This window comes from Embleya sp. NPDC005971 (assembly GCF_040629175.1).
Taxonomy (GTDB): Bacteria; Actinomycetota; Actinomycetes; order Streptomycetales; family Streptomycetaceae; genus Embleya.
In genome coordinates this window covers 55,136-285,821 of sequence record NZ_JBEXUX010000003.1, presented here as the reverse complement: position 1 = coordinate 285,821, position 230,686 = coordinate 55,136, and the positions used below count along the sequence as shown (strand labels likewise).

The following is a 230,686-nucleotide window of genomic DNA, read 5'->3' as shown; positions in this document are numbered from 1 at the left end:
CCGGGCCCGCCCCGGCCCCGCCCCCGACCTCGGACCCACCCTCCGGCGAGCCCCCGGCGAGTCCCCGCAACGTCTCACTCATCGATCCTGCCCCCGCTCTCCGTCCAAGGCCCGCGAGATTCGGTTCGCGGACAACACCGTCGCCGCGATCACCAGGCCGGGAAATGTGGTCAACCACCACGCCGTGGCCACGAAGTTGCGCCCATCCGCCACCAGCACACCCCACTCCGGCGTCGGCGGCGGCGCCCCGAAACCCAGGAAGCTCAGCGCCGACACCGACAGGATCGCGATGCCGAACTCCAACGCCGCCATCACCAACACCGGCCCGGACGCGTTCGGCAACACATGCCGGGCCAAGATCCCGCCCGACCGCACCCCGCTCGCCCGCGCCGCCTCCACATACACCGACGAACGCACCCGCAACACCTCCGCCCGCATCACCCGGGCAAAGCCCGCGACACTGGCCACCCCCACCGCGATCGCCACCTTGGTGGTGCCGAACCCCAACGCCCCGACCAGCGCCAACGACAACAACAGACGCGGAATCGCCTGCAACACGTCGACCACACGCATCAACACGTCGTCCAGCCACCCCCCGAAGAACCCGGATGCCAACCCGAGCCCCCCGCCCACCACGAGCGCCACCGCCACCGCGACGAACGTCGCCCGCAACGACAACGAACTCGCGTGCACCACCCGGGTGAACAGATCACGCCCGAGCTGATCCGTGCCGAACAGGTGCTCCGCGCTCGGCCCCTGCAACTTGTCCCGCGGCGTGCCCACCAGCGGATCGCCGTCGGTGAACAAGCCCGGGAACAACGCCGCGAGCAACACCAACGCGAACACCACCAGCGACAACAACAACCCGGGCCGGCGCAACACGAACCGCAGATGCCCACGCGCGGCGGGCAACACCTCCGTCGCAAAACCGGCGGCCATCGTCACACCGTCCTTCCCACCCGCGGATCCAGCACCGGATACAGCAGGTCCACCGCCAGCGCGACCACCACGAACACCAGCGCCGCCAGCAACACCACGCCCTGCACCACCGCCACGTCCTGGGTGTCCACGGCGGCGGCCGTCAACCGGCCGATCCCGGCCCGGGAGAACACCGTCTCCACCACCACCGACTCCACCAGCACATTCCCCGACACCACCGCCGCCAGCGTGAGCGCCGGCAACGACGCGTTGCGCAACGCGTGCCGCAGATGGATCCGCACCCGCCCCGCGCCCTTGGCCCGCGCGGTCTCCACATACGGCTCGGCCAACGCGGTGGTCATGCTCTTCGCCAACACCTGCGCGATCATCGCCCCCGCCGGCAACGCCAACGTCAACGCCGGCAACACCAGACTCTCCCAGCCCTCGTTGCCCATCGCCGGCAGCAGCCCCCACTGAAAGGACACCACCTGCACCAGCAACAACCCCACCCAAAAGCCGGGCATCGAGATCCCGATCGCGGGCAACGACAACAACACCTGACGCAGCGCCCGCAGCCGGGTGAACGTCGCGGCCAACGCCACCCCGGCACCCCCGAACACCGCCAGCAGCATCGCCACACCCGTCAACGCCAGCGTCTGCGGCAGCGCGTCCACGATCGTGCGCGCCACCGGCGCCCCGGTCTGCGCCGACGTGCCCAAGTCACCCGTCAGCGCGTCGCCCAGCGCACGCACGTACTGCACATGGACCGGATCGTCGAGCCCGTGCGCACCGCGCACCGCGTCGATCTGCTCCTGGGTGGCGGTGCCCTCCAAACCACCCAGCTTGATCGACAACGAATCACCCGGCAGCAGATACAACACGACGAACGACACGGTGAACGCGGCCCACAACACCACCACCGCCTGCAACGACCGACGCACCAGATAGCCGCGCATCAGCTGCTCACCCAGGTGTCGTGGAACTGCAGGCGCGAGGACGCCTCGAAGCCCAGCCCGTGCACCCGGGGACCGAGCCCGTGCACCTGGGACAACTCGAACAGGGGGATCACATAAGCCCGTTCGGCCACGATCCGCTGCGCCTGGGCGACCTTGGCGTTGCGCTGCGCCGGATCCAGGCTCTGCGCCTGGTCGTCCAGCACGGTGTCCAGCTCGCCGGAGGCGATCTTGAGCCGGTTGACCGTCTTCGTGCTGAACAGCGTGCGCAGGATGTCCGGATCCGAACGCGTGACGTTGTAGTACGCGAAGTCGTAGTCGCCCGCGGCCTGCACCTGGTTCTGTTCACCGGGGGCGAGCTTGCGCAACCGCAGATCCACGCCCACCTTGCGCAGTTCCTGCTGGACCAGCTCCAGGACCGACTGACTGGCGTTGAACAGCGGCGCGAAGATCACATCCACGCTGAGCCGGCGCCCGTCCTTGACCCGCACACCGTCCGAACCGACCTTCCAACCGGCCTCGTCCAACAGCCGCTTGGCGCCCTCCGGGTCGTGGCCCAGTTGCGCCGACAGGTCGACCCAGCCGGGCGTGACCGACGCCAGCGGCGAAGTCGCCGGCCGGTACTTGGGGGTGAGTACGGTCTGCGCCAACTCCGGCCGGTTCACCGCCTTCTGGATCGCCTGCCGGACCGCCTCCTCGGCCAGGATCGGTCGGGACACGTTGGCCTGGAGGTTGAACACGACGCCCGGATTGGGTCGGGTCAGCACCGTGTACCCGGAGGCGAACCGCCCCTCGTCCTGCGGCTGCACGTCGCTGATCGCGTCCACCTGAGCGGACTCCAGGCTGCCCGCGCGCACGCCGGACTCGGGCACGATCTTGAACAGCAACCTGTCCAGATACGCCTCGCCCGGATGGGCGAACAACGAGGATCCCCACGCGTAGCCGGACCGCTTGGCCAACTCCACGCTCTGGTTCGGCTTGTAGGAGCGCAGCGTGAACGGTCCGGAGCCGACCAGATCGCCCTGGCAGCGCTGCTCGGCGGTCTTGGCCAAGGTGGCGGGGGAGAGCAGCCCCAGCGACATGGTCGAGGTGGCCTGGAGGAACTGGGCGCTGGGCGCTGCGAATTCCACCCGCACGGTGGTCGGGTCGAGCACGGTGGTGCCCCGGTATCCGGTGAGGTAGCTGCCCGCGATGGTGGCCTTGGCACCCAGCGCGACCACCCCGTCCAGGTTGGCCTTGACCGCCGCGCCGTCCAGCGGCGCGCCGTCGGCGAAGGTGACGCCCGGGCGCAGGTGGAAGGTGAACCGGGTGGCCTGCGGGTCCACCTCCCACGAGGTGGCCAGCCACGGCTTTATCTCGCCGGTCCTGCCGTCCTGGTCGGTCAGCGAGTCGACGATCTGGCGGCCCACGTTCAGGCTCGCGTTCGCGCCGAACTGCTGCGGATCCAGGCACGTGGGGTCGGCGGCCAGCGCGAAGGTGAGCGTGCCGCCGGACCGCGGCGGGCCGACCTCGGCCGAGTTCGCCGCCGTGTCGCCGGCGCCGTTGCAGGCGCCGGCCAGCAGCGCGAGGGCCGCCATGGCGGCGCCGGTGCCGGCGGTGCGGCGCAGTCTTCGAGGAGGGGAGGAGGCGGCGAATACCGAAAAGCGCATGTGAATCTCCGGGCATGGCGAATTCACGCGGCGGCGCGCGTGATTTCGGGCAGGAATAACCGTCGATTCGCGGCGCGCACGCGAAGCGTCGCAAGCGACGCGAGTGACGCGGACGACGCGGGTGACGTGGAAGAAAAGGACGCGTCAGAAAACGCGCCGGCGCGGGACGCGGCGAATCGAGGCAGGAGTCGTGAAACGGCGGGCGGACGGCCGACCGGCGATCACGAGGATCGCCGGCGAGCGTCCGGCGGCGGAGCAGCCCGGTCCGCGGGGATCAGCGGATGCGACAGGCCGAGCTGTGCACGCGGCCGAAATCGACATGCCGGCGGGTACACAGGGGAGTTCGCGGACGGCGCACGGCCGCACCGCAGGGCGCGACGGCCTCGACCCGCCGAGAGGAGACTCCCGGCGGGGAGGCGGTGACCGGCACCACGAGCGTCATGACGTCCTTCGACAACAATGGATCGATATCTGCGACTGCGTGAGCCTATCGAGTCATCCGTCGAGGCAACAAGTGCTTATTCCGCTTTTCGGCCGGGGTCGGCCGGAAATCGCCCTACGGCACGTCCGAGGAATGCCCCGGAAAGACGTGCGCGGACGGATCGACCACGGTCATCGCGTTGTTGACCGCGGTGGCCGCCTCCCCGAATCCGGTGGCGATCAGCTTGACCTTGCCGTCGTAGTCGACGATGTCACCGGCCGCGAAGACCCGGGTCAGGTTGGTGCGCATCGCCTGATTGACCAGGATGTGCCGCTTGCGCTGCTCCAGGCCCCAGTGCGTCATCGGGCCCAGGTCGGCGATGAAGCCCAGCGCGGCCACCACCGCCTGCACCGGGAGGGTACGCACCGTGCCGTCGGCCTTGGCGACCACGTCCGCGGCCCGTACCTGTCCGTCGCCGTGCAGCACGGTGACCTCGGCGGAGGTGATCACCTCGGTGGTCGACTCCAGCACCCGGCGCACGGTGTGCTCGTGCGCGCGGAACTTGTCCCGCCGGTGCACCAGTGTGATCGACTTGGCGATCGGCTCCAGGCTGGTCGCCCAGTCGAAGGCCGAGTCGCCGCCGCCCACGATCAGCACGTCCAGCCCGGCCAGATCGGCCAGGCGCGGTACGAAGTAGCGCACCCCCTCGCCGGTGAACGCGTCGGCGGCGGGCAACGGGCGGGGGCTGAAGGTACCGATCCCGCCACTGATGAGCACCACCTTGGCCCGCACCACCAGGCCGCTCGCGCAGGTGATCGTGACGCCGTTGTCGTCCTGCGCCAACTGCTCGGCGCGATGGCCGAGCAGATAGTTCGGCTCGAACGGCGCGGCCTGCTCGACCAGCGCGTCGACCAGGTCCTGACCCTTGATCGCCGGGAAGCCCGCGACGTCGTAGATCATCTTCTCCGGATACATCGCGGAGATCTGCCCGCCGGGCTCGGGCAGCGAGTCCAGGAGCACGGTGCGCAGGCCCCGAAAGCCCGCGTAGTAGGCGGCGTACAGGCCCGTCGGGCCCGCACCGATGACGAGCAGGTCGGTGTCGACGGTGGAGGACACGCACGCTCCTTCCCGAGCGGGGTTGCCCGGACCCTAGCCCAACGGTGCGCAGGCTTCTTCGAGTTCGTGCCCCGCGTCACACGAACGGAAGCACCGACCCGGCACGAGCTCGCCCAACCACGGGCAAATGTCCGTACGGCGGCGTATGGAAGCGATGGAACTTGTTCTCATCCGGCCCGCCGATCGTTAGGGTCCGGTTCATGGAGAACACCTGCGCGCCGCCCCGCTCGGCCGACGCCCCGGCACGGATCGCGGACGCCAGGGGTTTAGACCACGCCCGGACCCGGCTCCCCGGCCCGCCGACGCGGCCCGGCGACACCCGCGGCGCCCTCGCCCCGACGCGAGAGCGCCCCGCCCGGAGCGCCATCGGGACGACCGGCCGACTCACCCTCGACGGCGCCGCCGAACACGTGTGCGGCAAACTGGCGGCGTTCGCGGAACCGGTCGGCTCCGAAGCCGTCCTGCGGCCCCTCGGTTTCGACCCGGTGCGCGAGCCCGCCGCGTTCGCCGCGGTCGTCCCACCGTCCTGATCCGCTCCGACCCCGTTCGAGTCCCGCACGACCGCGAGGATGCACCATGACCCTGTTCCCCGGCAGGGACACCGACGTCACCACCGCCGTCGCCGCTCTGCTGGCGAAGTGCCGACTGTCGATACCCCGCACCTGGATACTCACGGCGCTCGACTACGCCTGGCACGACGAACGCCCCGTCGTGGTCGTGCGCCACCAACCCGCCACCCATCCGCACCCGGGCGGCCCGCACGCCAGCGTGGTGGTGGACCGCGCGGACGGCACGCTGTTGGGCTGGACCCGGCTGGACGGCCCGCGCCCGGGCCCGCTGCCCGGAACCGAGGAAGCGCACGCCGCCGCCGAGGCGTTCTGGCACAACGTGGACCCGCTGCACGCCGAGGGATTGACCGTGCAGTGGGTCGCGCAACACGACGAGACCATCGGGACCGCGGCCGGCCGGGCCACCTCGGTGAGCGGAATGCGGGTCAACGCGCGTCACATCAACGGGCTCTACACGTGGGCGGTACTCGCCGGGGACCTGTCCGTGCTGACCTACGAGCGCGACGTGCAATGGGACGAACGGGCCGCCCGCCGGCGCACCCAGATGTGGCTGCACGACCGCTGGCGCGCGGCCGTGGACGGCACCGCGCCCGCACCCGGCGCGCCGTACGCCCCCGCCCGACGCTGAAGCCGGATCCGCCGAACGCGCGGAAAATTTCGGCAAGTTCGGCAAAGCCCCAGCTCACGCGGGCCCTTCGGGGCCCGCGTGTGGCATTTCCGGCCTCGGGCGGCATGGTTGGTCCAGACCATTTTGGTACAGACCATTGACCCCTGGTCCAGACCTTTCCTACTCTCACTGGGACCTGCGGTGGGGTGAGCGTCGAATCGTTTCCCCACCGGGAGGTGCCACGTCCCCGTATGTCTGGCCCCACTCGAGGAGCACCCTTGAGCACAGGAACCAAACGACGCACCACCCTGTCCCGGCGCACCCTGGTCGCCATGATGAGTGCACTGCTGCTCCCCCTGGCAGCGATGGTCGGCCTCGCGTCCCCCGCACAGGCCGCCGACACCACCGCCACGTTCGTCAAGACCTCCGACTGGGGCTCCGGCTTCGGCGGGAGCTGGACGATCAAGAACACCGGCACCGCGGCGATCACCTCGTGGACCCTGGAATGGGACTTCCCCGCCGGCACTGCCGCCGGCTCCTTCTGGGACGCCACCGTCACCCGCACGGGCGACCACTACTCCGCCAAGAACGTCGGCTGGAACGGCGCGGTCGGCCCCGGCGCCTCGGTGACCTTCGGCTTCAACGGCACCGGCCCCGGCAACCCGACCGGCTGCAAGATCAACGGCGGCTCGTGCGACGGGGGTCCCACGAACCCCGGTGACAACCCGCCCTCGGCCCCCGGCGCGCCCGTGGCGAGCAACGTCACCGACAACGGCGTCAAGCTGACGTGGACCGCGGCGACCGACGACCACGGCATCAAGAACTACGACGTGCTGCGCGGCGGCAGCAAGATCGCCACCGTCACCACGCCCACCTACACCGACAGCGGCCTGGCCGCCGGCACCGACTACTCCTACAGCGTGGTCGCCCGGGACACCGTCGACCAGACCGGCCCGGCCAGTGCCGCGGTCACCGTGCACACCACCGGCGGCGGAGGCAACGGCGGCAGCGCCGTCAAGCTCGGCTACTTCACCAACTGGGGCATCTACGGCCGCAACTACAACGTGAAGAACATCGTCACGTCCGGCTCGGCCGCCAAGATCACCCACATCAACTACGCCTTCGGCAACGTCCAAGGCGGCAAGTGCACCATCGGCGACTCCTACGCCGACTACGACAAGGCCTTCACCGCGGATCAGAGCGTCAGCGGCGTGGCCGACAACTGGGAGCAGCCGCTGCGCGGCAACTTCAACCAGTTGCGCCAGCTCAAGGCCAAGTACCCCAACATCAAGATCCTGTGGTCGTTCGGCGGCTGGACCTGGTCCGGCGGCTTCGGCCAGGCCGCGGCCAACCCCGCCGCGTTCGCCGAGTCCTGCTACAACCTGGTCGAGGACCCGCGCTGGGCCGACGTGTTCGACGGCATCGACCTGGACTGGGAATACCCCAACGCGTGCGGCCTGACCTGTGACACCAGCGGCGCGGCCTCGATCAAGACGCTGCTCGCGGCCACCCGGGCCAAGTTCGGCGCGAACAACCTGGTCACCGCGGCGATCACCGCCGACGCGTCCTCTGCGGGCAAGATCGACGCGGCCGACTACGGCGGCGCGTCCGCGTCCGTCGACTGGTACAACGTGATGACGTACGACTTCTTCGGCGCCTGGGACGCCAAGGGCCCCACCGCCCCCCACTCGCCGCTGACCTCGTACACCGGCATCCCCAAGGAGGGCTTCAACTCCGCCGACGCGATCGCCAAGCTCAAGACCAAGGGCGTACCGGCGAGCAAGCTCCTGCTCGGCGTCGGCTTCTACGGCCGAGGCTGGACCGGAGTGACCCAGGCCGAACCCGGCGGCACCGCCACCGGCGCGGCCCCGGGCACCTACGAGGCCGGCATCGAGGACTACAAGGTCCTCAAGAGCAGTTGCCCCACCACCGGCACCATCGCCGGCACCGCCTACGCCAAGTGCGGGAGCAACTGGTGGAGCTACGACACCCCGGCCACCGTCACCTCCAAGATGAGCTGGGCCAAGGCGCAGAACCTGCGCGGCGCGTTCTTCTGGGAGTTCAGCGGTGACACCACCAACGGCGAACTCGCGGCCGCGGTCCACAACGGCCTGAGCTAGCCCCAGAAGACGCGGCCACGAACGCGGCCGCCTTCACCGCTTCGTGACCGCAAGGTCGTGGCCGGGCCCACCGGGGTGCCCGGTCACGACACCACGAACGGAACCGTCGTCCACCGGCGCGGACGGCGGCTCCGGCACAGACCGGGCGGGTGGGGTCCACGGACCCCACCCGCCCGGGCCGTTCGGCCCGGGTCGCCCCCGCCGCCCGCGCCGTAAGGTGGCCCACATGCACGGCGAACGGCGAGCACCGATGGACCTCATACCGCAGCCGACCCTCGACCCGGACGCGCCACCCGCGGGCATCGCGCCGCCCGCCGCCGGGCGCGCCGACATCACCACCCGCGCCGACCTGGACACCCTGCTCCGCCGCTTCTACGGCGCGGCCTTCGCCGACCCGGTCATCGGCGCCTACTTCACCGAGATCGCCGGCACCGACCTGGCCGCACACCTGCCCCGGATCACCGACTTCTGGGAACGCGCCCTGTTGCGCACCGCCGACTACCGCGGCGACGCGCTCGCCGTGCATCGCGTGCTGCACCGGGCCGAACCGCTGACCGCCCGACACTTCGGCCGCTGGGTCCAGCTCTGGCGGGCCAGTGTCGACGGCGGCTTCGCAGGACCGCGCGCGGAACGGGCCAAGGCCCAGGGCGAACGCATCGCCCTGGCCATGCTGCGCCGCCTCGCCGGCCCCGACGCCGCCGCCGAGCCGGGCCCCGGCGGCTTCATCCCGCTCTCCACACTGCAACTGCGCCGCCCGGCCTGAGGACCCGACGCCGCGCCCCGAGGCGCCGGCGTCGCGTCGCGCCGATCACCCCTCGGGCTGATCACCCTTGCGCTTGAGATACCGCTCGAACTCGGCCGCGATCGCATCGCCGGACGCCTCGGGCAGGTCCTCGGTGTCGCGCGCGGCCTCCAGCGAGCGCACGTACTCGGCGACCTCGGTGTCCTCGGCCGCGAGCTGATCCACCCCCACCTGCCAGGCCCGCGCGTCCTCGGCCAATTCGCCCATCGGCACGGTCAGGTCCAGGAAGTCCTCCAGCTTGCGCAACAGCGCCAGCGTGGCCTTCGGCGAGGGCGGCTGCGCCACGTAGTGCGGCACCGACGCCCAAAACGTCAACGCCGGCATGCCCGCGTGCGCGCAGGCCTCCTGGAACACGCCCACGATGCCCGTGGGCCCCTCGTACCGGGACTGCTCCAGACCCACGTTCGCGGCCACCACCGGGTCCGACGTGGTGCCGTTGACCGGGACCGGCCGCGAGTGCGGCGCATCGCCCAGCATCGCGCCCAGCACGACCACCGTCTCCACGCCCAACTCGTGTGCGAAGCCCAAGAGTTCGTTGCAGAACGAACGCCAGCGCAGATTCGGCTCTATGCCGTGCACCAGCACCAGGTCGCGGCGCGGCTCGGCCAGCCGGACCACCGAGAGCCGAGTGGTCGGCCAGGTGATCCGCCGAGTGTCCCCATCCAGCCATATCGTCGGACGATTCACCTGAAAGTCGTAGTAGTCCTCGGCATCCAGGGCCGCGAACACCTCGCCCTTCCAGACCCGGTCGAGGTGCTCGATCGCGGCGGAAGCGGCATCGCCCGCGTCGTTCCACCCCTCGAATGCGGCCACCATGACCGGGTCGATCAGCTCGGGCAGGTCGTCGAGCTCGATCACCCAGTGCCTCCTTCCGGCCGGGGCCGGGATCCGTGCGCCGCGGGCACCCGTCCCCGGGGCCGCGAGAGCTGTACGGTCCCCACATTACGGGTTGAGACACCCTCGACCAGACCCGCCCGCGTCGACTTCGCCCACAGTGAAATCCGGGCGCCACCGGGCAACCGAACCGCAAACACGGCCCGAACGCGCCGGTGAACACACGTGAGCATCCGGTGACCAGTGGGCGACGTCACCCGCGCGCCACCGGGCCGTGCGCGCCGATCGCATTAAGCTGGCGCTCTGGCCCGACCCGTCTCGACGGACCCGGGCAAGCCGACAGCCGTCGCACCCATCGGAGACGCATTCCCATGACAGCCACCCCGCAGCAGCTTCGTGAAGCCCTCGCCACCCGCGTCGTCGTCGCCGATGGAGCGATGGGAACCATGCTCCAGGCCCAGGACCCGAGCATGGACGACTTCCAGGGCCACGAAGGCTGCAACGAGGTCCTCAACGTCACGCGTCCCGACATCGTGCGCAACGTGCACAAGGAATACTTCGACGTCGGCGTGGACTGCGTCGAGACCAACACCTTCGGCACCAACCTCGGCAACCTGGGCGAGTACGACATCCAGGACCGCATCTACGAGCTCGCCGAAGCCGGCGCCCGGATCGCCCGCGAAGTGGCCGACGGCTACTCCACCCCCGACCGCCCGCGCTGGGTGCTCGGCTCGATCGGCCCCGGCACCAAGCTGCCCAGCCTGGGCCACGTGCCCTTCGCCACGCTGCGCGACGCGTTCGAGATCAACGCGGCCGGCCTGATCGACGGCGGCGCGCACGCCCTGCTCATCGAGACCAGCCAGGACCTGCTCCAGACCAAAGCCTCGATCATCGGCTCGCAGCGGGCGCTGAAGAAGGCCGGCGTCGACCTGCCGATCTTCGCCCAGGTCACCGTCGAGACCACCGGCGCCATGCTGATGGGCTCCGAGATCGGCGCCGCGCTGACCGCCCTGGAACCGCTGGGCATCGACTTCATCGGGCTCAACTGCGCCACCGGCCCCGTCGAGATGAGCGAACACCTGCGCCACCTGGCCAAGCACGCCGGCATCGGAGTCACCGCGATGCCCAACGCCGGCCTGCCGATCCTGACCAAGGACGGCGCGCACTACCCGCTCACCCCCCAGGAACTGGCCGACGCGCACGACAGCTTCACCCGCGAATACGGCCTGGCCCTGGTCGGCGGCTGCTGCGGCACCACCCCCGCGCACCTCAAGGCCGTCGTCGAGCGCGTGCACGGCCGCGAACTCACCCCCCGCAACCCCCGGCACGAACCCGCCGCCGCGTCGCTGTACCAATCGGTGCCCTTCCGCCAGGACCTGTCCTACCTGTCCATCGGCGAGCGCACCAACGCCAACGGCTCCAAGGCGTTCCGCGAGGCCATGCTCGAAGGCCGCTACGACGACTGCCTCGACATCGCCCGCGACCAGACCCGCGACGGCGCCCACATGCTCGACCTCAACATCGACTACGTCGGTCGCGACGGCGTCGCCGACATGAAGGCCCTGGCCGGTCGCCTGGCCACCGCCTCCACCCTGCCGATCATGCTCGACTCCACCGAACCCGAGGTGCTCGAAGCCGGCCTGGAACTCCTCGGCGGGCGCGCCGTGGTCAACTCGGTCAACTACGAGGACGGCGACGGCCCCACCTCGCGCTTCCGCCGAATCATGCCGCTGGTCAAGGAACACGGCGCCGCCGTCGTCGCGCTGACCATCGACGAACAGGGCCAGGCCCGCACCGCCGAATGGAAGGTCCGAGTCGCCGAGCGGCTGATCACCGCCCTCACCGGCGAGTGGGGGATCAAGGTCTCCGACATCATCATCGACGCGCTCACCTTCCCGATCGGCACCGGCCAGGAGGAGACCCGGCGCGACGGCATCGAGACGATCGAGGCGATCCGCGAGATCAAGCGCCGCCACCCCGACGTACAGACCACCCTGGGCCTGTCCAACGTCTCCTTCGGCCTCAACCCGGCCGCACGCATCGTGCTCAACTCGGTCTTCCTCAACGAATGCATCGAAGCCGGCCTCGACTCGGCGATCGTGCACGCCAGCAAGATCCTGCCGATGGCGCGCATCCCCGAGGAGCAGCGCGAAGTCGCCCTCGACATGGTCTACGACCGGCGCCGCGAAGGCTACGACCCGCTCCAGCGCTTCCTGGAACTGTTCGAGGGCGTCGACGCCAAGTCGGTGCGCGCCACCCGCGCCCAGGAACTGGCCGCCCTCCCGCTCGACGAGCGACTGGAGCGCCGGATCATCGACGGCGAGCGGGCCGGCCTCGAAGAAGACCTGGACCAGGCCCTGCGCGAGCGCAGCGCACTGGTGATCATCAACGACACCCTCCTGGCCGGCATGAAGGTCGTCGGCGAACTCTTCGGCTCCGGCCAGATGCAGTTGCCCTTCGTCCTCCAGTCCGCCGAGGTGATGAAGTCCGCCGTCGCGCACCTGGAACCGCACATCGAAAAGGTCGAAGGCGAGGATGGCAAGGGCACCATCGTGCTGGCCACCGTCAAGGGCGACGTGCACGACATCGGCAAGAACCTGGTCGACATCATCCTGTCGAACAACGGCTACAACGTCGTCAACATCGGCATCAAGCAGCCCGTCTCGGCCATCCTGGAAGCCGCCGAGGAACACCGCGCCGACGTGATCGGCATGTCCGGCCTGCTGGTCAAGTCCACCGTGATCATGAAGGAAAACCTCCAGGAGCTGAACACCCGCGGCCTGGCCGCCGGCTACCCGGTCATCCTCGGCGGCGCCGCCCTGACCCGCGCCTACGTCGAAGAGGACCTCTACGACATCTACGCCGGCGAGGTCCGCTACGCCCGCGACGCCTTCGAGGGCCTGCGCCTGATGGACGCCCTGATGGGCGTCAAGCGCGGCGTGCCCGGCGCGGAACTGCCCGCGCTGCGCCGGCGCAAGGTGGCCGCCGCCAAGGTGATCGAGACCGAACCCGAGGACATGCCCACCCGCTCGGACGTGGCGACCGACAACCCGGTACCCACCCCGCCGTTCTGGGGCGACCGAGTGGTCAAGGGCATCCAGCTCAACGACTACGCGTCCTGGCTGGACGAGCGCGCCACCTTCATGGGCCAATGGGGCCTCAAGCCCACCCGCGGCGGCGACGGGCCCTCCTACGAGGAACTGGTCGAAACCGAGGGCCGGCCCCGGCTGCGCTACTGGCTCGACCGGATCGTCACCGACAACCTGCTCGACGCCGGCGTGGTCTACGGCTACTTCCCGTGCGTGTCCAAGGGCGACGACCTGATCGTGCTCGACGACGCCGGCAACGAGCGCACCCGCTTCACCTTCCCGCGCCAGCGCCGCGACCGGCACCTGTGCCTGGCCGACTTCTTCCGCCCGGAGGAATCCGGCGAGATCGACGTGGTCGGCTTCCAGATCGCCACCATGGGCCCGCGCCTGTCGGACGCCACCGCCAAGCTGTTCGCCGACAACGCCTACCGCGACTACCTCGAACTGCACGGCCTGTCGGTGCAACTCGCCGAGGCCCTGGCCGAATACTGGCACGCCCGGGTGCGCGCCGAACTCGGCTTCGCCGGCGAGGACCCCGGCGACCTGGACGGCATGCTCAAGCTGCACTACCGCGGCGCGCGCTTCTCGCTCGGCTACGGCGCCTGCCCCGACCTCGAGGACCGGGCCAAGATCACCGAGCTGCTGAAGCCGGAGCGAATCGGCGTCGAACTGTCCGAGGAGTTCCAGCTCCACCCGGAACAATCCACCGACGCGATCGTGCTGCACCACCCCGAGGCGAACTACTTCAACGCCCGCTGACCCACCACCCCATCCATACCGGCGACGGCCGGGGCCCACCCGCCCCGGCCGCCCCGGCGGCACGAACGAGGCACATGCTCGGCGACGTCGTGGAAACCCTCGCCTGTCCGCACTGCGGCGCGGACCTCGCGCAGGCCGACGCCGGCCTGCGCTGCGCCGCCGGACACACCTTCGACATCGCCCGACAGGGCTACGTCAACCTGCTCACCGGAGCGGGCTCGGTGGGCACCGCCGACACCGCCGCCATGGTCGCCGCCCGCGTCGACTTCCTCGGCGCCGGCCACTACGACCCGATCGGCGACGCACTGGGCACCGCCTGCGCCGACGCGGTGCCCGGAACCCTCGTCGACGTCGGCGCCGGCACCGGACACCACCTCGCCCGCGTGCTCGACACCCAGCCCCAGCGGTACGGGCTGGCCCTGGACATCTCCAAGTACGCGCTGCGCCGAGCCGCCCGCGCCCACCCGCGGCTGGGCGCAGCGGTGTGCGACGCGTGGCGTCCGCTGCCGGTGCGCACCGGCGCCGCAGCCCGGGTGCTCAACGTGTTCGCCCCCCGCAACCCGCCCGAGCTGCACCGCATCCTGGCCGCCGACGGCGCCCTGGTGGTGGTCGCACCCACCGCGGGACACCTGGCCCAACTGGTGCCCGCGCTCGACCTGCTCCAGGTCGACCCGGACAAGCAGGAGCGCATCGACGCCAAACTCGCGCCGTGGTTCACCGTGCGCCGGCGCGAGCGGGTCACCTTCACCATGGCGCTCGACCACACCGCGATCGCCGGCGTGGTGGCGATGGGCCCCAGCGCCTGGCACACCGACCCCACCCGACTACGATCCGCGATCGCCGAGCTGGCCGACCCACTCGCCGTGACCGCTTCGGTCATCGTTTCCGTATACGACCCCGTTCGGCGGTTGCCCCAAGCCTGACGGAGCCGCACAATCGAGGACCCACCGGAGCCGACCGGTGGATGCAACCTCCTGGAGAACCCGCGTGAGGAGATTCACCAACTTCATCCACACCACGATTTCCCGTACCGGGGGAGAGGCGGCCACACGATGACGGCAGCGCTCACGACCACGCCCGGGATCCGCCCGGGCCACGGCCTCGAGGCGGTCCTGTTCGACATGGACGGCACCCTCGTCGACACCGAACGCAACTGGTTCGCCACCGAGACCGCCGTGATGGCCGACCTCGGCTTCACCCTCACCGCGCAACACGCCGAGCACCTGCTCGGCAGCCCGATGGAGCCCGCCGTCGCCTACCTGCTCGCGGTCTCCGGCCTCGACGTCGCGCCCGCCGAGCTCGAACGCCGGATCAACGCCGGCATGGTCGCCGCGCTGCGCGACGGCGTGGACCTGCGCCCCGGCGCCAAGCGGCTGCTCGCCGAGGTCGACGAGGCCGGCGTGCCCTGCGCGCTGGTCACCGCCTCGCAACGGGTCATCGTGGACGCGGTGCTGCCCTCGATCGGCGCCCACCACTTCCGCTTCACCCTGGCCGGCGACGAGATCGCCCGCACCAAGCCGCACCCCGACCCGTACCTGACCGCGGCCCGCCGGCTTGGCGCGCACCCGTGGGCCTGCGTGGTCGTCGAGGACTCACCCACCGGCATCGCCTCCGGCGAGGCGGCCGGCTGCGCGGTCCTGGCGGTGCCCAGCATGACGCCGATCCCGCCCGCGCCGACGCGCACCGTCGTGGAATCCCTCGAAGAGGTCGACCTCGACTTCCTGGGCGAACTGGCCCGGGCCCGCGTCGCCCGCTGAGCCCGAACGGCCGGCCGCCGCGCCCGTCGAGCGCGGCGGGCCACCCGCCGCCGGGGGGCACAAACGGGTGGGAGCGGACGGGCCCGAAGGCCCGCCCGCTCCCACATCCCCGTGTTTCCCCCGTACTGCGTTCCCCCGGTACTACATTTCCCCGTGCAACTGCGTTTCCCCGTGTACTGCCATTCCCCCGTGCCGGAGCCCCCGTGCTCCGACCCGTACTGCTTCCCCGTCGGTTCTGCTCGACCTCCCGGCGGCGGTTTCCCCCGTCCCCGTGACCGCCGAGAGGTCGGCCGTGCTCCGTCCGGACCCAAGGGCCCGAACCCCCGTACTACCCCCGTAGTACAGCCCCGAGGTTCCCGTTCCCGGGTTCCCCGTGTGTTGTCCAGTGTTGGCGATCGGGAAGACCAGGGCTTCAGGGAAGTCCCTCGCGTTCTCCGCATCCCCTTGCCCATCCCGCCAGACCGTTGAGTACGGACCGCGACTCCCTCCGGAGGAGGAGATCGGCCCACCGCTCCTCCCAGGGGACGAGACCGGGCCCCCAGGGGGTCAAAAGCCCCGGCCAGGGGCCCTACCGTAAGGGTGTGCGCGCCGTGACCCCCGACCCGGACACCCCCGCCGGGACCCCAGCCCGACCCGGACCCAGCGATGGCCTGCCCGGGCTCGCCCGAGCACGCGCCTGCCTCGCCGACATCGCCCACGAACTCGACCGCGACGCCCGCCAGCCGTGGCCGCGCCCCGGCGTGCTCGACGTGGCCCTGGTGGTGCTGCTGTCGGTGTTCGCCGTGGGCGGCCTGTACTTCCGCGACCTGGGCATGCGCAACGTCCGCGACCCGGACATCTGGGGCATCCTGCTCGCGTTGCTCACCGCCGTCCCACTGCTGTGGCGCGGGGCCCACTCGCTGCGGGTGCTGATCTGGGTCAGCGTCGCCGGGCTGATCCTGGCCGGCGCGCACTACGAGTCCGCCGGGGCCGGACTGGGGCAGATCGTCGCGCTGTACGCGGTCGCCATCGGCCGCTCCCGAGTGCCCGCCGCGGCGGCGCTCGCCTTCACCGAGAGCGCCACCATCGTGTGGCTGGCGCTGCGCGACAGCAACATCGTCTTCCTCGACGTGGTCGCCAACATGGCCGCGATGTTCGCGGTCTGGGCCTTCGCCCGCAGCGTCGGATTCCGGCGCGCCTACACCGCCGAGCTGGAGGCCCGGGCCGACCGCCTGGAGCGCACCCGCGAAGCGGACACCCGCGCGGCGATCGCCGAGGAACGCGGTCGCATCGCCCGCGAACTGCACGACGTGGTCGCGCACCACGTCTCGGTGATGACCGTGCAGGCGTCCGCCGCGCAGCGCATGGTCGCGCGCAACCCGGACCGGGCGAAGGAGGCGATGGCGGCGGTCGAACAGACCGGCCGGGGCGCCCTGGTCGAGATGCGCCGCCTGGTGGGCATCCTGCGCGACACCACCGACGCCGTCGGCGGCCCCAACGAGGGCCACAACGCACCCCAGCCGGGCCTGGACCAACTCGACACGCTGGTCACCCAGGTCCGCGAGGCCGGGCTCCCGGTCGAGCTGTCCCTCGAAGGCGCCCCCTGCGAGCTCCCACCGGGCATCGACCTGGCGGCCTACCGGATCGTCCAGGAAGCCCTCACGAACACGCTCAAGCACGCCGGCCCCGCCGAGGCCAGGGTGCTGCTGCGCTACAGCCGCAGCGAACTGCTGGTGCGCGTCGCCGACGACGGCCGAGGCGGCACCACCGTACCCACCGGCGACCGCACCGGACACGGCCTGCTCGGCATGCGTGAGAGGGTCTCCCTCTACGGTGGACGCCTGTACGCGGGACCGCGGGCCCAGGACGGCTTCGAGGTCCTCGCGCGCATCCCCCTGTCCGCCACGAACACCACCGACACCGCCGCGCCGCCGGACGGTGCCGCCCCCGACCGACTGGAGCAGACCCGCCCATGACGATCCGCGTCATCCTGGTCGACGATCAGCCACTGCTGCGCACCGGCTTCCGGATGATCCTGGAGGCCGAGCCCGACATCGCCGTCGTCGGCGAGGCCGCCGACGGCGAACAGGCCGTCGAACAGGTCCGCGCCCTGCAGCCCGACGTCGTGCTGATGGACATCCGCATGCCCCGCATGGACGGCGTCGAGGCCACCCGGCGGATCGCCGGCTCCGGTCGGGACGGGGAGAACACCGCCCGAGTGCTCGTGCTCACCACGTTCGACCTGGACGAATACGTGGTCGAGGCGCTGCGCGCGGGCGCGAGCGGCTTCCTGCTCAAGGACGTGCCCGCCGACGACCTGGTCACCGCGATCCGGGTGATCGCCGAGGGCGAGGCGCTGCTCGCGCCGAGCATCACCCGGCGACTCCTGGACATGTACGCCGCGCGGCTGCCCTCCGCCGAGGACCCCACCCCCGACACGCTCGCGATGCTCACCGAACGCGAGGTGGAGGTACTGCGGCTGGTCGCGCGCGGGATGTCCAACGCCGAGATCGCCGCCGAGCTCTACGTCAGCGAGACCACGGTCAAGACCCACGTCGGCCACGTGTTGACCAAACTCGGCCTGCGCGACCGGGTCCAGGCCGCCGTCTACGCCTACGAGAGCGGCCTGGTGCGCCCCGGCGCGATCTAGACCCACCCGATCTCCACCAGGATCCGCCGGGCGGGGTCTAGCCGAAGGCGGGAGCCTCCTCGGACGGGCCCCGGGCCGGCACCACCGGCAGCGGATACACCGGGGGTGTGCCACCGAACTCGGGGCACACCTCCCGGTGATCGCACCACCCGCACAACTTGGACTTGCGCGGCAGCCACTCGCCGGTCCGGGTGGCCAGGTCGATCGCCTCCCACAGCGCCCGCAACTTGCGCTCCACCGCGATCAGTTCGCTCTCGTCCGGGTCGTAGGTGATCACGTCGCCGCTGCCCAGATACACGAGCTGCAACCGACGCGGCACCCGCCCGTGCTCGCGCCACAACACCAGCGCGTAGAACTTCATCTGGAACAGCGGCTTGTCCCGGAACATCGGCGACGGCGCCTTGCCCGTCTTGTAGTCCACCACCCGCAGATCGCCCGCCGGCGCCACGTCCAGCCGGTCCACGATCCCGCGCAGCACCAGGCCGTCGTCCAGCGTCGTCTGCACGTAGAGCTCGCGCCGAGCCGGCTCCAGGCGGTTGGGATCCTCCAGCGTGAAGTAGCGCTCGACCAACTCGTCCGCATGCCGCAACCAGGTGCCCAGGCTTGCGGCGTCCTCGCCGAACAACTCGGCCAACTCCGGCCGTTCGGCCAACAACTCGTCCCACGCCGGCCGCACCATGGCCACCGCCCGGGCCGCGGTGCGCTCCCCGCTCGGCAGGTCGAACAGGCGCTCCAGGACGGTGTGCACCACCGTGCCGCGAGTCGCCGCCGCACTCGGCTTCTCCGGCAGCTTGTCGATCACCCGCAGCCGATACAGCAACGGACACTGCATGAAGTCCGCGGCCCGCGACGGCGACAAGGACACCGGCGGCCGCGGGGTCCGCTCGCCGGCCGGAGCGGGCACCACGACGCTCGCGGACTCGGCGGCCGGCTCGGCCGCGGGGGATTCCTCGGCAGGGGTGGTTTCGGAGGGGCTGACGCTCATGCCGACCACCCTAAGCGCGCGCGGCGACACCCTGTGCACCCCAGCGGCCGCAGCCCCTGTCAATCGTCGCTACCGCTCAGTAGAGTCCCGGCACCCGCGAGTCCCAGGCACCCCATCCGCACCTCGACGGAGGTCCCATGCGCGTCCTCACCCGCCCCCGTACGCACGCCGCCGCCGCGCTCGCGGCCGGCCTGCTCCTGGCGAGCCTGCCCGCCCCCGCGTACGCGCACGGCGACCGGCACGGCCGCACGCCGGACAAGGTCACCGTCGGCGATCGCACCTTCATCGCCGACGAGCACGGTCGGGCGGCCCAGTGGCGCGGCTTCAACATCGGCGACAAGGAGCACCGCGGCGCGGACGCGTTCAAGGACGTCACCGAGACCCAGTTCCGCGAACTGTCCGAACGCGGCTTCAACCTGGCCCGGGTGCTCTTCTTCTGGGACGACCTGGAGCCGCGCCCCGGCCGGTACAGCCGCGACTACCTGGCCCGGATCCACAAGATCCTGGGCTGGGCCGACAAGTACCGCGTCAAGGTCGTCCTGGACGCCCACCAGGACATCTACGGGCCGTACTTCAACGACCACCGCGGCAACCCGGAATGGACCACCCGGGACGAGGGCCTGCCCTACGAACCGGTGCCCGGCGACTGGTTCGCCGAGTACTACACCCCGGGCGTGCAGGCCGCGTTCGACCACCTGTACGGGGATCGCGACCTCCGGCGCGCGCACGCCGAGATGTGGATCAAGGTCGCCGCGACCTTCGGCCGACACCCCGCCGTGCTCGGCTACGACCTGATGAACGAACCGATGGGCCGCTTCCGCGACGGCGAGGACATCCCCACCGCCGCCGCCCGGCTCGAATCCACCCAGATCACCGGCATGTGGAACCGGCTCGCCGACGCGATCCGCCTGGTCGACCGCCGCAACTGGATCCTGGTCGAACCCACCCCCGTGGTCGGCCTCGGCCTGCCCACCGCGCTCGGCCCGATCACCGACGACAAGGTCGCCTACGCCCCGCACTTCTACGAGAGCGCGATGGAGACCGGCGCCGACTACGACCCCGACGGCGGCTTCATCGAGAACTACGAGGCCGCGATCGGCGCCTACCCCAAGGCGAACAAGCTCCCGGTGATCGTGGGGGAGTGGGGTCCGCCGGACCAGTCGCTGCCCAACATCCCGCTGTTCTACCGACGAATGACCGCGGCCATGGACCGGTTCGCGAGCGGCTGGGCCGGCTGGCAATGGTGCAACGGCGGCGGCTACTGCACCCTGGACGCCGACGGCCGGATGAAGCCCAACAACAAGCTGCTCGTGCAGCCCTACGCCCGCGCCGTGGCCGGCGACCCGGAGAGCTACCGCTACGACCCGGACACCCGCACCTACACGCTGACCTTCGGCACCCGCCGAGGCGCCGACGGCCCCACCGAGATCGCCCTCCCCAAGGACGTCTACGCCAAGCCCCCGACCATCCGCATCACCGGTCCCGGCCGCACCCACACCGAGACCCGCGACAACACGGCCCGAATCACCACAACCGCCAGCGGCCGCTACACCATCACCATCACCCCGGCACCCTGACCCACCCACCCGGCCCGGCCGGCGCGTGCCGCCGAAAGCCCCGCCCTCAACCCCGCATCATGGCCAAAAACGCATGCTCGACATCCGTCCGGGACAACACCCCGTACACCTCGCCGTCCGACTCCACCACCAGGTACTCACTCGCCGGCGCCGCCCGCATCGCCACCAGCAGATCCTCCCCGGCCAGATCCGCGCCCACCTTCATCCCCGGCACCAGATCCCGCGCCAACGGCCCCACCGCCACCCACGGTCGTCGATGCTCCGGCGTCGCCAACACCGCGGCCTCACGCACCAGCCCGGTCGGTTCGCCGCCCCCGTCCACCACCACCAACCCGCGCGCACCCTCTTCGTGCGCCCGCCGCAGCGCCTCCGACAACGGCACATCCGCCGCCACCGGAATCGCCCGCCGGGTCAACACCCGCACCCGCAACTGCGGCAACCGCTCCCGGAGCCGCTCCGCGCGCAGCGACTGCACCGCACCCGCCCACATGAATCCGGCCACCAACGCACCGAAGATCAACGTGTACGTCCGCGCCCCGGCGTCCGCGCCCAACGACCACACCGCCGCCGCGACCAACACCACCACGGCCAGCACCCGTCCGGCCCAGGACGCCGCGATCGTGCCCGCCAACGGCCGACCGCTGACCCGCCACACCACCGCCCGCAACATCCGGCCACCGTCCAACGGCAACCCCGGCAGCAGATTGAACGCCGCCACCAGCAGATTGGACACCGCCAACAACGCGATCATCCGCCCCGCCAACGTGTCCACGTCCAAGGCCAAGCCGATCACCCAGAACCCGCCACCGAGGACGAGCGACAACGCCGGACCCGCCGCCGACACCAGGAACTCGTGCCGAGCCGTCTCCGGCTTGTCGATCTCGGACACCCCGCCCAGAAACTGGATGGTGATCCGCCGCACCGGCAGGCCCAGCCGCAACGCCGTCACCGCGTGCGCCAACTCGTGCACCAGCACCGACACGTACAACAACACCGCGAAGCCGAACGACAACACGAAGCGCCACGGACCCAGATTCGGGAACAGGCTCTCGAAGGTCGGCGCGAACAACACCGTGATCACCGCGGCGATCACGAACCAGGTCGGCGCGACGTAAACCGGCACCCCGAAGGGGCGCCCCATGAGCAGGCCACGCCTCGGCTCCCGGCGCGGGGCGTCGTCCTGCCGCATCCTGCGTCCCTGCGGCCTGCTCGAATCAGTCACGTCCAAGATGCTATGCAACCGAGTCCGGGTTTGACCCCCACGGGGCCCGCACCCACGCGTCGGAGCGTCGCCCACGACCGACTAGGCTGACCCCCATGTCCGAACCGACCGGTGCCGCGCGCAGGCGCGGACCCTTCCAGGTCGGGGACCAGGTTCAGCTGACCGATCCCAAGGGCCGCCACCACACCTTCACGCTCGAAGCGGGCAAGGCGTTCCACACCCACAAGGGCTCGTTTCAACACGACGCGCTGATCGGCGCTCCCGAAGGGACCGTCGTACGGTCCACCGGGAACACCGACTACCTCGCGCTGCGACCTCTGCTCCCCGACTTCGTCCTGTCCATGCCCCGCGGTGCCGCGGTGATCTACCCGAAGGACGCCGGCCAGATCCTCGCGATGGCCGACATCTTCGCCGGCGCCCGCGTCGTCGAGGCCGGCGTCGGCTCCGGCGCGCTGAGCACCTTCCTGCTCCGCGCCATCGGCGACACCGGGCAGCTCGCCTCCTACGAACGTCGACAGGATTTCGCGGACATCGCCCGCAAGAACGTCGAGCGCTACTTCGGCGCGCCCCACCCCGCGTGGAAGCTCACCGTCGGCGACCTCCAGGACAACCTCGTGGAGACCGGGGTCGACCGGGTGATCCTCGACATGCTCGCGCCCTGGGAATGCCTGGACGCGGTCTACAAGGCACTCGCCCCCGGCGGTCTGGTGTGCTGCTACGTGGCCACCACCACGCAGCTCTCGCGCACCGTGGAGACCATGCGCGTGATGAACTGCTTCACCGAACCGCAGCCGTTCGAGTCGATGGTCCGCTCCTGGCACGTCGAAGGACTCGCGGTCCGCCCCGACCACCGGATGATCGGTCACACCGGCTTCCTGGTCACCGCCCGGCGCCTCGCCGACGGGGTCGAGCCGCCGCTGCGCCGGCGCCGCCCGTCCAAGGGCTCCTACGGCGACGACTACGCCGGCCCCGGCGCGGAATCCGGTGCCCCGCTCGAACCCTGACCCATCGTCAGGCAATGGTTGAGACAAGGCGGGCCGGGACTCTATACCAGGGCCCGGCCCGCCGCATAGGGTCGTCCACCGTGGCGGACGATCACTTCGAGACCCGGCCCGTGCGCGGCGACAGTTCCCGCGGGCTCGTGACCACCGACGCACCACCCGACACCTCCGTGCCCCGGCACGTCGAGGTCCCCGACGTCCGCAACGGCATAGCCTTCGCCACCGCGGCCATCGTGTTCGTGTTCATCGTGGGCGCCGGCCTGGTGATCTGGGCCGCGGCCTCGCTGGACGGGGGTATACCGGGCGTCACCGCGCCCGCCCGACACCGCCCCAACCAGCAGGACCCACCGGCCGCACCGCGCACCCTGCAACCGGGCGAGAACCCCGCGAACACATCGAATCAGGGCCAATCGGTGGGTCACGCCCCCGAAGCGGCCCGGACCGTGCCACTCGCAGGCAGCCGCGGCCGCACCGCGGGCGGGCCGACGGAGGCGGAACTCGCGAACGTCGTGTTCCCGCTCGACTGCCCGGGCGTCGGAACCCGGATCGGGACCGTGTTGACCGATCCCACCGGCCCCACCGTGGTTCGGGTCGAGTGCGCGGCCGGCTCCGGCAGCCCACCCGCCGCGCTGCTGGCCTATGCCGACGCGGACCAGGGTTCACCCCGACTGGTGGCCACCCTGCTCGACACCGACGAGGGCCTCCAGGTGAGCGAGGTCACCCGCAGCGGCGACACGATCACCGCGCGCACCCTGGGCTGGTCCGCGCCGGACGTGCCCCGCTGCTGTCCCGACCTCGCCGGAACACTTCGTTGGCGACTGACTCCACTCGGTGCCGACCGGATCTGACGCGTCGCCAGACACCGGTGTACGAAGCGGAATTCAGGCCACGTCCGGGCCATACACCTCGACGCCGTCGGAAACCCGACGCATGTGGATGCATTCTCCCGGACACTTGCGTGTGGCGTCGATCACTTCCACGAGCAGCGGCCCGGGCACCGGGACCACCGCGCCCGGCTCGGTACGCAGCTCGTCGTCGGCACCCTTGACGTACGCCAACCCGTCGATGTCCAGCTCGAAGACCTCGCGCGCGTATTGCACGCAGATGCCGTCCCCGGTGCAGAGATCCTGATCGATCCAGACCTCGAGAGGTTCGTTTTCTGCGGACATGGGCCTCACTCTTCACCGATTCGTATCGACACGCGCCCGACAGACCCTACTCGCGCCTGCTTCCCGACGTGGTGAGGTGGGTATCTGATCCTCACAAGCGTGGGGGCAATCGCACGGGTGAAGATCGGACACGCCCGGACAGTCTTGCTGATCAAGGGGTTTCAACCCCTCCTGCCGTAGGTAGGGTCGGAGACGTCGCAGCTCCCAGGAGGAGGTGAGGGCCGTGGCAGTCCACGACGACGACATGAACCGTGGTGGGAGGCCGGCTCGGGGTACGGACGACCTCGTAAGCCAGGTTTCTTTTCTAGAGCAGGAAGTCGCCGTCCTGCGTCGCAAGCTCGCCGACTCACCGCGCCAGAGCCGTTTGCTCGAGGAGCGGGTCGTCGACCTTCAGACGTCCTTGGCCGGAATGACCACACAGAACGAGCGATTGGTCGCGACCTTGAGGGAGGCCCGCGACCAGATCGTGGCCCTCAAGGAGGAAGTGGACCGACTCGCCCAACCCCCCTCGGGGTTCGGCGTGTTCCTACAGGCCAACGAGGACGGCACGGCGGACATCTTCACCGGCGGGCGCAAGCTCCGGGTGAACGTCAGCCCCAACATCGAACTCGACGAACTCCGGCGTGGCCAGGAGGTCATGCTCAACGAGGCCATGAACGTGGTCGACGCGATGGAGTTCGAGCGCGTCGGCGACGTGGTGATGCTCAAGGAGCTGCTGGAGGACGGCGAACGAGCGCTGGTCATCGGGCACACCGACGAGGAGCGCGTGGTGCGCCTCGCCGAACCGCTCCTGGACTCCCCGCTGCGTGCGGGGGACTCGTTGCTGCTCGATTCGCGATCGGGCTACGTCTACGAGCGGGTGCCCAAGAGCGAGGTCGAGGAACTGGTCCTCGAAGAGGTTCCGGACATCGACTACACCAAGATCGGCGGTCTGCGGAACCAGATCGAGATGATCCGGGACGCGGTCGAGCTGCCCTACCTGCACCCCGACCTGTTCAAGGAGCACGAGCTCCGTCCGCCCAAGGGCATCCTGCTCTACGGCCCTCCCGGCTGCGGCAAGACGTTGATCGCCAAGGCGGTCGCCAACTCGCTCGCGAAGAAGGTCGCCGAGGCCCAGGGCAACGAACAGGGCAAGAGCTACTTCCTCAACATCAAGGGCCCCGAGCTGCTCAACAAGTACGTCGGCGAGACCGAGCGGCACATCCGCCTGGTCTTCCAACGGGCGCGGGAGAAGGCCAGCGAGGGCACGCCCGTCATCGTCTTCTTCGACGAGATGGACTCGCTCTTCCGCACCCGAGGATCGGGCGTCAGCTCGGACGTGGAAAACACCATCGTCCCGCAGCTCCTGTCCGAGATCGACGGCGTGGAGGGCCTGGAGAACGTCATCGTGATCGGCGCCTCCAACCGCGAGGACATGATCGACCCGGCCATCCTGCGGCCGGGGCGGCTCGACGTGAAGATCAAGATCGAGCGTCCGGACGCCGAGGCGGCCAAGGACATCTTCGCCAAGTACCTCAAGGTCTCGCTGCCGCTGCACGACGACGATCTGGTGGAACACGGCGGCAACCGGGCCGCCACCGTCACCGGCATGATCCAGGTCGCCGTGGAGCGGATGTACTCGGAGAACGACGAGAACCGCTTCCTGGAGGTCACCTACGCCAACGGTGACAAGGAGACCCTGTACTTCAAGGACTTCAACTCCGGCGCGATGATCGAGAACATCGTGGGCCGCGCGAAGAAGATGGCGATCAAGGACTTCCTGGAGCACCGCCAGAAGGGCATCCGGGTGGCCCACCTGCTCGCCGCGTGCGTCGACGAGTTCAAGGAGAACGAGGACCTGCCCAACACCACCAACCCCGACGACTGGGCGCGGATCTCCGGCAAGAAGGGCGAGCGGATCGTCTACATCCGCACTCTGGTCTCGGGCAAGCAGGGCGACGAGGCCGGGCGCTCCATCGACACCGTGGCCAACACCGGTCAGTACCTCTGATCCCGATCGAGTACCGATTGACCACCGACACCGCGGCCCGTGTTCAGGTCGAACACGGGCCGCGGCGCCGTTCCGGGACGACATTTCCGCACAGGGCAATAGTTCCGGCCGTATCCCCAAGGCAATCCAACGGCAATAGGCTCGGCAGCATGACCAGGGTGTACCCGGACCACGGTGAGTGTGGATCGGGTACCGGCCGGGTGAGGGACGAGGGGGTCGCATGACCGTCCGGCGTGTGATGGGCATTGAAACCGAGTACGGGATCTCCGTACCCGGGCATCCGAACGCCAACGCGATGTTGACGTCTTCCCAGATCGTGAACGCGTACGCCGCAGCGATGCAGCGGGCCCGCCGGGCCCGCTGGGACTTCGAGGAGGAAAACCCGCTGCGCGACGCGCGCGGGTTCGACCTCGCGCGCGAACTGGCCGACTCGAGCCAGTTGACCGACGAGGACGTCGGCCTCGCCAATGTGATCCTGACAAACGGGGCTCGGCTCTACGTCGACCACGCCCACCCGGAGTACAGCGCGCCCGAGACCACCAATCCGCGCGACGCGGTGATCTGGGACAAGGCCGGCGAACGCATCATGGCCGAGGCCGCCCGGCGGGCCGGCGAGTTGCCCGGCGGGCAGCAGATCCTGCTGTACAAGAACAACACCGACAACAAGGGCGCCTCCTACGGCACGCACGAGAACTACCTCATGCAGCGCGCCACGCCGTTCGCCGACATCGTTCGACACCTGACCCCGTTCTTCGTCTCCCGCCAGGTGATCTGCGGCGCGGGTCGGGTCGGCATCGGCCAGGACGGCTCCGCGCACGGCTTCCAGATCAGCCAGCGGGCGGACTACTTCGAGGTCGAGGTCGGCCTGGAGACCACGCTCAAGCGGCCGATCATCAACACCCGCGACGAGCCGCACGCGGACGCCGAGAAGTATCGGCGCCTGCATGTGATCATCGGCGACGCCAACCTGTCCGAGGTGTCCACCTACCTCAAGCTCGGCACCACCGCGTTGGTCCTGTCGATGATCGAGGATCGTTTCCTCGGCAACGACCTGACCGTGGACCAGCCCGTGCGCACGCTGCACGAGGTTTCCCACGACCCCACCCTCAAGCAGCTGATCACGCTGCGCAACGGCCGCAAGCTGACCGCGATCCAGCTTCAGCTCGAATATCTGGAGCTGGCCCGCAAGTACGTCGAGAACCGGTTCGGCACCGACGTCGACGAGGACACCACCGACGTGCTCGACCGCTGGGAGTCGGTGCTGGCCCGGCTGGAGACCGATCCGATGTCGCTCTCGCGCGAGTTGGACTGGGTGGCCAAGCTGCAGCTCCTGGAGGGCTACCGGCAGCGCGACGCGCTGGACTGGGACGCGCCCAGGCTGCACCTGGTCGACCTCCAGTACGCGGACGTACGGCCGGACAAGGGCCTGTACAACAAGCTGGAGGACCGTTTCGAGCGGATCGCCGGCGAGGCGGAGGTGCAGCGCGCCGTGCACCTGCCGCCGGAGGACACCCGGGCCTACTTCCGCGGTCGATGTCTGGAGCAGTACGCCGACGAGGTCGCCGCCGCGTCGTGGGATTCGGTGATCTTCGACGTGGAGGGTCACGACTCGCTCCAGCGGGTACCCACCCTGGAACCGCTGCGCGGGACGAAGGCCCACGTGAAGGACCTGCTCGACCGTTGCCGCACAGCCGAGGATCTGGTCCGCGCCCTCACGGGTGGGTGACCTCGTTCGTTCGCGGGAACAAAGCGAATGAACGGATAAATCCCGTTCCGGAACACCTGGCATCCGACACTCGTTGGCACTTACACCCCCGATCCTTCGGGATCGGGGGTGTGGATGCTCCGAGGAATGGATAGGCACCGGTTCAAGGAAATGATCACAAGGTGGGGTGAGCTACATGGCCACTAAGGACAGCGGCGGTCAACAGCGCGCGACTAAGCGCTCGGAAGAGGTCGACGAGACCACTACCGAGGCGCAGTCCGACGTGCAGGAACGACACGAGAAGTTGACGGACGATGTCGACTCGGTATTGGACGAAATCGACGAGGTGCTCGAGGAGAATGCTGAGGAATTCGTTCGGGGATTTGTCCAAAAGGGTGGAGAATAGTAGCAAATGTCCGATTTGAAATCGGGCAAGAATTGCCCTGACTGCAAGGGATGGAAGCCCGCTCGGGACTTCGGCTCCAACGCGACAAGTCCCGACGGGCTTTCATTCTATTGCCTTGAGTGCAATAGGAGGCGGGCGGCGCACTCGTATCGCGCCAGGCGCGAGCGTGCGGGTTTCAAGGTGCGCCCGAAGGTTGATGTGCCGGTGGGGCACAAGCGTTGTCCGAAGTGTGAGCAGATCAAACCGCATTCGGAATGGCATAAAAGCTCCCGACAATGGGACGGTCTCGCGGCGCGCTGCAAATCGTGTCGTAAAGTCGACGGTCGAGCCGGATACTTCATGCGCAAATACGGTCTCACCGAGGCCGACCTGCAGGGCATGCTCGCCGACCAAATGGGCGTATGTCCGATCTGCCAGTCCACCAAGCCCGAACACGTCGATCATGATCACGAAAGCGGTAGGGTCCGAGCCGTACTCTGCTTCAACTGCAATGCCGCACTGGGCATGTTCAAGGATCGACCCGACGCGTTGCGCCGGGCCGCAACCTATGTGGAAGGGATCGTGTGGAAGCCAACACTCGTGGCACCGGGCGTCTACCGGCTGCCTTCCTGACCCCCGGGTCGTCCTCGTTCGCCGAATTTCTCGACGCCTACCGGCCCGAACTGTTGCCCGCGCGTAGGACGCCTCCGGTGCAGCCCGTGACGATCGAGGCGCCGCACGGCACGACGATCGTGACCGCGACGTTCGACGGTGGCGTGGTGATGGCCGGCGACCGGCGGGCCACGATGGGGAACCTGATCGCACAGCGGGACATCGAGAAGGTGTTCCCGGCCGACGATTACTCGGTCGTGGGCATCGCCGGCACCGCCGGCCTCGCGGTCGAGATGATCCGGCTGTTTCAGGTCGAGCTGGAGCACTACGAGAAGATCGAGGGCACCACGCTGTCCCTCGAGGGCAAGGCCAACCGGCTGTCGCAGATGATCCGCGGCAATCTCGGAATGGCCATGCAGGGTCTCGCGGTGGTGCCGCTGTTCGCCGGTTACGACGTCGACGGCGGGACCGGGCGGATCTTCAGCTACGACATCACCGGTGGCCGATCCGAGGAGCACGGCTTCCACTCGGTGGGCTCGGGCTCGCTGTTCGCCCGAGGCGCGTTGAAGAAGCTGTACCGCCCCCGGCTGAACGCCGACGACATCGTCACGGTGTGCATCCAGGCGCTCTACGACGCGGCCGACGACGACTCCGCCACGGGTGGGCCGGACCTGACCCGGCGGATCTTCCCGGTGGTGACCCTGGTGACCGAGGACGGCATCCGCCGGCTCTCCTCGGAAGAGGTCGGCGAGATCGTCCGCGCCGTGGTCGACGCCCGGATGGACGACCCCAACGGCCCGACCGCGCCGCTGACGTGACGCCGATGTCGAGGACCCGACCAGCCGACCCATCGAGACCGGCTTCGACGAAAAGGACTCCACGGTGACGACGCCTTTCTATGTGTCGCCGCAGCAGGCCATGGCGGACCGGGCCGACTATGCCCGCAAGGGCATCGCCCGCGGCCGCAGTGTGGTCGTGCTGACCTACGCGGACGGCATCCTGTTCGTGGCGGAGAACTACTCTCGCGCCCTGCACAAGATCAGTGAGATCTACGACCGCATCGCGTTCGCCGCGGTGGGCAAGTACAACGAGTTCGAGAACCTGCGGATCGGCGGCGTGCGCTACGCCGACATCCGCGGCTACTCGTACGCGCGCAACGACGTCACCGCCCGCGGCCTGGCGAACGTGTACGCCCAGACGTTGGGCACGATCTTCTCCAGCGGTGGTGAGAAGCCGTACGAGGTGGAGCTGATCGTCGCCGAGGTCGGCAGCGCGCCCGAGGACGACCAGATCTATCGGCTCACCTACGACGGCTCGGTGGCCGACGAGCACAACTACGTCGCCATGGGCGGCAACGTCGAGCAGATCACCGAGCAGCTCAAGCGCCACCACCGCGAGGGGCTCACCCTCGAGGCCGCGCTCAAGGTCGCGGTGGACGCGCTCTCGCGCGACGGCGTGGGCGAGAAGCGCTCGATCACGGCCTCGCAGTTGGAGGTCGCCACGCTGGATCGCACCCGGCCGCAGCAGCGCAAGTTCAAGCGTCTGGTGGGCGGTCGGTTGACCCGCCTGCTCGGCGAGGCGGAGCCGGCCGCCGAGCCGGCCGAGGCCGATGCGGAAGGGGCGGCCGAGACCGCGCCCGAGGCCACGCCGGAGACCGGCGAGGAGTAGTCCCGCGCACGTCACAGGGCCCGCGTACCGCGTCGGTGCGCGGGCCCTGACGCGCGTGCGTCGGGTTCGGTTCAGCCGGACGCCGGGGGCGCGGTCGAGCCGCGGACGAGCAGTTCGCCGGGCAGCACCACGTCCGGGCCCGCGTCGCCGGTGTCCAGCAGGTCGAGCAGCGCGGTCATGCCGCGCGCGCCCAGTTCGACGGCGGGCAGGCACACGGTGGTCAGTTCCGGCTCGACCACGCGGGCGTAGCGCAGGTCGCCGAAGCCGGTGACGGACACGTCCCGGGGCACCCGGCGGCCGAGCGCGCGGGCCGCCTTGTAGGCGCCGGCCGCCTGGAGGTCGTCGTCGCACACCAGCACGGTGGGCCGGGCCGGCGAGGCGAGCAGCGCCAGGGCCGCCGTGCGCCCGCCGTCCAGGGTCAGCGGCGCGTGCGCCTCGGCGACCACCTCGGCGGGCCCGAGCGCGGCGCGGAAGGCCTCGTCCCGGGCCCGGAAGGTCCAGCTCTGCACGGCGGAGCGCAGCCGGGCGACCCGGCGGTGGCCCAGGTCGACCAGGTATTCGGCGAGTGCCCGCATGCCGTCGGCGACGTCGTCGTTCACGGTCGGCACGCCACGCCCGGGTTCGCTGTCCAGCATCACCAGCGGCAGGTCCTCGGTGCCGGGTCCGGCCGAGCGCAGCACGTCCAGCGGTTCGGCGGCCATCGAGGAGGCCAGCACGCCGTCGATGGCGGCCGAGGAGAACGGGTTCGGGGTCAGGTCGACGCCGTCGCGGGTGGGGTAGACCACCACGCCGAAGTCGCGCTCGGCCGCGACCTGTGCGGCCCCGGTGTGCACGGCGCCGAAGAACGGCGAGGTGAGCACGGGTACGACGAGCATCACCGTGTGCGTCCGGCCCAGCCGCAACGAGCGGGCCGAGGTGTTGGGCCGGTAGCCCAGAGCCGAGGCCGCGTCGCGGACCGCCTCGACGGTGGTGGCGGAGACCCGGCCGCGCCATTTGTCGGCGAGTACCAGGGACACGGTGGACTGCGACACGCCGGCGTGTTTGGCGACGTCCTTGCTGGTCGGACGGCCGGCGGGGGGCTGGGGCGACGGCAAGGGGACCTCGGGCGGTGTCGGGGACGGTGCGGGCCCAGCGTAGAACCCGCTTGCCATCGGGTCGGCCCGACGGCACAGTGGTGATCGGGAGTCATACGTATGACTGAATAATCATCGGAGCGTGCCGGCCGGGGCACGGGAGGGCGGTACCGCGCATGCGGACCTATCTGGACCTGCTTCGGGTGCCGTATGCGGCGCGGCTGCTCGGCGGCACGTTGCTCGGGCGATTGCCGAACGGCATGGGCGCGTTGGCGGTGTTGTTGCTGGTGCGCGCGGACGGCGGCGGCTACGGGCTCGCGGGCGTGTTGTCCGCGGTCTACGGCCTGGCCACCGCGGCCGGGCAGCCGGTGCTGGGCCGGTGGATGGATCGGCGCGGCCAGACCGGCGTGTTGCTCGGCTCGGCGCTGGTCTCGGCGCTGGCCTACGCGGTCTTCGCGCTGGTGGGCGCGCATCCGTTGCCGCTCGCGGTGGGCGCGGTGCTGGTCGCCGGTTTCACCACGCCGCCCCTGGAGGCGGGGCTGCGCGCGTTGTGGCCCTCGGTGCTCACGCCCGAGCGGGTGCAGGCGGCGTACGCCCTGGACGCCGCGGCGCAGGAGATCCTGTTCACCGTGGGGCCGCTGATCGTGGTGGTCGTGGTGCAACTCGCCTCGGCGCAGTGGGCCGTGTTGCTGACCGGGCTGATCGGGGTGGCGGGCACGGTGGTCGTGGCCACCGCGCGGCCCTCCCGGGTCTGGCGCGGCGAGCAGCACACCCCGCACTGGGCGGGCGCGCTGCGTTCGGCCGGCCTGCGGGTGGTCCTGGTCGCGTTCACCTTGGCCGGTATCGCGCTGGGTGTGCTCAGCGTCGCGGCCGTGGCCTACGCGGACCACGAGGGCTCCGGCGCGCTGTCCGGGGTGTTCCTGGCGGCGATGTCGTTCGGTGCGCTGTTGGGCGGTCTGGTGCACGGGGTGCGGGCCTGGCAGACCCCGCCGGCCCGGCGGTTGTTGTGGTTCATGTGCTGGCTGACGGTGTGTTACCTGCCGCTGATCGCGGTGCCCGGGCCGTGGCTGATGGTGCCGCTCGCGGTGCTCTCCGGGGTGTTCCTGGCGCCGGCGATCGCGTGCGTGTTCACCCTGATCGACGAGTTGGCGCCACGCGGCACGGTGACCGAGGCGTTCGCGTGGCTGGTGGCGGCGATCGGGGCGGGTTCGGCACTGGGCATGGGACTGGCCGGCTGGGCCGGCGAAGTGGCCGGCGCGCGGGGCGCGTTCGCGGTCGCGAGCGTCGGCGCGGGGCTCGGATTGCTGGTATTGCTGGCCGGTCGGGGCCGGCTGATTTCAAACGTGATCCATTTGGTGGAAACCACCGACGCGGAGTTGTCCCGGAACGGCACGTCGTCGGCGTAATGTTGCCGCATGGACCGCCGCATCTTCGGGCTGGAGAACGAGTACGGCGTCACCTGTACGTTCCGGGGGCAGCGCAGGCTCTCCCCGGACGAGGTGGCGCGGTACCTCTTCCGCCGAGTCGTTTCGTGGGGCCGAAGCAGCAATGTCTTCCTACGCAATGGGGCCCGGCTGTATCTGGACGTGGGCAGCCACCCCGAATACGCGACGCCCGAGTGCGACTCGGTGCCGGAGCTTGTCGTGCACGACAAGGCCGGTGAGCGCATTCTCGAGGGCCTCCTCGTCGACGCCGAACGGCGGCTGCACGAAGAGGGCATCGCGGGCGACGTGTATCTCTTCAAGAACAACACCGATTCCGCCGGCAACTCCTACGGTTGCCACGAGAACTATCTGGTGGCGCGGCACGGGGAATTCTCCCGGCTCGCCGATGTGCTCATCCCGTTCCTGGTGACCCGTCAGATGTTGTGCGGCGCGGGCAAGGTGCTGCAGACACCGCGTGGTGCGGTGTACTGCGTCAGCCAGCGTGCCGAGCACATTTGGGAAGGCGTCAGTTCGGCCACGACCCGTTCCCGTCCGATAATCAACACGCGCGACGAACCGCATGCCGACGCCGAGCGCTATCGGCGGCTGCATGTGATCGTCGGCGACTCCAACATGGCCGAGCCCACCACGCTGCTCAAGGTCGGTTCCACCGATCTGGTGCTGCGGATGATCGAGGCCGGCATCGTGATGCGGGACCTGACCCTGGAGAACCCGATCCGGGCCATCCGCGAGGTCAGTCACGACATGACCGGTTCCCGCAAGGTCCGGCTCGCCAACGGCCGCGAGGCCAGCGCGCTGGACATCCAGCGGGAATACCTGACCAAGGCGCAGGAGTTCGCGGACCGCCGGGGCATTCGCACCGGCACCGTGGAGAAGGTGCTCGATCTGTGGGAGCGCACGCTCGACGCGATCGACTCCGGCAACCTGGACCTGGTCGGGCGCGAGATCGACTGGGTGATCAAGTATCAGTTGATCGAGCGGTATCGGGCCAAGCACAACCTGCCCATGTCCTCGCCGAGGGTCGCCCAGATCGACCTCGCCTACCACGACATCCACCGGCGCCGCGGTCTCTACTACCTGATGGAGAGACGCGGGCAGATCGAACGGATCGGCAACGATCTGAAGATCTTCGAGGCGAAATCGCTGCCGCCACAGACCACTCGGGCGCGACTGCGCGGCGAGTTCATCAAGAAGGCCCAGGAGCAGCGGCGCGACTTCACCGTCGACTGGGTGCATCTCAAGCTCAACGACCAGGCGCAGCGCACCGTGCTGTGCAAGGACCCGTTCCGGTCGGTGGACGACCGGGTGGAGAAGTTGATCGCCAGCATGTGAATCGCCGGCACCCACCGGCCACCATCCGCACGCGCACACCGACGATGATCGGCGACCGGCGTTCTCGACCCGCGCCGGCGGCATGCGGCCACGGATGAGACGAATCGCTCTCCCGCCCCCTCCCGACGTCGGGAGCGGGCGGGCGAGTGGCATGCTGGCTCGATGGTCGATACACCTACATGGGACATCGCTCCACCCGTCTTCGAGCTCGACGCGGTGGATGTGTGGGCGCACGGGCCCGGCGGACGCACGGACATGCTCGTCGGCGTGGACTGGACGGTCCGCGAGGGCGAGCGCTGGGCGCTGCTGGGACACAACGGCGCGGGCAAGAGCACGATCCTGGCGCTCGCGGGCGCACTGCGTTTTCCCGGCAACGGTGCGGTGACCGTGCTGGGCAAGCGGCTGGGCCGGGTGGACGTGCGCGAGGTGCGGGCCCAGGTGGGCGCCGTCAACGCGGCACTGCGCATCCCCGAATACCTGACGGTGACCGACTACGTGCTCACCGGGGCGAGTGGCACGGTGCAGCCGTTGTACGGCAGGTACGGGCCGGCCGAGCGGGGTCGGGCCGCCGAGTTGATCGCGTTGCTGGGCCTGGAACGGCTGGCGCAGCGCGAGATCGCGGTGTGTTCGCAGGGCGAGCGTGGTCGGGCCCGGATCGCCCGGGCGCTGATGCCGGATCCGCGACTGCTGCTCCTGGACGAGCCGGCCAACGCGCTGGACCTGCCCAGCCGCGAGGAACTCCTGGAGGCGATCGACTCGCTGACCCGCGAGTATCCGCGGCTGACCCTGGTGATCGTCACCCATCACCTGGAGGAATTGCCCAGCGCGGTGACCCACGCGCTGCTGCTGCGCCGCGGCGCGACCGTGGCGGCAGGGCCGGCCCACGAGGTGATGACGGACGCCAACCTGAGCGAGTGTTTCGGCATCCCGCTGTCGGTCAGCGGCGAGGACGGCCGGTGGGCCGCGCGGCTCAAGCGACCCGGCCGCGAGGTTGCCTGAACGCGGTTGTCGTCTTCACGTCGTCCTCACATCCGGACCCCATAGAGTGTCCCGGTCCTTGTCCATCTCAGCAGAGGAACATCGTGCGCCGTCTCGCTGCGCTCCTTCTGGTCCCCGCACTGGCCTTCACCGCGGTCGCGTGTGGCGATGACGACGGAGGAAAAACCGTTACCCCCACCGTGACCGGAGCCTTCGGTCAGAAGCCGGACATCAAGATCCCCAAGGGCAAGTCGGGCGACAAGACGACGTCCGCGGTCCTGATCGAGGGCACCGGTGAGGTGATCAAGAAGGACGACTACGTCATCGCGGACACCGTCGGCAAGAACTGGGACGGCTCGGACGCGGGCAACTCGTACGACAGCAAGACTCCCGAGGTCTTCCAGGCCGGCGATCAGCAGCTCCTGAAGGAGATCGGGCAGGGGATAATCGGCAAGAAGGTCGGCACCCGACTGCTCGTGGTGGTACCGGCCAAGGTGACCCAGGAGAAGCAGGCCGTCGTGCTGACGGTGGACCTGAAGTCGACCAAGACGCTCGACACCAAGGCGGAGGCCAAGGGCGCCCCGGTGACCCCGCCGGCCGGCCTGCCGGTCGCCAAGGTCGAGTCCGGCAAGGCCGCGGAGATCACCATCCCGCCGGGCACCGCCGCGCCGACCAAGCTGACCGTGCAGCCGCTGATCGAGGGCACCGGCCCGGTGGTCCAGAAGGGCCAGACGCTGGTCGCGCAGTACACCGGCGCCCTGTTCGACAAGGGCACCAAGTTCGACTCGTCGTGGGACCACGGCGGCGCGACCGCGTTCAAGATCGGTGTCGGCCAGGTCGTGACCGGGTGGGACGAGGGTCTGGTGGGGCAGAAGGTCGGCAGCCGTGTGCTGCTGGTGCTCCCGGCCGACAAGGGTTACGGCGCCGAGGGCAAGCCGCCGACCATCCCGGCCAACTCGTCGCTCGTGTTCGTCGTCGACATCGTCGACGCGCTCGGTGGCACGGCGGCCTGACGGCTCGTCCGATGACCGGGTCGGGCGACCGGCCCGGTACGTTGGACCCCGCATTCAGCACTCGAACGGATACGGATAACGCTGTGAGCGAGCTTACGAAGCCCGAGATCGACTTCCCCGAGGGTGGCGTGCCCGCCGACCTGGAGATCACCGAGATCTGGGAGGGCGACGGCCCGGTGGCCCAGGCGGGTCACCACGTCAGCGTGCACTACGTCGGTGTCGCCTTCTCCTCCGGTGAGGAGTTCGACGCGTCCTGGAACCGCAACTCCCCGCTCGACTTCCGGCTCGGTGTGGGCCAGGTCATCGAAGGCTGGGACAAGGGTGTGCAGGGCATGAAGGTCGGCGGTCGGCGCAAGCTGGTCATCCCGTCGCACCTGGCCTACGGCGACCGCGGCGCGCCGGGTGCGATCGCGCCCGGTGAGACGCTGATCTTCGTGGTCGACCTGATGAAGGTCGGCTAGTCGGACCTCGTTCGGCCCCGGTTCGCGCACCCCGCGCGGATCGGGGCCGTCGGCGTTTTCCGGCCGGTTGTGCGGGGGCTGCCCGCTCGCCTCGTCTCGGGTGCGGTCCGAAACCGGCTACCACCGGGTGGGGAGTTGCGCCGCGAAGCGGCCCGCGGCGGCGGCGGCGAGGAAGTAGGCGTGGTCCGCGTCGAGGCCGCGGCCCATCGTGGACAGCCGGGCCGGACTCGTGCGCAGCGCCGCGTCGAGGCCGTCGACGGACACCGTGTGCACGTCGTGCGCGTCCCGCAGCGGCTCGACGTCCGCCGCGACCCGATCCGCCAGCGGCCGCGGCAACGTGGGCACGACCACATCCGCCCGGGCCAGCGCGACTCGGCCGTACGCGGTCAGGCAGTGGTGCGAGACGCCTCGGTGGCGTTCGCGCCCGTCCGCGTCGGAGATCCGCAGCGAGGCCACCGGCCGGCCGCCGAGCGCGGCGATCGCGTTGATCGCCTCGCCCGCCGCGACGCCGGAGAAGCCCCACGGTGTGCCGGTGCCCAGGTTGCCCGGCCCCTGCGCGACGATCGCCAGATCCGCGCCCTGGACGTGCCGGGCCGCGAGCAGGCCGGTGTGCAGGGTGACCGCCTCCAGGTCGCCGCCGAGCGCCTGGCCCACCGTCACCGAGCCCGCCAGCCACCCGTGGTCGCGCAGGATGTCGACGGTCATCGAGAACCACAGCGGCAGCGTGCCGCCGTCCGTCATCACGTACACCACCCGCGCGTGCGGGCGCGCGGCGCGGATCCCGGCGCAGATCGCGGGCAGCGCGGAGTGCAGGTCGGCGACCACGACCGGCATGCCGTCCAGCGAGTCCGCGTCGCGCAGCGTCGCGTGGTGCGGCGAGTCCTGCTCGTCCACGCCGAGCACGACCGCCTGCATCGGGGTGTATCGGGCCTTGACCACGTGCCCCGGTCCGGGCGGCGGGTCCTCGGGCAGTCGATCGGGCAGGGCCACCACGAGCGCGTAGCCGCCGGTGCCCAGGCCCATGTCCTGGGCGGTGGTGTTGAGCAGCACGGTGTCGCCGACCACCGGGGTGCCGGTCAGGTGCGGGTAGGCGATCGCGCGCAACTCCCGCGCGGGGGCGGGTTCGGGTACGGCCACGGTCAGCTCGACCGCCCCGCGCCAGGCCCGTCGGATCGCCGTCACTTCGCCGCGTCGCCAGGTGATCACGGTCCGGCAGCCTAACGCCGGCGGGAGCGGTCGGGCGAACCGGAGGGCAAGATCGGCGGCCGCGACCAACCGACGCGCCGAACGCGGTACGGTCGGGGCTGCGCCTTGTGGGAGGGACTGGGATCTGATGGCGATTCCGAAGCAGGAGCGGTTGGTGAGCCTGGTGATGTGTCTGCTCGCCGCCCGTCGCTACGTCACGAAGGAAGAGCTGCGGCAGTCGATCGAGTCGTATCGGCTGTGCACGTCCGAAGAAGCCTTCGACCGCATGTTCGAGCGGGACAAGGACGACGTACGCGAACTCGGCTTCATCGTCGAGACCGGGGCCAACGACCCGCTGATCGAGTCGGCGGACGGCTACCGGATCCGCCCCGAGAAGAACGCGCTGCCGCCGGTGGAGCTGGACCCGGAGGAGGCCGCCGCGCTCGCGCTGGCCGCCGGTGCCTGGCAGCAGTCCGCGCTGGCCGGCGCCGCGACCGGCGCGCTGTACAAGCTCAAGGCCGCCGGTGTCGAGATCGACTCGGCGCCGCTGACCAGCGTCGAGCCCCGGGTGACCGCGCGCGAGCCCGCGTTCGGGCCGCTGCTGGACGCGCTGCGTACCCGCCGCCCGGTCCAGTTCGCCTACCGCCGCTCCGGCGCCGCCGAGGCCACGCCCCGGGTGGTGGAGCCGTGGGGGATGAGCTGCTGGCGCGGCCGGTGGTACCTGGTCGGCTTCTCCCGGGACCGACAGGAGCAGCGGGTGTTCCGGCTCGACCGGATCGCCGACAAGCCCAAGCCGAAGCCGCTCAAGGAGCAGTTCCGGGCCGAGGTGCCGGAGAAGGTGGATGTGCGCGGCCAGGTCGCGCGCTTCGCCGGCGAGGGCGGCGAGGGCATCGCCCGGATCCGGGTCCGCACCGGTGCCGGGTTCCCGCTGCGCGCCCGGGCGAGTGCGGTGGTGCCGGCCGGTGAGGGCTGGGACGAGTTGGAACTGAGCCACGGGCACGGACTGCACCACTGGCTAGCCGAGTTCGGCCCCGACGTGGTCGTGCTGGAGCCGCCCCATCTGCGTGCCGCCGTGGTCGCGCAACTGCGTGAGGCCGCCGGAGAGGCGACGGGACAGGTGAAGGTCGGATGAGCAACGCGATCGACGACACCCGGCGGCTGCTGTCGCTGGTGGCCTACCTGCGCGAGCGCCCCGGCACGCATCTGGACGACGTGGCGCGGGCGTTCGGCCTGCCGGTGGCGCAGGTCGAGGCGGACCTGGGCACGCTGCACATGTGCGGCACCAGCTTCATGGCCGACGACCTGTTGGAGCCGCACGTCGACTTCGAGGGCCGGGTCTTCCTGGACAACGCCGACGCGCCGGTGCGGCCGGTGCGGCTGGCTCCGCACGAGGCTCTGGCCCTGCTGGTGGCGCTGCGCGCGCTGGCCGGCCTGTCCGGGCTGCGCGAGCGGGACAAGGTCGCGCTGGGCCGGGTGACCGCCAAGCTGGAGGACGCCGCCGGTGAGGCCGCGCGTGCCGCGCAGGGCGTGACGGTCGAGTTCGAGGGCGACGACGCCGCCCAGGAGTCGGCGTTCGCCACGATGGACCGCGCGGTGAGCGAGAAGCGCCGGCTGCGGCTGCGCTACTACGTGCCGCGCCGGGACGAGATCACCGAGCGCGAGGTGGATCCGATCCGGCTGGTGCTGGTCGACGGGCACACCTACCTGGTGGCGTGGTGCCGACAGGCCGAGGGCCGCCGGTTGTTCCGGCTGGACCGGGTCGCCGAGGCGGTGCTCCTGGACGAGGCGTCCGAGCCGCAGCCGATCGAGCCGCTGGATCTCGCGGACGGCTTCGCGCCCACCGCGGCCGACGGCATCGAGGTGGTGCTCGAACTGGGACCCGGCGGGCGCTGGGTCACCGAGTACTACCGGCACGACAAGGTCGAGGAGCTGGCCGACGGCGGCCTGCGGTTGACCCTGCGCACGCCCGACCCGGCCGGGATCCGGCGGCTCGCGCTGCGATTGGGCGGGCACGGCAGGGTGATCTCCCCGCCGGAACTCGTCGACGATGTACGACGGACCGCCTCGGCCGCGCTCGCGGCCTACGCGGACCCGGCCGGCTGATTCGCCGCGGCCGGAGGCGATTGTCCAAAAACGGCACACGCCCCCGACCGCGGCCCAGCGGCACCTCCGGTACCACCGACGACAACCTTCCCGAGATTGCGAGGAGGCCCACGGTGTCGACGTTCACGGCGCGCTGCCCGGTTTGCGGACGCGTCGAGCTGACGGCGGATCAGCTGCGGCTGGTGCTCCGACCGAACAAGTCCTTCTATCTGTTCCGCTGTCCCACCTGCGCCGACTCGGTGCGCCGGCCGGCGGGGGAGCGGATCGTCGAACTGCTCACCGACGGCGGCGTGTCGTCGATGCAGGTCGCACGCTGAACGGGGGCGCGTGGCGGACTCGGGGGCTGTTAGGGTCGCCGCATGTTGCCGTGGGTCCTCGTCTTCATCGTGCTCGTCCTCGCCGGACTCGGCGTCATCGGCTGGTTCGCCTGGCGATTGTTCGGTGACGTGCGTCACCTCGGAGCGACCGTCGCGGACGCCTCGACCCGGCTGTCCGCGGCCGCCGCCGAGCTGGACGCGGCCGGTGGCCGGTCCCTGCGGCGCGATTCCGTCCCGCACGCCCGCCCCTCGGCCTCGCACCGATCGTGATCCGTACTCGTGACCCCTGGGGGTTACGTCCGGTGCAGTTGTTCGCCACCATTGCGTTGCACGTCTGTCATACGCACCGGCGTACGATCGAACCCATAACCCCCCGGCCCCGGCAATGAGGTACTGACTATGTTTGGCAAGCTCGGTTGGCCCGAGATCATCCTGATCCTGGTTGTCGTCGTGCTGCTGTTCGGCGCCAAGCGTCTGCCGGACACGGCGCGTGCGCTGGGCCGTTCGCTGCGCATCCTCAAGAGCGAGACCAAGGCGATGAAGGAGGACGGGACGGCCGAGGCCCCCGCCGCCGACAAGCCCGCCAAGACCACCGAGGCGCCGCCGCGCACCATCCAGGCGGCTCCCGGCGACGTGAGCGAGGCGCGGCCGGTCGGCGAGCCCGACCACAACCGTCGCTGAATCCGCGCGCGCCTTTTAGGAGTCGGCCCTCAAGGTGCTTGACAAGGCAGGGCGCGGACGAGAGTCCGGCCCGAAACAAAAGAAGATCAAGGACGCCGAGGGGCGCATGCCCCTCATGGAGCATTTGCGCGAACTGCGCAATCGCCTCGTCAAGGCGCTCCTGGCCATCATCGTCGTGACCATCGTCGCCGCGTTCTTCTACGAGGACATCGGCGCGTTCCTGGTCAATCCCGTCTGTGACCTCAAGAACGTCAAGGGCACCGGCGTCACCAAGTGCGGCCAGGGTGTCCTGGTGCAGCAGGGCGTGTTGTCGCCGTTCTCGATGGCGCTGAAGATCTCGCTGGCCACCGGCATCATCGCGGCCTCACCGATCTGGCTCTACCAGATGTGGGCCTTCCTGGCGCCGGGGCTGCACAAGAACGAGAAGAAGTACTCGCTGGCCTTCGTCGGCGTGGGTGTGCCGCTGTTCCTGGGCGGCGCCTACTTCTCGTACTGGATCCTGCCGCACGCCCTCCAGGTGCTCCTGGACTTCACGCTCACCGACGCCAGCAACCAGATCCAGCTCGACGACTACCTCAACTTCGTCATCCGCATGGTCGTGGTGTTCGGCATCGCGTGCGAGCTGCCGCTCGTGCTGATCATGCTGAACTTCGGCGGGGTCGTCACCGCGAAGCAGCTCGCGAGCTGGTGGCGCTGGGTGGTGATGGGCATCTTCATCTTCGGCGCGGTGGCCACGCCCACCACCGACCCGCTGACGATGATCCTGCTGTCGATTCCGATCACGATCCTGTACGGGATCGCGCTGATCGTGGCCTGGGTCAACGATCGCCGGCGCGGCAAGCGGCACGCGGAAGTGTTCGGCGCCGACCTCGACGACGACGAGGCGTCCGTCCTGGACACCTCGGTGCGCCCGGTCGAGCGCCCGAGCGCCGTCGCGGACGATTCGGACCCGGGCCCCGCTGCCAGGGTGGACGACATCACCTGAGGTCGGGTGGGCTAATCTCGCGCCTTGTGTCTCGGGAGATAGCAGTATTCGTCAACCCCACCGCGGGTCGTGGTCGCGGCCTGAAGGCGGCGTCCGTCGCCGCCGATCTGCTCCGCGAGCGGGGGCTGACACCGCATCAGGTGTCCGCCCCCGGCGCTGCGGAGGGGATCGCCCGGCTGCGCGGGGTGGTGCGCCGCGGTGTGGACGCCGTGGTCGCCGTGGGCGGTGACGGCACGGTGGCGGCCGCGTTGCAGGCGGTGGCGGGTACCGGTACGCCGCTGGGCGTGGTGCCGATCGGCTCCGGCAACGACTTCGCGCGGGCCCTGGAGCTGCCGCTGGGCGACGTGGCGGGCGCGGCGCGCGTGGTGGCCGACCTGTATGCGCGGCCGATGGACCTCGGCCGGGTGGGCGAGCGCTGGTTCGGCACGATCCTGTGCACCGGCTTCGACTCGCGGGTCAACGAGCGCGCCAATCGCATGACCTGGGCGCGCGGGCGGACCCGCTACAACGCCGCGCTGCTGGGCGAGCTGGGCGCGTTGAAGCCGATCGCCTACGAGCTGGAGCTGGACGGCAAACCCTTCGACGTCGAGGCCACCCTGATAGCGGTGGGCAACAGCCGCTCCTACGGCGGCGGCATGCGGATGTGTCCGGACGCCGATCCCGGTGACGGTCTGTTCGACGTCACGGTGGTGGCCGGCTGCGGGCGGGCCGAGTTGTTGCGGGTGTTCCCCAAGGTCTACAGCGGGAAGCACGTGAGCCACCCGCTGGTCTCGGTGTACCGGGCCGCGACCGTGTCGATGACTGCGGGCGGGCTCAGCGGGTGGGCCGACGGCGAGCGGCTGGGCGCGTTGCCGCTGACCGCGGACTGCATACCCGACGCGGTCCGGGTCCTGATACCCCGGCCGCGCGACTGAGCGGCGCCGGAGAGCGAGCCGGGTCCGGTGATCGAGGCCCGGGTCTTGATCGAGCCGCCTGTGATGATCGTGCTGCCTGTCTTGATCGAGCTGCTTGTCTTGATCGAGCTGGTTGTCATGATCGAGCTGCTTGTCATGATCGAAAAAAGGTGATCACAGCCGTCGGCCCCGGCCGGTAGTCTGCTTGACGAGATGCCTCTCGATCCTTCACGCGGCACGGACCGCGACACCCAGATGTCCCCCGCCGAGCGCTACGCGGCCTCGCGCCGCCGGGCCGCCGACGAACGGACGAGCCTGCACGCGTTCCGCGAGCAGTATCCCTTCGGTCTCGACCCCTTCCAGGTCGAGGCGTGCCGCGCGTTGGAAAGCGGCAAGGGGGTGCTGGTCGCGGCGCCGACCGGTTCGGGCAAGACGGTGGTCGGCGAGTTCGCCGTGCACCTCGCGCTCGAACAGGGCCGCAAGTGCTTCTACACGACGCCCATCAAGGCGCTGTCGAACCAGAAGTTCGCCGACTTCCAAAAGCTCTACGGCGCGGCGAACGTGGGCCTGCTCACCGGGGACAACTCGGTCAACAGCGACGCCCCGGTGATCGTGATGACCACCGAGGTGCTGCGGAACATGCTCTACGCGTCCTCGAACGCGTTGAACGGCCTGGGCTACGTCGTGATGGACGAGGTGCACTACCTCTCCGACCGCTTCCGCGGCGCGGTGTGGGAGGAGGTGATCATCCACCTCTCCGAATCGGTCACCCTGGTCTCCCTCTCGGCTACCGTCAGCAACGCCGAGGAGTTCGGCGACTGGCTGGGGACTGTGCGCGGCGACACCGCCGTCGTGGTCTCCGAGCATCGTCCGGTGCCGCTGTGGCAGCACGTGATCGCGGGCAACCGCACCTACGACCTGTTCACCGACGAGAACCACACCGAGGTCAACCCCGAGCTGATCCGGCTGGGCCGGATGGAGAGCGAGCGCGCGGGCCGACCGCAGGACCGCTACCGGCGCAACCGCGGCCAGGAGACCCGGCCGACGCGCAGCCGGATCTGGGCGCCCAGCCGCGCCGAGGTGATCGACCGGCTCGACGCCGAGGGCCTGCTGCCCGCGATCACCTTCATCTTCAGCCGCAAGGGCTGCGAGGCGGCCGTCCAGCAGTGTCTGCACGCGGGCCTGCGGCTCAACGGCGACGCGGAGCGGGCCGAGGTGCGCGCGATCGTCGAGGCACGCACCACCGGCATCCCGGACGAGGACCGGCACGTGCTGGGCTACCACTCGTGGCTGGAGGCGCTCCAGCGCGGGATCGCCGCGCACCACGCGGGCATGTTGCCGACCTTCAAGGAGGTCGTCGAGGAACTGTTCGTCAAGGGCCTGGTCAAGGCGGTGTTCGCGACCGAGACGCTGGCCCTGGGGATCAACATGCCCGCCCGCTCGGTGGTGCTGGAGAAGCTGGTCAAGTGGAACGGCGAGACGCACGCCGACCTGACCGCCGGCGAGTACACCCAGCTCACCGGGCGCGCCGGGCGGCGCGGCATCGACGTGGAGGGCCACGCCGTGGTGTTGTGGCATCAGGGCTTCGACGCCGGTCACCTGGCCGGCCTCGCGGGCACTCGTACCTATCCGCTGCGCTCGTCCTTCAAGCCGTCGTACAACATGGCGGTCAATCTGGTCGGCCAGGTCGGCCGGCATCGTTCGCGCGAGCTGCTGGAGACCTCGTTCGCGCAGTTCCAGGCGGACCGCTCGGTGGTCGGGCTGACCCGCCAGGTGCAGCGCAACGAGGAGGGGCTGGCCGGCTACCACGAGGCGATGACCTGCCACCTGGGCGACTTCGCCGAGTACGGGCAATTGCGCCGCGCGCTCAAGGATCGCGAGACCGAGCTGGCCCGCGAGGGCGCCTCGCAGCGCCGGGCCCAGGCCGCCGCGTCGCTGGAGAAGCTCCGGCCGGGCGACATCATCGTGGTGCCCACCGGCAAGTACGCGGGTCTCGCGGTGGTGCTGGACCCGGGCACCGACCAGGGACCGGAGGGGCCGCGCCCGTTCGTGCTCACCTCGGACCGGCAGGCCCGCCGACTGGCCGGGATCGACTTCCCCGTGCCGGTCACCGCGATCGACCGGCTGCGCATCCCGCGCTCGTTCAACGCGCGCAATCCGCAGTCCCGCCGCGACCTGGCGTCCTCGCTGCGCAGCAAGGTCGGCTACGTGGACCAGCCGCGGGCCCGCAAGCAGCGCTCGCCCGCGGCCGACGACCCGGAGCTCAACCGGCTGCGGCAGGCCATCCGGCAACATCCGTGCCACGGCTGCGACGAGCGCGAGGAGCATGCGCGCTGGGCCGAGCGCTATTACCGGCTGCTGCGCGACACGCAGGTGATCGAGAGCCGGATGAAGGGGCGCACGCACACCATCGCGCGCACCTTCGACCGGGTCTGCGCGATGCTTACCGACCTGGACTACCTCGTGGGCGACACGGTCACCGAGGACGGGCGCCGACTCGCGCGGATCTACGCCGAACTGGACCTGCTCACCGCCGAATGCCTGCGCGAGGGCCTGTGGGAGGAACTGACGCCGGCCGAGTTGGCCGCGTGTGCCTCCGCGCTGGTGTACGAGTCGCGGCAGCCGGACGACGCGATGGCGCCCAAGCTGCCGGGTGGGGCGGCGCACGCCGCGCTGGCCGACATGGTGCGCCTGTGGGGTCACCTGGACGCGCTGGAGGGGCAGCACCACCTCGACTTCCTGCGCGAGCCGGACCTGGGCTTCGCCTGGACGGCGTACTCGTGGGCCTCGGGGCTGAGCCTGGACGTGGTGCTGGGCGAAGCCGACCTGCCGGCGGGCGACTTCGTCCGCTGGATCAAGCAACTCGTGGACGTACTCGGCCAGATCGCTGCCGCAGCCCCCGACGACAGCAAGGTCGGCGGCACCGCGCGCAAGGCGATCGAGGGGCTGCGCCGGGGCGTGGTCGCGTACTCGTCGGTGGGCTGAGCGGGCGCCGCGGCGGCACGTTCGGTGGCGCCGCGTGGTGGGGCTCGGGGCGCCTGCGGTGGTCAACGCGCGGCCACGCGCCGGATTTTGCCGATCCGGCCGCGGGCGGACGGCGCCGGGCAACCATCGCGTACGGTGCGGGACGGATGTGTTCACCAGCGCTGGAGGTCGTGCCGTGCGGATCGACGAGTATCAGTCCTATGACGCCACCGGGCTCGCGGGCCTGATCGCCCGCGGCGAGGTGACCGCGGACGAGGTGCTCGACGTCACCTTCGAGGCGATCAAGGAACGCGAGCCGGCCCTGGGCGCGGTGGTCGCGTTGTGCGAGGAGCAGGCCCGGGCCGCGGTCGCCGGCCTGTTGCCCGGGGTGCTCGCGGGTGTGCCGTACCTGATCAAGGACCTCGAGTGCGACGTGGCCGGGATGACCACGAGCAATGGGTCGCGGTTGTTCGCCGGTACGGTCGCGGCGCGTGACAGCACGCTGGTGACCCGGCTGCGGGCGGCCGGTGTGCTGATCGTGGGCAAGACCAACACGCCCGAGTTCGGGCTGGGTACGACCACCGAGTCCGGCCTGTTCGGCCCCGCGCACAACCCCTGGCACCCCGAACGCAGCGCGGGCGGCTCCAGCGGCGGGTCGGCGGCGGCGGTCGCGGCGGGCATGGTGCCGGTCGCGCACGCCACCGACGGTGGCGGTTCGATTCGCATCCCGGCCGCGTGCTGCGGGGTGTTCGGGCTCAAGCCGAGTCGCGGCCGGGTCACCCCGGGGCCGGACCACGGCGAGTCGTGGGCCGGTCTCGCGGTCGCGCACGCGGTCACCCGCACGGTGCGCGACAGCGCGACGCTGCTCGACGTCACCGGCACCCCGGAGCCGGGCGACCCGTATCACGCACCGCCGCCGGTGGGCCCGTACGCGGCGGAAGTGGGCGCGGAGCCGGGGCGGTTGCGGATCGGGCTGATCCTGACGCCGGTGGACGCGGAGGTCCTGGTCGACCCCGAGTGTGTGCGGGCAGCCGAGGAGGCCGCCGCCTTGTGTGTCGCCCTGGGGCACGACGTGGAGCCGGTGACCTGGCCGGACACGCTGACCCGACCGGGCGAGGTGATCGCGCCGATCAGCGCCGCGCACATGGCGCGCATGGTGGATCTGCGTCTGGCCGAGTTGGGGCGCGAACTCAGGGCGGACGACCTGGACGCCGCGACCCGGCTGATCGTGGACAAGGGCCGCGGGTTGTCGCTGGCGCGCTACCTGGCCGCGGTCGACCGGATGCACACGATCGGGCGGGCGGTGACTCGGCTGACCGGGCGCTTCGACGTGTTGCTGACGCCGACCATGGCGGTGGTGCCGCCGCTGCTGGGCGAGTTGGACCCCAACCGCGATCCGCGGGCCGCGCTGGGCGGGATGCGCGGGATGGCGGCGTTCACCGGCTTGTTCAACGTGACCGGGCAGCCCGCCATGTCGGTGCCGCTGGGGCGCACCTCGGACGGGCTGCCGCTGGGGGTGCAGTTCGCCGGCCGCTACGGGGACGAGAGCACGCTGTTCCGCCTCGCGGGTCAACTGGAGGCGGCGGCACCATGGGCGGGTACGGCGGGCGTGGCGGGTTAGGCCCTGTTCGGCATTTCCTTGCTGCGGGGTGCCCGCAGGCGGCGGTGGGCGGGCCGGGAGGTGTCGGCCCGGGGTCGGGCGGACGGGGTGTGGGGTCAGCGCCGGCACAGCGTGTAGTGCGAGCCGTTCTTGCCCTTCACCTCGGTGCACTCGGCGGTGGAGCCGGCCGGCATCAGCGGTGCGGCCAGTGCGCTGGGCACGGTGATGGTCGGGTTCTCGCACCACTTGCCCGCGCCGTTGTCGCATTTGAAGCCGACCTTGTTGTCGTCGGCGCGGAACTCCTTGTTGTCGACCACCAGGGTCGGACCGGACCGGGTCGGCTTGACCTTGGTCGGGGCGGGCCTGGTCGGCGGGTACTTGGTGGGCTTCGGGGGCGGCGGTTGGGTCGCGGCCGGCGGCGGTGTGGCGGCCGGCTCGACCTCCGGGTCGGGCGGCGAGGGTTGCGGGGGAGGGGTATCGGCGGCGGGCGGCGGCAGCGGGGCGGGCGCGGAGGCGGCCACCGGCGGGGCCGGGCGCTTCGGCTTGGGTTTGTCGGAGTCCACGAGGGCGAACGCGGCCACCGCCACGGCCACCACCACACCGCCCGCGATCAGCGACGAGCGGCCGGCGGTCTGGCCGGCCTGACTCGCGCCCTTGGCCGCGGCGGCGCCCACGCCGGCGCCGGCCGCCGCGCTCCCGGCCGCGGCGGCGCCCGCGGCCACACCGCTCGCGACGCCGCTCGCGCCGGTGGCGCCCGCGGCCAGGCCCATGCCGCCGGCCACGGCCGCGGCCGCCGCGGTGGTGCCCGCGGCCACGGCCGTGCCGCTGAGGAAGATCGGCGCGGTGATGCCGATCAGCCCCAGCGCGATCGGCCCGTACCGGTCGCGGACGTCGACCATCTCGGCGTAGGTCTCGTTGCACCGGCTGCACTTCTTCAGGTGCGCGTCGATGCTTTCCCGGCGCTTTTCGGAGTCCATCCGGTTGCGGATGTGCCGGCCGTAGTGCCGGGTGAACTTCTTGCAGTTCTCGTCCTTGACGCCGCCGGTGGCGAACGCCACGAAGTAGTTGTCGCGCAGTTCCTGGCGGGCGCGCTCCAGGATCTTGCGCACGTTGTCCGGGTTCTCGCCGACCAGCGGGGCGACCTGCACGGCCTGCTCGCCCTCGATGTCCACGTGCCACAGCACCGTCCGGGACCGCTCGGGCAAGCCCTGGAAGGCCTGGAGCGCGAGCCGCGCGTCGTCGGCCTTCACGATCCGGTCCTGGTTCTCCCACGCGGACTCGAAGACGGTGAAATCCTCGGTGAGCCATTCGCGGCGGTCGCTCTTGGTCCAGTCGCCAGCGACGTGCCGCACGGTGGTGAGCAGGTAGGCCCGGAACGCCTCCTTCGGCCCCTGGCCCGAGCGCAGCGCCTGGAGCGTGCGGGCGAACGCCTCGGCGCACAGGTCGTCGGCGGCCTCGGGGGTGCGGGTGCAGGTGCGTGCGAAGCGGCGGACCGAGCCGACGTGGCGTTGGTAGAGCGGGCCGTAGGCGTCGCCGTCGCCGGCGCGCACCAGGTCGGCCAGTTCGCCGTCCGCCGGGCCCTCGAACGACACGGCCGCGGCGTCGGTGTGGCCGCCGCCCGGGTCGGTCGCGAAGGGGTGGGGCGTTGCGGTGTCGGGCGACCAGGGCTCGGCCGGTTGGGTTGCGGCCGGCTCGGGCCCGACGTCGCCGTCGCAGAACCGGGGGTGGTGTACGCCGCGTTGGCCGGGGACGAAGGGGGGACATGCGCCGGAGCCGGTCGCCTCGGCGGAGCCGCCGTTCGCGTCGCCGCTGGGGTCCGGGGTCGCCGCGTCGTCCTCGCGTGCCACCGTTTGCCCCCTTGTTCCCGTGCCGTACCCGATCGTTCGGACAGCATCGTGACCATCCGGACACGGTCTGTCCAGAAGCGGTGGGCCCCGGGAAGGCACCCGGAGTGCGCTCCGGCGCGGGTGGTGTGACACGGGCGCGAGGTCGGAACGCCCGCGCCCGTGCCGCGCGGCGGTCGGCGGTGGGCGTGACGCTGGGTCATTCGGGTGACGAGCATGTGTACGAAGAGCCGGTTCATCTCGGGTTACCGACCCGTCGTGCCCGGCGCGGTGGTCAAACGCACGCTCGAACGTGGGATGCGCGGGGCGCCACCGGGGACCCCGCCGGGACCGTCCAGCGGGTCCACGGGCGCCCGGCACAGGCGGTCCAGGCGGTCCGGCAATTCGGGGTCGTCGCCGTCGAGCAGGGCCATAAGTCGGCCGGGCGGCACCGCGTACGCCCGGTCGCCGAGCGCACGTTCCAGGTGGCGGGCGGTCAGCAGCAGGTGGCGCAGGTGGCCCCACATCAACGACTCGGGGACTTCCAGGCGCACCACGACGATCCGCACGTGCTCGCCCGCGGCGGCCCGCCGGCCCAGACCTTGTTGCAGGAGCGCGGCCGAGGGGAGTTCGGTGATCGGGTCGGTGCCGGGCGGCAGGGTGCCGGGCGGGATCGCCCGGGCGCGGGTGCTCAGGTAGGACTGCACGAGCGGGCCGGGCGCGCCCTGTGCGAGGCCGCACAGGAACAGCGCGTCCAGTTCGGCCAGTGCCACGTCCAGCGGGATCTCGGCGGCGGCCCGGTCCCGGGCCAGGGCCGGGCACGCGGACTGCATGTCGCCGTTGCGGACGAAGGCGTCCAGGCATTGCTCGACGGCGTCGCTGTGCCAGGCGACCCGGCCCGGCCAGCCGGCCCGCAAGGTCACCCGTTGCCACTCGCCGCGGAGCCGATCGCGGTCGGGTCGGGTGGTGATCGTGGTGTCACACTCGGTACGCATGCCCGGGGAGACATGGCTTCGCGGCGAACGTGACAGATTCCGCGGAACTTTCCGATGTGACCCGGGTCACATTGTCGCCCGTGCGCCCGGCGCGTTCGGGAGCGACCCTTTCGAGTGGCCGGCCGCCGTCCTCAGGCGGAGATTCCGGGCATCACCGACGGGGGGTGAGCACGTCGAGCAACCGGTGCACCGGACCGGTCAGGCCCCACTGCCGGCGCAGCGCGTCGAGCGCGACCGGATCGGCCGGCTCGGTGGGCAGCGGCCGATCCCACTCGGCCGCCGGCGGCAGCGGTACGTCCCGCACCACCCGCACCACGCCCGGGGCCACGTCCAGGTAGTCGCCCGCCTCCAGGATCCGGGCCCGCCGCGCCGGGGTCAGCCTGGCCGCCGGGTCGGCCGCCGCGGCCCGCACGCCGGCCAGGTCGCCGTACTCGCCGATCAACTGCGCCGCGGTCTTGTCCCCGATGCCCTTGACCCCGGGCAGGCCGTCGCTGGCGTCGCCGCGCAGCGTGGCGAAGTCCGCGTAGGCCGAGGCGGGCACGCCGTAGCGGGCGAGCACGGCGGCCTCGTCGATCACCTCGTGCGCGGCCACGCCCTTGACCGTGTAGAGCACCCGGATCGCGCGTGCGTCGTCGACGAGTTGGAACAGGTCCCGGTCGCCGGTGACGATGTCCACCGCGATGCCGGCCCGCTCGGCCAGGGTGGCGATCACGTCGTCCGCCTCGAAGCCCGGCACGCCCACCCGCGGGATGCCCAACGCGTCCAACACCTGCTCGATCACCGGCACCTGCGGGGCGAGCGTGTCCGGGATCTCCTCCTCGTCCGGCCCGGCCGCCTCGGCGACCCGGTGCGCCTTGTAGGAGGGGATCGCGTCGACCCGGAACTGCGGTCGCCAGTCCGCGTCCATGCATGCCACCAGCCGGGTGGGCCGGCGGTCCTCGACCAGGCGGGTGATGAAGTCGACCAGGCCGCGCACGGCGTTGACCGGCGTGCCGTCGGGAGCCTTGACCGATTCCGGGACGCCGAAGTAGGCGCGGAAGTACAGGGACGCGGTGTCGAGGAGCATCAGACGTTGAGTCACCCGCCCGATCATGCCGCACCGCACCGACGCGGGCCCGCGCGGCGACGCGGACTCAGTCGGAGAACTCGTCGAGTACTTCCTGCAGGGTGTCGCGCACGCCCAGCACGTCGATCAGGCCGGTCATCCGCAACGTCGCGCGGACGTTGCGATCGGGTGCGGCCAGGCGCAGTTCGCCGGAGAACGCGTGCATCGACTTGAACGCGTCTATCAGCACACCCAAACCGACCGAGTCGCAGAAGTTCAGCCCGGTGGCGTCCACGACCACCCGGCGACAACCGCCGTCGATCAGCTCGATCAGCGTGCGATGCAGCAACGGGGCGTTGTGCAGGTCCAGTTCGCCGGCCAGGTGGACCACCGCGCAACCGCGCCAGATCGTTACCCCGGTCACGGGGTGTTCCTGCCCGAGCGTGCCCAAGCGCGCGATCATGGCTGCGACCTTTCAGCGGCCGGACGTACTGCCGCGCCGATACGGCGCCGGCAATGGGCATTGTGGGCCATCCGCAGTGGTGCCGGACAGCCCCTCAACGGGTCGTTTTTTGTCGGGTGGGCCGAACGGGTGGGTCTTGTCCGGTTAACGGCCGGTCGGTTCCCGTCGTCGACGTGATTCGACCGGCCCCGCGGCGGTCACAGGAAGGTGTGTCCCTCGCCCCGATAGGTGGGCACGGTACGCACCACCCGATCGCCGTCCACCAGATGCAGCGCGTCGAAACGCTCGCACAGTTCGCCCGCCTTGGCGTGCCGGAACCACACCGAGTCACCGATCCGCAAGTCGTCCGCCGGCGCGCCGCGCAGCGGCGTCTGCACCTCGCCGGCCGCCTCCTGCGACTGGTACGACAGGCCCGGCGGCAGGTACGGCTGGGGCAGCCGGTCGGCCGCGGGCACCCCCGAGGCCGGATAGCCGCCACCGAGCACGGTCACGCAGCCGTGTCCGTTGCGGCGCACCACGGGCAGCGCGAACAGCGCGGCGGGGCGGCCCCGGAAACAGGTGTAGTGGTCGAACAGGCGCGGTTGGAAGAGCCCGGAGCCGGCCGCGACCTCGGTGATCGAGGATTCCGCGGCGGTGCGCTCCACGCTGCCGGTGCCGCCGCCGTTGACGAACTCCAGCGGGGCGATCGCGCGCACCGCGCGGACGATCTCGGCCCGGCGCCGGCTCAGTTCGGCGCCCGCCCGCGCCTGCATCGCGCGCAGGATCCGGCCGTACAGCGCGCGGCCCTCGGGCGCGTCGCCGACCCCGGCGATGTGCGCCTCGTAGGCCATCAGTCCCACGAGCCGGAAGCCCGGCCGTCGGGTCACCTCCTCGGCGACCGCGACCACCTGCTCCGGTGAGTGCAGCGGCGAGCGGTGCGCGCCGATGTGCACCCGGCCGCCCAGCGGTTGCCACGAGGTGTCGATGTCCACGCACACGCGCAGCTCGGCCCGGGGCCGCACGTCGGCGATCGCCCGCTCGATCAGGTCCAACTGGGCCGGGTCGTCGATCATGATCGTCACCCGTGCCGCTGCCTCGGCGTCCGCCGCCAGCCGGCGGTAGCCCGCCCGGTCCGTCGAGGGGTAGGCCACCAGCACGTCGGTGATCCCCTCGCCCGCCAGCCACAACCCCTCGGGCAGGGTGAACGCCATCACGCCCTGGAAGCCGTCCAGCGCCAACACCTCGTGCAGCAGCGGCAGGCAGCGCACCGACTTGCTCGCCACCCGCAGCGGTGTGCCACCCGCGCGCCGCACCAGGTCCGCCGCGTTGGCCCGGTAGGCGGCCAGGTCCACGATCGCGAACGGTGCGTCCAGGTGCGCGGTGGCCCGGTCGTAGCGGGAACGGTCGGCGCCGAGGGTGGGCGTCGCGGCGGGAGCGGACACGGGCGGGGCGGCGGTGAGAGGAGCCATTCCCGCAGCCTGCCAGATCGGCGTACCGACCGGTAGGACTCATCGCCGGCGACGCACCGGCATCGGTCGGCGGGTGTACGGGCGTCGGGTGGGTCGCACGCCGCGACGGGGTGAACGTTGCCGGGCGTGGCGCTAGCTTGATCGTATGAGTCACCCCGAGCGAGTGCGGGCGCTCGATCTGATCGAACGCGTCCTGGATCCGGGCAGTTTCCGCGCCTGGAACGACCCGCTGCCCACGCTCGCGGAGCCGGATCCGACGTACGCGGCCGAGTTGGCGGCGGCCCGCGCGCGCACCGGCCTGGACGAGGCGCTGGTCACCGGGGAGGGCCGGATCCACGACCGTCGGGTGGCGGTGGCCGCGTGCGAGTTCGACTTCCTGGCCGGCTCGATCGGAGTGGCGGGGGCCGAACGGCTGACCCTCGCGGTGGAGCGGGCCACCGCCGAGGGCCTGCCGCTGGTGGCCTCACCCACCTCCGGGGGCACCCGCATGCAGGAGGGCACCGTCGCGTTCCTGCAGATGGTCAAGATCTCCGCGGCGGTGGCCGCACACCGCGCGGCCGGCCTGCCCTATCTCGTCTATCTGCGACACCCCACCACCGGTGGCGTGTTCGCCTCGTGGGGCTCGCTCGGGCATGTCACGGCGGCCCAGCCCGGCGCGTTGATCGGGTTTCTCGGGCCGCGGGTGTACGAGGCGCTGCACGGGCACCCGTTCCCGACCGGTGTGCAGGTCGCGGAGAACCTGTACGAGCACGGCCTGATCGACGCGGTCGTGCCGCCCGGGGAACTGCGGCAGGTCGCGATCCGGGTCTTCGACGTGCTCGACTCGGGCTTTGCCGGGTCGGGGCCGGCGGCGGGCCCACCGGCCGATCCGGTGGCGGGGGCGCAGGTGGGGTCGCCGACGGGGTCGTCGGGTGTGGGCGAACCGCTGTTCGAGGACGTGCCGGCGTGGACTTCGGTGGAGCGTTCGCGTGATGCGCGCCGCCCGGGGTTGCGCGCGTTGTTGCGGCACGGTGCGCGCTCGGTCACCCCGCTGCGCGGGACCGGCGAGGGGGAGAGCGAGCCGGCGCTGCGCCTGGTGCTGGCCCGGTTCGGGGTCGGCCCGGGGCCCGGCGCGCCGTGCGTGGTGCTGGGCCACGATCGCACCCGGCAGAGCGAGCACGGTCCGTTCGGCCCGGCCGGGTTGCGTCAGGCCCGGCGGGGCATGCGGCTGGCCGCCGAGTTGGGCCTGCCGTTGGTCACGGTGGTGGACACCGCCGGCGCCGCGCTCTCGCGCGAGGCGGAGGAGGGTGGGTTGGCCGGCGAGATCGCCCGCTGCCTGGCCGAGTTGGTGCTGTTGCCCGCTCCGACGGTGTGTCTGTTGCTGGGTCAGGGCTCCGGCGGCGGCGCGCTCGCGCTGTTGCCCGCGGACCGGGTGATCTGTGCACAGCACGGCTGGTTGTCGCCGCTGCCGCCGGAGGGTGCGGCGGCCATCCTGTTTCGCGGCACCGAGCGCGCCGCCGAGATCGCCGGACGACAGGGCATTCGTTCCGCCGACCTGTATCGGGACCGGATCGTGGACCGGGTGGTGCCCGAGCACCCGGACGCCGCCGAGGAACCCGAGGCGTTCGTGCGCCGGGTGGCGGGTGTGCTCGACCACGAACTCGGCACGCTGCGGGCGCTGGACGCGGAGGAGCGCCTGGCCGCGCGGAAGCTGCGCTATCGGCGCCTCGGCCTCTCCTGAGTGCTTCGGGAGTCATCGGGAGTCACTCGAATGGGTGAGCTTTCTGGGAGTCCCGGACGGCAAATCCCGCCGCTTCCTACGCTGAACCCGGTTCGGGAACCGGACCGGTCACAGCCCACCCGTCCGAGCACGGGCCAGGACGGGCCGGCTCGGCCCGGCGCTCGGCCCGTTCGGACACGACGCCTCGATGATGCCGTCGTGGCTCGATCCGGTTCGAGCGAGCCGGACCTCGGTAGAGGTCGCGGGTCGGCAAGTGGTCGCCGAGCCGCGACCTTTGCCGTGGGCGGCTGGGGGTTTGGGGCGGCGGGGCCCTGTGTCTTGGCCGGGTGTGGGGCCGGGACACGCCCGGAGCTCGACGGATTGCCGGCGGTGGTCGCCGGTGTGGTGCGTCGTTGCCGGCGTTGGGCGGCCCGGACACGCCGATCGTGTCGCGTCGGTGCCGCTTCGTGCGGTGCGGGAGGGGCGCGGTCGTGCGGTGTCCTTTGCCGTACGGATCGTGCCGGGTGTCGTGGCGATGGGGCGGTGGGTGGGGCCGGGGTGGGGTGCCGCGTTCGGGGGTGGCGGACGGGGCGGCCGTTCGGGGCGTGGGGCGGGTCCGGTGCTCGGGGCGTGGGGTGTTTCGGGGGCGCGGACGGGGCCGGGGTGGGCGCCGTGCCGGGATGAGCTTCGTCGGGCACGGGACTAGAGTCGACGGGTGGATTTCAGCGGCAAGAGCATTCCCGACACCGGTTTTCCCGACGACGACGGCAGCGCGTATCCGGCTCTGGCCGAGGCCCTGGCGGCTCGGGAGGTGGACGACGAGGCGGTCTCGCTGGCGTTGCGCGAGGCGCGGCTGCTGGTACCGGTGGTGGCGATCCTGACCGAGGAGGAGGACGTCGCGCCGGGCGAATTGCGCCGGGAGAAGTCCAGTGACATGGCCGTGCCCACGATCCAGGGGCCGGACGGGCGCCGGGCGCTGCCCGCGTTCACCTCGGTGGCGGCGCTGGCCCGCTGGCGCGCGGACGCGCGGCCGATTCCGGTCGAGGCCGCGCGTGCCGCGCACGCCGCGTACGCGGAGGAGGCGGACACGCTGCTGCTGGACCTGGCCGGGCCGCACCCGTACGAGCTCAGCGGGAGCCGGTTGCGGGCGGTGGCCGAAGGGCGGGCGCACCTGGCGCCGCACCGAGATCCGGAGATCCTGGGCGCGGTCCGGGCGGCGGTGCTGCCGGAGGGGGCGGTCTCGGCGGTCTACCTGACCGAGGGCGGCGAGCAGGAGTTGACGCTGAGCCTGGTCGCGGCGGCGTCGCCGACCGAGGTCACCGAGGCCGCGCGGCGGATCGTGGGACGGCTGGCCGAGGACGACGTGGTGCGGGCGCGGTTGGATCGTGGCCTGGATCTGGCGATGTTGCCGCCCGGCAGCGCGCTCGACGTGGACCCGCTGTACGTGCGCTGAGCGCGGGCGGGTGAGGTCGCGCCGACCCACCTTGTCCTCGGACGCCGGACGGGCTGGATGGCCGACCGGGCCGGGGCGGCGCGAGCCGGACGGGCTTGCCGGGTCGGGGTGGGCCGGCCTGCGGCCCGCTCGTCCTCAAGCGCCGGACGGGCTGGATGGCTTGGGGAGGCCGGGACCGAGTCGGGTGGGGCTTGCCGGGTCGGGGTGGGCCGGCCTGTGGCCTACTTGTCCTCAAGCGCCGGACGGGCTGGATGGCTTGGGGAGGCCGGGACCGAGTCGGGTGGGGCTTGCCGGGTCGGGGTGGGCCGGCCTGCGGCCCGCTCGTCCTCAAGCGCCGGACAGGCTGGATGGCTTGGGCGGGCAGGGTGGGGCCGGCCGGGGTGGCGCGAGCCGGGTGGGGTCGGCCGGGAGGGGGTGGGCTGGCCTGCGGCCTACTTGTCCTCAAGCGCCGGACGGGCTGGATGGCTTGGGGAGGCCGGGACCGAGTCGGGTGGGGCTTGCCGGGTCGGGGTGGGCCGGCTTGCGGCCTACTTGTGCTCAAGCGCCGGACGGGCTGGATCGTCGACCGGGGCGGGCGGTGGCTGCTTGGCTTCGGGTGCCGGGTGGCCGGGCGGGCCGGGGCGGCCCGGCCGGCCGGGGTGGGTCAGGCGTGGACGGGGCCGGTGAGCTTTTCGCCGGGGCCCTTGCCGACCTGGTCGGGGTGTGTGGAGGCTTCGCGGAAGGCGAGTTGCAGGGTCTTGAGGCCGTCGCGCAGCGGGCCCGCGTGATAGGAGCCCACCTCGGGAGCCGCGGCGGTGACCAGGCCCGCGAGGGCGGTGATCAGCTTGCGGGCCTCGTCCAGGTCCTTGTGCGCCTCGCCGTCCTCGGCCAGACCCAGCTTGACCGCCGCCGCGCTCATCAGGTGCACGGACAAGGTGGTGATGACCTCGACCGCCGGCACGTCGGCGATGTCGCGGGTCATGGTCTCGACCCCGTCGAGGTCGTCGGAGGGGGCGGGTGACATATGTGGGGCGCTCTCGCTCATGTGCCCAGTCTCGGGTATGCCCCGGAATCGGGGAACAACGGGGCCCTTCGGCATGTTCGAGCCAGTGGTAGAGTGGTGTATCGACCGACCGGGCATCTGCATGCCCGGCCTGCAAGCGGAGGCTCCGTCTCCCACCCGATCGACCTCACGGACGACGGGTACCGGTCCGGCGTGTCGCACCTCGTGTGCGTTCGTTTCGCGTTCGTCGCCCCCTGGGCGGCTTCGTTGCCGGTGGTGGAGCCTCGCATGCAACCGTGCGAGGCTTTTTCGCGTTGCCTGGATGGCTTCGCGCGGAACCTGGCTCGGGGGAAGTTACACCGAGACACATGTGGCCGCTTCGCCCGCGGCCGCTTCAGGTATGAGGAGGCCCCATCAGCGCCGAGCCCCGCATCAACGACCGGATTCGCGTCCCCGAGGTGCGACTCGTTGGTCCTGGCGGCGAGCAGGTCGGAATCGTCCCGCTGGCCAAGGCCATGGAACTTGCCCAGGAGTACGACCTCGACCTCGTCGAGGTCGCGGCCAACGCCCGGCCGCCGGTCTGCAAGCTCATGGACTACGGCAAGTTCAAGTACGAGTCGGCCATGAAGGCCCGTGAAGCGCGCAAGAACCAGGCGCACACGGTCATCAAGGAGATGAAGCTCCGGCCGAAGATCGACCCGCACGACTATGACACCAAGAAGGGTCACGTCGAGCGGTTCCTGAAGCAGGGCGACAAGGTCAAGATCACGATCATGTTCCGTGGTCGCGAGCAGTCCCGGCCCGAGTTGGGCTACCGACTGCTGCAGCGTCTCGCGACGGACGTCCAGGATCTCGGGTTCATCGAGTCGAACCCGAAGCAGGACGGCCGCAACATGATCATGGTTCTGGGCCCGCACAAGAAGAAGACCGAGGCCATGGCCGAGGCCCGCGAGGCCCAGGCGGCTCGCAAGGACGCGCGCCGTGTGGCCGTCGAGGCCGGGGACGACCACCCCGACGAGACGGACGCCCCCGAGGCTCAGGCCGAGGCGGCCCCGGCCGAGGCCGCTCCGGCCGCCGAGGCACCCGTCGCGAGCGACGCGGAGCCGAAGGCCGAAGAGCAGGTCTGACCCGGAACGGGTCGCCCCGCGCCCGATATGCACACACATCTGTGCCTGCCCGGTGACCACCGGGCGGGTACGGCACGACGAGGAGACTGCGGCGACATGCCGAAGAACAAGACCCATAGCGGTGCCAGCAAGCGCTTCCGTATCACCGGCTCCGGCAAGGTGCTGCGTCAGCGTGCGGGTCGCCGTCACCTTCTCGAACACAAGCCCTCGACCGTGACCCGGCGCCTCGCCGGCACCGTCGAGGTGTCCCCGGCCGACGTCAAGAAGATCAAGAAGCTGCTCAAGAAGTAGTAGCAGCGAGCACGTCGTCGCACCGGCTGACGAGAACCCACCGGTCGGCGACAGGCGTCGGTCCCAGACTTACCCGGGTCGCGGTCGCACACCGCGGTCTGACATCAAGGAGTTCATCAAGTGGCACGCGTCAAGCGGTCAGTCAACGCCCACAAGAAGCGCCGCGTCATCCTCGAGCGGGCGTCCGGCTACCGCGGCCAGCGGTCCCGTCTGTACAGGAAGGCCAAGGAGCAGGTCACCCACTCCATGGTCTACAACTACAACGACCGCAAGAAGCGGAAGGGGGACTTCCGTCAGCTGTGGATCCAGCGCATCAACGCCGCTGCCCGCCTGAACGGGATGACCTACAACCGCTTCGTGCAGGGCCTCAAGGCCGCCGGTGTGGAGATCGACCGCAAGATGCTCGCCGAGCTCGCGGTCAACGACGCCCCGGCGTTCGCCGCCCTCGTCGAGGTAGCGCAGAAGGCCCTGCCGGCCGATGTCAACGCGAAGAAGGAAGACGCCGCGGCCTGATCGTCGACTCACGTCGTCGATGTCGCAGCATTTCCTACGTCGTTACAGGCCGAGAGCAGAGAACGGTAACGCGATGGCGAGCCCCGAGCTGACGTCCACCCGATCACCACGAGTGGCGGCGGCCCGGCGGCTCGCCAAACGCGCTTTCCGGGCCCGTGAACGGTTGTTCCTGGCCGAGGGCCCGCAGGCGGTGCGCGAGGCGGTGGCGCTGCCCGGGACGTTGCGCGAGTTGTACATCACCCCCGAGGTGGCCGAGCGCTACCCCGATCTGGTCACGGGCGCGGCAGCGGCCCGGGTTCCGGTGTTCACCGCCACCGACGAGGTGGTCGGGGCGATCAGCCAGACCGTGACGCCGCAGGGCGTGGTCGCGCTGTGCCGGTTCGTGGACGTACCGCTGGAGCAGGCGATGGCCGCGCGGCCGGACCTGGTGGCGGTGCTCGCGAACGTACGCGACCCCGGCAACGCCGGCACCGTGCTGCGCGCGGCGGACGCGGCCGGCGCCGAGGCGGTCGTGCTCACCGACGCGTCGGTGGACCCGTACAACCCCAAGGCCGTGCGTGCCTCGGTGGGCAGCCTCTTCCACCTGCCGGTGGTGACCGGGTCCCGGATCGAGGACACCGTCGCCGCGCTGCGCGCCGCCGGGATGCGCGTCCTGGCCGCCGACGGCGCCGGGGACGCGGATCTGGACGGGGAGTTGGACGCGGGCGGGCTCGGCGGACCCACCGCGTGGATATTCGGCAACGAGGCGTGGGGGCTGCCCGAGGAGACCCGGGCGCTGGCCGACGCCGTGGTGCGCGTGCCGATCCACGGACGGGCCGAGAGTTTGAACCTGGCGACCGCCGCAGCCGTGTGTCTGTACGCGTCCGCTCGTGCGCAACGCGGGCCGGGGGGCTGTCGCTCGGGTGCGCGAAGCGAGCGATGACCCCGACGTACTCGGCTTGACGACCGGTGGTGGGGGAACGAGTCCGTTGCGTCCGGCGCATCCGGACGGCAGGTCGCGCGTTGGGATAGTGTGTCCGGCCCGGAACTCCCTCGGGCCCGAAACGGGAAGGGGGCCGATGGACGCCGACATGCTGCCCGACGGCCTGGTGATCGCGGACGAGAACGGCACGGTGGTCACGTTCAACACCGCCGCCGCCCGAATCACCGGGACGCGTCCCGAGGACGCGCTCGGCAAACACATCGCGGACGCGCTGCCGCTGGAGGATCTCGAGGGCAGGCGCTGGTGGGTGTGCACCGACCCGTACGGCGGCCTGGGCACCCGGACCCGGCAGCCGGAGCGCAATCTGCTCCTGGCCGGTCGGGAGATCCTGGTCACGGCGTCCTTCGTGCACGCGGACGGGCCGCACAGCCCGCTGGACAAGCTGGTGGTGTCGCTGCGCTGTACCGACGCGCGTCGGCGGATCGAGCGCGGCCACTCCGACCTGATCGCCACCGTCGCGCACGAGCTGCGCTCGCCGCTGACCTCGGTCAAGGGCTTCACCGCGACCCTGCTGGCCAAGTGGGAGCGGTTCACCGACGAGCAGAAGCGGCTGATGCTGGAGACGGTCGACGCGGACGCCGACCGGGTCACCCGGCTGATCACCGAACTCCTGGACATCTCCCGGATCGACGCGGGCCGGCTGCAACTCAACCGGCAGGTCGTCGACATGGAGGAGGCGGTGCACCGGCATCTGCGCGCGATGGAATGCAACGGATGGCCCGACGAGCGGTTCGTGGTCGCCGTGGACGGGCCGCTGCCCAGCATGTGGCTGGACGCCGACAAGCTCGACCAGATCCTCGGCAACCTGCTGGAAAACGCGGTGCGCCACGGCGCCGGAACCGTCACCATCGAGATGCGCGCGGTCTCCATCGGGTCCGCGCCCGGTGCGCAGGGGACGGAGATCACGGTGAGCGACGAGGGCCCGGGCATCCCGGACGAACTCCTCGACCGCGTCTTCACCCGTTTCTGGCGCGGCAACCGCCGCGGCGGCACCGGCCTGGGGCTGTACATCGTCAAGGGCCTGGTGCAGGCCCACGCGGGCAGCATCGGCGTGGATCGTGCCGAGTCCGGCGGAGCCCGATTTCGATTCACCCTGCCGGCCGCGATGCCGGACGTCCTGATGTAGCTCGCCGTCGACGCGGCAAGCCGGGACGCTCCACCGCAGTTCGTCGCGGTCCGGCCGACACACGCACGCCCATGCGGCGTCAGTAAACTCGGAGCGCGGACGTCGCAGGACGTCGTTGCCGCCTCCACCACCGGCGGATCCCCCACAGGAGCACTGGACACAGATGTCGGCACCGAACAAGTCGTACGACCCGGTCGAGGTCGAGGCGTTGAAACCAGAGGAAGTCGAGCGGGCCCGCGACGCGGCGCTCGCGGCGGTGGCCGCCGCGAGCGACCTGGCCGAGTTGCAGGAGGCGAAGGTCGCGCACACCGGCGACCGGTCGCCGCTCGCGCTCGCCAACCGCGAGATCGGCGCGCTCCCGCCGCAGGCCAAGGCCGAGGCCGGCAAGCGGGTCGGGCAGGCCCGCGGCGCGGTCAGGCAGGCCCTGGAGCGGCGCCAGGTCGAGCTGGAGGCCGAGCGCGACGCGCGCGTGCTGGTCGAGGAGGCCGTGGACGTCACGCTGCCGTGGGACCGCGCTCCGCGCGGCGCGCGGCACCCGCTGACCACGCTGTCCGAGCGGATCGAGGACCTCTTCGTCGCGATGGGCTACGAAGTCGCCGAGGGCCCGCAGGTCGAGGCGGAGTGGTACAACTTCGACGCCCTCAACATCCTGCCGGACCACCCCGCGCGGACCATGCAGGACACCTTCTTCGTGCGCGCCGAGGACGGCTCGGCGGACTCCGGCGTGGTGCTGCGCACGCACACCTCGCCCGTGCAGATCCGCACCATGCTGACCCGGACCCCGCCGATCTACGTGATCTGTCCGGGCCGGGTGTACCGCACCGACGAGCTGGACGCCACGCACACCCCGGTCTTCGGCCAGATCGAGGGTCTGGCCGTGGACAAGGGCCTGACCATGGGCGACCTCAAGGGCACCCTGGACCACTTCGTCCAGGCGATGTTCGGCGAGGGCATCGTCACCCGGTTGCGCCCGTCGTACTTCCCCTTCACCGAGCCCTCCGCCGAGCTCGACCTCAAGTGCTTCGTGTGTCGTGGCGCCTCGGTGGGCGACCCGGAGCATCCGTGCCGGACCTGCCGGTCCGAGGGCTGGATCGAGTGGGGCGGCTGCGGCATGGTCAACCCGCGCGTGCTGATCGCGTGCGGCATCGACCCCGAGGTGTACAGCGGTTTCGCGTTCGGCGTGGGCCTGGAGCGTGCGCTGATGTTCCGGCACAACGTCGAGGACATGCGAGACATGGTCGAGGGTGACGTTCGGTTCACCCTTCCGTTCGGGATGGAGATCTGATGCGGGTCCCGCTTTCCTGGCTGCGGGAGTACGTCGACCTCCCCGCCGGCGAGTCCGGGCGCGACGTCGCCGACAAGCTCGTGGCGCTGGGCCTGGAGGTCGAGACGGTCGAGCAGCTCGGCGCGGACCTCAAGGGTCCGCTCGTGGTCGGCCGGGTGCTGGAGATCGAGGAGCTGGAGGGCTTCAAGAAGCCGATCCGGTTCTGCAAGGTCGACGTCGGCGATGCCAACGGCACCGGTGAGCCGCAGGAGATCGTCTGTGGCGCGCGCAACTTCGAGGTCGACGACAAGGTCGTGGTGATCCTGCCGGGCGGCGTGTTGCCCGGCCCGTTCGAGATCGCCGAGCGCAAGACCTACGGCCGTGTCTCGCGCGGGATGATCTGCTCGGCCCGCGAGTTGGGCATGGGCGACGACCACGACGGCATCATCGTGCTGCCGATCGAGGCGCAGGTCGGTGCGGACGCGATCGAACTGCTCGGTCTGGTCGACGAGGTGCTCGACATCGCGGTGACCCCGGACCGGGGCTACTGCCTGTCGATGCGCGGCGTCGCCCGGGAGGCGGCGATCGCCTACGGGCAGCCGCTGCGCGACCCGGCGCTGCTGGACGTGCCGGACGCGAACTCGTACGGCTATCCGATCCTGGTCGAGGACGCGGCCGGGTGCGACCGGTTCGTGGCGCGCACCGTGGTCGGCATCGACCCCGAGGCGCCGTCCCCGCTGTGGTTGCAGCGCCGGGTGCAGATGGCCGGCATGCGGCCGATCTCGCTCGTCGTGGACGTCACCAACTACGTGATGCTCGAACTGGGCCAGCCGCTGCACGCCTACGACCGGGCCCGGTTGCAGGGCCCGATCGTGGTGCGCCGCGCGCACGAGGGCGAGACGCTGACCACGCTGGACGACGTGGAGCGCAGGCTCGACCGCGAGGATCTGCTGATCTGCGACAACCGCGGGCCGATCGGCCTGGCGGGGGTGATGGGCGGCGAGAGCACCGAGATCGGCGCGGAGACCGCCGACATCGTGATCGAGGCGGCGCACTTCGACCCGGTGGCGATCGCGCGCACCGCGCGCCGGCACAAGCTGGGTTCGGAGGCGTCGCGCCGGTTCGAGCGCGGTGTGGACCCGGAGGCGGCCCGGGCCGCGGCGCAGCGTGCGGTGGACCTGCTGGCCGTGCTCGGCGGCGAGCGGGCCCAGGCCGAGGCGGGCGTGACCGAGGTGGACGCGCCGCGCGAGGCGGTGCGGATCGTGCTCGCGGCGGACCACGCGGCGAAGGTCGCGGGCGTGCCGTACACCCGCGAGACGGTGGCCCAGCGGCTGCAGGAGGTGGGCTGCTCGGTCGAGGGCATCGACGAGCTGACCGTGCTGCCGCCGACCTGGCGGCCCGACCTGACCGACCCGAACGACCTGGCCGAAGAGGTCATCCGGTTGGAGGGCTACGAGCAGGTGCCCTCCACGCTGCCGCAGGTGCCGGCCGGTCGTGGGCTGACCGCGGACCAGCGGCGTCGGCGGCGGATCGGGCGGGCGCTCGCGGGCGCGGGCTTCGCCGAGGTGCTCGACTATCCGTTCGTGGGGCAGAGCGCGTTCGACGACCTCGGGCTGGCCGAGGACGACGCGCGGCGACGCACCGTCGTGTTGGTCAACCCGATCTCCGAGGAGGAGCCGGCGCTGCGCACGACGTTGCTGCCGGGGCTGCTCGGGACGCTGCGCCGCAACCTGGGGCGCGGTAACGGGGACCTGGCGCTGTTCGAGTCGGGAGTGGTCTTCCTGCCGAACGCGTCGACCCCGCGCGCGCCGCAGCTCGCCGTGGACCGGCGGCCGACCGACGCGGAACTGGCCCAGTTGGCCGCGGCGTTGCCGAACCAGCCGCAGCGGGTCGCGGTGGTGCTGGCCGGCGAGTGGGAGCACTCCGGCTGGTGGGGCAAGGGCCGGCCGCAGCTCTGGGCGGACGCGGTCGAGGCCGCGCGGGTGGTCGCGGATGCCGTCGGCGTCGAGCTGACGGTGCGTCAGGACCAGTACGAGCCGTGGCATCCCGGGCGCTGCGCGGCGCTCGTGGCGACCGCGCCGGACGGGACCGAGCGGGTCGTGGGGCACGCGGGCGAGCTGCACCCCCGGGTACTCAAGACGCTGCACCTGCCCGAGCGGGTGGCCGCGATGGAACTGGACCTGGATCTGCTGACCGCGGACCTGGACGGGGAACACCTGCCGCAGGCGGGCCACATCTCCTCGTACCCGGTGGCCACGCAGGACGTCGCGCTGGTCGTGGACGCCTCGGTGCCGGCCGCGAGCGTGGAGGCGGCGCTGGTCGAGGGCGCGGGCGCGTTGTTGGAGTCGGTGCGACTGTTCGACGTGTACACCGGTGCGCAGATCGCCGAGGGCGGCAAGTCGCTGGCCTACGCGCTGCGTTTCCGGGCGACGGACCGCACGCTGACGGTCGAGGAGGCGACGGCCGCGCGCGACGCGGCGGTGGCGCTGGCGACCGAGCGGACCGGGGCGGTACTGCGCGGGGCGTGACGCGCTCGTGGACGGTCGGATGCGGCCCGCACTCCTTCTGGGGTGCGGGCCGCTTCCGGGTTCAGGGCGGGGTCGTGGTCGCGGTCGGGGGTGGCGGGGTGGGGAGGACGCCCGGTTTCAGGACGTCGACGCCGCAGATGCGGCGGGCGGCGGCGATCGGGTCGTCGGGGAAGCGGAAGGCCGTGCGGTCCACCGCGCCGATCAGGTTGGTGGTGAAGCGCCGCCAGGTCATCGGGGCGTGCACCGAGTCGCGCAGTTCCTTGAGTCGGCCGCGGTCGGTCGGGCCGCAGGTGAGGGTGTAGCGGGCGGCGGCGATCCGGATCGGGTCGATGCCCGGGGGTGCGGGCGCGGCCGGGTCGGCGTATTCGGCCAGCACCCATGCCGGGTCGATCCGCTTCTCGTGTCCGGGTCGGCCCCGGGTGGTCAGTCGGATGTGTGCGCCGAGCGGATAGGCCAGGCCGAGGTCGTCGAGCGCGATGCCGGTCACGGGGGTGGCGGCGCCGTTCATGCCCAGCGAGGGCCATATCGCCACGATCGACGCGCGCAGGTCCGGGCGCAGCGGGACCACGAAGGAGTGGGTCGGCGATCGGTCGACCAGGGTGTGTCGATATTCCGGATGCGGGCCTTGGATCATCGTCGGGAAGCCGGGGAAGCCGTTGACGAACGCGTCGGCGGTGACCGGGTTGGCGACGCCCAGGACGGACGTGTAGAAGCCGCGTTCGTCGGCGATGCCGCTCGGGCCGATGCCGGCGTAGGGCACCCGGAAGACGGTCGCGGTCAGCAGGGACCAGGCCAGCAGGGCGCCGACGGCGGGTGCCGCGAGTCGGCTCGCGGGGACCAGCAGGATCGGCAGGAGCAGCAGGAACAGGCCCGGGAGCAACATCCGGCCGTGCATGAAGTCGCCGCCGACGCGGACCACGTAGAGCAGCATCACCAGGCCGCACAACACGGGTGTGGCGTACAGGATGCGTCGGCTGCGATCGGCGGGTCGGTCGGGTCCGACGGGGCGCGGTCGGCCGACGGCGGCGGCTGCGGCGAGGCCGGCCAGTACCAGCGCGGGCAGCCACAGGTGGTACGGGTCGGTCAGGTCGCGGACGTAGGCCCAGCCCCGGGGCCAATCGGCGGCGGTGGCCTCCTTGGTGATCGCGGGGAGGGGGAGCAGGACGCCGTAGTAGCCCATCCGGAAGATCTCGTAGGCCAGTGGGAGCGCGCCGGCGGTGCCGAGCAGGGCGAGTGCGCGGCCTGCCCGGGGACGGTGCAGGAGGGCGAGCGCGATCAGGAAGCCGGCGCCGGCGACGGCCAGGTCGGGGCGGACCAGCGGGCCCAGGCCGGCGAGCAGGGCCAGGGCGTACGCGGTGCGGGCGCGGGGGCCGTGGGGGAGGCGGACCAGGAGCCACCAGCAGCCGGCGGTCCACAGGGTGGTCAGGCCGGTTTCCAGGCCGGAGGTGGCGAAGTCCCACACCGGCGGGAGCGCGAGCAGGATCAGCGCGCCACACGGGAGCAGGAAGGCGCTGCCGGGCCTGGTCCGGTGCAGTCGGCGGGCGGCGTCGGCGGCCAGGAACCAGCCGATCACGCTGCACAGCAGGCCCAGCCGCACGGCCAGCGGCGCGGGGTCCTGGCCGCTGAGTCGGGTGCCGGCCACCAGCAGCCACTGCCACAGCGTGCCGGTGGCCGCCTCGGCGCGCTCGCCGGGATTGAACACGGGGCCGTGGCCGGCCAGGATCTGCCGGACCGGTCGGGTGAAGATCAGGCCGTCGTCGCACAGCCAACTGCGTCGGCCGCCCACCACGGCGACGAACACGGCGGGCAGCAGCACCATCGCGAGGTTCCAGCGGGTGGCCGCGGGTGCCGGCCGGTCGGGGTGCGGGGCGGCCGGATCGGCGGGGGGTGGGCCGTGTCCGGGGAGGGTGGTGGTCAGGGTCATCGGTCGGCGGGCTCCAGTCGGGCGGGTGAGGCCGCACGAGACCGGACGAGAACGTCGGTCCCGGTGCTCGCGCACCTCGTAGGGTGGCGGGATGAGTACTTACGTGATCACCGGTGCAGGCAGTGGTATCGGCGCGGAGATCGCCCGCCTGTTGCGGGAGGGCGGCCACGACCTGGTCGCGATCGTGCGGTCGCAGCGGCGGGCCGCGGAGTTGGCCGGGCCCGGGGTGCGGACCGTGGTCGCGGACCTGGAGCGTCCCGAGACGATCGCGGACGCGCTTGCGCCGCTTGCCGAGGAGACGTTCGCGGGCCTGGTGCACAGTGCGGGTATCGCGGAACTGGGCACGGTGGCGGAGACGGCCGCGGACGTGTGGTCGCGCACACTGACCGTCAACGTGGTCGCGGTGGCGGAGGTTACGCGGGTGTTGTTGCCGGCGTTGCGGCGCGGGCGGGCCGGCGTGGTTTTGCTCAACAGCGGGGCGGGGCTGCGGACGAACGCGGGCTGGGCGGCGTATTCGGCGAGCAAGCACGCGCTGAAGGCGTTGGCCGACGGGCTGCGGGAGGAGGAGCCGGCGCTGCGGGTGACCAGCGTGTATCCGGGGCGGACGGCGACGGCGATGCAGCGTGCGGTGCGGGAGCAGGAGGGCGCGGTGTTCGAGCGCGAGCGTTACAGCGATCCGGTGACGGTGGCCGGTGTGGTGTTGTCGACACTGATGTTGCCGGTGGATTCGCGGGTCGACGACGTGACGGTGCGATCTCGGGGGTGAGCGGGGGGTGAGGCCGGCGCCGCGCGGGTGGGGTCAGCGGTTGGGGTTGTCCGCGGGGAGCACGTCCTTGGCGAGGACGTCGATGCCGCAGATTTCCTTGGCGGCATCGACCGGGTTGCTCGGGAAGCGGAACGAGGTGCGGTCGAGGGCGCCGGTGAAGTTCTTCTTGAAGCGGCTCCAGGACATCGGCTCGTGGACCGAGTCCTGGAGTTCCTTGAGCTTGCCCCGGTTGGCGTCGCCGCAGGTGAGGGCGTAGCGGGCGGCCTTGACCCGGATCGGGTCGATGCCCGGGGGCAGGATCGCGTCGGGGGCGGCGTACTGGGCGAAGACCCAGGCGATGTCGAGCGACTTCTCGTGGCCGGGGCGGCCGCGGGTGGTGAGTTCGACGTGTGCGGCGAGCGGATAGGCCAGGCCCAGGATGTCCACGGAGACGCCGTCGAGCGGGGTGTTGGCGCCGTTCATGCCCAGGTTGGACCACACGGTGGCGACCGGGGCGGGCAGGTTCGGGTCGAGCGCGGTGACGTAGAAGCCGTCGTACCAGGGGTAGACGATCACGTGCGTGTGGTCGGTGCGGGCGGCGTTCGCGGCGGCCGGGAAGCGCGGGTAGTTGGCCACGTAGGAGTACGCGGTGACCGGGTTGGCGACCTTGAGCGCGCTGACGTAGAAGGCGCGTTCGTCGGCGATGCCGCGGGGGCCGATGCCCTCGTAGGGCACCCGGAAGCTGATCGCGCAGACCGCGGCCCAGCCCACCAGGACGGTGGCCGCCGGGATCGCGAGCCGGTTCGCGGGGACCAGCAGGATCGGCAGGAGCAGCATGAACAGTCCCGGCAGCAACATCCGGGCGTGCATGAAGTCGCCGCCGACGCGGACCACGTAGAGCAGCATCGCCAGACCGCACAGCACGGGTACCGCGAACACGGTGATCCGGGCCCGGCCCGCGCGGTCGATCGCCCGCAGCCGGGCGCCCACGCCGGCGGGGTCGCGCAGGCGGGGCAGCGATCGGCCGATCGCCACGGCCACGAGCACGACCAGCGGGATCCACAGGTGGTACGGGTCGGTCAGGTCGCGGACGTAGTTCCAGCCGCGGGACCAGTCGGCCGCGGATGCCTCCTTGGTCACGGCGGGCAGCGGGAGCAGCACGCCGTAGTAGCCCATGCGGAAGATCTCGTACAGCAGCGGCACGGTGAACGCGGTGCCGAGCAGGCCCAGGGTGTGCGGGACGCGCGGGCGGCGGACGATGGCGAGCGCGATCAGGAAGCCGAGTGTGGCGATCGCCAGGTCGGGCCGCACCATCGGGCCCAGCCCGGCCAGGAAGGCCAGACCGTAGGTGACGCGGGCGCGGGGGTCGTGGGGGAGGCGGACCAGGAGCCACCAGCAGCCGGCGGTCCACAGGGTGGTCAGGCCGGTTTCCAGGCCGGAGGTGGCGAAGTCCCACACCGGCGGCAGCGCGAGCAGGGCGATCACGCCGAGCGGGACCAGCGGGACCGTCCGGGTGCTGCGGGTGTGCAGCCGGCGGGTGGTGTGCAGGGCCAGCGCGTAGCCGGCGGTGGTGCACAGCAGGCCCAGGTGGACCGCGAGCCGCCCCACGTCCATCTGGGTGATCCACGAGGTCAGGACCAGGAGCCACTGCCACAGCGTGCTCGTGGACGCCTCGGCGCGTTCGCCGACGTTGAACACGGGGCCGTGGCCGGCCAGGATCTGCCGGACCGTGCGGGTGAAGATCAGGCCGTCGTCGCTGATCCAGCGTCGATGCCAGCCCAGGACCAGCAGGATCAGCGTGGGCACCAGCACCATCGCGGTGTTCCAGCGGGTGATGCCGCGGGGCTGCGGGCCGTCCGTCGCGGGATCGGCCCGCGGCCCGGAGCGCCCGGACAGCACACTCACGAGGCTCATGGTTCGTTGACTCCAGACGGGGCGGGCGGGCCGACCACACCATAACCACTGTTGAACGCCCGCCGTGCCGATGGCGGGCTCAGGAGGACGCGCAGAATTTCTTCTCGGCCTCGATCGGGTCGGCCGGAATCCGCAGGTCGGTGCGGCCCGCGGCGCCGGTCAGGTTCTTCCAGAAGCGCGACGCGGACATCGGCTCGCTGACCGAGTCGACGAGCTCCGCCAGGTCGCCGCACCGCAGCGCGGCCCGGGCGGCCCGGATCTGCTCGGCGGTCGCGGCCTTCTCCGGGACCAGCGCGTCGCCCGAGGGGTCGACGTAGAGCGCGACGTTCCAGGCGAACGGCAGCAGCTTCTTGTGACCCGCGGCGGTGTGTTGGGTCTCGGTGATGTGCGCGCCGACCGTGTTGGACAGACCCCACACGTCGACCACGACACCTCCGAGCGGGGTGATCGAGCCGCCCACGCCCAGGCGACCGATGACCAGGCCCTTGTCGAACGGCAGATCGCGACGCAGCGGCAGCGGTGGGATCTGCATGTAGTTCGGGTCCACGAACAACAGACGCTCTCCGGTCGCCTTCTCGTTGCGGAACGCCTCTTCTATCGTCGGCAGCGTCCGGATGTGCGCTTCCTCGGTGGTGGGGTTGTCGGTCCGGGTCCAGGCCGCGTAGGTGTCGCGTTCGTTCCAGACCTGGTTGCCGTGGCCGTTGGGGGCGGGCGTGGTGATCACGCCCGAGCGCAGTGTGGTGCCGCAGACCACGGCCCAGGCCGCGACGAGCACGATCGCCGGGGTGACCAGCCGGTCCAGCGGGGCGAGCAGGAACGGGAGCAGCACCAGGAGCAGGATCGGCAGCCACATCCGGCCGTGCATGAAGTCGCCGCCGACCTTGAGCACGTAGACGGTCTGGCCCAGGGCCGCGACCAGCGGGGTGGCGACGACGATCCAGGTGCGGCGGTCGGCGGGGCGGCGCCGGGTGAGGGCGAGGCCGACGGCGGCCAGGATCAGGATCATCGGGATCCACAGGTGGTACGGCCGCATGTAGTCGGTCAGGTAGTCCCAGCCGCGACCCCACAGCGAGCCCGACGCCTCCTTGGTGAGCGCGGGCATCGGGAAGATCAGGCCGTAGTAGCCCATCCGGAAGATCTCGTACGCGGCGGGCAGGAAGCCGGCGCACGCCAGCATCGCCAGGCCCTTGGGCCAGCGCGCGCCGATCAGCAGGAACTGGGCGACGAGCAGGATCACCATGGTCAGGCCCAGGTCGGGGCGGACCAGCGGGCCCAGGCCGAACCACAGGGACAGGGCCAGGGTGCGGCGGGTGGTGTGGGTGTCGACCGGGCGCAGCCAGGTGCCGATCAGGAACCACCAGGACAGGCCGATCCAGAACAGGATCAGGCCGGTCTCCATGCCCGCGGTGGCGAAGTCCCACACCGAGGGGACGGCGATGAACACGAGCACGCCGGCGGGCAGCAGCAGGCGGGTGACGGCCATGCCGCGGAAGAGTCGGCGGGTGCCGTCCAGGGACAGCCACAGGCCGGCGACGGCCAGGATCAGACCGGCGTAGACGGCGGTGGGGGCGTAGTCGAACGGGGTGAGCCGGCCGAGCAGCGCGAGCAGCCATTGCCACAGGGTGCTGGTGGACGTCTCGATGCGTTCGCCCGAGCTGTACACGGGGCCGTTGCCGGCCAGGATCTCGCGGACCGCGCGGGTGAAGATCAGGCCGTCGTCGGTGATCCAGCGCTGGTGCCATCCCATGATCGCGAACACCAGCGTGGGCAGTCCCAGCGCGAGCAGGTCCGGCAACGGGACGCGGGCGAGTCGAGGGCGCGCCGGGGACGTCTCGACCGAGCCGTCCGGGGATTGCGCCGGGTCCGCCTCGGGAGCCGATCGCGGCTCGCCGGTCGAGGACTGTAGGTCCGAGCCGGTGGCGCTGGCGGCGCCGGCGGGCCCGGAGGTGCCGGGGGGAGGGGTCACGTGGTCTCGTTCGTTTCCTGGGCGGGGGCGCCCGCCGTCTGCTGCGCGTCGCTGCCGTCCCGCCGGCGGTCGACTGCCCACTGGGGGGCGCGTATCCGAAGTCGGCTGATCCTAACGCACCGGCCTACGCCCTACTGGGGTGGCGCGACCGGCGGCAGGCTTGCCGGAACGACGCGGGGTGGGTCCGGCCGGGCGGTCACCCACCGTACTTGCATAGAGATTCGTAGTTCCGTATAGTCATGCTCCTCACGAGGAGGCGGTATGGGGGCCAAGGCGGCACTGGCCGGGGCGAGTGGCTACGCGGGCGGAGAAATCCTGCGCCTGTTGCTCGCGCACCCGGAGATCGAGATCGGCACGCTCACGGCGGGATCCAACGCGGGCCGACGCCTGGGCGAGTTGCAACCGCACCTGCTGCCGCTGGCCGACCGCGTGCTCGCCGAGACCACCGCCGAGAACCTCGCCGGGCACGACGTGGTCTTCCTGGCCCTGCCGCACGGACAGTCCGGCGCGCTGGCCGCGCAACTGGGCGCGGACGTGCTCGTGGTGGACTGCGGTGCGGACTACCGCCTGCGGGAGGCGACGGACTGGGAAGAATTCTACGGATCCTCCCATGCCGGGACATGGCCGTACGGACTGCCCGAGCTGCCGGGCGGCCGGGCCGCGCTGGCGAACACCAAACGCATCGCGGTGCCGGGCTGCTACCCGACCGTGTCGCTGCTGTGCACGGTGCCCGCGCTGGCCGCCGACCTGGTCGAACCCGACTGGGTCGTGGTGGCCGCCTCGGGCACCTCCGGAGCGGGCAAGGCGCCCAAGACGCACCTGCTCGGCAGCGAGGTGATGGGCTCCGCGAGCGCCTACGGCGTGGGCGGCGTGCACCGGCACACCCCGGAGATCATCCAGGGCCTGCGCGCGGTCACCGACGCGGACGTCACGGTGTCCTTCACCCCGACCCTGGTGCCGATGTCGCGCGGCATCCTGGCCACCTGCACCGCCCGGCTCAAGCCCGGCGTGAGCGCCGAGGCGGTGCGCGCGGCGTACCGCGCGGCCTACGCCGACGAGCCCTTCGTACACCTGCTGGCCGAGGGACAGTGGCCGGCGACCGCGATGGTCTACGGCGCGAACACCGCCGTGTTGCAGGTCACCGTCGACGAGCGGGCCGGCCGGCTGGTCGTGGTCGGCGCGATCGACAACCTCGCCAAGGGCACCGCCGGCGGCGCGATTCAAAGCACCAACATCGCCCTCGGACTGGCCGAGGACCTGGGACTGACCAAGACGGGGGTAGCGCCGTGAGCGTCACCGCAGCAAAGGGCTTCCGGGCCTCGGGCGTGGCCGCGGGCCTCAAGAGCACCGGCCTGCCGGACGTGGCCCTGGTCGTCAACGACGGCCCCTCGATCGCCGGCGCGGCCGTGTTCACCTCGAACCGGGTCAAGGCCGCACCGGTGGTGTGGTCGGAGCAGGTGGTCAAGGCCGGCCAGGTGCAGGCGGTGGTGCTCAACTCCGGCGGCGCCAACGCGTGCACCGGCACCGAGGGCTTTCGCAACACGCACGCCACCGCCGAACGGGTCGCCGAGCTGCTCGGGCTCAACGCGGGCGAGATCGTGGTGGCCTCCACCGGGCTGATCGGCCTGCAACTGCCGATGGACAAGCTGCTGCCGGGCGTGGCCAAGGCCGCCGCGGCGCTGAGCGCGGACGGCGGCGAGGACGCGGCGATCGCGATCAAGACCACCGACACCGTGCACAAGCAGTCCGTCGTCACCGACCCCGCGGGCTGGACGGTCGGCGGCATGGCCAAGGGCGCGGGCATGCTCGCGCCGGGCCTGGCCACGATGCTCGTGGTGCTCACCACCGACGCCGCGGTCGACGCCGAGGCGCTGGACGCGGTGCTCCGCGGCGCCACGCACACCACGTTCGACCGGATCGACTCCGACGGCTGCATGTCCACCAACGACACCGTGCTGCTGATGGCCTCCGGGGCCAGCGGCGTCGAGCCCGACCCGGCCGCGTTCGCCGAGGCGGTGCGCACGGTCGCCGGGGATCTGGCCCGGCAGCTCATCGGCGACGCCGAAGGCGCGAGCAAGGACATCCGGATCGACGTCGTGGACGCCGCGACCGAGGCGGACGCGCTGGAGGTGGCCCGTTCGATCGCCCGGAACAACCTGTTCAAGTGCGCCGTGCACGGTGAGGACGCCAACTGGGGCCGGGTGTTGGCCGCGATCGGCACCACCGCGGCGGCCTTCGACCCGGATAGGCTCGACGTCGCGTTCAACGGCGTATGGGTGTGCCGGGACGGCTTCGTGGGCGAGGACCGCGAGTTGGTCGACATGACCCCGCGCGAGACGCACATCGTGGCCAGGCTGAACGCGGGCGAGGCCGCGGTGACCGTGTGGACCAACGACCTCACGGCCGACTACGTCCACGAGAACTCGGCCTACTCGTCATGACCGGTACGGGCAGCCAGACGAGGGGGAGCGGGATGCGGACGGAATCGGCCGGCAAACAGGGGCGCAACAACGCGGCACTGACCAAGGCGCGCACGCTGATCGAGGCGCTGCCGTGGTTGGAGCGCTTCTACGGCAAGACCGTGGTGATCAAGTTCGGCGGCAACGCCATGGTCGACGACGCCCTCAAGCGCGCCTTCGCGCAGGACCTGGTGTTCCTGCGCTTCGCCGGGCTGCGCCCGGTGATCGTGCACGGCGGCGGCCCGCAGATCAGCGCGCAGTTGGACCGACTCGGCATCGAGTCCTCGTTCGCGGGCGGCCTGCGGGTGACCACGCCCGAGGCGATGGACGTGGTGCGCATGGTGCTCGCGGGCCAGGTACAGCGCGAGATAGTCGGCCTGATCAACGACCACGGCCCGTTCGCGGTCGGCATGACCGGCGAGGACGCGCACACGATGACCGCCGAGAAGCGGCACGCGATCGTGGACGGCGAAGCGGTCGACATCGGCCTGGTCGGCGACATCGTCGAGGTCGACCCCGGCGCGATCAAGGCGCTGCTGCAGGACAACCGCATCCCGGTGATCTCCTCGATCGCCCGCGGCGCCGACGGGCACGTCTACAACGTCAACGCGGACACCGCGGCCTCCGCGCTGGCGGTCGCGCTGGGCGCGGAGAAACTGGTCGTGCTCACCGACGTCGAGGGCCTGTACGCGAACTGGCCCACCAGCGACGAGGTGATATCGCGCCTGGACGCCGACGAGTTGGCGACGCTGATGCCGACGTTGTCCAGCGGCATGCTCCCCAAGATGGAGGCATGCCTGCGGGCGGTGCGGGCCGGGGTGCCCGCCGCGCACGTCCTGGACGGGCGGGTCGCGCACTCGCTGTTGCTGGAAGTGTTCACCGACGAGGGGATCGGGACCATGGTGGTCCCGGCCCGGCAGGCCGGCGCCTTCGCCGGACAGGACGACCACCAGGCGGAGGGGACGGCATGACGACCACCGGGACCGGCGCACTGACGCGGCGGTGGAACGAGTCGCTGATGAACAACTACGGCACACCCCCGATCGAGCTGGTCAGCGGCTTTGGGACGCGGGTCGTGGACAGCGAGGGCAACACCTACGTCGACTTCCTCGGCGGCATCGCGGTCAACTCGCTCGGCCACGCCCACCCGGCGATCGCCGCCGCGGTGAGCGAGCAGCTCGGCCGGCTGGGCCACGTGTCCAACCTCTACATCGCCGAGCCGCCGGTCGCGCTCGCCGAACGGCTGCTCGGCCTGTTCGGCCGCCCCGGCCGGGTCTACTTCGGCAACTCGGGCGCCGAGGCCAACGAGGCCGCGTTCAAGCTCGCCCGGCGCACCGGCCGGCCGCAGATCATCGCGGCCGAGGGCGGCTTCCACGGCCGCACCATGGGCGCGCTGGCGATGACCGGCCAGCCGGCCAAGCGCGAGCCGTTCGCCCCGCTGCCCGGCGGTGTCGACTTCGTGCCCTACGGCGACATCGAGGCGCTGCGCGCCGCGGTCGGTCCGCAGACGGCCGCGGTGATCCTGGAGCCCATCCAGGGCGAGAACGGCGTGGTCATGCCCGGTGAGGGCTACCTGGTCGCGGCCCGGGAGATCACCGCCGCGCACGGCGCGTTGCTGATCCTGGACGAGATCCAGACCGGCATAGCCCGCACCGGCGCCTGGTTCGCGCACCAGCCGCTGGGCATCGAGCCGGATGTGGTCACCCTGGCCAAGGGCCTGGGCGGCGGCCTGCCGATCGGCGCCTGTGTGGCGTTCGGCGCGGCGGCGGAGCTGTTTCGGCCCGGCCAACACGGCACGACGTTCGGCGGCAATCCGGTGTGCTGCGCCGCGGCGCTCGCGGTGCTGGACACCATCGAGGACCAGGACCTGTGCGGGCGTTCGGCGCGCCTGGGCGAGCAACTTCGGGCGGGGATCGAAAAGATCGCCCATCCGCTGGTCGCCCGGGTCAGCGGAGCCGGCCTGTTGATCGGTATCGTGCTCACCGCACCGGTGGCGCCGGTCGTGCAAAAGGCGGCGCAGGACGCGGGCTTCCTCGTCAACGCCGCCGTGCCCACCCGGGTCAGGCTCGCCCCGCCGCTCGTCGTCGACGACGCGGACGTGGACGCGCTGCTCGGAGCCCTGCCCGCCATCCTGGACGCCGGCCTCGCCGCCGCACCCGCCGGAGGAACACCGTGACCGACATCCGACGACGACGAGTCCGACGCTAGGCGAGGTCGTCCCATGAGCAGCGAGCAGAGCAGTGAAGCGACCCCGGTCGAGGGCGTGTACGCGGTGCCCAGCACCCGGATCGCCCGACACCGGCGGATCGTCGACATCCTGACCCGGAACGGGGTCCGGTCGCAGAACCAACTCGCCCGACTGCTCGCCGAGGACGGCCTGGCCGTCACTCAGGCCACGCTCTCCCGGGACCTGGACGAGCTCGGCGCGGTCAAGATCCGCGACGGCGAGGGCTCGCTCATCTACGCCGTACCGGCGGAAGGCGGCGACCGCACCCCCCGCGCGCCGCTCGAGGAGTCCGCGGTCGAGGGACGGTTGTCCCGGCTGGCCGGCGAACTGCTGGTGTCGGCCGAGGCGTCGGGCAACCTCGTGGTGGTGCGCACCCCTCCCGGGGCGGCCCAGTTCCTGGCCTCGGCGATGGATCACGCCGAGTCCCGGCTGATCCTGGGCACCATCGCCGGCGACGACACCATCCTGATGGTCTCGCGCGACCCCGAGGGAGGCGCGGCGCTGGCCGCCCACCTGCTGGCGCTCGCCGAGAACAAGGCGTAGCCGGCCCGGACCCGGCCCACCCGTACCTGTGCACTCCCGTACTTCCGCACCCCGCTCGAGCGCTCGGCTCCGGCGAAACACCGCAGCACATCTGCCCGACCACTCATTCGAAGGAGCACGCTCGTGACCGAGCGCGTCGTACTCGCCTACTCCGGAGGTCTCGACACCTCCGTGTGTATCCAGTGGATTGCCGAGGAGACCGGCGCCGAGGTCATCGCGGTGGCCGTCGACGTCGGCCAGAACGGCGAGGATCTGGACATCATCCGCAAGCGGGCGCTGGCCTGTGGCGCGGTCGAGGCCGAGGTCGCGGACGCCCGCGACGAGTTCGCCGAGGGCTACTGCCTGCCGGCGATCCGGGCCAACGCCCTGTACATGGACCGCTACCCGCTGGTGTCCTCGCTCTCGCGCCCGGTGATCGTCAAGCACCTGGTCGCCGCCGCGCGCAAGCACGGCGCCGGCACGGTCGCGCACGGCTGCACCGGCAAGGGCAACGACCAGGTCCGGTTCGAGGTCGGCATCTCCTCGCTGGCGCCCGACCTCACGTGCATCGCCCCCGTCCGCGACTACGCGATGACCCGGGACAAGGCGATCGCCTTCGCCGAGGCGAAGAACCTGCCGATCGCCACCAGCAAGAAGTCGCCGTACTCGATCGACCAGAACGTCTTCGGGCGGGCCGTGGAGACCGGCTTCCTGGAGGACATCTGGAACGCGCCGATCGAGGACGTGTACGAGTACACCCAGAACCCGGCCACCCCGCGCGAGGCGGACGAGGTCGTGATCACCTTCGAGCACGGCGTGCCGGTCGCCATCGACGGTCGCGCGGTCGGCATGCTCCAGGCGATCGAGGAGCTGAACCGGCGGGCCGGCTTCCAGGGCATCGGCCGGATCGACATGGTCGAGGACCGGCTCGTGGGCATCAAGAGCCGCGAGGTCTACGAGGCGCCGGGCGCGATCGCGCTGATCACCGCGCACCAGGAGCTGGAGAACGTCACCGTCGAGCGCGAACTGGCCCGCTACAAGCGGACCGTCGAGCAGCGCTGGGCCGAGCTGGTCTACGACGGCCTGTGGTTCTCCCCGCTCAAGCGGGCCCTGGACGGCTTCATCGCCGAGGCCAACCGGCACGTGTCCGGCGACATCCGGATGACCCTGCACGGTGGGCGGGCCGTGGTCACCGGTCGGCGCAGCGACCAGTCGCTCTACGACTTCGACCTGGCCACCTACGACACCGGCGACACGTTCGACCAGTCGCAGGCCAAGGGCTTCATCGAACTGTTCGGCCTGTCCAGCAAGATCGCCGCACGACGGGACAACGATCACTCGTGACCAACAACCCCGATCGGGTGAGCCTGTGGGGTGGCCGTTTCTCCGGCGGCCCCTCCGAAGCCCTCGCCCTGCTCTCCGCCAGCGTGCACTTCGACTGGCGGCTCGCGCCGTACGACATCGCCGGCTCGCGCGCGCACGCCCGGGTGCTGCACGCGGCCGAGTTGCTCACCGACGACGAGCTGACCCGGATGCTCGCCGGCCTGGACACGCTGGAAGCCAAGGTCGAGTCCGGTGACCTGGTCGCCACCATCGCGGACGAGGACGTGCACACCGCGCTGGAGCGCGGCCTGCTCGAAATCCTGGGCCCGGACCTGGGCGGCAAGTTGCGCGCGGGCCGCTCGCGCAACGACCAGATCGCCACCCTGGGCCGGATGTACCTGCGTGAGCACGCCCGGATCCTGGGCCGGTTGCTGGCCGACCTCCAGGAGGCGCTGGTCGAACAGGCCGCCGCGCACCCGGACGCCGTCATGCCGGGCCGCACCCACCTCCAGCACGCCCAGCCGGTGTTGCTCGCGCACCACCTGCTCGCGCACGTGCAGGCGTTCGCTCGCGACGCCGACCGGCTGCGCGACTGGGACCGGCGCGCGGACGTGTCCGCGTACGGCTCGGGTGCGCTCGCGGGTTCCTCGCTCGGCCTCAGCCCCGAATCGGTGGCCCGCGACCTGGGTTTCTCCGCGTCCGCGGCGAACTCGATCGACGGCACCGCCTCGCGCGACTTCGCGGCCGAGTTCGCGTTCGTCACCGCGATGCTCGGGGTGAACCTGTCCCGGCTGGCCGAGGAGATCATCATCTGGAACACGAAGGAGTTCTCCTTCGTGACCCTGGACGACGCCTTCTCCACCGGGTCCTCGATCATGCCGCAGAAGAAGAACCCGGACATCGCCGAGCTCGCGCGCGGCAAGTCCGGGCGGCTGATCGGCAACCTGACCGGGCTGATGGCCACGCTCAAGGCGTTGCCGCTGGCCTACAACCGCGACCTCCAGGAGGACAAGGAGCCGGTCTTCGACTCGTGCGACACGCTCGAGGTCCTGCTCCCGGCGTTCACCGGGATGATCGCCACGCTGACCTTCCACCGGGAGCGGCTGGCGGAGTTGGCTCCGGCCGGGTTCTCGCTCGCCACCGACATCGCCGAGTGGCTGGTTCGTCAAGGCACGCCGTTCCGGGTCGCGCACGACGTGGCGGGCGCCTGTGTGAAGTACTGCGAGCCGCGTGGGCTCGAACTGTGGGACCTGACGGATGAGCAACTCGCGGAGATTTCGCCGGAGTTGACCCCGCAGGTGCGCTCGGTGCTGACCGTGGCCGGTTCGGTGGCCTCGCGGGACGGGCGCGGTGGCACCGCCCCGGTCCGGGTCGCCGAGCAACTCGCGGAGATTCGGCTGGACTTGGCCGCCCAGCGCAAGTGGGCCGGCGTGTAACACCACGGCGCCGCGTTCGAGCTGAGACGATGGGCCCGCATTCTCCGGGGGGAGGAAGCGGGCCCATCGGCATGTCGGGAATCGGCGGTCGTGCCCAGGGACGAATTGCAGTCGGTTTCGCGCCTGTTGCGCGGATGTGAGCGGAAGTCGAGGTTCCAGTCCCATATGTGAAATCGCTGTTACCAAACGCGATTGACCGTGTTCGCTCCGTGCGTCGCGTACTAGGGTCGGCCCTGATCGAGGGGAGGGATCGGCGTGCTCGATCACCTGCGCCGCATACGTTTCGAGGCTGCGAAGTCCGCTTCCATGCTCTCGGAGCTGCCGATCGGCGGGCTGCTGCGCAGCGTGCCGCAATCCGTGGGATTCGGCGTGCGCTCGTATGTGCGCTCGCTGCGGGCCGAACGCCGCCACTATCCGGACATGCCGACCGTGTTTCCCACGCCGGGGCTGGTCTACGCGGCCTTCCTGGACGAGGTCGTGGTCGCGCTGCTGGCGACCGGTCGGCTCTCGCCGGATCCCGACGACGCCCGGCGCATCCGCGAGGAAATTACCGACGCGGTGCACAAGTTCCGCGCCGAGACCTATCTGGACGACCCGACCCTGTTCCATCCCCGGCCGCCGGCGCTGATCGATCCGGTGGTGCGGGGCAGGCTCTACGGCACGATCGGGTACGAACAGCTCGCCTTCGACAGCGAATACGTGCCCTGGGCGGGCGTGCCGGGCGCCACCCGGTGGCAGGCGGCGGGCGCGAACCAGCGGGTGTGGGCGTATGTGCTGCGTCACCCCGGCAAGCCGCGGCCGTGGCTGGTGAACCTGCACGGCTTCGGCATGGGGCGTCCGGGCGACCTGACCGCGTTCCACTCGCTGCGGTTGCACCGCGAACTGGGCGTCAACGTGATCCACCCGGTGTTGCCGATGCACGGGCCGCGCAAGTCCGCGCGGGCCCAGGACACGCCGTTCATCTCGTTCGACTACCTCGGCAACGTGCACGGCCTGGGCCAGGCCGTGTGGGACGTGCGCCGCTGCCTGGACTGGATCCGCCGGCAGGGGGACACCCCGATCGCGGTACACGGCCTCTCGCTCGGCGCGTACGTCGCCGCCCTGGTCGCGGGCCTGGAGGAACTCGACTGCGTGATCGTCGGCGTCCCCTCGGTCGACATGGCGTGGGTGATGTCGCATCACGCGCCCGAGGACATCAGGCGCGAGGTGCGCGCGGCGGGCCTGCTCGGCGACGAGGCCGAGACGGTCCACCGGGTGGTCTCGCCGCTGGCGATCACCCCTCGGGTGCCGTTGGAGCGCCGCTTCGTCTACGCCGGCCTGGCCGATCGCATGGCCACTCCGCAGCAGGCGTATCGGCTCTGGAAGCACTGGGAGGAACCATCCGTCTGCTGGTACCGCGGCTCGCACCTGGGAGCCGTGTGGAACCGGGAGGCGCGCCGCTTCATCGAGGATGCCCTGACCTCGTCGGGCATCGGGAGGAGGAATACCTGGTGAAGCTCTCCGGTCTGGATTCGGCTTTTCTGGCCCTGGAGTCGCAGGAGTGGCCGGCGCACGTGGTCTGCCTGACCATCGTCGACGCCTCCGACACCGGGGGCCGGGTCGACCACGCGGCCTTCGAACGCACGTTGGCCGCGCGGCTGCCCCGGCTGCCGCTGCTGGGACGCAAACTGGTTCAGGGCCCGTGGGGGCTGGCCCGACCGCACTGGGTCGAGGACCCCGACTTCGAGCCGGCGAACCACCTGCGCCGGGCCACCCTGGAGGCCCCGGGCGGCCGGCGTGAACTCACCGCCATGGCCGAGGAGATCTACCGACACCGGCTGCCGCGGGATCGACCGTTGTGGGAGTGGTGGATCATCGAGGGCCTGGAGCACGGGCGGGTGGCGCATCTGTGGAAGGTGCATCACGCGTGCATCGACGGCCGTTCCGGCGCGGCCATGCAGGAGATCTTCTTCGACGCGGATCCGCACGCGCCGGTCGACGTGGATCCGGTTCCGGTGGGCACGCCGATCGAGGTGATCGAACCGCCGCAGGGTTGGCAGGCGGTGCGCGAGGGCGCGCTCTCGCTGGCCGGCACCCCGGTCCGGGTGGGTCGGCAACTCGGGCGGCTGGGGCAGGGTGTCGTGCAGGCCGCGCTGACCGGGCGGCTGGCACAGGCGTTGCCGCTGAACGTGCCCAGGACCCGGTACAACGAGCCGATCGGCAAACGGCGTTCGTACGGGTTCTGCACCGTGTCGTTGCCCGACGTCAAGCTGGTCAAGAACGTCTTCGGGGTCAAGGTCAACGATGTCGTGCTCGCGATCGTGGCCGGAGCGCTACGCGAACAGCTCGACGGGCTGGGCGAGTTGCCCGAGCGGGAGCTGATCGCCACGGTGCCCGTGGACGCCACGCACGGTGGCGAACGGGCGGGCGGCAACCTGATCACCGGCATGCTCGTGGGGTTGGCCACCGATGTCGCGGAGCCCGCCGAACGGCTGCTGTGCATCCACGAGAACTCCGACGCGGCCAAGGCCGTACAGAGCGCGATGGGCAGCGAGTTGCTCACCGGCCTGGCCGAGACCCCGCCGCCGGCCCTGCTGGGCCTGCTGGGCGGTCTGTACCGGGACGCGCGACTGGCGTCCGTGCTGCCCGCGTTGTGCAACGTCACCGTGTCGAACGTGCCCGGTCCGCGCACGCCCCTGTATGCCCACGGGCAGAAGGTGGAGGCATTTCATTCGATGGGAATCATCGCCGACGGCTTCGGATTGTTCATTGGCGGCATGAGTTACCACGACCGGATCGACATCGGCGTGCTCGCGGACAAGGAGGCGCTGCCGGACCCGTTCGCGCTGGCCGACAGCATCGTCGAGCAGCTCAACCTGCTGCTGAAGGCGGCCGACGAGATCGCGCCGGCACGGCACGCGCACGATCTCCCGGTCGAGCCCGAGCCCGAGCCCGAGCCCGAAGCCGAAGGCGAAGTCGAGCCGGCCGTGGTCAAGGTGCTCCCGCCGCGGCGCGGCCGGGTGGCCGGGGCGTCGGATGCGGGCTCGCCCACACGGGCCGGCAAGGGCGCGAGCATGAGCGCCGCGGCCAAGCCGGTCCAAGGCGCCGGCGCGCGCCGCGGGCAGCCGAGATCGCGTGCCGCCGGCGTCGAGGCGGGTCGCGCGTGAGCAGAACGGCACTGGTCACCGGGGCCAACTCGGGCCTGGGGCTGGCCACCGTGCTCGCGTTCGCCGCGGCGGGCGTGCGCACGGTGGGCACGGTGCGCACGGCGGCGAAGGCGGAGGCGGTCGCCGAGGCGGCGGCCGCGGCCGGCGTCGAGGTGCGCACCGTGCTTTTGGACATCACCGACGCGGCGGGCGGCAAGGACGTGATCGAGGAGGTGCGCCCCGACATCCTGGTGAACAACGCGGGCGGCACCTCCTTCGCGCCGGTGCTGGACGTGTCCGAGGAGGACGCCCGACACCAGATGGAGACCGCGCTGTTCGGCCCGATGCGGCTGGCCCGACTGGCCATTCCGCACATGCGCGGGCGCGGCTGGGGCCGGGTGATCCAGATCTCCTCGCTCGCCGGACAGATCAACTACCCGCTGCTGGGCTGGTATCAGGCCGGGAAGCACGCGATGGAGGCGGTCTCCGACGCGCTGCGGGTGGAGGTGGCGGGCGCCGGGGTCGACGTCGTGGTGGTCTCGCCCGGCGGCTTCCGCAGCGGTGTCACCGACGAGATGGCCGAGGCCGTCGAGCGGCACCGCGGCGGGGCGTTCGCGACCGCCTTCCAGCGGATGGACCTGGGCTTTTCGATCATGAAGCCGCTGTGGAGCGAGCCGGAGACGGTGGCCGCCACGATCGTCGAGGCGGCCACCGTCAAGTCGCCCAGATCGCGATACGTGGTGGGCGCCGACGCGCACCTGACCCTGCTGGTGCACCGGGTCACCGAGCCGTTCTCGACCGTGCGGGCGCTCAAGGAGGGCGTCGTGCGTCGGGTCACCGGCCTGTAGCGGATCGACCGAGCGACCCGCCGATCACTCGATCGAGGGCAGTTGGCCGAAGCGGTTGCCTGAACGGCGGATTGCGCGTAGGTGAGGGCCGGGTAGAAGACCGGGAAAAGCCGTGTGGAACAGTGACGAATGCAGTGTTCGAGCGAGTGCTCAAGCGAGCGTTCGAAAGGGGACAACCCTCCCCCTTTGCGAAGGCACTGTGACAGGACGCTGCGGCACACACATCCGCACGGTGATCAGGGCGATCAGGGGAGCAATCCGATGGGGCAGAACGTAGGCATCGGCACGGCGGACGTATCCGACGCCGAGCAGATCCTCAAGCTTCAGTACCTCTGTTACCAGGGCGAAGCAGCCCTGTACAACGACTACGGCATCGAGCCGCTGACGCAGAGCCTGGAGAGCCTGCGCACCGAGTTCGACACGCACACCATCCTGGTGGCACGCCTGGGCGACGAGGTCGTCGGCTCGGTGCGCGGCACCGTCGAGGACGGCGTGGCCCGGATCGGCAAACTGGTCGTGCACCCCCGGCTGCAGCGGCACATGCTCGGGACCCGCCTGCTGCGCGCGATCGAGGAGAAGCTCGCCGACGCGGCCGAGTACGAGTTGTTCACCGGTCACCGCAGCGAGAACAACCTGCGCCTGTACGAGCGCCTCGGCTACGTCTCCGGCCGGATCGAGAAGATCAGCCCCCGGCTGAGCCTGGTCTACCTGCGCAAGACGGCCGTGCTCGCGGCCTGATCGACCCGCGCCGCGCGAAGCGACGCGCGGCGGCCCCGAAGCCCCGGTGACCTTGGAATCCATGGCCGCCGGGGCTTCGCCGGTTCCGGTCGCAGGCAGCCCGGCGGGATGACATTTCCATTGCCGGGTGGGTGTCTGCTTTAATCGGATCATGTTCACGACGGCTCACACATCCGACACCGCGGCTGACGCCATGGGTTGTCGTTGCATGTGCCGTTCGTGTCGGACCTGTCGAATGTGTGGCTGTTGAGGATTTGAGGGCCTGATCCCTCACCCGGGCCGAGCGCTTCGCGCCCCCGGTGTCATCCCCGCCACGCCCCCCTGTGTGACGAAATCGCGCGGCCCCTGATCGGGCCCGATTCGGCACGCGCATCCACCCGAGGACTTCACGGTGATCCGTACCACTGCCCTGAGCAAGGTCTATCGCAGCCGAGAACGGCAGGTGACCGCGCTCGACCACGTCGACCTGCAGGTGCGGGAAGGCGAGATCTTCGGCGTGCTCGGCCGCAGCGGCGCCGGCAAGAGCACCCTGATCCGCTGCCTGAACCTGCTTGAGCGCCCCACGTCGGGCGTGGTCGAGGTGGGCGGGCGCGACCTGACCGCGCTGTCCGCGAGCGCGCTGCGCGCCGAACGGCGCGGCATCGGGATGATCTTCCAGCACTTCAACCTGCTCTCCAGTCGTACCGTCGCCGGGAACGTCGCGGTGCCGCTGGAGATCGCCGGCATCCCGCGCCGGGACCGGGCCCGCCGGGTCGGCGAACTGCTCGATCTGGTCGGGCTGGCCGAGCACGCCAAGGCGTACCCCGCGCAACTGTCCGGCGGGCAGAAGCAGCGGGTGGGCATCGCCCGTGCGCTGGCCGCCGAGCCGCGGGTGTTGTTGTCCGACGAGGCCACCTCGGCGCTCGACCCGGAGACCACCCGCTCGATCCTGGCGCTGCTGCGCGACCTGCGCGACCGGCTCGGCCTGACCATCCTGCTGATCACCCACGAGATGGACGTGGTCAAGAACATCTGCGACTCGGCGGCCCTGATGGAGGGCGGCCGGATCATCGAGTCCGGGACGGTGGCTGAACTGCTGGGCCGTTCCGACTCGCGGCTGGCCCGGGAGATGTTCCCGCTGGGCCCGCCCGGCGTGCCGGCGGGCCGCACCGTGGTGGACATCACCTTCCGCGGCGAGGAGACGGCGCAGCCGTTCATCTCCACCCTCGCGCGCACCTACAACGTGGACGTCAACGTGCTGGGCGCGGCTGTGGAGAGCGTCGGTGGCCGGCAGATCGGCCGGATGCGGATCTCGCTGGACGGCACGTTCGAGAACAACGTGGTGCCGATCGGCTACCTGCGCGAGCAGGGCCTGCAGGTCGACGTGCTCGACGAGGGCCCGGCCACCCCCATCGAGTCGGACGCCGACGTCGCCGCCGCCGACGGCGTGGCGCTCGCGGGCAAGGAGATCTGAAGATGACCTGGTCCGAGATGCGGCCGCTGCTGGAGACCGCGACCCAGGAGACGTTGTACATGGTCGGCGTCGCGACGCTGATCACCGTGCTGATCGGATTGCCGATCGGGCTCCTGCTCGTGCTCACCGACCGGGGCGGTCCGCTCGCGTTCGCGCCGGCGAACAAGTTGCTCGGCCTGGTGGTCAACGTGGGCCGTTCGGTCCCGTTCCTGATCCTGCTGGTCGCGCTGATCCCGTTCACCCGCTGGGTGACCGGCACCACGATCGGCACCGACGCCGCCATCGTGCCGCTCACCGTGGGCGCCATCCCGTTCTTCGCGCGGCTGGTGGAGACCGCGGTGCGCGAGGTGGACCGGGGACTGATCGAGGCCGCGCAGTCGATGGGCGCGAGCACGATCACCATCGTGCGCAAGGTGCTCGTGCGCGAGGCGGTGCCCTCGATCATCTCCGCGATCACGGTGACCATCGTCGCGATCGTCGGCTACTCCGCGATGGCGGGCGTGGTCGGCGGCGGCGGCCTCGGCGACCTGGCCATCCGCTACGGCTACCAACGCTTCGAGACGAACCTGATGCTCGTCACCATCGCGGTGCTCGTCGTCCTGGTTCAACTCGTGCAATTCCTCGGCGATCTGCTCTCCCGCAGGCTCGCCCACCGTTAGGACGCGAGGCATTCCGCCCGCGTACACCGCACCACCCGGAAAGGCACTCTTCGTGCGTATCGACAAGTTCGTCGCCCTCTCCGCCGTCGCCGCCCTCGGACTCGGTCTCGCCGCCTGCGGCAGCGACGACAAGAAGGGCTCGTCCGCCTCCGACCCGCTCAAGGTCGCCGCCTCCGCCGTCCCGCACGCGCAGATCCTGAAGTACATCAAGGACAACCTCGCGGCGAAGGAGGGCCTGAAGCTGGACGTCAAGGAATTCGCCGACTACACCCAGCAGAACCCGGCCCTGGACGAGGGCAACGTCGACGCCAACTTCTTCCAGCACAAGCCGTATCTGGAGGAGTTCAACAAGGAGAAGAAGACCACCCTGGTCCCGGTCGTGCCGGTGCACCTGGAGCCGCTGGCCCTCTACTCCAAGAACGTCAAGTCGCTCGCCGACCTCAAGGAGGGCGCGACCATCGCGTTCCCCAACGACGCCACCAACGGTGGTCGCGCGCTCAAGCTGCTCGCCGACAACGGTGTGATCAAGCTCAAGGACGGCGCGGGCACCACGGCGACCGAGAAGGACATCGCGGACAACCCGAAGAAGCTCAAGTTCAAGGCGATCGAGGCGGCCCAACTGCCCCGCGCGCTGGACGACGTGGACGGCGCGGTGATCAACGGCAACTACGCGCTGACCGCCAAGCTGACCCCGGGCAAGGACGGCATCGCGGTGGAGAAGGCGGAGAACAACCCCTACGCGAACGTCCTGGTGGTCAAGAAGGGCAAGGAGAACGACCCGCGCGTGCAGAAGCTGGCCAAGCTGCTGAACTCGCCCGAGGTGAAGAAGTACATCGCCGACGAGTACAAGGGCAACGTGCTCCCGGCGTTCTGATCCGACCCGCGCCCGGGACGTCTCCCGAGCACACTCGCGGCCACCGCGGCCCCCGTCCTCGGGCGGGGGCCGCGGCGCGTTTTCGGGCGTATGAGAGGCTGTCGCCGACAGCAGGGAAGGAATCCGGCGTATCGCGCGGAGCACCTTCGGGCCCGGTGTCGAGGTATGTGCGTGCTCCACGAGGGTTCGGGCACACCTCGACACCGGTACGTCCGAGAGAGGCGGCGCGGTGCGGCAACCCGGAGCGGTCCCGCCACTGTGAACGCGCGCCGTCGGGCGGGCGTGAGCCAGAGACTTGCCGCTGTCCGGGGCCCGGTTCGCGGGTTCCGCAACCGACCAGGGCGTGGACACCCGAGGGAGGCCGACGGCGCATGCCTGCGTGCTTTGTGACAACTGACGGCATATCCGGCGCGGGAGCCCGCCGGTGAGCGCCGCGTACCCGTTCTCCGCGATCGTGGGCCTGGCCGATCTGCGGCTGGCGCTCGTCCTCAACGCGGTCTCGCCCGCGGTCGGTGGCGTGCTCGTGCGCGGCGAGAAGGGCACCGCCAAGTCGACCATGGTGCGGGCCCTCGCCGGCCAACTGCCCGAGGTCGCGGTGGTGCCCGGTTGCCGCTTCTCCTGTGATCCGGACGCCCCGGACCCGCACTGCCCGGACGGCCCGCACGACGCGGCGATCGGCGGGAGCGCCCGCGCCGCGCGCCTGGTCGAACTGCCGGTCGGCGCCAGCGAGGACCGACTGGCCGGCTCGCTGGACATCGAGCGCGCCCTGACCGAGGGCGTCAAGGCGTACGAGCCCGGCCTGTTGGCCGCGGCCCACCGGGGCGTGCTGTACGTCGACGAGGTCAACCTGCTGCACGACCACCTGGTGGACCTGCTCCTGGACGCGGCCGCGATGGGCACCTCGCACGTCGAACGCGAGGGGGTGTCGGTGCGGCACGCCGCGCGGTTCCTGCTCGTGGGCACGATGAACCCGGAAGAGGGCGAGCTGCGACCGCAGTTGCTCGACCGGTTCGGGCTGACCGTGGAGGTCGCGGCCAGCCGGGAGCCGCGCGAGCGGGCCGAGGTGGTGCGCCGACGGTTGGCGTACGAGGCCGACCCCGACGCGTTCGCGGCGCGCTGGGCGGGCGAGGACGCCGAGTTGGCCGAGCGCATCCTGCGTGCCCGCACGGCGCTGGCCCATGTGGTGCTTCCGGACGCCGAGTTGGAGCGGATCGCGCGGGTGTGCGCGTCGTTCGAGGTGGACGGGATGCGTGCGGACCTGGTCACGGCGCGCACCTCGATCGCGCTGGCCGCCTGGCACGGGCGGACCGAGGTGACGGCGCAGGACGTGCGCCGGGCGGCGCTGCTCGCGTTGCCGCACCGGCGGCGGCGCAACCCCTTCGACGCCCCGGGGTTGGACGAGGAACTGCTCGACGAGGCGCTGCGCGACCCGGACGAGCCGGAGCCGGAACCCGAGCCGGAACCGGAGGGGGACGGGCCGGACGACGGTGGGCCGGACGGTGGCGGGTCGCCGCCGTCGGACGCCGACGGCCCGGACGGGTCGAACGGCTCCGACGGGTCGGGGAACGCGACACAGGCGCCGAAGTCGACCGAGGCGGCGCCCGGTTCGACGCCCGGTACCGAGGACGCGTCCGTCGAGGGTGCGCCCGCCCCCTCCGGCACGGGACGCGAGCAGGCCGCCGTCGCCGCGGCCGAGCCGTACCGCACCCGGCTGTTCTCGGTGCCCGGGGTGGGCCAGGGAGCGGCCGGGCGCCGCTCGCGCGCACGGACCGCGAGCGGGCGCACCACCGGGGCCCAGGTCGCGGCCGGCCGGGTGACCCGACTGCACGTCGCGGCCACCGTGCGGGCGGCGGCGCTGCACCAGAAGGCGCGCGGCCGCACCGGCGCGGGGCTGGTGTTGCGGCGCGCGGATCTGCGCGAGGCGGTCCGGGAGGGCCGCGAGGGCAACCTGGTGTTGTTCGTGGTGGACGCGTCCGGGTCGATGGCGGCGCGCAAGCGCATGAGCGCGGTCAAGGGCGCGGTGTTGTCGCTGCTCCTGGACGCCTACCAGCGGCGGGACAAGGTCGGCCTGGTCACCTTCCGCGGCGCGGACGCCGCGCTGGTCCTGCCGCCGACCTCCTCGGTCGAGATCGGCGCGGCCCGGCTGGCCGCGCTGCCCACCGGCGGGCGTACCCCGGTGGGGGCCGGACTGCTGCGTGCCCACGAGACGTTGCGGGTGGAGCGGCTGCGCGATCCGCTGCGCCGGGCGCTGGTGGTGGTGGTCACCGACGGGCGGGCGACGGGCGGCCGGGACGCGCTGGGCGAGAGCCGGCGGGCGGCTCGGCTGCTGGCCGCGACGGGGGTCGCGTCGTTGGTGGTGGACTGCGAGAGCGGGCCGGTTCGGCTCGGGTTGGCGGCGCGGCTGGCCGGGGATCTGGGCGCTCCGGTGGTCACGTTGCAGGAACTGGCGGCGGACGGTCTGGCGGGGCTGGTGCGGGATGTGCGTTCGGTGGCCTGACGCCCGGCCCGCCGGTCGGTGTCACGCTCGTGTTTTCGTCAACGTGCCCGGTCAGGGCCGACGTTCCACATACCAAGGGAGATCATCATGCCGCAGGGCGTTCCCACGCACGTGCCCGCCGACGGGCTGACCACGCGTCAGCGTCGCAATCGGGCCCTGGTCGTCGTGCACACCGGGCCCGGCAAGGGCAAGTCCACCGCGGCGTTCGGGCTGGCCCTGCGCGGCTGGAATCAGGGCTGGCCGATCGGGGTGTTCCAGTTCGTGAAGTCGGCGAAGTGGAAGGTCGGCGAGGAGAACGTATTGCGCACGCTCGGGCGGCTGCACACCGAGACCGGCGAGGGCGGCCCGGTCACCTGGCACAAGATGGGCGAGGGCTGGTCCTGGATCCAGCGCGAGGGCACCCAGGACGATCACGCCGAGGCGGCCCGCCAGGGCTGGGAGCAGATCAAGCGCGACCTGGCCGCCGAGACCCATCGGGTGTACGTGCTCGACGAGTTCACCTATCCGATGAAGTGGGGCTGGGTGGACGTGGACGAGGTGGTCGCGGTGTTGCGCGATCGGCCCGGCAGCCAGCACGTGGTGATCACCGGTCGCGACGCGGACCCGCGCCTGATCGAGGCGGCCGATCTGGTCACCGAGATGACCAAGATCAAGCACCCGATGGACGCGGGGCAAAAGGGCCAGCGAGGCATCGAGTGGTGAGTGCTTCGGCGCTGCCGCGCGTGGTGATCGCCGCGCCGGCCTCCGGACACGGCAAGACCACCGTCGCCACCGGGCTGATCGCGGCCTTCACCCGACGCGGCGACGTGGTGTCGCCGCACAAGGTGGGGCCGGACTACATCGATCCCGGCTATCACGCGCTCGCGGCCGGCCGGCCCGGGCGCAACCTGGATCCGTTCCTGGTCGGCGAGGAGCGGATCGCGCCGCTGTTCGCGCACGGCGCGCGCGGCGCGGATCTGGCCGTGGTCGAGGGCGTGATGGGCATGTTCGACGGTGCGGCCGGGCGCGGTGGATACGCCTCCACCGCGCACGTCGCGCGGCTGCTCGCGGCGCCGGTGGTCCTGGTCGTGGACGCGCGGGCGCAGAGCCGCTCGGTGGCCGCGTTGGTGCGCGGATTCGACGCGTTCGATCCGGACGTGGGCGTGGCCGGGGTGATCCTGAACCGGGTCGGCTCGGACCGGCACGAGAGCATGTTGCGCGAGGCACTGGACGAGATCGGCATGCCGGTGCTGGGTGTGCTGCGCCGGCACGAAGCGATCGCCAAACCGGCCCGGCACCTGGGCCTGGTCCCGGTCGCCGAACGGCACGCGGACGCCGTGCGCACGGTGGACGCGCTCGGCGAACTGATCGCGCGCAGCGTGGACCTGGCCCGGGTGCGGCGGATCGCGGCGGGTGCGGGTCCGCTGCCGGACGCGCCGTGGGACCCGGTGCGCGAGGTGGCCGGCCCGATTCCGGGGCGGCCCACCATCGCGCTCGCGGGCGGTTCGGCGTTCACCTTCGCCTATGCGGAGACCGCCGAACTGCTCGGCGCGGCCGGGGCCGAGGTGGTCACCGTGGACCCGCTGCGGGACGAACGGCTGCCGGCGGGCACGGCGGGCCTGGTGCTGGGCGGCGGCTTTCCGGAGGTGTACGCGGCCGAGTTGTCCGCCAATTCGGCGCTGCGCGCGGACGTGCTGGCGTTGGCCGCGCGCGGCGGCCCGATCGCGGCCGAGTGCGCGGGTCTGCTGTACCTGGCCCGGACGTTGGACGGTGCGCCGATGTGCGGTGTGCTGGACGCGGACGCGCGGATGACCGAGCGGCTGACCCTGGGCTATCGGGAGGCGACGGCCGCGCACGACTCGGTGCTCGCCCCGACCGGTCGGGTGGTGCGCGGACACGAGTTCCACCGCACGACGTTGACGCCGCGGGCCGGGCGCCGGGCGGCGTGGAGTCTGGGCGACTCGGGTCTGGAAGGGCACATCGCCGGATCGGTGCACGCGTCGTATCTGCACGCGCACTGGGCCGGCGCGCCCGATCTGGCCCGGCGGTTCGCCCGGTCGTGCGCGCTCGCGGCGGACCCGGCGGGCGCGGGTGGCGCGGGTGGCGCGGATCCGGGTGCGGACGCGCGGGCGTGGCCGATTACCGACCGCGCGCGGGAGCGCACGCTCGGGCGGTGATCGCCGCAACCTCGGACGGGGGAGTCGACGTCGTGACGGGTACGGGCTCCCCTTCGGGGGCGCCGCCGCGTGACCACGCGCCGAACCTCCCCCGGGATTCGGCGCGGCGAGGGGGATGGCCATGGCTGATCGGGTGATCGTGATCGGGTACGACGGCGCGCCGCTGTCGGCCGCGGCGGTGCAGGCGTTGCGGACGGCGACCCTGGTGGCGGGCCCGGAACGGCTGTTGGCCGCCGTCGCGGTGCCCGAGGGCGCCGAGCGGATGGTGCTGGGCAACGTGCACGTGGCCGCGCAACGCATCGGCGCGCATCGCGGCGTCGCGGTGGTGTTGGCCGTCGGCGACCCCGGGTTCTTCGGGATCGTGCGGTTGTTGCGCCGGGCCGAGTACGGCCTGGAGCTGGAGATCGTGCCGGCGGTGTCCTCGGTGGCGCTGGCGTTCGCGCGGGCCTCGATGCCGTGGGACGACGCGCGGGTGGTCAACGCCCTGGGGCGGGACGTGCGGCGCGCGGCGAACGTGTGTCGGGCGTTCGGCAAGGTCGCGGTGCTCACCGGTCCGGGCGCGGGTCCGGCCGAACTCGCCGCGCTGCTCCCGGATGTGCCGCGCACCTTCGTGGTGTGCGAGCGCCTGGGCACCGATCGGGAGGAGATCTCGATGGTCTCCGCCGAGCATGCGATCGAGCACGAGTGGTCCGACGTGGACGTGGTGATCGTGATCGGGCCGGCCCTGCGGGCGGGCGCGACGGCGGGTTGGCTGGCGGGCGAACGCCCCGGCTTTCCGGGGTCGGTGCGCGGCTGGGCGGTGGCGGAGGACGTGTACGCGCATCGGGCGGGCGCGATCACCCGGGCCGAGGTGCGCGCGCTGGCGGTGGCCCGACTCGGGCCGCGGCTGGGCGACCTGGTCTGGGACATAGGGGCGGGCAGCGGGTCGGTGGGCATCGAGTGCGCGCGGCACGGCGCGGCGGTGGTGGCGGTCGAGCAGGAGGCGTTCGGGTGCGACCTGATCGCCGAGAACGCCGGCCGGTTCGGGGTCGAGGTGCGGGTGGTGCACGGGAAGGCCCCCGAGGTGTTGTCCCGATTGCCGTTGCCGGACGTGGTGTTCGTCGGGGGCGGCGGGCCCTCGACGGTGGCCGCGTGTGCGGCGCGTCGGCCGGAGCGGATCGTGGCCGCGATGTCCGAGGTGGATCGGGTGGCCGAGTCGCGCGCGGTGCTGGAGCGTGCGGGTTACACCGTGGAGGGCTGTCTGTTGCAGGCTTCGCGGCTGGCGCCGGTCTCCGGTGGCGCCCAGCGACTGGAACCGGCGCATCCGGTGTTCGTGGTGTGGGGGGACCGGACTTGACGGCGGATCGGGTGTCGGGCGGGCGGGCGACTGCCGCCCGGGCGCCGGGAGTCGAGGTGTCGGGCGCCGCGCGGGGGCTGGATTCGGCCACGGTCGACGCGGCGTCGATGGTGCCGGATCTGGTGGTGGGGGTCGGGGCGGCGCGTGGGGTGGACGCCAGGGAGGTGTGCGCCAGCGTGTGCGCCGTGCTCGCGCGGGCCGGTCTGGCGCGTTCGGCGGTGTGGGCGCTGGTGACCGTGACGGCCCGGGTCGACGAGCCGGGTCTGGTCGGGGGAGCGGCGCTGCTCGGACTGCCGTTGTTCGCGCGGGCGACACAGGAACTCGCCGCGGTGCCGGTGCCGCATCCGAGCGAGCGGGTGCGGGCGGCGGTCGGCACGCCGGGCGTGGCCGAGGCCGCCGCGCTGCTGGGGCCGGTACCGGGCCTGCCGTTGGGCGAGTTGCTGGTGGCCAAGACGCGCGGCGTGGGTGCGCGTCCGCGCTGTACGGTCGCGGTGGCCCGCCGGCGGCCGGTCGCCGGCGGGTGAACGTGACGGCGAGCCGGGAAGCGGAACAACAAACGCCGTGATCGGTACCGGAATGGGCGGATTCGGCGATGTGGCAGTCGATTTCGTACCGCGAACCGATCGGGAAGTGCCGGCTCACGGTCAACGCCGGGACCCCGGCCGTCGGACCGGGCACCATCACCACCATCATGGACACGAACGACACGGGCGGGGCAGGGGCACCGGGCAGGGGTACGGAACCACGGACATGGGCAGTGACGCGATGACGGAACTCGACGGGCCCAATCCCGACGAACGGGACGGCGCACCGGGCGCGGACGTCGCACCGGACGTGGATCTGCGCCACCACGGCGACGCGGAGATCGGGCCGGGACTGGTGGACCTGGCGGTCAACGTCCGGCTCGCGGCCCCGCCGCCGTGGCTCGTGCGCCGCCTCACCGCGAGCCTGGCCGACCTGGCCGCCTACCCCGACACCGGTCGGGCCCGGGCGGCCATCGCGGCGCGACATCGGCGCCCGGTCGCCGAGGTGTTGCCCACGGCGGGCGCCGCCGAGGCGTTCGTGTTGCTCGCCCGCACCCTGACCCCTCGGCACGCGGTGGTCGTGCACCCGCAGTTCACCGAGCCCGAGGCCGCGTTGCGGGCCGCCGGGCACACCGTGCATCGGGTGCTGCTGGACGAGCACGACGGCTTCGCCCTCGACCCGGCCCGGATTCCCGACGAGGCCGACCTGGTCGTCCTGGGCAACCCGACCAATCCCACCTCGGTGCTGCACCCGGCGGCCACGATCGCCGCACTCGCGCGCCCCGGCCGAATCCTGGTGGTCGACGAGGCGTTCGCCGACACCATTCCGGGCGAGCCCGAAAGCGTGGCCGAGCGACGCGATCTGCCCGGGCTCGTGGTTGTGCGAAGTCTCACGAAAACCTGGGCGTTGGCCGGACTTCGAATCGGTTACGTCCTGGCTTCCCCGGATCTGGTGCGCATCCTCACGGACGCTCAGCCGTTGTGGTCGGTGTCGACACCGGCGTTGATCGCCGCCGAGGCGTGCTGCACGCCGGAGGCGCTCGCGCAGGCGGAGGCGTTGGCCGTTACGCTCGCGGCTGACCGTTCGTACCTCGTGGAGAGGCTGCGCACGGTTTCGGGGATTCGGCTACCGGTCGTTCCCCGTTCCTCGTTCGTGCTCGCGCGGATCGAGGGGGGCCCAGAGATCCGCGAGCAGCTGAGGGAGCGAGGCTACGCGGTTCGGCGGGCCGACACTTTTCCGGGCCTCGGCCCGGATTGGCTTCGGATCGCGGTGCGGGATCGTGCCACGACGCTGGCCTTCGCGGCTGCCCTGGAAGGAGTAGTTACATGAGCGAAGCCGACGAGCGCCGACCTGCTGGGGAGGGCGTGGGCCCTGCCCCCGCCAGGCACGCCGCCGGCACCGGTCCGGTGGGGGAACCGGCCGGTCCATACCCGTACGACGATCTGGACGACGAGGACTCGCTGTTGATGCCGGGGCCACAGGCCGGCTGGGCCGACCCGAACGTGCCGATGCCGGCCGCACCGGGGATGTCCCTGGCCGATCGCATGGCCGCGGCCGGCGACGACGCCTCGGGACAGGTACCGGTGTCGCCGATCGAGCAGGCGTACGACGCCGTACCCGGCCCGCAGTCCGGCATGTTCGCCGCGATGATCATCGACGAGCCGGAATCGCCGGAGACCTATGCCGCGCCGATGACGGCCGGTCAGATCCCGTATCCGCCCGGCCCGATGACGCCGCATCAGGAAGTCCCGCAGCCGGTCCAGGGGTTCGGCCCCGGGGAGTACGGCGCACCGCAGGGCGTGGCCGAGCCGTATCCGGCGCCGGCCCAGGGTGTGCCCGTGCAGGGCATGCCCGGGCAGGGTGTGCCCGGGCAGGGTGTGCCCGGGCAGGGTGTGCCCGGGCAGGGTGTGCCCGGGCAAGGCGTGCCGGCCCAGGCCGTGCCCGCTCCCGCCGCGCCGCCCCCGCAGGCGGTGCCCGTCGTACCGCCGCCCGCCGCGCCGCGGTTCGTGCCGACGATCGTCGGGCAGCCGGGCGCCGAGTACGGCACGGACGTGCCACCGGCCGCACCCGCGGCCGGGCCCGAGGCGCCGTCGGGTGCCGTGCCCGACCCGGCGGCCGGCGCGTTCGTCGAGCAGCCCGGGATCACCGGCGGTCGGTTGCGCCAACGTGTGCGCGTGGCGCAGACCGTGGACCAGCCGCAGCAGACCGAGCAGTCGCCGGCACCGCAGCCGCCGGCGCCCGCGCAGCCGAGTGCCCCGGCCGGTGGGAATCCGGCGGACACCCCGCCGTTCCCGGTCGCCGCCGCGGTGCCGCAGCGCACCACCCTGCCGCCGCGTCGGCAGCGCCGGGTCGGCCGCGGCCCGGTGCCGCAGCAGGCCGGGCCGCACAGCGGGGCACATCCCGTGGGGGACGCGGTGAACACCGGTATTCCGGCGCAGCCGACGCCGATGCAGGCGGTGCCGGTGGTACCGCCGCCGGCCGCGCCGCAGCCGGTCGAGTCGGTGCCGGTTGCGGCAGCCGCACCGGTCGAGGCGGTCGCGCCCGCCGCGCCGGTCGCCGAGCAGCCCGCGCCGCCGGCTCCGCCGGTGGTCGAGCACGCGCAGGGGGTCACCGCGCCGGCCATACCGCAGCCGTTGCCGGGTGTGCCGCCGCAGTCCGCGCATCCCAGGTTCGTGCAGGCCGCGCCGGACGCGGTCGTCGACGCGCTGACCGGACCGCCCGCCGCGCCCGTCGCGGGCCCGATCGACAGCCCGGAAGCGGCCGCTTCCGTGCCGCCGCCGGCCGTGATCGAGGCGGGCGGGGTCGATCCGGCGGTGCCGGCGGTCGCGGCCGTGCCCGAAGCCGAACCGACGGTCGCGCCGGCGCCGGTCGAGGCCGCTCCGGCGGTGGCCGAGGCCGTCGTCGAATCCGCGCCGCCGGCCGTCGCGGAGCAGCCGGGCGTCGCGCCCGCGGTGCCGGCCGAGCAGGCGCCGCCGGCCGGGTCCGCCGTGCCGGAAGGCACGGGCGGGCGGCGACGCAAGCCCGAGACCGGCTCGGAGTCGGCCGATTCGGGTGAGCACGAGGCGATTCCGGTCGGAACGCAGCTCGGGCCGGTACCACCGCCCGAGCCGGTGGCCGAGCCGGTGGCCGTGCAGGTCGCCGAGGAGGCCGCGGTCGCCGAGCCGGCGGCCGAGCCGGTCGCGCCCGTCGCCGCTGCGGTCGCGGCACCGCAAGCGCCGGTGGCGACCGCGGGTCCGACGGTGGCGGAGGTGCCGGCGCAGCGTGCGCCGGTCGCACCGCCCGTACCGGCGGAGCCCGTTGCGGCCGATCAGCCGTCCCATGATGCGAACGCCGCGCCGTCGGTCGTGGCCGCTGCGCCACCGGCCGCGCCGGAGGCCGAGCCGCAGGCCGAGTCCGTCGCGGTCGCGCCGGAGGCCGTCGCGGCCGTGGCGCCCGCCGACGGCGGGGCGGGCGAAGCGGCGGTTCCGGAGCAGGGTGTGGCTCCGGTGGCGCCGAGTGCGCCCACCGAGGCGGCGGAGCCGGCCGCGCCGGCCCCGACCGTGCCGACCACCGAGGCGGCCGTACCGCTCGCGCAGGCCGCTCCGGAGCAACCGGCCGCGCCGGTCGGGCAGGCCACGCCGGTGGTGCCGGCCGAGGCGGCGGTGCAGGCCGAGTCGGCCGCGCAGCCGACTCCGGTGGCGCAGTCCGCACCCGCGGCCCAGCCGGTGCCGCCGGTGGTGCCCGTCGCGCCCGGGCCCGTGGAGCAGGCCGGGTCGGCTGCTCAAGGTGCGCCGGTCACGCCGACCGGGCCACCGGCGACGGCCGCGCCCGTCGAGCAGGCCGCGCCGCCCGCGCCGCCCGCCGAGGAGGTGGCCGACGCACGACCCGTCGCCGAGGCCGTCCCGGTCCCGGCGCCCGCCGAGCAGCCGGCCCCGAGCGGTTCCGGCCCCGAGTCGGTCGCCGAGGCCGCGCCGGCTGCGGTCGAAGCGGGCGACGCGTCCGTCGAGGCGACACCTGTCGCGCCGGCCGGCGACGCGCCGGCCGGCGACGCGCCGGCCGGCGACGCGTCGGCCGAGGTCGCCCAGGCCCGGCCCGGCAACCCGGCGCCCGCCGTCGCGGTCCCGGCCGGACCCACCACGCAGTCCATCGCGGCGGAACTCCTCGCCGAGGAGATCCCCACCGCACCGACCGCCGAGCACCCCGCGACGGCTGCCGAGTCCGTCCCGGCAGCCGCCGCCCCGGCCGCGCCGCCCACCGGGCCGGTCGAGGTCGGCCCGGCGGATCCCCGTACATCCGAAGAAAGCACTGCCATGCACGGCCCCCAGAGCACCACCGGCGCCGAGTCCGAGCCGCAGCCGCAGCCGCAGCCCGCGGTCGCCGGCGGAAGCGGCGAGATCCCCAGGATTCCGCCGCCGCCGGCCGAGCCGGTCGGCACCCCGGCGGCGGACCCGGCCCAGGGCGGGCAGGCCGACGCGGTCGCACCCCGGGTGCCCGCGCCCGCCGAGCCCGAGGGCGAGCCCGTCTCGGCGACCGCGGTCACCGTGCTGCTGCCCGCCTCCGAGCCGGTGGCCGCCGAGCCGCCGGCGCCGGCCGACCCCGCGCCGTCGGCCGAGGAACCGGCGCCCGAGGCACCCGAAGCGCCCGCGGCCGAGTCCACGCCCACCCCCGGGGACGACGCGACGCCGGAGGCGGAGGCGGAGCCCGAGCCCGAGATCGAGCGCGGCCCCGCCGCTCCCGGTTACGACGACGCGGCGCGCGAGGCGGTGCATCGGGTGATGCGCGAGCGCCGGGACGTCCGAGCCGGCTTCCGGCCCGACCCGGTGCCGGACGACGTCCTGGTCCGGGTGTTGGAGGCCGCGCACGCGGCGCCCAGCGTCGGCTACTCGCAGCCGTGGGACTTCGTGGTGATCCGCTCCGAGGAAACCAGGGTCACCGTCCAGGAACTGGCCCAGCGGCAGCGCGAGGCGTACGCCACCTCGCTGCCCAAGGCCCGGGCCAAGCAGTTCCTGGAGATCAAGGTCGAGGCGATCCTGGAGACCCCGGTCAACATCGTGGTCACCGTGGACTCCACCCGCGGCGGCCGGCACACGCTGGGCCGGCACACCCAACCGCAGATGGGCCCCTACTCCAGCGCGCTCGCGGTGGAGAACCTGTGGCTGGCCGCCCGGGCCGAGGGCCTCGGGGTCGGCTGGGTGAGCTTCTTCGACGAGCGCGAGCTGGCCACGGCACTGGGTCTGCCCGAACACATCGACGTGGTCGCCTACCTGTGCGTGGGCTACGTGGACGCGTTCCCCGACGAGCCGGAGCTGGCCACCTCGGGCTGGGCCAAGGCCCGACCGCTGTCCTGGGTGGTGCACGAGGAGACCTACGGTCGCCGCGGTCTGCCCGGCGAGGAGCCGGTCAGCCTGCTCGACGAGACGTTGCAATCGGTGCGTCCGCTCGACGCCAAGGCGTTGGGCGCGGCGTGGGAGCACCAGCGCAATATGACCAAGCCGCCCGGCTCGCTGGGCATCCTGGAGACGATCGGCGCGCAGTTGTCCGGGCTGGCCCGGACCTTCCCGCCGCCGATCCCGGAGCCCGCCGCGGTCGCGGTGTTCGCCGCCGACCACGGGGTGCACGCGCAGGGCGTGTCGCCGTGGCCGCAGGAGGTCACCGCCCAGATGGTGGGCAACTTCCTCGCCGGCGGCGCGGTGGTCAACGCGTTCGCCAAGCAGATCGGTGTCGAGGTGTGCGTCGTCGACGTCGGCGTCGCGACCGAGCTGCCGAACGCGACCGGACTGCTGCCGCGCCGGATCCGGCCGGGCACCGCGGACATGACCCAGGGCCCCGCGATGACCCGCGAGGAGGCGATCGCGGCCATCGAGGTCGGCATCGAGACCGCCCGGGACCTGGTCACCGCCGGCAACCGGGGTCTGCTCACCGGCGACATGGGGATCGCGAACACCACCGCGTCCGCCGCGCTGATCTCGGTGTTCACCGGGATGGAGCCGGCCGAGATCACCGGTCGCGGGACGGGCATCGACGATGCCACGCACCGGCGCAAGATCGAGGTGGTCAAGGCGGCGCTGGCGCGGCACGAACCCGATCCCGGTGACCCGATCGGCGTACTGGCCGCGATCGGCGGTCTGGAGCACGCGGCGCTCGCCGGCTACATCATCGGCGCGGCGGCGCTGCGCGTACCGGTCGTGCTCGACGGGGTGATCGCCGGTGCGGCGGCCCTGGTCGCGCAGGCCATCGCGCCGGAGTCGATCCAGGCGTGCGTCGCGGGTCACCGGTCGGCCGAACCCGGCCACGCGGCGGCCCTGGCGAAGTTGTCGCTGCGTCCGCTGGTCGAGTTGGAGATGCGGCTCGGCGAGGGCACCGGCGCGGTGCTCGCCCTGCCCCTGGTGCAGAGTGCGGTCCGCGTACTGCACGATGTGGCCACGTTCGACGCGGCGGGAGTCAGCGGCAAAACCGACTGATTTCCACCCCCGCCCGCAGCAGCCGAAGGGCACCTCCGCCACGATGGAGTGGCAGAGGTGCCCTTTCCGCGCGGAAAAACCGCCCAGGCGACGGCCGACGCGACACCGGAGCGATACCGGGATCGTGGGGACCGCCGCCGAGGCAGCAACCGTCCGTGCACCGAAAGATCAAGAAACACCGTACGCAGCGCACCCCGCGCCACCCGGAAAAGTGAGAACGATGTCCCGACTCCCTGGTCCTCCCGCCTATCCCGCCGGCCTGCGTCTGGAAGGACGCCGGGTCGTCGTGGTCGGCGCCGGTACGGTCGCCCAGCGCCGACTGCCCGCCCTGCTCGACGCGGGCGCGGACGTGCTCGTGGTCGCCCCCGAGGCGACGCCGGCGGTCGAGGGCATGGCGACCGGCGGCGAACTGCGTTGGTTGCCGCGCGCCTACGCGCCCGGTGACCTGGACGGCGCGTGGTACGCGCTGGCCGCCACCGACGTGGCCGAGGTCAACGAGGCGGTGGCCGCCGACGCCGAGGCGCTGCGGGTGTTCTGCGTGCGCTGCGACGACGCGTCGCACGCCAGCGCGTGGACGCCGGCGAGCGGGCGACACGACGGTTTGACCGTGGCCGTGCTCGCGGGCGGCGACCCGCGGCGCGCCGCGGGCGTGCGCGATCGCATCGTCGAGGGCCTGCACGACGGTTCGCTGGCCGCTCGCGGGGAGCGCCCGATCGGCGCGTTGCCCGGAGTGGCCCTGGTCGGTGGCGGACCCGGCGACCCGGACCTGATCACCGTGCGCGGGCGGCGACTGCTCGCCGAGGCCGACGTGGTGATCGCCGACCGGCTGGGCCCGCGCGCGCTGCTGGGCGAGTTGCCGCCGCATGTCGAGGTGATCGACGCGGCGAAGATCCCGTACGGACGGGCGATGGCCCAGGAGGCGATCAACGCCGCGATGATCGAGCACGCCAAGGCGGGCCGGTTCGTGGTCCGGCTCAAGGGCGGCGACAACTATGTCTTCGGTCGGGGCTTCGAGGAGGCGCTCGCGTGTGCCGAGGCCGGGGTGCCGTGCCTGGTGGTGCCCGGGATCACCAGCGCGATCTCGGTGCCCGCGATAGCCGGCATCCCGGTCACCCACCGGGGCGTGGCGCACGAGTTCGTGGTGGTTTCCGGGCATGTCGCGCCGGAGGATCCGCGCTCGCTGGTGGACTGGGCGGCGCTGGCCGGGCTGCGCGGCACGTTGGTGCTGCTGATGGCGGTGGAGCGACTCGGGCCGATCACCTCGGCGCTGCTGGCGCACGGGCGGGCGGGGACGACTCCGGTGGCGGTGATCCAGGAGGGCACCATGGCCACCCAGCGGGTGTTGCGCACGACGTTGGCCTCGGCCGCCGCCGATGTGGTGGCGCAGGGGATTCGGCCGCCGGCGATCGTGGTGGTTGGCGACGTGGTGGCGCTGTCGGGCTGACCGCGAGCCGGCCGCGGTCCGAGGGCGGTCCCGGGTGGCCGGGCCGCGGCTGGGACACTGGGGCGGTGCCCGTGATCATGCTCGACGACCCCGCCGACGCGCGCCTCGTCGACTACACCGACCTGACCGACGTGGAATTGCGCCGCCGCCGCGAACCGGCCGAGGGGCTGTTCATGGCGGAGGGCGAGAAGGTGATCCGCCGCGCGTTGGCGGCGGGATACCCGATGCGCTCGATGCTGCTCTCGCAGCGCTGGATCGAGACCATGGCGGAGGTGATCGAGACCGCCGACGTGCCGGTGTACGTGGGCAGTCCGGACGTGGTCGAGCGGGTGACGGGCTATCAGGTACATCGTGGCGCGCTCGCCTCGATGGGCCGCAAGCCGCTGCCGGCGGCCGCCGACGTGGTGGCGGGGGCGCGTCGGGTCGCGGTCCTGGAGGGCGTCAACGATCACACCAACGTGGGCGCGATCTTCCGCGGTGCGGCGGCTCTGGGCATGGACGCCGTGTTGTTGTCGCCCGATTGTGCGGATCCGTTGTATCGGCGTTCGGTCAAGGTTTCGATGGGTGCCGTTTTCTCGGTGCCCTACGCCCGCCTGGAGCCGTGGCCCGGTGGGCTGGACGCGCTGCGCGGGGCCGGTCTGACCCTGCTCGCGCTGACTCCCGCGCCGGGGTCGGTCGCGCTGAACGAACTGCCGGCGGCCGACCTGGAACGGTGTGCGCTGATGCTCGGCGCCGAGGGTCCCGGGTTGACCGCGAAGGCGCTCGCCGCGGCCGATCGACTCGTGCGGATCCCGATGTCGCACGGGGTCGACTCGCTCAATGTGGGTGCCGCGGCGGCGGTCGCCTTCTACGCGGTGAGCTACGGGTGAGCCGCGGCGGCCCCGGGCGCACGGGTCGGCGGCGCGCCTGTCGCGGGCTCATTCGTCGACGGGGATGTTCGCCAGGCGTTCGAACGGGGTCTTGCCCGATCGCTGGATCTCGTTGATCGAGTGGGTCCGGTAGAGCGCGGGCCGACGCGTGACCCGTCGGCCGCGCATGCGTTCCTTGCGGATCTCGGTGCCGCGCACCCAGATGTGCCGGCGGACCGCGTCCTCGGCGTAGTAGCCCCGACCGGTGAACCGATCCGGTGGCACCGGCAGTGCCTCGATTTCGCGGCGGGCGGTGCGCGCCGCGCCGACCCGGCGTCGGTAGTCGTGGAAGATCTGGAACGCGTACCGGTGCAGGTACTCGTAGGCCACCGGCGCCCTGCCGGACACCGTCAGGCTCGCGATCGACACCGCGTCGTGCAGCAGCGTCCCGGTGGTTCCGGGCAGTACCAACAGACCGTCGCGCACGGTGTGGTGCGGCTTGCGCTTGTGCCGGTGCTCGCGCTCCCGATTCACCGGGGGCGCCGGGTGCTTGCGCTGCCAGGCGGCGCGGTCGGCCAGTGCGGTGGTCAACCCGTGGGTGTGCCAACGCACGGTGGCGGTCGGTGTGCCCAGGGTGGGCAACACCCGGCGCAGATCGCGCGCGGCGCGGCCACCGAACGGCGTGCGCTCGGTCGCGAACAGCACGATGGGCAGCGAGGGTTCCGCCTCGAAGGGGGTCGGGTCCAGGAACCGCCGGTCGATGACTACGACGGTGTTCTCGTGCCGCCCGTAGGCCAGGCCCCACGACAGCCGGGCGAACAGCAGGGCGCCGGCCCGGTCGGAGAGCACGTGCCAGGAGTCGTGGAAGTGGTTGACGGCGAACCGGGTCGTGGTCGACGGTCGCAAGGTGATCAGCGTGTAGGGTCGTCCGTCCAGGTAAGCGAAGGTCCGGTGCAGTTTCATCCGATCGTTCGCGTCCTGATTCGCGCCCGAAAGTGAGCGTTTGCGCGATTGGTTGGCAGTGATCCGCTTCCCTCTTTCTTGCGTTTCTTGAGATGTTTCTTCCGATCGATCGGAAATGGGCGTCAAGACCTTCCCTGATTTCTCCCACGACATGCCGATCGTGTCATGCCAATTTCGATCGAATGTGATCTTGGACTAGCGTGTGCGCGGAAGTGCAGTACGGTCGAGCGTCGCCCCGATTGGCGCAGTGGCCTGTTGGGGTCGCACGGGCGGCCGAAAATGTGGTTGTGCAGGGGAATGTCCTGTCACCCACACGCGGGATATTCGGTGGATTCGACCCGCACCAGGCGAAATTCCGCCAGTATGGGACGCCGCGCAATCGGATCAGGAACGGGAAGCGAGGCAAAGCTCGTTGGAGATCATGGGTGTACCCCTGGCCTGGGCCCTCGTCGGCTTGGCGGAACTGGTCGCCCTTATGGCGCTTGTGGCGTATCTGGTCGTCCGACGCCGCAAGGTCGACGCGACGGATACCGGGGAAGGATCCGACAACTGGGAGCGTGAGCAGGACCGCCGGCGGCGCAAGGAACTGATGTACGGGGTCGCCTCGTACACCCTGCTGTTCGTCTGTGCCGGTGTCGCGGCCGCCCTGTCGTTCCACGGCCTGGTCGGCTTCGGCCGGGAGAACCTCGGCTTGGCCAACGGCTGGGAATACCTGGTGCCCTTCGGGCTCGACGGTGCGGCGATGTTCTGCTCCGTGCTCGCCGTGCGCGAGGCCAGCCACGGTGACGCGGCGCTCGGTTCGCGGATACTCGTCTGGACGTTCGCCGGTGCCTCGGCCTGGTTCAACTGGGTGCACGCGCCGCGTGGCGACATGCACGCCGGTGCGCCGCAGTTCTTCGCCGGTATGTCGCTCTCCGCCGCCGTCCTGTTCGACCGCGCGCTCAAGCAGACCCGCCGGGCCGCGTTGCGCGAACAGGGCTTGGTCCCACGTCCGTTGCCGCAGATCCGGATCGTGCGTTGGTTGCGTGCCCCGCACGAGACGTTCAACGCGTGGTCGCTCATGCTGCTCGAAGGTGTGCGCACCCTCGACGAGGCCGTCGAGGAGGTCCGCGAGGACAAGCGGGCCAAGCAGGACGATCGCGAGCGTCGGCGGATCGACGGCAAGCGGGAGCGGGCGCAGCTCAAGGCGCTCAGTCGTGGTGAGGGCGGTGGCGGGCACTTCGGCCGCCGCGGCGCCGCGCGTCAGGAAATGGCTGCTCTGCCGGGAGGTGGCGGCTCCGAAGCACTCTCGGAGCCTGCTATAGCCGGAAACGACGTTTCCGGCCACGGCGGCTCAGCCGACTCGAACAACCCTTCCGGCCGTCCGGCTCTTGCCCCCTCCGCGCGAGCGAGCGAGCTCCCTGCGACGGCCGGCACCGGTGGCGAGCGGCGCGACGTCATCGACCTCACCGCCGAGGACGACACCATGACGTTGCCCCGGCTCGACTCGCTGGAGCGCAAACTGAAGGACCTGGAGCGCCAGTTCGGCTGAGCCCGGACCGCGCGATCCGACGCGACGAGATGTGATCGCCACGAGGAGGGGCACCCGGCTTCGGCCGGGTGCCCCTCCTCGTGCGTCGGGTGGCTACGTCCCGCTCGTTGTCCTGTCGTGCCCCGAGTGGGGAACCGCCCTCGCCCGGTGTGGGGTTCGGCCGGGTCGGGGACCGGTGGGCTTTCCCTCCGGGCTTGCCGCTCAGACCCCGGCCGGGACCAGTACGCCGTCGGGGCCGACCACGTAGCGGGTCGTCACGTCGGCGACGTCCACGTAGGACTGGATGCGCACGATCGCGCCGTCCACCACCGTCCACCGGGTGGCGACCGCCTGCAGGTCGGCGGCCGTGGCCAGCGCCGCGACCGCGACCGGGGTGCCGTCGGCGAACCGGTAGAGCTCGACCAGATGGGTCGGCGGGCCGCCCGCCCCGGGGGAGCGGGTGAGCACCACGATCACGGCCGGCGCGCCGTCCAGGCTCGCCGGGACCACGTCGCCGAGGGTGACCCGGTCACTGCCGACCACCGCCGAGCCGTCGGTGAGGGTGACGGTGGCGCCGCCGGCGGAAGGGTCCGCGTAGGTGCGGTCGGACCAGCCGACGATCGGGATGGAGCCGTGTGCCGGACCGATCCGGAACGCGCCCGGGCCCGGCGGTGGCGGCGCGGGTTGGGCGACCGTCGAGGTCTTGGTGTCGTCCTTGTCGTCGCCGTCGTCGTTCTGGAACGCGGCGATGGCGAACGCGGCGATCGCGGTCACCACGACGAACACGATCAACTGCTGGATCAGCAACCGCCGTCGGTCCTCGGGCCGGCGTCGGTGCGGGGTGCCGGCGGTGCTCCCCGCCCGCGAGCGCGGCCCGTGATCGACCCGGCCGGCGCGTTTGGCGTCGGTGCGGTCCGGACGCTCCTGCCGGTCCGGCGTGGCACCGCGCGTCGGCTCGTTGCGTTCGCCGCGTTCGCCGCGAGTGACGTCGTGTCGCCCGCCGTCGGGTCGCCCCGCGTCGGCCCGACCCGGCTCGTGCCGCACCGGCTCCGCCCGCCCGGCCTCCGTCGTGCGCCCCTCGTGCCCACGTCCCTCGTGGCCGCGGCCGTCCGACCCACGCCCCTCGTGCGCCCGCGGGTCCGGTCGCCCGCCGTCGGGTCGGGTCGACTCGTGCCGGCCCGACTCGGGGCGGGACGTCGAACGTCCCTCGACCGGCACCCGCCCGGCCTCCGCCCGTCCCGACTCGGCCCGGCTCGCCGCGGCGCGCTCGGGCCGGGTGTCCTCGTCCCGCCGCGCACCGTCCCGGCGGGCCGCCTCACGCCTGGCCCGGTCCCGATCCCGCTCGCGCGTCGGAGTGGGAACCGTCCGGCCGCCGTCGGTCCGGCCCGCGGCGGCGACCGGGGCCGAGCCGGACGCGGTCGCCGCCGCGGCCGATCCGCGGCTCGGGGTGCCGCGTTCGGCCTCGCGTTGGCGTGCGATCGCGGCCAGCCGTTCGCGTACCTGTTCGGCGGACGGTCGCATCCGGGGGTCCTTGGACAGGCAGGCCGAGATCAACGGCACCACCTGCTCCGGCACCCCCTCCAGATCCGGCTCCTCGTGCACGACGCGGTACAGCAGCGCGTCCACCGGCCCCGACCCGAACGGCGGTGCGCCGCGGCCCGCGTAGGCCAGCGTGACGCCCAGCGCGAATATGTCGGTGGCCGGGGTGACGGTCTGCCCGCGCACCTGCTCCGGGGCCAGAAATCCCGGTGAGCCGACCGCGGTTCCGGTCACCGTCAGGGTGCCCGCGCCGTCCGCGTAGGCGATGCCGAAGTCGATGATCTGCGGCCCGTCGGGGGACAGCAGGATGTTCGACGGCTTCACGTCGCGGTGCACGACGCCGACCGCGTGTACGGACACCAGGCCGTCGGCCACCGCCGAGCCGACCCGGGCCAGGTCCAGACAGCCCAGCGGGCCGCGATCGCCGACTCGGCGCTGCAGCGAGGGGCCGGGCACGTAGACGGTGGCCAGCCAGGGGCGGTCGGCGCTCGCGTCGGCGTCCACGAGGGCGGCCGTGCGATTGCCGCGGACCATCCTTGCGGCGTCCACCTCGCGGGCGAACCGGGAGCGGAACTCCGGGTTCCCGGCCAGCTCTTGGCGGATCAGCTTGAGCGCGACCCGGTTGCCGTGTCGGTCCACGCCGAGATAGACCACGCCCATGCCGCCGGCGCCGAGCCGACGCAACAACCGATACGAACCGACGATGCGCGGATCCTGCCGTCGCAGCCGCACCATCGTCATGTGTGCCCGATCCCCTCGCGTGTTGCCGTCGTCCGGGTGTCGTGTGCCCGAATCCCCTGTGTGCGACACACGTTAGAGGAACGCCGGTGCCCGGCGCGGTAAGGCGCCCCGGAGTCGGCGCCGGACCACCCGCATCGGGGAGACGGTCGATGTCGGACCTGTGGGAGAAGATGGGGGTAATCGGTCGAAGGGGGCACGTATGAAGGGCGATCGGGTCGAGATAGTGGTCGACGCGGGCGACAGCACCAAGACCTACGAGATGACCGCGACGCGCGCGGGGCGCCGGCTGGATGTCGCGGTCCGCCGCGGTGTCGTCGAGGTGAGCGAACTGACCCGGACGGGCACCGTGGTGCGCACCGCGCGGTTCATGGCCAGTCGGGTGCTCGCACTGGTCGAGCAGCCGTTGGACCGCCCCGGCGCCGACTGACGCGTTGTCCGGTGGCTCGGTCGGCCGTCGGGTGCTAGCGGTCGAGTGCGGGCCGCCCGGGGCGGGTTCGCGGATCCGAGCCGACCCGCACCGGTAGCCTGTCCGGTCGAAGATCCGGACATGCCGGTGCGGGAACGGAACGGGGTGCGCCTAGGTGACGAGCCGTCAGGGCAGCGTGGGAGCCATCGCGCGGCGACTCGCGGACGCGTTCACCTGGCGGGAGACCCCGTGGGGCACCTTCGCCGACGCGTCCGGCTGGTGGCACGACCCCGAGGTGTTGGCCATGCTCGGTCCCGGACTCGGCGCGCTGCACGCGGAGGCGCGGCCCACCCTGATCGTCGGCATCGAGACCCGAGGTCTGGTCCTGGGGCCGATCACGGCGCTGCACCTGGGCGTCGGCTTCGTCGAGATCCGCAAGGATCGACGGATCGTGGGCGACGGGGGGCGGCCCGGCGAGGACCCCATGTTGCGCGCCGCCACCCCACCCGAATACCAGGACGGCGGCCTCACCCTGGTGGTCCCCGGCCGGCTGTTCCGCCCGGGCGATCGCGTGCTCCTGGTCGACGAGTGGATCGAGACCGGCGCGCAGGCCAGCGCCGTGCGGCGGATGGTCACCGAGGCCGGCGCCGACTGGATCGGCGCGGCGGTCGTGGTGGACGCGTGCGCGCCGCACGTGCGGGCCCGACTCGACGTGCGTGGCCTGCTCACCGAGGACGACCTGCCGGCCTGAGCCCGAACCGGGCCGCGCCGGCGCGGGGGCGATCGCCCCCGGCGCGGTCAGGCCGCCGTCGTGGTTTTCTCCCGCTCGTGCTCGTGTTCCTGCTCCTGCTCGCGCAACAGCGCGGCGCGTTCGGTCTCGCCCAGACCCGCCCACACACCTCGGCGTTCCGGGACCGACATCGCGTGCTCGTGGCAGCGCCGCCGCACCGGGCAGGAGATGCAGACCTTCTTGGCGACCCGCTCGCGGGCCCGGCGCTCGCCGGGTCGCTCCTGGTCGTCACCGAAGAAGAGCCCGGCGTCCAGGCCCCTGCATGCCGCGTCCTCCTGCCACCCGTAACGCGGTGGTGTCGGTATGGCGATCCGTGTGGTCCCCATCGCCCCGTTCTCCTCCTGCTCGACGGTGCCAACGGTCAACGCGGGTCCCCATCCCGGCGGACCCTCATGCTCCTACCGACGCACCGGGTGGGAGACCGGTTTCCTCCCGCCGGGAATTCGGCTCCCGTTCGCCCAGGGTTGAGGGCGATCCCTCACCCGGGGTGTTTCGGGCACCTCAACAACCAGGTCACAAGTCGGCCGTACGCCTGCCCGATGGCCGACGCCCGCCGGCGGTCCGGGTAGCGTGATCGAAGACCTCCGGCGGGCTGCCGGGGGTTCGTGGACGTTCGGGAGGAATCTGGTGGGCAGCAAGATGCGGCGGATCCCGTCGGCCGTGCCGTTGGCGTTGTCCGTTGTCGTGGTGGCCGCGCTGACCTCGTGCAGCGGCGGCGGCGACGAGAAGAAGGACACGTCCGAGACGACGGCCAGGAACTTCCTGACCGCGTGGCAGAGCGGCGATCTGCCGAAGGCCGCGTCCTTCACGGACAACCCCACCACGGCACAGCAGGGACTGGATACCACGGGCAAGCAGCTCGGCATCGTCAAGGCCGAGTACAAGCCCGGTACGTACACCAAGGGCAAGGACAACGCGCCCGCCACACTCAGCTACAACGCGACGCTGACCCTCAAGGGCGTGACCGACCCGGTCAAGATCGAGTCGACCGTCCCGGTGGTCACCGCGAACGGCAAGACCACCGTGCACTGGACACAGTCCATCGTGCACCCGCAACTCGCCGACACCGGCAAGATCAAGCGTGACCGCACGCTGCCCAAGCGCGGCGAGATCCTGGACCGCTCGGGCAAGGCGCTGGCCACCTCGACGCCGGTGGTGGCGCTGTCCCTGTGGCCGGCCAAGATCACCAACCCGGACGCGCTGTACGCCGCGCTCGCCGACCCGCTGTTCGACCTGGACATAGCCAAGCTCAAGTCCCGGGTCGCGGCCGCGGATCCGAACCAGTCGCTGCCTCTGGTGACCCTGCGCAAGGAGAAGTGGGACGGCAACGGCCAGCTCAAGCTGGCCGGTCTGGGCGGGATACAGGTCAAGGAGAGCACCCAGCAGGCCAGCGACGTGGCGAAGCAGATCGTCGGCACCGTCGGCTCCGGCGACAACGCGGACCTGCTCAAGAACGCCGACCCGAGCGCGTCCTCCGCGGACTCGGTGGGCGCCTCCGGTCTGCAGTATCGCTACGAGAAGAAGCTGGCCGGCACCGCCGCGCTGAAGATCAGCATCGTGGACGCCGCCGGCTCGGAGAAGACCACGCTGGTCGATGTCAAGGGCAAGCCGTCCGAGCCGCTGAAGACCACCCTGGACCCGAACACGCAGAAGCGGGCCGAGGAGGCGCTCAAGGCGGTCACCGGCGGCAACAACGCCTCGATCGTGGTGATCGACGCCAAGACCGGAGGCATCTCGGCCGCCGCGAACACCCCCGCCAACGGCGACAATCGTGCCTTCACCGGTCGGTACCCACCGGGCTCGACCTTCAAGACCGTGTCCTCCGGGGCGCTGCTGCGGGCCGGCCTCAAGCCGACCGACAAGGTGCCGTGCGAGAACACGCTCGTGGTCAACGGCCAGACCTTCAAGAACTACGACGGTCTCCAGCCGATGCCCAACGCGCTCTTCCAGGACGACTTCGCGCAGTCCTGCAACACGGCGTTCATCGGCAACCGGTCGAAGATCGAGAACGACACGCTGAACAAGCTGGCGGCCGATCAGTTCGGGATCGGCGCCAAGTGGGACGTCGGCACGGTGACCTTCGACGGCTCGGTGCCCGCGGCCAACAGCGAGAACGACAAGGCCGCGTCGATGATCGGCCAGGGCCGGGTGTTGGCCAGTCCGCTGGTGATGGCCTCGGTCGCGGCGACGATCGCCTCCGGCAAGTTCAACCAGCCGGTGCTCGCACCGGACGACGTGCCCGGTCGGGTGCCCTCGCACGATCTGGACCCGGCGATCGCCGGTCAGCTCAAGGCGCTGATGCAGGGCGTGGTGGCCAACGGCTCGGGCAAGATGCTCCAGGGCATCCCGGGCACCGTCGGTGCCAAGACCGGCACCGCCGAGTTCGACGAGAAGGGCGAGACCCTCACGCACGGCTGGATGATCGCGTTCAAGGACGATGTCGCGATCGCGGTGCTGGTGGAGAAGGGCAAGTCCGGCGGCTCGGCGGCGGGACCGGTGGTGAAGGCCTTCTTCGGCTGATCCGCCCGTGATCGGGTGCGGTGTCGGGCAGTTCCCCCGCTCGGGGGCGATCCGGATCGTCCGCGCCGGTCAGCTTGCGCAGCAGGGGCAGTTCCCCCGCACGAGGGGCGATTTCACCCACCTGCGGGGGAGTTCCCCCACACGATCGACGAGACGGCCCCGGCGCACATCGTGCGTCGGGGCCGTCTCGTGCGTCGGGACGCGCCTTGTGCGCTCCCTGTGCCTCCGGAGACACCTGGACACGGTCCGTAGGCGATGCGAGCGTGAGTGGTGACCGGCAATGACAGCGGCGATCGTTTTCGCTCTCCGAAGGGAGTCGACGTCATGTCGAACAATGTCACCCTGGTGGCCCGGGTTCCGGTGCTGCCCTCCGCCGACGCGGATCGTCCGATCGAGTTGAGGTTCGGTCCGCACACCGACGCCGAAGGCCGTCCCACGACCGAGTGGACGGTCGAACGACTGACCGCGGACCAAGCCGTGAATCTGGTGGAGGATCTGGCCGCGATGCTGGGCCTGAGCGTGGTCGCTCCGGCCGAGCTTCGGGTGGTGTCCTGACGGATCTCACCACCGTGCCCGTCCCACTCGCGTGGCGCCCCGTGCGCCGTACGGGTGGGACGTCGGCGTGCTGCGGCGGCTTTCGGGCCGGCGGGCCGCGCTCGCGCCGCACAATGGCCGCGTGAGCAGCAAGACCGCAACAGAACCGAGTACGGCCGCCGGCGATCCGCCCACTCGCGCGCCCGGTGCCGCCGGCCGCCGCGAGCCGCCCTTCGGCCCGGCCGGCGGGCGCCGCAAGGAGGCGGATCCGCGCCCGACGGGCCCGCGGGTACGGATGCTCCTCCCGGACGGACAACACCTGGAGGTCACCCTGGTGAGCTGGCATCAGTACCGGGACGGCAGTTGGCGCGCCCGCGTGCGCTGGCCCGTCTGGGGGGCGTACGGCTTCGCCGCCGACGTGCAGACCAGGGCCTGGGCGATGGAGTCGTTCGTGCCCGCGAGCGTACTGGGCCCGCTCGACGGCCAGGACTACGGCATCGTGCGCCGGGATCGACCGCGCGTGCAGGTGCCCAAACAGCAGTGAGCCGGTCCCGGTCGGGCGCGCGTGACGCGCCGGCGCACGCCGGGCGGGGCACGTCCGGGCACACCCGGGCGGCGAACGCGCGAACGTGGACGGTACAGTCCATAGCTTGCGGTGACGAAACGGCAACACGGTTTCCCCGAAACAACGGGCAACGGGTACATGTGTCCTAAATCCTGTTGCTCCAGGGTTGCCGGCCACCGATGCTTGCGGCATGTTCGATCCGGTCATCACCTCGCATGACGCTCTCCTTGGCCTGCTCCGCAGCGGCCACGGTCAGGGCGCCCGGCGGGCCCTCGTCGCCGACCGCGTCGCTGTGCTCGACGCGCTCGACGGCTGTGTGGTCCGCGATCCCCGTGCCGTTCCGGCCACCGAGTCGCGGTCGCTGTACTACGCACGCCTGTACACGGACCTCGACGCCGGTCTCGACGGCCTCGCCCGACATCTCCTGTGCGACGACGACTGGACGGACGAGGACGCGGACCGCACCGCGCTCCCGCTCGCCGTCCTGGGCACCCTCGCCCGTCTCGGCCGCGCCGACGCGACCGCGCTGCTGCGCGCGTACGTCGAGGAGGGCCGCGACTGGGCGGAGGCGTTGGACCGGCTCGCCGCGGTCGGCCAGGACACGGCCCTGGCCGGTCTGCTGGAGGTGGTCCTGGAGCGCGGCGAGGACGACGAGCTCTACGACTGCGTCAAGCGCTCCACCGGGATGCGCCCGTGGCGGGTCTGGGCGGCCGAGGACGAGCGGGTGCGCGCGGTCGTGGAACAGGTCGACCTGGACTGGTGGCGGTGGGAGTTGACCCGCTCGATCAAGATCCCGACCGGGCCGCCGACCGCGCCCGCGCAGACCGTCGACCAGGTGCTCGCCGAGGCCGCCGACGGTCCCCGACAATCGCTCGCGTGCGGACGACGGCTGAGCGCGGTCGCCGGGCCCGAGCACCGCGGCGCGATCCTGGCCGCCGCGTGGGCCGGGCCGGACGGCGCCAGATCGGCCGCGCTGAGATACCTCGGCGAACAGGGCGACGGCGCACTCCTGGACCTGGCCGAAGGGGCACTCGCGCCGGAGACGCCGGCCGGGGTGCGGCTTGCCGCCGCGCACGCCATCGGCGGCCTGCGCAGCCCGGCCGCGGTCGCCCGGGCCCGGGTCTGGGCCGGCCGCGAGGACCTGCTCGGCGAGGTCGCGGTGCGGATACTGGCCGGCGCCGGGGAAGCCGTCGACGGGCCGATCCTGCTGGACGCCCTGCGCACCCGGGTGGCCGCGCCGATGCGCGTCGGCGACCCGATCACCGATCAGGCCGACCACTTCCGCCTGTGCGACCTGGTCGCCGGCATCGGGCGGCTGGCCCTGGTCGACGCGCTCGACCTGGTCAAGGGCGTCTACCAGGAGGCCGCGTCCGCCGGCCTGCGCGCCTGCGCGGTGCAGACGCTGGCCCGGATAGAGCCCTCGTTCGCCGCCGACACGGCCGTGGAAGCCCTGTGGGACTGCCAGGCCGACACCCGATTGATCGCCGCGCGCCACGTGGACGCGCGCCGCCCCGAGGCCGTGACGCGACTGCGCCGGCTCGCGGGCGACCCGGCCGAGCAGGACGACGTGCGCACCGCCGCCCTGGCCAGGCTGAGCGAGATGTAGCCGCACACCCGCCGCCCCGCGCCCGTTCGGCCCCCTCCGGCGCGGGCGGGCGCCGAACCTGTCGGCGAGACGTCCTAGGCTTTACTCCCATGACCGTTCCCGCCCGAGCCGGCCTGCCCGGGGAAGCGCCGCCGACTTCCGGCCCGGCGCTGCCCCCGGGCGCGGCACACCCGCGCTCCGGGGTGACCGAGGAGGGGCTCGCCCGCCGCCTCAAGGCCCTCGCCTGTACCGCGCCGCTGCACGACCTCGAGGCGCGCAAGGCGAACCTGGCGGGCGAGTACACCGTCTACGCGATGGCCGAGCTCGGTCTCAGCGCGATCGACCTGGTCACCATCACGATGGACTTCGACACCGGGGCCGACCACGACGAGATCGTGGCCCGGCTCCGCCCCCGGGTGGCCGCGCAGGCCCCCGGGCGCGACCCCGCCGAGTACGAACGGGTCGCGCGCTGGGTGTTGGAGAACCTGATCAACGTCGGCAGCGTGGACCGCGGCTTTCGCGCGGTCTACGGGATGTGGACCCGAGAGGGTGAATACATCCGCCGCGACTACGACTTCAAACTGCTCGAAGAGGTCCCCGGCCCGGACGGGCACATCTTTCTGCGCGCCACCGACGAGGCGATCAACGTCCTGGTCGGCGCACTGGACACCGACGTCACCAGCGCCCAGATCGCCGCCGACGTCAAGCTCGAACACCTGATTCGGCGCGGCCGGTTGGCCGAGGCCAGGTTCGCCGCCGAACAGGCCCGCTACCGCACCGTGCAGTACGCCGAATCGCTGCGCCGCGCGCTGGACGCGACCCGGCGCAACGTGCGCGCGGTGGACTGGTTGCAGGGCGTGCCGGACCTGATCGACGAGGCGTTCGAGCACGTCGCCGACCGCTACCGGCACGAGAACGCGATCCTGATCAACATCCGGCGGGCCCGGGACGAGGCCGAGGAGAGCGAGCGCAAACGCGGTGCGGCCGAACTGGTCGACATCGTGCAGGACTGCATCCGGCGGCACACCCAGTTGCAGACCCGGTTGATGGAGGCCGGCCCGCTGTTCCGGGCCGAGCAGGACCGGCAGGCGTTCGCCGCGCCGAGCACCCGTACCGGGCTCGACCTCTACGGGCAACTGCTGGGCCCGCTCCTGGAGTTGCCGGTCGGCGACGCGCGGCGGGTGAGCGACCGGTTCTTCGCCGCGGGCACCGGGCTGCGCACGCCGGTCGCGGTGCGGCTGCACGACCTGACCGAGATGTTGCTCACCCCGCCCGCGCCGCGCGACCACCTGGGCGCCGAACTGCCCGAGCCGGACGTCTCGCTCACCCCCGACGACAGCCGCTACAGCGAGAGCCAGCACGACGCGGCGGCCCGGCTCCTGGACATCCCGCCGGAGACCCCACGCCGGCTCTCCGGGCTGCTCGCCGAGGCCCGCGAAGGGGATCCCGACCTCGGCTACCTGGTCGCGCTGCTCGCCTTCCACGCGGCCTCCCCGCCGGTGGGCACGGCGCTGCGCCAGGGCGATCGCACCCTCCTGGTGGCCGTGGACGACGGCACCGAACTCGACGACCACGAGGTCGGCGGCGCCGACCTGATCATCGGCACGGCGGTCCTGACCGGCGCGCGACCCGAGCCGGAAGGGCCCACCCCCGCATGAACCACGACACGGTCACCGAGGCCGCGCCGATCACCTCGGCCGACGTCGGCGACGCCGCCCGGCTGGTCGCCTTCGGGCTCCAGCCCAAGTTGCTGCCCGCGCGCGACGCCGAGTACGGCGACCTGATCCGCAGACACCGGGAGGACCCGCGCTTCGCCGCGCTGGCCGGGGCGGTCGCGGCCGGGCTGGGGCTGGTGGTGCTGGAGGTGTCGCCGCGCGCCGGGATGGCGGTCACCGCCGGCGAGGACTCGGTGTTCGCGGTCCGGATGGGCGACTACGCGCGCCGGGCCGGTACCGAGTCGGCCGACCGGTTCCTGCACGGCCTCGCCCACCTCGCGGTGGCCGCGATGGCCTTCCCGCGCCCCGAGGACCTCGCCGACGACGCCTACGTGGGCCGGCTCAGCGTGCACGGCGTGGACGCCTTCGTGCGCCAGGCCTGCCTGCGGCTGGAGGAACGCGCCGAGCAGCGCGGCGAGATCAGCGACCCCGAGGTGGACGGCCCCGGCCTGGAGGCGGCCTGGCGGGTCTACGCCCGGCGCAGCGCCACCGGCGCGACCAAGGACGCCCGCAGGTTGGCCGCGTCCACCATCGGGATCGTGGCCAAGGCGGTCGCGTTCCTGGTCGACTCGGGCTTTTTGCAGCGGGTCTCCGACGACGCGGGCGGTACGTACCGCAGCACCGCCCGCTATCAGCTCCAGGTGCGCGACACGGCCGGTTCGGCGGCCATGTCCGAGCTGCTGGAGCTGGGTGTGGTGGCGGTCACCGACGGCAGTCCGAGTCTGCTGGCCGCCGCGATCGACGGCGGCGAGCTGGCGCCCGGCGCCGGCCTGCCCTTCCACGGGGTCTGACCCCCGGTCGTCGCGGCGTCGGGCCGGGCCGTTTCGGGCCGATCCGGCGGCGAACCCGGTCCGTCGTGTGCGGTCCGCGGGCGCCGGGTGCCCCGACCGTCGGGTGTTTTCCCCGCCGGGAGATCGTCCGTCGGACGACCCTCCCTTGTGTGATGTCTTGTCCTGTGCTTCGACCAGAGAGATTTGACCGCCGATGTACGAGCTGTCCCGGGTCCGCCTGTTTTCCATCGGGCCCGCCGGTGCGCGTTACGCCGACACCGTGCTCGACCTGCGCGGCGTCGGTGCGCCCGTGCCCGATCCGGCGCCCAGGCAGGCGCAGCTCTTCGAGGGCGAGCCGGTCGGGCCGCCGCGCCGACCGGCGCCGGCGGGCGTGTTGTTCCTGGAGAACGGCGGCGGCAAGTCGGTCCTGCTCAAGCTGATCTTCTCGGTGATGTTGCCCGGACACCGCAACACGCTCGGCGGCGCCAGCTCGGGCGTGCTGCGCAAGTTCCTGCTCGCCGACGACTGCGGGCACGTCGCGCTGGAATGGCAACACGTGCTCACCGGCGAGACGGTCGTGGTCGGCAAGGTCAGCGAGTGGCGCGGGCGCCAGGTCTCCTCGGACCCGCGCAAGTTCGCCGAGAGCTGGTACTCGTTCCGGCCCGGCCCCGGGCTCACCCTGGACGGGCTGCCGGTGCAGGTCGGCGGGCGGCGGCGGACCATGCGCGGCTTCCGCGACGCGATGAGCGAACTGCACAAGGTCTACCCGGACGTGGACGTGGTGTGGGAGGAGATCCACGACCGCTGGATCGAGCACCTGAACGCGCTCGGCCTGGATCCCGAACTGTTCCGCTACCAGCGCGAGATGAACGCCGACGAGGGTGAGGCGGCGGGTCTGTTCGCGGTCAAGAACGACGCGGACTTCGTCGACCTGCTGCTGCGCGCGGTCTCCGATCCGGCCGACACCGACGGGCTGGCCGACCTGGTCAACGGGTTCGCGGTCAAGCTCGCCCAGCGGGCCGAACTGACCGCCGAGCGGGACTTCGTCGAAGGCGCAGTCGAACTGCTCGACGCGGTGGGCGAGGCGGCCGGCCGGCGTACCCGGGTGCGGGCGGCGCATCGCGGCGCCGAGGACACCGCGCGCGGCCTCGGCCGCGAACTGGGCGCCCGGGCCGAACGCGAGCGTGAACGGGCCGCCGAACTGGCCCGCCGGGCCGCCGAGTCCAGCGCCGCGGTGGAGGCCGCCGACCGGGCCCGGGCGCATGCCGCGCTGGTCACCGCCGAGATCACCCACCGGCACGCCGGGATGCGGCTGACCGGCGCGGAGAAGGACGCCGCGCGGCTCAAGCGCGAACTGGGCGACGCCCGCGGGCTGCACTCGGCCTGGTTGGCCACCGAGGCGGTGCTGCGGCACCGGGCGGCGGTGGACCGCGCGGAGCGGGTGGACGTGGCGATCCGGGCGGCCGAACGCGACGCGGCGCCCGCGCTGGCCGCCCGCCAGGAGGCCGCCGGCGCGCTGGTGCGGGCGCTGCACGCCGCCGCCGCCGGGGCCGAGGGCCGGGCGGACACCGAGGAGCGCCGGGCCGCCGAGTTGCAGGAGCGCGGCGAGCGGGCCCAACGGGCCGCCACCACCGCGGCGACCGAGGCGCAGCGCACCCGCAGCGAGGCCGCGCACCTGCGCGGCCGGCTCGCCGAGGTGGGCGCCGAGCTCGACCTCGCGGTGCAGGCGGGCTGGCTCGACGACGACGGTGATCCGGCCGAGTCCGCCGCGCACGCCTCGGACGAGGAGAAGGAGGCCGCCGCCGCGTGGGCCGAGGCCCGGGCGAGCGCCGAACAGCTCGCCGCGGGAGTGCGCGAGGCCGAGTCGGCGCGCGGGCGGGCCGAGTTGGTCGCGGCGCGGGCGGCGGACCGGCTGGGCGTGGCCGAGGCCGACCTGGCCGCGGTGCACACGAACGCGGCGGCGCTGGCGGCCGAGCCGCGGGTGCGCGAACTGCTGGGTCCCGACGCGGAGGAGGCGGTCGGCGAGCAGGCCGCGCGGGCCTTCGACCGGGCCGCCGACGTGCTGCGCGAACTGCTCGCCGAGGCGGTCACCGACGGCGAGCGCACCCTGTTCCAACTGCGCACCGGCGCCGCCGACGACTCGCGGATCCTGGGTGCGCTGGGCGACGGCGGTCTGCTGCCCGCCGGATCGGACGTGCTGGCCGCGGTCGAACTCCTGGGCGAGCACGGCATTCCGGCGCTGCCGGGCTGGCGTTACCTGGCCCAGTCGGTGCCCGCCGAGCGGCACTCGGCGGTGCTTGCGACCCGGCCCGAGCTGGTCGACGGCGTGATCGTGACCATGCACGACGCGATGGGCCGGGCCGCGGAGGTGCTCGCCGAGGCCGCGTTGTTGCCGCGCTCGGCGGTCGCGGTGGGCACGCCACAGGCGCTGCTCGAACCCGGCCCGGACCGCCCCGACACGTTCCTGGTGCCGCCGAACCCGGCGATGCACGACGAGCGCGCCGCCGACACCGAGCGGGACGCGCTGCGCCGGCGGGCGGGGGAGCGGCAGGAGGCGATCCGGGTGCGGGCCGCGCGCCTGGAGGGCGACCGGGCGTTGGCCGGGCGGCTGGCGACCTGGCGGGCCGCGTGTCCGGCGGGGCGGCTCGACGCGCTGTTCGAGGCGGTCACCGACGCGCGGCTCGAACTGGCCGCCGCGCAGGCCGCGGGCGAGGCCGCGGAGATCGCCGCGGTGAGCGCCGAGCAGGCCCGGGCGCAGGCGGTGGATCGCCGCGATCGGCGGATGGACGCCGCGCAGACCGCGCGCCGGCGGGCCGACGCGCTGGCCGGGCTGGCCTTTCGGCTGCGCGAGCGGGCCGGCTGGGGGCGCCGCATTCGCGAGTTGGAACAGGAGACCGGCGAACACGAGGCGGGCGTCGAGGCGGACCGTACGCTGGCCCGGACCGCCGACGAGGACCGCCGGCAGGCGCAGCGCTCCGCCGACGACGCCCGGCGTACCGCGCGGGCGCTGCGTGAGGAGCGGGCCGAGATCACCGGTGCGCTGGAGGAGCAGGTCGCCGACGTGCCGGCCGACGAGGCCGCCGCGCGTGCGTCGTTGCCCGCGTTGCGTGAGGCGTACCGCACGGCCCGCGCGCTCTACGAGAAGGTCGGCGTGGGCGCCGACCTGCGCGCCGAGCAGGCCCGGGCGGAGAGCGAGGAGTCCGCCGCGCAGAGCACGCTGGACCGGCTCAGTGCGAAGGTGCGTCGTCAGGCGGCCGAGCTCCTGGACGGTTTCGACGGCTCCGACGGTCCGTCCCGGTTGGCCGCGGCCGGCCGCGCCGAGGATCACGTACGCACCCTGGAGGGTCGGGCCGACGCGGCCAGCGAACTGCTGGGCCGACTGCGCGGCGAGGTCGAGCGGCATGCGCCGGCCGAGGGCCGCGAGCATCACCTGGACCTGCCCGAGGAACAGCGGCCCCGGGACGGCGCGCACGCGCTGGAACTGCTGCGTGCCGCCGGCTCCGAGCACGCCGCCCGGACCGAGGCGCTGACCTGGGCCCGCGAGACGCACGGCCGGCTGGCCCGCGAGCACACCGACGCCGACCACGCGGCGGGCGCCTTCGGTGAGGTGGCCGCCTCGCTCACGGACACGCTGCCGGCCGTGCCGGTGGACCCCGAGCAGCCGCCCGCCATCCCCTTCGCGGGCCCGGTCGCCGACGCGCGGGACGCGGCGACCACGTGTCGGCGCGCGCTGCGGGCGGCCGCGGCCGACCTGTCCGCCGCCGAGGCCCAGGTCCGAGACCGGACCGAGACGCTCGTGCGGCACGCGGGCGCGGCCCGGTTCGAGCAGGTCCGGATGCCCGCCCGGCAGCAGATCCGGGAGCTGCCGCCGGCCGCGCTGGCCGAGCACGCGCCCGCGTGGTCGGCCGCGTTCGCACCGCGGCTGCGCGTACTCACCGACGAACTGCGCCAGATCGAGCGCAACCGGGACAGCATCGTGGACCGGATGCGCGGCATGGTCGAGGCCGCGTTGACCACGCTGCGCGCGGCCCAGCGGTTGTCCCGCCTGCCGGAGGAACTCGGCGAGTGGTCCGGCCAGGAGTTCCTGCGCATCCGGTTCGACGAGCCGGACGCGGCGGGCCTGGTGGAGGCGCTGGGCGAGGTGGTCGACGAGGCGACGCGCACGATCAAGCGTGGCCGGGACGGCACGGTCGGCGGCGTGCGTCGGGACGGGATGACGCTGCTCCTGCGTGGGGTGCACGCGGCGTTGCGCCCGCGCGGGGTGCAGGTGGAGATCCTCAAGCCGGACTCGGTGCTGCGGGCCGAGCGGGTGCCGGTGGGGCAGATGGGCGACGTGTTCTCCGGCGGGCAACTGCTCACCGCGGCCATCGCGCTGTACTGCACGATGGCGGCGCTGCGCAGCAACGATCGTGGTCGGGCCCGGCACCGGCACGCCGGGACGTTGTTCCTGGACAACCCGATCGGGCGGGCCAACGCGTCCTATCTGCTGGAGTTGCAGCGCGCGGTCGCGGACGCGCTCGGCGTGCAACTGGTGTACACGACGGGCCTGTTCGATACCACCGCACTGGCCGAGTTCCCGCTGGTGGTGCGGCTGCGCAACGATGCGGACCTGCGTGCCGGGCTCAAGTACATCTCGGTCGAGGAGCACCTGCGGCCCGGGTTGCCGGTGCCGCAGGATCCGGACGCGCCGCAGATCGTCGGCGAGATCCACGCGACCCGGGTCTTTCGCCGACCGCCCGAGACCGCCGCGGAGCCGATCGGTTAGCGCGGGTCGGGCGGGCCGGACGGGTCGAAGGCGCCGGCCGGGCCGGCGGGAAAGGGCGCGTACACCGCGTCCGTGCGGTCCCGTCGGCCCGTGCGCATGCCCTCGGGCACCGGCCACTGTCCGGCGGCGTCGTCGACCCGGACCCAGTCGGTGACGGCCACCCGGCGGGCGATCCGCCACACGCCCTCGCGTCGGGCGAAGTCGTCGATGTAGCGGAAGCCGGTGATCAGGTTGCCGCTGGGCGCCGGGTCGGCGCTGCGATGGAAGGCCGTCCCGTACGTCTCCGAACGGGCGAGATCGGGCGTGTCGTCGCGGAATTCCACCAGGTGGTTGCCGGTGAGATGCATGGTCGAGGTGTACCGGGGGAGCAATCGCCCGATCCATGCGAGGTATTGGTCCACCGTCCCGATGAAGCTGCCGTGCTCGTCGGTGGCGTCGGGGTGGTAGCACGCGCGGACGGCGTCCAGGTCCATCCGGTCGATGCCCCGGCAGTAGCGCAGGACCACGTCGTGGATGGCCTGACGGTCGATCAGCCTGCGCAGCTCCAGGTCCCTGCCGAAGTCGTTCATGACGCACGACACTACGGTCGGGAGGCATACATCCGGCCGGCCGGGGGACACCGAACAGTTCCGGGCGGCGACGACGCGGCGACGACGAGGGTGATCAGATGGAACCGGCTCTGCGCGAACACGCGGGCACCGTGCGGGAGCTGGCCTCGCGCTGGCTCGACTCGATGTTGAGCGACCCCGGGGTGCGGGGGGCCGGCGGCGACGTGGTGTGCTCGCCGACCGGTCTGTGGCTCGTGCTCGCGGCGGTGGCCACCGGAGCGGAGGGCGACACCGCGGAGGAACTCGCCGATCTGGTCGGCCTGGCGTGGCGCGAGTCGGCGCCGGTGGTGAGCGCGGTGGCGCGCGACCTGGCCGGCACCGAGGCGCTCGCGGTGGCGACCGGGGTGTGGAGCGCGGTGCCGCTGCGCGAGGGATTCCGGGCGGCGCTGCCGGGCATCGGGTTCGGCGCGTTGCGGGCGCAGGCCGAGCTGGACGCGTGGGTGGCCCGGGCCACCGACGGGCTGATCGAGCGCATACCCGTCGAACTCGACGCGTGGACGCGTGTGGTCCTGGTCAACGCGCTCGCGCTGCGGGCCCGCTGGCACGAGGAGTTCGACGTCGCGCGCACGCACGACCGGCACTTCCACGCCGCCGACGGCACCCGTACCCCGGTGCCGACGATGCACCGCGAGGTGCCGGCTTCCCAGGTGTGGACGATTTCCGGCCGGGACGGCGAGGTCACCGTGGTCGAGTTGGTGTGCGCGGGGGAGCAGCCCGCCCGGGTGCGGTTCGCGCTCGGCCCGGAGCACGCGCCGCCGGCGTCGGTGATCACCGCCGCGTGGGCGCCGCGCGACACGGGAAAGGCGTACGAGGGCGAGGACGTCGAGGTGCGGCTGCCGCGCTTCGAGCTGCGTACCCGGCTGGAGGTGCTGCCGCACCTGATCGACCTGGGGGTGCGGACCGCGTCGACCGACGACGCGGACTTCGGCGGCATGACGGACGAGCCGGTGCGGATCGACCAGGTGGTCCAGGAGTCGCTGTTGCGGATCGCCGAGGAGGGCGTCGAGGCCACCGCGCTGACCACGGTCACGCTGGACTGGATGAGCCACGAGCCCGAACCGGTGCGGCGGCTGGTGGCCTTCGATCGGCCGTTCGCGTGCGTGGTGATGGACGCGTCCGGCTACGTACCGCTGTTCGCGGCCTTCCAGGCCACGGCGCCGCGGGACGCGCCCGATCAGGGGTTGTGACGGCGGATCGAGGTGATCGGCCCGCTCGTCAGGCCCAGTGCCGTGCCACCGCCGCCCGCGCGGTGCGTGCGTACGGTGCGGCGCCGAGCCCGACCAGCCCAGGATTGATCACCTCGACGCTGACCAGCCCGTCGTACCCCTTGGTCAGCAGCGCGTCCCGGAACGTGCCGAGCTCGAACACCCCTTCGCCGGGAAAGACCCGTCGCGACATGCACTCGGTGTAGAAATCCGCGCCCGGCGGCAGCAGTTCGGGGTGGTCGTCGATCTGCACGTAGGCGATCTCGGCGACCGGCAACGCGTCGAGTGTGGCCCAGGTGTCCGCGCCCTGGAAGAAGTGCCACGCGTCGACCAGGACACCGGAGTTCGCGGTCCCCGCGTGCGCCACCAGGGTGCGGGCGTCGGCGATCGTGGCGACCGGGGTGAACGGCAGGAACTCGACCGCCGCGCGCGCCCCGGCCTGCGCGATGATCTCGGCGCAGCGGGCGAACAGGTCCGCGCAGCGCGCGTCGGGCGCGAGCATGACCATCCCGAGCGCGAAGTCGGCGCCGAACGCCGCGCACGCCTCGGCCACCTGCCGCGCCCCGGCCAACGCGGCGGCCTCGTCCGCGTCGACCACGAAGCCCAGCATCTCCGGGCAGCGCAGCCCGGCCGCCGCCACCTCGGCGGCGAGTTCGGCGAGCGGCCGACCGTAGCCGAGCACGGAGAACACGTCGAGGCCGATCGCGGTGAACCCGGCGTCGTGCACCGCCGCCAACAGCTCGGGCAGGGACGGGGGTTCCTTCGTCCCGGCGAACGGCGAGAAGGCGAACGTGTTGAGGCACAGGGTCGACATGGCATCTGACGGTACATCAGGTATTCGGCCGGTTGTGGTAGTCCTGATCAACCATCAGGACCGCGGAGGAGCACGCATGAGCCAGTCCCGATACGGCATCACCGTTCCGCTGAACGCGCCGCTCGCCGACCAGCCGCGATTGTTGCGCGAACTGTGCGCGGCCGGTTACACGGACTTCTGGTCGGCCGAAGTGGACGGCCCGGACGGCTTCACCCCGCTCACCGTGGCCGCCCTGGCCGATCCGAACGTGCGCCTGGGCACCGCGATCGTCTCGCCGTACACCCGCGGCCCCGCGACGCTGGCGATGACCGCGGCGGCGCTCGCCGAGGTGGCTCCGGGGCGCTTCCACCTGGGGATCGGCGCCGGGTCCGCGCCGATCGTCGAGGGCTGGAACGGGGCGAGGTTCGACCGGCCGTACCAGCGGGTGCGCGACACCGTGCGGTTCCTGCGCGCGGCGTTCGCGGGGGAGAAGGTGAGTCGGGACTACGAGACGTTCTCGGTGCGCGGCTTCCGGCTGTCCCGGCCGCCGCAGAGCCCGCCGCCGATCCTGGTCGCGGCGCTGCGCCCGGGGATGTTGCGGCTGGCCGGGCGGGAGGCGGACGGCGCGATCCTGAACTGGCTCTCCGCCGCGGACGTCGAGCGGGTGGTGCCGTACGTGCACGAGGGCGGGCCGGACAAGGAGATCGTCGCGCGGATCTTCGTGGTGCCGATCGAGGACCGGGACACCGTGCGGGCGATCGCCCGGCGGATGATTACGAGCTACCTGACCGTGCCGGTCTACGCCGAGTTCCACCGCTGGCTGGGCCGCGCCGAGGAACTGGCGCCGATGTGGGCGGCCTGGGCCGAGGGCGACCGCAAACGGGCCCTCGACCTGGTCCCCGACGCGGTCCTGGACGACCTGATCGTGCACGGCGGCCCCGACCGCTGCCGGGCCGGGATCGCCCGCTACGTCGAGGCGGGCGTCACGGTGCCGGTCCTGGCGATCGTCGACCCACGCCCCGGCGCCGACCCGATCCGGGCGGCACTGGCGCTGGCGCCCCGGGCGCGATGACCGGCCCGGCCCGCCCGGTCACAACCCCAGGACCCGCAGCGCGTTGGTGCGCAGGAACCTCGGCCACACCTCGTCCTTGAACCCGACCCCGGGCAACTCGGCGAAGATGCGATCCAGGGTCAGGCCGTACGGGAAGTAGCCCGCGTACAGGATCTTGTCGGCCCCGCGGGTGTTCGCGTAGTCGACGATCGCGCGCGGGTAGTGCTTGGGCGCGAAGGCCGACGAGGACCAGTGCAGCCCGGGCCACTTGAGCATCAGCTTGACCGCCAGGTCGCACCACGGCTCGCCGCCGTGCCGCATCACCACGGTGAGCTCGGGGAAGTCGTAGCAGACCCGGTCGAAGCGCATCACCTCCTGCGCGGCGGCCGGCACCCGGGGGCCGGGGATGCCCGCGTTCACGAACACCGGCAGGCCCAGCTCGACGCAGGTCGCGTAGAGCGGATAGGCCAACCGGTCGTCGATGGGCACCGGCGGTGTGCACCCGCACGGGAAGAAGGTCGCGGCCACCACCCCCGCCTCCTCGCGCGCCCGGCGCAGACCGCGCACGCCCGCCATCACGTCGGTGGGGTCGACCTGGAAGCTGCCGAGCAGCCGATCCGGGTGCCGGCGGACCGCCTCCAGGGTGTCCGGGTCCTCGAACGAGACCGGGATCAGCGCCTTCTCGACGCCGAACCGGTCCATCTCGCGCAGCAGGTCCTCGGCCGAGGAGTCGGTGCGCTCCATCTCGGGCAGGTCCTTGAACATGTACCCGGCCGGGTGGGTCATCCCGGTCCGGCTGTCCTGGTCCCGCAACGTGCCCGCCATCGCGGTGGCCCACCAGCGCCGATCGCGGTTCGGCAGGCCCATCAGCAGGTCGACCACGCCGATACCGTCCGCAAATCCCATACAAACCCTCCGCTGAAACGGAAACGATCCCGGAGTCGAGGGGGATCGGCAGTGCCGAGAACCCCGCCGACCCCGGGACCGTTTCGATGGATCCGAGTGCGCTCTACCGGGTGACGATGATCGACGAACCGTGCCCGAACAGGCCCTGGTTGGCGGTGATGCCCACCGTCGCGCCGGGCACCTGGCGCTCGCCCGCCTCGCCGCGCAACTGCCAGGTGAGCTCGCAGACCTGGGCGATCGCCTGGGCCGGCACCGCCTCGCCGAACGAACCCAGGCCGCCGGAGGCGTTGACCGGGATGCGGCCGGTGATCTCGGTCGCGCCGTCGCGCAGCAGCTTCTCCGCCTCGCCGCGCGCGCAGATGCCCAGGTCCTCGATCCAGTCCAGTTCCAGCGCGGTGGACAGGTCGTAGACCTCGGCCAGGCTCAGGTCCTCCGGGCCGATGCCCGCCTCCTGATAGGCCGCGTGGGCCAGCGACGCCCGGAAGGACAACTCGTTCGGCGCGACCGCCACCGAGGAGTCGGTGGCGATGTCGGGCAGCTCGATCAGCGCGCTCGGGAAGGTCGGGGTGACCGTGGAGACCGCCGAGATCCGCACCGGGGACGTGGTGTGCCGGGCGGCGAACTCCTTGCTGCACAACACCACCGCAGCCGCGCCGTCGGAGGTGGCGCAGATGTCCATCAGCCGCAGCGGGTCGCACACGATCGGCGAGGCCGCGACGTCCTCCAGGGTGAACGCCTTGCGGTAGCGCGCGTTCGGGTTGGCCAGCCCGTTGCGCGCGTTCTTGACCTTGACCCGGGCGAAGTCCTCGACCGAGGCGCCGTACAGGTCGATCCGGCGCCGCGCGTACATCCCGAAGTAGGCCGGGTTGGTGGCGCCGAGCACGTGGAAGCGCACCCAGTCCGGGTCGTCCGGGCGGTCGCCGCCGACCGGCGCGAAGAAGCCCTTGGGGGCCGCGTCCGCGCCGACCACGAGCGCGACGTCGCACAGGCCCGCGAGGATCTGCGCGCGGGCGCTCGCGATCGCGTGCGAGCCGGACGCGCAGGCCGCGTAGGAGCTGGAGATGCGCGCGCCGGTCCAGCCGAGCGCCTGGGCGAAGGTGGCGCCCGCGACGAAGCCCGGGTAGCCGTTGCGGATGGTGTCCGCGCCGGCCACGAACTGGATGTCCTGCCAGGCCAGCCCGGCGTCCTTCAGCGCGTCCTGGGCGGCCTTGACGCCGTACTCGACGAAGTTGCGGCCCCACTTGCCCCACGGGTGCATGCCCGCGCCCAGGACGACGATCTCGCGGTCGGTGCTCATGCCTTGACCTCCACGGGCCGCACGTTCCACGTCGTGTAGACGTGCTCGTCGTTCTCGTACAGCACGCCGGGCACGATCTCGACCTCGACGCCCACCTTCAGGTCGTCCACGCCGACCCCGGGCGCGCCCTGGCCGAGCACGATCAGGCCCTCGGCCTCCAGGCGCACCGCGACGATGGTGAACGGCTGCCACTCGGTGTCCGGGTCGGATACGAACGGGGCCGGCGGGCGGTAGCCGGCGTTGGTGTAGGACCAGACCGTGCCGCGCCGGGACAGCGGCACCTCGGCGAACTCGGTGCCGGCGCACGCCGGGTTGCTGCAGAACGTCTCCTGGCGCGGGAAGAACACGGTCCCACAGGCGGTACACCGGGTGCCGAGGAGGGAGAAGTCCTCCCCGGACGTGGTGAACCAACCGGGGACCACGGGCTTGTGGTCCTTCGTCACGGGGCCCTCCAACTCGTCTGGCCGTCTCGTCCGATGTGTGTACGGACCACAGTCTGACGGATCGTCAGTTCCGGGCGCCAACCCGACCGGGGTATTTACGGTCACATCCGCGCGGCGGATGCGCACTCGGCCGCTATATCCGACGCCCCATCAGTCCCGAGGCCCGCCACAGCCGTTGCCCCGGCCCGCCGAGCAGACCGTGCTCGTCGTAGAACGCGATCAGCCGCCGCGACCAGTGGCCCAGGGCGTCCAGCCGATACGGATTCGCCCGCGCCGCCCGCTGCGCCGCGGCCGGGTCCAGGCCCACCGCCGCGTATACCCCCGGATGCACCAGACGGGTGGCGATGATGTGCGCGGCCCGGGCCAGCGCGAGGCGGGTGATCGCCCGCTCGGCCCCGGACATGTGCGGCGCGCCCCGGGCCACCTCGTCACGGGCGTAGCGCACGTGCCGGGCCTCCTCGATCACGTGGATGCGCGCGGTCTGCCGGGTGATCGGCTGGAGCGACTCGTCGGCCGTCATCTCGCGCTGCATCGTGTCCAGCACCTCTTCCGCGATCAACGCCATCGCGAACGCCTGCACGCCCGAACCGAACGTCTTCATCGCCCGCGCGGCCGCGTGCGCGTACGGGCCGGGCCCGTACTCGGGGCAGTCCAATTTCTCGATCAACCGGCCGAACATGGTCGAGTGCCGGCACTCCTCGGCGATCTCCATGAACGCGTACTGCACGTGTCGCGAGGTCAGCGGACGGTCGTAGACGTGCCGGATGAGCAACTGCATCAGCACCACCTCGAACCAGATGCCGACACTGGCCATCGAGGCCACCTCGTGCCGGGACAGGTCGATGCGCTGCCGCTCGCTCATCCGCTCCCAGATCGGCGTGCCGTACAGGCTGACCCGGTGCGCGGGCAGGAAGAACGCGCCGTCGACCAGCGGCGCGTCCCAGTCGATGTCGGTGATCGGGTCGAAAGCGTGCGCGTGTGACGCGGCGAGCAGCCGCTCCGCGACGCGCTCGCGGTCGGTGCCGATGCCGTGCGTGCCGGGCATGCGGGGCCTCCTCTGCCGGACTTGTTTCCCGTCGGTAACATCCCGCGTCCGGCGCGGCGCGTCCAGAGTGGCCACGAAGATCCTTTCGCGACCCGCCCGGGGGATGCGCGCCGGGGCGGGAGATGGCAGGGTCGGGGGGCACATCGCGCGGAGGGGACTTACGACATGACGGAATCGAGCGAGCAGGCCGAGCTGCTGTGGCAGCCCTCGGCCGAACGGGTCGCCGCCGCAGCGGTCACCCGGTATCGCGAGTGGCTCGGCGCCGAACGCGGCGTCCGGGCCGAGGACTACGCACAACTGTGGGCCTGGTCGACCACCGAGCCCGAGGCGTTCTGGGCCTCGCTGTGCGACTGGTTCGAGCTGGACCTGGGTGACCGGGAGGTGGTGCTGGCCGATCGGAGCATGCCCGGCGCCCGCTGGTTCCCCGACGCCCGCCTCAACTACGCGCAGCAGGTGCTGCGGCACGTCGAGGACGGCGACCCCGAGCGGGCCGCGATCGTCCACCTGGACGAGGAACTGCTCCCCCGCGAGATCTCCTGGGCCGAGCTGCGCCGTCAGGTCGCCTCCTGCGCGGCCACCCTGCGCGAGCTGGGCGTGCGACCGGGCGACCGGGTGGCGGCCTACGTGCCCAACACCCCGCACGCGGTGATCGGGCTGCTCGCGTGCGCGTGCATCGGCGCGGTCTGGTCGGCCTGCGCCCCCGACTTCGGGGCCCGCAGCGTGCTCGACCGGTTCCAGCAGATCGAGCCGGTCGTGCTGATCGCGGTGGACGGCTACCGCTACGGCGGCAAGGAGGTCCGCCGCGCCGACGTGGTCGCCGATCTGCGCGCCGGTCTGCCGACCGTGCGACACGTGTTGCATGTGCCGCTGCTCGACGAGCCGGCCCCGGCCGACGTGCTGACCTGGGCCGAGGCGATCGGCCGGGACGTGTCCGCCGCCGACCTCGACTTCGAGCAGGTCGGCTTCGAGTACCCGCTGTGGATCCTGTACTCCTCCGGCACCACCGGCCTGCCCAAGGCGATCGTCCAGGGCCACGGCGGCATCGTGCTCGAACACCTCAAGCAGGCCGCGTTCCAGCTCGACCTGGGCCCGGGCGACCGCTTCTTCTGGTACACCTCCACCGGCTGGATGATGTGGAACATGCTGGTCGGCGGCCTGCTCGCGGGCAGCACGATCGTGCTCTACGACGGCAGCCCCGGCTACCCCGGCCCCGAGGCGCAGTGGACCGTGGTCGAGCGGGCCGAGGTGACCTGGTTCGGCACCTCCGCCGCGTACGTGATGGCCTGCCGCAAGAAGGAACTGACCCCGCGCCTCACGCACGACCTGAGCCGGCTGCGCGGCATCGGCACCACCGGTTCGCCGCTCCCGCCGGACGGCTTCCGCTGGATCTACGAGGCGGTGGACACGGACATGTGGCTGGCCTCGGTCAGCGGCGGCACCGACGTGTGCAGCGCCTTCGTCGGCGGCAGCCCCGACCTGCCGGTGTACCTGGGCGAGATCCAGTGCCGCGCGCTGGGCTGCGCGGTCGAGGCGTGGGACGAGGACGGCCGGCCGGTGGTCGAGGAGGTGGGCGAGCTGGTGCTCACCCAACCGATGCCCTCGATGCCGGTGTACTTCTGGAACGACCCGAACGACGAGCGCTACCGGGCCAGCTACTTCGACACCTACCCGGGCGTGTGGCGACACGGCGACTGGATCACGCTCACCGAGCGCGGCACGATCGTCGTGCACGGCCGCTCCGACTCGACGCTGAACCGGCAGGGCGTGCGGATGGGCTCCAGCGACATCTACGAGGCGGTCGAACGCCTGCCCGAGGTGCGCGAGTCGCTCGTGGTGGGCCTGGAACTGCCCGACGGCGGCTACTGGATGCCGCTGTTCGTGGTCACCGCGCCCGGACACACGCTCGACGACACACTGCGGAACCGGATCCGCACGGTGATCCGCGAGGAGGTCTCGCCGCGACACGTGCCGGACGAGATCATCGCCGCGCCCGGCGTGCCGCACACCCTCACCGGCAAGCGCATCGAGATCCCGGTCAAGAAGCTGCTCCAGGGCCGCCGCCTGGAGGACGCGGTCAACCCCGGCTCGGTGGACGACCTCGACGTGCTCCGCTTCTACGCCGAGGTGGGTCGGTCGCGGGCCCGCGCACAGGAGGACAAGCAGGAGGCGAAGCCGGGGGAGAAGCGGGCGTAGACGGCCGAACCGCACCAACACCCGGTAATCATCGGAAAAGCACAACGATATGACGCACATGAAGTAGTGCGGAGTAATCGGGCGCGTCCGATGGCGCGATCAGGTCCATGCCCAAGACGTCACGGCGCACCCGGCGTTCGCCCGGACGTCTCCCGGCACCGGCCGCGGACCTGATCGCGACATCGGTCGCCGCTCGCCTCGCGCTCGCGCCGACCCGACCGGCGACCTGTGCCGGCTCGGCGACCCACGGGTCCGCCGGGCCGGCGGGCGCACGATCGTGGACGTGCGATCCGCTTCACCCACCGGTTGCCCCGCCCGGCCCGGTGTGGCCGGCCCTCGCCATCGGGTGCTCGCCGACGCGTACACTCTCGCCGGGCTCCTCGCGCCGATCACGATCGTGGTGGGAGCGCCGGCGAGCCGACGAAAATGGGCGAGTCGCACCACCGAAGCCGTTACGCTCGATCCGCCGGAACCGCAGGGCCGAACGGCCCCGGGCCGCACCACCCCGGCTCCGGCCGGGGTCCGGGCCGCGTCCGGGAGCATTCGCCGGTTCCCGCAACCAGGCACCGGGCGGGGCCGATCCACCGTGTGGATATCCTGACCCGGCGCCACCCCGGCCAGGCGCCCATTGAACCGTGCAGTTGTGGAGTCCCCGACCGACATGTCCTTCCCCCACGTGCTCGTGACCTCCTGCCGCGAGCTCCTGACGCTCGCGCCCCGCGTCCCGTTCGGGCAAGAGCGCAGCCGGGAAGCCCGTCGGCCCGGTCGCGTCGCCCTGATCGGCGGCCTGCTGATGGTGCTGTCGCTCGGCCTGTGGGTGTTGTGGACCTACCTCGGCCGCCGCGACATGTGGCACATGCTCGACCTGAGCGTCTACCACGACGCCGCACACGAGTTCCGCCACGGCGACGACATCTACACCGAGAACTACGGCTCTTGGACCAACAAGCTGCCGTTCATCTATCCGCCGATCTCCGGACTGCTCTTCTACGTCCTGCTGCCGCTGGGCTTCGCCGGACTCAAGTGGTTCATGGCGATCGTGAACCTGTTGTCCCTGTTCGCGGTGGTCTGGTCCGCGTGGGGGATGCTCGGCTACCGCCGCGGAGCGGGTCGGTTCGGGGTCAGCGCCGCCACCTTCGCCGTGGTGTTGTGGCTGGAGCCGGTCGAGTGGACGCTCGTCTGGGGGCAGGTCAACCTGCTGCTCCTGGCGTTGATCGTGCTCGACCTCGGGCTCCCGGACAGCCGCCGATACAAGGGCATCGGGGTCGGCATCGCGGCCGGACTCAAGCTCACGCCCGCGATCTTCATCGTCTACCTGCTGATCACCCGCAGGTTCCGCGCCGCCGCGGTGGCCGGCGGCGCGTTCCTGGCCACCATCGTGGTGGGCCTGGTCGCCGCACCGTCCGCGTCCGTCTACTACTGGGCACACCTCGTGTCGATCAGCGGCAAGGTCAACAGCAAACTCAGCGTGGGCACCCTCAACAACCAGTCCGTACAAGGCATGTTCACCCGAATGCTCGGCGACGGCGGGGCGGCCTCGGCGCTGTGGTTCCTGCTCTGCGTCCTGCTCTGCGCACTCGGCCTGGTGGCCGCGGCACGTGCCTCGTTGCGCGGGGACGAACTGGTCGGCGTGGTGATCACCGGCGGGCTGTCGCTGTTCGTGTCGCCCATCTCGTGGTCGCACCACTGGGTCTGGGTGGTGCCCGCGTTCGTCCTGCTCGCGCACACCGCGCGGACCCGCGCCCGGCCGCTGTGGTGGTGGCTGACCGGTACCTTCTTCGTGTTCTTCGCCGCCTGGCCGATGCGGCTGGATCTGTTCGGGAACTGGGACGGATCGCGGACCCTGCAACCCTGGGGCCTGATCTGGCTCGCCCCCCGGGACGACGACCGGGAACGCACCTGGACACCGATCGAGTTCCTGCTCGGCAACGGCTACCTCTTCGCGGGCATCGCCCTCACCCTGATCCTGACCTGGCGCATCCTGCGCGACCGCACCCCGCTGCCCACCCTCGCCGAGCCGATCCCCCCGCCCGTCGCCGCGGATCCGGACCCGGTGAGCAGCGGATCCGCGCGTCACTAGGCTGGATACCGCATACCGAACGAGCTGGACCCAGAACGAGCTGGACCCAGAACGAGCAGGCCCACCGGCAGAAAGCAGAGGTCCCGTGGAGGCCCACGTGGACGCGGCACCGCCGCACCCCCGGGAGGGCGGCGTGGACGCTCCCAGCGACCGGGTCCTGACCATCCCCAACGCACTGAGCTTCGCCCGCCTACTGGGCGTCCCGGTCTTCCTGTGGCTCATCCTGGCGCCCGAGTTCGGCGGCCCCAAGCACGACCTGTGGGCGCTCGCGCTGCTCATGCTCAGCGGGATCAGCGACTACCTCGACGGCAAACTGGCCCGCCGGTGGAACCAGGTCAGCAAGGTCGGCGCGATCCTGGACCCGGCCGCCGACCGGCTCTACATCCTGGCCACCCTGGTCGGCCTGACCTGGCGCGAGATCCTGCCGATCTGGCTGACCGCGATCATCCTGGGCCGCGAGCTGTTCATGGGCGTGGTGTTGTTGATCCTGCGCCGACACCGCTACGGCGCGCTCTCGGTCAGCTTCGTCGGCAAGGCCGCCACCTTCAATCTGATGTACGCGTTTCCGCTACTGCTGCTCAGTGACGGCACCGGACGTGTCGCAACTCTCGCCGCCATCTTCGGATGGGCGTTCGCCTGGTGGGGTACCGCTCTGTACTGGTGGGCAGGAGTCCTCTACGCAGCCCAGGCCAAGCGCCTCGTGGCCGCGGACAAGGCGAGTCGCAGGGCGACCGCCGGGTAAGCGCAGGGATCGCCGGAGACCCGGGCGATCACCACGTACAGAAGGCACGCCACCCGGCCCCGGCAGTTCAGCCGTGGGTGCGGGTGGTGTGACGCGATAGGAGGACGAGACCGATGAAGGCCGTCGTCATGGCCGGAGGCGAGGGCACCCGCCTGCGCCCGATGACCTCCAGCATGCCCAAGCCGCTTCTGCCGGTGGTGAACCGGCCGATCATGGAGCACGTGCTACGGCTCCTGAAGCGGCACGGGCTTTCCGAGACCGTGGTCACCGTCCAGTTCCTCGCGTCGCTGGTTCGCAACTACTTCGGCGACGGCGAAGAACTCGGCATGACCCTGACGTACGCGAACGAGGAAACCCCGCTCGGCACCGCGGGCAGCGTCAAGAACGCCGAGGAGGCGCTCAAGGACGACACGTTCCTGGTCATCTCCGGCGACGCGCTCACCGACTTCGACCTCACCGCCCTCGTGGAGTACCACCGGGCCAAGGGCGCGATGGTCACCGTATGCCTGACCCGGGTGCCCGACCCACTCGAATTCGGCATCACGATCATCGACGACGAGGGCCGGGTGGATCGGTTCCTGGAGAAGCCGACCTGGGGCCAGGTCTTCTCGGACACCGTCAACACCGGCATCTACGTGATGGAACCCGAGGTCTTCGACTACGTCGCCGCGGGCGTGTCGGTGGACTGGTCGGGCGACGTGTTCCCCAAGCTGCTCAAGGAGGGCAAGCCGATCTACGGCTATGTCGCCGAGGGCTATTGGGAGGACGTGGGCACGCACGAGAGCTACCTCAAGGCCCAGGCCGACGTGCTCACCGGCAAGGTCGACGTGGACATCGACGGCTTCGAGCTCTCCCCGGGCGTATGGGTGGCCGAGGGCGCCGAGGTGGACCGGGACGCGGTCCTCAAGGGCCCGCTGTACATCGGCGACTACGCCAAGGTCGAGGGCGGCGTGGAGATCCGCGAGCACACCGTGCTCGGCTCCAACGTGGTGGTCAAGCGCGGCGCCTTCCTGCACAAGGCGGTCGTGCACGACAACGTCTACGTCGGCCCGCAGACCAATCTGCGCGGCTGCGTGATCGGCAAGAACACCGACGTCATGCGCGCCGCCCGGATCGAAGAGGGCGCGGTGGTCGGCGACGAGTGCCTGATCGAGGAGGAGTCCCTGGTCGCCGGGGACGTGCGGATCTACCCGTTCAAGACGATCGAGGCCGGCGCGGTCGTCAACACGTCGGTGATCTGGGAGTCGCGCGGGCAGAAGTACCTGTTCGGCCCGCGCGGGGTCTCCGGCATCCTCAACGTCGAGATCACCCCGGAACTGGCCGTGCGCCTGGCCGGCGCGTACGCCACCACGCTCAAGAAGGGCGCCACCGTCACCACCGCGCGCGACCACTCGCGCGGCGCCCGGGCGCTCAAGCGGGCGGTCATCTCCGCGCTCCAGACGTCCGCGATCAACGTGCGAGACCTGGAGAACGTGCCGATGCCGGTGGCGCGTCAGGAAACCGCCCGCGGCTCGGCCGGCGGGATCATGATCCGCACCACGCCCGGGGTGCCGGACTCGGTGGACATCATGTTCTTCGACGAGCGCGGAGCGGACCTGTCCCAGGCCGCGCAGCGCAAGCTCGACCGGGTCTTCTCGCGCCAGGAGTATCGCCGCGCGTTCCCCGGCGAGATCGGCGAACTGACCTTCCCCGCACGACCGTTCGACAGTTATTCGGGGTCGCTGCTGAAGGCGCTGGACATCACCGGCGTGCCCGAGTCCGGGCTCAAGGTGGTGGTGGACGCCGCGCACGGCAACGCCGCCCTGCTGCTGCCCAGCATCCTGGGCCGGCTGGGCATCGACGCGCTCACCGTCAACTCCGGCCTGGACGACGCCCGGCCCACCGAGACCGCGGACGAACGGCAGGACGGGCTCACCCGGCTGGGCGAGATCGTGGCCTCCTCCAAGTCCGGTTTCGGCGTGCGCTTCGACCCGGTCGGCGAGCGCATGTCGCTGGTGGACGAGCGGGGCCGGATCATCGACGACCACCGCGCGCTGCTGGTACTGCTGGACTGCGTCGCGGCCGAGCGCGGCGGCGGGAAGATCGCGCTGCCGGTGACCACGACCCGGATCGCCGAGCAGGTCGCCGCCTATCACGGGGTCCAGGTGCAGTGGACCACCACGTCGCCGGACGACCTCGCGCGGGTGGCCATGGCCGACGACACCATCTTCGGCGGCGACGGCCGCGGCGGCTTCGTGATCCCCGAGTTCAGCACCGTCTTCGACGGCACGGCCGCGTTCGTCCGGCTGATCGGCCTGGTCGCCCGAACCCAACTCACGCTGAGCCAGATCGACGCGCGGATCCCACGTGCGCACGTGCGCCGGCGGGACGTGCCGACCCCGTGGGCGGCCAAGGGCATGGTCATGCGCCGGGTCGTCGAGGCGGCGGGCGAACGGGAGATCGACACCACCGACGGCGTCCGGGTCGTGGAGGCCGACGGCCGGTGGGCGCTGGTGTTGCCGGACCCGGCCGAGGCGGTCACCCACGTGTGGGCCGAGGGCCCGGACGACGACGCCGCGGACGAACTCCTGGACGAGTGGAGCCGGGTCGTGGAGCACGCGGGCGACTGACCGCGGGCCTTCGGGCAGCCGGGCCCGAGCGGGCCCGGTAACGGTCTTGTAGGGTCTTCTCCGGCCGTGGATCGCCTGCCGTGATCCGCGGCCGGAACCGGTGTCGGACCCTGCATCGAGCACTCCGTCGGGCATGGAACGATGGGGCGCATGTCATCGCGGGAGACACCAGGCACGAGCCGGTACAGGCGACCGGACGCCTCGATGTCCCTGCTCGTGGACATGATGACGAACAGCCTCGACGCGGGCTACGCGGAGGCCACCGCGCGCCGTGCGGTGCGCGGCGACACGGGGATGAACAAGGGCCCGCTGGCCCGCGTGCTGGCCGTGGTCGGCGTCGCGCTGATCGCGATGATCCTGATGGTGGCCGCGATGAAGGTGCACGCGGCCGCTCCGCAGGCCGAGCGCGAGCGCCATCAACTGGTGGACCGGATCCACACCGACGAGACCGAGGTGGATACGCTCACGGCCACCGTCGAGCGGTTGCGCGACGAGGTCGACGCGATCCAGGAGGTCTCGCTGCCCAAGGCCGCCAAGGACCGGGTACAACTGCTCGCGCTGCTCACCGGATCCGACCCGGTCGAGGGACCGGGCCTGAAGGTGATCGCGGACGACGCCAAGGGGTCGGACAATTCGGACGGCTCGAGCGATCCGCGCCAGGCCGAGGCGGCCGCGAACGGCCGGATCCTGGACCGCGACCTCCAGCGACTGGTCAACGGCCTGTGGAAGGCCGGCGCCGAGGCCATCTCGATCAACAACCAGCGGCTGACCGCGCTGTCCGCGATCCGCGCCGCGGGCGCTTCGATCCTGGTCGACAACCGGCCGCTGGCGCCGCCCTATACGATCCTGGCGATCGGCAACGCCAAGCCGATGCAGGTCGAGTTCATGGTCGGTGCGGACGGGCGCGCGCTGCGTCGGCTCGAAGACGACTACGGGATCCGGATCAACATCAGCGCGCAGAAGAAGATGAAGCTGCCCGCCGCGCTGGGCACTTCGCTGCGCTACGCGGGGGTGCCGGGCGCCGCGCCCGGGAGTCCGCCGCCGAGCACGCCGGCGCAGCCGACCCCCGGCACCCCGCCCGCCACACCCACGGGTCGCGGCGGGTCGCCGAGCGCCTCGGCCCCGCCGGCCGCCTCATCGACAGCGTCGCACAAGCCGACCGAACGAAAGGGTAAACCGTGATCGCCGTCCTCGGCCTGGTCCTCGGGGTCGTGGTCGGGTATCTCGCCCGACCCGTGATCCCGCACGAGCTGGAGCCGTACCTGCCGATCGCGGTGGTGGCCGCGCTGGACGCGGTCTTCGGCGGCCTGCGCGCCCTGCTCGACGGCATCTTCGACGACAAGGTCTTCGTGGTCTCGTTCCTGTCGAACGTGGTCGTCGCCGCGCTGATCGTCTTCCTCGGCGACAAACTGGGCGTCGGCGCGCAGTTGTCCACCGGCGTGGTGGTCGTGCTCGGCATCCGGATCTTCTCCAACGCGGCGGCCATCCGCCGACACGTCTTCCGGGCCTGACGGGGAGTCACACATGGCCGACGAAACGGACGAGACGCGCGGGCGGCACGCCCGCCACGACGAGGACCCCCGCGAGCTGGGGATTCCGCGCACCGCCGAGGAGCCCGAACGCGAGCCCGAGCCGGAACCCGAGCCGGTGCCGGAACCCGAACCCGGACCCGGGCCCGCGGCGGAGCCCGAGGCGCCGTCCACGCGCAAGCCCACGGTCGAGACCCGGCGCCCGGTCGACCTCTACCACGAGGGCCGGCACATCCGGGAACGCATCCGCGAGCAGGCTGCCGAGGTGACCTCGGAGATCCCGCCGATCACCGCGCCGGTGCGCGAGTCGGCGCACGAGCTGCGACAGACTCCACCGCCTACACCGCGGCCGGTCCGGCCGCAGCCGGACCCGCGGGCGCCGCGCGTGCCGATACCGCCGCTGGTGCCCGCGTCGTCCGCCGGAGTGAACCGGCCGCACGCGGCGCCCGGTCCGCATGATCCGCGCGACCCGCATGCGCCCTCGCACACGGGAGCGCATGCGGCGGCGCGCGACACGCCCGAGCCGGAAACGGATTCGAACGCGGTTTCCGAGCCGCACGCGCACGACCCGGTGGACGATCAACCGGGTCGGCGCAGGCTGCTCGACGCGTTCTGGCCGCCGCGGGTGAGCCGGGCGCAACTCGTGGGCGCGGTGCTGCTGTTCGCGCTCGGCGCGGGGCTGGCCATCCAGGTGCGTTCCAACACCGAGTCGGACCCGCTGCGCGGCGCGCGGCAGGAGGACCTGGTCCGGGTGCTGGACGAACTCGGCGAGCGCACCCGGCGGTTGGAGGACGAGAAGCACCGTCTGGAGAACAGCCGCACCCAACTCCAGAACAGCAACGACCGGGTCCAGGAGGCGCGCGAGCAGAACGCGGCCAAGGCGGACGCCCTGGGCGTGCTGGCGGGCACCGTCAAGGCCACCGGGCCCGGTATCACGCTGACCATCACCGACCCGCAGCGCACGGTCAGCGGCGACGTGCTGCTGGACACGCTCCAGGAGCTGCGCGCGGCGGGCGCCGAGGTGATCCAGATCAACGACGTGCGCGTGGTGGCGGGCACCTGGTTCAACGGCACCCCGCCCGGCGACATCGAGATCGACGGCACCAAGGTACTGCCGCCGTACGTGTTCAAGGTGATCGGCAATCCGCAGGATCTCCAGCCCGCGCTGAACATCCCCGGGGGCGTCGTGAAGACCCTGGAGAAGAAGCAGGCCGGCGCCATTGTCACACCGTCGCAGGAGGTGCTGATCGACGCCTTGCGGCCCGCGAACAAGCCTGGTTACGCTCGCTCGGCACCGGGCGCCGGTAACGGGTGAGTACACCTGACAGAATCAGTCCGCCGGTCGCCGTCGGTGCACCACTCGTCAGGCAAGAAGGGCAGGCTGTCCGCATGTACCCCGCAGATCTCGCGTACACGACGGAGCACGAATGGGTGCGCGTCATGGAAGAGATCTCCGGGACGGTGCGGATCGGTATCACCGAATTCGCGCAGGACGCGCTCGGCGACATCGCCCACGTCACGCTGCCGCCGGTCGGCACCCGCGTCGTGGCCGAAGAGCCCTGTGGCGAATTGGAATCGACCAAGAGTGTCAGCGACCTCTTCGCACCGCTCGACGGCGTCGTGACCACCGTCAACGACGCGCTCGACGGTGCACCGGAGCTGGTCAACTCCGATCCCTACGGCGACGGTTGGCTGTTCGAGGTACGCCTCGACGATCCCGCCGCACCGGCCGCGCTCTTGGACGCGGCCGCCTATCAGAACAGCCTGGGCTCCTGACGGCCCGGCGAAGCGGTAGGCAGTCCATCACCACGACCCACTCCTCCTGCCCCACGGGCGGGCCAGGTTCTCTCGGGGAGGTTCGCCCGTGAAGTTGTTCGCGAAATTGTTCGGTCGTTCCCGTCGCTCCGGCGACGCGCCGGCTGCCGATGCGGGGAGGTCCGGCAACCCGCCGGCCGCCCCGCCGACCATGCCGCCGGGCACCCCGTACGGGGCGTCCGCCGGCTCCCCTCCCGCACCCGCTCCGCAGCTCGGCGAGTCCGACGCGACCGCCGGGCATGTCGCTGTTGACCACGAACACACGGCGCGCATAAGTTTCGGGCAACTCTCGACCGAAGGTCGAGGTTCGACCGGAACGGGTCAGGAGGCCGACGTGGTGGTGTGCAGCACGTGCGGGCATCACAACCCGCCCGGTGGCCGGTTCTGCTCCAACTGCGGCTCGCGCCTGGGTGCGGGTGCCGAGCGCGCGTCCGAGCAGACCTCGACCATCTCGATCAGCGGTATCGAGGCGCTGGACGCGGAACCCGCGCCCCGCGAGATCCTCACTCCCGAGGCGCAGGCCGCGGTGGACGCGCTGCCGCCGGGCACCGCGCTGCTCGTGGTCCGCCGCGGGCCCAACTCGGGCAGTCGCTTCCTGCTCGACTCGGACCGCACCACGGCCGGCCGGCATCCGCAGAGCGACATCTTCCTCGACGACGTGACGGTCTCGCGCAAGCACGCCGAGTTCCGCCGCACGGCCGGCGGCTTCGCGGTCGCCGACGTGGGCAGCCTGAACGGCACCTACGTGGGGCGCGAGCGGATCGACGAGGTCCCGCTGACGCCGGGCGACGAGGTACAGATCGGTAAGTACCGACTGGTCTTCTTCCCCAGTCGGCAAGGGCAGATCGGGTGAGTCCGGCGGCGGCCGGATCGGTCTCCTTGAGCATCGGCGGGGTGTTGACCCTGCTGCGTCCCGAGTTTCCGGACATCAGCATCTCCAAGATCCGGTTCCTCGAGGCGGAAGGGCTCATCGAGCCGCAGCGGAGCCCTTCGGGCTATCGCAAGTTCGGCGCCGCCGACATCGAACGACTGCGTTATGTGCTGCGCGTGCAGCGCGACCGCTATCTGCCGCTTCGGGTGATCAAGGATCAGCTCGACGCGATGGATCGCGGTCTCGAACCGGCCGGCCCGACCCCGGCCGAATCCGAGCGATCCGAGGACGCCGACGGCGATCCGGGTTCGGCCGGCCGGGACGCCACCATGGTGCTGCTCGACCGGCCGGGCCTGATCGCCGCAGCCGGCATCCAGGACGTGGACCTGGCGCGGCTGGAGGAGTTCGGCCTGATCCAGTCGCACCGTCCGCGCCCCGGCGACACCGACGGCGAGCACGCGGTGGTCTACGACGGCGACGCGCTGGTGGTGGCCCGGTTGGTGGCCGCGCTGGGCCGCTACGGCGTCGAACCGCGACACCTGCGCCAGACCAAGGCCGCCGCGGACCGCGAGGCCGCGCTGGTCGAACAGATCGTCGCGCCGCTGCTGCACCGCCGGGGCGCGCGGGCCAAGGCGGGCGCCGAGGAGACCGTGCGCGACCTGCTCGCGCTCACCTCGCGGCTGCACACCGTCCTGGTCACCACCGCGCTCGCGCCCCGGCTGGGCCGCTGAACGACCCGGCGCGCGGCCGAGAGTGATTTCGCCCGCCCGGCGCACCGGGGGCGGGCACGCCGCGTCACGAAGAAAAAACGACGAATCCCCGACCTATTCGGCCCCCGGGGATCGGTGACCGACAGTCGGGCGCGCTAGTGTGGCGATGTGAACGAGCTAGAGGTTGTGGGCGTCCGGGTGGAGATGCCCTCTAACCAGCCGATCGTGCTCCTACGGGAGACGGGGGGCGATCGTTATCTCCCCATCTGGATCGGCCCGGTAGAGGCGACAGCCATCGCGTTCGCCCAACAGGGCGTGGTACCCGCGCGTCCTCTGACGCACGATCTCTTCCGGGACGTGCTGGAGGCGTTGGGACAGGAATTGACCCAGATCCGGATCACCGACCTGCGCGAGGGCGTGTTCTACGCCGAGCTGGTCTTCTCCGGCGGCGTGGAGGTCAGCGCGCGCCCGTCGGACGCGATCGCGCTCGCGCTGCGGACCGGGACGTCGATCGTCGGCAGCGACGCGGTCCTGGACGAGGCGGGCATCGTGATCCCCAACGAGCAGGAGGACGAGATCGAGAAGTTCAGGGAATTCCTGAACGACATCTCGCCCGAGGACTTCGGCACCACGAGCCAATAGCCGGCCCGCCCGGGCCCGGTGCGCGTCCGAAGCCGCCGACCGTCTCGCCCGCCGTCCCGGCGAGGGGCATGGTCGGCGGTTCTTTGCGTTCGGAGGCGCCGCGGGTCGCCCGCCGGCCGCCGCGCCGGGGACCACGACGCGCCGACGGACGAGGTCGATCCGACCCGTTCGGTTAGTGATCCGTTTCGATCGGCCGCAAAGTGGCCAGATCTACCCCTGGAACGCGGCTTCAAACCACTCGTGCGAGGAGCGTCACTCGGCGTGCCGAACGGCGCGGTCGTTGACGCGCTGTTGGTGACTGCCTACCGTCGAAAACGACAGTTCCGGGATGACCCCTGCGCGTTGCACCTCGCCGCCTGCGGCCCGGGACTGAAGAGACTCTCCGCGCCGTACCCGGGCGCGGGGAGACGAAAGGGAGGTCGGCGTGAGCAGCACCGGCGACATCACGGCGGCGGAACGCGCCCGCACGGCACGTCCTCTGCCGGCGACCGACCCCGGTGCGGGCCCCCGGCGGCAGGATGTCCCGCCCGCCGGCACCCCGTCGGAGGATGTCGGCTATCGAGGCCCGACGGCCTGCGCGGCGGCCGGCATCACCTACCGCCAACTCGACTACTGGGCGCGCACCGGTCTGGTCGAGCCCACCGTCCGCCCGGCTCACGGCTCGGGCACCCAACGCCTGTACGGCTTCCGCGACATCCTGGTGCTCAAGATCGTCAAGCGGCTCCTGGACACCGGCGTCTCGCTGCAGAACATCCGGATCGCGGTGGCCCACCTGCGCGGTCGCGGCATCGGCGACCTGGCCGGGATGACGCTGATGAGCGACGGCGCCAGCGTGTACGAGTGCACGTCGTACGACGAGGTGATCGACCTGGTGCAGGGCGGGCAGGGGGTCTTCGGGATCGCCGTGGGGGCGGTGTGGCGCGAGGTCGAGGGCTCGCTCGCGCAGCTCCAGGGCGAGCACACCGGCTCCGGGGAGTCGATCGCGCAGGTCCATCCGGGTGACGAATTGGCGCGCAGGCGGCGCGACAAGGCGGTCTGAGGCGGGTCCGAGGCGCCCGAGGCGGATGGGAACCGGTCCGCCGGGCAGGACGTCCCCATGGACGTGATCATTCGCCGGCCGACCCTGCCGCGTTCGCGGCGCGCCCAACGACGCGGTTACCAGGCCGCCGTCCTGCTCACCGTGGCCGGCCTGGCCCCGATCACGGGGCTGCACCTGTACGCCGGGGGACGGGTGCGCACGCCGGCGAACGTGCCGTATCAGGACGTCACGATGGTGCTCGGTGCGGGTGTGCACGGGGACCGGCCGTCCGATCTGCTGGCCCGCCGGCTGGACGTGGCACTCGGGTTGTACCGGACCGGCCGGACCCGGGTGATCCTGGTCAGTGGCGACGGCGGCGGCAACCGCTACGACGAGACCGGGGTGATGCGGCGCTACCTCGCGGAGCGTGGAATACCGCAACACCGGATCGTGACCGACGAATCGGGATTCTCCACCTGGGAATCCTGCATTCGCGCGAAGCGCGTCTACGGGATCGACCGGGTCATCGTGGTCACGCAGAGCTTCCATCTGCGGCGTGCGCTCGGGCTGTGCAAGGCCGCCGGAATATCCGCGTACGGCGTTCCGGACGAGTCCTTCACGTGGGGCCACGTCGGGCCCACCGTGTACGGCACCGGACGCGAGGTGCTCGCCGCGATCAAGGCGACCGGGCAGATCGTGTTCCGACCGGATCCGCGGGCACACGATCCGAGGAACGACGAGATCCGCCGCGCCTTGAGCGACTGAGCGAGCGCCCCGAGCGAGCCGACGCGGGCCGATGTCGGTCCCGTGCGTCATCATTGCCCGGTGTGAGACACGCGCCGGGCATCCTCCATCTCGACATGGACGCGTTCTACGCGTCGGTCGAGCAGGTCGCCAAGCCCAGCCTGGCCGGCAAGGCGGTGATCGTCGGCGGCATCGGCGCACGCGGTGTGGTGGCCACCGCCTCCTATCAGGCCCGGGTGTTCGGCGTGCACTCGGCGATGTCGATCGGCGAGGCCCGCCGACGCTGCCCCAACGCCGCCTTCCTCAGCCCGCGCTTCGCGCTCTACCGGCAGGTCAGCGACACCGTGATGGAGCTGCTGCACCGGCTGTCGCCGCTGGTGGAGCCACTCAGCCTGGACGAGGCGTTCGTCGACCTGGAGGCGGGCCCGCACGGCGGCACGCTGGACACCGAGCGGGTCACCGCGATCGCCGTGCGCCTGCGCGCCGACATCCACGCGGCCACCGGGCTGACCTGCTCGGTCGGCGCGGCCACCTCCAAGCTGCTGGCCAAGATCGCGTCCGAGGCGGACAAGCCGGACGGGCTGTGCGTGGTGGCTCCCGGCACCGAGCGGGCGATGCTGGACCCGCTGCCGGTGCGCGCGCTGCCCGGGGTCGGGCCGGCCACCGGCGACGTGCTGCGTCGGGCCGGCCTGGACACCGTGGCCGACCTGGCCGCCGTCGACGAGAGCGAACTGGTACGACTGCTCGGCCAGGCGCACGGACACGGCCTGCACGTGCTGGCCGCCGGACTGGACGCCCGCCCCGTGGTCGCCGACCGGGACGCCAAATCGGTGTCGGTGGAGGACACCTTCGCCACCGACCTGGTGGACCGCGAGCGCATCACCCGCGAGTTGGACCGGCTCTCGATCCGGTGCGTGGAGCGGTTGCGCGCCGCCGGGCGCTCCGGGCGCACGATCGTGCTCAAGCTGCGCCGCTACGACTTCGGCACGCTGACCCGCTCGGAGACGCTGCGCGGGCCCACCGACGATCCGGGCGTGGTGCGCGAGACGATCCGCCGACTGGCCGCCCAGGTGGACGTCACCGGCGGGGTGCGGCTGCTCGGGGTGGGGGTGAGCGGCCTGGCCGACTTCGCCCAGCAGGACCTGTTCGGCGCGGCCGGGCCCGGGCCCGGGGAAGTGGTCGAGGAGGACCCGGTGAGCGACCCGGAAGTGCCCGCGGCGGCCGAGCCGGAGCGGGTCTCCTGGTCGCCGGGCCAGGACGTGCTGCACGAGGAGTTCGGGCCCGGCTGGGTCCAGGGCAGCGGCGTCGGCCGGGTCACCGTGCGTTTCGAGGTGCCGGGCGGGCGGCCGGGTCGGGTGCGCACGTTCGCGATCACCGATCCGGCGCTGCGACCGGGGGAACCGATTCCGCTGCCCGCGCTCGACCGGGGATAGCCGCGTCGATCCGGGGCAGGCGCCGGGCAGACGACTCCTCGGGGGTGTCCCCACCATGACTGATGTCAAAGAGCGGCCGATACGAGGGCAGGGTGCCTTTCGATCGGCTCGCCGCAGGCTCGGACTGCCGGCCTTCCTGGTCACGCTGCTGGTCGGCTTCATCGTGCTGGCGCTGGTGCTGGTCGGCCTGGTCAACCTGTTACCCGGCAAATTCAATCCGTTCGGCGAGACCACCAAGGACCACAGCGGGCCGGTGATGCTCAAGGCGGTGCAGGACCTCAGCCGCTACGAGGCGGTCAGCGGCACCTTCCAGGTCGTGGTGGACCTGGAAAAGGACGCCAAGTTCCTGCCGGACGCCGTGCGCGGCCAGCGCACGCTGTTCGTCGGCGTCGGCCAGGTCGGCGGTTTCGTCGAATTCGGCGGGATCGGCCAGGACGCGATCCGGACCTCGCCGCAGGACAAGAGCGTGACCATCAGGCTCCCGCACGCGCGGCTCGCGCCCGCCGCGCTGGACCAGAAGAACAGCCACGTGATCGCCCAGGATCGGGGCCTGTTCGACCGCATGGGCGACTTCTTCTCCGGCAATCCCGGCGATCAGCAACAGTTGTACGTGCTCGCGACCAAGAAGATCGACGACGCGGCGAAAACCGCCGGACTGGTGGAGCGCGCGGAGCGGAACACCACCGGCATGCTCCAGGGCATGATGCGCTCCCTGGGCTACCCGACCACCACTGTGACCTACGCCTAGTGCGCAGGCCGCGGCCGGTGTCACGCTGATACCGTTGAGGTCGCCCATTACGTTCGCGCGGGAGAGTCCTCGTGTCGTGCACACGAGGCGCCGAAGGAGCAACTCCTCCCCGGAATCTCTCAGGCACCCGTACCGCGTGGTCGTGGGCACTCTGGAAAGCAGGATCCGTACGTGGCTCGCCGAGTCGGGTCGGGTCCTCGCCGACGGTGCAAATCGCGCCCGCGGGAACCGGTTCGACCGGTGCTCCGGGCGCGGTGAAGCTCTCAGGTACCGATGACAGAGGGGGAGGCCGGTGGACGCGCGACCCGCGTGTCCGTCCAGGAGCGATCCAGGAGGCCTTTCGCGATGACCCCGCGCACCCCTGCCCCGACGCGTGCTCACGCCGTACTCCCCTCCGGTCCCGGCTCGTTGACCGGCCTGGAGGCCGCGTCGCCGTTCACCGGCCGGCACATCGGTCCGGACACCGACGAGCAGGCGAAGATGCTCGCCGCGATCGGCTACGGATCCCTGGACGAGCTGACCGACGCGGCGGTGCCCGCCGCGATCCGCGCGCTGGAGGGCTTCGAACTGCCCGCCGCGCGTTCCGAGGCCGAGGTGCTCGCCGAACTGCGCGAGCTGGCCTCCCGCAACAGCGTGCTGACCTCGATGATCGGGCTCGGCTACCACGGCACCTTCACTCCGCCGGTGATCACCCGCAACGTGCTGGAGAACCCCGCCTGGTACACCGCCTACACGCCCTACCAGCCGGAGATCTCGCAGGGCCGGTTGGAGGCGCTGCTCAACTTCCAGACCGTGGTCACCGACCTGACCGGGCTGGACGTGGCCGGTGCCTCGCTGCTCGACGAGGCCACCGCCGCCGCCGAGGCGATGACCCTGGCCCGGCGGGCCGGCCGGGCCAAGAGCGACGTGTTCGTCGTGGACGCGGCCACGCTGCCGCAGACCATCGCGGTGGTGCGCACCCGGGCCCGGGCGCTGGGTATCGAGGTCGTGGTCGCCGACACCACCGACGGGCTGCCCGAGGGCGGCTGCTTCGGCGTGTTGCTGCAGTACCCCGGCGCCGACGGTCGGGTCCGCGACCTGACCCCGGTGATCGAGGCGGCACACGCCCAGGGCGCGCTGGTGGCGGTCGCCGCCGACCTGCTCGCGCTCACCGTGCTGCGCGCGCCGGGCGTGCTGGGCGCCGACATCGCGGTCGGCACCACGCAGCGATTCGGCGTGCCGATGGCCTTCGGCGGTCCGCACGCGGGCTACCTGGCGGTCCGCGAGAAGCTCACCCGCAGCATGCCGGGCCGGCTGGTCGGGGTGTCCGTGGACGCCGACGGCGCGCCCGCCTACCGGCTCGCGCTGCAGACCCGCGAACAGCACATCCGCCGGGAGAAGGCGACCAGCAACATCTGCACGGCGCAGGTCCTGCTGGCCGTGATGGCCGGCATGTACGCGGTCTACCACGGGCCGGACGGGCTCACCTCGATCGCGCGGCGCACCCACCGGTACGCGGCCGTACTCGCGGCCGGGCTGCGGGCGGGCGGCGTCGAGGTCGTGCACGGCGACTTCTTCGACACCGTCACGGCGCGGGTGCCGGGTCGGGCCGAGGAGGTGCTCGCGGCGGCCCGTGCGGCCGGGATCAACCTGCGCCCGGTGGATGCCGACCACGTGGGGATCACCTGCGACGAGACCACCCTGCGGGCGCATGTCGAGGCCGTCTGGGGCGCGTTCGGGGTCACCGGCGACGTGGCCGCGCTGGACGCGGACACCGTCGACGCGCTGCCCACCGCGCTGCTGCGCGACACCGGCTTCCTGACCCACCCGGTCTTCCACACGCACCGTTCCGAGACCGACATGCTGCGTTACCTCAAGCGGCTCGCGGACAAGGACTACGCGCTCGACCGGGGCATGATCCCGCTCGGCTCGTGCACGATGAAGCTCAACGCCACGGTCGAGATGGAACCGATCACCTGGCCCGAGTTCGCCGACCTGCACCCCTTCGCACCGGTGGATCAGGCCGCCGGATACCTGGAGCTGATCGACGGTCTGGCCGAATCGCTGGCCCGGATCACCGGCTACGCCAAGGTCTCGCTCCAGCCCAACGCCGGTTCGCAGGGCGAGTTGGCGGGCCTGCTCGCGGTGCGCGCCTACCACCACGCCAACGGTGACACCGCCCGCGACGTGTGCCTGATCCCCTCCTCCGCGCACGGCACCAACGCGGCCAGCGCGGTGATGGCGGGCATGCGCGTCGTGGTGGTCAAGACCGGCGAGAACGGCGACGTGGACCTGGCCGACCTGCACGCGAAAATCGACCTGCACCGGGACACGCTCGCGGTGCTGATGGTGACCTACCCGTCCACGCACGGCGTGTTCGAGGAGGGCATCGAGGAGGTCTGTGCGGCCGTGCACGAGGCCGGCGGCCAGGTCTACGTGGACGGCGCGAACCTCAACGCGCTGGTCGGGCTGGCCCAGCCGGGCGGTGCGATCGGCGCCGACGTGTCGCACCTGAACCTGCACAAGACGTTCTGCATCCCGCACGGCGGCGGCGGTCCGGGGGTCGGCCCGGTCGCGGTGCGCGCGCATCTGGCGCCGTACCTGCCCAATCACCCGCTCCAGCCCACCGCCGGCCCGGAGACCGGCGTGGGGCCGATCTCGGCGGCTCCGTGGGGCTCGGCGGCGATCCTGCCGATTCCGTGGACGTACCTGCGGCTGATGGGCCCGGACGGGCTCAAGGAGGCCACCCAGGTCGCGGTGCTGGGCGCCAACTACATCGCCAAGCGGCTCGCACCGCACTTCCCGGTGCTCTACACCGGCCCGAACGGCCTGGTGGCGCACGAGTGCATCATCGACGTGCGCGGGATCACCAAGACCACCGGGGTCAGCGTCGACGACGTCGCCAAGCGGCTGATCGACTACGGCTTCCACGCGCCGACCATGTCGTTCCCGGTGCCCGGCACGCTGATGATCGAGCCGACGGAAAGCGAGAACCTGCACGAGATCGACCGGTTCTGCGACGCGATGATCGCGATCAAGGGCGAGATCGACCGGGTCGCGTCGGGTGAGCTGCCCGCCGACGACAACCCGCTCGCCAACGCGCCGCACACCGCCGCGCTGCTCGCCGGCGAGTGGGCGCACGCCTACACCCGCGAGGAGGCGGTCTTCCCGGCCGGTGTGGTGCCGGCCGAGAAGTACTGGCCGCCGGTGCGCCGGATCGACGGCGCCCAGGGCGACCGCAACCTGGTCTGCTCGTGCCCGCCGATCGAGGCGTACGGCAACAACTGATCCGAGCGGCGTGCGGTCCGCTCCCGATCAGGGGCGGGCCGCGCCGTGGGTCAGCAGGTGCGCCACCGAGGCGGCGAACCCCGGCTTGGCGGCCAGATCGCTGCCCAGGACACCGAACATCAACGCGCCGCTGAGCGATTCGAAGAGCAGATCGGCGTCCACGTCCGGGCGGGCCTGGCCGCGGGCCACCGCGTCCGCCACGAAGGCCCGGAAGATCGCCCGGACCGGATCCATCCGGGCCACCAGCAGTTCCTTGAGCTCGGGCTGGTCGCGGTACTCGGCGAGCAGCCCGGGCACCGCGGCCGCGGTCTCCGGGCGACGGAACGATTCGAGCGCGGCCTCGGCGAAGCGCAGCACGCCGGTCGCGAAGTCCTCGTGCGGCAGCGGCCGAAAGCTCATCTCGCGAGCCGGGTAGACCGCCTCGTGCACCAGGTGCGCCTTCGAGGGCCAGCGGCGGTACACGGTCGGCCTGGTCACGCCCGCCCGACGGGCGACGGCGTCGATGCTGACCCGGTTGTAGCCCTGCGCGGCGACCAGTTCGCGGGCCGCGGCCAGGATCAGTTCGTCGGTGCGTGGATCACGCGGGCGGCCGGGCCGAGGGGTGCCGCCAGTGCCCATGGGGATGGAACTCCCAGTCGTCGTCGCGCTCGACCTCGTGTCGTCGCGGTACGGCTTGTCGCCGCTCGGACTGTACCGGGAAGGCGGCGCGCCCGGCTCGGGGCAGGCGAGAGCCGGAGGCCCTTCCGAGGAGACCTCCGGCTCGATGGGGCCGTGCGAACGGATCAGGCCGCCGAAACCAACCCCACACGGGGGCGGTGCGGGGCGATGGTGCGTCCGTCCGGCAGCAGTTCGCCCGTGTCCTCGAACAGGACGACGCCGTTGCAGAGCAGGCTCCATCCCTGTTCGAAATGGGCGGCCACAACGGCGGCGGCCTCACGATCGGGACTGTCCGCCGGTGGGCAATGCGGTCGGTGCTGGCACATCCTCGTACCTTCTCGGTGTCTGCGCGGAGCGCGTCGGGCAGCCTTGCCCGGCAGCTCACAGTGTCCGCCTCGAAAGGCCCGCGCGCAGGACTTCTCGCAGTTCTCACCCGACTGCGCCCAAGATGTGACCACACGTGTGAACGGCGGGGTGTGATCAGCTTTCCGGAGCCCCCACGGCGGCCGGCCGGCGGGTGCGCACGGCCAGTACGCCGGCCAGTTCGGCCGCGGTGTAGCAGCGCAGCGCCTGCACTCCGCACGGCGCCGGCGCGAGCGGGATCAGCAGGTCCACACCGCCCGCCTCGTCGGCCAACCACAGCGCGACCATGTACATCCCGGGCACGTTCAGCAGGCGCGCCTCGTCGCGGCGGAGCACCGTCTGCGGGAGCGCCCGAGCCGCCGCGGCGGCCGGCGCGGTGGCGACGGTGAACGGTCCCTCGACGAATCGGCCGACGCCGTGACCGGTCGGGTCGGGGCGGACCTCGATGCCGCCGACGACCGTGTCGTCGGACCACATGAGCCAGCGCCAACCCACCGGGCGGGCGCTGCGTACGCCCTGATCGGCGACCAGGTCGTGCAGGTCGATCTCGAAGACGCGGTGCGGGAATCCGGCCGTGAGCGCGGCTTGATCGGCGCGGCAGTCGGCCGGGAGCAGGGTGCGGGATTCGAGCACGGCTCGGGCCGCTCGACGGGCCGACTCGGGAGCCTCGGGCACACGCAGGACCATGAGACCGCCTCATTTCGATGCAGGAGTCCAAAAACCCGGAGAATCCGGGGAGGGGAAAGCGGCGCTGTGCAGTGGGGAACCGGGTATCCGGCCGGGGGACGACCCGGCGGCGTACAGAGGGACCCGGCAGGGCCGGTCAGCGCATTGTACCGAAACGGCTTCGAAAAGTAACGGTGTATTGCGAACTGACACCCGTTTGAAGACCTTTTGGAACGATCTCGATCAGGGGAGCAACGAGGACATCACGTCGTCGAGCGTGACCAGGCCCAGCGGCACCGCGCCCGGCTCGCCGACCAGGGCCAGGTGGGTACGGGAACCGCGCATGCGGGCCAACAGGCTGGTCAGCATGGCGTCCGGGCCGACCGTGACGAGGGGATAGATCGGCACCGAACCGTCCGCCTCGGGGGCCAGCACGTCGAGCACGTGCACGTAGCCCACCGGCCGGGCGGCCGGGTCCAGGACCGGGAAGCGGGACAGGCCGGTGCGCACCGCGACCTCCTCCAGGGCCGTCGCCGAGACCGGCCGGGGCAGTGCCACCACGTCGGTCCACGGCCGCATCACCGAGGCGGCGGGGCTGGAGTGCAGCGCCAGGGCGCCGGCGAGCCGGTCGTGCTCGCGCACGTCGAGCAGGTCGTGCTCGCGCGACTCGGCCAGCAGCGCGGGGAGTTCCTCGGCCGTGTACACGCTGCGCACCTCGTCCACCGGCCGCACCCGAAAGGCGCGCAGGAACAGGTTGGCCGCGTGGTTGAGCAGCCACAGGATCGGCGCGGTCAGCCGGGCGATCAGCAGCAGCGGCGGGGTCAGCCACAACGCGCATTCCTCCGGCCCGGCCAGGGCGATGTTCTTGGGCACCATCTCGCCGAGCACCATGTGGCAGAACACCACCACCGCCAGGGCGAGCACGAACGCGATCGCGTGTACCGCTTTGCCGGGCAGTCCGCTCGCCCGGATCGGGCCGGCCAGGGCGTGCGCCAGCGCGGGTTCGGCGACCGCGCCCAGGCCCAGCGAGGCCACGGTGATGCCGAGCTGGGCGGCGGCGAGCATGGTGGACAACCGGCCCATCGCGGTGAGTACCATCGCGGCCCGGCGCGAGCCCGCCTCGGCCTGGGGTGCGATCCGGGTGCGGCGGGCCGAGATCACCGAGAACTCGGCGCCGACGAAGAAGGCGTTGGCCGCGAGCAGGACCAGGGAGAGCAGCAGGTCGCCGATCACGAGTCGACCTCCGTGCGCAGCTCGACCTCGTCGATCCGGTGCCGGTCCATCGCCACCACAGTCAGCCGTCGGCCGTCCACGTCCACGTGGTCGCCGACCTCGGGCAGTCGACCCAGCCGGGCCAGGATCAACCCGGCCAGGGTGCTGTAGTCGCCCTCCGGCAACCGCCAGCCGCTGGCCTCCTCGACCTCGTCCGTGCGCAGCAGGCCGGACAACCGCAACACGCGCGAGCTGGGCACCCGTTGCGGCGGCGCGTCCGGCTCGTCCGCCGGGTCGTGCTCGTCGGCGAGGTCGCCCACCAGCTCCTCGGCGAGGTCCTCGGCGGTGAGCACGCCGGCCGTGCCGCCGTACTCGTCCACCACGATCGCCAACTGGGTCCGACCCTCGCGCAGCCGTTCGACCGCCCGCTTGAGGTCGAGCGAGGTCGGCACCAGGACCGGGGCGCGGGCGATCCGGGCGAGCGGGGTGTCCGCCCGATCGGCGGCCGGGACCCGCAACGCGTCGCGCAGCACCGCCACGCCGACGATCTCGTCCAGGTCCTGACCGCGGACCGGGATCCGGCTGTGGCCGCACGCGCGGGCGGTGTCCAGCAGTTCGCCCACCGACGCGTCGGCCGGCAGGGTGACCAGCTCGGTGCGCGGGGTCATCGCCTCGGCGGCCTGCTTGTCGGCGAAGCGCAGCGTCCGGTGCAGCACCCGGGCGGTATTCACGGGCAACACCCCGGCGCGGGCCGAGTGCCGGACCAGTTGGCCCAGTTCGTCGGGCGAGCGGGCCGAGCCCAGCTCCTCCTGCGGCTCGATGCCGAGCCGGCGCACGAAGAAGTTGGCCGAGCCGTTGAGGAACACGATCAGCGGGCGGCACAGCCGGGAGAAGCCGACCTGGAACGGGCCCGCGACCCGGGCGACGCCGAGCGGGCGGGCGATCGCGGCGTTCTTGGGCACGAGTTCGCCGAGCAGCATCTGCAACCCGGAGGCCAGGACCAGGGCGGTGAACCTGGGCAGTCGAAAGGCCGCCTCGGCGAGGTAGCCGGCGATCAGCGAGGTGAGCGTGATGCCCAACTGGGCGCCGGACAGTTGGAAGGACAGGGTGCGCAGTGCGCCCAGCACCCGGCCCGCACCTCGATCGCCGGCCTCGGCCCGGGCCGCCACGTCGCCGCGCTCGACGGTGACCAGGGAGAACTCGGCGGCGACGAACATGCCGTTGCCGGCGATCAGCAGCACGAGCAGCACGAGGGCCAAGGCGGCGTCGATCGGGCGGCCTCCCGGGGTGCGGGGTGTGCGGGCCTGGCACACATGCCCGGTGGGCGCCCGGACACACGTGCCCGATGGGCGCGGTTGGGCCGGACGGGGGTCGGCGCGGGTGCGGGTTTCCTCGAACGCCTTACGGGCCGGGGCGGTTGGGGGCGTGCGGTTGCCCTCGGGTGGTGTCTTCGCACGCCGGACGGGCCGGAGCGGGTCGGGGAGCGTGAGGGTTGCCGTCGGGCGGTGTCCGCAAACGCCGGAGCGGGTCGGTGGGTCCGGGCTTGTCGTCGGGTGGTGGCCGCACGCCGGCCGGGCCGGCGTTGGGGGGCTACGGGATGACGAAGGTGTAACCGGCGGACTTGAGTTCGGGGAGGAGGCGTTCCAGCATGGCCATCGTCTGGCTGCGTTCGCCGCCGCCGTCGTGGCACAGGATTATGCCGCGCGGGCCCAGTTGGCTGTGGACGTTCTGCAGCATCTTGTCCACGCCGGCCTTCTGCCAGTCGTTGGTGTCCACCGTCCAGTGCAACGAGCCCATGCCCAGCGACGCGGCGGTCTGGCGCACCTCGTCGGACCAGTTGCCGCCCGGCGCGCGGAACCAGCGCACAGGGGTGCCCGGGGACGCCTTGTGGATCCAGTCCAGGGTCTGTTGCATCTGGCCGCGAATCTCGTCCGGCGTGCGCTTCTTCAGGTTGATGTCGTGCGTCATGCTGTGGTTGCACAGCCCGTGGCCGGCGGCGACCACCTTGCGGACCAGGTCGGGGTGGTCCTTGGCCTGCTGGCCCACCATGCAGAAGGTGGCCTTGATGTCGTACTGGGCCAGCAGCGAGAGGGCCCGGTCGGTCCACTCCGGCCACGGCCCGTCGTCCAGGGTCAGCGCGACCAGCTTGCCCTCGCCCTTGACCTTGGAGACCAGGGTGGAATCCACCGGGGGCGGCGGAGCGGCGGGCGGGGTGGCCGGCTCCAGGGCGTTCGGGTTGCCCGGCGGCAGCGGCGGGGCCTGTATCTCCTTGGGCGCATTCGCGGCCCGAGGTGAGGCGGCGGCCTCCGACCACCGGCCGGCATTGCCGACATTCCAGATGAGGGCACCGCAGACGAGTATCGAGATCATCGTGATCACGACCTGGAAACGCAGTCCCTGTATCGGCAGTGCCCGAACCGACTCCCGCACGGCAACCCCCAAGATCTCGCTACGCCCGCCACGGCAAGAGGACACCCTAGGTGATCACCGGCAAGCGGTGAAGATCGACCGGTGGGTGCTTCCTCGATGTGATCAGTGACGTGATTGCCGGCCCTGCGGTTCCCCTGTGATTCGTCACGGTCGATCGGTAATGTTCCCAATGTCGGCCCGATGCATCGGTTTGGGAGAACGTCGGCGGGAACGATCAGGTCGTCCCGATCCGGCAGGTACCGGATTGCGATCACTCGACCGGCTCCGCGGGAGTCGGGTACACGGGGGAGGGGCATTCATGGGCGAAAAGGTCGAGGTCACCGAGTTCAGCCGATCCGATCGGCAGCGATACCGGCACAAGTTGCGCCGCTGTCTGGAAACACTGCAGCGCATGCTGGACGAGGACCGGTTCGAGAGCGCTCGCAAACTCATGGGCGTCGAGATCGAACTCAACCTGGCCGACGCCGCCGGCCGGCCCCGGATGAGCAATGCCGAGGTGTTGCGCCGGATCGCCAGCCCGGATTTCCAGACCGAGCTGGGTCTGTTCAACATCGAGGTCAACATTCCGCCGCACCGGCTTACCGGACCGGTGTTCTCCGAATTGGTGGAGGAACTGCGGACGAGTCTGGACTACGCCGACCGCAAGGCCGCGGAACTCGATGCGCGAATCGTGATGATCGGTATTCTGCCGACCCTGACCGATGCCCACATGGCGTTCGAGACGATATCCGACAACGCCCGCTATACCCTGCTCAACGATCAGATCCTCAATGCCCGCGGGGAGGACATACGGCTGCATATCGGAGGTGTCGAGCGGCTCGACACGACGTCCTCCACGATTGTGTCCGAGGCCGCCTGTACGTCCGTGCAGTTCCACCTCCAGGTCACCCCGAAAAATTTCGGTGCGCTGTGGAACGCGGCGCAATCCATCACCGGGGTGCAGTGCGGAATCGGGGCGAATTCACCGTTCCTGTTCGGCCGCGAGTTGTGGCGCGAGACCCGTCCGATCCTGTTCGAGCAGGCGTGCGACACCCGCCCCGAGGAACTGATCGCGCAGGGTGTGCGACCGCTGACCTGGTTCGGCGAACGCTGGATCGATTCGGTGGTGGACCTGTTCGAGGAAAACCTCAAATACTTCCCGTCGTTGTTGCCGATCTGCGACGACGAGGACCCGATCGAGGCGCTGGACCGCGGCGACGTCCCGCACCTGCGCGAACTCAAGTTGCACAACGGCACGATCTATCGCTGGAATCGCCCGGTCTACGACGTGGCCCGCGGCAAACCGCATCTGCGGGTGGAGAACCGGGTGTTGCCGGCCGGGCCGACCGTGGTCGACATCATGGCCAACGCGGCGTTCTACTACGGCGTGGTGCGTTCGCTGGTGGACGACGAGCATCCGGTCTGGGAACGCATGCCGTTCGAGGTCGCCACCGAGAACTTCCACGCCGGTGCCCGGTACGGAATCGACGCGCGGCTGAACTGGCCGGGCCACGGCACCGTCCCGGTCACCGAACTGGTGCTGGAGGACCTTTTGCCGCGTGCCTACGAGGGCCTGGACCGGTGGGGGATCGATCCGCGTGAGCGGGACGAGTACCTGGGCATCATCGAACAGCGCTGCCGACTGCGCACCAACGGGGCGACCTGGCAGAGCGCGCAGTACCACCACTATCGCGACACCAAGGGCATGGACCGGTTGGAGGCGCTGCGCGCGATGACCCTGCGCTACGCCGAACACATGCGCGGCGGGGACGCCGTGCACACGTGGCCCGTGGGCTGACGGCGGGCTTATCCGCGCTCGGTAACGTGTGCGGGTGATCACCGAGCCCGAGTCCGTCGAGACCCCCACCGTGCCCCGGCGCCGAGTGCTGCGCTCGGAAGTGGTGCTGGTGCTCGCCCTGTCCCTGGGCGCCTCCGGGGTCTCCTCGCTGATCTCCTTCCTCGGCTCGTTGACCGCGCCGGGCGGCCTGGGGCACAAGGCCGCGGTGCTCAACGGCTCCCGGGCGCTCGATCGGCCGTGGCTGGACCTGGCCTGGCAACTGTTCGGGATCGCCACCGCGCTGGTGCCGGTGTTCCTGGTCGCGCACCTGCTGATGCGCGAGGGCCGCTCGCTGCGGGTGCTCGGGGTCGACCGGACCCGGCCGTGGTGGGACCTGGGTCGCGGCGCGGGGGTCGCGGCGGCGATCGGCGGATCGGGGCTGGCGCTGTACCTGGGCGCGCACGCGGCGGGGGCGAATCTGACCGTGGTGCCCACCACGCTGCCGGACGTGTGGTGGCGGATTCCGGTGCTGGTGTTGTCCGCGATCCAGAACGCGGCCCTGGAGGAGGTGATCGTCCTCGGCTATCTGCTGCGCCGGCTCGGCCAGTTGGAGGTGCCGTGGGTCAAGGCGGTGGCGATCAGCGCGGTGGTTCGCGGCTCGTACCACCTGTATCAGGGCATCGGCGGGTTCTTCGGCAACGTCGTGATGGGCGTCGTGTTCTGCCTGCTGTACAAGCGTTGGGGTCGGGTGATGCCGTTGCTGGTGGCGCACGCGCTGATCGACATCGTGGCGTTCGTGGGCTACGTGCTGCTCGCGGGCCGGGTGGACTGGGTCCCGACGCCGTAGCGGTCGATTTATGCGCTCGTTAAGACGTCTGGCGCGCGTCGTTGGTGTCTGATGGTCATTGTGGGCATACCTCTCTCGTCCGAGAGGGGTTCGTCCCGACACGTGCATATCGGGCGACACGGGGACGCAGGGGGTCGTATGGACAACCGGAGGCGGGTGGAGTTCTTCTCCACCCCGACGCCCATCGGCGGGCCGCCGCGTGGACGGTTCGGATTGAACGCGCTGAGTCGGCATCCGGTCCGGATCCTGATGGTGGTCGGCGGACTGATCCTGTTGGTGATCGTCTTCTTCGTGGCACTGCTCACGGTGGACGGCGGCGGTTCGGGCGACAAGAAGACCAAGACGGCCGGTACCGGTTCGAGCAAGAGCTCGTCGGCCACGCCGAGCCCGGGCAAGTCCGGCACCGGCAAGGCCACTTCCGGTACCGGGCAGAGCGCGGCCGGGCCCAGGCCCGGTTCCGTGGCGGCGACCGTGCACACCGGCGGCCGGCTGGTGATGTACAAGGGCACGTCGTACCAGTCGGACAAGGTCGTGCAGATCAAGACCGGCACCCAGGTCCGGGCGAACTGCCATGCGGAGGGCTCGATCGCCTACTACGCGGGCTCCTCCAGCCGCACCTGGGCGCAGATCGACGTGGAGGGCAAGACCGGTTACGTGCCCGCGATATATCTGGAGAGCGGCGGTGACCTGAGCAAACAGGTTCCCGCGTGCACGAGTTGACGGATCGGGTGGGACGGCGCCGGAAGTGACTCCATCGGGTCGGTTGGATCACTAACGTACGGCGGGCAAGGGCGGATCGACTTCGTATCCGGGGGAGCCCATGACCACGATTGTTTTCGTGCACGGAACCGGCGTGCGGGAAATCGCCGACTCGGCGGCGGTGCGCACCGTCACCGCGAAGGTCGCCGAGCGGCTGCCGGGCGTAGCGGTGGAAGCGGTCGACTGGGGCGCGGCGTGCGGCGTCGAGGTGTCGCCGACGCTGCGCACCCTGATCGGCATCGCCGACCCCGAGGAACCCGGCCGGGCCGTGGAGGTCGATCCGGAGGAGGCCGACCTGCGCCTGGGAGCGACCCTGGAGGTCGACCCCCTGCACGAGTTGCGCGCCGTGGCCGAGGCGCGGGCCCAGGCCGGCGCCCTGCGGCGCTCCGAGGCCGGCGACGACCTGCGCTGGGCCGTGCGGCACGCGGTGGTGGAGACCGCGCTCGCGGACGTGTTGCCCGGTGGGCCGGCCGAGTGGGGCGAGTCGTTCACGACGGCGGCCCGGCGGGTCGCCGAGTCGGTCGAGTTCGAGGCGGCGGCGGACGTGCTCGCCGCGTCCGCCGACTACGACGTGATCGGGCGGGCCGTGGTGGGGGCGTTCGGCCAGGCCCTGGGCGGTCGGGCGGACGGACCGGGTCCGTGGCCGGTGGAGTGGCGCGGCCTGCTCGTCGCGGGGGTGCGGGACGCCTGCGGTGGCGACGCGGCGGGCGGGCGGATCTCCGGCGCGCTCAAAGGCAGCCTGATGTACGCGAGTTGGCCGCTGCAGAGCCTGTTGCGCGGGGGCACCCTGGGCGGCAGCGTGCCCGCGATCGGCGACATCCTGTACTACCAGGCCCACGGGGAGAACCTGCGCGCCTACCTCGCGGCGCGGATCGCCCGGATTCGGGGACCGGTCGTGGTGCTCGCACACTCGCTCGGCGGCATCGCCTCGTTCGAGACGCTGACCCAGGCGCGGTCGGCGAGCGAACCGGACCAACCCCGATACCCGTTGCCCCAGGTGCGCGCACTGATCACCGCCGGCTCCCAGATCGGCTACTTCGGCGCCCTCGGCGCGCTGGCCACGCAACCCGCGTCGAGCGGCCCGCCCAGGTCCCCGTCGATTCCGTGGATCAACCTTTGGAACGCGCGCGACTGGTTGTCCTTCCGGGCCCACCCGGTCTTCGCCGACGCGGTGCACGATGTCGAGGTACGGGTACGGCGCCCGTTTCCGCAGGCGCACGGTGTCTACTGGAAGTGCGACGAGCTGTACACGGAGATCGAACGTGTGGTGCGGGGCGGCCGGTGACGACGCACGCCCTGTTGGTCTGCGTCGAGCACTATCCCGAGCATGCCGGGAGCCCGGGCGACCTGCCCGGTGCACCGGCCCAGACGCTGGAACTCGTGCAGTGGCTGACCGAGACCGGTGCGGCGGAGCGCGAGCACATCACCGTGCTCGCCTCGATCGCCGCGGCGTCCGAGCCGGTCGCCGAACGGTTGGCCGAACTGGTAGGCGAGCACTCGGTGTTGCTCGGTCCAGGCGGCTCGCCCGGCGAGTTGACGTCCATGCACTTCGAAGCGGCGATCGACCGGGCGCCCGTCGACTGGCGCGACGGCGACCGCTTCCTGCTGCACTGGGCGGGCCACGGCTATCGCAACGCGGGCAGACGGCGGCTCGAACTGCCCGCCTATCACATGCCCGGCTTCCCGCAACCGTGGCAGCGGGCGATCGACGTCGACGATCTGCTGTCCCGATTCACCTCGGTGGCCTGTCGGATCGACCAGTTCGCGGTGTTCGAGGTGTGCGCCGACGACCGGGCCGACGCGCAGGGCACGGTGGTGAACGTGCTCAAGGAGGAGCCGGTCAAAAAGTCGGGCAAGGCACGTCTTTCCGCGGCCTTCGCGGCGGGCGAGGGGCAATTCGCGCGCCGCATGGCGGACGAGGCGATCTTCACCCGAGCCCTGATCGAGGAGTTGCGGGCCGAAGGCCCGGACGCACTGACCGAGCGCCGGTTCCGGATCATGTCGGAGACGATCGACACCAGGCTCGTACGGTCCGTTCCCGGCGGCCGGCGCCTGACCCAGTCGATGCTGTATCGCGGACCGAACACGACCGACTGGCGCGCGGTCGAACGAGACCCGGACCGGCGGTTCGAGGCGGACGGCAGCCGCCTGCTCTCCGCGTTGCGGGGCGCCCGGATCGGCGCGGACGAGCAGAAACTGCTGCGCACCTACCTCCGCGAGCAAGGGGTTCCCCCGGGCGTCTTCGTCGAGGAGGATCCCGTCGAGTGGGCGACGGCACTGATGGCGCTCGCGGCTCCGACGGGCGAACATCCGATTCGGTACCTGCTGGAGTGGCTGTACGTGCGGTCCGAGCAGACGTGGGTGGCGGAATGGGCGGAGCGACTCAAGGGCCGCGACATCGAAGACTTCCGGCCCGCCGACGTAGCCGAACGTCAACCGTTGACCCTGGTGGTGTTCATCCGGGAGAACGACCAGTCGCCCGACGACCCGACGCTGGTCCGATACGACGCGGAGCCGCTGTTCTACGTCGGCGCCGACCGCTTCGCGCTGCCCGAGGGCCTGCCGTCCGGGGCGGACCTGCCCCGCGATCGACTGGTGCCCTACCTGGTCGAGTTCTATCGGGCGGTGTGGGCCCAATGGACCTCGGTCGCCCAGGCGCGACTCCAGGTCGTGCTGCCGACCGAACTGTTCAACGAGCCCTTCGAGTTGGCCGATGCCGGTGACGGCGAGCAGGTCTTCGTGCTCGGCGAGCACCACGAACTCGTGCTCAGGCCGATCCTGCGACACGGGGTCGCCCGGCCGATGCACTACGCCACGTGGACCGAATCGTTGCACCTGCGCTCGGGGCCCGCACTGGCGCACCTGAACCGACACCACTGCGGTGACCGCCTGGAGCGTTGCCCCGGGGAGGCCGCGGGCTTTTTCCAGGACTACCGATGGGAGCACCACCCGGATCGGCGCGGGCGGGTCGAGTACCAGCTCGATCGCGGAAAATGGGCGCTGGTGTGGACACACGGGACGACGTGCACCGGCGACTGCACCGGCACGAACGGCGCGAACGCCCCCTGTCCCGGCGCCGATGTGGGAAACCTCCTGCACCGAACGCTGGAGGCGGAGAAGCAAACGCTCGGCGGATTGCCTTCCGCTGTGATGCGCCTGCGGCACACCCTTAATGACGATGGACCGTCATCGCAACGAGTCGTGCTCCTGTTCGACGACCCGGGCTGGTGTCCATGGGCCGGTACGGGACGGCTGAACAGCGTCTTGGTGGAAAAGGGGACACGGCATGGTTGAGTCGGTACCGGACGCGAACGCCGCGAGTGTCGTCGGCGCGGACGGCCCGCCCGCGCCGTGGTGGGTCTATCGCGGCGACAACGGCCACGACGCCCGGTCGGCCGGCGCGACCGATCCGATCCCGCTTCCCGACCCGCCACCCTGGCGCAGCTTCGGCACGAACGACACCGGGCCGGAGGTCGCGGCCGACGCGAAGCTCCCCGGTGATCGACCCGGTGAGCCGTATTCGGGCGAGTTCTACGGCGACCCGACGGTCTACAACCTCGTCAACGCCGCGATCTATCTGCGCCGCCCGCTCCTGGTGACCGGGAACCCCGGTACCGGCAAGACCACGTTGGCCAAGAGCATCGCCACCCGGCTGGCTCTGGGGCCGGTGCTCCGCTGGGGGATCACCAGTCGTTCCACGCTGCGCGAGGGACTGTACGAGTACGACGTGCTCGGTCGGCTGCACGATATGAATCTGCGCCTGAACGCCGCGCGGGGCGGCGGCACCGCCGGCGAACTCGACGCACGCGATGCCCGGGAGCAGGGGCGGGACGCCGGCGCGGACGCCGGCCGCGATGCCGGCGACGACATCGGCAGCTACATCAGACTCGGCCCGCTCGGCGACGCCCTGCTGCGCCGGCCCCGACCGCGCGTGTTGTTGATCGACGAGATCGACAAGGGCGACGTCGACCTGCCCAACGACCTGCTGCACGTCTTCGAGACGGGTGCCTTCGAGATACCCGAATTGCGCCGGGCCCGACTGAATACCGCGAAAGTGACGCCGTACGACGGCGACTTCGGCGATTCGGTCGAGGTGCGCAACGGTCTGGTGCAATGCGCCGCCTTTCCGATCGTGGTCCTCACCAGCAACGGCGAGCGGGCGTTCTCGGCGGCGTTTCGACGGCGCTGCGTGCCCCTGCATCTCAAGCTGCCGCAACGGGACGTGCTGCTGCGGATCGCCCGGAGCCGGCTGGACGACCGCGTGCGGATCGACGAACGCCTGCTGGACGACTACCTGAACCGGGCCCAACGCAACGACGGATGCCTCTTTCCACCCGATCAACTGCTCAACGCCCTCCAGTTCCGCGCCCAGGTCGAGGATCAACCGGATTGCGCCGGGCAGTCGTTGGACAACGATCTCCTGGCCACTCTCCTGTTCCATGACCTGAACGAGGGGTGAGCGATGGCCGAAGCGGACCCCGACGGGGTCACGGTCGACTCGATCCTGGACTGGGCCTGGATGCGCGCGGTCGTCGGCGCGCCGAACGAGCGCCACCGGGCGGACCGGGCCGAGCCGCCCCCGGTCGTCCCCGTGCCCACCTCCGCGCCCGAGCCCGGCCCGCCCCCGGAGATACCGAGCGGGCCGCCGGTCGGCATCCCGCCACCACGGGTGCCGGGGCCGGAGACGGCGGCCGGCTCGGCCGCGGATGCCTCCGGCCCGGACACCCATTCCGGCTACACCGTGAAATCCGGCACCGACGAGGCGCCCGACGGCATCGGCAGCGGCTCGCGCGCGGCCGGGTTGCGGCTGCCGGAGTGGCTCGGCGAAGCGCCCGCGCCGGCCGCGTTCGTGCTCCCCGATCGGCTCGAACTGGCCCGACTGCTGCGCCGATTGAGACAGTTCGGTGCCGCGCCGAACTCGGTGGTGGTGGACGAGGACGCGACCGCCGAACACGCCGCGCTGACCGACCTGATCGTGCCGGTCCTCGCGCCGGCCCGGGAGCGCTGGTTCGAACTCGCGCTGGTCGTGGACAGCGCGGCCTCGCTCGACCCGTGGCGCCGGCTGCTCGCCGAGTTCGCCCGACTGCTGGACGGGAACGGCACCTTTCGCGCGGTACGGACCTGGTCGCTGGACACCGAGGTGGACGGCCGCGCGGTGTTGCGAACGCCGATCGGGACCACCAGTCGCAGCGCCGCGCCCGTGGGTGTCGCCGGGCGGCGGATCATCATGGTGATCAGCGACGGCGTCGGTCGCGCGTGGTCGGATCCGGGCACCGCGGCGATGCTCGCGACGTGGGCCAAGCAGGGGCCGGTCGTGTTCTTGAACCTGCTGCCCCGTCGGTGGTGGGAACGCTCGCGGATTCCGCTGACCCCGGTCGTCTTTCGCAGCCAGGGCACCGGCCCGGCACGCCGGTCGGCCTTTCGGGTCCGGCACGGCAAGCGCTGGACGTATTCGCACGAACGGGTCGCGATCCCGGTGATCGGCGTGCATCCGGACGGCCTGCGCCCGGGCGACCCGCCGGACCGGCGGTCCGGCCGGTGGAGCGAATTGTCCCGGTGGACGCGGATGATCACCGACGAGCGCGGCAGCGAGTTCGCCAACCCCGCGTGGGTGCTCGATCCGCGGCGTCGGCCCGAGGCCGCGGAACCGGCGTTCGTACCTCCCGAGGACACACGCACCCCGGCGGCGCGGCTCGCCGACTTCCGGGCCGGTGCGTCCGCCACCGCCGTCGAACTGCTCGGCAAGCTGGCCGCCGCGCCGATCAGTCTCGCGACCGTACGCGTGGTGCAGTCCTCGGTGTTGGCGGCGGAGGATCCGGCGTTCGCGGCCGAGGTGTTCCTCAGCGGTCTGCTCGTCGCCTCCCGCGACCGGGTGACCGAGGCGAGAGCGGACGACGAGCTGTACGACCTGGACGTGGGCGTGCGCGAGACGCTGCTGAGCGGGATGAGCCGGAAATCGGCCCTGGAGGTCTACTTTCGGGTCGCGCAGTTCATCGACGATCGGTTCGGCCGGGTCGAATTCGACTTCCACGACCTGCTCACCGCGCGCGAGCCGCTCCCGGTCGGTCTGATCGGCCCGCACAGTCGCCCGTTGGCCCGGGTCGGCGCGGCGCTGCTGCACGGGTTGGGACCCGACTACCAACAGGCCGCGAGCCGCCTGGCGGCCCGGGCCGACGGGCCGATGTTGTGGCGACGCAAGGACATCACCCACTGGTGGACCCACTCGATGGATCAGTGGATCCGAGCACGTCCGCTCCTGGTGAACGGGCTGGTCGTGGTGGTCGACACGGCGGGTGGGGTGGCCCTGATCGACTCGTTGACGGGCGTGTTCCGACACCGCACCACGGTGGGTGAACCGGTGTGGTGTGCCCCCACCGTCACCCCCGGGCTCGTGTGGGTGGGCGGGGGATCGGGCCATGTGCGCAGGTTCGACCTGGCGACCGGAGCGTGGCGCGGGGTCGCGATCCGGGCCGGGACGGGCGCCGTCGCGGCGCTGGCACCGGTCGGCGCGGATGCCGTCTTCGCGGCCACCCTGGACGGCGCGGTCACCGTGCTCGGCGACCCGGAGTCGGGCGTGCGCACCCGGATGTCGGCGGGAGCGAGTGAACCGGTGGGGGTGTGCACCGCCGGCGATCGGCTCGCGGTGCTCGAACGCAGCGGGCGGGTGCGCGCCTGGCAAGCGGGGCGCGAGCACGAGGAGGGCTGGATCGCCCAACCGTCCGGAGCCGTGCACGGCGCTCCCGCGGCGGACCGGGAACGCATCTATGTTCCGCTCGCGCTGCGCGGTGTCACCGCCCTGCACTGGGAGACGGGGGAGGCGGCGTGGACCGCCGAGCTCGCCGGTGGGGTGTTGACCGCGCCCGAACTCGCGGACGGGCGGGTGTTGGTCGCGACCGCGGAGGGGTTCGTGTACGCGCTCGACGCGGCGACCGGCGCGGTGCTCTGGCGCGCCGTCGACGAGCCGCAACCCGAGTTGCGGGTGACCGCCGTCGGCCCGCTCGTGCATGTCGCAGGCGCTGCCGGGGGGATTCGCACCTACGACGCGGACACCGGCCGACGGCTGGCCGAAATTCGTTCCGCCACGGGGGTGTCGGTGGCCGGCGGCGCGCACGGGCAACTGATCCTGGCCGGCTTCGACGGGAAGGTGACCGCGCTGGAAGGGCCGGTGACGGCGCTGGAAGTGCCGGTGACGGTCGACTGAGCGACGCCCGGATCACGCGTGCGCGGAGGTCTGATCACAACCCGACGGAAACGCCACGACTCGGCCACGCACGGGACTACGATCGGCCACTGCGGGTAAGTGGTCGTCACTGCGAGCCGGCCTGCCCGGCCGGCGCCGCGGGCGGCCACGAGCGTGGTTCCACTGTCGGCGAGCCTTGGGACGGGCCTGCCGGATGGGACGAACAGGGGGATTCGTGCCGGGAGTCCAGCGACGGATGTGCGGATCGGGGCGGGCCGTCCGACGGGTTCGGATGCGGTGAGCGACCAGGACCGAGTCGTGGATGTGGTGTGCCCCGTCTGCTGGGATCTGCTGCAACCCGCCGGGTGGTGTGCCGGCTGCGGCTGGCCGCCGTCGGCGCCCGGGCCCACCGCCTATCGGGACGCGGCGCGGGCGTTCGATCACGCGGCGGCGATCCGGGTGGCGCACGCGCGCGGCTACGGCCGGGTGCCCGAGCCCCTGGCCGAGTTGGTGCGATTCGGGCCCGTGCCGAGCGATGCCGAGTTCCCGGCGGCCGAATCCGCCGCGCCGTCCGGTCGGGCGGCGGCGCTGACCCTGCTCACCGCGTTGAGTGCGGGTGAACTGGACCTGGTGTTGTTCCTGGAGATCGGGACACGGCACCTGACCACCCAGTGGGTGCTGCCCGACCACCACGGCTTCATCCGGGCCCCCGCGGAGAACCGGGTCCGTCAGGAGTGGCGCAGTGTGGTGCCGTGGTTGCCCGAGGACGTCGCGGTCCGGGAGTTGACCCTGGCCGGCGGGGTGGGCCGCAGGCCGGCCGTGGGCACGGCACAGGCCCCGGAGGCGCTGCGGCGGCGGGCTCGGCGCACGCTGCGCGAGGACTGGGGCCGGAAACTGGCCGAGGTACGGTCGGGCAGCGCCGATCTCGCGGGCCGGGCCTGGGCCTTCGTACTGGTCGAGCGGTGCCCGCAATGGAGCTGGTGTGCCCTCGCGGCCGAGATCGTGCACGAGGTCCTGCCGCCGGCCGCCGTGCTGCGGGGCGGCCCGTTCGCCGTCGAGGGGACCGAACTCGCGGTCTTGGTGGAGCAGTTGGCTCTGGACGCGCCGGTTCGGCACGCCCTGCACCTGGTCAGCGGCGATCCGCGGGCGAACGAGCCGGCCCGGGAGCGCCACGACGTGTTGCTCGAACGCGGCGCCATTCCCGGTACCGAGGCCGCGCCGCTCGCCGAGATCACCCTCGGGTTGCGCGGGGAATCGGCGGACGGGCACGAGGTGTCGGTGTTGGTCGCCGACGCGGCGGACGCGCGCGAATGGTCGGAACTGGCGCGGGTCAAGGTGATCGCGCCGCCGGGCGAGGTCTGCCTGGCGGTACGGATGCCCACCCCCGGCCGGTTGCTCTTCGACTCCGGCCACGGCGCAGCCTGGGAGGTGGCCGAGGAGCCCGCCGAGGTCCGCCCGCTCGCGCCCCTCACCCGGGGGCCGGCGACGCAGCGGCCGTGGTGGGCGCGCGAGCAGGTCACCTGCGATCTGTTGTGCGCGGTCGAACTCGGCGGCGAGCCCGACCGGACCCAGGCCCGACTGGACCTGGTCCGGGCGCTGTTGGCACTGGCGGCGGCGGCACCCACGGCCGGCGCCGCGCGGTGGGGCCGGGCCGGTGTGGTGGGCTACCACGATCACCCGCAACCCTGGCGGGCCGGCCACGATCCGCTGCGCCGGGTGGACTTCACCGACCCGACCGCGGCCCGGGCGGCGATCGCGGACTGGACCGGCTCGCCGATCGTGGATCCGTATGCCGCGCCCCTGGAGCGGCTGTGCGCGCTGTTGCGCGGGAACGCGCTGGCCTGGTCGCCGCAGCGGCCCACCGTGGTGATCACCGTCGGTCGACGCGGCCCGCATCCCTATGTCGCGGGCCGGGACCCCGCTCGCGCGCACGGCGGCTACCGCTGGGACGTGGACCTGATGGCACATCAGGCCGCCCGGCGGGTACGACACATGCTGGTCACCGACGACCTCGAATACCCGCGCGCGCTGGACTCCTGGGCCCGGCGGCGCACCCTGCAGGCCTGGCGTCTGCTGGGCGCGAGCGGGTGCTTCACGCTGGGCCGGAGCAGGCCCGAGGACCTGCTGCGATTCGGCCTGGGCGCGGCCACCGACGCGGGCGGTCCGCCGCTGCTGCTCGAGCTGCTCGCCCGGCCGGGGGCGGACCCGGCCGGCTCGAAGGAGGATCGCCGATGACCGACCCGATCGCGCCCGCGGCCGACCCGGCCGAGGATCCGCCGGTGGCCACCCTCCCGGAGAAGCGCATAGCCCTGTGGGGCGCGCCGGGCTCGGGTCGCACCACCTTTCTCGCGATGATCGAGGAGGCCGCCAAGGAATCCTGCCGCCGAGTCGAACAGGGACCGGACTCGGGCCACCACGCGCCGGGCTGGCGGGCGCTGCCCCACAGCCCGGGCACCCTGGCGTTCCAGGAAAGGGCTCGGGCCATGTTGTTCGAGCCCTACGCGTTCCCGACCGGGTTGCCCGAGCCGGCGGAGTACCGCTTCCTGTTCCGCCGCCTCCCGCGTGTGCGGTTGCTTCGCGGGCTCGCCGATTCCACCCGGTTCGTGGCCGACGTGCGCGAACTGCCGATCCTGACCGACGCCAACCAGCAGGCGGTGCAGGACGATCTGAACACCCGCACCGGCCTGATCCTGCTGTTCGATCCGACCTGCGAGGACGAGCACTGGCTGGAGAACCTGGGACGTCTGCTCCGCGGCGCGATCGCCCATCAGCAGGACCGGGCCCCGGATGTCGACCTGTTGCCGCTCGAACTGGCCGTGTGCGTCTCGAAGATCGACGCCCCGAAGGTGTTCCGCGAGGCCAGGTCGGGTGCGTGGGCGAAGCTGGATCGACACGGCCGGGTCCGGGTGCGCGACCCGCAGGCGTTCTTCGGCTGGTTGTGCGATGGCCGCAGCACCTTCGGGAGGGCGGCCGTCGGCCTGCCGCCGTTGCTGGCCCAGTACTTCGACCGGATCCGCTACTACGCGACCAGCTCGGCCGGCTTCCGCAGTCCGGAGAATCAGCGGATCGATCCGGAGGCGTGCCACAACGTCATCTCGAGCCTGGGGCGCCTGGAAGGTCGCCCGCGACCCCAAGGGATCATCGAGCCCATCCTGGCGATGCGTGCCACGCGTACGACCAAGGAGGGATGACCTTTGTCCGCAGCCACATCCTCGTCGATACCCCGGCCCGCGTCGAGCCACGCCGTTCGAACCGAGGGTCGGGCCCGACCGTCCCGGCCCGGTCCGCTCGCCCTCGTGCTCGCCCTCCTGCTCGTGCTGCTGTGCGCGCCCGCCACACCCGCGGCCCGCCGGGCCGACGATCCGCGGACCGCCGACCCGGTGGTGGCCACCGGCCGCCTGCTCGACGAGTTGGGCGCGGACAGCCAACCGGCCGATTTCTACGTCGTGCTCGACGTCTCCACCTCGATGCTCGACGACGGCAACTACGACGCGGCCAAGGCGGCCCTGAAGGACTTCCTGCTGGCGATGCCCGCCCACGACCGGATCTCGGTGATCAGGTTCGGCGCGAAGACGACGACCCATCTGCCGCTGACCACGGCCCCCCAGGGCGCCGCCGCGATCGCCGACTTCCTGGCCAAACTGCCCAAGCCGAACGACACGGAGAGCGACTTCGGCGCCGCGATGGTGTCGGTGTCCGAGATCATCGCCGCCGACAAGCGACGCACGGCCGGATACCTGCCGCCCACCGCGATCGTGGTGCTCACCGACGCCCAGTTGTACGCGCCGGGCAATCCGGACTTCGCGAACGCCAAGTCCCCCGGCTGGACCACCCTGCGGCAGGAGTACGCGAAGGCGGTCGAGGAGCGCGGTCCGATCGCCGCCTACGCGCTGCCGCTCGGCGAGAACGCCCGCGGCGTCGACCTGATCGCCGAGGTGTTGCCCAAGGCGCAGACGCTCAGCGGCACGGTCAGCCAACAGGCCGCCCGACTGCGCGACCTCGAACACGACGCGCGCAAGCGCAAGGGCGTCGCGCTGATCAGGGTGGATCAGGGCGCGACGGTCCGGGCCGAGTTCGGACCCGGGCCGGTACCCGTGCGCGGCGTGCGTCCCGATGCGGCCGCCTGTGCGGGTGCCGCTCCCGCCCCGGTGCAACGGGTCGATCTGTCCCGGCCCACCACGCTGTGTCTGACCCTGACGTCGAGCGCGCTGCACATCCGGGTGACCGTCTCCGGTCTGCAGATCGACGACCCGGCCCTGAACAGCGGACTGCCGACCTCGATCACGTTGGAACCGGGCATCCCGGCCCATGTCCCGGTCACACTCCGAGCCCACGATCGCACCCGATCCGATGCGTTCGCCACCTCGACCGGATACGAGGCCGAGGCCACTTTGCTCGGCACCGTGTCGGCCACGCAGGCCGCCGAGTTCGCCGATCTCCTGCAGGCCGACGGTCCGTACGTGGTGTCCCGACTGCGCGGTGGCGGGCTCGCCTACACCGGCGCCGTGCGTGGTTCGGTCGACTGGTCGATCTGGGTCTGGCTCGCGGTGGGGCTCGCGCTCACCGCCGCGGCGGCGACCACGTTCTGGCGGCTGTTCCCCAAGGACGTGTCCATCGAACTGACCCTGGACTACAAGGAGTCGTATCGGTTCCCCGAGGCCGCCACGCGCCGGCTCCGCGGCATGCGCCACGAGTGGCGACACAACCACCCACTGCTCCAGGGCGCGACCACGTCCTTCGTGGCCCGAGGACGCCGGCCCCGAGCCGGTCGCGGGGTGACGATCACCGCACGACACGAACACGAGGGCCGAACGAGCACGTCCCGGCGCCGGCTGCGGATCGGCGAGAGCACCATGCTGTACGGCGTGTGCGTTCGGGTGCGCAGCCGACCGAGGCCGGTGGAGCACACGGATCCGCTGCTTTACGAAACGGCCGGCGCAGGCATCCGGACCGGGGACGACGTGCCGACCGAGCCGACGTCCGTCCGCCGGGCCGAGTCGGGTCCGTACGGCGCGGAGCCGGAGCCCTCGGCCCGGGCCGAGGACGACTCGCCGACCCCGGAGCCGCAGGGTTGTGCCCGGGCCGAGGATCCGCAGAACGGGGAACGCGAGAGGATCACGACGACCATTCCCGGGGAACAACCGAAACCGGACCGGCAAGCGATCCACCGACCGCCCCGCCCGCCCGGCTGAACCCCCGGCGGGCGGACCGACTCCCGATCCCGACCGGCACCCCGCGCACAGAAGGGCCCACGTGGACGCGACCGACCGACACGACCGCCCCCGCGAGACCGCGGGCACGCTGCGGGCGCATTGGGCCTGGTACCACGACGGTCGGGTGCCGGCGTGCAGCGCGGGGCCGGAACGGCGGGCACACTTCGAGCGGCTGGTGCGACCCACCCTCGACGAATACGCGCCGCCCGGGTGGGTGGGCCTGACCAGTACCGGACGCGAGGACCCGTTCGTCGCGATGACCCTGCGCGATACGGACGGGGTTCGCTACTTCACCGCGCCGTACGCCGAGATCGCCGCCGCCGCGGCCGGCTACACCACACTGTGGCTCGCCTTTCGCGGCATCGAACTGCCCACCGACCGGGAGCGACCGCTGCGGGTGCGGCTGCCCGGTTCGCCGGCCGAGGTCGGCGTCCGGGCGGGCGACTTCGAATGGCTCGCGGGTGTCGCGGCCGCGGTCCTGGCCGGCCCGGTGGTGATCACCGGCGCGGAGCGCCTGGACACCCGGGGTCGGCTGGAACTCCTGGACCGGGTGGCCGCGTTGTTGCCGTACGGCTGCCGCGCCGGGCTGCGCTTCGCGACCTCGATGGGCGCCACCGGGCGACTGCGACCCCGATTGGCCTTCGGCCGGGTGCCCGCGCCCGGCACCGTGCGGGTCGCCCTGGACGGCATGCCCGACCTGCCCGACCTGCCCGCGGCCCGTGCCTACCTGGGCGAACTGACCACGCTGCGCCGCCGGGTGGGGCTCGACCCGCTGATCGCCGCGCTCGCGACGCTGCACGAACCCGGCACGCCCGCCGCCGGGGACCACCTGCTCGGGTTGCTCGCCGAGGCGGGTGCCCGGGCCGCCGGGGACGGCGAGGGCGCCGACGGGCGGCGCTCGGCCGCGGAGTTCGTGGGTGCCGCCGCGGCGCGGGCACCGGCGGTGGCGGTCCGCCCCGCGTCGATCCTGGACCGGTTGTTGAGCGGGGACACCACGTTGGCCGCGCCGATCGCCGAGCGTTGGCGGGCGGAGGACGGCGACGAGGTGACCCGGGACATGGCCGCCGCGCTGCGGGCCCGGCCGGCGGGATTGGCGGTCGGCTGGAACACGGCCGTGGCGGCGGGCCGGGGGGATCGGCTGGTGCACGTCCTGCTCGGCCCGGTCCCACCGCTACTGGCCGGTGCGACCCCGCCCGCCGGCACCGCGCTGCGGGCCTCGCGGGGCCCGGACTCGCGGGGCCCGGACCCGGCGACGGACGGCGCCGGCCGGGCCGATGCCGATTCGGTCTCGCCGGAGGCGCTGGTCGCCGACCTGTGCCGACTGCTGGGCCCGACGCCGACCACGGACGTGCCCGCGCTCTACGACGCGCTGTGGAACCACCCGGTGGTGTTGCGCCGACTCCTGGACACCTCGGGCACGGATCTGCGCGCGTGGCTGGAGGTGATCCGGCCGTGGGACGACCGCGCGCCCGAATGGCTCGCGCCGTACGCGCTGTTGGCGGGCGAGCGGTTGCGGACGGCCGAGATACCCAGTGCCGAGGCGGTGTTCACCCTGCGGGTGGCCGGGCATACCGACCCCGCCACGATCGCCGCCGTCCTGCACGACCTGTGGCCGACGCTGGTCCCGCTCACCGACCGCCGTGCGGATTCGGCCGCCCAGGGCCTGGCCGCACTCCTGGAGACCCCGTTGGGTGCCGGAGCCCCGGTCGCGGCCCGGGTACGCGCCGACGTGCTGCGGCTCGCGCTGGGCGGCCCGCCCGCGGACGGGCCGTACGTCGCGGCGGACCTGCTGGCGCTGCGGCACGAGCCGGTCGCCCGGGGGCGGTTCGCCGGCTGGATCGCCGCGTTGCTGCGTGCCGTGCCGGTCACCGCCGAACTGCTCGGCGAACTGGTCCGGGCCGGCGATCCGGCGGTCACCGCCGCGGTCGCGGACGCGGTGCTCGCGGACGCCCGCCTCGCCGAACTGCCCGGGCTGGACAACGCGTGGTGGGCGGCGGTCGCCCGGGCCCGCCCGGAACTGGCCGCGCGCGCCGCGAGCGGCTGGTTCCGCGACGCGCTGCGCGGGGCGGACGCCGACGCGGCGGCCCGGGTATGGGCGGGCGAGATCGTCGACGGCCCGGCCCGGGCGCGCCGTGACCTGTACGTGCACGAGGTCGGTCGCTGGTGGCAGGGCGCGAGCGACCGCGAACGCGACCTGCTGCTGCCCCACCTGGAACGCGAACTGACCGCCCGCGGACCGACCTCGGCCCGGGCCCGCGAGGAACTGCGGGCGATCCGGGTGCTGATCGCCGCGCACAGTTGGGGGCCGGAGGCCGCACTGCTGATCGTCGAGCGCGAACAGGACGAGTTCGACGCGTTCCGCCGCCACCTGAAACAACTGCGGGCCGCGCTCAAACACGGCGAGGGGCCGCGCGCGCTCGCCGTCGCGGTGGTGTTGACCCTGCTCGCGCTGTGGGCCGCGGCCCCCGCGCACGACGCCGCGGCGGTCGGCCGGCCGGCCTCGGCGATCGCCGCCGAACCACCCGATCCGTACGGCGCCGAGCGGCTGATCGCGAGCCTGGGCGCCGATCGGGAGGGGGCGAACTACGTGATCCTGGTGGATGCCTCGGAGTCGATGAGGCGCACCGGCCGCTACGCCGCGGTCAAGAGCGCGACGACCACGTTCCTGGGCCGGCTCTCCCCCTCCGATCGGGTCTCGCTGATCAGCTTCGACACCACCGCGACCGAGTACGGCAACGGCCTCGAACCGGTCGCCGATCCGGTCGCGATGGCTGCCCGGTTGCCCGCCCCGCAGGCCGGTGCCGCGTCGGAGGGCGACCCGGCGGGCGCCCCGCCGGCGAATCGGGCGCCGGAACCCGCCGATCTGCACGCGGCGCTCGACCGGGCGCTGACCGTGCTGCGCACGTCCGCGCCGAACTCGGTGAACGGGGTACTGCTGCTCTCGGACGCGGCCCGCGACGCGGTCGGCCCGGACCTGCGCAAGGACTTCGACCGGCTCGGCGAGGAGGGCCGCACGGTCGCGGGCTTCGCGATTCCGTTGGCGAGCGACAGCAGCGCGGGACCGGCCCTGCAGCGGGTGTTGCCGGACACGCGTGTCCTGCGCGACAACCCGGCCGACCCGGGCGCCGGCCTGGCCCAGGCCCGTACCGGCCTGCAACTGCGCAGCGCCGCCCGGATCGTGGCGGCGGACAAGGATCGGGGCGTGCAGGCGACCTGGTTGCGGCCGCCGGCCGAGCAGCCGGACGCGCTGGACTGCCGGACGTTCCAACCGGTGCCGCCGAACACCCGGCTCGACCTGTCCTCGGGCCGCGAGTTGTGCCTGCGGCTGGTGGCGACCACGGCCCGGGTCCCGCTCCAGGTCACCCGGTTGCGGGTGGACGGGGTGGGGGTGGTCGGCCTCAAGGACGGTGCGCCGCTGTTGGCGCCGGGCGTACCCGTCTACTTCTCGGTCAACCTCGCCGCGCGCACACATCGCACCGACGGCATGTGGGCGGACGCGGGCCACTACGAGGCCAGGGCGCGGGTGGTCGGCGAGGTGCACTCGCCGCTGGCCGAGTCGTTCAAGGAGCACCTCCCGAACACCCGGCTCGAACTGCGGCCGGAGGTGTCCGGCGAGGATCTGCTCTATCGGGGCGACGAACGGGTGGACGTGAGCTGGTGGCCGTGGCTGTTGGTGGGCCTGGGCACGCTCGCGTTCGGTGGCGTCGTGTGGTTCGGGTGGTCGTGGGTTCGCCCTCGTGTTCGTCGCCGCCCGGTAGCGTGAGCGTCATGCGGATCTTCATCGTGGACGCGTTCACCGATCGACCGTTCCGCGGCAATCCGGCGGGCGTGTGTCTGCCCGATTCCGCGCATGCCGACGACGTCGCCTGGATGCAGTCGGTCGCGGCCGAGCTGCGGCATTCCGAGACCGCGTTCGCGGTGCCGGCGGCGGGTGTGGACGCGGACTTCGCGCTGCGCTGGTTCACCCCGCTGACCGAGGTGGACCTGTGTGGGCACGCGACGCTGGCGACCGCGCACGTGTTGTTCGGCCAGGGCCCGGCGAGTACTTCACGGATCCGCTTCGCGACCCGCAGCGGGGTGCTCACCGCGACCCTGGACAGCGACGGCGTGCTCCTGGACTTCCCCGCGCTGCCGCCGCGCGAGGTGCCGGTGCCGGCCGAACTGGGCCTGGCGCTGGGGGTCGAGCCGGTCCGGGTGGCCGCCGGCGGTGACGATCTGCTGGTGGAGGTGGCGTCCGAGGCGGTGGTGCGGGCGGTGGACCCCGACCTGGAGCTGGTCGCCACGCTGCCGTACCGGGCACTGATCGTCACCGCCGCGGGGGAGGGCCGGGCCGACTTCGTCTCGCGGGTGTTCGCGCCCTCGGTGGGCATCGCCGAGGACCCGGTCACCGGGTCGGCGCACTGTGTGCTCGGACCGTACTGGGCGCCGCGGCTGGACCGCAGGCGGCTGACCGGCGCGCAACTGTCGGCGCGCGGCGGCACGGTCGGCGTGGAGTTGGTCGGCGACCGGGTGCGGTTGTCCGGACGGGCGGTCACGGTGCTGGAGGGCGACCTGGTCGCCGACTGAGTCGGGCGCGGGTCGGGGTCGGGGTCGGGTCCGGGCGGGTCGGCGGCGCGGCTCGGCGCCGCGTGGGTCGGTGGAAAACGGCGGTGGATCATTGGGCCCGCCGTTGCTAGCGTGCGGACACCAACCGATCTGACGCGCCGTCAGTAGAGCCGGGAGTCGCACCATGTCCGAGGCCATCAGCTACAACGCGTCCCACCTGGGTCTGTGCGTCACCGATCTGGACCGGTCCCTGCGGTTCTACTGCGACGGCCTGGGCTTCGCCCCGGTGACGCGCTACGACGTGGGCAACGAGGTCGCCCACACCCTGGAGGTCGAGGGGGATGTGCGCCTGGTGTCGCAGATGATCGCCAAGGCGGGCATGGTCGTGGAATTGCTGCACTACGCCTCGCCGGACCCGCTGGGCGCGCCGTCGCGGCGACGCAATCAGCTCGGGCTGACCCACCTGTCCTTCATCGTCGAGGACGTGGACGCCGCCGCGGCTCGCCTGGTCGAGCACGGCGGCACGCTGCTGCCCGACACGCGGGCCAGTCTGCCCGGCGAAACCGGCTCGACCGAGCTGGTCTTCCTGGCCGACCCGGACGGGACCCGGGTGGAACTGATGAAGCTCGAAGGCTGACCCGTACCGGCCGCGGCCGGCGCCGGTGAAGCTTGCCGGCCGACCCGCACGGGGCCGCACGTTCACCCGGCCGGCCGCGTCATCACGTCGCGCATACACTCGCGCAGCCACGCGTGCCCGGGATCGGCGTTGTTGCGCGGATGCCAGGCCAGGCCCATCGGCAGCGGCGGCAGGTCCAGCGGCACCTCGAAGGTGCGCAGCCCCACCTCCTCGACCATCGTGGCGAGTTGGCCCGCGATCAGGCCGACCAGGTCGCCGGCGCGCAGCACGAACAGCGAGGACGGGAAGGTCGGTACGGTGCCCACCACCCGGCGGGTCAGCCCCAGTTCGGCGAGCGCGGCGTCGATCGGTCCGTGCAGCTTGCCCCGGCGCGAGACGATCAGGTGCTCGGCGGCGGCGAACCGCTCGGGGGTGCACCGACCGTTCAGCAGCGGGTGACCGACCCGGACGCACGCGACCATGCGGTCGTCGAAGAGGTGCTCGGTATGCACCTCCGGCGAGACGGTGTCGATCACGCCCACCTCCAGGTCGGCGACCCCCTCGCGCAGCGCCGGGGTGTCCACGTGGCTCTCCGCGAGGAACTTCAGTCGCACCCCGGGTGCCTCCCGGGCCGCTCGCGCGAACAGCAGCGCGCCGCGCGCCGCGGTGAAGGCGTCGTGCGAGAGCACGGTGAAGGTGCGGGACAGGGTGCGCAGATCCACCTCGCGGGCGGTGGTGAACAGGGTCCGGGCGCGCTCCACGATGATGCGCACCTCGGCCCGGATGGCCAGCGCGTGGGGAGTGGGCACCATCGAGCGGCCGGCCCGGACCAGGATCGGATCGCCCAGCGCCTTGCGGATCCGGCCGAGGGTACGGCTCATCGCGGGTTCGGACAGGTGCATGCGCTGCGCCGCGCCGGAGACGCTGCACTCCTCCAGGAGCGCGTCCAGCGCGGTGAGCAGGTTGAGATCCAGCCCCGATTGCGTCACGCGCATCCTTCCCATGCAAAACATGCACTGGAGTCAATCGACGCTCCACCCTACGGTGAAGAGGTCCGGACACGCAGTCCCCGCATCACCTCTCTTCCTCGTCAGTCGGCTCCTCCTGGGGGGACCCATGTCCACGACCGTCCCGGCCACGTCGGCGCCTCGCGCCGACCGCGCCGAACCCGACCGCGCCGGCGCGTCGCGCGCCGTACTGATCGCGATGTGCGCCTGCGTGCTGGTCGCGCAGAGCATGGTCGCCGCGATCAACCTGGCCATCCCGCAACTGGCCGCGTCCGGGCTGCATCCGTCCGCCGACAACATCCTGTGGATCGTCGACGCGTACGTGATCGTCTTCGCCGGACTGCTCATTCCCGCCGGCGCGCTGGGCGACCGCTACGGCCGCAAGGGCGCGCTGCTCGCCGGGCTCGGTGTGTTCGCCGCCGGCGCCGTGGTCAGCGCGCTCGCCACGAACTCGGCCACGCTGATCGTCGGTCGCGGTGTCTCCGGCGCGGGCGCCGCGCTGATCATGCCCGCGACCATGTCCATCCTGATGCACGTCTTCCCCGCCGAACGCCGGCCGCAGGCGATGGCGTCCTGGACCCTGGCGGTCGGCCTGGGTGGTCTGCTCGGCAACGTGGGCGGCGGCCTGGTCCAGGAATACCTGCCCTGGCAGGGCCTGTTCTGGATCATGGTCCCGCTCGCCGCGGTGCTCGCCGTGCTCGTGCAGTGGGTGACCCCGCGGACCGCGACCCACCCGGCCGCGCTCGACCCGATCGGATCCGCACTGCTGGTCACCGGCCTGGTCGCGGTGTTGTACGGGATCATCGAGGGCCCGGAGTTCGGCTGGGGTTCCGCTCATGTGCTCGGCGGCTTCGCGCTCGGCGGCCTGCTGCTGGCCGGCTTCGTGCTGCACGCGTTGCGCGCGGAACACCCGCTGCTCGACCCGCGCGTGTTCAAGTCCGCCAAGTTGCGTGCCGGTGTGCTCGGGATCGGCGCGAGCTTCTTCGGGCTGTTCTCGCTGTTCTTCATCAACGCCCAGTACCTGCAATACGTGAAGGGCTTCTCGGCGCTGCGCACCGGCTTCGCCATCGTTCCGCTGACGATCGGCATGGCGCTCGCGCCCAAGGTCGCGGTCAAGGCCCAACAGCGCTACGGCACACGTGCGTTGGTGGTGTTCGGGTTGAGTCTGATCGGGATCGGGCTGTTGTGCATGGCGAGTGTGGACGCACACACCCCGTACGCGGTGTACGCCGGGTACCTGTTGATCCTGTCCGCCGGCATGGGGCTGTGCGCGCCCGCGCTCTCCTTCGGGGTGGTCTCCGAACTCCCGCCTCATCAGGCCGGGTTGGGCTCGGGACTGAACACTGCCGCGCGCGAGATCGGCGCCGCGTTGGGGGTCGCGGTGTTCGGCACCGTTTTGGCCGTGCGATTCTCCGGCCGACCGGCCGCGGCACTGTCCGGCACCCGGGGCGCGGAGCACGCCCGCGTCGTGGACTCGTTCACCGACGCGATGTCGGTGGGCTTCCTGGTCGTCGGCGGCCTGCTGCTGGTGGCCACGGCGGTGGTCGCCAGGGGCTATCGGGACCGAGCGGGTGCCCTCGCCACCCCGGCGGGCTCGGGCGGTGCGGCGTGAGTGGGGTGACGAGTCGGCGGCGCGGGCCGGTGGGCCGACTGCTGGACCGGGTGTTCCTGACCGGCACGATCGTGGAGACCGAGGAGATCGCGGCCCGGATGCGGCGGATCCGGATCGGCGACGACGCGCTGCGCGGACTGACCTGCCGGCCCGGGCAACAGGTCCGGGTGCATGTGAACGACGTGCTCACGATGGCCGGTTGGCGGCAGGGCGCGGGCAATCTGCTGCGCACCTACTCGGTGTGGGGCAACGACTCGACGGCCGGGACGCTGGACCTGTGCGTGCTGGACCACGACGGCGGCCCCGGGCCGGGAGCCGCGTGGGGTCGGGCGGCGCGGCCCGGCGACCGGGTGCGGTTCGGCCGGCCCGAGGGCGGCTTCGTGCTGCGGCCGGACGCGCCGTACCACGTGTTCGTCGGTGAGGAGACCGCGTCGGTGGCCCTGGGCGCGATGATCGCGGCGGTGGGTCCGGCGGTGAACGTGTACGGGGTGATCGAGACCGCGACCGAGGCCGACCGGCTGCCGATTCCGCACGCCGAGCGGCTCACCTGGCTGACCCGAGGCACCGCGTCGGCGGCGTCCTCGGCGCCGCTGGCCGAGGCGGTCGGCCGGCTGGCGCTGCCGGCGACACCCGGCATCGCCTATGTGGCGGGGGAGGCGAAGACGGTCAAGCTGGTCCGCGACCGGCTCGTCGCCGACCACGGCTGGGACCGCCGCTCGGTGCTCACCAAGCCCTTCTGGTCCCCGGGTCGAACCGGGATGGACTGACGGCGGCCCGGGCACCGGTCGAGTCGACGTCGACTCGACCGGCACCCGGTCCTGTCACAGCGTGAGCAACGCGCGGATCGGGCGGGTCGGATCGGTCAGCGGCCGCATCGCCAGCCGGATCAGCGCGAGCGGGTTGTCGTCGCCCGCGATCCGGTTCGCGCCCAGCACCCCGCAGGACTGGCACTGGTGGATCAGCTGCCACTCGCCGTCCGCCCGAACGGACATGCTGAGCACGCTCATGCGACCCCGGCAGTCGGCCGCCCGATCGCCCGGGACGCGGCGATCGAGGTGCAGGCTGGTGAGGCAGTGCGGACAGTGGTTGCGATGCGCCGTGCCGGGCGCGAGCAACGGTACGTCGAGCCGACAACCCACGCAGCGGAAGGCGTCGCCGCGCCCGGTCCGCCGGTGCGTGACGTCCTTGTACCGCTGCGGGCGCCGACCCGCCGGTTTGCGTCGGGCCATCGTCACCACTCCCCGAACACTTCGAGCGGGAACGGGGGGTGGGCCAGTGGCCGGACGGCCATCCGGATCAGGATGAGCTGATTGTCGTCCGGCGCGATCGCGTTCGAGGTCAGTTCGTCGCACAGGATGCACCGATGCACGACCATCCAGTCGCCGCTGCGCAACACCGCGATCGAGATCGGCGACATCCGCGCCAGGCATTCGGACGGGCCGCCCTCCACCCGGTCGAGGACGTGCCGCGAGTGCAGGCAGCTCGGGCAGTGGTTGCGCCGGCCGCCGGCGGGGTCGACCGTGGTCACGGTGAGGCCGCAGCGGACACAGTCGAAGGTGTCGGTACGCGGTGGGACGGTGTGCTGTCTACCGGAGTTGTGGTTGGCGGTGGACACTCGGAAATCTCCTTGCCGGAGGCGGAAGCAAAGGCAGCAAGGAAGCGCCGAGCGCTCTCGGGAGGGGCCGTGCACACGGCCCGCCGCAGTAAACGCGGACGGGTCGGTGGGCCCACCGGGGGATCAGCGGCGGTCGGGAGGATTCCCGACGCCGGATCCGGCCGCGGTCGGATGAGGCGCGCTCGGCGCGGTCACGGGCATCAACACCTGATTTCGGAAAGGGGTGGACGTCCGCGCTGAGCGGACGTGACCCGTCGAACGTAACAGCGGGTGCGGCGACCCGGCCAACGCTTTTCGCCCGGTCCCGGGCGGCGCTGCGAGGTGCGGCCCGCACCGTCCGGTCGCGCGATCGGCACTGCCAGACTGCTCCGATGATCGTCGCACTCGCACACGAGGCCGACCGGCCCGGCTTCCTGACCCTGGCCGCCGAGGTGGAGCACTGGTTCGGGCCGATGGTGGACGAGCCCGGCTTCCACGCCGCACTGGACGCACACATCGCGGCCGGCCTGGCACTCGTGGTCCGGGAGGACGCGGGGCGGCCCGGGTTGCTCGGCGGCCTGCTCTTCGGCGTCGAACCGCCGGTGCATCACGTGCACTGGCTGGTGGTCTCCGCGGCCGCCCGGGGCCGCGGTGTGGGCCGGGCGCTGATGGCGCAGGCCACGCGGCGCTATGTGCGCGGGCCGGGCAGCATCGAGTTGATCACCTTCGGGGCGGACCACCCCGGTGCGATCGAGGGTGGTTCCCGCGCGTTCTACGCGTCGCTCGGTTTCGTCGCCGCCGAACCGGCCGAGCCGGGTCCGGAGGGCGGCTCGCGCCAGGTGTTCCGCCGCACGGTCGGCGCGGAGCCCTCGCCCGACCGGCACTGACCGTCGAGCGAGGGCAACGAAGCGGGGACTACCCGGTCACACCACGCCGAAGGCGGTCATCGCCTCGGTGACCCGCAGGAAGCCGGCCACGTTGGCGCCCAACACGTAGTCGCCCTCGTGGCCGTGCTCGGCGGCCGTCTCCAGGCACGTGGCGTGGATGTCGCGCATGATCGCGCCCAGTCGGGCGTCGGTGTCGGCGAAGCTCCACGACGTGCGCGCGGCGTTCTGCGCCATCTCCAGCGCCGAGGTGGCCACGCCGCCCGCGTTCGCCGCCTTGCCCGGGGCGAACGGCACGCCCGCCGCCTGGAAGACGTGCACCGCGTCCGGTGTGCACGGCATGTTGGCACCCTCGGCGACCGCCATCAGACCGTGCTTGACCAGGTGCGTGGCAGCCGCACCGGAGAGCTCGTTCTGCGTCGCACAGGGCAGCGCGACGTCACACGGGACCTCCCAGACCGAGCCGCCGGACACGTAGCGCGCGTGCGGCACCCGGTCCGCGTATTCCGCGATCCGCCCGCGCCGCTCCAGCTTGATCTCCTTGAGCAGGTCCAGGTCGATGCCCTTGTCGTCGACGATGTAGCCGGCCGAGTCGGACGCCGCCACGACCCGGGCGCCGAGTTCGCGGGCCTTCTCGATGGCGAAGATCGACACGTTGCCCGAACCGGAGACCACCGCACGGCGATCGACCAGGTCGTCGCCGCGCACCCGCAACATCTCGGCCAGGAAGTACACGCAGCCGTAGCCGGTCGCCTCGGTGCGCACCTGCGACCCGCCCCAGCCCAGGCCCTTGCCGGTGAGCACGCCGGACTCGTACCGGTTGGTGATCCGCCGGTACTGGCCGAACAGGTAGCCGATCTCCCGCCCGCCGACCCCGATGTCGCCCGCCGGCACGTCGGTGTGCTCGCCCAGGTGCCGGTACAGCTCGGTCATGAACGACTGGCAAAAGCGCATCACCTCGGCGTCCGAGCGGCCCTTCGGATCGAAGTCCGAACCGCCCTTGCCGCCGCCGATGCCCAGCCCGGTGAGGGCGTTCTTGAAGATCTGTTCGAAGCCGAGGAACTTGACCACGCTCAGGTTGACCGAGGGATGGAAGCGCAGCCCACCCTTGTACGGCCCGAGCGCGCCGTTGAACTCGATCCGAAAGCCGCGGTTGACCCGCACCCGTCCGGAGTCGTCGGTCCACGGCACCCGGAACAACACCTGGCGTTCGGGCTCCACGAGCCGCTCCAGGAGCGCCGCGTCGGCGAGTTCGGGACGCCTGGTCAGCGCCGCGGCGAGGCTCTCCAACACCTCGTGCACCGCCTGGTGGAACTCGGGCTCGCCGGGGTTGCGGCGCAGCACCTCGTCGAAGGTCCTTGCCGCCGGGCCGGTCAGCTCGGCGAATGTCTGGGGACTCATGGGTGGTTGTCCTTCCGTCGACGGGCGCGTCGCGGGCGATCGCGTGCGGGGTCACGCTATCCGCCCCGCGGCCCCGGACGGTCGCAGCCGGCCCCGCGCGTCGGGATGAGGGAACGCCCTCATTCCTGCGGAACCCCCACCTGCGATGCTGCATCCCGTGTGGCCCAAAAGATTTGATGCAGCGTCACGTCGAGTGGCGGCCCTGACCCTCGTGCTCCTGACGGCCGCGTGCGGGATGGGGGGCTCGGCCGGGACCGACCCGCGGTCCGAGCCGCCGGCCCGATACAGCCCGATCGAGGTGGGTGTGCCCGATCCGGTGCTCGCGCCCCCGGTCCCGGCGCCGCCGTGCGACCCCAGTCGGAGCCTGACGCCGACCACGCCGGGCCGGGCGGGCGCGATGCCGGCCGGTTCGACGATGCGGGCGATCCAGGACCGGGGTCGGCTGGTGGTCGGCGTGGACCAGAACACCCGGATGTTCGCCGCACGCAACCCGAGCACCGGGGCGCTGGAGGGCTTCGACATAGACCTGGCCCGAGAGGTGGCCAAGGCGATCTTCGGCGACGCCGACCGGATTCGGTTCGTGACCATCCCGCCGGGCCGCCGGATCGACGTCCTGGTCGGCGGCGAGGTGGACATGGTCGTGGACGCGATGACCATCACCTGCGAGCGCCGCCAACAGGTGGAATTCTCCGGCGTGTACCTGGACGACGCGCTGCGTTTCCTGGTGCCCAAGGGCACGAAGGTGACGAGCCTGGCCGATCTGGCCGGCAAGTACGTGTGTGTGTCCTCGAACACCACGCCCGAGCGTCGGGTGGCCGAGTCCAAGGCCCGGGTGTACGCGGTCGCGGACCGCACCGACTGCCTGGTCGCGCTCCAGGAGGGCCGGGTGGCGGCGGCGTACACCAACGCGTCGCTCCTGGAGAGCCTGCGCGAGCAGGACCCGTGGCTGGAGGTGGTCGGGCCGACCGCGGTGGAGGAGGTCAAGGGCATCGCGATACCCAAGGGGCAGACCGATTTCCTGCGCTTCCTCAACGGCGTGCTGGAGCAGGTGAAGAGCAACGGTCAGTGGCAGGCGCTCTACGACAAGTGGCTGCGCGCGGCCCTGGGCGCGGCCAAGCCGCCGACCACCAGCTACGGCGGATGACCTTTGTGGCAGCGGTTACTGACGATGCGTCAGGTCGCTGCTACGTTGCCGCCATGTTCCTTTCGCTCGGACTGCCCACACACCTGGTGGAGGCCGGCGCCGATCTGATCAGCGCCGAGGCCGTGATGGAGATGTCCCGCGCGGCCGAGTCCGCCGGGTTCGACGCGGTCTTCACCACCGACCATCCGTTCCCCGGCGACCAGTGGCTCGCCCACGGCGGCCATCACACGCTCGACCCGATGGTCACGCTGTCCTTCGCGGCGGCGGCCACCACCCGGCTGCGGCTGCACACCAACCTGTTCGTACCGGCGTACCGCAATCCGTACCTGTCCGCGAAAATGATCTCCTCGCTGGACGCGCTGTCCGGCGGCCGGGTGATCCTGGGCGTGGGTGCGGGCTACCTGGAGCCGGAGTTCGCCGCGCTGGGCGCCGACTACGCGAACCGCAACGACGTGCTGGACGACGCGCTGCGGGCGATGCGCGCGGCGTGGACCGGGGAGAGCGTGGGCGGCAACACCATGCGCCCGCGCCCGGCGCAGCCGCGGATCCCGATCTGGGTGGGCGGCAACAGCAAGCGGGCGATCCGCCGGGTGGTGGACCTGTGCGACGGCTGGCTGCCGATGCCGGCCCCGGCGGGCGCGTCCAAGTACCTCAAGACCCCGGGTCTGGAGACGCTGGCCGACCTGGCGGCGCGGCTGGACTACGCCCGCGAGTACGCGGCCTCGGTGGGCCGTACCGATCCGATCGACGTCACCTTCATGCCGCGCGGGATGAGCATGTTCGACGGCGACGGCATCGATCACGAGGCGATCGTCGCCGACCTGACCGAGCAGGCCGCGGCCGGGGTGACCGGGGTGACGCTGACGTTGCCGGCCACGTCGCGGGCGCGGTACCTGGAGCAGACCGCCGCGTTCGGCGAGCTGGTCGTGCCGCACGTCAGGAAGTTGGCCGTGCGCCCGCTCCTGGGCTGAGCGGGCGGGCCCGGCGCCGATGCGACGCCGGGCCCGTGCGGGGGCGGGAAACGCCCCGCGGCTCACTGGCTGTAGGAGCCGATGAAGTCGCCGATCCGGGTGATCGCGTCGGTCAGGTCCTCGACCTGGGGGAGCGTCACCACCCGGAAGTGGTCCGGCTGGTGCCAGTTGAATCCGGTGCCCTGCACGACCAGGATCCGCCGGCTCTGGAGCAGGTCGAAGACGAACTTCTCGTCGTCGACGATCTTGCACACGTCCGGGTCGATCCGCGGGAACGCGTACAACGCCCCCTTGGGCTTGACGCAGGTCACCCCCGGGATCGAGATCAGCGCCTCGTACGCGGCGTCGCGCTGGGCGTGCAACCGGCCGCCGGGCAGGATCAGGTCGTTGATGCTCTGGTAGCCGCCCAGCGCGGTGGCGATCGCGTGCTGCGAGGGCACGTTCGCGCACAGGCGCATGTTGGCCAGGATGTTCAGGCCCTCGATGTAACTGGCCGCGTGCCGCTTGGGACCGGACAGCAGCAGCCAGCCGGAGCGGAAGCCGGCCACCCGGTATGCCTTGGACAGGCCGTTGAAGGTCAGGCACAGCAGGTCCGGCGCGAGCGAGGCCAGCGGGATGTGCACGGCGTCGTCGTAGAGGATCTTGTCGTAGATCTCGTCGGCGAGGAGGAGGAGTCCGTGCCGGCGGGCGAGATCGACGATGCCTTCCAGGATCGGCTTCGGGTAGACCGAGCCGGTCGGGTTGTTCGGATTGATCACCACGATCGCGCGGGTGCGGTCGGTGATCTTGGCCGCGATGTCGTCGAGGTCGGGGTACCACTCCGCACCCTCGTCGCACAGATAGTGCACCGGCGAACCGCCGGACAGGCTCACCGCGGCCGTCCACAGCGGGTAGTCCGGCATCGGCACGAGCACCTCGTCGCCGTTGTTCAACAGCGCCTGCAGAGCCATCACGATCAGCTCGGACACGCCGTTGCCCAGGTAGACGTCGTCGACGTCGACACCCTCGATGCCGCGGGTCTGATAGTGCTGCACCACCGCTCGGCGGGCGGACAACACGCCCTTGGAGTCCGAGTAACCCTGCGCGGTCGGCAGGTTGCGGATCATGTCGTGCAGGATCTCGTCGGGTGCCTCGAAGCCGAACGGGGCCGGGTTGCCGATGTTCAGCTTGAGGATCCGGTGCCCCTCGTCCTCCAGGCGTTTCGCCTCGTCGAGGACCGGGCCGCGGATGTCGTAACAGACGTCCGCGAGCTTCCCCGATTGGCGCACCTCGGGCAACGGACGATGTTGTGGCTGCGACAACTCTTCGACGCTCACCTGGATATCTCCTCCTCGCAGGGCAATCGCCCGCGCGATCCTCGGGTGCACGGTGTGGGCGGGCGACCCCGCGAGTCTTCCACGCCCGGGGGCCGTGACGCAGTGGGATATTTGCCACGTGGATCACCCGGTACCCGTTCGGGACGGGGCCGGCACCGGCTCGGGACGCTGCCGGTTGGACGACAAGAGTTCATCCGCGCGTTGCCCGCGTGGCAGATCCAAATCACCCGACGGCGCGCTCGCGGTGCCACCCTGCCGCATATGGACGTGTCGTACTTCTACGGAACTGCGGGCGAAATCGACGCCGCGAGTCTGTATCGGCTGTTGTCGCTGCGCAGCCGGGTATTCGTGGTCGCACGCCGGCAGCCCTGGCTCGATCCCGACGGCCGTGACATCGAACCCGGTACCGCGCACCTGTGGGCGGAACAGGACGGGGTGGCGGTGTCCACGCTGCGCCTGACCGAGGAGGGGGACGGCCTGTTGCGGATGGGTCGCGTGTGCACGTTGTTGTCGCACCGCAGACAGGGACACGCCACCGTCCTGGTGCGACACGCCCTGGTCCTGGCGGGCCCGCGCCCGGTGATCTCCGACGTGTACGCGCGCAGCGCGGACTGGTTCACCCGGCGCGGCTTCGAACCGCGCGGCGGGCGCACCGTCGTGGACGGCGAGCCGCACACGTCCATTCGACACGTTCCCGCGGCACGCCGTGTACCGGCGCCGTCCGGCGGGTCCGGGTCCGGACAACGAGGCGGTGGGTACGTGCCGGCGTGGGCGTCGACCTGACCACGAGCCGCACCCACCGCCGCACCCACCGCCTCGCCCGCGCGTGACGAGCCGCGCCGCCGGCCGGAAACCGCCGGCCTCGCGGGCCCCACGGCGCTGCCGGGACGTGTTTGGATGGCCTCTCGTGTCGGGGAGGGATCGGCCATGCGATTTGTAGTCCTGGGGGCCGGGGCAATCGGCAGCGTCCTCGGTGCTCGCCTCGCGCAGGCGGGGCACGACGTGCACCTGGTGGGCCGACGCGCCCACGTCGACGCCATCCGCGCGCACGGGCTGCGGGTCCAGTCCCCGGACCGCGAGGACGTGGTGCGGCTCGACGCGGTGACCGACATCGCCACGTTGGATTCGCTCGTGGACTGGGCCCGGGTGCACGCGGTGGTGTTGTGCGTGAAGTCCCAGGACACCGCCGGCGCGCTGCGCGAGCTGGCCCGATACGCCGATTCGCGAGTGCCGATCCTGTGCGCCCAGAACGGGGTGAGCAACGAGGACACCGCGCTGCGCCTGTTCGCGAACGTGTACGGCGTGCTGGTCGCGTGCCCGACCGCCTTCCTCGAACCGGGCGTGGTGCGCACCTACTCGTCGCCGGTGACGGGGGTGCTCGACATCGGCCGCCATCCGCGCGGTCGGGACGCGTTCGCGGCCCAGGTGTCACGTGTCCTGTCCGGCGCCGGCTACGGCTCCGAGGTGTACGAGGACATCACCGCGTACAAGTACGGCAAGCTGGTGACCAACCTGGGCAACGCGGTCGAGGCGCTGTGCGGCCCGAACGCGCGCGGCGGGAACCTGGACCGACTGGCCATGGACGAGGCCCGTACGGTGCTCTTCTCGGCCGGCATCCACGCCGAGTTCGCGCCGGTGAGCGCGCTCGTGCAGGTGCGCCCGGTGCGCGGCGAACGGCGGCCGGGCGGCTCGTCCTGGCAGAGCCTGTACCGCCACACCGGCGGCATCGAGACCGACTACCTCAACGGCGAGATCGTTCGGCTCGGCCGGCTGCACGGCGTGCCGACCCCGGTCAACGCGGAGCTGCAACGCGCCGCGAACCGACTGGTGGCGGTCGGCGGCGAACCCGGCTCGGTGTCCGAACTCGACCTGCTGCGCGCCGTCGTGGACGGTCGGGACCAGCCCCGTCGGGAAGCCTGAGCGCGGCCGGGGAGCGCGGGAGCGCGGGGAAAAGCCGGTGACCGCCGGGTCGGCCGCTCGCTAACCTGACGATCCGTCGGCGAACCGCCGACGTGCCGACCCGACGCTTCGTCGGCAGCGCGCCCATGATCCGCCCGCGAAGGGAGTACACCGATGGGAGCCGCAAGTGCACCCGGTTGACGCCCGCTTCGCGGATCCCGCGGAGCCATAGGGCCGGCCGCCGGATCCGCCGCACGTCCCTCGGGGGAACCTCATGAACGACCCGGACACCCGCGCCGACTCGCCATCCCTCGAGGACTGCCTCGCCGTCCTCGGCGCGCTGTCGGACCTGGCTCCGGAGGCACCCGAGCGGCGACGGATCGAGCAGGCGCTCGCGTCCTTCGTGCGTTCCGGGCGCCATCGCCGCCGGGCCGAGCAGCGCGCGCTGCGCACCCGGGAGCGCACCGAGGTGACCGAGCGCACCGCGCTGGGCGCCGCCGACCGGATCGAGGACCGTGCGCTGGACGACACCGGACTGCCCTCGTGCGTGGGCGTGGTCGAGATGGGCCTGCGCTGCTACGTCTGCAAGCAGCCCTACCGGCGGGTCGACGGTTTCTACCACCGGCTGTGCCCCGCGTGCGCGGTGGAGAATCGGCAACGACGCCACGCGCGCACCGACCTGATCGGGCGACGGGCGCTGGTCACCGGCGGCCGGGTCAAGATCGGCCACGAGCTGGTGCTCAAACTGCTGCGCGACGGCGCGGAGGTGATCGTGACGTCGCGCTTCCCGCACGACACGCACGAGCGGTTCGCCGCCGCGCCGGACCACGACGCGTGGGCGCATCGACTGCACGTGCACGCGATCGACCTGCGCGACCTCGGCGGCCTGGTGGCGTGGTGCGATCGACTGGTGGCCGAGGGGCGCCCGCTCGACATCCTGGTCAACAACGCGGCGCAGACGATCCGTCGACCGGCGTCGGCGTACGCGCCGTTGTTGGCGGCGGAGCGGGCCGCGCTGGGGCCGGGCGCGTTCGAGTTCGCGTCCGGGGCCGGGTCGTTCGCGCTCGACCGGTGGCCCGCCGACGGGTGGGACCCGGCCGGGACGCCGCCGGGCGCGGAGCCGGCTCGGGTCGAGCCGGACGCGGCGGGGCTGATTCCCGACCGGGCCGTCGCCAACTCGTGGTCCAAACGGGTCGACGAGGTGGATCCGGTGGAACTGCTGGAAGTGCAACTCGTCAACGTCACGGCGCCGTTCGTGCTGGTCGGCCGGCTGCTGCCGCTGCTGCGCGCGAGTGCGCGCGAGCGGCGCTACATCGTCAACGTGTCGGCGGTGGAGGGCCAGTTCGGGCGGGCGTACAAGTCGCCCGGGCATCCGCACACGAACATGGCCAAGGCCGCGTTGAACATGCTGACCCGAACCAGCGCCGAGGATCTGGCCGCCCACGGCGTGTACCTGAGCAGCGTGGACACGGGCTGGATCACCGACGAGAAGCCGCTCCCGGGCAAGGCGCGGGTCGCGGCCGCCGGGTTCCGCACGCCGTTGGACATCGTCGACGGCGCGGCCCGGGTGTACGACCCCATCGTGCGCGGGGAGCGGGGCGAGCCGGTGTTCGGGTGCTTCCTCAAGGACTATCGGGTCGCGCCCTGGTGATCGGGGGAGTTGCCACGGTCGGGTTCGACGGTGGCGGGAGGGTGCCCCGGTGGTCGGTCTCGACTACCGGGGCACCTGCTGCGGCACCGGCCTGCGGCTCGGCACGGAGGTGCCGAACCGCAGCCGGTGGTCGGTGATCCGGGCGACCCACATCAGTCGGCCTCGGCCAGGATCAGGTAGAGCCGCTTGCGGGTGTCGTTGACGACCTCCAGGGCCTTGGCCCGCTGCGCCTCGGTGCCGTTCATCATGAGCTGGCGCAGCGCGTCGCCGATGCCGTGCATCGCCGAGCGCAGGTCGTGGACCGCCTCGAAGTCGACGCCCCGGCTGGCCTCGTCCCAGGGCTTGGTGCCCTCGGGGAGTGCGGCGGCCTCCTCGCGACCGGCGTCGGTGAGGGTGAACAGCTTGCGGCCGCTGCCCTCGACGCCCTCGATCACGCCCTCGTCCTCCAGGAGCTGGAGGGTCGGGTAGACCGAACCGGGGCTGGGCTTCCACACGCCACCGGTGCGCTCGCCGATCTCCTGGATCATTTCGTAGCCGTGCATCGGCCGTTCGGTGAGCAGAGCCAGGATCGAGGCTCGTACGTCGCCGCGTCGGGCGCGACCGCGCCCGCGGCCGCGACCGCGTCCCTCCGGTCCGCCGCGGCCGTGCCCGCGTCCCCACGGGCCGGGGCCGGGCGGGCCCCACGGGCCGAAGGCCGGGCGGTCTCGTCCTTCCGCGCCCCACGGGGGGCGTCCCTTGCTGCGGTGCATGAGTTTCTCCTTGTTGATCTTGTGTGTGTATCGCGATCGTTCGCGATGGCTCAACGATATATCGGGAGTGCTTCTTTCGCAAGCAAGCGAGGTGCGGTGCGTTCGGCCGGGCCGGCGGTGGCGTGAACGGCGATCTGCGCGGGTTCTCCACGGAACCCGCACGAGGCGGACGCACGAGACGCGTTGGGCGGGCCTTGCCTACGGGTAGATTTCGGTTGATAGCTCTTGGTGATCGACTGGCGTGGGGAGAGGGCTGTGTGGACCTGGTTGGTGGTGGGCGCGGTCGCATACCTGCTGTTCCTCGCGGGCGTGATCGTGGTGCTGCGGGCGGCCAAGGCGCGGGCGCGGGCGGAGCGGGCCGCCGACGCCCGGGCGGTCGGGGCGCCGACGGTGGCGCAGGCATCGGAAGGGGACCCGATTCCGCCGCTGCGCGGGGGTGAGCGGCCGGCGGCCGAGCCGGCCGCCGAGGACGACGAGGCGCGTGCGCACCCGCTGCCCGACGAGCACACCCCGCCGGTGCGCGAGTGCGATCCGGGGCCGTCCGGACCGTCCGCTCCGCCCGCCTCGCGGGCCCGGGGCTGACCCCCCGGCGGTTTTCCGGCTTCCGCGCCGGGTAGGCGCGGCGCATGGTTGATCCGATTGTCACCACCACCCACGACGGGGACGACCGGCGTCCACTCGGCGAACTCGTGCCGGCGCCCGACCGCGTGATGCGCGTCGCCGAGATGATTCGCCACCTTCTGGAGGAACTGCGGGACGCGCCGCTGGACGAGTCCGGCCGAGGCCGGGTGCGCACCGTCTACGAGCGCTCGCTGCCCGAGCTGCGGCGATCGCTCGCGCCCGACCTGTACGAGGAACTGGCGCGCCTGACCCGGCCGTTCGCCGACGGCGACGCGCCGAGCGTGGGGGAACTACGGATCGTGCACGCGCAGTTGATCGGCTGGTTGGAAGGGTTGTGGGGCGGCATCCGGTTGACCCTGATGTTGCGGAACAACGCCGAGGTGGGGCCACCGCACGGGTTTCCGGGCGGGGAGGACGACGGCTCGTATCTGTGAGCGGGGCCGGTCCGAGCGCGCGGTCGCCGGCCGGTGGACGCGCCGGCCGGCCGGATCCATGACTGTGCCAAGCTGATTGTTCGTCAGTCGAGCACCCGTGGAGTCGTCACCATGACCGAACAGGCATCCGCCGAGACCGGGCCGGTCGCCGCGCCGCTCCATGAACTCGATCGGGACACCAGGTGCGTTCCGCGCCCGGACGCGTCGGGCGTCTACGACACCACGCTCTCGCCGGACTGGGCGTTCGGCATGGGCCTCAACGGCGGTTACCTGCTCGCCCTCGCCGGCCGCGCGCTCGGCGCGGCCCTGCCGCATCCGGACCCGTTCACGATCACCGCGCACTACCTGACCACGTCGCATCCGGGGCCCGCCGAGGTGCGTACGGAGGTATTGCGCACCGGACGCACGCTCAGCACCGGCACCGCCCGGATCGTGCAGGACGGCGAGAGCCGGGTCCAGGTGACCGCCACCTACGGCGATCTGGCCGGGTTGGATCCGCAGGTGCACACCACCGCCCGGCCGCCGGAACTGCCCTCGCCCGAGCAGTGCGCCGCGAGCTTTTCCGATGTGGCGCCGATCCGGCGCAGCACGTTCATGGACCGCACCGAGCAACTGCTCGATCCGGCGGCGGCCGGCTGGCTGACCGGGAAGCCGTCCGGACGCGGTGAGGTGCGCGCCTGGTGGCGGCTCGCGGACGGCCGCGACCCGGACCCGCTCGCGTTGTTGCTCGCGGTCGACGCGCTGCCGCCGACCGCGTTCGATCTGGGCCTGCGCGGCTGGGTGCCGACCGTGGAGTTGACCGTGCATGTGCGGGCCCGGCCGGTGCCGGGGTGGCTGCGGGTGTCGCTGACCACGCGCAACCTGGCCGGCGGCTACCTGGAGGAGGACGGCGAGGTGTGGGATTCGGCGGACCGACTGGTCGCGCAGTCGCGGCAGTTGGCGCGGGCGCCTCGGCCGCGGGCGCGGTAGGAGGGGTGGGCCGGGTGCCCGCCGACGCGGGGCCCGGCCGACGCCTGGGCGCAGGGATCAGCGGGGTGGGCCGTACGGCCCGGGCGGACCGTACGGGCCCTGGGGGCCGGGGCCGTAGGGGCCGGGGCCGCCGTATGGCCCACCCGGGCCGGGCGGCGGGGGCGGTGCGCCGTGCGGGCCGCCGGGGCCGGCCCAGGTGTTGTTCTGGAAGCCGTCCCGACCCATGCCCACGAAGCGGTTCCCGTCCATCGCGGTCAGGTTCACCGGCAGGATCTCGCTGGGCTGGACCACCACGTAGCCCTCGCCGGTGAAGGCCATCGTCCAGCCTTCGCCGGTCTGTCGGCGCCGGCGCCAGATCCGCGAGGACGTGGCCTGCGCCTGAAGGCTGGTCTGCAGGCCGGCGGTCCAGGCGATCACCGCGTCGGCGTCCGCGAACACCTCGCGATCGTGGGACGCGCGCAGGACCAGCGGCGCGCCGGACGTGGTGATCACGATCTTGCCGGTGCCGCCGATCTGCATCGAATAGGCGCCCATGCCGCCCACGTTGTAGCCCGCGTCGATCTGTACGACGCTCCAGTTCAGCGTGTTGTCCAGGGCCAGGACGTTCTCGTCCTCGACGATCAGCGACTCGTTGTGCAGATTCAGGATGTGGATGCTCTGTGCCTGATTGGCCAGGTAGACCGTGCCGTGTCCGTGGCAGCGCATCAGGTCCAGCATGTCGCCGGTCAGCGCGCCGGTGCGGATCTCGGCGGCGGTCTGGAACGCCCCCTCGAATTGCACGCTTCCCTGGTAGGCCACCATCGCGCCCTTGCGGGCGAGTACCTCGGTGCCCACCTCCGGGGCCAGCAGTACCCGGAGCATGTGCGCGTTCTGCAGGCTGTAGCGCTCTGCGGACTGGCGCAGCGTGTGGTTGAACAACGGACTCTGCACGAGGTCTCCGACGGATCCGGCAACGGCATGGGTGCGGTTGGCACCTGGTACGTGTGACCAGACCATGATTCCGCGTCCATGGTTCCCTCGGAACCAAGGGTGGCCCATGTCGACCGGTATGGTGCGGGAGAATCTGTCTGTTACAGCGTTACAGGACGCCAGGATCTCGGGAGCGCGCCATGACCACACCGCCGTCGACACCGGCACCCGCACCCTCGTCGATACCGACCACCACCGGGCCTCGGTCCGCGCCGGGGCTCGCGGGAGGGTCCGGTCCGGACCTGGGCCGGATCGGGCTGTGGACTGCGGCGCTCGACTTCCTGCCCGTGCCGAAACTGCGCGAGACCGTGGCCGAGTTCGACGAACTCGGCTACGGCGCACTGTGGTGGGGCGAGACGGTGGGCCGCGAGGCGTTCACCCAGGCGCTGCTGATGCTGGGCGCCGCGCCGCGGATCGCCGCCGCGACCGGGATCGCGAATGTGTGGGCCCGGGACGCGATGGCCGCCAACGCGGCGGCGCGCACGGTGCACGAGGCCCACCCGGGGCGCTTCCTGACCGGGCTGGGGATCAGTCACGGCGGGCTGGTCGAGGGCCTGCGGCCGGGCGGGCGCAGGTACGAGAAGCCGCTCGCGCACATGCGCGAGTACCTGGACGCGATGGACTCCTCGCTGTACTTCGCGGCCGGCGGCGACGCCCCGCGCCCGCCGCGGGTGCTCGCGGCGCTCGGCCCGCGGATGCTGGACCTGGCCCGGGAGCGGGCCGACGGCGCACACACCTATCTGGTCACGCCCGAGCACACCGCCCAGGCGCGTGCGGCGCTGGGACCGGATCGGCTGCTCGCGGTGGAGCAGGCCGTGGTGGTCGCGACCGACCGCGAGACGGTGTTGCGGCGTGCCCGCGAGCACCTGCGGATCTACCTCGAACTGCCCAACTACCGGCGCAACCTGCTGCGTCTGGGCCTGGCCGAGGAGGACTTCGCGGACGGCGGCAGCGAACGGCTGGTCGACCGACTGGTGGTCTCGGGTGACGAATCGGCGATCCACGCGGGCGTGCACGCGCAGTTCGCGGCCGGAGCCGACCACGTCTGCGTCCAGGTGCTCGGCGAGACGATGACGCAGGCGCCGATGGCGGATTGGCGGTCGCTGGCTTCGGTGCTGCTCTGAGTCGGGGAGGGGACGTGGGCCCGCCCGGTGTGTCCGGCCCGCTCGGCGTGGCCGTCGGCGGGCGGGCCCGGTGGGTCAGGCGGTGAGCGCGGCCACGGCCGCGTCCACGTCGGCGTCGGTGTTGTACACGTGGAAGGCGAGCCGGGTGCGGCCCGCGCGCGCCGAGAAGTGGATGTCGGCGGCGGCCAGGCGGGCCTGGGCGTCGGGGAGGTCGATCGCGACGATCGCGCTGTCGCCGGGCGGCAGGCCCAGGCCGGTCCGGAAGCGGTCGGCCAGGGCGATGTCGTGGGCGTGGATGTGCTCGACCCCGATCCGCTCGACCAGTTCGAGCGCGGGGTCGGCGCCCACCTGGCAGAACCACGACGGCGAGGTGTCGAACCGGCGCGCGCTGTCGGTCAGCCGCAGCGGCGGGCCGTAGTAGGGGTCGACGTCGGGCGCGCCGGCGTACCAGTTGGCGGCGTGCGGGAGGGTGCGGGCGGCCAGTTCCGGTGCGACGTAGCCGTACGCCGCGCCGCGCGGGGCCATCAGCCACTTGTAGGCGCTGACCACGAACAGGTCGTACCGGGTCGCGTCCACCGGCAGCCACCCGCAGGCCTGGGTGCCGTCCACGTAGACGCTCGCACCGTACGCGCGGGCCGCCGCGACGATGTCCGCCTCGGCCGCGATCGACCCGTCGGCGGACTGGACCAGGCTGAACGCGACGGCCGTGGTGCGTTCGTCGATCGCCTCGACGAGTTCGGCGGTCGGCACCGTGACCACCTCGACGCCGCGGGCCTCCTGGACCAGCCACGGGAACAGGTTCGAGGTGAACTCGACCTCCGGCACCACGAGTCGCCCACCGGCGGGCAGGCCGGCGGCGAACGGCGCGAGCAGTCCGGAGGTGGTGTTGCCCGCCATGATCGCCTCGGCCGGCGCGCCGACGATCCGGCCGAAGCAGGCACGCGCCCGTTCACCGGCCGCGTGGAATCCGTCCATGTCGATCCGCCCGCGCCGCCAGGTCTCCTGGGCCCGGGTCAGCGCCGCGATGGCGACATCCGGTGGCAGGCCGCTGCTCGCGGTGTTGAGCCAGCCGGGCTCCGCGCTCCAGTGCGCAAGCTCCCGGTCCGGGTCCGACGTCGGATTCGAGTCCAGTTCCGTGTCCATACCGCGAGGCTAGGCAGCTTGCGGCCTTTGAAGACAGATCCACCTGCCCACAGGTGGCCTGATTTTCCGTGCCCGCGGCCAGGCCCCACCGCGCGCCGCGCCCGCCGCGCCGTCCCGCGACGGGTCGCGTTGCGTGTTCGATCCACCAGGATCCGCCGGACCGGGCTAGGCGCCGGGGTTGCCGTCGGTGCGGGTGGCCAGCCAGTCGGGCCAGGGGACCGGGGGGTTGGGGAGGGGGGTGATGTCGCGTTCGGCGCACAGGCGGTCGAAGCCCTCGCGGTCGGCGGGGACCGCTCGGGGGTCGCCGCACATGACCTCGTACAGCGTCGCGCCCTCGGGGCCGGCGATCAGCGGGCCGAAGGCGGCGCCCTGTTCGAGGGTGATGTGGGTGCCGGCGGGGCACGGGCGGTCGCCGATCAGGACCTCGCCGGCGAGTACGAAGACGTAGTGCTCGGACATGTGGCCGTGCCGTTCGACCACGACACCCGCGTCGTAGCGGGCGTAGATCACCATGCGCTCGGGGGACCACTCCAGGAACTTCTCCCAGACCGAGGTGCGTCGGCCCCCGTGCGACTGGGCCTTGACCTCGTGCCACGGGGTCTCGGAGATGTGGGTGATGCGCAGCTCTGGTTCTCGATCCGCCACGGGGTTGCCCTCCCAGGAAGTGACGATGCGTCAGATCGATCTTGGCACAGAATCGCCCGTCGAGGTTTGGCCGTTATTTGACAGATTGTGGAAGATTGCGCAGCAAATACTTACGGGGAATTTACCCCGACGTCTCGTTGAACGGTGATCAAGTCTTCCTGCGCCGCATAAAGTCGGTTGGTACACCCAACCAAAAACCCTGTCACGGGGCGCCGTGCGTTCCTGTCGGTGGCCCGTACATGTAAGGAACCAACCTTGAAGAGCGCGCAGCAGGCGCCGTCCGCCACTGTCCCGCCCATCGCACCCGAAACCCCGGTCGAGGCCGCGCCCGCGGGCATGAGCCGGACGGGGTTCGTCCTGCTCGTCCTGATCATGGGTGCGCTGACCTACTCGCTGCTCCAGTCGATGCTGGCGCCGGCCCTCCCGCAGATCCAGACCGAGATCGGGGCCACCGCCGACGCCACCTCGTGGCTGATGACCGGCTACCTGCTGTGCGCCTCGGTGACCACGCCCATCCTGGGGCGGCTGGGCGACATGTACGGCAAGAAGCGCCTGTTCGTGTTCACCATCGGCATGCTCGCGTTCGGCTCGCTGGTGTGCGCGCTCGCCGACTCGGTCGGACTGATGATCATCGGTCGGGTGATCCAGGGCTTCGGCGGCGCGGTGTTCCCGCTCTCCTTCGGCATCGTGCGCGACGAGTTCCCGCCGGAGCGCCGCGCGGGTGCGATCGGCCTGATGTCCGCGATCATGGGCATCGGCGGCGGCATCGGCATCGTGATCACCGGTCCGATCATGGACCACCTGTCCTACCACTGGCTGTTCTGGATCCCGATGGCGACCTGCCTGGTCACCGCGATCGCCTCGTGGTTCCTGATCCCCGAATCGCCGGTCCGGGTCAAGACCCGGATCCACTGGCTCGGCGGCGCGTTGTTGTCGCTCGGTCTGGTCGGCGTGATGCTGGCGCTGAGCAAGGGCGAGTCCTGGGGCTGGGGCTCCCTGAACACCGTCGGCCTGTTCGTGGCCGGCTTCGTCTTCCTCGGACTGTGGGTGTTCGCCGAGTCGCGCACGGACGAACCGCTCGTGGACATGCGGGTGATGCGCCTGCGCGGAGTGTGGGCGACCAACCTGGGCGGCCTGCTCGTCGGCTTCTCGATGATGGCGGGCATGCTGCTCGTGCCGCGCTTCCTGCAGATGCCCGAGAGCACCGGTTACGGCTTCGGCACCACCGTGACGGTGTCCGGTCTCTACGTGTTGCCGCAGGCGTTCGCGATGTTGCTGATCGGCCCGATGGCCGGCGTGATCGACAAGCGGTTCGGCTCGAAGCCGGCGATGGTCGCCGGCTGCGTGCTGATGGCCGCGGGCTTCACGTTCCTGGCGCTCCTGCACACCAGCGGCTGGCACATCCTGGTCGCCATGTTCATCTTCGGCATCGGTATCGGGCTGGCCATGTCGGCGATGGCCAACCTGATCGTCGGCGCCGTCCCGGTCGAGCAGACCGGCATCGCCACCGGCATCAACACCATCGCCCGCACCGTCGGCATGTCCTGCGCGAGCGCGATCTCCACGACGCTGCTCACCGCCAACCCCGGCCCGGGCGGACTGCCCGCCGAACGCGGCTTCGTACTGACCTTCGTCTGCGCGGCCGTCGCCGCCGTCGTCGCCCTCGGCGTCACCTTCGTGGTGCCCAGCCGGGCCAAGCCGGGCGCCCGCCCGGTCGCCTGAGCACCCGCGGCCCCAGGCACCGCCTCGGGGCCGCCCGTCCCCACCCCCTCGACGTGTCGGGGGTGGGGTTGCCCCCACCCCCGATCCGCGTGGTCGCACCCTCGTGCCGCACAGCCCCCGATTTGTAGCGTCGAACCTGTTGGTTTCGACAGGCGTTACGAGGCACGGGAGGCAGCATGTTCGGGCGAGGCGGTCGCGGTACACGGCAGGCGAAGAAGGATGCCGCGTACACCCCGCGGTACGCGGCGCCCGCTTCGGTGGACTGCGCGGTGCGGCTGGACGCGGTGACCAAGGCGTACGGCAAGGGCGCGGCGGCGGTACACGCGCTGCGCGGCATCGATCTGGCCATCCCCCGGGGCACCTTCACCGCGGTGATGGGCCCGTCCGGATCCGGCAAGAGCACCTTCCTGCACTGCGCCGCGGGCCTGGACCGGCCGGACGGCGGCCGGGTGCTGCTGGGCACCGACGACCTGACCGCGATGAAGGAGAACGAGCTCACCCGGCTGCGCCGGACCCGGCTCGGCTTCGTCTTCCAGGCGTTCAACCTGCTGCCCTCGCTGACCGTGGAGAAGAACGTCCTGCTCCCGCTGCGCCTGGCCGGAGTGCGCGCCGATCGCCGGCGCGCCGCCGAGGTGCTCGCGACGGTCGGCCTGGACCGGCACGCGAATCGGCGACCCGCGCAACTGTCCGGCGGTCAGCAACAGCGCGTGGCGATCGCCCGCGCCCTGGTCACCCGGCCCGACGTGCTGTTCGCGGACGAACCCACCGGCGCGCTGGACACCACCACCGCCGCCGAGGTGCTCACCCTGCTGCGCCACGCGGTGGACGGGACCGGCGCCACGATCGTGATGGTCACCCACGACCCGGTCGCCGCGTCCTACGCGGACCGGGTGGTCTTCCTGGCCGAGGGCAACCTCGCGGGCGAGCTGTACCGGCCCACGCCCGAGGCGATCGCCGCCCGGATGGTCGACCTCTCGCAGGTGGGCACCCGACAGGAACAGGCCGCCTGATGTCGCTGCTTCGACCCAACGGTCTCGCGCGCACCTCGGTGCGCTTTCGGCCCGCGTCCTTCGCGGGCTCGTTCGTGGCGCTGCTGTTCGCCGCGATGCTGGTCACCATGTGCGGTGTGTTCATGGAGAGCGGCATTCGCGCGCATGCCACCCCCGAGCGGTACGCCGACACGCCGATCCTGGTCAGCGGGCCGGACAAGGTGAGCAAGCAGTTGGGCAAGGGGGAGGGCAAGTACACCGAATCGGCCCCGTTGCCCGAGCGGACCCGGATCGACGCCGGGCTCGCCGGGCGGATCGCGGCCGTGCCGGGGGTGCGCGCGGTGATCCCCGACCTGACCTTCCCGGCGCAGATCGAGCGGACCACACCGGCCGGGCACGGCTGGTCCTCGGCGCCGCTGGCGGGCACCCGCGAGGGCACCGCGCCGGGCGCCGGCGAGGTGGTGTTGACCACGGCCGCGGCCGGGTCGGCCAAGGTCGGCGACACCGTGCGGGCGACCACGCCCGGCGGCGAGGTCGCGCTGCGGGTGAGCGGCGTGGTGCCGGGAGAGGGCGCGCACCTGTACGTGGCCGACGCGGACGCGCAGCGGTTGGCCGGACACCCCGGCACGGTCACCGCGATCGGGGTGCTCCCGGCGGCCGGCGCGGACACCGGCAAGGTGGCCGAGGACGTGCGGGCCGCGGTGGCGGGCACCGGTGCCAAGGTGGCCACCGGGAACGCGCGTGGGGCGGCCGAGTACAGCGATTTCGGCAACACCAAGGAGATGTTCACCGCGATCGGCGGCACCCTGGGCGGCATCGTGCTGATGGTGGCGATCTTCGTGGTCGCCGGCGCCACCGCGCTGTCGGTGGGGCAGCGCCGGCGCGACATCGCGCTGCTGCGCGCGGTGGGGGCCACGCCGTGGCAGATCCGCCGGATGATCGCCACCGAGACCGCTCTGGTGTCCCTGGTGGCGGGCGCCGTCGGGGTGCTGCCCGGCACGCTGCTGGCCCGCTGGTGGTTCTCGGCCATGGACGACCGGGGCCTGGTCGCGCACGGCGTCACGCTCTCGGTGGGCTGGATCCCGATGGTCGTGGCGATCGGCGCGGGCACGCTGACCGCGCTGGGCGCGGGACTGCTCGCGGCGCGGCGCAGTGCGAAGATCAAGCCGACCGAGGCGCTGGGCGACGCCGCCACCGAGCGGGTCTTCGTCGGCTGGATCCGGCTGGTGCTCGGACTGGGCACGCTCGGCGGCGGCATCGCGGTGACCCGGGTCGCGCTGAACGCCACCGGTGACGACGCGATCGCCGCGGCCGGCGGCGTGATCATGCTGTTCATGATCGCGATCGGCCTGCTCGGCCCGATTCTGGCGCACCTGCTCGTGTCGGTGTTCGGGTGGGTCGGCAGCCTGTTCGGCACCACCGGACAACTCGCCTTCGACAACGCCCGGGCCAACTCGCGGCGACTCGCGTCGGCGATCACTCCGATCGCGCTGGCGGTCGCCTTCGCGGCCACGCTGAGCTTCATGTTCGCGGCCGAGGACCACCACGCGAGCGTGCAGTCCAAGGAGGCGATCACCGCGGATCGGGTACTGGCCGGGCCGGGCTTCGCTCCGCAGACCACCGCCCGGGTGGCCGCCACCCCCGGTGTCGCGTCGGTGACGTCGGTGCTGAACACCTCGGTCGTGGTCGTTCGGGACGGCGGCCTGGCGAAGCAGAGCGCGCAGGGCGTCGGCGGCACCACGCAGGATCTGTCGACCACGTTGGATCTGGGCGTGCGTGAGGGCAGCACCGACGCGTTGCGGTCCGGTGCGCCGCAACCGCAGGGCGGCGTGGTCGCGTTGGATCGGCAGATGGCGTCGGCGCTGCACGGCAAGGTCGGCAAGCCGGTGTCGATGTGGCTGGGGGACGGGACCGCGATCAACCCCATCGTGGTGGCGATCTACGAGCGCGGCCTGGGCACCGCAGCGGTGACGCTGCCGCGGGCCGCGGTCGAGCGACACGTGGAGACGGCGCTGGACACGCGGCTGTTGGTGCGGTTCGCCGCCGGAGCGGACGTGCGGGCCGCGGACGCGGCGCTGACCGGTCTGACGCAGCGTCACCCGGGGGTGTCGGTGCAGGACCGGGCGGCGTACGCGACCCAGGTGGACAAGGACCGCGAGACGAACAAGTGGCTGAACTACATCATGCTGGTCATCCTCGCGGGCTTCGCGACGATCGCCGCGATCAACACGATGGCGGTCACCACGGCGGCCCGGAACCGGGAACTGGGCCTGCTGCGGATGATCGGCAGCACGCACGGCCAGGTCCGCGCGGTGTTGCGGCGCGAGGCGATCATGGTCGGTGCGATCGGCCTGGGGTTGGGCATGTCGGTGGCGCTGGCCACCCTGGTGCCGTTCAACAAGGGCTCGTTCGACACCACGACCCCGTACGTCCCGCTGCCGCTGTGCCTGGCGATCAGCGCGGCCGCCCTCCTGCTGGCGCCGCTGACGGTGGCCCCGGTGGCCCGCCGGTTGTTGCGGCTGGCCCCGATCGACGCGGTCGGCGCCAAGGAGTAGGGCGGTAGCGGCGGAATCGAGGAGCGGGCCGAGGAATCGGCCGCGGCGGAAGTCGCCGCGTCACGAGCGCCGGACGGGTCGAACACGGCCCGTCCGGCGCTTTGTCGGTGGTGCGGTCGGCGGGCCGTCGATCGCCTTGGTCGCCGGCCGCGCCGCTGCGCTCGGGTCGCCTGCTCAGGGGGAGGTGCGGCCCGGGGTGACCAGGCCGGTCTCGTAGGCGAAGACCACCAGTTGGGCCCGATCGCGCACGGACAGCTTGGTCATCGCCCGGCTCACGTGGGTCTTCGCGGTGAGCGGACTGAGCACCAGGTGTCCGGCGATCTCGTCGTTGGACAACCCGCGGCCGACCAGCCCGACGATCTCCCGCTCGCGCTCGGTGAGCAGGGCCAGTTCGGCGGACGGCGCGACGGCGGGCCGCGCGGCGCCGGCCGCGTACTCCTCGATCAACCGGCGCGTCACATTCGGCGACAACAGGGCATCGCCCGCCGCGACCACCCGCACCCCGCGCAGGAGTTCGGCCGGTTCGGTGTCCTTGACCAAAAAGCCGCTCGCGCCATTGCGCAGCGCCTCGAAGACGTACTCGTCCAGGTCGAACGTGGTCAGGATGACCACCCGCACGTCGGTCAGCGCCGGGTCCGCGGCGATCACCCGGGCCGCCTCCAGGCCGTCCATGCCGGGCATCCGGATGTCCATCAGCACCACGTGAGGGCGCAGTTCGCGGGTGAGCCGGACCGCCTCGCCGCCCTCGCCCGCCTCGCCCACGACCTCCATGTCCGGCTGCGCGGACAACAGGGCCCGAAAGCCCGCGCGCACCAGAGCCTGGTCGTCGGCCAGCACCAACCTGATCATGCGTCCCCCTCGATGGACTGCGTCGGACCGCCGGCGGTCGCCGCCGACGCGGTCGGCGCAGCCTTGCCGCGGTCCTGCGCGTCGGCGCGATCACCGTAGGGCAGGTGGGCCTGGACGTGAAAGCCGCGCCCCGGCACCGGTCCCGCGACACAGCGGCCGCCGAGCGCGGCGGCCCGCTGGCGCATGCCGTGCAGCCCGTTGCCGCCGGAGGTCAGCGCGTCGGCGGGGGACGAGCTCGGCTCGGGCCCGCGGCCGTTGTCGCGGATCGACACCTGCAAACCGGTCTCGCCGTAGGTCACCCCCACCACGGCCTCGCTCGCCGCCGCGTGCCGCAGGGTGTTGGTCAGCGCCTCCTGCACGATCCGGTAGGCCGCCAGGTCCACCGCCGCGGTCAGCGGGCGGACGGTGCCCGTGCGCTCGACCCGCACGGTCAGCCCGCCGGCGGAGGTGCGCGCGACCAGGTCGTCGAGCCGGTCCAGACCCGCGGTGGGCGCGCGAGGGGCACCGTCGGGACCCGAATGGTCGACCGAGTCGCCCTTGAGGATGTCCAGCACCGAACGCAACTCGCCCAGCGCCTCCCGACTCGCGTACTTGACCGCGGTCAACGCCTCGCGGGCCTGCTCCGGCGAGGTGTCCATCAACTCCAGGCCCACCGACGCCTGCACGTTCATCAGCGAGATGTGATGCGCGAGCACATCGTGCAACTCGCGGGCGATGCGCAGCCGTTCGTCGCCCGCCCGGCGGCGCTCGGCCTCGGCCAGGCCGAGCGAATGCACCCGGGCCCGCTGTGCCTCCGCGGCGTTGAACGCGCGACGCAGCCGGACCACCTCGCCGATCCCCGCGAGCACCAGCAACCACGCGGCGATGCCCAGCGCCGGCCCGAGGTCGGGCGTCGACTCGGAGGTCACCAGCGGTGATATCCAGACGAAGCCGGTGTAGCCCAGCACCAGGACCACATACGCCAACAGGCGCAGGCCGGCGGCGAAGGCGCCCCACAACGCGATGATCATCGCGAAGAAGATCGGGCCGCGCGGATAGTCGAGCATCGTGTAGACCAGCGCCGAACCGACCGTCACCACGAGCACGCCCGCGCGGTGGCGGCGGCGCACGATCAGCGCCAACGGGCCGGCGACGATCAGCAGCACCCCCCATGCGTCCAGGGCCCGGGCGGGGTCCGGTTGGCGATGGTTCGCGAAGAGCATCGTGCCCATTTGCACCGCGCAGACCAGCACCCCGAGCGCGATGTCGCGCACGACGGGTGGGACCGGGCCGAGCGTGTGCGCGAGCCAGTGTGCGCCGGGGCGGGAAACCCGCGACCACGGTGCTCGGGGCCGCGATCCCGGGCTCCGGGTCGGGGGATTCGAGGGGCTCGTCATGTGATCAACGGTAGGGGGAGCGGGGGGTCGCGCGCGTCCGCTGCGCGTGGGCTTGTCGGATGCTCCCGGGGAAGCAGACGGGCTCCTGGAGGCTGCTCCCCAGGGAGCAGGAACGTGCTGGTCGAGGGCCTCTTGGACCTGCCGGGGCAGCAGGGCCGGTGCATCCCCGGGCCGGACGCCGGCAGGGCCGCGAATCGGAAGAGTTGTTCCCGTCGACGAGGCCCCCGGAGCGAGGCCGTTTCCGCACCTCGCCGACGGGCCCGGGCCCACGCCCCGACCCGCGCTCCCGTCCGGCATTGCTTCCAGGAGGTCACCGTGAACGCGTCCCCGACGACCGGGAAACGGCGCTATTCGAGGTCGGTCCGCAGGGCGGTCAACTCCGGGCACGTGGTGTTCGCGGTCGGCCTGCTGGGCGTCGAGTGGGTCATGCTGCTGATCGGCATCGTGGCCCGCGCGACCGACGACCCCGCGCTGCGACACGGCGCGTATCAGCTGATGCGGATATTCGCGCTGGCGGGCGGGATTCCGTTCGCCGTGCTGTCGCTGATCACCGGTGTGCTGCTGTGCCTGCGGACGCCCTGGGGGCTGTGGCAGCACCTCTGGATCAAGATCAAGATCGTGCTGCTGATCGCGGTGATCGTGGCCGGCGCCGGTGTGGTCAGCCAGTTCGCGCATCGGATGATCGCCGCCTCCGCCTCCGGTGGCAACGCGGACGCGTTGCCACCGCTGCAGACCTGGCACCTGGTCGTGGTGATCTTCCAGTTGCTCGCGTTGATCGCCGCGACGGCGCTGTCCGTCTTCAAGCCCTCGGGCGACCGCGGCCGGGGTCGGACCCGGTCGAGCCGGCGCACCGACGACACACCGCGCGATCGGCGCGTCCCGGCCGGCACGGCCGACCGGGTCGACCGGGCCGACGCCGCGGCTGCGCCCGCCCGTGCGGGTCGACCGGCACCCCTTGCTTCCTCCCGTCCCCTCTCCCGAGAAGGATCGTCATGACCACCACCATCGACCCCACGAAGCACTACGCGGCGCGCGCCGAACACGTCTCGCGTGTGCACGGCGTCGGGGACACCGTCGTGCGCGCCCTGGACGACGTCACCATCGGCTTCCCCCGCGGCCGGTTCACCGCCGTGATGGGTCCCTCCGGGTCGGGCAAGTCCACGCTGCTGCACTGCCTGGCCGGCTTGGACGACGTCACCGACGGCGCGGTCTTCCTCGGTGACACCGAGCTGGGCTCGCTCACCGACCGGCAGCTCACCCGGCTGCGCCGGGACCGGATCGGATTCGTCTTCCAGGCGTTCAACCTGCTGCCCACGATGACCGCGCTGGAGAACATCGTGCTGCCCGCGTCGCTCGCGGGCCGCAAGTCGGACCCGGCCTGGCTGGACCGGGTGGTCACCGCGGTCGACTTGGCACAGCGACTGCACCACCGGCCCGGCGAGCTTTCCGGCGGGCAACAGCAGCGGGTCGCGGTGGCCCGGGCACTGGTCGGGCGACCGGAGATCGTGATGGCCGACGAGCCGACCGGCAACCTCGACTCGCGCTCGGGCGCCGAGGTGCTCGCGCTGCTGCGCGACGCCGTGAACGAACTCGATCAGACCGTGCTGATGGTCACCCACGACCCGGTCGCCGCGGGCTACGCGGACAGCGTGGTGTTCCTGGCCGACGGCCGGATAGCCGACGAGATGCAGGCGCCGACCCCGGACCGGGTGCTGGACCGGATGAAGGCATTCGACCGAGTCGCCGCGGGTGCCGGCGCCCGAGGGGAGTGACGCGCGATGCTGATTCGTCTCTCGCTCGCCAACCTGTGGGCTCGCAAACGCCGGCTCGTGGGACTCGCCCTCGCCGTGCTGCTGGGCACGGCTTTCCTCTCCGGCGCGCTCGTGCTCGCCGACACGATGAACTCCTCCATCGGCGGGCTGATCCGAGACAGCGGCGCCGGCACGGACGTGGTGGTGCGCAACGCCACCTCGGTGACCGACCGGCCCGGCAGCCAGCGGGGCGCGATCGACGGCGCACTGGTGGACCGGGTCCGGGCGGTGCCCGGCGTCGCGGGCGCCGAACCGGTGATCCAGGGCTACGGTCAGGTGATCGGCAAGGACGGCAAGGCGCTCACCGGCAACGGCCCGCGCACGGCGGGCAATTGGGTGACCGATCCGGCCCTGACGCCGTACCGGCTGGCCGCCGGCCGCGCGCCGACGGGGCCCGACGAGGTGGTCATCGACCGGGCCACCGCCAAACAGGGGCACCTGGCGCCCGGCGACCGGACCACCGTGCTCACCCCCGGGCCGGTGCCGGTGACCATCGTGGGCGTGGCCACCTTCGGTGACCTGGACGCCTTCGGCGGCGGCTCGTATACCGCCTTCGACCTCGACGGCGCGCGCCGATACGTGCTGCGCGACCCGGGCAAGGTCGGCACCATCGCGGTCCGGGCCGCGCCCGGCACCGACCAGAAGGACCTGGCCGCGCGGATCCAGCGAGCGCTGCCGGCCGACGTGCAGGCGGTGCCCGGCAACGTGGCCACCGGCGAGGCGGTGTCCGCCGTGGAGGACAGCTTCCTGAAGGTCTTCCGCACCTTCCTGACCGTCTTCGCCGCGATCGCGCTGGTCGTCGCGGCCTTCTCGATCAATCACACGTTCTCCGTGGTGGCCGCGCAGCGCACCCGCGAGGTCGCCCTGATGCGGGCGCTGGGGGCGAGCCGGGGCCAGGCGCTGCGACAGGCGCTGATCGAGGCCCTGGTGATCGGCGTGGCGGCTTCCGCGCTCGGCCTGGCGGCCGGGCTCGGGCTGGCCGCCGGGCTCAAGGAGTTGTTCGCCGGGCTCGGCTTCGAACTACCGGCCCGCGGGCTGACGTTCAAGACGTCCACCGCGCTCACGGTGTTGCCCGTCGGCATCCTGGTGACCGCGTTCGCCGCGTTGGTGCCGGCCGTGCGCGGCTCGCGGGTGGCACCGGTGACCGCGCTGCGCGGCGCGGGCGCGGAGCGCACCGAACTGCCGCGTGGGCGGCTGCTCGCGGGCCTGGTGCTGCTCGCGGCGGGCCTGGCGGTGGGCATCGCCGGCGGCGGCCTGGTGGGTCTGGCGATCGCCGCGCCGGCCCTGCTCGCGGGCGTGTTGTCGGTGGCCCCGGCGGGCATCCGGGCGGCCGGCGGTCCGCTCACCGCGCCGCTGCCGCGACTGCGGGGCGCGCCGGGCGCGTTGGCGCGCGGCAATCTGCTGCGCAGCCCGCGTCGAACCGCCGGTGCGGCGACCGCGATGTTGCTCGGGATCGCCATCGTCACCCTGTTCGCGGTGTTCGCGGCCTCGCTCAAGGAGGGTGCCGGTGAGCAGACCCGGAAGGTGATCGCCGGACAGTTGGTGATCGGCGGATCCTCGCCCGCCGGCTGGGCCGGGGGCGGCCACAGCCCCGAACTCACGCGGCGGGCCTCCGAGTTGCCCGGCGTGGTCGCGGCGACCGGGATCCGCAACGCGGGTGCGTTGGTGGACGGGCACGGTCGGCAACTGCTGGCGGTGGACTCGGGCCGGCTGGACCGGGTGTTCGATCTCGACGTGCGGCAGGGGCGGGTGACCGGGCTCGGTCCCAGTGGTCTGGCGGTGTCCGCGGACGCCGCGAAGGACCGGGGCTGGCGGCTCGGTTCGACCACCGAGGTGACCTTCCCGGACGGTGCGCGGCAGACGTTCACCGTCACCGGGCTCTACGACCGCACGGCCGTGGTCGGCGACTACCTGATCGATCGCGTCGCGTGGGAGTCGCACGCCGACGCGGCCCTGGACGCCGCGACGGTGCTGCGGCTCGCGCCGGGCGTCTCGACGCACACGGTCGAGGGCGAGGTCGAGCGGTTGGCCAAGGACTACGGCGCGCCGCCGGTACGGGACCGGGAAGGGTTCGTGGCGGCGCGGGCGGAGATGTTGCAGACGCTGGTCGCGGTGGTCTACGTGCTGCTCGCGCTCGCGTTGGTGATCGCGTTGGGCGGTATCGCGAACACGCTGTCCCTGGCGGCCTACGAACGCACGCGCGAGCTGGGCCTGTTGCGGGCGATCGGCGCGGCGCGATCCCAGGTGCGGTCGGCGCTGCGCTGGGAGTCGACGTTGGTCGCGGTGATCGGCGCGGTGAGTGGGCTCGTGGTCGGCCTGTTCCTGGGCTGGGTGGCGATTCGTGCGATCGGCGGTGTCGATACGGGGGCGGCGCTGCCGTTCTCGGTGCCCACGGTGCAACTGGCGGTGCTGGTGGGCGTGGGCGCGCTCGGTGGGCTGGCAGCCGGAGCGCGGCCTGCCGCGCGGGCCGCGCGGTTGCCTGTGCTTCGTTCGATCGCGACCGAGTAGGTTCGCTTCGTCCTCGGGGGCCGGCCGGGTTCCGTGACCCCGCCTCCGGCCGAGGTGGCCTCAAGCGCCGGCCGGGCCGAATTTCGGTCCGGCCGGCGCTTCGCCGTTGGCGTGCGCGGTGAATCGGCTCCGGTGGCCTCGAACGCCGGCCGGGTTGGTTCCGTCCGTGGCCGGCCGGCCGGGCGGGCGCCGTTGCTGCTGTGCGAGATCCGCCGCGCGTGGGTGGACGGACACCGTCACCGGGTCTCTCCGCGAAGGCCGCCGCGCGTCCGAGGCCCTGCACGTCCGGCCGCAAGCGCCGATTGCCGGCGGAGGACACCAGGTCGGCGCCATCATGAGCGGACTTCCCTTTTCTCAGCTCAGTTGCTCGGCCAGCGCGAGGACGACTCCGCTCGGCCCGCGGAGATAGCAGAGCAGGTAGCTGTCCTCGAAGCGTGTCACTTCGCCGACGAGTTCGGCGCCGTGCGGGCGGAGGCGGGCGAGGGTGTCCTCGATGTCGTCGACGGCGAACATGATGCGGTGCAGGCCCAGCGTGTTCGCCGGGGCGATCTCCGGCTCGGGGGTGATCGCCTTGGGGGTGTGGTACTTCGCCAGTTCGATCCGGCCCGGGGCGTCCGGGATCCGCAACATCGCGATCTCGCTTCGCATGTCGTCGAGCCCGACGACGTTCCCCGCCCAGCGTCCTTCGATCGGCATCCTGCCTTCCAGCTCCATGCCGAGTTCGATGAAGAAGGCGACGGCGGCGTCGAGGTCGTCGACGACGATGCCGACATTGTCCATGCGCTGAATGGTCATGTCCCCGAGGGTAGGGTCCGGGTCCGACGCCGTCGGCTCGACCGGCCGTCTCGCCGGTCACCACTCCTTTCCTTCTTGTGGTTGTCGGGGTCGAGCGGCGGGACGACGTCGACACGGCCGAAGGTCCTCCCGTCCGAGCCTTCCGGCGAATCCGGATACACGCATCGGATTTCCGGCCGAGGAAACCAGGGCCTGTCTTCGATCCCCCGCCGAGCTCCGCGACGCCCGGCACCACACCTCGCCGCCCCGGAGAAACACCGGAATGGAACCACTACGCAGGCGCTTCTCCGGCACGCCGATGCACGGCATCCGCCCTTCGGGCTCCTCGCTGCGCTCACGCCGCAGAGCCCGACGGGGGATTGCAGACACGCCCCTAGGCCGCGTGTTCCTTGGCGCCGGTGAAGGCGGCCCACAGGGAGGCGTAGGGGCCTGCCTGGGTGAGGAGTCGGGTGTGGGTGCCGAGTTCGACGAGGCGGCCTCGGTCGATGACGGCGATGCGGTCGGCGCGGGCGGCGGTGGTCAGGCGGTGGGCGACGACCAACGTGGTGCGGCGGCCGGTGAGTGCTTCGGTGGCCCGGGTGACCGCGGCCTCGGTGGCCAGGTCGAGTGCGGCGGTGGCCTCGTCGAGCAGGAGGATGTCCGGGTCGACCAGATAGGCGCGGGCGAGCGCGATCAGTTGGCGCTGGCCCGCCGACAGGTTGCGCCCCCGCTCGCCGACGTCGTGCAGATAGCCCCCGTTCAGCTCGGCGATCGCGGCATGCGCGCCGACCGCCCGGGCCGCCGCCTCGACCTCGGCGTCCGTGGCCTCCGGGCGGCCGTACGCGATCGCGTCCCGCACGCTGCCCGGAGCCAGATACGCCTCCTGCGGGACGATGCCGAGCCGGTGTCGATAGGCCGCGAGGTCGTAGTCGCGCACGTCCACGCCGTCCACCAGCACCGCGCCGCCGGTCACGTCGTAGAACCGGGCCACCAGCTTGACCAGCGTGGACTTGCCCGCGCCGGTCTGCCCCACCAGCGCGACCGTCTCGCCCGGTTCGATGTGCAGCGAGATGCCGGACACCACCTCGGGCGACTCGGCGGCGGCGGCAACGCCGGCATCGGTGACCTCGTCGTCCACGAAAGTGGGCGCGTTGTACGCGAACCGCACGTCCTCGAAGGTGATCGCCCCCTTGAGCCCGCTCGCCGGCACCGGTACCGGCACGGCCGGCGGCGGGGTCGTGGTGGGCGTGCGCAGCAGGTCGCGGATCCGGCGCAGCCCCACCGCCGCCTGCTGGTAGCCGTCGAAGACCTGGGAGAGCTGCTGGATCGGTGAGAAGAACATGTCGATGTACAGCAGGTAGGCGATCAACGCGCCCGCCGACAACGTGCCGCCGCCGACCCGATGCGCGCCGACGATCAGCGCGATGCCCGCCGCGACGCTGGACAGGAACTGCCCGAACGGGAAGTAGATCGCGATGTAGCGCTGCGCCCGCAGCCGCGATGCGCGGTAGTCGTCGCTGCGTTCGGCGAACCGCTCCGAATTACGGCCCTCACGGCGAAACGCCTGCGACACCCGCAGTCCCGCGACGTTCTCCTGCAGATCGGCGTTGACCACGCTGACCTTCTCGCGCGCCTCCGTGTACGCCTTTGACGACTTGGATCGAAACACCACGGTGGCCGCGATCAGGATCGGCAGCACACTCATCACGATCAGCCCGAGCTCCCAGTCGAGCACGAGCAGCGCGATCATGATCCCGAAGAAGGTCAGCACGCTGACCACCGCGCTGATCAACCCGGTCTGCAAGAACGTGGACAGCGCGTCCACGTCGGTGGTCATCCGGGTCATGATCCGCCCGGACAACTCGCGTTCGTAGTAGTCCAGGCCCAGTCGTTGCAGGTGGGCGAAGGTCTTCACCCGCAGTGTGTAGAGCAACCGCTCGCCGGTGCGACCCGCGATCAGTGCCTGGCCGACGTTGACGAACCAGTCGGCGGCCACGATCACGACGGCGATCAGCGACACCGTCATGATCGCGCCGGTCGCCCCGTCGTCGATGCCCCGGTCGATTCCGTCCCGGATCAGCGCCGGCAGCGCCAGTTGTGCGCCGGTGTCCAGGATCACCAGGACCAAGGCGAGCGACAACGCCCACCGGAACGGCCGCAACAACGAGCGCAGATCGAACGCCGAGTCCAAGCGTCGCGCCCGCGCGTCGTCCACGTCGGGCCGATCCGTCGCGGGCGGAAGCTTGGCCACCTGGGCGAGCAACTCCGGCGTGGCCTGGAGCATCGCCGCCCACCCACGCGGGCCACCGCCCGTCCCGGTCCCGGCGACCGCACCCGGCGCGACCGCGGGCACCGCATCGGTCGAGGCCGAACGCTCCCACAGCGCGGGCGTCACCCCACCGGCGGCCGACGGCTCGCCCGGTTCCCCGAGCACACCCGGCGCGCCCGCCCCGATCGCCTCGTGCGCGTCCACGCCCTCCGCGTCCTCGCCCGGCCCCGACAGCAGCAGCCGGTACAACGGGCAGCGCCCGCTCAGCTCGTCATGGCTGCCCACGTCCACCAGCCGACCCCGATCCAGCACCGCGATCCGGTCGGCCAGTTGCAGCGTCGAGCGGCGGTGTGCGACCAGGATCGTGGTGCGCCCGGCCATCACCCGGTGCAGCGTGGCGTGGATCTCCGCCTCGACCTTGGGGTCCACCGCCGAGGTCGCGTCGTCCAGCAACAGGATCCGCGGATCGGTGATCAACGCCCGGGCGAGCGCCACCCGTTGCCGCTGCCCGCCGGACAGCGTCAGGCCCTGTTCGCCGACCACCGTGTCGTAGCCCGCCGGCAGTTCGCGGATGAACGCGTCGGCCTCGGCCGCCCGCGCCGCCGCGAGCACCTGCTCCTCGGTCGCGTCCGGCCGGCCGTACGCGATGTTGGCCCGCACGGTGTCCGAGAACAGGAAGCTGTCCTCCATCACCAGGCCGATCGCCGAGCGCAGCGAGTCGAACGTCAGATCCCGCACATCGTGCCCGTCCACCAGGATCGCCCCGGACTGCACGTCGTAGAACCGGGGCAGCAACATCGACACGGTGGACTTGCCCGATCCGGAGGTGCCCACCAGGGCCAACGTCTCGCCCGGTTCCACCCGCAGCGACAACCCGTCCAGCACCGGCCGGGAGGCGACGTAGCCGAACCGCACATCCGCCAACTCCACCGAGGCGGCCACCACCGGCAGCACCCGGGCGTCCGGCTTCTCGGTCACGATCGGCTGGGAGTCGATCACCTCGAAGATGCGCTCCACGCTGGCCCGGGCCTGCTGCCCGAACGTCAACAGGCCGGAGAGCATGCGCACCGGCCCGACCAATTGGCCGAGGTAGGTGGAGAAGGCCAGGAACGTGCCCAGGGTGATCTCGCCGCGCACGGCCAACCAGCCGCCGAGCGCGAGCACCCCGACCTGGCCGAGTGCGGGGATCGTGGCAAGCGTCGGGGTGTACCGACTGTTCAACCGGACCGCGCGCAGCCGGGAGGCGAACAGCCTGCGGCCGGCCGTCTCCAGCCGGAGCAATTCCTGCTCCTCCTGACCGAAGCCCTTGACCACCCGGACCCCGGTCACCGCGTTGTCCACCACGCCGGCCAGCGCGGCGGCGTCCTGCTGAGCCTGCCAGGTGGCCGGGAACAGCCGCTTCCGGGACAGGTAGGCCACCGCGAACAAGCCCGGCCCCACCGCCAGCGACACCAGTGTGAGCAGCGGCGAGAGCCAGAACATCACCCCGAGCGAGATGACGAAGAGCAGCACGCTGCCGGTCATCATCGGGATCATCGACATGAAGCCCTGGACCATCGTCACGTCGGAGATGCCCCGACTGACGATCTGCCCGGTCTGCAATTCGTCCTGCCGCGCACCGTCCAGCCGGGAGAGCGCGCCGAAGATGCGGGTGCGCAGGTCGTACTGCACGTCCAGGGACAACTTGCCGCCGACGTAGCGCCGCGCGTAGGTACAGCCGAAGACGACCACGGCTGCGCCCAGCAGCAGCACCGACAGCGGCAGCAGATCGCCCAACTCGCCGGCGACCGCGTCGTCGACCACCTTGCGCTGCACCAGCGGAACCAGCGCGGTGACCGCCATCCCCACCAGGGACGCCCCGAACGCGATCAGCACGCTGCTCCGGTACCGCCACGAGGCGGCCAGCAGGCGGCGCAGCCAGCCGTGTTCGGGGCGGCCCGGCGCGGGTGTGGTTGTCATGGACAACCATTCTAATTGTCAACCGGCAAAACGATGTTCGGATGACCCGAAGACACCCTGGACCCCACACACCGCGCGGGCCATCATGGGCCGCGATCCGCCGCCCGACCGGACCGGCCCACCGGGGCGCCCGACCGCCGACGGATCACCCGAAACCGCCCGGACCGCCCGCGAACCCCACCCAGGAGCCGCCATGACGTCCCCCGCCACCCCCTGGGAGCTGCCCGCGGGCTTCTCCTGGGGCACCGCGACCGCCGCCTACCAGATCGAGGGCGCGGTGACCGAGGACGGCCGAGGCCGCTCGGTCTGGGACACCTTCTGTGCCGAACCGGGGCGGATCCGCGACGGCCACACCGGCGAGATCGCCTGCGACCACTACCACCGCTGGGCCGAGGACGTCGCGCTGATGGCCGACCTGGGCGTGGACGCCTACCGGTTCTCCATCGCCTGGCCGCGGATCCAGCCGGATGGGCGGGGCAAGCCGAATCCGGCGGGTCTGGACTTCTACGACCGCCTGGTCGACGCGCTGATCGAACGCGGCATCACGCCGACCCCGACGCTGTTCCACTGGGACCTGCCGCAGGCCCTGGAGGACGGCGGCGGCTGGCTCGCGCGCGACACCGCCGCCCGATTCGCCGACTACGCGGAACACGTCGCGGCCCGGCTCGGCGACCGGGTGCGTACCTGGATCACGCTCAACGAGCCGTTCATCCACATGGCCTGGGGCTATGCGCTCGGCGTGCACGCGCCGGGCCACGCGCTGCTCCTGGACGCGCTGCCCGCCGCGCACCACCAACTGCTCGGCCACGGTCTGGCCGCCGCCGTGCTGCGCGAGGCCGGCGCGGAACGGGTCCTGGTGTCCAACAACCTGACCCCGGTGACCGCGGCGAGCGAGAGCGCGGCCGATCGGGCCGCCGCGGCGGCGTACGACACGCTGCACAACCGGCTGTTCACCGACCCGCTGCTGCTCGGCCGCTACCCGGATCTGAGCGCGTACGGCCACGACGCCGCGGCGCTGCCCTTCGTCGAACCCGGCGATCTCGACCTGATCGGCGGCTCGGTGAGCGGCCTGGGCGTCAACTACTACAACCCGACGGTGATCGCCGAGGGTGAGCCGGGCGCGCCGCTGCCGTTCACCACGGTGGAGATCACCGGCGTGCCGCGGACCGCCTTCGACTGGCCGGTGGTCCCCGAGGGACTGAGCACCCTGCTGACCGGGCTCGGGGCGCGCTACGGCGACGCGCTGCCGCCGATCTGGATCACCGAGAACGGCTGCTCGACGGCGGAGGGGCTCGACGATCCGGAACGCATCGCGTTCCTGGACGGGCATATCGCCGCGGTGAGCGCGGTGAGCAAAGCCGGAATCGACGTCCGCGGCTATTTCGTCTGGTCCCTGCTGGACAACTTCGAATGGGCCGAGGGCTATCACCAACGGTTCGGCTTGATCCATGTCGACTTCCCGACCGGGACCCGGACACCGCGAGCTTCGTATCACTGGCTGCGTGAGCGCATCGGCGCCGGGCGGCCCGCATAACGCCCGGCACGGTACATGGACACGTGCGGGAGCGCGCAGGCGCATAATCCTCACCCTTCCGGGTGAAATTGCGTGTCCTGGACCCTGGGCCAACCGATGACGTCACCCGGGAGGGCGAACGGTGTCTTTTCCTTTGCCGACAAAACCCTAGAGTTGCCGCGCCGCCATGAAATCCCCGGGCGGCGCGGCGGAGCCGTGTCCGGAATTCCGGAGCGCGGCGGGACGCCGATTCGTTTCCCCCGACGTCCCCGGTGAAGGGCAATTCCATGGTCAAGCACGGATTTCGCAAGGCGGCCGTGATCATCACGGCGGTCATCTTCGGCTCGATGGCCTCGCTGTACATTCCCGCGGCACGCGCCGCGCAGACGCCTCGCGAGCCGCTGATGCCGGACAGCTTCCTGCCGGCCCAACTGCTGTTGCCCTTCCAGAGCGCGATCTTCAACACCCAGGGCACGGTGGTCTTCGGCTGACCGCCCACCGGCGCCGCCGCGTGGCGCCACCGGCGGCGGAGTCGACCCCGGAGTCGAGGGGCGAGGAGCGGTGCCTCGTCCCTCGACCCGGGATCGCCCGCCGCCCGAGGCCATCCCGGACGCACGGCGGCGCCCGATGCCCGAAGGCGCCCGGTACAGGGCGGCGCACGGCCGGGTCCGACGGTCGGCTACTTGAGCTGACCGGCGATCGCCTTGAGGCCCTCGGCGGCGTACTTCTCGTCCAGGTCGCCGGCGGGGGCACCGGCCACCCCGATGCCCACGATCGGGGCGCCGTCCACGGCCACCGGCACCGCGCCGGCCAGGAACAGCGTGCCGGGGATGTCCCGGAGCGACGCGCCCGGGGCGGTGACCCGCTGGGCGAGCGTCGAGGTCGGGGCGTTCCAGGACACGGCGGTGTACGCCTTGCGCCGGGCCGACTCCTCCGACTGCGGGCCGGCGCCGTCACCCTTGAGCACCACCCGGGTGGAGCCGTCCCGGGCGACCACGACCACGGTGACCCGCTGACCGTCCTTCTCGGCGGCGTCGAGCGCGGCCTGGGCCGCCTTGCTCGCGGCGTCCACGCCCAGCGTCTTGACCGACACCACGGCCGCCGCCGGGCGCTCGTCGTGCTTGGCCTCCGAGGTGCCGGGCACCTGGGCCGCCGCGACACCGGCGGTGACCGCACCGACCGCCGCGAGCGAGAAGACCCCGGTCAGCACCCGACCACGCGTCGAAAAGTTGCTCATCGTCCGTACTCCCTATTCCTGCGTCGTTCCCGGGCGTTGTCCCGATGCCTCCACACTCCCGTCGATCCGCCCGCCCGCCATCGGCAGAGTCGCCGGTCCCGGCGCGCCGGTCGGGCGGTGCGAAGATCAACCGATCGGCCGATCCGGACCCCGGCGCGCCGGCCCACGGTGGAGGGGACCGTCGATCCGCGCGCGTTCGCGCGTGGTCGAGCCGAACGGGACAGGGAACAGGTACGTCGTGCCCCGACAGCGAACAGAGCCATGGCCGGTGCGGCACGCCGGACTGGTGATCCACGCGGGTTTCCTGCTGCTGCTCGCCGCGTCGCTCGCCCGATACACGGTCCGACACGGCACCGACGGCCGGGCGCCGTGGGTGCTCGCGCTCGCGCTGCTGCTCGCCGTGCTCTACCTGGCCGGCCTGGCCCTGCCCGAGGACGCCGCACCCGCGCGAGCGGCCTGGCTGACCGCGGTGCTCGCCACGTGGCTGGCGCTGGTCACCGTCGCGCCGAGCTTCGCGTGGTGCGCCGTGCCGCTGCTCTACACCGGTCTGCGGGTCTTGTCGACGCGGGCGGCGATCGGCACGGTGGTGCTGCTCACCACCGCCGTGGTGATCGCCCAGTACCGACTCGCCGACACCATCGACCCCAGCCTGTTCCTCGGCCCGCCCGCGGTCGCCGCGATCGCCACCGCCGTGTTCACCCGGATGCGCAGCGACGAGTGCCGGCTGCGCGAGACCGTCGCCGAACTCGCGGTCAGCGAGCGCCGCGCGGGCGTGCTGGCCGAGCGCGAGCGGTTGTCCCGGGAGATCCACGACACCATCGCGCAGGGCACCTCCAGCCTGCGGATGTTGCTCCAGGCCGCGGACCGGAGCTGGGACGCCGATCCCGTCGCCGCCCGTGCGCACGTGCACCGGGCGGAGCAGGTGGCGGCGCTCGGCGTCGAGGAGATCCGCCGGTTCGTCCGCGACCTGGCCCCCGCCGAACTCGCCGACGACCCCGGGCTCGCGGGCGGCCTGGCCCGGGTCGTCGAACGTTTCCGGACCCAGGACGGGCCCGATGTCACGCTCGCCGTGGACGGCCGGATCCGCGCGCTGGCCGAGCCGGTGCAGGCCGCGCTCACCCGGACCGCGCAGGGCGCGCTGGCCAACGTGCGCGAACACGCCCGGGCCCGGGCCGTGCACGTGACCCTCACCTACCTGCCGGACCGGGTGGCACTGGACATCCGCGACGACGGCGTCGGCTTCGACCCGGGCCGGACCCGGGTGGGCGACCTGCGTGGCTACGGTCTCCCGTCGCTGCGCCGCCGACTGGCCGAGGTGGGCGGCGAACTCACCGTCGAGAGCGCCCCGGGCGAGGGCACCGCGCTCGCCGCCACCGTCCCCGACGCCGCACCGCCGCCCGCCGCGGCCGCCGCCACCGAGCCCTCCTCCCGTCCGAGCCCAGGAGCCACCCCGTGAACCCGATCCGCCTGATCGTGTGCGACGACCACGCCGTGGTCCGGGCCGGCCTGCTCGCGCTGTTCGCCGGGGAGGCGGGCATCGAGGTGGCGGGCGAGGCGGCGAGCGGCGAGGACGCGGTCCGGCAGGCCGCCGCGCTGTGCCCCGACGTGGTGCTGATGGACCTGCAACTGGTCGGCGGGATCGACGGCGTCGAGGCCACCCGGCGCCTGCTCGCGCTGCCCGAGCCGCCGCACGTGCTGGTGTTGACCATGTACGACACGGACGCGGACGTCTCCCGGGCGATCGAGGCGGGCGCGGCCGGCTACCTGCTCAAGGCGGGCAGCCCCGAGGACCTGTTCCGCGCGGTGCACGACGCCGCGGCGGGCCGGACCGTGCTGGCCCCCGAGGTGGCCGCGCGCCTGTTCAGCCGGATGCGCAAGCCCGACAGCACGCTGACCGCCCGCGAGGTGGAGATCCTGCACCTGCTCGCGCGCGGCGTCGGCAACGCGGAGATCGCCCGCGAGTTGTTCATCTCGCAGGCCACGGTGAAGACCCACCTGGGCCACATCTACGCGAAGCTCGGCGTGGACACCCGCACCGCCGCGGTGAGCGTGGCCACCGAACGGCGGCTGATCCGGCTGACCTGACGATCCGTCATTCCGGCGGCGCGAGCACTCGGACGACCTTGCAAACCCGCCACCCGCACCGCATAGTGCTAAACACAGTCAAGCATCTATCCGGCGGAGCGTGCCATGCCATTCGGACCCGACACCACCACCGACGAGGTCCTGGCGGGCCTCGACCCGACCGGCCGGGTCATCGTGATCACCGGCGGCACCTCCGGCCTGGGTCGGGAGAGCGCCCGGGCGCTCGCGGCGGCCGGCGCGCGGGTGGTGGTGACCGCGCGCGACGCGGACAAGGGTCGGGCGGCGGTCGCGGACCTGCCCGGCAAGGTGGAGTACGCCGTCCTTGACCTCACCTCGCTCGCCTCGATCCGCGCCGCCGCCGCCGAACTGCGCGAGCGATTCCCGAGGGTGGACGTCCTGGTCAACAACGCGGGAGTGATGGCGACCCCGTTCGCTCGCACCGCGGACGGCTTCGAGCTGCAATTCGGCACCAACCACGTGGGCCACTTCCTGTGGACCAACCTGCTGGTGCCCGCCCTGGGTCCCGGTGCGCGGGTGGTCAACCTCAGCTCCGCCGGGCATGTCGCCTCCGGGATCCGCTGGGCCGACCCCAACTACCGGGACGCGCCGGAGGATTACCAGCCCTGGAAGGCGTACGGCGCGTCCAAGACCGCCAACATCCTGTTCACCGTCGAATCGGACCGCCGGTTGCGCGGGCGCGGTATCCGGTCCCTCGCGGTGCACCCGGGCATGGTGGCGACCAACCTCGGTCGGTACATGACCCGGGACGCGGGACGCGATCTGCAGAAGAAGGTCACCGCCGCGAACATGCCGCCGCTCAAGCAGGTCGCGAGCGGTGCGGCGACCCAGGTCTGGGCGGCGGTGGGCGGTGAACTCGCCGACGTCGGCGGGGTCTACCTCGCGGACTGTGCGATCACCACCGAGCACGCGCCGTGGGCGCTGGACGAGGCGGACGCGGCGCGGTTGTGGACGTTGTCCGAGGGCCTGGTCGGCGAGGACTTCCCCTGGTGAGGGTCTACACGGGGATGGATCCGCGGCTGCCGCTGCGCGAGGTGGCCGCGCACGCGCGCCGAGCCGAGGCGGCCGGGTTCGACGGGTTGCACGTGGCCGAGACGGTGCACGACGCGTTCGCGGTCGCGTTGCTGGCCCTGGAGCACACCGAACGGATCGTGGTGCGCACCTCGGTGGCACTGGCCTTCGTGCGCTCGCCCCTGCTGACCGCGTACGGCGCGTGGGACCTGGCCCGCTTCTCCGGCGGCCGGTTCCAACTCGGCCTGGGCAGCCAGGTGCGGCCGAACATCGAGGAGCGGTACGGCATGCCGTGGTCGCCGCCGGTGGCCCGGATGCGCGACTACGTGGGCGCGGTGCGGGCCGCCTTCGAGGCGTTCCGGACCGGCGAACCGCCCGCGCACGAGGGGCCGCACCACCGACTCACCCGGATGCAGCCGTACTTCAACCCCGGCCCGGACCCGGACACCGTCGCCCCGCGCATCCTGCTGGGCGGGGTCGGCCGGGCGATGTGCACACTCGCGGGCGAACTCGCGGACGGCCTGGTCACCCACCCCACCAACTCCGGGCCGCGCTGGTTGCACACCGTCGCCCGCCCCGCGGTCGCCGAGGGCCGATCCCGCGCCGCTGTCCCGCGCACGTTCGAACTGATCGCCGGCACCCAACTGATCGCGGGCGCGGACCGTGCCGGGCTGGACGCCGAACGCGAGCGGCAGCGGCGGCTGTTCGCGTTCCTGTACTCGACCCCCGCGTATCGCGGCACGCTCGACCTGTACGGCTGGGGCGAACTCCAGGACCGGTTGCAACTGATGATCCGCCGGGACGACTGGTCCGCGTTGGCGCGGCACGTCACCGACGAGGTGCTCGACACGCTGGTGCCGATGGCGCTGTACGAGGAGATGCCCGCGCTCATCCGCGAGCGCTGGGGCGGCCTGGCGGACGCGGTCACCGTGCCGCTGCCGGTCGATCCGGCGCAGGACGCGCGGATCCGGGACGTGGTGCTCGCGCTGCGCTGAACGGGCGCGCCGGATGGTGCGTGGAAGGTTTCGAGTGGGGCGACGGGCCCGCAAGCGGGGGGAATGCTCGCGGGCCCGTCTTCCTCGGCGGCGCACTGGGGGGAGGTGCACGCCGCCGGCCGCCCCGCCGGTACCGTCCCGGGCCCGGCGGGAGCTTGAGGCCACGATGCCGCGTCGGTACCCCTTCGCGCCGGAGGATCGTCATATCCGGTCCCCATCGGTCGGCAAACACAGTCCACCTCCCGAGGATTGGCTCTTTGTGGGCAGGCCAGTCGGATCGAGAATGGGAACTGGCCTGGTTGTTGTGCGGGCCGATTCCATCGTGCCGCCGGGAGTGTGTCTCGTGAACGCGTATGTCGTCTGGTTCCTGGTCCTGTTCGTCGTGGCAACCGCCCTGCTCGGCCCGCGATTCGGCGCCGACACGCGCGACGGCGCGGATTGGTCCGCACCCCGCGGGCGGACCGGGACGCCGGGCGTCGACCCGCCCGAACCGTCGCCGGCCGGCGAACCGGCGCCGGCGCGGATCGTGGCGGCGTCGACGAAAACTGACGGATGGTCAGCTTTGCCGGGTCGTGCGCGTACGGGCGGCCCGGACCAGCGAATTCCATCGAGTGATCTTCTGGTCGGGGGCACTCCCGGTCGCTCCCGGTGAGCGCTAGCATCCGCGCTGAGGAGCTGCCGGAAAAGCCGTGCGCGCGGAATCCGCCGACCCCGTGAAACGGGGACCGCGGTGGGCCGTCCGGTGCCGTCCGGTATCGACAGCCGCAGCCCACCCGGGGGTCCATCTCCATGCACAGCGCCATCCGCCGTCGTATCCGCCCCGGAACACTCGCAGCCGGGCTGCTCGCGACGGTGTGCGCACTCGCCGCGCTCGCGCCGGCGGCGGTCGCCGGCGCCGACCGGCCGGGCGCCGTCCGAGCGCGGCCCGCCGCGCCGACGACGCCCGGCGGCACGACCCAGGTGCAGACGGCGGTCACCGGCGGCGGCGACCACCGGGTGACCGTGCCGGTCGGGGCCACCGCGATGACCGTGACCGTGTACGGCAAGGCGGCCGGCACCGTCCCCGGCTCGTCGGTGGCCGGCTCGGCCGCGGTCGCCGCGAACGGTCCGGTCCAGGCCGGCGCGACCCTGGTGGTCGGGATCCGCGACAACGGCACCACACTGTCCTCGGCGACCGCCCCGCTGCCCTGGCTGTTCGCCCCCGCCGCCGGCGGCAACGGCGCGTACGCCGACCCGATCGTCTTCCCCGGCGCGCAGACCTCCGCCTCCGGCGGGGTCGGCGACGGCCACGCCCTGCTGTCCTTCACGGTGCCCGCCGCCCAGGTCGGCGACCTGCTTCCGGCGATCGACTTCGGCGTCTCGCCGGTGGGCCGGGCGGTCACCCGCAATCTGCCGATCACCACGACCGGCGACGTGCCGTTCATGATCGCCTCCGCCAAGGTCGACGGCCCCTTCGCGGTCGACGCCAACGGCACCACCTGCGCGTCCGGCCCGGACACCAACGTGCCCGGCGGCTCCGCGTGCTCCTTCGCGATCACGTTCACCCCGACCAAACGCGGCTCGGCCGGCGGCACCCTCACCCTGACCGGCAACATCCCCGGCGGCAGCCGCACGGTCACCCTGTCCGGGGTGGGCAGCGGCAAGCCCGGCGCGCCCGGGGGCCTGGCCGCCACCGCCGGCCAGGGACAGGCGGTGTTGTCCTGGATGCCGCCGGCGGACACCGGCGACAGCCCGATCACCGGCTACCGGATCCTGCGCTCGACCAACGGCGAACCCGGATCGGCGGCGCCCCTGGCCACCCTGGGCGCGGACACCCTGACCCACACCGACCAGGGCCTGACCAACGGCACCACGTACTCCTACACGATCGTCGCGATCAACGCGATCGGCGAATCCGACCCGTCCCCGCCCGTCGACGCGGTGCCCTCGGCCACCCTGGTGCTGCCCGCCGCCGAGCTGCCGCCCGCGACCGTCGGCCGCCCGTACACCGCCAAGCTCGCCGCCCAGGGCGGCACCGCCCCCTACCACTGGGTCGCCGACGACCCGCTGCCGCCGGGACTGACCCTGGACCCGGACGGCGGTGTGATCACCGGCACTCCCAGCACCCCCGGCGAGACCGGCTTCGGGATCACCGTCTCGGACAACGCGCCGATCCGGCACGAGGCCAAGGCCCGCTTCGGGATCACCGTGACCGCCCCGGCCGGGACGGCCGCCGGATCCGCGCAGGCCGCGCTCACGCCGAGCGGTACGGACGGCGACGACGGCTCGCACGTGAGCACCTGGCTGTGGGGGATACTCGGACTCCTGGGCCTGATCGGGGTCGCCGTCGCGGTGCGCCGGCTACGGGCCAGGCAGGTCTGAGCGGGTCCCGAGCGCCCTGCCGAACCGTCCCGCCGGGCCCGGGCGTCGCGAAGACCGACGCGGGTCCCGAATACTGTGTCCCTCCGGGGGAGCACCCCCGACCCCAGCCGCAACCCCCGTGGGCGGATCGGCCCGCGGGGGACAGCGCCGGCGACGCCATACGATCGTCGGCGCCTCGTCCATCGTGGGCGCAGACCTGTGTCACGTCACAAGGAGCATCACTATGCCCGCGCCGGCAGGCGACCCCCAGGCCAAGGAACGCGAGCTCGCCGCGGAACAGGGCCATGTCGATCGCTCCTACACGCGCCTGGAACACATGCGCGACGAAGCCCAGGCGCTGCTCCGGCAGGGCTACCGGCAGGCGCAGGTCGGCACGCGCGCGGCGCTGGTCGAGCGGGACGTCATGGTCTACCGCGCCGAACTGTGGGCCCGCTCACTCGACGCCGCCGACGACGGACTCGTCTTCGGCCGACTCGATCAGCTCGACGACGAGGTCCGGCACATCGGCCGGATCGGCATCCGCGACGAGGACAGCGAGGTACTCGTCGTCGACTGGCGCGCGCCCGCGGCGGAGGCGTTCTACCGGGCCACCCCGGACGACCCGCGCGGTGTGGTCCGCCGCCGGGTGCTGCACTGCCGAGGCCGCTCGGTGGTCGACATCGAGGACGACCTGCTCGACCCGGACGCCGCCGGCGACATGGTCATCGTCGGCGACGGCGCCTTCCTGGCCGCGCTCTCGCGCACCCGGGACGGCTCGATGCACGACATCGTGGCCACCATCCAACGCGAGCAGGACGAGGCCATCCGGGCGCCGATCGACCGCTCGGTGATCGTGCGCGGCGGCCCGGGCACCGGCAAGACCGCCGTCGCGCTGCACCGGGTGGCGTACCTGATGTTCCAACACCGCCGCCGCTTCGGCTCCCGCGGTGTGCTCGTGGTCGGCCCCAACCCGCGCTTCACCGCCTACATCGAACGGGTGCTGCCCTCGCTCGGCGAAGGCGGCGCGGTACTGCGCTCGCTGGGCGACATGGTCGACGGCGTCGAGGCGGCCTACCACGACGACGCCGCGGCGGCCAGGCTCAAGGGCGCCGCCGCGATGTCCCACCTGCTCCGCCGCGCGGTGGCCGACGTGCCGGCCGGCGCGCCGACCGAGTTCGCGATCTCGCACCGGGGCACCAGGATCGTGCTGGACCACAAGGCGCTGCGCCGGATCCGCCGCGAGGTGCTGGCCAAGAACCGCGGCGGCCCCAACACCGCCCGACTCCAGGTGGCCCGCCAACTGCTCACCGAGCTGTGGGGTCGACTGCTCTCGCGCGGCGCCGGGCGCGGCGAGAAGGACGCGTTCCACGAGGACGTGGCCGCGCGCGAGGAGTTCGCCGCGTTCCTGCGCGCCTGGTGGCCGCTCCAGCGGCCCGCGGACGTGCTGGCCGGCTTGGCCGATCCGGAACGGCTGCGCCGTTTCGAACGCGACCTGACGCCCGCGCAGGTGTCCGTACTGGCGAGTTCGTGGGCGCGCACCGCGCGCACCGGCGAGGTCTCCTTCCACGACGTGGCGCTGATGGACGAGCTGACCGGTCTGCTCGGGCCGCTGCCGCGCAAGCGCACGGTGGCCTACGGCAACCCGGACGAGGACAACCCGTACGTGGTGGACGGCCGGGACATCTTCAGCGGCGAGGCGGTCGGCCGGGACGTCCCGGACGAGATCACCGAGGTGACCACCTACGCGGACCGGATGGCCGGCGGCCGCGGTGCGCGCAGGCCGCGCGACGAGGACGAGGACGAGCCGGTCGAGTACGCGCACATCGTCATCGACGAGGCGCAGGACCTGACCCCGATGCAGTGGCGCATGCTCGGCCGGCGCGGCCTGCACGCGACCTGGACCATCGTCGAGGACCCCGCGCAGAGCGCGTGGGAGGACCCGAGCGCGTCGGCGGCGGCGATGGCCGAGGCGTTGCGCGAGCGGGGCCGGTACGAGTTCGAGCTGACCACCAACTACCGCAACCCGGTGGAGGTGGCCGACGTCGCCGCGCGGGTGCTGGTGCGGGCGGTGCCCGGGGCACGGCCGGCTCGGGCGGTGCGCAGCGGCGGCGAGCCGCCCACCGTGCACGCCACGGCGGGGGAGCGGACCGGCCCGGTGGTGCGCAAGCTGGTGCGCGAGCTGCTGGAGACGGTCGAGGGCACCATCGGCGTGGTCACCCCGGTCGGGGCGACCGAGGAACTGGCGGCCGAGCTGGCGGGCCTGGATCCGCGGGTGCAGCCGATGGACGCGCTGGACGCGAAGGGCCTGGAGTTCGACGTCGCGGTGATCGTCGACCCGCGTGGGATCGTCGAGCAGTCGCCCAACGGCATGCGCACGCTCTACGTGGCGCTGACCCGGGCCACCCGGCTGCTGGCCGTGGTCACGGCGGACCCGGATTGGACCGCGGAGTTGCTGGGGATCGAACCGCGCTGACCGTCGCGGGGACCGAGGGCCAACCTGCCCTCGGTCCCCGCGGGCGCGGTCGGGCGGGTGCTACCCGGCCACGCCCGCGCACAGGGCGCGCAGCGGTGCGATCACGCTGTCCGGGCGTTCGGTGAACACCATGTGCCCGCAGTCGGGCTCGACGTGCAGCGTGGCCTCGGGGAGTTCGGCCGCCAGCGCCCGGCTGTGCGCGAGCGGGGTGAGCCGGTCGTGCGCGCCCACCACGATGTGCACCGGCACATCCGCGAGCGCGGTCAGCGCGCCGGCCTTGTCGTGCCCGGCCAGGGCCGGGAAGAAGCCGCACACCGTGGTCATCGGCGTCGCGAACACCATCTGCGCACAGTCGCGCACCACCGTCGGGTCGGCCGTCGGGCCGAACAGGCCGCGCTGCACGACCCGCAGATGACGCGGCCGGTCCGGGCCCGGCAGCAGGGTCCGGCCCCGGGTCACCAGGCGTGGGTGGCGCCGCCCGAACGCGAAGAATCGGGTCTGCGCGGCCGACCTGAGCCGCACCGCCGCGGGCAGCCCGCGTCCGGTCGGCACCAGGTCGCCCGCCGAGGTGCCGACCAGGACCACCCCGGCCACCCGAGTCCCGAACAACTCGGGACGGGCCGCGGCCAGCGCCATGATCGTCATGCCGCCCATGGAGTGTCCGCACAACAACACCGGACCACTGGGCGCGACCGCGTCGAGCACGTCGGCGAGGTCGTCGCCCAGCAGGTCGATCGTCCACGGCGCGGCCCGCCCGGCCGTGGATCGCCCGTGTCCGCGATGGTCGTAGCCGACCGCACGCACCCCCGCCGCCACCAGTGCCTGGATCTGCGCCCGCCAGATGTCGCCGTGCAGGGTCCAGCCGTGGGCGAAGACGACCGTCACCGCCGCGTCGGGCGGCCCGGACACGCTCACCCGAAGTTCCGCGCCGTCACCGGTGCGAACCGTGACGTCCTGTCGTACGGGTGACCCGGTGCTCCCGATGTCCGCCGTCATGCTCGCCTCCCACTCGTGCCCTCTGCTGCTTTCTACCCACCGGTAACGGGGTCTGAATACCCGTCCGAGGGCAAAACCGGCACCGCGGCGGGCGGCTGTGACGCCGCGCGCGGGCCGGGCGCCGACGTGGTGGGCCCGGTGCGCCCGGAGACCAGGCGCACCACCGGTTCGAAGATCGACCCGAGTAGCCGGGAGCCGACGTCGATCACGGTCGCGTCCGCGCCGACGAACACCCGGGCCCGGCCGCGAAGCACACCACGCAGGATGATCCGGGCCGCCCGCTGCGCCGAGGTGCGCGACACCGCGTCGTGCAGCGCCACCACCGCGTCCCTGTCGTGCCCGGCGGCGGCGCGCGAGTTGCGCACGATGTCGGTCTTTATCCCGCCCGGGTGCACGGTCGTCACCCCGACCCCGGAGCCGGAGAGCCGCATCTCCTGGCGCACCGACTCGGTGAAGCCGCGCACGGCGTATTTGGCCGCGCAGTAGGCGCTCTGCGAGGGCACGCCGAACAGACCGAACACCGAAGAGATGTTGACCAGGTGGCCCTGGGAGGAGCGGCGCAGGTGCGGCAGGAACGCCTTGGTGCCGTAGGCGACACCCCAGAAGTTGATCCCCATCAGCCATTCGAAGTCGTCCCAGGACATCTCCTCGACGTCCGCGGTCAGCGCGACGCCGGCGTTGTTGACCACCAGGTCGACCCCGCCGAACCGCTCGGCGGTGGCGTCCGCCCAGGCGAGCACGGCCGTGCGGTCGGCGACGTCCAGGACCGTGCAGTGGATCTCCCGCGCGCCCAGTCGCGCGGCCTGCGCCTCGGTCTCGTCGAGCCCCGCCGCGTTCACGTCGGCGAGGGCGAGCCGCGCGCCGTGCGCGGCCAGTTCGCAGGCCAGGGCTCGCCCGATGCCCGACCCCGCGCCGGTGACGACGCACACCCGACCTGTGAATTCCCGGATCACACGCACTCCCTGTCCATACCGCCCGAACCCCTCGCCGGGCGCCGCGCGCGCCCGACGCGTGCATCCCATCAGATCCCGACGACCGGTTGAATCCGATAATCCGATAACTGGCCTAGGCGAGCCGATCCCACCGCCGAGCCCGATGACCCGCCGGCGAGAACCGGCGGGTCATCCGCCGGAACCGGGTCAGCGAACCCGGCCACAGCGCGGTGACCCGGCCGTTGCGCTCGTCCAGATACCAACTCGTGCACCCACCGGTGGCCCACACCGTGCGGCCCATGCGCTCGTCGAGCCACCCGTTGTACGCGTCCTGCGTCGTGGGCAACACCTCGACGTCGGCGATGCCCTGATCGTGCATCTGCCGGATCGCGTCCACCGCGTAGCGCACCTGCGCCTCGATCACCACGGTCATCGACGAGTGCCCCAGCCCGGTGCCCGGACCGATCACCAGGAACAGATTCGGGAAACCGGCCACCATCGCCCCCCGATGGGCCGCCATGCCCTCGCGCCACACCTCGCTCAGCGTGCGCCCGTCGCGCCCGGTCACCACGCTCGCGATCGGCGGCCGGGTGGCCTCGAAGCCGGTGCCGAAGACGATCGTGTCCGCCTTGTGCTCGACCCCGTCCGCGGTGACCAGCCCGCCCGGCCGCACCGAGTCGATCGCCGAGGTGATCACCTCGACATTGGGCTTGGTCAGCGCCGGATAGTAGTCGTTCGACAGCAGCACCCGCTTGCAGCCGAACCGGTAGTCGGGGGTCAGCCGGGCGCGCAGTTCAGGGTCGGCGACCTGCGCGCGCAGATGCGCCAGGGCCTGCTTCGTGGCCGCCGCGCTGATCAGCTCGCGCGGCCCCAGGAACGCGCCGAGGGTGGCCTCGCGCTGCCAGTACAACCCCTGACGCACCAGTCGCTGCGCCGTCGGCAGCCGCCGGTAGAGCCATCGCTGCCAGTCGGGCAGCGGTCGGTCGTGGCGCGGCAGGATCCATGGCGGGGTGCGCTGGTAGACGTCCAGGCGGCTCGCCCTCGGCTGGATGTGGGGGACGAACTGGATCGAGGAGGCGCCGGTGCCCACCACCGCGACGTGTCGGCCGGTCAGGTCGTGCTCGTGGTCCCAGCGGGCGGAGTGGAACACGTGCCCGCCGAAGTCGGCCAGGCCGGGCAGTGCGGGCAGTGCGGGCTCGGTGAGCGGGCCCGCCCCGGCGATCACCACGTCGGCGGTGTAGCTGCCGGCGTCGGTGGTCAGGTGCCAACGCGCCCGCTCGTGCTCCCATCGGGCCGCGGTGACCTCGTGACCCAGCCGCAGGTGCGGCAGCAGTCCGAACCGGTACGCGCAGCGGCGCAGGTACGCCTGGATCTCCGTGCCCGGTGAGAACGCGTGCGACCAGGTCGGATTCGGCGCGTACGAGAAGCAGTACAGGTTGGACGGCACGTCGCAGGCCGCGCCCGGGTACGTGTTGTCCCGCCAGGTGCCACCGACGTCGTGGGCGCGCTCCAGGATGACGAAGTCCTCGATGCCGGCATGGTGGCGAAGCCGGTGGCCGGCGGCCAGGCCGGAGAAGCCCGCCCCGATCACGGCCACCCGAACGTGCGTCGTGTCCACTGCGGCCTCCGTACCGGGTAGGGGCGCTGCATCTGGAGGCTACTGACAAGTAGCCTCGGCGCGGAAGACCGGACGCGGTCCTTGCGTCCATCGTTGCCGCCGCACGGTGATGCCGCCGGCGCACCCCGCGCCCGCCGCCGCCCCGTCGTCGTTCGGGCACGCGTACGGCCCCGCGTGGTAGGGAAGGGGAGATCGATCGGGCCCGCGGGATCGCGGCACGCCCGCGGCACGGCGGTGAGGAGCACGACGATGGCCGGGATGCGTTACCAGGTGGTCCAGGACGGTGCCGGGCGGCCCTCGAACGGGCCCTGCGAGCACCTGGGCTCGCTGCCCGAGACGGTGCGGCCTGGTTCGACGAAGGGCTGCGAGGACTGCCTGCGCGACGGTACTCGGTGGGTGCACCTGCGGGAGTGTCTGACGTGCGGTCACATCGGCTGTTGCGACAGCTCGCCGCACCGGCACGCGACCGCGCACTGGCACGCCGTGAGTCACCCACTGGTGCGTTCGTTCGAGCCCGGCGAGGACTGGGCCTGGTGCTACGCGGACGAGCTCGTCGCGGTGCCGGTGGACTGACGCCCGGGGACATGTGTCGGTGCGGCTGCCTAGACTCCGAGGCGTGGTCGACACAGCCGGAATCGGTGGGAGTACCCGATGAGTGATCTCGTGACAACGGACGGCGCCGACGTGGTGGAGGTGCACTTCGAGCCGTTTCGGATGGAGCTCACCGGCTACTGCTACCGGATGCTCGGCTCGGTCTTCGAGGCGGAGGACGCGGTCCAGGACACCATGGTGCGGGCCTGGAAGAGCTTCGACCGCTTCGAGGGCCGCTCCTCGGTGCGGTCCTGGCTGTATCGGATCGCCACCAACGTGTGTCTGGACAGCCTGAACGGGCGCGAACGCCGGGCCCGACCGATGGACCTGTCCTCGCCGGTGTCCGCCTCCTCGGCACTGACCCCCGCACTGCCCGAGGCCACCTGGATCGAGCCGATCCCGGACGGCCGGGTCGTGCCGAGCGTGGCCGACCCGGCCGAGCTGGCGGTCGCGCGCGAGAGCGTGCGACTCGCCTTCGTCGCCGCCCTCCAGCACCTGCCGCCCAAGCAGCGCGCCGTGCTGATCCTGCGCGAGGTGCTGGCCTGGAAGGCGAGCGAGGTCGCCGAACTGCTCGGCGGCACGGTGGCGTCGGTGAACAGCGCGCTGCAGCGGGCCCGGGCCGCGCTCGCGGAGAACGAGCCCGCCGCGACCGACCCGGTGCAGCCGCTGGACGAGGAGCAGCAGTCGCTGCTCGCCCGCTACGTGGACGCCTTCGAGCGCTACGACCTCGACTCGCTCACCGCCCTGCTGCGCGAGGACGCGACCTTGTCGATGCCGCCGTACGAGTTGTGGCTGCGCGGGCACGAGGACATCCGGGCCTGGTTCCTGGGCACCGGCAGTGGTTGCCGCGGTTCGCGGTTGCTGCCGATCGTGGCGAACGGCACGCCGGGCTTCGGGCAGTACCGCCCCAGTGGCCCCGGTGGAGGCTTCGAGCCGTGGGCGCTCCAGGTGATCGAGATTTCACAGGGGCAGATCATCGGCCTCAACTCGTTCCTCGATGTCCCGCACCTGTTCCCCCTGTTCGGCCTGCCGGCGACACTGGACGCCTAGCGATGCGCCGTGGCCGGCCGGGACGATGGTGTCCAGGCCGGTCAGGGTCAGCAGGTCGCGCAACTCACCGCCCGCGCCGTGCAGTCGGATCCGCCGATCGAGGCCGCGCGCGGTGAGTTGGAGTCGGGCCAGTGCCTCGATCGCGGCCAGGTCCGGGCGGGTCAGCGCGCTCACGTCGCAGGGGAACGGGTCGGCCGGATCGTCGTGCAGCAGTGCGAGCAGGCGTACGCACAGGCCGGGGACGTCCGTGCGGGCGAGCGGTGCGCGGACGACCAGTGCGCCGGGTGGCGTGGTGGGTGCTTCGGGTGGATCGACCATCGACGACCTCCTGTGACGACGCTGTACCCGGTTATGACCGCTTCGGCGGGCAAAACTCATCACCCGGGTTTGCCCGGAGGTCGTCGAGGGTTTCCCGGTGGGGGTGCAAAGTGTGGCAAGTCCCTTGTGGAACGGGCTGTTTGGCGTGACGTAGGCTGGCGCCGTACCGACTTTCGAGGGGATGACACGTTGTCCGAGCAGGACTGGGCACCCACCGGGATCGACGTCAGTCGCCCTCACCCCGCCCGTGTGTACGACTACCACATCGGCGGCAAGACCAACTATCCGGTCGACCGCGAGTTGGCGGAACGGTTCATCGCGGTCGCCCCGCAGACCTCGGTCACCGCGTTGGACAACCGGGCCTTCCTCGGGCGCGCCGTGCGGTACGCGGCGGAGCAGGGCATCGAGCAGTTCCTCGACATCGGGACCGGGATCCCGGCGCCCGGCAACACGCACGAGATCGCCCAGGAGGTCATCCCGTCGGCCCGGGTGGCCTACGTGGACAACGACCCGATCGTGCTGGCGCACGCCCGCGCGCTGATGCCCGCCACCGATCGCGGCCGGACCACCTTCACCATGGGCGACGTGCGCGAGCCGGAGAAGATTCTGGCCGCGCCCGAGGTGCGCGAGGTGATCGACTTCGAGCGCCCGGTGGCGCTGATGCTGGTGGCGATCCTGCACTACGTCTCGGCCGCCGAGGATCCCGCGGGCGTGGTCGACCGGTTGTTGTCGGCGATGCCTTCGGGCAGCCTACTGATCGCCTCGCACACCACGTCGGACTTCCTGCCGCCGATCGCCGCGGAGCGGGTGCTGGAGATCAACGACGACTCCGAGTTCATGCTGCCGCGTCCGCACGCCGAGATCGCGTCCTTCCTGACCGGCGTGGAACTGGTCGAACCCGGCCTGGTCCAGGCGCCGTTGTGGCGTCCGGAAGAGGGCGCGGACCTGTCGCCCGAGCGGCTGGCGCAATCGTGGATCTACACCGCGGTCGGTCGCAAGGTCTGAGCGGCGCCGGGGCGCCCGAACACGGCGCGAGTGCGGCGTCCGGCCGCCGGATCGGTGGCCGGACGCCGCACTCGACGCGCGCTACGGCAGGGTGTCCGCGACCGCGGCGACCAGTGCGCGCATCAGCGGTGTCTCGTCGATCCAGGCGACCGCGTCGCCGCGTCGGCGCGGCTCGGCGTCGGCCCGGATCGCGGACGCGTTGCGCTGCAGCCAGGCCGCCGCGTTCGCGCAGTGGTAGGGATGCATGTCGGCGATGGTCAGCACCGCGCCGCCCGCGGTGGTCCAGGTCAGTTCCCGGCGCAACAACTGCGCCCACGCGCCCTTGCGATGCCCGCCGCGCGCGATCAGCGCCTGACGGCCGGCCCGGGTGATGCCCATGTTGCGCCCGCGCAGCGGCA

At 72.0% G+C, this 230,686-nt stretch carries 189 protein-coding genes, 1 pseudogene and 1 riboswitch (2 of these 191 cut by a window edge); of the genes and pseudogenes, 136 read left to right on the top strand and 54 right to left on the bottom strand.

Going from position 1 to position 230,686, the window contains the following annotated elements:
* From ABZ374_RS05480 to ABZ374_RS05460, 5 genes are all read right to left on the bottom strand, one after another.
* A protein-coding gene (locus tag ABZ374_RS05480) for an ABC transporter ATP-binding protein (protein WP_360306415.1) crosses the window boundary here: on the bottom strand, window positions 1-82 show its start. 1,679 nt of this gene lie to the left of the window's left edge; only the first 82 of its 1,761 coding nucleotides appear in the window; it begins with the start codon at window positions 80-82; the stop codon falls past the left edge of the window.
* Window positions 79-939 (bottom strand): ABC transporter permease, encoded by an 861-nt coding sequence (locus tag ABZ374_RS05475; protein ID WP_360306412.1) that lies wholly within the window; start codon window positions 937-939, stop codon window positions 79-81. The genes ABZ374_RS05480 and ABZ374_RS05475 overlap by 4 nt, the downstream gene beginning before the upstream one ends.
* Window positions 940-941: 2 nt before the next feature.
* Window positions 942-1,874, bottom strand: a complete 933-nt coding sequence (locus ABZ374_RS05470) for an ABC transporter permease (protein WP_360306409.1) — start codon at window positions 1,872-1,874, stop codon at window positions 942-944.
* A complete protein-coding gene (locus ABZ374_RS05465; RefSeq protein ID WP_360306407.1) occupies window positions 1,874-3,520 on the bottom strand; it encodes an ABC transporter substrate-binding protein in 1,647 nt (548 codons plus the stop codon). The genes ABZ374_RS05470 and ABZ374_RS05465 overlap by 1 nt, the downstream gene beginning before the upstream one ends.
* Window positions 3,521-4,076: 556 nt before the next feature.
* Window positions 4,077-5,057 carry an NAD(P)/FAD-dependent oxidoreductase gene (locus ABZ374_RS05460; protein ID WP_360306404.1) on the bottom strand — a complete coding sequence of 327 codons (981 nt, stop codon included), beginning with the start codon at window positions 5,055-5,057 and terminating at the stop codon, window positions 4,077-4,079.
* A 200-nt stretch (window positions 5,058-5,257) separates the two neighbouring features.
* Between ABZ374_RS05460 and ABZ374_RS05455 the strand changes: the two genes are divergently transcribed.
* From ABZ374_RS05455 to ABZ374_RS05440, 4 genes are all read left to right on the top strand, one after another.
* On the top strand, window positions 5,258-5,587 hold the full coding sequence (locus ABZ374_RS05455) for a hypothetical protein (RefSeq protein ID WP_360306401.1): 330 nt from the start codon (window positions 5,258-5,260) through the stop codon (window positions 5,585-5,587).
* Window positions 5,588-5,633: 46 nt separating this feature from the next.
* On the top strand, window positions 5,634-6,254 hold the full coding sequence (locus tag ABZ374_RS05450; RefSeq protein WP_360306398.1) for a hypothetical protein: 621 nt from the start codon (window positions 5,634-5,636) through the stop codon (window positions 6,252-6,254).
* 311 nt (window positions 6,255-6,565) lie between these two features.
* Complete coding sequence (locus ABZ374_RS05445) at window positions 6,566-8,353, top strand: glycoside hydrolase family 18 chitinase (protein WP_360306473.1); 1,788 nt, start codon at window positions 6,566-6,568, stop codon at window positions 8,351-8,353.
* Between the two features lie 226 nt (window positions 8,354-8,579).
* Window positions 8,580-9,116, top strand: coding sequence for a group III truncated hemoglobin (locus ABZ374_RS05440; protein ID WP_360306395.1), 537 nt, complete (start codon window positions 8,580-8,582; stop codon window positions 9,114-9,116).
* A 66-nt stretch (window positions 9,117-9,182) separates the two neighbouring features.
* Here ABZ374_RS05440 and ABZ374_RS05435 read toward each other — a convergent pair.
* Window positions 9,183-10,013: pseudogene (locus tag ABZ374_RS05435) on the bottom strand (PAC2 family protein); the annotation flags it as partial.
* Between the two features lie 347 nt (window positions 10,014-10,360).
* Here ABZ374_RS05435 and metH point away from each other — a divergent pair.
* The 5 genes from metH to ABZ374_RS05410 all read left to right on the top strand — a co-directional run bounded on the left by metH (window position 10,361) and on the right by ABZ374_RS05410 (window position 18,223).
* Window positions 10,361-13,837 carry a methionine synthase gene (gene metH, locus ABZ374_RS05430; protein WP_360306392.1) on the top strand — a complete coding sequence of 1,159 codons (3,477 nt, stop codon included), beginning with the start codon at window positions 10,361-10,363 and terminating at the stop codon, window positions 13,835-13,837.
* Window positions 13,838-13,911: 74 nt separating this feature from the next.
* A complete protein-coding gene (locus tag ABZ374_RS05425; protein WP_360306389.1) occupies window positions 13,912-14,760 on the top strand; it encodes a putative RNA methyltransferase in 849 nt (282 codons plus the stop codon).
* A gap of 129 nt (window positions 14,761-14,889) precedes the next feature.
* Entirely contained in the window at window positions 14,890-15,594 is a 705-nt protein-coding gene (locus tag ABZ374_RS05420) for an HAD family phosphatase (RefSeq protein WP_360306386.1), read from the top strand.
* A 581-nt stretch (window positions 15,595-16,175) separates the two neighbouring features.
* Window positions 16,176-17,549, top strand: coding sequence for a sensor histidine kinase (locus tag ABZ374_RS05415; protein WP_360306383.1), 1,374 nt, complete (start codon window positions 16,176-16,178; stop codon window positions 17,547-17,549).
* Window positions 17,546-18,223, top strand: a complete 678-nt coding sequence (locus ABZ374_RS05410) for a response regulator transcription factor (protein ID WP_020552051.1) — start codon at window positions 17,546-17,548, stop codon at window positions 18,221-18,223. The genes ABZ374_RS05415 and ABZ374_RS05410 overlap by 4 nt, the downstream gene beginning before the upstream one ends.
* A gap of 37 nt (window positions 18,224-18,260) precedes the next feature.
* Here the strand turns inward: ABZ374_RS05410 and ABZ374_RS05405 are convergent, their stop codons facing one another.
* A complete protein-coding gene (locus ABZ374_RS05405; RefSeq protein ID WP_360306380.1) occupies window positions 18,261-19,208 on the bottom strand; it encodes a PD-(D/E)XK nuclease family protein in 948 nt (315 codons plus the stop codon).
* Window positions 19,209-19,345: 137 nt separating this feature from the next.
* On the opposite strand from ABZ374_RS05405, the gene ABZ374_RS05400 reads away from it, so the two are divergent.
* Entirely contained in the window at window positions 19,346-20,785 is a 1,440-nt protein-coding gene (locus ABZ374_RS05400; protein ID WP_360306377.1) for a cellulase family glycosylhydrolase, read from the top strand.
* Window positions 20,786-20,831: 46 nt separating this feature from the next.
* Here ABZ374_RS05400 and ABZ374_RS05395 read toward each other — a convergent pair whose 3' ends face one another.
* A complete protein-coding gene (locus tag ABZ374_RS05395; RefSeq protein WP_360306374.1) occupies window positions 20,832-22,007 on the bottom strand; it encodes a site-2 protease family protein in 1,176 nt (391 codons plus the stop codon).
* A 95-nt stretch (window positions 22,008-22,102) separates the two neighbouring features.
* Between ABZ374_RS05395 and ABZ374_RS05390 the strand changes: the two genes are divergently transcribed.
* Window positions 22,103-23,011 carry a tRNA (adenine-N1)-methyltransferase gene (locus ABZ374_RS05390; protein WP_360306371.1) on the top strand — a complete coding sequence of 303 codons (909 nt, stop codon included), beginning with the start codon at window positions 22,103-22,105 and terminating at the stop codon, window positions 23,009-23,011.
* A gap of 80 nt (window positions 23,012-23,091) precedes the next feature.
* Window positions 23,092-23,856 carry a hypothetical protein gene (locus ABZ374_RS05385; protein WP_360306368.1) on the top strand — a complete coding sequence of 255 codons (765 nt, stop codon included), beginning with the start codon at window positions 23,092-23,094 and terminating at the stop codon, window positions 23,854-23,856.
* A 33-nt stretch (window positions 23,857-23,889) separates the two neighbouring features.
* On the opposite strand, the gene ABZ374_RS05380 is transcribed toward ABZ374_RS05385, so the two are convergent.
* Window positions 23,890-24,177 (bottom strand): ferredoxin, encoded by a 288-nt coding sequence (locus ABZ374_RS05380; protein WP_360306365.1) that lies wholly within the window; start codon window positions 24,175-24,177, stop codon window positions 23,890-23,892.
* A gap of 223 nt (window positions 24,178-24,400) precedes the next feature.
* Between ABZ374_RS05380 and arc the strand changes: the two genes are divergently transcribed.
* The 6 genes from arc (at window position 24,401) to prcA (ending at window position 30,537) form a co-directional block, all read left to right on the top strand.
* On the top strand, window positions 24,401-26,167 hold the full coding sequence (gene arc / locus ABZ374_RS05375; protein ID WP_360306362.1) for a proteasome ATPase: 1,767 nt from the start codon (window positions 24,401-24,403) through the stop codon (window positions 26,165-26,167).
* A 220-nt stretch (window positions 26,168-26,387) separates the two neighbouring features.
* Entirely contained in the window at window positions 26,388-27,893 is a 1,506-nt protein-coding gene (gene dop, locus ABZ374_RS05370) for a depupylase/deamidase Dop (RefSeq protein WP_360306359.1), read from the top strand.
* Between the two features lie 175 nt (window positions 27,894-28,068).
* Window positions 28,069-28,278 (top strand): ubiquitin-like protein Pup, encoded by a 210-nt coding sequence (locus ABZ374_RS05365; protein ID WP_360306356.1) that lies wholly within the window; start codon window positions 28,069-28,071, stop codon window positions 28,276-28,278.
* Between the two features lie 6 nt (window positions 28,279-28,284).
* Window positions 28,285-28,890 carry an endonuclease VII domain-containing protein gene (locus ABZ374_RS05360; RefSeq protein WP_360306354.1) on the top strand — a complete coding sequence of 202 codons (606 nt, stop codon included), beginning with the start codon at window positions 28,285-28,287 and terminating at the stop codon, window positions 28,888-28,890.
* Window positions 28,842-29,687 (top strand): proteasome subunit beta, encoded by an 846-nt coding sequence (prcB, locus tag ABZ374_RS05355; protein ID WP_360306352.1) that lies wholly within the window; start codon window positions 28,842-28,844, stop codon window positions 29,685-29,687. The genes ABZ374_RS05360 and prcB overlap by 49 nt, the downstream gene beginning before the upstream one ends.
* A 64-nt stretch (window positions 29,688-29,751) precedes the next feature.
* Window positions 29,752-30,537, top strand: a complete 786-nt coding sequence (gene prcA, locus ABZ374_RS05350; protein WP_360306350.1) for a proteasome subunit alpha — start codon at window positions 29,752-29,754, stop codon at window positions 30,535-30,537.
* 71 nt (window positions 30,538-30,608) lie between these two features.
* On the opposite strand, the gene ABZ374_RS05345 is transcribed toward prcA, so the two are convergent.
* Window positions 30,609-31,631, bottom strand: a complete 1,023-nt coding sequence (locus ABZ374_RS05345) for a LacI family DNA-binding transcriptional regulator (protein WP_360306348.1) — start codon at window positions 31,629-31,631, stop codon at window positions 30,609-30,611.
* A gap of 155 nt (window positions 31,632-31,786) precedes the next feature.
* On the opposite strand from ABZ374_RS05345, the gene ABZ374_RS05340 reads away from it, so the two are divergent.
* From ABZ374_RS05340 to ABZ374_RS05320, 5 genes are all read left to right on the top strand, one after another.
* Window positions 31,787-33,016, top strand: coding sequence for an MFS transporter (locus tag ABZ374_RS05340; protein WP_360306346.1), 1,230 nt, complete (start codon window positions 31,787-31,789; stop codon window positions 33,014-33,016).
* 9 nt (window positions 33,017-33,025) lie between these two features.
* Window positions 33,026-34,387, top strand: a complete 1,362-nt coding sequence (pafA, locus tag ABZ374_RS05335) for a Pup--protein ligase (protein WP_360306344.1) — start codon at window positions 33,026-33,028, stop codon at window positions 34,385-34,387.
* Between the two features lie 162 nt (window positions 34,388-34,549).
* Window positions 34,550-35,386, top strand: coding sequence for an ATP-binding cassette domain-containing protein (locus ABZ374_RS05330; RefSeq protein ID WP_360306342.1), 837 nt, complete (start codon window positions 34,550-34,552; stop codon window positions 35,384-35,386).
* Window positions 35,387-35,469: 83 nt separating this feature from the next.
* Complete coding sequence (locus tag ABZ374_RS05325) at window positions 35,470-36,378, top strand: FKBP-type peptidyl-prolyl cis-trans isomerase (protein WP_360306341.1); 909 nt, start codon at window positions 35,470-35,472, stop codon at window positions 36,376-36,378.
* A gap of 83 nt (window positions 36,379-36,461) precedes the next feature.
* Window positions 36,462-36,839, top strand: coding sequence for an FKBP-type peptidyl-prolyl cis-trans isomerase (locus ABZ374_RS05320; protein ID WP_360306339.1), 378 nt, complete (start codon window positions 36,462-36,464; stop codon window positions 36,837-36,839).
* A 117-nt stretch (window positions 36,840-36,956) separates the two neighbouring features.
* On the opposite strand, the gene ABZ374_RS05315 is transcribed toward ABZ374_RS05320, so the two are convergent.
* Window positions 36,957-38,045 (bottom strand): DUF3866 family protein, encoded by a 1,089-nt coding sequence (locus ABZ374_RS05315; protein ID WP_360306337.1) that lies wholly within the window; start codon window positions 38,043-38,045, stop codon window positions 36,957-36,959.
* A 127-nt stretch (window positions 38,046-38,172) separates the two neighbouring features.
* Here ABZ374_RS05315 and ABZ374_RS05310 point away from each other — a divergent pair, with 127 nt between their 5' ends.
* The 10 genes from ABZ374_RS05310 to ABZ374_RS05265 all read left to right on the top strand — a co-directional run bounded on the left by ABZ374_RS05310 (window position 38,173) and on the right by ABZ374_RS05265 (window position 47,588).
* Window positions 38,173-39,156, top strand: a complete 984-nt coding sequence (locus ABZ374_RS05310) for a WYL domain-containing protein (RefSeq protein ID WP_360306335.1) — start codon at window positions 38,173-38,175, stop codon at window positions 39,154-39,156.
* Window positions 39,153-40,127, top strand: a complete 975-nt coding sequence (locus tag ABZ374_RS05305) for a WYL domain-containing protein (protein WP_360306333.1) — start codon at window positions 39,153-39,155, stop codon at window positions 40,125-40,127. The genes ABZ374_RS05310 and ABZ374_RS05305 overlap by 4 nt, the downstream gene beginning before the upstream one ends.
* 113 nt (window positions 40,128-40,240) lie before the next feature.
* Window positions 40,241-40,444 (top strand): hypothetical protein, encoded by a 204-nt coding sequence (locus tag ABZ374_RS05300; protein ID WP_078978606.1) that lies wholly within the window; start codon window positions 40,241-40,243, stop codon window positions 40,442-40,444.
* 42 nt (window positions 40,445-40,486) lie between these two features.
* Window positions 40,487-40,714 (top strand): hypothetical protein, encoded by a 228-nt coding sequence (locus ABZ374_RS05295; protein ID WP_360306331.1) that lies wholly within the window; start codon window positions 40,487-40,489, stop codon window positions 40,712-40,714.
* Between the two features lie 129 nt (window positions 40,715-40,843).
* Window positions 40,844-41,125: a Sec-independent protein translocase subunit TatA gene (gene tatA, locus ABZ374_RS05290; RefSeq protein ID WP_360306329.1), complete on the top strand. Its 282-nt coding sequence runs from the start codon at window positions 40,844-40,846 to the stop codon at window positions 41,123-41,125.
* A 34-nt stretch (window positions 41,126-41,159) separates the two neighbouring features.
* Window positions 41,160-42,110, top strand: coding sequence for a twin-arginine translocase subunit TatC (gene tatC, locus ABZ374_RS05285; protein WP_360306327.1), 951 nt, complete (start codon window positions 41,160-41,162; stop codon window positions 42,108-42,110).
* Between the two features lie 26 nt (window positions 42,111-42,136).
* Complete coding sequence (locus tag ABZ374_RS05280; RefSeq protein WP_360306325.1) at window positions 42,137-43,024, top strand: diacylglycerol kinase; 888 nt, start codon at window positions 42,137-42,139, stop codon at window positions 43,022-43,024.
* 27 nt (window positions 43,025-43,051) lie between these two features.
* A complete protein-coding gene (locus ABZ374_RS05275; protein ID WP_360306323.1) occupies window positions 43,052-43,177 on the top strand; it encodes a hypothetical protein in 126 nt (41 codons plus the stop codon).
* Between the two features lie 81 nt (window positions 43,178-43,258).
* Window positions 43,259-45,988: a DEAD/DEAH box helicase gene (locus ABZ374_RS05270; protein WP_360306470.1), complete on the top strand. Its 2,730-nt coding sequence runs from the start codon at window positions 43,259-43,261 to the stop codon at window positions 45,986-45,988.
* Between the two features lie 175 nt (window positions 45,989-46,163).
* Complete coding sequence (locus ABZ374_RS05265; RefSeq protein WP_360306321.1) at window positions 46,164-47,588, top strand: amidase; 1,425 nt, start codon at window positions 46,164-46,166, stop codon at window positions 47,586-47,588.
* A 95-nt stretch (window positions 47,589-47,683) separates the two neighbouring features.
* Here the strand turns inward: ABZ374_RS05265 and ABZ374_RS05260 are convergent, their stop codons facing one another.
* The 5 genes from ABZ374_RS05260 to ABZ374_RS05240 all read right to left on the bottom strand — a co-directional run bounded on the left by ABZ374_RS05260 (window position 47,684) and on the right by ABZ374_RS05240 (window position 53,341).
* Window positions 47,684-49,414: a sigma-70 family RNA polymerase sigma factor gene (locus ABZ374_RS05260; protein ID WP_360306319.1), complete on the bottom strand. Its 1,731-nt coding sequence runs from the start codon at window positions 49,412-49,414 to the stop codon at window positions 47,684-47,686.
* 242 nt (window positions 49,415-49,656) lie between these two features.
* Window positions 49,657-50,385 carry a hypothetical protein gene (locus ABZ374_RS05255; protein ID WP_360306317.1) on the bottom strand — a complete coding sequence of 243 codons (729 nt, stop codon included), beginning with the start codon at window positions 50,383-50,385 and terminating at the stop codon, window positions 49,657-49,659.
* A gap of 151 nt (window positions 50,386-50,536) precedes the next feature.
* Window positions 50,537-51,478 (bottom strand): 5'-3' exonuclease, encoded by a 942-nt coding sequence (locus tag ABZ374_RS05250; RefSeq protein WP_360306315.1) that lies wholly within the window; start codon window positions 51,476-51,478, stop codon window positions 50,537-50,539.
* A 40-nt stretch (window positions 51,479-51,518) separates the two neighbouring features.
* Window positions 51,519-51,893, bottom strand: a complete 375-nt coding sequence (locus tag ABZ374_RS05245) for an STAS domain-containing protein (protein WP_360306313.1) — start codon at window positions 51,891-51,893, stop codon at window positions 51,519-51,521.
* A 197-nt stretch (window positions 51,894-52,090) separates the two neighbouring features.
* Complete coding sequence (locus tag ABZ374_RS05240) at window positions 52,091-53,341, bottom strand: amino acid deaminase/aldolase (RefSeq protein ID WP_360306311.1); 1,251 nt, start codon at window positions 53,339-53,341, stop codon at window positions 52,091-52,093.
* 145 nt (window positions 53,342-53,486) lie between these two features.
* Between ABZ374_RS05240 and ABZ374_RS05235 the strand changes: the two genes are divergently transcribed.
* Together ABZ374_RS05235 and ABZ374_RS05230 are read left to right on the top strand one after the other, a co-directional pair.
* A complete protein-coding gene (locus ABZ374_RS05235) occupies window positions 53,487-55,061 on the top strand; it encodes a carboxyl transferase domain-containing protein (RefSeq protein ID WP_360306309.1) in 1,575 nt (524 codons plus the stop codon).
* A 694-nt stretch (window positions 55,062-55,755) separates the two neighbouring features.
* The gene (locus ABZ374_RS05230) at window positions 55,756-56,493 is read left to right on the top strand and encodes an SseB family protein (protein WP_360306307.1); all 738 of its coding nucleotides are present in this window, start codon (window positions 55,756-55,758) and stop codon (window positions 56,491-56,493) included.
* Window positions 56,494-57,136: 643 nt separating this feature from the next.
* On the opposite strand, the gene ABZ374_RS05225 is transcribed toward ABZ374_RS05230, so the two are convergent.
* Entirely contained in the window at window positions 57,137-57,496 is a 360-nt protein-coding gene (locus ABZ374_RS05225) for a DUF1844 domain-containing protein (protein ID WP_360306467.1), read from the bottom strand.
* A gap of 392 nt (window positions 57,497-57,888) precedes the next feature.
* Between ABZ374_RS05225 and infC the strand changes: the two genes are divergently transcribed.
* The 7 genes from infC (at window position 57,889) to pheT (ending at window position 65,306) form a co-directional block, all read left to right on the top strand.
* Window positions 57,889-58,602, top strand: coding sequence for a translation initiation factor IF-3 (gene infC, locus ABZ374_RS05220; RefSeq protein WP_360306464.1), 714 nt, complete (start codon window positions 57,889-57,891; stop codon window positions 58,600-58,602).
* Between the two features lie 96 nt (window positions 58,603-58,698).
* Window positions 58,699-58,893, top strand: a complete 195-nt coding sequence (gene rpmI, locus ABZ374_RS05215) for a 50S ribosomal protein L35 (RefSeq protein ID WP_360306305.1) — start codon at window positions 58,699-58,701, stop codon at window positions 58,891-58,893.
* Between the two features lie 120 nt (window positions 58,894-59,013).
* Window positions 59,014-59,406, top strand: coding sequence for a 50S ribosomal protein L20 (gene rplT, locus ABZ374_RS05210; RefSeq protein ID WP_020552013.1), 393 nt, complete (start codon window positions 59,014-59,016; stop codon window positions 59,404-59,406).
* A gap of 73 nt (window positions 59,407-59,479) precedes the next feature.
* Window positions 59,480-60,328, top strand: coding sequence for an RNA methyltransferase (locus ABZ374_RS05205; protein WP_360306303.1), 849 nt, complete (start codon window positions 59,480-59,482; stop codon window positions 60,326-60,328).
* A 136-nt stretch (window positions 60,329-60,464) separates the two neighbouring features.
* Window positions 60,465-61,514, top strand: a complete 1,050-nt coding sequence (locus ABZ374_RS05200; RefSeq protein WP_360306301.1) for an ATP-binding protein — start codon at window positions 60,465-60,467, stop codon at window positions 61,512-61,514.
* A 163-nt stretch (window positions 61,515-61,677) separates the two neighbouring features.
* Entirely contained in the window at window positions 61,678-62,799 is a 1,122-nt protein-coding gene (pheS, locus tag ABZ374_RS05195) for a phenylalanine--tRNA ligase subunit alpha (RefSeq protein WP_360306299.1), read from the top strand.
* Window positions 62,799-65,306, top strand: a complete 2,508-nt coding sequence (gene pheT, locus ABZ374_RS05190) for a phenylalanine--tRNA ligase subunit beta (RefSeq protein WP_360306297.1) — start codon at window positions 62,799-62,801, stop codon at window positions 65,304-65,306. Before pheS ends, pheT begins: the two co-directional genes overlap by 1 nt.
* Before the next feature lie 61 nt (window positions 65,307-65,367).
* Here pheT and ABZ374_RS05185 read toward each other — a convergent pair whose 3' ends face one another.
* Window positions 65,368-67,230 carry a hypothetical protein gene (locus ABZ374_RS05185; RefSeq protein WP_360306295.1) on the bottom strand — a complete coding sequence of 621 codons (1,863 nt, stop codon included), beginning with the start codon at window positions 67,228-67,230 and terminating at the stop codon, window positions 65,368-65,370.
* A 91-nt stretch (window positions 67,231-67,321) separates the two neighbouring features.
* Between ABZ374_RS05185 and ABZ374_RS05180 the strand changes: the two genes are divergently transcribed.
* Window positions 67,322-67,996: an SDR family oxidoreductase gene (locus ABZ374_RS05180; protein WP_360306293.1), complete on the top strand. Its 675-nt coding sequence runs from the start codon at window positions 67,322-67,324 to the stop codon at window positions 67,994-67,996.
* Between the two features lie 33 nt (window positions 67,997-68,029).
* On the opposite strand, the gene ABZ374_RS05175 is transcribed toward ABZ374_RS05180, so the two are convergent.
* Window positions 68,030-69,889, bottom strand: coding sequence for a hypothetical protein (locus tag ABZ374_RS05175; protein ID WP_360306291.1), 1,860 nt, complete (start codon window positions 69,887-69,889; stop codon window positions 68,030-68,032).
* Between the two features lie 79 nt (window positions 69,890-69,968).
* Window positions 69,969-71,855 (bottom strand): hypothetical protein, encoded by a 1,887-nt coding sequence (locus ABZ374_RS05170; protein WP_360306289.1) that lies wholly within the window; start codon window positions 71,853-71,855, stop codon window positions 69,969-69,971.
* Between the two features lie 261 nt (window positions 71,856-72,116).
* On the opposite strand from ABZ374_RS05170, the gene argC reads away from it, so the two are divergent.
* From argC to ABZ374_RS05055, 23 genes are all read left to right on the top strand, one after another.
* Window positions 72,117-73,145 carry an N-acetyl-gamma-glutamyl-phosphate reductase gene (gene argC / locus ABZ374_RS05165; RefSeq protein WP_360306287.1) on the top strand — a complete coding sequence of 343 codons (1,029 nt, stop codon included), beginning with the start codon at window positions 72,117-72,119 and terminating at the stop codon, window positions 73,143-73,145.
* Complete coding sequence (gene argJ, locus ABZ374_RS05160) at window positions 73,142-74,296, top strand: bifunctional glutamate N-acetyltransferase/amino-acid acetyltransferase ArgJ (protein ID WP_360306285.1); 1,155 nt, start codon at window positions 73,142-73,144, stop codon at window positions 74,294-74,296. The genes argC and argJ overlap by 4 nt, the downstream gene beginning before the upstream one ends.
* 32 nt (window positions 74,297-74,328) lie before the next feature.
* Window positions 74,329-75,285: an acetylglutamate kinase gene (gene argB / locus ABZ374_RS05155; protein ID WP_360306283.1), complete on the top strand. Its 957-nt coding sequence runs from the start codon at window positions 74,329-74,331 to the stop codon at window positions 75,283-75,285.
* Entirely contained in the window at window positions 75,282-76,490 is a 1,209-nt protein-coding gene (locus tag ABZ374_RS05150; protein WP_360306281.1) for an acetylornithine transaminase, read from the top strand. Before argB ends, ABZ374_RS05150 begins: the two co-directional genes overlap by 4 nt.
* 45 nt (window positions 76,491-76,535) lie before the next feature.
* Window positions 76,536-77,084, top strand: coding sequence for an arginine repressor (locus ABZ374_RS05145; RefSeq protein WP_360306279.1), 549 nt, complete (start codon window positions 76,536-76,538; stop codon window positions 77,082-77,084).
* Window positions 77,085-77,207: 123 nt separating this feature from the next.
* A complete protein-coding gene (locus ABZ374_RS05140) occupies window positions 77,208-78,407 on the top strand; it encodes an argininosuccinate synthase (RefSeq protein ID WP_360306277.1) in 1,200 nt (399 codons plus the stop codon).
* Window positions 78,404-79,822 carry an argininosuccinate lyase gene (gene argH / locus ABZ374_RS05135; RefSeq protein WP_360306275.1) on the top strand — a complete coding sequence of 473 codons (1,419 nt, stop codon included), beginning with the start codon at window positions 78,404-78,406 and terminating at the stop codon, window positions 79,820-79,822. Before ABZ374_RS05140 ends, argH begins: the two co-directional genes overlap by 4 nt.
* Before the next feature lie 255 nt (window positions 79,823-80,077).
* Window positions 80,078-81,316 carry a hypothetical protein gene (locus tag ABZ374_RS05130; protein ID WP_360306273.1) on the top strand — a complete coding sequence of 413 codons (1,239 nt, stop codon included), beginning with the start codon at window positions 80,078-80,080 and terminating at the stop codon, window positions 81,314-81,316.
* Window positions 81,313-82,968 carry a wax ester/triacylglycerol synthase family O-acyltransferase gene (locus ABZ374_RS05125; RefSeq protein WP_360306271.1) on the top strand — a complete coding sequence of 552 codons (1,656 nt, stop codon included), beginning with the start codon at window positions 81,313-81,315 and terminating at the stop codon, window positions 82,966-82,968. The genes ABZ374_RS05130 and ABZ374_RS05125 overlap by 4 nt, the downstream gene beginning before the upstream one ends.
* Window positions 82,965-83,795: an SDR family NAD(P)-dependent oxidoreductase gene (locus ABZ374_RS05120; RefSeq protein ID WP_360306269.1), complete on the top strand. Its 831-nt coding sequence runs from the start codon at window positions 82,965-82,967 to the stop codon at window positions 83,793-83,795. Before ABZ374_RS05125 ends, ABZ374_RS05120 begins: the two co-directional genes overlap by 4 nt.
* A gap of 261 nt (window positions 83,796-84,056) precedes the next feature.
* Window positions 84,057-84,533, top strand: coding sequence for a GNAT family N-acetyltransferase (locus ABZ374_RS05115; protein ID WP_360306267.1), 477 nt, complete (start codon window positions 84,057-84,059; stop codon window positions 84,531-84,533).
* A gap of 391 nt (window positions 84,534-84,924) precedes the next feature.
* The gene (locus ABZ374_RS05110) at window positions 84,925-85,986 is read left to right on the top strand and encodes an ATP-binding cassette domain-containing protein (RefSeq protein WP_360306265.1); all 1,062 of its coding nucleotides are present in this window, start codon (window positions 84,925-84,927) and stop codon (window positions 85,984-85,986) included.
* Window positions 85,987-85,988: 2 nt separating this feature from the next.
* Window positions 85,989-86,645, top strand: a complete 657-nt coding sequence (locus ABZ374_RS05105) for a methionine ABC transporter permease (protein ID WP_360306263.1) — start codon at window positions 85,989-85,991, stop codon at window positions 86,643-86,645.
* Window positions 86,646-86,697: 52 nt separating this feature from the next.
* Window positions 86,698-87,519: a MetQ/NlpA family ABC transporter substrate-binding protein gene (locus ABZ374_RS05100; RefSeq protein ID WP_360306261.1), complete on the top strand. Its 822-nt coding sequence runs from the start codon at window positions 86,698-86,700 to the stop codon at window positions 87,517-87,519.
* A 424-nt stretch (window positions 87,520-87,943) separates the two neighbouring features.
* Complete coding sequence (locus ABZ374_RS05095) at window positions 87,944-90,016, top strand: putative cobaltochelatase (protein WP_360306259.1); 2,073 nt, start codon at window positions 87,944-87,946, stop codon at window positions 90,014-90,016.
* Window positions 90,017-90,103: 87 nt separating this feature from the next.
* Window positions 90,104-90,718, top strand: a complete 615-nt coding sequence (gene cobO, locus ABZ374_RS05090) for a cob(I)yrinic acid a,c-diamide adenosyltransferase (protein ID WP_360306257.1) — start codon at window positions 90,104-90,106, stop codon at window positions 90,716-90,718.
* On the top strand, window positions 90,715-92,172 hold the full coding sequence (locus ABZ374_RS05085) for a cobyrinate a,c-diamide synthase (RefSeq protein WP_360306255.1): 1,458 nt from the start codon (window positions 90,715-90,717) through the stop codon (window positions 92,170-92,172). The genes cobO and ABZ374_RS05085 overlap by 4 nt, the downstream gene beginning before the upstream one ends.
* A gap of 121 nt (window positions 92,173-92,293) precedes the next feature.
* Entirely contained in the window at window positions 92,294-93,508 is a 1,215-nt protein-coding gene (gene cbiE, locus ABZ374_RS05080; protein WP_360306253.1) for a precorrin-6y C5,15-methyltransferase (decarboxylating) subunit CbiE, read from the top strand.
* A 56-nt stretch (window positions 93,509-93,564) separates the two neighbouring features.
* Entirely contained in the window at window positions 93,565-94,032 is a 468-nt protein-coding gene (locus tag ABZ374_RS05075) for a cobalamin biosynthesis protein (protein WP_360306251.1), read from the top strand.
* A gap of 226 nt (window positions 94,033-94,258) precedes the next feature.
* A complete protein-coding gene (cobC, locus tag ABZ374_RS05070) occupies window positions 94,259-95,362 on the top strand; it encodes an Rv2231c family pyridoxal phosphate-dependent protein CobC (protein ID WP_360306249.1) in 1,104 nt (367 codons plus the stop codon).
* Entirely contained in the window at window positions 95,359-100,473 is a 5,115-nt protein-coding gene (gene cobT / locus ABZ374_RS05065) for a nicotinate-nucleotide--dimethylbenzimidazole phosphoribosyltransferase (protein WP_360306247.1), read from the top strand. Before cobC ends, cobT begins: the two co-directional genes overlap by 4 nt.
* Window positions 100,474-100,693: 220 nt before the next feature.
* Window positions 100,694-101,917, top strand: coding sequence for a uroporphyrinogen-III C-methyltransferase (gene cobA / locus ABZ374_RS05060; RefSeq protein ID WP_360306245.1), 1,224 nt, complete (start codon window positions 100,694-100,696; stop codon window positions 101,915-101,917).
* 77 nt (window positions 101,918-101,994) lie between these two features.
* Complete coding sequence (locus ABZ374_RS05055) at window positions 101,995-102,786, top strand: RNA methyltransferase (RefSeq protein ID WP_360306461.1); 792 nt, start codon at window positions 101,995-101,997, stop codon at window positions 102,784-102,786.
* Window positions 102,787-102,834: 48 nt separating this feature from the next.
* Here ABZ374_RS05055 and ABZ374_RS05050 read toward each other — a convergent pair whose 3' ends face one another.
* The gene (locus ABZ374_RS05050; protein WP_360306243.1) at window positions 102,835-103,728 is read right to left on the bottom strand and encodes a hypothetical protein; all 894 of its coding nucleotides are present in this window, start codon (window positions 103,726-103,728) and stop codon (window positions 102,835-102,837) included.
* Between the two features lie 421 nt (window positions 103,729-104,149).
* Between ABZ374_RS05050 and ABZ374_RS05045 the strand changes: the two genes are divergently transcribed.
* On the top strand, window positions 104,150-105,259 hold the full coding sequence (locus ABZ374_RS05045; RefSeq protein ID WP_360306241.1) for a DUF2637 domain-containing protein: 1,110 nt from the start codon (window positions 104,150-104,152) through the stop codon (window positions 105,257-105,259).
* Window positions 105,260-105,460: 201 nt separating this feature from the next.
* Here the strand turns inward: ABZ374_RS05045 and ABZ374_RS05040 are convergent, their stop codons facing one another.
* Window positions 105,461-107,518 carry a protein kinase gene (locus tag ABZ374_RS05040; RefSeq protein WP_360306239.1) on the bottom strand — a complete coding sequence of 686 codons (2,058 nt, stop codon included), beginning with the start codon at window positions 107,516-107,518 and terminating at the stop codon, window positions 105,461-105,463.
* 199 nt (window positions 107,519-107,717) lie between these two features.
* Here ABZ374_RS05040 and ABZ374_RS05035 point away from each other — a divergent pair, with 199 nt between their 5' ends.
* Entirely contained in the window at window positions 107,718-107,945 is a 228-nt protein-coding gene (locus ABZ374_RS05035) for a hypothetical protein (protein ID WP_020548744.1), read from the top strand.
* Between the two features lie 154 nt (window positions 107,946-108,099).
* Window positions 108,100-108,675: a phosphoribosyltransferase family protein gene (locus ABZ374_RS05030; RefSeq protein ID WP_360306237.1), complete on the top strand. Its 576-nt coding sequence runs from the start codon at window positions 108,100-108,102 to the stop codon at window positions 108,673-108,675.
* 47 nt (window positions 108,676-108,722) lie between these two features.
* Here ABZ374_RS05030 and ABZ374_RS05025 read toward each other — a convergent pair whose 3' ends face one another.
* On the bottom strand, window positions 108,723-109,079 hold the full coding sequence (locus ABZ374_RS05025; protein WP_360306235.1) for a WhiB family transcriptional regulator: 357 nt from the start codon (window positions 109,077-109,079) through the stop codon (window positions 108,723-108,725).
* Window positions 109,080-109,341: 262 nt separating this feature from the next.
* Between ABZ374_RS05025 and ABZ374_RS05020 the strand changes: the two genes are divergently transcribed.
* From ABZ374_RS05020 to ABZ374_RS04990, 7 genes are all read left to right on the top strand, one after another.
* On the top strand, window positions 109,342-111,234 hold the full coding sequence (locus ABZ374_RS05020) for a penicillin-binding transpeptidase domain-containing protein (RefSeq protein ID WP_360306233.1): 1,893 nt from the start codon (window positions 109,342-109,344) through the stop codon (window positions 111,232-111,234).
* Between the two features lie 324 nt (window positions 111,235-111,558).
* Window positions 111,559-111,789: a hypothetical protein gene (locus tag ABZ374_RS05015; RefSeq protein WP_360306231.1), complete on the top strand. Its 231-nt coding sequence runs from the start codon at window positions 111,559-111,561 to the stop codon at window positions 111,787-111,789.
* A 121-nt stretch (window positions 111,790-111,910) separates the two neighbouring features.
* Window positions 111,911-112,312, top strand: coding sequence for a hypothetical protein (locus tag ABZ374_RS05010; RefSeq protein WP_360306229.1), 402 nt, complete (start codon window positions 111,911-111,913; stop codon window positions 112,310-112,312).
* Window positions 112,313-112,523: 211 nt separating this feature from the next.
* Entirely contained in the window at window positions 112,524-113,939 is a 1,416-nt protein-coding gene (locus ABZ374_RS05005) for a HEAT repeat domain-containing protein (RefSeq protein WP_360306227.1), read from the top strand.
* 89 nt (window positions 113,940-114,028) lie between these two features.
* Window positions 114,029-115,576: a hypothetical protein gene (locus ABZ374_RS05000; RefSeq protein WP_360306225.1), complete on the top strand. Its 1,548-nt coding sequence runs from the start codon at window positions 114,029-114,031 to the stop codon at window positions 115,574-115,576.
* Window positions 115,573-116,424 (top strand): hypothetical protein, encoded by an 852-nt coding sequence (locus ABZ374_RS04995; RefSeq protein ID WP_360306223.1) that lies wholly within the window; start codon window positions 115,573-115,575, stop codon window positions 116,422-116,424. The genes ABZ374_RS05000 and ABZ374_RS04995 overlap by 4 nt, the downstream gene beginning before the upstream one ends.
* 193 nt (window positions 116,425-116,617) lie before the next feature.
* A complete protein-coding gene (locus ABZ374_RS04990) occupies window positions 116,618-121,168 on the top strand; it encodes a hypothetical protein (protein ID WP_360306221.1) in 4,551 nt (1,516 codons plus the stop codon).
* Here ABZ374_RS04990 and ABZ374_RS04985 read toward each other — a convergent pair.
* Window positions 121,165-121,737: a nuclear transport factor 2 family protein gene (locus ABZ374_RS04985; protein ID WP_360306219.1), complete on the bottom strand. Its 573-nt coding sequence runs from the start codon at window positions 121,735-121,737 to the stop codon at window positions 121,165-121,167. The two genes, ABZ374_RS04990 and ABZ374_RS04985, sit on opposite strands and share 4 nt — an antisense overlap.
* 98 nt (window positions 121,738-121,835) lie before the next feature.
* Between ABZ374_RS04985 and ABZ374_RS04980 the strand changes: the two genes are divergently transcribed.
* Window positions 121,836-122,963, top strand: coding sequence for a serpin family protein (locus ABZ374_RS04980; RefSeq protein ID WP_360306217.1), 1,128 nt, complete (start codon window positions 121,836-121,838; stop codon window positions 122,961-122,963).
* 28 nt (window positions 122,964-122,991) lie between these two features.
* On the opposite strand, the gene ABZ374_RS04975 is transcribed toward ABZ374_RS04980, so the two are convergent.
* Entirely contained in the window at window positions 122,992-123,795 is an 804-nt protein-coding gene (locus ABZ374_RS04975) for a TIM barrel protein (RefSeq protein WP_360306215.1), read from the bottom strand.
* Window positions 123,796-123,871: 76 nt separating this feature from the next.
* Between ABZ374_RS04975 and ABZ374_RS04970 the strand changes: the two genes are divergently transcribed.
* The gene (locus ABZ374_RS04970) at window positions 123,872-124,846 is read left to right on the top strand and encodes an LLM class F420-dependent oxidoreductase (protein ID WP_360306213.1); all 975 of its coding nucleotides are present in this window, start codon (window positions 123,872-123,874) and stop codon (window positions 124,844-124,846) included.
* A gap of 18 nt (window positions 124,847-124,864) precedes the next feature.
* Here the strand turns inward: ABZ374_RS04970 and ABZ374_RS04965 are convergent, their stop codons facing one another.
* The 4 genes from ABZ374_RS04965 to ABZ374_RS04950 form a co-directional block, all read right to left on the bottom strand.
* A complete protein-coding gene (locus ABZ374_RS04965) occupies window positions 124,865-125,731 on the bottom strand; it encodes an amidohydrolase family protein (RefSeq protein ID WP_360306211.1) in 867 nt (288 codons plus the stop codon).
* A gap of 103 nt (window positions 125,732-125,834) precedes the next feature.
* Window positions 125,835-127,028, bottom strand: coding sequence for a lipid-transfer protein (locus tag ABZ374_RS04960; protein WP_360306209.1), 1,194 nt, complete (start codon window positions 127,026-127,028; stop codon window positions 125,835-125,837).
* The gene (locus ABZ374_RS04955; RefSeq protein WP_360306207.1) at window positions 127,025-127,471 is read right to left on the bottom strand and encodes a zinc ribbon domain-containing protein; all 447 of its coding nucleotides are present in this window, start codon (window positions 127,469-127,471) and stop codon (window positions 127,025-127,027) included. The genes ABZ374_RS04960 and ABZ374_RS04955 overlap by 4 nt, the downstream gene beginning before the upstream one ends.
* Before the next feature lie 133 nt (window positions 127,472-127,604).
* Entirely contained in the window at window positions 127,605-128,516 is a 912-nt protein-coding gene (locus tag ABZ374_RS04950) for a diiron oxygenase (RefSeq protein WP_360306205.1), read from the bottom strand.
* 165 nt (window positions 128,517-128,681) lie between these two features.
* Between ABZ374_RS04950 and ABZ374_RS04945 the strand changes: the two genes are divergently transcribed.
* From ABZ374_RS04945 to gcvP, 16 genes are all read left to right on the top strand, one after another.
* The gene (locus ABZ374_RS04945; protein WP_360306203.1) at window positions 128,682-130,709 is read left to right on the top strand and encodes an acetoacetate--CoA ligase; all 2,028 of its coding nucleotides are present in this window, start codon (window positions 128,682-128,684) and stop codon (window positions 130,707-130,709) included.
* Between the two features lie 643 nt (window positions 130,710-131,352).
* A complete protein-coding gene (locus tag ABZ374_RS04940) occupies window positions 131,353-132,789 on the top strand; it encodes a glycosyltransferase 87 family protein (protein WP_360306201.1) in 1,437 nt (478 codons plus the stop codon).
* A gap of 133 nt (window positions 132,790-132,922) precedes the next feature.
* The gene (locus ABZ374_RS04935; RefSeq protein WP_360306199.1) at window positions 132,923-133,531 is read left to right on the top strand and encodes a CDP-alcohol phosphatidyltransferase family protein; all 609 of its coding nucleotides are present in this window, start codon (window positions 132,923-132,925) and stop codon (window positions 133,529-133,531) included.
* 113 nt (window positions 133,532-133,644) lie between these two features.
* Window positions 133,645-136,140, top strand: coding sequence for a mannose-1-phosphate guanyltransferase (locus tag ABZ374_RS04930; protein WP_360306197.1), 2,496 nt, complete (start codon window positions 133,645-133,647; stop codon window positions 136,138-136,140).
* A 204-nt stretch (window positions 136,141-136,344) separates the two neighbouring features.
* Window positions 136,345-137,322 (top strand): DUF881 domain-containing protein, encoded by a 978-nt coding sequence (locus ABZ374_RS04925; RefSeq protein ID WP_360306195.1) that lies wholly within the window; start codon window positions 136,345-136,347, stop codon window positions 137,320-137,322.
* Complete coding sequence (locus ABZ374_RS04920) at window positions 137,319-137,651, top strand: small basic family protein (RefSeq protein WP_020548716.1); 333 nt, start codon at window positions 137,319-137,321, stop codon at window positions 137,649-137,651. The genes ABZ374_RS04925 and ABZ374_RS04920 overlap by 4 nt, the downstream gene beginning before the upstream one ends.
* A 337-nt stretch (window positions 137,652-137,988) precedes the next feature.
* Window positions 137,989-138,984, top strand: coding sequence for a DUF881 domain-containing protein (locus ABZ374_RS04915; RefSeq protein WP_360306458.1), 996 nt, complete (start codon window positions 137,989-137,991; stop codon window positions 138,982-138,984).
* 74 nt (window positions 138,985-139,058) lie between these two features.
* On the top strand, window positions 139,059-139,445 hold the full coding sequence (gene gcvH, locus ABZ374_RS04910) for a glycine cleavage system protein GcvH (RefSeq protein ID WP_360306193.1): 387 nt from the start codon (window positions 139,059-139,061) through the stop codon (window positions 139,443-139,445).
* Between the two features lie 373 nt (window positions 139,446-139,818).
* Window positions 139,819-140,337 carry an FHA domain-containing protein gene (locus ABZ374_RS04905; RefSeq protein ID WP_360306191.1) on the top strand — a complete coding sequence of 173 codons (519 nt, stop codon included), beginning with the start codon at window positions 139,819-139,821 and terminating at the stop codon, window positions 140,335-140,337.
* Window positions 140,338-140,363: 26 nt separating this feature from the next.
* A complete protein-coding gene (locus ABZ374_RS04900) occupies window positions 140,364-141,086 on the top strand; it encodes a MerR family transcriptional regulator (protein WP_360306189.1) in 723 nt (240 codons plus the stop codon).
* A 147-nt stretch (window positions 141,087-141,233) separates the two neighbouring features.
* On the top strand, window positions 141,234-141,707 hold the full coding sequence (locus ABZ374_RS04895) for a bifunctional nuclease family protein (protein ID WP_020548711.1): 474 nt from the start codon (window positions 141,234-141,236) through the stop codon (window positions 141,705-141,707).
* Between the two features lie 424 nt (window positions 141,708-142,131).
* Window positions 142,132-142,746, top strand: coding sequence for a MerR family transcriptional regulator (locus ABZ374_RS04890; protein ID WP_360306187.1), 615 nt, complete (start codon window positions 142,132-142,134; stop codon window positions 142,744-142,746).
* 57 nt (window positions 142,747-142,803) lie between these two features.
* A complete protein-coding gene (locus ABZ374_RS04885) occupies window positions 142,804-143,490 on the top strand; it encodes an ElyC/SanA/YdcF family protein (RefSeq protein WP_360306185.1) in 687 nt (228 codons plus the stop codon).
* A gap of 62 nt (window positions 143,491-143,552) precedes the next feature.
* Entirely contained in the window at window positions 143,553-144,902 is a 1,350-nt protein-coding gene (locus ABZ374_RS04880; protein ID WP_360306183.1) for a DNA polymerase IV, read from the top strand.
* 55 nt (window positions 144,903-144,957) lie between these two features.
* On the top strand, window positions 144,958-145,650 hold the full coding sequence (locus ABZ374_RS04875) for a DUF4230 domain-containing protein (protein ID WP_360306181.1): 693 nt from the start codon (window positions 144,958-144,960) through the stop codon (window positions 145,648-145,650).
* Between the two features lie 48 nt (window positions 145,651-145,698).
* A riboswitch (glycine riboswitch) is annotated at window positions 145,699-145,795 on the top strand.
* A 200-nt stretch (window positions 145,796-145,995) separates the two neighbouring features.
* Window positions 145,996-148,917: an aminomethyl-transferring glycine dehydrogenase gene (gene gcvP, locus ABZ374_RS04870; protein ID WP_360306179.1), complete on the top strand. Its 2,922-nt coding sequence runs from the start codon at window positions 145,996-145,998 to the stop codon at window positions 148,915-148,917.
* Between the two features lie 27 nt (window positions 148,918-148,944).
* Here the strand turns inward: gcvP and ABZ374_RS04865 are convergent, their stop codons facing one another.
* The 6 genes from ABZ374_RS04865 to ABZ374_RS04840 all read right to left on the bottom strand — a co-directional run bounded on the left by ABZ374_RS04865 (window position 148,945) and on the right by ABZ374_RS04840 (window position 154,245).
* Window positions 148,945-149,535, bottom strand: a complete 591-nt coding sequence (locus ABZ374_RS04865; protein ID WP_360306177.1) for a TetR/AcrR family transcriptional regulator — start codon at window positions 149,533-149,535, stop codon at window positions 148,945-148,947.
* 164 nt (window positions 149,536-149,699) lie between these two features.
* On the bottom strand, window positions 149,700-149,900 hold the full coding sequence (locus ABZ374_RS04860) for a DUF5999 family protein (protein WP_078978673.1): 201 nt from the start codon (window positions 149,898-149,900) through the stop codon (window positions 149,700-149,702).
* A gap of 154 nt (window positions 149,901-150,054) precedes the next feature.
* Entirely contained in the window at window positions 150,055-150,624 is a 570-nt protein-coding gene (locus ABZ374_RS04855; protein WP_360306175.1) for a hypothetical protein, read from the bottom strand.
* A gap of 222 nt (window positions 150,625-150,846) precedes the next feature.
* Complete coding sequence (locus ABZ374_RS04850) at window positions 150,847-151,836, bottom strand: hemolysin family protein (RefSeq protein ID WP_360306173.1); 990 nt, start codon at window positions 151,834-151,836, stop codon at window positions 150,847-150,849.
* Entirely contained in the window at window positions 151,833-153,065 is a 1,233-nt protein-coding gene (locus ABZ374_RS04845) for a hemolysin family protein (RefSeq protein WP_360306455.1), read from the bottom strand. Before ABZ374_RS04845 ends, ABZ374_RS04850 begins: the two co-directional genes overlap by 4 nt.
* A gap of 340 nt (window positions 153,066-153,405) precedes the next feature.
* The gene (locus ABZ374_RS04840; RefSeq protein WP_360306171.1) at window positions 153,406-154,245 is read right to left on the bottom strand and encodes a polysaccharide deacetylase family protein; all 840 of its coding nucleotides are present in this window, start codon (window positions 154,243-154,245) and stop codon (window positions 153,406-153,408) included.
* Between the two features lie 298 nt (window positions 154,246-154,543).
* Between ABZ374_RS04840 and ABZ374_RS04835 the strand changes: the two genes are divergently transcribed.
* The 13 genes from ABZ374_RS04835 to ABZ374_RS04775 all read left to right on the top strand — a co-directional run bounded on the left by ABZ374_RS04835 (window position 154,544) and on the right by ABZ374_RS04775 (window position 175,182).
* On the top strand, window positions 154,544-156,022 hold the full coding sequence (locus tag ABZ374_RS04835; RefSeq protein WP_360306169.1) for a glutamate--cysteine ligase: 1,479 nt from the start codon (window positions 154,544-154,546) through the stop codon (window positions 156,020-156,022).
* Window positions 156,023-156,050: 28 nt separating this feature from the next.
* On the top strand, window positions 156,051-156,848 hold the full coding sequence (locus ABZ374_RS04830; RefSeq protein ID WP_360306167.1) for a CPBP family intramembrane glutamic endopeptidase: 798 nt from the start codon (window positions 156,051-156,053) through the stop codon (window positions 156,846-156,848).
* A 138-nt stretch (window positions 156,849-156,986) separates the two neighbouring features.
* The gene (locus ABZ374_RS04825) at window positions 156,987-157,568 is read left to right on the top strand and encodes a hypothetical protein (protein WP_360306165.1); all 582 of its coding nucleotides are present in this window, start codon (window positions 156,987-156,989) and stop codon (window positions 157,566-157,568) included.
* A gap of 100 nt (window positions 157,569-157,668) precedes the next feature.
* Window positions 157,669-158,892, top strand: coding sequence for a hypothetical protein (locus ABZ374_RS04820; protein ID WP_360306163.1), 1,224 nt, complete (start codon window positions 157,669-157,671; stop codon window positions 158,890-158,892).
* Window positions 158,889-160,901, top strand: coding sequence for a hypothetical protein (locus ABZ374_RS04815; RefSeq protein ID WP_360306161.1), 2,013 nt, complete (start codon window positions 158,889-158,891; stop codon window positions 160,899-160,901). The genes ABZ374_RS04820 and ABZ374_RS04815 overlap by 4 nt, the downstream gene beginning before the upstream one ends.
* Window positions 160,894-162,066, top strand: coding sequence for a MoxR family ATPase (locus ABZ374_RS04810; protein WP_360306159.1), 1,173 nt, complete (start codon window positions 160,894-160,896; stop codon window positions 162,064-162,066). The genes ABZ374_RS04815 and ABZ374_RS04810 overlap by 8 nt, the downstream gene beginning before the upstream one ends.
* Before the next feature lie 3 nt (window positions 162,067-162,069).
* Window positions 162,070-164,808 carry an SAV_2336 N-terminal domain-related protein gene (locus ABZ374_RS04805; RefSeq protein ID WP_360306157.1) on the top strand — a complete coding sequence of 913 codons (2,739 nt, stop codon included), beginning with the start codon at window positions 162,070-162,072 and terminating at the stop codon, window positions 164,806-164,808.
* 276 nt (window positions 164,809-165,084) lie between these two features.
* Window positions 165,085-167,022 carry a hypothetical protein gene (locus ABZ374_RS04800; protein ID WP_360306155.1) on the top strand — a complete coding sequence of 646 codons (1,938 nt, stop codon included), beginning with the start codon at window positions 165,085-165,087 and terminating at the stop codon, window positions 167,020-167,022.
* Window positions 167,019-167,978, top strand: coding sequence for a hypothetical protein (locus ABZ374_RS04795; RefSeq protein WP_360306153.1), 960 nt, complete (start codon window positions 167,019-167,021; stop codon window positions 167,976-167,978). Before ABZ374_RS04800 ends, ABZ374_RS04795 begins: the two co-directional genes overlap by 4 nt.
* A gap of 105 nt (window positions 167,979-168,083) precedes the next feature.
* Window positions 168,084-169,979 (top strand): vWA domain-containing protein, encoded by a 1,896-nt coding sequence (locus tag ABZ374_RS04790; RefSeq protein WP_360306151.1) that lies wholly within the window; start codon window positions 168,084-168,086, stop codon window positions 169,977-169,979.
* 61 nt (window positions 169,980-170,040) lie between these two features.
* Window positions 170,041-173,763 (top strand): vWA domain-containing protein, encoded by a 3,723-nt coding sequence (locus ABZ374_RS04785; RefSeq protein ID WP_360306149.1) that lies wholly within the window; start codon window positions 170,041-170,043, stop codon window positions 173,761-173,763.
* Window positions 173,764-173,768: 5 nt separating this feature from the next.
* A complete protein-coding gene (locus ABZ374_RS04780; protein WP_360306147.1) occupies window positions 173,769-174,566 on the top strand; it encodes a PhzF family phenazine biosynthesis isomerase in 798 nt (265 codons plus the stop codon).
* Window positions 174,567-174,729: 163 nt separating this feature from the next.
* Window positions 174,730-175,182: a VOC family protein gene (locus tag ABZ374_RS04775; protein WP_360306145.1), complete on the top strand. Its 453-nt coding sequence runs from the start codon at window positions 174,730-174,732 to the stop codon at window positions 175,180-175,182.
* 62 nt (window positions 175,183-175,244) lie between these two features.
* Here ABZ374_RS04775 and ABZ374_RS04770 read toward each other — a convergent pair whose 3' ends face one another.
* Window positions 175,245-176,156 carry a LysR family transcriptional regulator gene (locus ABZ374_RS04770; RefSeq protein ID WP_360306143.1) on the bottom strand — a complete coding sequence of 304 codons (912 nt, stop codon included), beginning with the start codon at window positions 176,154-176,156 and terminating at the stop codon, window positions 175,245-175,247.
* A 211-nt stretch (window positions 176,157-176,367) separates the two neighbouring features.
* On the opposite strand from ABZ374_RS04770, the gene ABZ374_RS04765 reads away from it, so the two are divergent.
* Together ABZ374_RS04765 and ABZ374_RS04760 are read left to right on the top strand one after the other, a co-directional pair.
* The gene (locus ABZ374_RS04765) at window positions 176,368-177,780 is read left to right on the top strand and encodes an MFS transporter (RefSeq protein WP_360306452.1); all 1,413 of its coding nucleotides are present in this window, start codon (window positions 176,368-176,370) and stop codon (window positions 177,778-177,780) included.
* Window positions 177,777-178,547, top strand: a complete 771-nt coding sequence (locus ABZ374_RS04760) for a siderophore-interacting protein (RefSeq protein WP_360306141.1) — start codon at window positions 177,777-177,779, stop codon at window positions 178,545-178,547. Before ABZ374_RS04765 ends, ABZ374_RS04760 begins: the two co-directional genes overlap by 4 nt.
* A 54-nt stretch (window positions 178,548-178,601) precedes the next feature.
* Here the strand turns inward: ABZ374_RS04760 and ABZ374_RS04755 are convergent, their stop codons facing one another.
* Together ABZ374_RS04755 and ABZ374_RS04750 are read right to left on the bottom strand one after the other, a co-directional pair.
* Complete coding sequence (locus tag ABZ374_RS04755; protein WP_360306139.1) at window positions 178,602-179,009, bottom strand: RNHCP domain-containing protein; 408 nt, start codon at window positions 179,007-179,009, stop codon at window positions 178,602-178,604.
* Window positions 179,010-179,011: 2 nt separating this feature from the next.
* Window positions 179,012-179,395, bottom strand: a complete 384-nt coding sequence (locus tag ABZ374_RS04750; RefSeq protein ID WP_360306137.1) for an RNHCP domain-containing protein — start codon at window positions 179,393-179,395, stop codon at window positions 179,012-179,014.
* A gap of 371 nt (window positions 179,396-179,766) precedes the next feature.
* Between ABZ374_RS04750 and ABZ374_RS04745 the strand changes: the two genes are divergently transcribed.
* On the top strand, window positions 179,767-180,261 hold the full coding sequence (locus ABZ374_RS04745; RefSeq protein WP_360306135.1) for a GNAT family N-acetyltransferase: 495 nt from the start codon (window positions 179,767-179,769) through the stop codon (window positions 180,259-180,261).
* A 36-nt stretch (window positions 180,262-180,297) separates the two neighbouring features.
* Here ABZ374_RS04745 and gdhA read toward each other — a convergent pair whose 3' ends face one another.
* Entirely contained in the window at window positions 180,298-181,659 is a 1,362-nt protein-coding gene (gene gdhA / locus ABZ374_RS04740; RefSeq protein WP_360306133.1) for an NADP-specific glutamate dehydrogenase, read from the bottom strand.
* Window positions 181,660-181,852: 193 nt separating this feature from the next.
* On the opposite strand from gdhA, the gene ABZ374_RS04735 reads away from it, so the two are divergent.
* The gene (locus ABZ374_RS04735; protein ID WP_360306131.1) at window positions 181,853-182,803 is read left to right on the top strand and encodes a glutamate ABC transporter substrate-binding protein; all 951 of its coding nucleotides are present in this window, start codon (window positions 181,853-181,855) and stop codon (window positions 182,801-182,803) included.
* Window positions 182,804-182,856: 53 nt separating this feature from the next.
* Window positions 182,857-183,774, top strand: coding sequence for an LLM class F420-dependent oxidoreductase (locus ABZ374_RS04730; protein WP_360306129.1), 918 nt, complete (start codon window positions 182,857-182,859; stop codon window positions 183,772-183,774).
* Between the two features lie 62 nt (window positions 183,775-183,836).
* On the opposite strand, the gene ABZ374_RS04725 is transcribed toward ABZ374_RS04730, so the two are convergent.
* Window positions 183,837-185,051 carry a pyridoxal phosphate-dependent aminotransferase gene (locus ABZ374_RS04725; protein ID WP_360306449.1) on the bottom strand — a complete coding sequence of 405 codons (1,215 nt, stop codon included), beginning with the start codon at window positions 185,049-185,051 and terminating at the stop codon, window positions 183,837-183,839.
* Window positions 185,052-185,351: 300 nt separating this feature from the next.
* Here ABZ374_RS04725 and ABZ374_RS04720 point away from each other — a divergent pair, with 300 nt between their 5' ends.
* The 3 genes from ABZ374_RS04720 to ABZ374_RS04710 all read left to right on the top strand — a co-directional run bounded on the left by ABZ374_RS04720 (window position 185,352) and on the right by ABZ374_RS04710 (window position 188,640).
* On the top strand, window positions 185,352-185,873 hold the full coding sequence (locus tag ABZ374_RS04720; RefSeq protein ID WP_360306127.1) for a GNAT family N-acetyltransferase: 522 nt from the start codon (window positions 185,352-185,354) through the stop codon (window positions 185,871-185,873).
* A gap of 144 nt (window positions 185,874-186,017) precedes the next feature.
* Window positions 186,018-187,010 carry a 2-dehydropantoate 2-reductase gene (locus tag ABZ374_RS04715; protein ID WP_360306125.1) on the top strand — a complete coding sequence of 331 codons (993 nt, stop codon included), beginning with the start codon at window positions 186,018-186,020 and terminating at the stop codon, window positions 187,008-187,010.
* Between the two features lie 253 nt (window positions 187,011-187,263).
* A complete protein-coding gene (locus ABZ374_RS04710; protein WP_360306123.1) occupies window positions 187,264-188,640 on the top strand; it encodes an SDR family oxidoreductase in 1,377 nt (458 codons plus the stop codon).
* A gap of 152 nt (window positions 188,641-188,792) precedes the next feature.
* Here the strand turns inward: ABZ374_RS04710 and ABZ374_RS04705 are convergent, their stop codons facing one another.
* Window positions 188,793-189,389 carry a PadR family transcriptional regulator gene (locus ABZ374_RS04705; RefSeq protein ID WP_360306121.1) on the bottom strand — a complete coding sequence of 199 codons (597 nt, stop codon included), beginning with the start codon at window positions 189,387-189,389 and terminating at the stop codon, window positions 188,793-188,795.
* 255 nt (window positions 189,390-189,644) lie between these two features.
* Between ABZ374_RS04705 and ABZ374_RS04700 the strand changes: the two genes are divergently transcribed.
* The 3 genes from ABZ374_RS04700 to ABZ374_RS04690 all read left to right on the top strand — a co-directional run bounded on the left by ABZ374_RS04700 (window position 189,645) and on the right by ABZ374_RS04690 (window position 191,413).
* Window positions 189,645-189,971 (top strand): hypothetical protein, encoded by a 327-nt coding sequence (locus ABZ374_RS04700; RefSeq protein WP_360306119.1) that lies wholly within the window; start codon window positions 189,645-189,647, stop codon window positions 189,969-189,971.
* 44 nt (window positions 189,972-190,015) lie between these two features.
* The gene (locus ABZ374_RS04695) at window positions 190,016-190,444 is read left to right on the top strand and encodes a proteasome activator (RefSeq protein ID WP_360306117.1); all 429 of its coding nucleotides are present in this window, start codon (window positions 190,016-190,018) and stop codon (window positions 190,442-190,444) included.
* A 111-nt stretch (window positions 190,445-190,555) separates the two neighbouring features.
* Entirely contained in the window at window positions 190,556-191,413 is an 858-nt protein-coding gene (locus ABZ374_RS04690) for a thioesterase family protein (RefSeq protein ID WP_360306115.1), read from the top strand.
* A gap of 57 nt (window positions 191,414-191,470) precedes the next feature.
* On the opposite strand, the gene ABZ374_RS04685 is transcribed toward ABZ374_RS04690, so the two are convergent.
* On the bottom strand, window positions 191,471-192,343 hold the full coding sequence (locus ABZ374_RS04685; protein WP_360306113.1) for an AIM24 family protein: 873 nt from the start codon (window positions 192,341-192,343) through the stop codon (window positions 191,471-191,473).
* Between the two features lie 179 nt (window positions 192,344-192,522).
* Between ABZ374_RS04685 and ABZ374_RS04680 the strand changes: the two genes are divergently transcribed.
* Window positions 192,523-193,506 (top strand): TIGR03620 family F420-dependent LLM class oxidoreductase, encoded by a 984-nt coding sequence (locus ABZ374_RS04680; RefSeq protein WP_360306111.1) that lies wholly within the window; start codon window positions 192,523-192,525, stop codon window positions 193,504-193,506.
* Between the two features lie 75 nt (window positions 193,507-193,581).
* Here ABZ374_RS04680 and ABZ374_RS04675 read toward each other — a convergent pair whose 3' ends face one another.
* Both ABZ374_RS04675 and ABZ374_RS04670 read right to left on the bottom strand, forming a co-directional pair.
* Entirely contained in the window at window positions 193,582-194,649 is a 1,068-nt protein-coding gene (locus ABZ374_RS04675; RefSeq protein ID WP_360306109.1) for an aminotransferase class V-fold PLP-dependent enzyme, read from the bottom strand.
* 165 nt (window positions 194,650-194,814) lie between these two features.
* On the bottom strand, window positions 194,815-195,294 hold the full coding sequence (locus ABZ374_RS04670) for a hypothetical protein (RefSeq protein WP_360306107.1): 480 nt from the start codon (window positions 195,292-195,294) through the stop codon (window positions 194,815-194,817).
* 255 nt (window positions 195,295-195,549) lie between these two features.
* On the opposite strand from ABZ374_RS04670, the gene ABZ374_RS04665 reads away from it, so the two are divergent.
* The 3 genes from ABZ374_RS04665 to ABZ374_RS04655 all read left to right on the top strand — a co-directional run bounded on the left by ABZ374_RS04665 (window position 195,550) and on the right by ABZ374_RS04655 (window position 200,560).
* Window positions 195,550-197,016: an MFS transporter gene (locus tag ABZ374_RS04665; RefSeq protein ID WP_360306105.1), complete on the top strand. Its 1,467-nt coding sequence runs from the start codon at window positions 195,550-195,552 to the stop codon at window positions 197,014-197,016.
* Window positions 197,017-197,192: 176 nt separating this feature from the next.
* Window positions 197,193-198,026: an ABC transporter ATP-binding protein gene (locus tag ABZ374_RS04660; protein WP_360306103.1), complete on the top strand. Its 834-nt coding sequence runs from the start codon at window positions 197,193-197,195 to the stop codon at window positions 198,024-198,026.
* A complete protein-coding gene (locus ABZ374_RS04655; protein WP_360306101.1) occupies window positions 198,026-200,560 on the top strand; it encodes an ABC transporter permease in 2,535 nt (844 codons plus the stop codon). The genes ABZ374_RS04660 and ABZ374_RS04655 overlap by 1 nt, the downstream gene beginning before the upstream one ends.
* A gap of 174 nt (window positions 200,561-200,734) precedes the next feature.
* Here ABZ374_RS04655 and ABZ374_RS04650 read toward each other — a convergent pair whose 3' ends face one another.
* Both ABZ374_RS04650 and ABZ374_RS04645 read right to left on the bottom strand, forming a co-directional pair.
* Window positions 200,735-201,409: a response regulator transcription factor gene (locus ABZ374_RS04650; protein WP_360306099.1), complete on the bottom strand. Its 675-nt coding sequence runs from the start codon at window positions 201,407-201,409 to the stop codon at window positions 200,735-200,737.
* A complete protein-coding gene (locus ABZ374_RS04645) occupies window positions 201,406-202,785 on the bottom strand; it encodes a sensor histidine kinase (RefSeq protein WP_360306097.1) in 1,380 nt (459 codons plus the stop codon). The genes ABZ374_RS04650 and ABZ374_RS04645 overlap by 4 nt, the downstream gene beginning before the upstream one ends.
* Before the next feature lie 315 nt (window positions 202,786-203,100).
* Between ABZ374_RS04645 and ABZ374_RS04640 the strand changes: the two genes are divergently transcribed.
* The 3 genes from ABZ374_RS04640 to ABZ374_RS04630 are packed head-to-tail and all read left to right on the top strand — an operon-like array spanning window position 203,101 to window position 207,104.
* Window positions 203,101-203,781, top strand: coding sequence for a hypothetical protein (locus tag ABZ374_RS04640; RefSeq protein WP_360306095.1), 681 nt, complete (start codon window positions 203,101-203,103; stop codon window positions 203,779-203,781).
* Window positions 203,778-204,557 (top strand): ABC transporter ATP-binding protein, encoded by a 780-nt coding sequence (locus ABZ374_RS04635; protein WP_360306093.1) that lies wholly within the window; start codon window positions 203,778-203,780, stop codon window positions 204,555-204,557. The genes ABZ374_RS04640 and ABZ374_RS04635 overlap by 4 nt, the downstream gene beginning before the upstream one ends.
* A gap of 6 nt (window positions 204,558-204,563) precedes the next feature.
* The gene (locus ABZ374_RS04630) at window positions 204,564-207,104 is read left to right on the top strand and encodes an FtsX-like permease family protein (protein ID WP_360306091.1); all 2,541 of its coding nucleotides are present in this window, start codon (window positions 204,564-204,566) and stop codon (window positions 207,102-207,104) included.
* A 354-nt stretch (window positions 207,105-207,458) separates the two neighbouring features.
* On the opposite strand, the gene ABZ374_RS04625 is transcribed toward ABZ374_RS04630, so the two are convergent.
* Window positions 207,459-207,899 (bottom strand): VOC family protein, encoded by a 441-nt coding sequence (locus ABZ374_RS04625; RefSeq protein WP_360306089.1) that lies wholly within the window; start codon window positions 207,897-207,899, stop codon window positions 207,459-207,461.
* Between the two features lie 373 nt (window positions 207,900-208,272).
* Window positions 208,273-212,106, bottom strand: coding sequence for an ABC transporter ATP-binding protein (locus ABZ374_RS04620; protein WP_360306087.1), 3,834 nt, complete (start codon window positions 212,104-212,106; stop codon window positions 208,273-208,275).
* Between the two features lie 193 nt (window positions 212,107-212,299).
* Between ABZ374_RS04620 and ABZ374_RS04615 the strand changes: the two genes are divergently transcribed.
* Entirely contained in the window at window positions 212,300-213,640 is a 1,341-nt protein-coding gene (locus ABZ374_RS04615; protein ID WP_360306085.1) for a GH1 family beta-glucosidase, read from the top strand.
* A 266-nt stretch (window positions 213,641-213,906) separates the two neighbouring features.
* Window positions 213,907-214,110 carry a hypothetical protein gene (locus ABZ374_RS04610; protein ID WP_360306083.1) on the top strand — a complete coding sequence of 68 codons (204 nt, stop codon included), beginning with the start codon at window positions 213,907-213,909 and terminating at the stop codon, window positions 214,108-214,110.
* 188 nt (window positions 214,111-214,298) lie between these two features.
* Here ABZ374_RS04610 and ABZ374_RS04605 read toward each other — a convergent pair whose 3' ends face one another.
* Window positions 214,299-214,856, bottom strand: coding sequence for a heme-binding protein (locus ABZ374_RS04605; protein WP_360306081.1), 558 nt, complete (start codon window positions 214,854-214,856; stop codon window positions 214,299-214,301).
* A 268-nt stretch (window positions 214,857-215,124) separates the two neighbouring features.
* Between ABZ374_RS04605 and ABZ374_RS04600 the strand changes: the two genes are divergently transcribed.
* From ABZ374_RS04600 to ABZ374_RS04575, 6 genes are all read left to right on the top strand, one after another.
* A complete protein-coding gene (locus ABZ374_RS04600) occupies window positions 215,125-216,312 on the top strand; it encodes a sensor histidine kinase (RefSeq protein ID WP_360306079.1) in 1,188 nt (395 codons plus the stop codon).
* Window positions 216,309-216,941 (top strand): response regulator transcription factor, encoded by a 633-nt coding sequence (locus ABZ374_RS04595; protein WP_360306077.1) that lies wholly within the window; start codon window positions 216,309-216,311, stop codon window positions 216,939-216,941. The genes ABZ374_RS04600 and ABZ374_RS04595 overlap by 4 nt, the downstream gene beginning before the upstream one ends.
* A 105-nt stretch (window positions 216,942-217,046) precedes the next feature.
* On the top strand, window positions 217,047-217,952 hold the full coding sequence (locus ABZ374_RS04590) for an SDR family NAD(P)-dependent oxidoreductase (protein ID WP_360306075.1): 906 nt from the start codon (window positions 217,047-217,049) through the stop codon (window positions 217,950-217,952).
* Window positions 217,949-218,965, top strand: coding sequence for a TIGR03617 family F420-dependent LLM class oxidoreductase (locus ABZ374_RS04585; RefSeq protein ID WP_360306073.1), 1,017 nt, complete (start codon window positions 217,949-217,951; stop codon window positions 218,963-218,965). Before ABZ374_RS04590 ends, ABZ374_RS04585 begins: the two co-directional genes overlap by 4 nt.
* Window positions 218,966-219,754: 789 nt before the next feature.
* A complete protein-coding gene (locus tag ABZ374_RS04580) occupies window positions 219,755-221,326 on the top strand; it encodes a putative Ig domain-containing protein (RefSeq protein WP_360306071.1) in 1,572 nt (523 codons plus the stop codon).
* A 223-nt stretch (window positions 221,327-221,549) separates the two neighbouring features.
* Window positions 221,550-223,778, top strand: coding sequence for a UvrD-helicase domain-containing protein (locus tag ABZ374_RS04575; protein ID WP_360306069.1), 2,229 nt, complete (start codon window positions 221,550-221,552; stop codon window positions 223,776-223,778).
* 60 nt (window positions 223,779-223,838) lie between these two features.
* Here the strand turns inward: ABZ374_RS04575 and ABZ374_RS04570 are convergent, their stop codons facing one another.
* From ABZ374_RS04570 to ABZ374_RS04560, 3 genes are all read right to left on the bottom strand, one after another.
* The gene (locus ABZ374_RS04570) at window positions 223,839-224,774 is read right to left on the bottom strand and encodes an alpha/beta hydrolase (RefSeq protein WP_360306067.1); all 936 of its coding nucleotides are present in this window, start codon (window positions 224,772-224,774) and stop codon (window positions 223,839-223,841) included.
* 32 nt (window positions 224,775-224,806) lie between these two features.
* The gene (locus ABZ374_RS04565) at window positions 224,807-225,727 is read right to left on the bottom strand and encodes an SDR family NAD(P)-dependent oxidoreductase (protein ID WP_360306065.1); all 921 of its coding nucleotides are present in this window, start codon (window positions 225,725-225,727) and stop codon (window positions 224,807-224,809) included.
* A gap of 112 nt (window positions 225,728-225,839) precedes the next feature.
* Window positions 225,840-227,324 (bottom strand): NAD(P)/FAD-dependent oxidoreductase, encoded by a 1,485-nt coding sequence (locus tag ABZ374_RS04560; RefSeq protein ID WP_360306063.1) that lies wholly within the window; start codon window positions 227,322-227,324, stop codon window positions 225,840-225,842.
* Window positions 227,325-227,582: 258 nt separating this feature from the next.
* On the opposite strand from ABZ374_RS04560, the gene ABZ374_RS04555 reads away from it, so the two are divergent.
* Together ABZ374_RS04555 and ABZ374_RS04550 are read left to right on the top strand one after the other, a co-directional pair.
* Window positions 227,583-227,897, top strand: coding sequence for a UBP-type zinc finger domain-containing protein (locus ABZ374_RS04555; RefSeq protein ID WP_360306446.1), 315 nt, complete (start codon window positions 227,583-227,585; stop codon window positions 227,895-227,897).
* A gap of 78 nt (window positions 227,898-227,975) precedes the next feature.
* Window positions 227,976-228,965: a sigma-70 family RNA polymerase sigma factor gene (locus tag ABZ374_RS04550; RefSeq protein ID WP_360306061.1), complete on the top strand. Its 990-nt coding sequence runs from the start codon at window positions 227,976-227,978 to the stop codon at window positions 228,963-228,965.
* Here the strand turns inward: ABZ374_RS04550 and ABZ374_RS04545 are convergent.
* Window positions 228,876-229,283, bottom strand: coding sequence for an STAS domain-containing protein (locus ABZ374_RS04545; RefSeq protein ID WP_360306059.1), 408 nt, complete (start codon window positions 229,281-229,283; stop codon window positions 228,876-228,878). The two genes, ABZ374_RS04550 and ABZ374_RS04545, sit on opposite strands and share 90 nt — an antisense overlap.
* A gap of 189 nt (window positions 229,284-229,472) precedes the next feature.
* Between ABZ374_RS04545 and ABZ374_RS04540 the strand changes: the two genes are divergently transcribed.
* Entirely contained in the window at window positions 229,473-230,288 is an 816-nt protein-coding gene (locus tag ABZ374_RS04540; protein WP_360306057.1) for an SAM-dependent methyltransferase, read from the top strand.
* A gap of 81 nt (window positions 230,289-230,369) precedes the next feature.
* Here the strand turns inward: ABZ374_RS04540 and ABZ374_RS04535 are convergent, their stop codons facing one another.
* Window positions 230,370-230,686, bottom strand: partial view of a hypothetical protein gene (locus tag ABZ374_RS04535; RefSeq protein ID WP_360306055.1) — the 3' portion only. Its footprint extends 190 nt past the window's final position; the window shows 317 of its 507 coding nt (coding positions 191-507); the start codon falls outside the window, past its right edge — the gene reads right to left on this strand; its stop codon occupies window positions 230,370-230,372.

Coding starts and splice junctions, on each gene's coding strand:
- ABZ374_RS05475 (WP_360306412.1), bottom strand. CDS start 939: ATGGCCGCCGGTTTTGCGACGGAGGTGTTGCCCGCCGCGCGTGGGCAT.
- ABZ374_RS05470 (WP_360306409.1), bottom strand. CDS start 1,874: ATGCGCGGCTATCTGGTGCGTCGGTCGTTGCAGGCGGTGGTGGTGTTG.
- ABZ374_RS05465 (WP_360306407.1), bottom strand. CDS start 3,520: ATGCGCTTTTCGGTATTCGCCGCCTCCTCCCCTCCTCGAAGACTGCGC.
- ABZ374_RS05455 (WP_360306401.1), top strand. CDS start 5,258: ATGGAGAACACCTGCGCGCCGCCCCGCTCGGCCGACGCCCCGGCACGG.
- ABZ374_RS05450 (WP_360306398.1), top strand. CDS start 5,634: ATGACCCTGTTCCCCGGCAGGGACACCGACGTCACCACCGCCGTCGCC.
- ABZ374_RS05445 (WP_360306473.1), top strand. CDS start 6,566: ATGATGAGTGCACTGCTGCTCCCCCTGGCAGCGATGGTCGGCCTCGCG.
- ABZ374_RS05440 (WP_360306395.1), top strand. CDS start 8,580: ATGCACGGCGAACGGCGAGCACCGATGGACCTCATACCGCAGCCGACC.
- metH (WP_360306392.1), top strand. CDS start 10,361: ATGACAGCCACCCCGCAGCAGCTTCGTGAAGCCCTCGCCACCCGCGTC.
- ABZ374_RS05425 (WP_360306389.1), top strand. CDS start 13,912: ATGCTCGGCGACGTCGTGGAAACCCTCGCCTGTCCGCACTGCGGCGCG.
- ABZ374_RS05420 (WP_360306386.1), top strand. CDS start 14,890: ATGACGGCAGCGCTCACGACCACGCCCGGGATCCGCCCGGGCCACGGC.
- ABZ374_RS05410 (WP_020552051.1), top strand. CDS start 17,546: ATGACGATCCGCGTCATCCTGGTCGACGATCAGCCACTGCTGCGCACC.
- ABZ374_RS05405 (WP_360306380.1), bottom strand. CDS start 19,208: ATGAGCGTCAGCCCCTCCGAAACCACCCCTGCCGAGGAATCCCCCGCG.
- ABZ374_RS05400 (WP_360306377.1), top strand. CDS start 19,346: ATGCGCGTCCTCACCCGCCCCCGTACGCACGCCGCCGCCGCGCTCGCG.
- ABZ374_RS05390 (WP_360306371.1), top strand. CDS start 22,103: ATGTCCGAACCGACCGGTGCCGCGCGCAGGCGCGGACCCTTCCAGGTC.
- ABZ374_RS05380 (WP_360306365.1), bottom strand. CDS start 24,177: ATGTCCGCAGAAAACGAACCTCTCGAGGTCTGGATCGATCAGGATCTC.
- dop (WP_360306359.1), top strand. CDS start 26,388: ATGACCGTCCGGCGTGTGATGGGCATTGAAACCGAGTACGGGATCTCC.
- ABZ374_RS05365 (WP_360306356.1), top strand. CDS start 28,069: ATGGCCACTAAGGACAGCGGCGGTCAACAGCGCGCGACTAAGCGCTCG.
- ABZ374_RS05360 (WP_360306354.1), top strand. CDS start 28,285: ATGTCCGATTTGAAATCGGGCAAGAATTGCCCTGACTGCAAGGGATGG.
- ABZ374_RS05340 (WP_360306346.1), top strand. CDS start 31,787: ATGCGGACCTATCTGGACCTGCTTCGGGTGCCGTATGCGGCGCGGCTG.
- pafA (WP_360306344.1), top strand. CDS start 33,026: ATGGACCGCCGCATCTTCGGGCTGGAGAACGAGTACGGCGTCACCTGT.
- ABZ374_RS05330 (WP_360306342.1), top strand. CDS start 34,550: ATGGTCGATACACCTACATGGGACATCGCTCCACCCGTCTTCGAGCTC.
- ABZ374_RS05310 (WP_360306335.1), top strand. CDS start 38,173: ATGGCGATTCCGAAGCAGGAGCGGTTGGTGAGCCTGGTGATGTGTCTG.
- ABZ374_RS05305 (WP_360306333.1), top strand. CDS start 39,153: ATGAGCAACGCGATCGACGACACCCGGCGGCTGCTGTCGCTGGTGGCC.
- ABZ374_RS05295 (WP_360306331.1), top strand. CDS start 40,487: ATGTTGCCGTGGGTCCTCGTCTTCATCGTGCTCGTCCTCGCCGGACTC.
- tatA (WP_360306329.1), top strand. CDS start 40,844: ATGTTTGGCAAGCTCGGTTGGCCCGAGATCATCCTGATCCTGGTTGTC.
- ABZ374_RS05270 (WP_360306470.1), top strand. CDS start 43,259: ATGTCCCCCGCCGAGCGCTACGCGGCCTCGCGCCGCCGGGCCGCCGAC.
- ABZ374_RS05255 (WP_360306317.1), bottom strand. CDS start 50,385: ATGCGTACCGAGTGTGACACCACGATCACCACCCGACCCGACCGCGAT.
- ABZ374_RS05250 (WP_360306315.1), bottom strand. CDS start 51,478: ATGATCGGGCGGGTGACTCAACGTCTGATGCTCCTCGACACCGCGTCC.
- ABZ374_RS05245 (WP_360306313.1), bottom strand. CDS start 51,893: ATGATCGCGCGCTTGGGCACGCTCGGGCAGGAACACCCCGTGACCGGG.
- ABZ374_RS05240 (WP_360306311.1), bottom strand. CDS start 53,341: ATGGCTCCTCTCACCGCCGCCCCGCCCGTGTCCGCTCCCGCCGCGACG.
- ABZ374_RS05235 (WP_360306309.1), top strand. CDS start 53,487: ATGAGTCACCCCGAGCGAGTGCGGGCGCTCGATCTGATCGAACGCGTC.
- ABZ374_RS05225 (WP_360306467.1), bottom strand. CDS start 57,496: ATGTCACCCGCCCCCTCCGACGACCTCGACGGGGTCGAGACCATGACC.
- rpmI (WP_360306305.1), top strand. CDS start 58,699: ATGCCGAAGAACAAGACCCATAGCGGTGCCAGCAAGCGCTTCCGTATC.
- ABZ374_RS05205 (WP_360306303.1), top strand. CDS start 59,480: ATGGCGAGCCCCGAGCTGACGTCCACCCGATCACCACGAGTGGCGGCG.
- ABZ374_RS05200 (WP_360306301.1), top strand. CDS start 60,465: ATGGACGCCGACATGCTGCCCGACGGCCTGGTGATCGCGGACGAGAAC.
- pheS (WP_360306299.1), top strand. CDS start 61,678: ATGTCGGCACCGAACAAGTCGTACGACCCGGTCGAGGTCGAGGCGTTG.
- pheT (WP_360306297.1), top strand. CDS start 62,799: ATGCGGGTCCCGCTTTCCTGGCTGCGGGAGTACGTCGACCTCCCCGCC.
- ABZ374_RS05185 (WP_360306295.1), bottom strand. CDS start 67,230: ATGACCCTGACCACCACCCTCCCCGGACACGGCCCACCCCCCGCCGAT.
- ABZ374_RS05180 (WP_360306293.1), top strand. CDS start 67,322: ATGAGTACTTACGTGATCACCGGTGCAGGCAGTGGTATCGGCGCGGAG.
- ABZ374_RS05175 (WP_360306291.1), bottom strand. CDS start 69,889: ATGAGCCTCGTGAGTGTGCTGTCCGGGCGCTCCGGGCCGCGGGCCGAT.
- argC (WP_360306287.1), top strand. CDS start 72,117: ATGGGGGCCAAGGCGGCACTGGCCGGGGCGAGTGGCTACGCGGGCGGA.
- argB (WP_360306283.1), top strand. CDS start 74,329: ATGCGGACGGAATCGGCCGGCAAACAGGGGCGCAACAACGCGGCACTG.
- ABZ374_RS05150 (WP_360306281.1), top strand. CDS start 75,282: ATGACGACCACCGGGACCGGCGCACTGACGCGGCGGTGGAACGAGTCG.
- ABZ374_RS05145 (WP_360306279.1), top strand. CDS start 76,536: ATGAGCAGCGAGCAGAGCAGTGAAGCGACCCCGGTCGAGGGCGTGTAC.
- ABZ374_RS05115 (WP_360306267.1), top strand. CDS start 84,057: ATGGGGCAGAACGTAGGCATCGGCACGGCGGACGTATCCGACGCCGAG.
- ABZ374_RS05105 (WP_360306263.1), top strand. CDS start 85,989: ATGACCTGGTCCGAGATGCGGCCGCTGCTGGAGACCGCGACCCAGGAG.
- cobO (WP_360306257.1), top strand. CDS start 90,104: ATGCCGCAGGGCGTTCCCACGCACGTGCCCGCCGACGGGCTGACCACG.
- cbiE (WP_360306253.1), top strand. CDS start 92,294: ATGGCTGATCGGGTGATCGTGATCGGGTACGACGGCGCGCCGCTGTCG.
- cobC (WP_360306249.1), top strand. CDS start 94,259: ATGGGCAGTGACGCGATGACGGAACTCGACGGGCCCAATCCCGACGAA.
- cobT (WP_360306247.1), top strand. CDS start 95,359: ATGAGCGAAGCCGACGAGCGCCGACCTGCTGGGGAGGGCGTGGGCCCT.
- cobA (WP_360306245.1), top strand. CDS start 100,694: ATGTCCCGACTCCCTGGTCCTCCCGCCTATCCCGCCGGCCTGCGTCTG.
- ABZ374_RS05055 (WP_360306461.1), top strand. CDS start 101,995: ATGCTCGACGACCCCGCCGACGCGCGCCTCGTCGACTACACCGACCTG.
- ABZ374_RS05050 (WP_360306243.1), bottom strand. CDS start 103,728: ATGAAACTGCACCGGACCTTCGCTTACCTGGACGGACGACCCTACACG.
- ABZ374_RS05045 (WP_360306241.1), top strand. CDS start 104,150: ATGGGTGTACCCCTGGCCTGGGCCCTCGTCGGCTTGGCGGAACTGGTC.
- ABZ374_RS05040 (WP_360306239.1), bottom strand. CDS start 107,518: ATGACGATGGTGCGGCTGCGACGGCAGGATCCGCGCATCGTCGGTTCG.
- ABZ374_RS05035 (WP_020548744.1), top strand. CDS start 107,718: ATGAAGGGCGATCGGGTCGAGATAGTGGTCGACGCGGGCGACAGCACC.
- ABZ374_RS05015 (WP_360306231.1), top strand. CDS start 111,559: ATGTCGAACAATGTCACCCTGGTGGCCCGGGTTCCGGTGCTGCCCTCC.
- ABZ374_RS05005 (WP_360306227.1), top strand. CDS start 112,524: ATGTTCGATCCGGTCATCACCTCGCATGACGCTCTCCTTGGCCTGCTC.
- ABZ374_RS05000 (WP_360306225.1), top strand. CDS start 114,029: ATGACCGTTCCCGCCCGAGCCGGCCTGCCCGGGGAAGCGCCGCCGACT.
- ABZ374_RS04995 (WP_360306223.1), top strand. CDS start 115,573: ATGAACCACGACACGGTCACCGAGGCCGCGCCGATCACCTCGGCCGAC.
- ABZ374_RS04990 (WP_360306221.1), top strand. CDS start 116,618: ATGTACGAGCTGTCCCGGGTCCGCCTGTTTTCCATCGGGCCCGCCGGT.
- ABZ374_RS04985 (WP_360306219.1), bottom strand. CDS start 121,737: ATGAACGACTTCGGCAGGGACCTGGAGCTGCGCAGGCTGATCGACCGT.
- ABZ374_RS04980 (WP_360306217.1), top strand. CDS start 121,836: ATGGAACCGGCTCTGCGCGAACACGCGGGCACCGTGCGGGAGCTGGCC.
- ABZ374_RS04975 (WP_360306215.1), bottom strand. CDS start 123,795: ATGTCGACCCTGTGCCTCAACACGTTCGCCTTCTCGCCGTTCGCCGGG.
- ABZ374_RS04970 (WP_360306213.1), top strand. CDS start 123,872: ATGAGCCAGTCCCGATACGGCATCACCGTTCCGCTGAACGCGCCGCTC.
- ABZ374_RS04965 (WP_360306211.1), bottom strand. CDS start 125,731: ATGGGATTTGCGGACGGTATCGGCGTGGTCGACCTGCTGATGGGCCTG.
- ABZ374_RS04960 (WP_360306209.1), bottom strand. CDS start 127,028: ATGAGCACCGACCGCGAGATCGTCGTCCTGGGCGCGGGCATGCACCCG.
- ABZ374_RS04950 (WP_360306205.1), bottom strand. CDS start 128,516: ATGCCCGGCACGCACGGCATCGGCACCGACCGCGAGCGCGTCGCGGAG.
- ABZ374_RS04945 (WP_360306203.1), top strand. CDS start 128,682: ATGACGGAATCGAGCGAGCAGGCCGAGCTGCTGTGGCAGCCCTCGGCC.
- ABZ374_RS04930 (WP_360306197.1), top strand. CDS start 133,645: ATGAAGGCCGTCGTCATGGCCGGAGGCGAGGGCACCCGCCTGCGCCCG.
- ABZ374_RS04925 (WP_360306195.1), top strand. CDS start 136,345: ATGTCCCTGCTCGTGGACATGATGACGAACAGCCTCGACGCGGGCTAC.
- gcvH (WP_360306193.1), top strand. CDS start 139,059: ATGTACCCCGCAGATCTCGCGTACACGACGGAGCACGAATGGGTGCGC.
- ABZ374_RS04885 (WP_360306185.1), top strand. CDS start 142,804: ATGGACGTGATCATTCGCCGGCCGACCCTGCCGCGTTCGCGGCGCGCC.
- ABZ374_RS04875 (WP_360306181.1), top strand. CDS start 144,958: ATGACTGATGTCAAAGAGCGGCCGATACGAGGGCAGGGTGCCTTTCGA.
- gcvP (WP_360306179.1), top strand. CDS start 145,996: ATGACCCCGCGCACCCCTGCCCCGACGCGTGCTCACGCCGTACTCCCC.
- ABZ374_RS04865 (WP_360306177.1), bottom strand. CDS start 149,535: ATGGGCACTGGCGGCACCCCTCGGCCCGGCCGCCCGCGTGATCCACGC.
- ABZ374_RS04860 (WP_078978673.1), bottom strand. CDS start 149,900: ATGTGCCAGCACCGACCGCATTGCCCACCGGCGGACAGTCCCGATCGT.
- ABZ374_RS04855 (WP_360306175.1), bottom strand. CDS start 150,624: ATGGTCCTGCGTGTGCCCGAGGCTCCCGAGTCGGCCCGTCGAGCGGCC.
- ABZ374_RS04835 (WP_360306169.1), top strand. CDS start 154,544: ATGGGCGAAAAGGTCGAGGTCACCGAGTTCAGCCGATCCGATCGGCAG.
- ABZ374_RS04825 (WP_360306165.1), top strand. CDS start 156,987: ATGGACAACCGGAGGCGGGTGGAGTTCTTCTCCACCCCGACGCCCATC.
- ABZ374_RS04820 (WP_360306163.1), top strand. CDS start 157,669: ATGACCACGATTGTTTTCGTGCACGGAACCGGCGTGCGGGAAATCGCC.
- ABZ374_RS04810 (WP_360306159.1), top strand. CDS start 160,894: ATGGTTGAGTCGGTACCGGACGCGAACGCCGCGAGTGTCGTCGGCGCG.
- ABZ374_RS04805 (WP_360306157.1), top strand. CDS start 162,070: ATGGCCGAAGCGGACCCCGACGGGGTCACGGTCGACTCGATCCTGGAC.
- ABZ374_RS04795 (WP_360306153.1), top strand. CDS start 167,019: ATGACCGACCCGATCGCGCCCGCGGCCGACCCGGCCGAGGATCCGCCG.
- ABZ374_RS04780 (WP_360306147.1), top strand. CDS start 173,769: ATGCGGATCTTCATCGTGGACGCGTTCACCGATCGACCGTTCCGCGGC.
- ABZ374_RS04775 (WP_360306145.1), top strand. CDS start 174,730: ATGTCCGAGGCCATCAGCTACAACGCGTCCCACCTGGGTCTGTGCGTC.
- ABZ374_RS04770 (WP_360306143.1), bottom strand. CDS start 176,156: ATGCGCGTGACGCAATCGGGGCTGGATCTCAACCTGCTCACCGCGCTG.
- ABZ374_RS04765 (WP_360306452.1), top strand. CDS start 176,368: ATGTGCGCCTGCGTGCTGGTCGCGCAGAGCATGGTCGCCGCGATCAAC.
- ABZ374_RS04755 (WP_360306139.1), bottom strand. CDS start 179,009: ATGGCCCGACGCAAACCGGCGGGTCGGCGCCCGCAGCGGTACAAGGAC.
- ABZ374_RS04745 (WP_360306135.1), top strand. CDS start 179,767: ATGATCGTCGCACTCGCACACGAGGCCGACCGGCCCGGCTTCCTGACC.
- gdhA (WP_360306133.1), bottom strand. CDS start 181,659: ATGAGTCCCCAGACATTCGCCGAGCTGACCGGCCCGGCGGCAAGGACC.
- ABZ374_RS04730 (WP_360306129.1), top strand. CDS start 182,857: ATGTTCCTTTCGCTCGGACTGCCCACACACCTGGTGGAGGCCGGCGCC.
- ABZ374_RS04720 (WP_360306127.1), top strand. CDS start 185,352: ATGGACGTGTCGTACTTCTACGGAACTGCGGGCGAAATCGACGCCGCG.
- ABZ374_RS04715 (WP_360306125.1), top strand. CDS start 186,018: ATGCGATTTGTAGTCCTGGGGGCCGGGGCAATCGGCAGCGTCCTCGGT.
- ABZ374_RS04710 (WP_360306123.1), top strand. CDS start 187,264: ATGAACGACCCGGACACCCGCGCCGACTCGCCATCCCTCGAGGACTGC.
- ABZ374_RS04705 (WP_360306121.1), bottom strand. CDS start 189,389: ATGCACCGCAGCAAGGGACGCCCCCCGTGGGGCGCGGAAGGACGAGAC.
- ABZ374_RS04695 (WP_360306117.1), top strand. CDS start 190,016: ATGGTTGATCCGATTGTCACCACCACCCACGACGGGGACGACCGGCGT.
- ABZ374_RS04690 (WP_360306115.1), top strand. CDS start 190,556: ATGACCGAACAGGCATCCGCCGAGACCGGGCCGGTCGCCGCGCCGCTC.
- ABZ374_RS04680 (WP_360306111.1), top strand. CDS start 192,523: ATGACCACACCGCCGTCGACACCGGCACCCGCACCCTCGTCGATACCG.
- ABZ374_RS04675 (WP_360306109.1), bottom strand. CDS start 194,649: ATGGACACGGAACTGGACTCGAATCCGACGTCGGACCCGGACCGGGAG.
- ABZ374_RS04660 (WP_360306103.1), top strand. CDS start 197,193: ATGTTCGGGCGAGGCGGTCGCGGTACACGGCAGGCGAAGAAGGATGCC.
- ABZ374_RS04655 (WP_360306101.1), top strand. CDS start 198,026: ATGTCGCTGCTTCGACCCAACGGTCTCGCGCGCACCTCGGTGCGCTTT.
- ABZ374_RS04650 (WP_360306099.1), bottom strand. CDS start 201,409: ATGATCAGGTTGGTGCTGGCCGACGACCAGGCTCTGGTGCGCGCGGGC.
- ABZ374_RS04645 (WP_360306097.1), bottom strand. CDS start 202,785: ATGACGAGCCCCTCGAATCCCCCGACCCGGAGCCCGGGATCGCGGCCC.
- ABZ374_RS04635 (WP_360306093.1), top strand. CDS start 203,778: ATGACCACCACCATCGACCCCACGAAGCACTACGCGGCGCGCGCCGAA.
- ABZ374_RS04630 (WP_360306091.1), top strand. CDS start 204,564: ATGCTGATTCGTCTCTCGCTCGCCAACCTGTGGGCTCGCAAACGCCGG.
- ABZ374_RS04625 (WP_360306089.1), bottom strand. CDS start 207,899: ATGACCATTCAGCGCATGGACAATGTCGGCATCGTCGTCGACGACCTC.
- ABZ374_RS04620 (WP_360306087.1), bottom strand. CDS start 212,106: ATGACAACCACACCCGCGCCGGGCCGCCCCGAACACGGCTGGCTGCGC.
- ABZ374_RS04615 (WP_360306085.1), top strand. CDS start 212,300: ATGACGTCCCCCGCCACCCCCTGGGAGCTGCCCGCGGGCTTCTCCTGG.
- ABZ374_RS04610 (WP_360306083.1), top strand. CDS start 213,907: ATGGTCAAGCACGGATTTCGCAAGGCGGCCGTGATCATCACGGCGGTC.
- ABZ374_RS04605 (WP_360306081.1), bottom strand. CDS start 214,856: ATGAGCAACTTTTCGACGCGTGGTCGGGTGCTGACCGGGGTCTTCTCG.
- ABZ374_RS04590 (WP_360306075.1), top strand. CDS start 217,047: ATGCCATTCGGACCCGACACCACCACCGACGAGGTCCTGGCGGGCCTC.
- ABZ374_RS04580 (WP_360306071.1), top strand. CDS start 219,755: ATGCACAGCGCCATCCGCCGTCGTATCCGCCCCGGAACACTCGCAGCC.
- ABZ374_RS04575 (WP_360306069.1), top strand. CDS start 221,550: ATGCCCGCGCCGGCAGGCGACCCCCAGGCCAAGGAACGCGAGCTCGCC.
- ABZ374_RS04570 (WP_360306067.1), bottom strand. CDS start 224,774: ATGACGGCGGACATCGGGAGCACCGGGTCACCCGTACGACAGGACGTC.
- ABZ374_RS04555 (WP_360306446.1), top strand. CDS start 227,583: ATGCGTTACCAGGTGGTCCAGGACGGTGCCGGGCGGCCCTCGAACGGG.
- ABZ374_RS04550 (WP_360306061.1), top strand. CDS start 227,976: ATGAGTGATCTCGTGACAACGGACGGCGCCGACGTGGTGGAGGTGCAC.
- ABZ374_RS04545 (WP_360306059.1), bottom strand. CDS start 229,283: ATGGTCGATCCACCCGAAGCACCCACCACGCCACCCGGCGCACTGGTC.